The organism is Pandoraea pulmonicola (assembly GCF_000815105.2).
Classification (GTDB): domain Bacteria; phylum Pseudomonadota; class Gammaproteobacteria; order Burkholderiales; family Burkholderiaceae; genus Pandoraea; species Pandoraea pulmonicola.
The window spans coordinates 5573991-5803829 of the sequence record NZ_CP010310.2; the positions used below are offsets into that span (position 1 = coordinate 5573991).

Annotated in this window: 211 protein-coding genes, 2 tRNA genes, 1 pseudogene and 2 riboswitches (1 of these 216 cut by a window edge); of the genes and pseudogenes, 59 read left to right on the top strand and 155 right to left on the bottom strand. The window is 64.4% G+C overall.

Annotation, left to right across the window (positions count from 1 at the left end; genetic code table 11):
* The first annotated feature begins 49 nt into the window (after positions 1-49).
* Complete coding sequence (locus tag RO07_RS24105; RefSeq protein WP_039406471.1) at positions 50-853, top strand: class I SAM-dependent methyltransferase; 804 nt, start codon at positions 50-52, stop codon at positions 851-853.
* A 2-nt stretch (positions 854-855) separates the two neighbouring features.
* Here the strand turns inward: RO07_RS24105 and RO07_RS24110 are convergent, their stop codons facing one another.
* The 8 genes from RO07_RS24110 to RO07_RS24145 all read right to left on the bottom strand — a co-directional run bounded on the left by RO07_RS24110 (position 856) and on the right by RO07_RS24145 (position 10190).
* Positions 856-2370 carry an NAD(P)/FAD-dependent oxidoreductase gene (locus tag RO07_RS24110; RefSeq protein ID WP_039406473.1) on the bottom strand — a complete coding sequence of 505 codons (1515 nt, stop codon included), beginning with the start codon at positions 2368-2370 and terminating at the stop codon, positions 856-858.
* 13 nt (positions 2371-2383) lie between these two features.
* Positions 2384-3190, bottom strand: a complete 807-nt coding sequence (locus RO07_RS24115; protein ID WP_039406474.1) for a fatty acid desaturase family protein — start codon at positions 3188-3190, stop codon at positions 2384-2386.
* A 56-nt stretch (positions 3191-3246) separates the two neighbouring features.
* Positions 3247-3825, bottom strand: coding sequence for an AfsA-related hotdog domain-containing protein (locus tag RO07_RS24120; RefSeq protein WP_084072788.1), 579 nt, complete (start codon positions 3823-3825; stop codon positions 3247-3249).
* Between the two features lie 45 nt (positions 3826-3870).
* The gene (locus tag RO07_RS24125) at positions 3871-5271 is read right to left on the bottom strand and encodes a protoporphyrinogen/coproporphyrinogen oxidase (protein ID WP_237171337.1); all 1401 of its coding nucleotides are present in this window, start codon (positions 5269-5271) and stop codon (positions 3871-3873) included.
* Positions 5272-5667: 396 nt separating this feature from the next.
* Positions 5668-6450 (bottom strand): peptidylprolyl isomerase, encoded by a 783-nt coding sequence (locus RO07_RS24130; RefSeq protein ID WP_072637142.1) that lies wholly within the window; start codon positions 6448-6450, stop codon positions 5668-5670.
* A gap of 72 nt (positions 6451-6522) precedes the next feature.
* Complete coding sequence (locus RO07_RS24135) at positions 6523-7083, bottom strand: gamma carbonic anhydrase family protein (protein WP_039406478.1); 561 nt, start codon at positions 7081-7083, stop codon at positions 6523-6525.
* 288 nt (positions 7084-7371) lie between these two features.
* A complete protein-coding gene (panS, locus tag RO07_RS24140; RefSeq protein ID WP_039406480.1) occupies positions 7372-8325 on the bottom strand; it encodes a ketopantoate/pantoate/pantothenate transporter PanS in 954 nt (317 codons plus the stop codon).
* A 209-nt stretch (positions 8326-8534) separates the two neighbouring features.
* Positions 8535-10190, bottom strand: a complete 1656-nt coding sequence (locus RO07_RS24145) for a DEAD/DEAH box helicase (RefSeq protein WP_039406483.1) — start codon at positions 10188-10190, stop codon at positions 8535-8537.
* Between the two features lie 424 nt (positions 10191-10614).
* On the opposite strand from RO07_RS24145, the gene RO07_RS24150 reads away from it, so the two are divergent.
* Complete coding sequence (locus tag RO07_RS24150; protein WP_039406487.1) at positions 10615-11538, top strand: LysR family transcriptional regulator; 924 nt, start codon at positions 10615-10617, stop codon at positions 11536-11538.
* A 36-nt stretch (positions 11539-11574) separates the two neighbouring features.
* On the opposite strand, the gene RO07_RS24155 is transcribed toward RO07_RS24150, so the two are convergent.
* The 3 genes from RO07_RS24155 to mprF all read right to left on the bottom strand — a co-directional run bounded on the left by RO07_RS24155 (position 11575) and on the right by mprF (position 17581).
* The gene (locus RO07_RS24155) at positions 11575-12882 is read right to left on the bottom strand and encodes a solute carrier family 23 protein (protein ID WP_039406490.1); all 1308 of its coding nucleotides are present in this window, start codon (positions 12880-12882) and stop codon (positions 11575-11577) included.
* 209 nt (positions 12883-13091) lie between these two features.
* Positions 13092-14912 carry a virulence factor family protein gene (locus tag RO07_RS24160; RefSeq protein WP_052266852.1) on the bottom strand — a complete coding sequence of 607 codons (1821 nt, stop codon included), beginning with the start codon at positions 14910-14912 and terminating at the stop codon, positions 13092-13094.
* On the bottom strand, positions 14909-17581 hold the full coding sequence (mprF, locus tag RO07_RS24165) for a bifunctional lysylphosphatidylglycerol flippase/synthetase MprF (protein ID WP_052266853.1): 2673 nt from the start codon (positions 17579-17581) through the stop codon (positions 14909-14911). Before mprF ends, RO07_RS24160 begins: the two co-directional genes overlap by 4 nt.
* A 503-nt stretch (positions 17582-18084) precedes the next feature.
* On the opposite strand from mprF, the gene RO07_RS24170 reads away from it, so the two are divergent.
* Complete coding sequence (locus tag RO07_RS24170) at positions 18085-19392, top strand: serine hydrolase domain-containing protein (RefSeq protein WP_039406494.1); 1308 nt, start codon at positions 18085-18087, stop codon at positions 19390-19392.
* Positions 19393-19460: 68 nt separating this feature from the next.
* Here the strand turns inward: RO07_RS24170 and RO07_RS24175 are convergent, their stop codons facing one another.
* Positions 19461-19814, bottom strand: a complete 354-nt coding sequence (locus tag RO07_RS24175; protein WP_084072789.1) for a GIY-YIG nuclease family protein — start codon at positions 19812-19814, stop codon at positions 19461-19463.
* Positions 19811-20623 carry an AraC family transcriptional regulator gene (locus RO07_RS24180; RefSeq protein WP_052266854.1) on the bottom strand — a complete coding sequence of 271 codons (813 nt, stop codon included), beginning with the start codon at positions 20621-20623 and terminating at the stop codon, positions 19811-19813. Before RO07_RS24180 ends, RO07_RS24175 begins: the two co-directional genes overlap by 4 nt.
* A gap of 149 nt (positions 20624-20772) precedes the next feature.
* Here RO07_RS24180 and RO07_RS24185 point away from each other — a divergent pair, with 149 nt between their 5' ends.
* On the top strand, positions 20773-22248 hold the full coding sequence (locus tag RO07_RS24185) for an SLC13 family permease (RefSeq protein ID WP_039406497.1): 1476 nt from the start codon (positions 20773-20775) through the stop codon (positions 22246-22248).
* On the opposite strand, the gene RO07_RS24190 is transcribed toward RO07_RS24185, so the two are convergent.
* The 10 genes from RO07_RS24190 to RO07_RS24235 all read right to left on the bottom strand — a co-directional run bounded on the left by RO07_RS24190 (position 22231) and on the right by RO07_RS24235 (position 33436).
* Positions 22231-22683, bottom strand: a complete 453-nt coding sequence (locus RO07_RS24190; protein WP_052266855.1) for a hypothetical protein — start codon at positions 22681-22683, stop codon at positions 22231-22233. The genes RO07_RS24185 and RO07_RS24190 overlap by 18 nt on opposite strands.
* A gap of 24 nt (positions 22684-22707) precedes the next feature.
* Positions 22708-23340, bottom strand: coding sequence for a hypothetical protein (locus RO07_RS24195; RefSeq protein ID WP_072637143.1), 633 nt, complete (start codon positions 23338-23340; stop codon positions 22708-22710).
* A gap of 112 nt (positions 23341-23452) precedes the next feature.
* On the bottom strand, positions 23453-24964 hold the full coding sequence (gene sctE / locus RO07_RS24200) for a type III secretion system translocon subunit SseC family protein (protein WP_160118092.1): 1512 nt from the start codon (positions 24962-24964) through the stop codon (positions 23453-23455).
* A complete protein-coding gene (locus RO07_RS24205; protein WP_039406504.1) occupies positions 24961-25458 on the bottom strand; it encodes a type III secretion protein in 498 nt (165 codons plus the stop codon). The genes sctE and RO07_RS24205 overlap by 4 nt, the downstream gene beginning before the upstream one ends.
* Positions 25455-26090, bottom strand: coding sequence for a hypothetical protein (locus RO07_RS24210; protein WP_039406508.1), 636 nt, complete (start codon positions 26088-26090; stop codon positions 25455-25457). Before RO07_RS24210 ends, RO07_RS24205 begins: the two co-directional genes overlap by 4 nt.
* Before the next feature lie 24 nt (positions 26091-26114).
* Complete coding sequence (locus tag RO07_RS24215) at positions 26115-26465, bottom strand: hypothetical protein (protein ID WP_039406510.1); 351 nt, start codon at positions 26463-26465, stop codon at positions 26115-26117.
* A gap of 9 nt (positions 26466-26474) precedes the next feature.
* Entirely contained in the window at positions 26475-26942 is a 468-nt protein-coding gene (locus RO07_RS24220; RefSeq protein WP_147284586.1) for a DUF3348 family protein, read from the bottom strand.
* Positions 26943-27156: 214 nt separating this feature from the next.
* Entirely contained in the window at positions 27157-30819 is a 3663-nt protein-coding gene (locus RO07_RS24225) for a hydantoinase B/oxoprolinase family protein (protein ID WP_039406516.1), read from the bottom strand.
* Positions 30820-31061: 242 nt separating this feature from the next.
* A complete protein-coding gene (locus RO07_RS24230) occupies positions 31062-32402 on the bottom strand; it encodes an MFS transporter (RefSeq protein ID WP_039406518.1) in 1341 nt (446 codons plus the stop codon).
* 260 nt (positions 32403-32662) lie between these two features.
* Positions 32663-33436 carry a putative hydro-lyase gene (locus RO07_RS24235; protein WP_039413535.1) on the bottom strand — a complete coding sequence of 258 codons (774 nt, stop codon included), beginning with the start codon at positions 33434-33436 and terminating at the stop codon, positions 32663-32665.
* A 260-nt stretch (positions 33437-33696) separates the two neighbouring features.
* Between RO07_RS24235 and RO07_RS24240 the strand changes: the two genes are divergently transcribed.
* Positions 33697-34629 (top strand): LysR family transcriptional regulator, encoded by a 933-nt coding sequence (locus tag RO07_RS24240; protein ID WP_039406520.1) that lies wholly within the window; start codon positions 33697-33699, stop codon positions 34627-34629.
* Between the two features lie 36 nt (positions 34630-34665).
* Here the strand turns inward: RO07_RS24240 and RO07_RS24245 are convergent, their stop codons facing one another.
* The 35 genes and pseudogenes from RO07_RS24245 to RO07_RS24415 all read right to left on the bottom strand — a co-directional run bounded on the left by RO07_RS24245 (position 34666) and on the right by RO07_RS24415 (position 69622).
* Complete coding sequence (locus tag RO07_RS24245) at positions 34666-35034, bottom strand: cytochrome C oxidase subunit IV family protein (RefSeq protein WP_084072791.1); 369 nt, start codon at positions 35032-35034, stop codon at positions 34666-34668.
* 8 nt (positions 35035-35042) lie between these two features.
* On the bottom strand, positions 35043-35750 hold the full coding sequence (locus tag RO07_RS24250) for a heme-copper oxidase subunit III family protein (protein WP_039406522.1): 708 nt from the start codon (positions 35748-35750) through the stop codon (positions 35043-35045).
* Between the two features lie 42 nt (positions 35751-35792).
* Entirely contained in the window at positions 35793-36425 is a 633-nt protein-coding gene (locus RO07_RS24255; RefSeq protein WP_237171338.1) for a cytochrome c oxidase subunit 3, read from the bottom strand.
* Positions 36422-38293: a cytochrome c oxidase subunit I gene (ctaD, locus tag RO07_RS24260; protein ID WP_237171339.1), complete on the bottom strand. Its 1872-nt coding sequence runs from the start codon at positions 38291-38293 to the stop codon at positions 36422-36424. The genes RO07_RS24255 and ctaD overlap by 4 nt, the downstream gene beginning before the upstream one ends.
* A gap of 457 nt (positions 38294-38750) precedes the next feature.
* A pseudogene (locus RO07_RS24265) lies at positions 38751-39875 on the bottom strand (cytochrome c oxidase subunit II); the annotation flags it as partial.
* A gap of 265 nt (positions 39876-40140) precedes the next feature.
* Positions 40141-41244 carry a glycosyltransferase family 4 protein gene (locus RO07_RS24270; RefSeq protein WP_160118091.1) on the bottom strand — a complete coding sequence of 368 codons (1104 nt, stop codon included), beginning with the start codon at positions 41242-41244 and terminating at the stop codon, positions 40141-40143.
* A gap of 104 nt (positions 41245-41348) precedes the next feature.
* Positions 41349-43295: an asparagine synthase (glutamine-hydrolyzing) gene (gene asnB, locus RO07_RS24275; RefSeq protein WP_039406531.1), complete on the bottom strand. Its 1947-nt coding sequence runs from the start codon at positions 43293-43295 to the stop codon at positions 41349-41351.
* 115 nt (positions 43296-43410) lie between these two features.
* Positions 43411-44571: an O-antigen polymerase gene (locus tag RO07_RS24280; protein WP_039406533.1), complete on the bottom strand. Its 1161-nt coding sequence runs from the start codon at positions 44569-44571 to the stop codon at positions 43411-43413.
* On the bottom strand, positions 44568-45488 hold the full coding sequence (locus RO07_RS24285; RefSeq protein ID WP_039406538.1) for a glycosyltransferase: 921 nt from the start codon (positions 45486-45488) through the stop codon (positions 44568-44570). Before RO07_RS24285 ends, RO07_RS24280 begins: the two co-directional genes overlap by 4 nt.
* Positions 45481-46731, bottom strand: a complete 1251-nt coding sequence (locus RO07_RS24290) for a lipopolysaccharide biosynthesis protein (RefSeq protein WP_039406539.1) — start codon at positions 46729-46731, stop codon at positions 45481-45483. The genes RO07_RS24285 and RO07_RS24290 overlap by 8 nt, the downstream gene beginning before the upstream one ends.
* Positions 46732-46903: 172 nt before the next feature.
* Complete coding sequence (locus RO07_RS24295; protein ID WP_039406541.1) at positions 46904-47992, bottom strand: DegT/DnrJ/EryC1/StrS family aminotransferase; 1089 nt, start codon at positions 47990-47992, stop codon at positions 46904-46906.
* Positions 47993-47994: 2 nt separating this feature from the next.
* Complete coding sequence (locus RO07_RS24300; RefSeq protein ID WP_052266857.1) at positions 47995-48927, bottom strand: GNAT family N-acetyltransferase; 933 nt, start codon at positions 48925-48927, stop codon at positions 47995-47997.
* Positions 48928-48929: 2 nt separating this feature from the next.
* Complete coding sequence (locus RO07_RS24305; RefSeq protein ID WP_039406543.1) at positions 48930-49859, bottom strand: hypothetical protein; 930 nt, start codon at positions 49857-49859, stop codon at positions 48930-48932.
* 9 nt (positions 49860-49868) lie between these two features.
* Positions 49869-50537, bottom strand: a complete 669-nt coding sequence (locus RO07_RS24310; protein WP_039406545.1) for an acetyltransferase — start codon at positions 50535-50537, stop codon at positions 49869-49871.
* Complete coding sequence (locus RO07_RS24315) at positions 50527-50940, bottom strand: sugar 3,4-ketoisomerase (protein WP_039406546.1); 414 nt, start codon at positions 50938-50940, stop codon at positions 50527-50529. The genes RO07_RS24310 and RO07_RS24315 overlap by 11 nt, the downstream gene beginning before the upstream one ends.
* A 72-nt stretch (positions 50941-51012) precedes the next feature.
* Positions 51013-52053, bottom strand: coding sequence for an NAD-dependent epimerase/dehydratase family protein (locus RO07_RS24320; RefSeq protein WP_039406547.1), 1041 nt, complete (start codon positions 52051-52053; stop codon positions 51013-51015).
* A gap of 2 nt (positions 52054-52055) precedes the next feature.
* A complete protein-coding gene (gene tviB / locus RO07_RS24325; RefSeq protein ID WP_039406549.1) occupies positions 52056-53330 on the bottom strand; it encodes a Vi polysaccharide biosynthesis UDP-N-acetylglucosamine C-6 dehydrogenase TviB in 1275 nt (424 codons plus the stop codon).
* A gap of 152 nt (positions 53331-53482) precedes the next feature.
* Positions 53483-53854, bottom strand: coding sequence for a MarR family EPS-associated transcriptional regulator (locus RO07_RS24330; protein WP_052266858.1), 372 nt, complete (start codon positions 53852-53854; stop codon positions 53483-53485).
* Between the two features lie 309 nt (positions 53855-54163).
* Positions 54164-54239: transfer RNA gene (locus RO07_RS24335), tRNA-Ala, on the bottom strand.
* A gap of 160 nt (positions 54240-54399) precedes the next feature.
* Positions 54400-56109, bottom strand: coding sequence for a thiosulfohydrolase SoxB (gene soxB, locus RO07_RS24340; RefSeq protein WP_039406551.1), 1710 nt, complete (start codon positions 56107-56109; stop codon positions 54400-54402).
* Positions 56110-56310: 201 nt separating this feature from the next.
* A complete protein-coding gene (locus RO07_RS24345; protein WP_115089294.1) occupies positions 56311-56757 on the bottom strand; it encodes a TlpA family protein disulfide reductase in 447 nt (148 codons plus the stop codon).
* Positions 56758-57075: 318 nt separating this feature from the next.
* Complete coding sequence (gene soxX / locus RO07_RS24350; RefSeq protein ID WP_039406553.1) at positions 57076-57726, bottom strand: sulfur oxidation c-type cytochrome SoxX; 651 nt, start codon at positions 57724-57726, stop codon at positions 57076-57078.
* Between the two features lie 19 nt (positions 57727-57745).
* On the bottom strand, positions 57746-58531 hold the full coding sequence (gene soxA / locus RO07_RS24355) for a sulfur oxidation c-type cytochrome SoxA (RefSeq protein WP_418303731.1): 786 nt from the start codon (positions 58529-58531) through the stop codon (positions 57746-57748).
* Between the two features lie 264 nt (positions 58532-58795).
* Positions 58796-59107 (bottom strand): thiosulfate oxidation carrier complex protein SoxZ, encoded by a 312-nt coding sequence (gene soxZ, locus RO07_RS24360; RefSeq protein WP_039406555.1) that lies wholly within the window; start codon positions 59105-59107, stop codon positions 58796-58798.
* A 32-nt stretch (positions 59108-59139) separates the two neighbouring features.
* On the bottom strand, positions 59140-59607 hold the full coding sequence (gene soxY / locus RO07_RS24365; protein ID WP_039406557.1) for a thiosulfate oxidation carrier protein SoxY: 468 nt from the start codon (positions 59605-59607) through the stop codon (positions 59140-59142).
* Positions 59608-59734: 127 nt separating this feature from the next.
* Positions 59735-60064, bottom strand: a complete 330-nt coding sequence (locus RO07_RS24370; protein WP_039406559.1) for a c-type cytochrome — start codon at positions 60062-60064, stop codon at positions 59735-59737.
* Between the two features lie 82 nt (positions 60065-60146).
* The gene (locus tag RO07_RS24375) at positions 60147-61262 is read right to left on the bottom strand and encodes a c-type cytochrome (protein ID WP_052267471.1); all 1116 of its coding nucleotides are present in this window, start codon (positions 61260-61262) and stop codon (positions 60147-60149) included.
* Positions 61263-61365: 103 nt separating this feature from the next.
* Entirely contained in the window at positions 61366-62730 is a 1365-nt protein-coding gene (gene soxC / locus RO07_RS24380) for a sulfite dehydrogenase (protein WP_039406563.1), read from the bottom strand.
* Between the two features lie 192 nt (positions 62731-62922).
* On the bottom strand, positions 62923-63270 hold the full coding sequence (locus tag RO07_RS24385; RefSeq protein ID WP_039406565.1) for an ArsR/SmtB family transcription factor: 348 nt from the start codon (positions 63268-63270) through the stop codon (positions 62923-62925).
* 481 nt (positions 63271-63751) lie between these two features.
* Positions 63752-65539, bottom strand: coding sequence for a ShlB/FhaC/HecB family hemolysin secretion/activation protein (locus RO07_RS24390; protein WP_084072794.1), 1788 nt, complete (start codon positions 65537-65539; stop codon positions 63752-63754).
* 199 nt (positions 65540-65738) lie between these two features.
* Positions 65739-67067, bottom strand: coding sequence for an NAD(P)/FAD-dependent oxidoreductase (locus tag RO07_RS24395; protein WP_039406567.1), 1329 nt, complete (start codon positions 67065-67067; stop codon positions 65739-65741).
* A gap of 11 nt (positions 67068-67078) precedes the next feature.
* Complete coding sequence (locus RO07_RS24400) at positions 67079-67504, bottom strand: c-type cytochrome (RefSeq protein WP_237171341.1); 426 nt, start codon at positions 67502-67504, stop codon at positions 67079-67081.
* A 142-nt stretch (positions 67505-67646) separates the two neighbouring features.
* On the bottom strand, positions 67647-68429 hold the full coding sequence (locus tag RO07_RS24405; protein ID WP_039406569.1) for a BON domain-containing protein: 783 nt from the start codon (positions 68427-68429) through the stop codon (positions 67647-67649).
* A gap of 118 nt (positions 68430-68547) precedes the next feature.
* Positions 68548-69135: a phosphoheptose isomerase gene (locus RO07_RS24410; RefSeq protein WP_039406571.1), complete on the bottom strand. Its 588-nt coding sequence runs from the start codon at positions 69133-69135 to the stop codon at positions 68548-68550.
* 133 nt (positions 69136-69268) lie between these two features.
* A complete protein-coding gene (locus RO07_RS24415) occupies positions 69269-69622 on the bottom strand; it encodes a YraN family protein (RefSeq protein WP_039406574.1) in 354 nt (117 codons plus the stop codon).
* 105 nt (positions 69623-69727) lie between these two features.
* Here RO07_RS24415 and rsmI point away from each other — a divergent pair, with 105 nt between their 5' ends.
* The gene (gene rsmI / locus RO07_RS24420; RefSeq protein WP_039406577.1) at positions 69728-70612 is read left to right on the top strand and encodes a 16S rRNA (cytidine(1402)-2'-O)-methyltransferase; all 885 of its coding nucleotides are present in this window, start codon (positions 69728-69730) and stop codon (positions 70610-70612) included.
* A gap of 236 nt (positions 70613-70848) precedes the next feature.
* Here the strand turns inward: rsmI and RO07_RS24425 are convergent, their stop codons facing one another.
* The 4 genes from RO07_RS24425 to RO07_RS24440 form a co-directional block, all read right to left on the bottom strand.
* Entirely contained in the window at positions 70849-71643 is a 795-nt protein-coding gene (locus RO07_RS24425; protein WP_039406579.1) for an ABC transporter ATP-binding protein, read from the bottom strand.
* 2 nt (positions 71644-71645) lie between these two features.
* Positions 71646-72554 carry an ABC transporter permease gene (locus RO07_RS24430; RefSeq protein WP_039406582.1) on the bottom strand — a complete coding sequence of 303 codons (909 nt, stop codon included), beginning with the start codon at positions 72552-72554 and terminating at the stop codon, positions 71646-71648.
* Positions 72555-72788: 234 nt separating this feature from the next.
* Complete coding sequence (locus tag RO07_RS24435; protein WP_039406583.1) at positions 72789-73775, bottom strand: ABC transporter substrate-binding protein; 987 nt, start codon at positions 73773-73775, stop codon at positions 72789-72791.
* A 370-nt stretch (positions 73776-74145) separates the two neighbouring features.
* The gene (locus RO07_RS24440) at positions 74146-74835 is read right to left on the bottom strand and encodes a septal ring lytic transglycosylase RlpA family protein (RefSeq protein WP_052266861.1); all 690 of its coding nucleotides are present in this window, start codon (positions 74833-74835) and stop codon (positions 74146-74148) included.
* 315 nt (positions 74836-75150) lie between these two features.
* Between RO07_RS24440 and RO07_RS24445 the strand changes: the two genes are divergently transcribed.
* Positions 75151-75807, top strand: coding sequence for an MBL fold metallo-hydrolase (locus RO07_RS24445; protein ID WP_039406585.1), 657 nt, complete (start codon positions 75151-75153; stop codon positions 75805-75807).
* On the top strand, positions 75804-76598 hold the full coding sequence (locus RO07_RS24450; protein WP_052266862.1) for a 3'-5' exonuclease family protein: 795 nt from the start codon (positions 75804-75806) through the stop codon (positions 76596-76598). Before RO07_RS24445 ends, RO07_RS24450 begins: the two co-directional genes overlap by 4 nt.
* Positions 76599-76642: 44 nt before the next feature.
* On the opposite strand, the gene arsC is transcribed toward RO07_RS24450, so the two are convergent.
* Positions 76643-76999, bottom strand: coding sequence for an arsenate reductase (glutaredoxin) (gene arsC, locus RO07_RS24455; RefSeq protein WP_039406587.1), 357 nt, complete (start codon positions 76997-76999; stop codon positions 76643-76645).
* 354 nt (positions 77000-77353) lie between these two features.
* Here arsC and RO07_RS24460 point away from each other — a divergent pair, with 354 nt between their 5' ends.
* The 5 genes from RO07_RS24460 to RO07_RS24480 all read left to right on the top strand — a co-directional run bounded on the left by RO07_RS24460 (position 77354) and on the right by RO07_RS24480 (position 82328).
* Positions 77354-78592: a dienelactone hydrolase family protein gene (locus RO07_RS24460; RefSeq protein WP_039406589.1), complete on the top strand. Its 1239-nt coding sequence runs from the start codon at positions 77354-77356 to the stop codon at positions 78590-78592.
* A gap of 98 nt (positions 78593-78690) precedes the next feature.
* The gene (locus RO07_RS24465; RefSeq protein WP_039406591.1) at positions 78691-79197 is read left to right on the top strand and encodes an energy transducer TonB family protein; all 507 of its coding nucleotides are present in this window, start codon (positions 78691-78693) and stop codon (positions 79195-79197) included.
* Positions 79198-79256: 59 nt separating this feature from the next.
* Positions 79257-80045, top strand: coding sequence for a 2-oxo-tetronate isomerase (otnI, locus tag RO07_RS24470; protein ID WP_039406594.1), 789 nt, complete (start codon positions 79257-79259; stop codon positions 80043-80045).
* A gap of 755 nt (positions 80046-80800) precedes the next feature.
* Complete coding sequence (locus tag RO07_RS24475; RefSeq protein WP_039413565.1) at positions 80801-81274, top strand: CoA-binding protein; 474 nt, start codon at positions 80801-80803, stop codon at positions 81272-81274.
* A gap of 115 nt (positions 81275-81389) precedes the next feature.
* Positions 81390-82328, top strand: a complete 939-nt coding sequence (locus RO07_RS24480; protein WP_039406597.1) for an alpha/beta hydrolase — start codon at positions 81390-81392, stop codon at positions 82326-82328.
* 275 nt (positions 82329-82603) lie between these two features.
* Here RO07_RS24480 and RO07_RS24485 read toward each other — a convergent pair whose 3' ends face one another.
* On the bottom strand, positions 82604-83401 hold the full coding sequence (locus RO07_RS24485; RefSeq protein ID WP_115089289.1) for a transporter substrate-binding domain-containing protein: 798 nt from the start codon (positions 83399-83401) through the stop codon (positions 82604-82606).
* Between the two features lie 321 nt (positions 83402-83722).
* On the opposite strand from RO07_RS24485, the gene hemE reads away from it, so the two are divergent.
* From hemE to RO07_RS24525, 8 genes are all read left to right on the top strand, one after another.
* Entirely contained in the window at positions 83723-84793 is a 1071-nt protein-coding gene (gene hemE, locus RO07_RS24490; protein ID WP_039406601.1) for a uroporphyrinogen decarboxylase, read from the top strand.
* A gap of 497 nt (positions 84794-85290) precedes the next feature.
* On the top strand, positions 85291-87642 hold the full coding sequence (locus RO07_RS24495; protein ID WP_418303732.1) for a primosomal protein N': 2352 nt from the start codon (positions 85291-85293) through the stop codon (positions 87640-87642).
* A gap of 158 nt (positions 87643-87800) precedes the next feature.
* Positions 87801-89153: a SorA family sulfite dehydrogenase catalytic subunit gene (gene sorA, locus RO07_RS24500; protein ID WP_084072797.1), complete on the top strand. Its 1353-nt coding sequence runs from the start codon at positions 87801-87803 to the stop codon at positions 89151-89153.
* Positions 89154-89167: 14 nt separating this feature from the next.
* Complete coding sequence (sorB, locus tag RO07_RS24505; RefSeq protein ID WP_039406603.1) at positions 89168-89509, top strand: SorB family sulfite dehydrogenase c-type cytochrome subunit; 342 nt, start codon at positions 89168-89170, stop codon at positions 89507-89509.
* A gap of 243 nt (positions 89510-89752) precedes the next feature.
* Positions 89753-91690: a type II secretion system protein gene (locus RO07_RS24510; protein ID WP_039406606.1), complete on the top strand. Its 1938-nt coding sequence runs from the start codon at positions 89753-89755 to the stop codon at positions 91688-91690.
* Between the two features lie 133 nt (positions 91691-91823).
* On the top strand, positions 91824-95747 hold the full coding sequence (putA, locus tag RO07_RS24515) for a trifunctional transcriptional regulator/proline dehydrogenase/L-glutamate gamma-semialdehyde dehydrogenase (RefSeq protein WP_039406607.1): 3924 nt from the start codon (positions 91824-91826) through the stop codon (positions 95745-95747).
* A gap of 457 nt (positions 95748-96204) precedes the next feature.
* The gene (gene putP, locus RO07_RS24520; protein ID WP_039413573.1) at positions 96205-97749 is read left to right on the top strand and encodes a sodium/proline symporter PutP; all 1545 of its coding nucleotides are present in this window, start codon (positions 96205-96207) and stop codon (positions 97747-97749) included.
* Between the two features lie 208 nt (positions 97750-97957).
* A complete protein-coding gene (locus RO07_RS24525) occupies positions 97958-99103 on the top strand; it encodes a branched-chain amino acid ABC transporter substrate-binding protein (protein WP_039406610.1) in 1146 nt (381 codons plus the stop codon).
* 126 nt (positions 99104-99229) lie between these two features.
* Here the strand turns inward: RO07_RS24525 and RO07_RS24530 are convergent, their stop codons facing one another.
* The 7 genes from RO07_RS24530 to RO07_RS24560 all read right to left on the bottom strand — a co-directional run bounded on the left by RO07_RS24530 (position 99230) and on the right by RO07_RS24560 (position 110989).
* On the bottom strand, positions 99230-100669 hold the full coding sequence (locus RO07_RS24530; RefSeq protein ID WP_039406612.1) for an alanine/glycine:cation symporter family protein: 1440 nt from the start codon (positions 100667-100669) through the stop codon (positions 99230-99232).
* A gap of 366 nt (positions 100670-101035) precedes the next feature.
* Positions 101036-103048: a hypothetical protein gene (locus RO07_RS24535; RefSeq protein WP_039406614.1), complete on the bottom strand. Its 2013-nt coding sequence runs from the start codon at positions 103046-103048 to the stop codon at positions 101036-101038.
* A 341-nt stretch (positions 103049-103389) separates the two neighbouring features.
* Positions 103390-104814, bottom strand: coding sequence for an L-serine ammonia-lyase (locus RO07_RS24540; RefSeq protein ID WP_039406615.1), 1425 nt, complete (start codon positions 104812-104814; stop codon positions 103390-103392).
* 11 nt (positions 104815-104825) lie between these two features.
* Positions 104826-107762 (bottom strand): aminomethyl-transferring glycine dehydrogenase, encoded by a 2937-nt coding sequence (gene gcvP, locus RO07_RS24545; protein WP_052266864.1) that lies wholly within the window; start codon positions 107760-107762, stop codon positions 104826-104828.
* 115 nt (positions 107763-107877) lie between these two features.
* On the bottom strand, positions 107878-108261 hold the full coding sequence (gcvH, locus tag RO07_RS24550; protein WP_039406617.1) for a glycine cleavage system protein GcvH: 384 nt from the start codon (positions 108259-108261) through the stop codon (positions 107878-107880).
* 78 nt (positions 108262-108339) lie between these two features.
* Positions 108340-109446: a glycine cleavage system aminomethyltransferase GcvT gene (gcvT, locus tag RO07_RS24555; RefSeq protein ID WP_039406619.1), complete on the bottom strand. Its 1107-nt coding sequence runs from the start codon at positions 109444-109446 to the stop codon at positions 108340-108342.
* A gap of 138 nt (positions 109447-109584) precedes the next feature.
* A riboswitch (glycine riboswitch) is annotated at positions 109585-109721 on the bottom strand.
* Positions 109722-109729: 8 nt separating this feature from the next.
* Positions 109730-109826, bottom strand: a riboswitch (glycine riboswitch).
* Between the two features lie 173 nt (positions 109827-109999).
* Positions 110000-110989, bottom strand: coding sequence for a hypothetical protein (locus RO07_RS24560; RefSeq protein ID WP_039406621.1), 990 nt, complete (start codon positions 110987-110989; stop codon positions 110000-110002).
* A gap of 299 nt (positions 110990-111288) precedes the next feature.
* Here RO07_RS24560 and RO07_RS24565 point away from each other — a divergent pair, with 299 nt between their 5' ends.
* Positions 111289-113394, top strand: coding sequence for a UvrD-helicase domain-containing protein (locus tag RO07_RS24565; RefSeq protein WP_039406622.1), 2106 nt, complete (start codon positions 111289-111291; stop codon positions 113392-113394).
* Between the two features lie 495 nt (positions 113395-113889).
* Positions 113890-114666, top strand: coding sequence for a metallophosphoesterase (locus RO07_RS24570; protein ID WP_039406624.1), 777 nt, complete (start codon positions 113890-113892; stop codon positions 114664-114666).
* Between the two features lie 196 nt (positions 114667-114862).
* On the opposite strand, the gene RO07_RS24575 is transcribed toward RO07_RS24570, so the two are convergent.
* Positions 114863-115759, bottom strand: coding sequence for a c-type cytochrome (locus tag RO07_RS24575; protein WP_039406626.1), 897 nt, complete (start codon positions 115757-115759; stop codon positions 114863-114865).
* Between the two features lie 379 nt (positions 115760-116138).
* Between RO07_RS24575 and RO07_RS24580 the strand changes: the two genes are divergently transcribed.
* Positions 116139-116214, top strand: a tRNA-Arg gene (locus RO07_RS24580).
* 272 nt (positions 116215-116486) lie between these two features.
* Here RO07_RS24580 and RO07_RS24585 read toward each other — a convergent pair.
* Positions 116487-117206 (bottom strand): Crp/Fnr family transcriptional regulator, encoded by a 720-nt coding sequence (locus RO07_RS24585; protein WP_039406628.1) that lies wholly within the window; start codon positions 117204-117206, stop codon positions 116487-116489.
* Between the two features lie 424 nt (positions 117207-117630).
* On the opposite strand from RO07_RS24585, the gene RO07_RS24590 reads away from it, so the two are divergent.
* The gene (locus RO07_RS24590; protein WP_115089018.1) at positions 117631-117963 is read left to right on the top strand and encodes a hypothetical protein; all 333 of its coding nucleotides are present in this window, start codon (positions 117631-117633) and stop codon (positions 117961-117963) included.
* 256 nt (positions 117964-118219) lie between these two features.
* Here the strand turns inward: RO07_RS24590 and RO07_RS24595 are convergent, their stop codons facing one another.
* Both RO07_RS24595 and RO07_RS26220 read right to left on the bottom strand, forming a co-directional pair.
* Positions 118220-118456, bottom strand: coding sequence for a hypothetical protein (locus RO07_RS24595; RefSeq protein ID WP_072637145.1), 237 nt, complete (start codon positions 118454-118456; stop codon positions 118220-118222).
* A gap of 351 nt (positions 118457-118807) precedes the next feature.
* Positions 118808-119086, bottom strand: a complete 279-nt coding sequence (locus RO07_RS26220) for a hypothetical protein (protein WP_147284585.1) — start codon at positions 119084-119086, stop codon at positions 118808-118810.
* Positions 119087-119880: 794 nt separating this feature from the next.
* On the opposite strand from RO07_RS26220, the gene RO07_RS24600 reads away from it, so the two are divergent.
* The 3 genes from RO07_RS24600 to RO07_RS26225 all read left to right on the top strand — a co-directional run bounded on the left by RO07_RS24600 (position 119881) and on the right by RO07_RS26225 (position 120646).
* Positions 119881-120093 carry a cold-shock protein gene (locus RO07_RS24600; protein WP_039406630.1) on the top strand — a complete coding sequence of 71 codons (213 nt, stop codon included), beginning with the start codon at positions 119881-119883 and terminating at the stop codon, positions 120091-120093.
* Between the two features lie 77 nt (positions 120094-120170).
* The gene (locus RO07_RS24605; RefSeq protein ID WP_039406632.1) at positions 120171-120452 is read left to right on the top strand and encodes a hypothetical protein; all 282 of its coding nucleotides are present in this window, start codon (positions 120171-120173) and stop codon (positions 120450-120452) included.
* Positions 120449-120646, top strand: coding sequence for a hypothetical protein (locus RO07_RS26225; RefSeq protein ID WP_115089016.1), 198 nt, complete (start codon positions 120449-120451; stop codon positions 120644-120646). Before RO07_RS24605 ends, RO07_RS26225 begins: the two co-directional genes overlap by 4 nt.
* A gap of 313 nt (positions 120647-120959) precedes the next feature.
* On the opposite strand, the gene RO07_RS24610 is transcribed toward RO07_RS26225, so the two are convergent.
* The 16 genes from RO07_RS24610 to RO07_RS24685 all read right to left on the bottom strand — a co-directional run bounded on the left by RO07_RS24610 (position 120960) and on the right by RO07_RS24685 (position 130152).
* Entirely contained in the window at positions 120960-121301 is a 342-nt protein-coding gene (locus tag RO07_RS24610; RefSeq protein ID WP_237171342.1) for a hypothetical protein, read from the bottom strand.
* Between the two features lie 222 nt (positions 121302-121523).
* Positions 121524-122135 (bottom strand): tail assembly protein, encoded by a 612-nt coding sequence (locus RO07_RS24615; RefSeq protein ID WP_039406639.1) that lies wholly within the window; start codon positions 122133-122135, stop codon positions 121524-121526.
* A 67-nt stretch (positions 122136-122202) separates the two neighbouring features.
* On the bottom strand, positions 122203-122436 hold the full coding sequence (locus RO07_RS24620; protein WP_147284584.1) for a hypothetical protein: 234 nt from the start codon (positions 122434-122436) through the stop codon (positions 122203-122205).
* Positions 122437-122441: 5 nt separating this feature from the next.
* Positions 122442-122738: a hypothetical protein gene (locus RO07_RS24625; protein ID WP_147284583.1), complete on the bottom strand. Its 297-nt coding sequence runs from the start codon at positions 122736-122738 to the stop codon at positions 122442-122444.
* 550 nt (positions 122739-123288) lie between these two features.
* A complete protein-coding gene (locus RO07_RS24630; protein ID WP_052266865.1) occupies positions 123289-123852 on the bottom strand; it encodes a hypothetical protein in 564 nt (187 codons plus the stop codon).
* Positions 123853-123996: 144 nt separating this feature from the next.
* Positions 123997-124230: a hypothetical protein gene (locus RO07_RS24635; protein WP_039406647.1), complete on the bottom strand. Its 234-nt coding sequence runs from the start codon at positions 124228-124230 to the stop codon at positions 123997-123999.
* The gene (locus RO07_RS24640; protein WP_039406650.1) at positions 124220-124450 is read right to left on the bottom strand and encodes a hypothetical protein; all 231 of its coding nucleotides are present in this window, start codon (positions 124448-124450) and stop codon (positions 124220-124222) included. The genes RO07_RS24635 and RO07_RS24640 overlap by 11 nt, the downstream gene beginning before the upstream one ends.
* 1 nt (position 124451) lies before the next feature.
* A complete protein-coding gene (locus tag RO07_RS24645) occupies positions 124452-124784 on the bottom strand; it encodes a hypothetical protein (protein WP_072637146.1) in 333 nt (110 codons plus the stop codon).
* A complete protein-coding gene (locus tag RO07_RS24650; RefSeq protein ID WP_039406653.1) occupies positions 124777-125049 on the bottom strand; it encodes a hypothetical protein in 273 nt (90 codons plus the stop codon). Before RO07_RS24650 ends, RO07_RS24645 begins: the two co-directional genes overlap by 8 nt.
* Complete coding sequence (locus RO07_RS26400; protein WP_072637147.1) at positions 125046-125543, bottom strand: hypothetical protein; 498 nt, start codon at positions 125541-125543, stop codon at positions 125046-125048. Before RO07_RS26400 ends, RO07_RS24650 begins: the two co-directional genes overlap by 4 nt.
* Positions 125540-126349, bottom strand: a complete 810-nt coding sequence (locus RO07_RS26695; RefSeq protein WP_084072799.1) for a phage antirepressor KilAC domain-containing protein — start codon at positions 126347-126349, stop codon at positions 125540-125542. Before RO07_RS26695 ends, RO07_RS26400 begins: the two co-directional genes overlap by 4 nt.
* Entirely contained in the window at positions 126349-126594 is a 246-nt protein-coding gene (locus RO07_RS24665) for a DNA-binding protein (RefSeq protein WP_237171343.1), read from the bottom strand. The genes RO07_RS26695 and RO07_RS24665 overlap by 1 nt, the downstream gene beginning before the upstream one ends.
* A gap of 68 nt (positions 126595-126662) precedes the next feature.
* The gene (locus tag RO07_RS24670; RefSeq protein ID WP_039406661.1) at positions 126663-127253 is read right to left on the bottom strand and encodes a hypothetical protein; all 591 of its coding nucleotides are present in this window, start codon (positions 127251-127253) and stop codon (positions 126663-126665) included.
* A 104-nt stretch (positions 127254-127357) separates the two neighbouring features.
* Entirely contained in the window at positions 127358-128671 is a 1314-nt protein-coding gene (locus RO07_RS24675; protein ID WP_039406664.1) for a tyrosine-type recombinase/integrase, read from the bottom strand.
* Between the two features lie 249 nt (positions 128672-128920).
* Positions 128921-129454 (bottom strand): hypothetical protein, encoded by a 534-nt coding sequence (locus RO07_RS24680; protein WP_039406667.1) that lies wholly within the window; start codon positions 129452-129454, stop codon positions 128921-128923.
* Positions 129454-130152, bottom strand: coding sequence for a flagellar basal body L-ring protein FlgH (locus RO07_RS24685; protein ID WP_052266867.1), 699 nt, complete (start codon positions 130150-130152; stop codon positions 129454-129456). The genes RO07_RS24680 and RO07_RS24685 overlap by 1 nt, the downstream gene beginning before the upstream one ends.
* 265 nt (positions 130153-130417) lie before the next feature.
* Here RO07_RS24685 and RO07_RS24690 point away from each other — a divergent pair, with 265 nt between their 5' ends.
* The 4 genes from RO07_RS24690 to RO07_RS24705 all read left to right on the top strand — a co-directional run bounded on the left by RO07_RS24690 (position 130418) and on the right by RO07_RS24705 (position 133802).
* Entirely contained in the window at positions 130418-131527 is a 1110-nt protein-coding gene (locus RO07_RS24690) for an ATP-binding protein (protein WP_052266868.1), read from the top strand.
* Between the two features lie 62 nt (positions 131528-131589).
* Positions 131590-132387, top strand: coding sequence for a response regulator (locus tag RO07_RS24695; protein ID WP_418303733.1), 798 nt, complete (start codon positions 131590-131592; stop codon positions 132385-132387).
* A 42-nt stretch (positions 132388-132429) separates the two neighbouring features.
* Complete coding sequence (locus RO07_RS24700; protein WP_039406670.1) at positions 132430-132903, top strand: hypothetical protein; 474 nt, start codon at positions 132430-132432, stop codon at positions 132901-132903.
* A 296-nt stretch (positions 132904-133199) separates the two neighbouring features.
* Positions 133200-133802 carry a BPSL1445 family SYLF domain-containing lipoprotein gene (locus RO07_RS24705; RefSeq protein ID WP_039406673.1) on the top strand — a complete coding sequence of 201 codons (603 nt, stop codon included), beginning with the start codon at positions 133200-133202 and terminating at the stop codon, positions 133800-133802.
* A 96-nt stretch (positions 133803-133898) separates the two neighbouring features.
* Here RO07_RS24705 and RO07_RS24710 read toward each other — a convergent pair whose 3' ends face one another.
* The 3 genes from RO07_RS24710 to RO07_RS24720 all read right to left on the bottom strand — a co-directional run bounded on the left by RO07_RS24710 (position 133899) and on the right by RO07_RS24720 (position 136902).
* Positions 133899-134768, bottom strand: coding sequence for an ABC transporter permease (locus RO07_RS24710; RefSeq protein WP_237171344.1), 870 nt, complete (start codon positions 134766-134768; stop codon positions 133899-133901).
* Positions 134769-134870: 102 nt separating this feature from the next.
* On the bottom strand, positions 134871-135704 hold the full coding sequence (locus RO07_RS24715; protein WP_052266870.1) for an ABC transporter ATP-binding protein: 834 nt from the start codon (positions 135702-135704) through the stop codon (positions 134871-134873).
* Between the two features lie 175 nt (positions 135705-135879).
* A complete protein-coding gene (locus tag RO07_RS24720; RefSeq protein ID WP_039406676.1) occupies positions 135880-136902 on the bottom strand; it encodes an ABC transporter substrate-binding protein in 1023 nt (340 codons plus the stop codon).
* Positions 136903-137177: 275 nt separating this feature from the next.
* Between RO07_RS24720 and RO07_RS24725 the strand changes: the two genes are divergently transcribed.
* The 11 genes from RO07_RS24725 (at position 137178) to RO07_RS24775 (ending at position 149423) form a co-directional block, all read left to right on the top strand.
* Positions 137178-137849 (top strand): response regulator, encoded by a 672-nt coding sequence (locus tag RO07_RS24725; RefSeq protein WP_039406679.1) that lies wholly within the window; start codon positions 137178-137180, stop codon positions 137847-137849.
* Positions 137842-139236: a sensor histidine kinase gene (locus RO07_RS24730; protein ID WP_039406681.1), complete on the top strand. Its 1395-nt coding sequence runs from the start codon at positions 137842-137844 to the stop codon at positions 139234-139236. The genes RO07_RS24725 and RO07_RS24730 overlap by 8 nt, the downstream gene beginning before the upstream one ends.
* 414 nt (positions 139237-139650) lie before the next feature.
* Positions 139651-140487: a sensor histidine kinase gene (locus RO07_RS24735; protein ID WP_052266871.1), complete on the top strand. Its 837-nt coding sequence runs from the start codon at positions 139651-139653 to the stop codon at positions 140485-140487.
* Positions 140484-141143: a response regulator gene (locus RO07_RS24740; RefSeq protein ID WP_039406684.1), complete on the top strand. Its 660-nt coding sequence runs from the start codon at positions 140484-140486 to the stop codon at positions 141141-141143. The genes RO07_RS24735 and RO07_RS24740 overlap by 4 nt, the downstream gene beginning before the upstream one ends.
* A gap of 510 nt (positions 141144-141653) precedes the next feature.
* Positions 141654-143072 (top strand): flagellin N-terminal helical domain-containing protein, encoded by a 1419-nt coding sequence (locus RO07_RS24745; protein WP_039406687.1) that lies wholly within the window; start codon positions 141654-141656, stop codon positions 143070-143072.
* Between the two features lie 226 nt (positions 143073-143298).
* On the top strand, positions 143299-145332 hold the full coding sequence (gene fliD / locus RO07_RS24750) for a flagellar filament capping protein FliD (protein WP_160118090.1): 2034 nt from the start codon (positions 143299-143301) through the stop codon (positions 145330-145332).
* A gap of 22 nt (positions 145333-145354) precedes the next feature.
* The gene (gene fliS, locus RO07_RS24755; RefSeq protein WP_039406693.1) at positions 145355-145789 is read left to right on the top strand and encodes a flagellar export chaperone FliS; all 435 of its coding nucleotides are present in this window, start codon (positions 145355-145357) and stop codon (positions 145787-145789) included.
* Entirely contained in the window at positions 145782-146120 is a 339-nt protein-coding gene (locus tag RO07_RS24760) for a flagellar protein FliT (RefSeq protein WP_039406696.1), read from the top strand. Before fliS ends, RO07_RS24760 begins: the two co-directional genes overlap by 8 nt.
* 49 nt (positions 146121-146169) lie before the next feature.
* Positions 146170-147615: a flagellar hook-length control protein FliK gene (gene fliK, locus RO07_RS24765; RefSeq protein WP_039406699.1), complete on the top strand. Its 1446-nt coding sequence runs from the start codon at positions 146170-146172 to the stop codon at positions 147613-147615.
* Positions 147612-147971 carry an EscU/YscU/HrcU family type III secretion system export apparatus switch protein gene (locus RO07_RS24770; protein ID WP_052266873.1) on the top strand — a complete coding sequence of 120 codons (360 nt, stop codon included), beginning with the start codon at positions 147612-147614 and terminating at the stop codon, positions 147969-147971. Before fliK ends, RO07_RS24770 begins: the two co-directional genes overlap by 4 nt.
* 252 nt (positions 147972-148223) lie before the next feature.
* Complete coding sequence (locus tag RO07_RS24775) at positions 148224-149423, top strand: ATP-binding protein (RefSeq protein ID WP_039406702.1); 1200 nt, start codon at positions 148224-148226, stop codon at positions 149421-149423.
* A 69-nt stretch (positions 149424-149492) separates the two neighbouring features.
* Here RO07_RS24775 and fliE read toward each other — a convergent pair whose 3' ends face one another.
* Positions 149493-149828 (bottom strand): flagellar hook-basal body complex protein FliE, encoded by a 336-nt coding sequence (fliE, locus tag RO07_RS24780; protein ID WP_039406705.1) that lies wholly within the window; start codon positions 149826-149828, stop codon positions 149493-149495.
* Positions 149829-150165: 337 nt separating this feature from the next.
* Between fliE and fliF the strand changes: the two genes are divergently transcribed.
* The 13 genes from fliF to fliR all read left to right on the top strand — a co-directional run bounded on the left by fliF (position 150166) and on the right by fliR (position 161699).
* Positions 150166-151857: a flagellar basal-body MS-ring/collar protein FliF gene (fliF, locus tag RO07_RS24785; protein WP_039406707.1), complete on the top strand. Its 1692-nt coding sequence runs from the start codon at positions 150166-150168 to the stop codon at positions 151855-151857.
* The gene (fliG, locus tag RO07_RS24790; RefSeq protein WP_039413605.1) at positions 151844-152842 is read left to right on the top strand and encodes a flagellar motor switch protein FliG; all 999 of its coding nucleotides are present in this window, start codon (positions 151844-151846) and stop codon (positions 152840-152842) included. Before fliF ends, fliG begins: the two co-directional genes overlap by 14 nt.
* Before the next feature lie 18 nt (positions 152843-152860).
* On the top strand, positions 152861-153520 hold the full coding sequence (gene fliH, locus RO07_RS24795; RefSeq protein WP_039406709.1) for a flagellar assembly protein FliH: 660 nt from the start codon (positions 152861-152863) through the stop codon (positions 153518-153520).
* 143 nt (positions 153521-153663) lie between these two features.
* Positions 153664-155220, top strand: coding sequence for a flagellar protein export ATPase FliI (gene fliI / locus RO07_RS24800; protein WP_418303734.1), 1557 nt, complete (start codon positions 153664-153666; stop codon positions 155218-155220).
* Between the two features lie 12 nt (positions 155221-155232).
* The gene (fliJ, locus tag RO07_RS24805; RefSeq protein WP_039406712.1) at positions 155233-155685 is read left to right on the top strand and encodes a flagellar export protein FliJ; all 453 of its coding nucleotides are present in this window, start codon (positions 155233-155235) and stop codon (positions 155683-155685) included.
* A 19-nt stretch (positions 155686-155704) separates the two neighbouring features.
* On the top strand, positions 155705-157153 hold the full coding sequence (locus RO07_RS24810; protein WP_052266874.1) for a flagellar hook-length control protein FliK: 1449 nt from the start codon (positions 155705-155707) through the stop codon (positions 157151-157153).
* 252 nt (positions 157154-157405) lie between these two features.
* Positions 157406-157888, top strand: coding sequence for a flagellar basal body-associated protein FliL (gene fliL / locus RO07_RS24815; protein WP_039406714.1), 483 nt, complete (start codon positions 157406-157408; stop codon positions 157886-157888).
* A gap of 7 nt (positions 157889-157895) precedes the next feature.
* Positions 157896-158894: a flagellar motor switch protein FliM gene (gene fliM, locus RO07_RS24820; RefSeq protein WP_039406718.1), complete on the top strand. Its 999-nt coding sequence runs from the start codon at positions 157896-157898 to the stop codon at positions 158892-158894.
* Positions 158894-159343 (top strand): flagellar motor switch protein FliN, encoded by a 450-nt coding sequence (fliN, locus tag RO07_RS24825; protein ID WP_039406720.1) that lies wholly within the window; start codon positions 158894-158896, stop codon positions 159341-159343. Before fliM ends, fliN begins: the two co-directional genes overlap by 1 nt.
* Positions 159340-159837, top strand: a complete 498-nt coding sequence (fliO, locus tag RO07_RS24830) for a flagellar biosynthetic protein FliO (RefSeq protein WP_039406722.1) — start codon at positions 159340-159342, stop codon at positions 159835-159837. The genes fliN and fliO overlap by 4 nt, the downstream gene beginning before the upstream one ends.
* A complete protein-coding gene (fliP, locus tag RO07_RS24835; protein WP_039406724.1) occupies positions 159837-160610 on the top strand; it encodes a flagellar type III secretion system pore protein FliP in 774 nt (257 codons plus the stop codon). The genes fliO and fliP overlap by 1 nt, the downstream gene beginning before the upstream one ends.
* Positions 160611-160626: 16 nt before the next feature.
* Positions 160627-160896 (top strand): flagellar biosynthesis protein FliQ, encoded by a 270-nt coding sequence (gene fliQ, locus RO07_RS24840; protein WP_010807718.1) that lies wholly within the window; start codon positions 160627-160629, stop codon positions 160894-160896.
* 11 nt (positions 160897-160907) lie between these two features.
* Positions 160908-161699 carry a flagellar biosynthetic protein FliR gene (gene fliR, locus RO07_RS24845; protein WP_039406725.1) on the top strand — a complete coding sequence of 264 codons (792 nt, stop codon included), beginning with the start codon at positions 160908-160910 and terminating at the stop codon, positions 161697-161699.
* 123 nt (positions 161700-161822) lie between these two features.
* On the opposite strand, the gene flgL is transcribed toward fliR, so the two are convergent.
* The 11 genes from flgL to flgB form a co-directional block, all read right to left on the bottom strand.
* Positions 161823-163040, bottom strand: a complete 1218-nt coding sequence (gene flgL, locus RO07_RS24850; RefSeq protein ID WP_160118089.1) for a flagellar hook-associated protein FlgL — start codon at positions 163038-163040, stop codon at positions 161823-161825.
* Between the two features lie 35 nt (positions 163041-163075).
* The gene (gene flgK / locus RO07_RS24855; protein ID WP_039406730.1) at positions 163076-165064 is read right to left on the bottom strand and encodes a flagellar hook-associated protein FlgK; all 1989 of its coding nucleotides are present in this window, start codon (positions 165062-165064) and stop codon (positions 163076-163078) included.
* A gap of 195 nt (positions 165065-165259) precedes the next feature.
* A complete protein-coding gene (flgJ, locus tag RO07_RS24860; protein WP_052266876.1) occupies positions 165260-166144 on the bottom strand; it encodes a flagellar assembly peptidoglycan hydrolase FlgJ in 885 nt (294 codons plus the stop codon).
* A gap of 1 nt (position 166145) precedes the next feature.
* Complete coding sequence (locus RO07_RS24865; protein ID WP_115089011.1) at positions 166146-167342, bottom strand: flagellar basal body P-ring protein FlgI; 1197 nt, start codon at positions 167340-167342, stop codon at positions 166146-166148.
* The gene (locus RO07_RS24870; RefSeq protein WP_039406733.1) at positions 167342-168055 is read right to left on the bottom strand and encodes a flagellar basal body L-ring protein FlgH; all 714 of its coding nucleotides are present in this window, start codon (positions 168053-168055) and stop codon (positions 167342-167344) included. Before RO07_RS24870 ends, RO07_RS24865 begins: the two co-directional genes overlap by 1 nt.
* A gap of 38 nt (positions 168056-168093) precedes the next feature.
* On the bottom strand, positions 168094-168876 hold the full coding sequence (flgG, locus tag RO07_RS24875) for a flagellar basal-body rod protein FlgG (protein ID WP_039406736.1): 783 nt from the start codon (positions 168874-168876) through the stop codon (positions 168094-168096).
* Positions 168877-168934: 58 nt separating this feature from the next.
* A complete protein-coding gene (locus RO07_RS24880; protein WP_039406738.1) occupies positions 168935-169678 on the bottom strand; it encodes a flagellar basal body rod protein FlgF in 744 nt (247 codons plus the stop codon).
* 41 nt (positions 169679-169719) lie between these two features.
* On the bottom strand, positions 169720-170976 hold the full coding sequence (flgE, locus tag RO07_RS24885) for a flagellar hook protein FlgE (protein ID WP_039406741.1): 1257 nt from the start codon (positions 170974-170976) through the stop codon (positions 169720-169722).
* 76 nt (positions 170977-171052) lie between these two features.
* Positions 171053-171781: a flagellar hook assembly protein FlgD gene (gene flgD / locus RO07_RS24890; protein ID WP_052266877.1), complete on the bottom strand. Its 729-nt coding sequence runs from the start codon at positions 171779-171781 to the stop codon at positions 171053-171055.
* A gap of 23 nt (positions 171782-171804) precedes the next feature.
* Entirely contained in the window at positions 171805-172209 is a 405-nt protein-coding gene (gene flgC / locus RO07_RS24895; protein WP_039406744.1) for a flagellar basal body rod protein FlgC, read from the bottom strand.
* A gap of 5 nt (positions 172210-172214) precedes the next feature.
* Positions 172215-172655 (bottom strand): flagellar basal body rod protein FlgB, encoded by a 441-nt coding sequence (flgB, locus tag RO07_RS24900; protein WP_039413625.1) that lies wholly within the window; start codon positions 172653-172655, stop codon positions 172215-172217.
* 455 nt (positions 172656-173110) lie between these two features.
* Between flgB and flgA the strand changes: the two genes are divergently transcribed.
* The 3 genes from flgA to RO07_RS24915 all read left to right on the top strand — a co-directional run bounded on the left by flgA (position 173111) and on the right by RO07_RS24915 (position 175050).
* Positions 173111-174130, top strand: coding sequence for a flagellar basal body P-ring formation chaperone FlgA (gene flgA, locus RO07_RS24905; protein WP_072637150.1), 1020 nt, complete (start codon positions 173111-173113; stop codon positions 174128-174130).
* Between the two features lie 126 nt (positions 174131-174256).
* Positions 174257-174595, top strand: a complete 339-nt coding sequence (gene flgM, locus RO07_RS24910) for a flagellar biosynthesis anti-sigma factor FlgM (protein ID WP_039406747.1) — start codon at positions 174257-174259, stop codon at positions 174593-174595.
* Entirely contained in the window at positions 174592-175050 is a 459-nt protein-coding gene (locus RO07_RS24915; RefSeq protein ID WP_039406750.1) for a flagella synthesis protein FlgN, read from the top strand. Before flgM ends, RO07_RS24915 begins: the two co-directional genes overlap by 4 nt.
* Positions 175051-175068: 18 nt before the next feature.
* Here RO07_RS24915 and RO07_RS24920 read toward each other — a convergent pair whose 3' ends face one another.
* From RO07_RS24920 to RO07_RS25160, 49 genes are all read right to left on the bottom strand, one after another.
* The gene (locus RO07_RS24920; protein ID WP_039406753.1) at positions 175069-175395 is read right to left on the bottom strand and encodes a type II toxin-antitoxin system HicB family antitoxin; all 327 of its coding nucleotides are present in this window, start codon (positions 175393-175395) and stop codon (positions 175069-175071) included.
* Positions 175385-175639: a toxin HicA gene (locus tag RO07_RS24925; protein ID WP_072637151.1), complete on the bottom strand. Its 255-nt coding sequence runs from the start codon at positions 175637-175639 to the stop codon at positions 175385-175387. Before RO07_RS24925 ends, RO07_RS24920 begins: the two co-directional genes overlap by 11 nt.
* 133 nt (positions 175640-175772) lie before the next feature.
* Positions 175773-176501: an RNA polymerase sigma factor FliA gene (locus tag RO07_RS24930; protein ID WP_039406755.1), complete on the bottom strand. Its 729-nt coding sequence runs from the start codon at positions 176499-176501 to the stop codon at positions 175773-175775.
* A gap of 37 nt (positions 176502-176538) precedes the next feature.
* The gene (locus RO07_RS24935) at positions 176539-177393 is read right to left on the bottom strand and encodes a MinD/ParA family ATP-binding protein (RefSeq protein WP_052266878.1); all 855 of its coding nucleotides are present in this window, start codon (positions 177391-177393) and stop codon (positions 176539-176541) included.
* On the bottom strand, positions 177386-178642 hold the full coding sequence (gene flhF / locus RO07_RS24940; RefSeq protein ID WP_039406758.1) for a flagellar biosynthesis protein FlhF: 1257 nt from the start codon (positions 178640-178642) through the stop codon (positions 177386-177388). Before flhF ends, RO07_RS24935 begins: the two co-directional genes overlap by 8 nt.
* Positions 178639-180744 (bottom strand): flagellar biosynthesis protein FlhA, encoded by a 2106-nt coding sequence (flhA, locus tag RO07_RS24945; protein ID WP_052266879.1) that lies wholly within the window; start codon positions 180742-180744, stop codon positions 178639-178641. The genes flhF and flhA overlap by 4 nt, the downstream gene beginning before the upstream one ends.
* A gap of 3 nt (positions 180745-180747) precedes the next feature.
* Positions 180748-181899: a flagellar biosynthesis protein FlhB gene (gene flhB, locus RO07_RS24950; RefSeq protein ID WP_039406760.1), complete on the bottom strand. Its 1152-nt coding sequence runs from the start codon at positions 181897-181899 to the stop codon at positions 180748-180750.
* Positions 181900-182071: 172 nt separating this feature from the next.
* Positions 182072-182665: a protein phosphatase CheZ gene (gene cheZ, locus RO07_RS24955; RefSeq protein ID WP_052267481.1), complete on the bottom strand. Its 594-nt coding sequence runs from the start codon at positions 182663-182665 to the stop codon at positions 182072-182074.
* A gap of 65 nt (positions 182666-182730) precedes the next feature.
* Positions 182731-183129, bottom strand: coding sequence for a chemotaxis response regulator CheY (gene cheY / locus RO07_RS24960; RefSeq protein ID WP_039413638.1), 399 nt, complete (start codon positions 183127-183129; stop codon positions 182731-182733).
* Positions 183130-183275: 146 nt separating this feature from the next.
* Positions 183276-184298 carry a protein-glutamate methylesterase/protein-glutamine glutaminase gene (locus RO07_RS24965; protein WP_052267482.1) on the bottom strand — a complete coding sequence of 341 codons (1023 nt, stop codon included), beginning with the start codon at positions 184296-184298 and terminating at the stop codon, positions 183276-183278.
* 53 nt (positions 184299-184351) lie between these two features.
* Positions 184352-185026 (bottom strand): chemoreceptor glutamine deamidase CheD, encoded by a 675-nt coding sequence (cheD, locus tag RO07_RS24970; protein WP_039406765.1) that lies wholly within the window; start codon positions 185024-185026, stop codon positions 184352-184354.
* A gap of 1 nt (position 185027) precedes the next feature.
* Positions 185028-185969: a CheR family methyltransferase gene (locus RO07_RS24975; protein WP_039406768.1), complete on the bottom strand. Its 942-nt coding sequence runs from the start codon at positions 185967-185969 to the stop codon at positions 185028-185030.
* 71 nt (positions 185970-186040) lie between these two features.
* Positions 186041-187675: a methyl-accepting chemotaxis protein gene (locus tag RO07_RS24980; protein ID WP_039406771.1), complete on the bottom strand. Its 1635-nt coding sequence runs from the start codon at positions 187673-187675 to the stop codon at positions 186041-186043.
* 180 nt (positions 187676-187855) lie between these two features.
* Complete coding sequence (locus RO07_RS24985; protein ID WP_039406774.1) at positions 187856-189646, bottom strand: methyl-accepting chemotaxis protein; 1791 nt, start codon at positions 189644-189646, stop codon at positions 187856-187858.
* Between the two features lie 62 nt (positions 189647-189708).
* Positions 189709-192084 carry a methyl-accepting chemotaxis protein gene (locus tag RO07_RS26790; RefSeq protein ID WP_052266880.1) on the bottom strand — a complete coding sequence of 792 codons (2376 nt, stop codon included), beginning with the start codon at positions 192082-192084 and terminating at the stop codon, positions 189709-189711.
* Between the two features lie 91 nt (positions 192085-192175).
* A complete protein-coding gene (locus RO07_RS24995) occupies positions 192176-192691 on the bottom strand; it encodes a chemotaxis protein CheW (protein WP_039406777.1) in 516 nt (171 codons plus the stop codon).
* Positions 192692-192708: 17 nt separating this feature from the next.
* Positions 192709-194859, bottom strand: a complete 2151-nt coding sequence (gene cheA / locus RO07_RS25000; protein WP_237171488.1) for a chemotaxis protein CheA — start codon at positions 194857-194859, stop codon at positions 192709-192711.
* A 102-nt stretch (positions 194860-194961) separates the two neighbouring features.
* Complete coding sequence (locus tag RO07_RS25005) at positions 194962-195345, bottom strand: response regulator (RefSeq protein ID WP_039406783.1); 384 nt, start codon at positions 195343-195345, stop codon at positions 194962-194964.
* A gap of 17 nt (positions 195346-195362) precedes the next feature.
* On the bottom strand, positions 195363-196379 hold the full coding sequence (gene motB, locus RO07_RS25010; protein WP_039406786.1) for a flagellar motor protein MotB: 1017 nt from the start codon (positions 196377-196379) through the stop codon (positions 195363-195365).
* A 12-nt stretch (positions 196380-196391) separates the two neighbouring features.
* The gene (gene motA / locus RO07_RS25015) at positions 196392-197252 is read right to left on the bottom strand and encodes a flagellar motor stator protein MotA (protein WP_023598342.1); all 861 of its coding nucleotides are present in this window, start codon (positions 197250-197252) and stop codon (positions 196392-196394) included.
* A 117-nt stretch (positions 197253-197369) separates the two neighbouring features.
* The gene (flhC, locus tag RO07_RS25020; RefSeq protein WP_052266881.1) at positions 197370-197966 is read right to left on the bottom strand and encodes a flagellar transcriptional regulator FlhC; all 597 of its coding nucleotides are present in this window, start codon (positions 197964-197966) and stop codon (positions 197370-197372) included.
* Positions 197967-198031: 65 nt separating this feature from the next.
* A complete protein-coding gene (gene flhD / locus RO07_RS25025; RefSeq protein ID WP_023598340.1) occupies positions 198032-198349 on the bottom strand; it encodes a flagellar transcriptional regulator FlhD in 318 nt (105 codons plus the stop codon).
* 459 nt (positions 198350-198808) lie between these two features.
* The gene (locus tag RO07_RS25030) at positions 198809-200020 is read right to left on the bottom strand and encodes a Bcr/CflA family multidrug efflux MFS transporter (RefSeq protein ID WP_039406789.1); all 1212 of its coding nucleotides are present in this window, start codon (positions 200018-200020) and stop codon (positions 198809-198811) included.
* A gap of 106 nt (positions 200021-200126) precedes the next feature.
* Positions 200127-201845, bottom strand: a complete 1719-nt coding sequence (locus tag RO07_RS25035; RefSeq protein WP_039406791.1) for an AMP-binding protein — start codon at positions 201843-201845, stop codon at positions 200127-200129.
* Positions 201846-202316: 471 nt separating this feature from the next.
* A complete protein-coding gene (locus RO07_RS25040; RefSeq protein WP_039405255.1) occupies positions 202317-203342 on the bottom strand; it encodes an IS110 family RNA-guided transposase in 1026 nt (341 codons plus the stop codon).
* 183 nt (positions 203343-203525) lie between these two features.
* Complete coding sequence (locus RO07_RS25045) at positions 203526-203945, bottom strand: F0F1 ATP synthase subunit epsilon (protein WP_039406794.1); 420 nt, start codon at positions 203943-203945, stop codon at positions 203526-203528.
* A 148-nt stretch (positions 203946-204093) separates the two neighbouring features.
* Complete coding sequence (gene atpD, locus RO07_RS25050; protein WP_039406797.1) at positions 204094-205485, bottom strand: F0F1 ATP synthase subunit beta; 1392 nt, start codon at positions 205483-205485, stop codon at positions 204094-204096.
* 61 nt (positions 205486-205546) lie between these two features.
* Positions 205547-206434, bottom strand: a complete 888-nt coding sequence (gene atpG, locus RO07_RS25055) for a F0F1 ATP synthase subunit gamma (protein WP_039406799.1) — start codon at positions 206432-206434, stop codon at positions 205547-205549.
* Between the two features lie 88 nt (positions 206435-206522).
* A complete protein-coding gene (gene atpA / locus RO07_RS25060; protein ID WP_039406801.1) occupies positions 206523-208064 on the bottom strand; it encodes a F0F1 ATP synthase subunit alpha in 1542 nt (513 codons plus the stop codon).
* A 51-nt stretch (positions 208065-208115) separates the two neighbouring features.
* Positions 208116-208646, bottom strand: coding sequence for a F0F1 ATP synthase subunit delta (locus tag RO07_RS25065; RefSeq protein WP_039406802.1), 531 nt, complete (start codon positions 208644-208646; stop codon positions 208116-208118).
* A gap of 2 nt (positions 208647-208648) precedes the next feature.
* Positions 208649-209119, bottom strand: coding sequence for a F0F1 ATP synthase subunit B (locus tag RO07_RS25070; RefSeq protein ID WP_039406805.1), 471 nt, complete (start codon positions 209117-209119; stop codon positions 208649-208651).
* 125 nt (positions 209120-209244) lie between these two features.
* Positions 209245-209511 (bottom strand): F0F1 ATP synthase subunit C, encoded by a 267-nt coding sequence (atpE, locus tag RO07_RS25075; RefSeq protein WP_010807762.1) that lies wholly within the window; start codon positions 209509-209511, stop codon positions 209245-209247.
* Positions 209512-209594: 83 nt separating this feature from the next.
* Entirely contained in the window at positions 209595-210446 is an 852-nt protein-coding gene (atpB, locus tag RO07_RS25080; protein WP_039406808.1) for a F0F1 ATP synthase subunit A, read from the bottom strand.
* A 70-nt stretch (positions 210447-210516) separates the two neighbouring features.
* Positions 210517-211020, bottom strand: a complete 504-nt coding sequence (locus RO07_RS25085; RefSeq protein ID WP_039406811.1) for an ATP synthase subunit I — start codon at positions 211018-211020, stop codon at positions 210517-210519.
* Positions 211021-211264: 244 nt separating this feature from the next.
* Complete coding sequence (locus tag RO07_RS25090) at positions 211265-212572, bottom strand: SLC13 family permease (RefSeq protein ID WP_237171345.1); 1308 nt, start codon at positions 212570-212572, stop codon at positions 211265-211267.
* Positions 212573-212596: 24 nt separating this feature from the next.
* A complete protein-coding gene (locus RO07_RS25095; protein WP_039406821.1) occupies positions 212597-213496 on the bottom strand; it encodes a ParB/RepB/Spo0J family partition protein in 900 nt (299 codons plus the stop codon).
* A gap of 27 nt (positions 213497-213523) precedes the next feature.
* Entirely contained in the window at positions 213524-214294 is a 771-nt protein-coding gene (locus tag RO07_RS25100; RefSeq protein ID WP_039406823.1) for a ParA family protein, read from the bottom strand.
* 198 nt (positions 214295-214492) lie between these two features.
* Complete coding sequence (locus RO07_RS25105) at positions 214493-215077, bottom strand: lipocalin family protein (protein ID WP_039406825.1); 585 nt, start codon at positions 215075-215077, stop codon at positions 214493-214495.
* A complete protein-coding gene (rsmG, locus tag RO07_RS25110; protein WP_039406827.1) occupies positions 215074-215754 on the bottom strand; it encodes a 16S rRNA (guanine(527)-N(7))-methyltransferase RsmG in 681 nt (226 codons plus the stop codon). Before rsmG ends, RO07_RS25105 begins: the two co-directional genes overlap by 4 nt.
* A 12-nt stretch (positions 215755-215766) precedes the next feature.
* Entirely contained in the window at positions 215767-217731 is a 1965-nt protein-coding gene (mnmG, locus tag RO07_RS25115) for a tRNA uridine-5-carboxymethylaminomethyl(34) synthesis enzyme MnmG (protein ID WP_039406828.1), read from the bottom strand.
* Between the two features lie 2549 nt (positions 217732-220280).
* Positions 220281-221027: an ABC transporter ATP-binding protein gene (locus RO07_RS25120; RefSeq protein ID WP_039406830.1), complete on the bottom strand. Its 747-nt coding sequence runs from the start codon at positions 221025-221027 to the stop codon at positions 220281-220283.
* The gene (locus RO07_RS25125) at positions 221027-222823 is read right to left on the bottom strand and encodes a branched-chain amino acid ABC transporter ATP-binding protein/permease (protein WP_052266882.1); all 1797 of its coding nucleotides are present in this window, start codon (positions 222821-222823) and stop codon (positions 221027-221029) included. The genes RO07_RS25120 and RO07_RS25125 overlap by 1 nt, the downstream gene beginning before the upstream one ends.
* A gap of 18 nt (positions 222824-222841) precedes the next feature.
* Positions 222842-223897, bottom strand: a complete 1056-nt coding sequence (locus tag RO07_RS25130; RefSeq protein ID WP_039406832.1) for a branched-chain amino acid ABC transporter permease — start codon at positions 223895-223897, stop codon at positions 222842-222844.
* 195 nt (positions 223898-224092) lie between these two features.
* Entirely contained in the window at positions 224093-224593 is a 501-nt protein-coding gene (gene hpaR, locus RO07_RS25135; RefSeq protein ID WP_039406833.1) for a homoprotocatechuate degradation operon regulator HpaR, read from the bottom strand.
* A 249-nt stretch (positions 224594-224842) separates the two neighbouring features.
* On the bottom strand, positions 224843-225988 hold the full coding sequence (locus tag RO07_RS25140; protein WP_039406834.1) for an ABC transporter substrate-binding protein: 1146 nt from the start codon (positions 225986-225988) through the stop codon (positions 224843-224845).
* 192 nt (positions 225989-226180) lie between these two features.
* A complete protein-coding gene (locus tag RO07_RS25145) occupies positions 226181-226957 on the bottom strand; it encodes a sulfite exporter TauE/SafE family protein (protein ID WP_039406835.1) in 777 nt (258 codons plus the stop codon).
* 786 nt (positions 226958-227743) lie between these two features.
* Entirely contained in the window at positions 227744-228745 is a 1002-nt protein-coding gene (locus tag RO07_RS25150) for a branched-chain amino acid ABC transporter permease (protein WP_039406836.1), read from the bottom strand.
* Positions 228746-228756: 11 nt separating this feature from the next.
* Positions 228757-229641 (bottom strand): branched-chain amino acid ABC transporter permease, encoded by an 885-nt coding sequence (locus tag RO07_RS25155; protein ID WP_039406837.1) that lies wholly within the window; start codon positions 229639-229641, stop codon positions 228757-228759.
* Positions 229642-229723: 82 nt separating this feature from the next.
* On the bottom strand, positions 229724-229839 hold the final stretch of the coding sequence (locus RO07_RS25160; protein ID WP_039413654.1) for an ABC transporter substrate-binding protein. It continues 1078 nt past the right edge of the window; the window shows 116 of its 1194 coding nt (coding positions 1079-1194); its start codon lies off the right edge, out of view — the gene reads right to left on this strand; its stop codon occupies positions 229724-229726.

Here is a 229839-nt window from a genome sequence, read left to right on the forward strand (position 1 = left end):
CATCCGCACCTGCTGCGCGCCGCGCCCCCACAAACGAAGGAGACTTTCCGTGAGCGATTCCCAACGTCCAGCGTCGTCCGCCGTCGACGCCCATCAAGCCCACAATACCGTCGTCACCGGCCAGTTCGGCCCGCAGGCGTCGGCCTATCTGACGAGCGCCAATCATGCGCAGGGTGCCGATCTGGAGCAACTCGCCGCCATCGCCCGGGCTCACCCCGGCGCCCAGGTGCTCGACCTCGGCTGCGGCGCGGGCCACGTGAGCTTCTTCGCTGCTCCGCACGTCGCGCGCGTGGTGGCCTACGACCTGTCGTCTGACATGCTCGGTGTGGTGGCCGCCGAAGCGGCCAAGCGCGGGCTCGCGAACGTCGTCACGCAACTGGGCGCGGCCGAATCGCTGCCATTCGAAGACGCCAGCTTCGATCTCGTCTTCAGCCGCTACAGCGCGCATCACTGGGCGGACGTGGGCGCCGCGTTGCGCGAAATGCGCCGCGTGCTCAAGCCGGGCGGGCGCGTGGCGATCTGCGACGTCGCCTCGACCGGGCAACCGCTCTTCGACACGTATCTGCAAGCGGTCGAAGTCCTGCGCGACACCTCGCACGTGCGCGACTACTCACTCGGCGAATGGCTGACGATGGCAGCCGGCGCGGGCTTCACGGCGACCTCGCTCACGCCGCGCACGCTGGACCTCGACTTCAGGACGTGGACCGCGCGCATGCGCACGCCCGAGCCGATGCAGGCCGCCATCCGTGCACTGCAGACGGCGATGGCCGACGACGTGCGTCGGCATTTCAGGATCCAGCCGGACGGTTCGTTCACGCTCGACACGTTCACGCTCGAACTCGTCGCCGGCTGACGCTACCTGGGCCGGGTAGACCGGGCGACGCCATCGCGCGCGCCCGGAGCGCCCCGGTGAGCCGCCCTTCGCGCCTCTTCACCGGAGACAAGCCGCCAGGCGACCCGCGCTGCCACGGAAGGCGCGAACAACGCGGCGGGCGGCTCGATCATGTGCATCACGCGCAGAAATCTCCGATAGACGGCCTCGTCGTGGACGGCCATGGCGAGCAACACTTCCACGTAACGCTGCATGAACCGCGCTTTCCAGTGCGTCATCCCCTGGTTTGCGGTCTGGCGCAGATCGACGCCCGTCGCAAAGATCCAGGCACGCTCGGCGACGCGGGCGAGCGCGCGCTGCAACGCCAGACTGCCGGGCACCTCCCCCGCGCTGCGACGCTCGCGCAGATGCGCGAGATGCGCATCCAGTGCCACGGCACTCAATGCGGCGACCGTCATGCCCTGCCCGTACACCGGGTTGAAACTGCACGCGGCGTCGCCGAGCACCGCGAAGCCGGCGGGCCATGCCGCCATCTCGTCGAAGTGGCGCAGGCGATTTTCGGTGCGACGGAATCGCCGAATCGGCGATACGGGTTCGGCATGCGCAATCGCGTCGTGGAGCGCGAGCCCGCGCAGGCTGTGCGCGAACGCCAGGAAGCCGGCGTCGTCGCCGGGAGGATAATCACCCCCCGCCCCTGTCAAGGTGACGATCCAGCGATTGCCCTCGATCGGGAAGATCGTGCCGCTGCGCAGGCACTCCGGCGGACGACCGTGAATGACGAGCGCGTCCCAGTCGCGCCAGACCGAGCGCTTCGGCATGCGATAAAGGCGGCTCGAATAGCCGACTCGGGCGTCCACGACCGTCTCCTGCACGGCTTCGAACCCCGCCGCCAGCAACCACGTTGGGGCGCGAGAGCTGCGACCGCTGGCGTCGACGACAAACGCGGCGCCCAGGGTTTCGACGCTGTCCGCACCGCAGCCACCGTCAGCTTCATCGGTATTCGCCGACGATTCGCCGCAACGGCGCCGAACGTTCACGCCGCAAACGCGCCCGAGCACGGGATCGAAGTGCAGGCCCGTGACGTCGCGCCCGGTCAATACGCTGACTCGCGCGTGCGCGAGCACCCGTCGACGCACTTCGAATTCGAGTAGATCGCGGCTCGTCGACCACGTGACGAAGCCCTCTTCGGCGCGCGCCAGCCATCCCGCGGGCCCTAGCCAGCGCACCGAGCGATACCAGTCCAACGGCACCGCGCCGGCGTCGAGCAACGTCTGGCCAAGATCGGGAAACAACGCCTCGAGCGTCTTGCGGCCACGCATCAGCAGTTGGTGAACATAGTGCCCTTGAGGAACCCCGGCCCTCGGCCCGGGGGCATCGCCAAGGCGGTCGCGCTCCACGAGCAGCACTTCATCGAAATGCCCAGCCAGAACATGCGCCGCGAAAAGGCCCGCCATGCCGGCGCCGATCACGATGGCGCGCCCGGTGGCGTCCCGTGGCGCGGTGCGGACGATCCTGGCTTGTGTGGGTTCAAGCGTCACGATGGACCTCCCATTATCGGAACCATCGATTCAGCGGGCTCGACGAAGGCGGCACCTCGATCCGATGCGCGATCTGCCGATGGAATTCCGGCAGACGGCTCCAATGCATGCCGGGCCGTACGTGATGGGCCAGGTGATAGCCGTTGTTGAAGAACACCCGGTTGAGCCAACGATGCGTCTTGGTGTGCGATGCCTTGAACGGATCGGTGCCATGGAGATCGATATGATCGTCGTACGTCAGTTGAATGAAGTTGAGCCAGACGAGAACGATCGGCGCGACGAAAAACAGAAGTGCGTTGCGCGGGTCGTGATAGAACAGTGCCGCCACGACGACGACGCTGGCGGCCACCTGCCAGAGACAACGCCGCCGCAGATGCCGGCAGGTGCGGCCGATGCGCAGCACGTGATAGTCATACGTCAGGAAATAGTGCGCGACGTAGACGAGTCTCGACATCTTTCGTCCGCCTGCGTCGATCCACCGCGACGGATCGCGCTCCGGTTCCATGTAATGCAGGTGATGCCCCCGACTGTGGTGCAGACGGAACTTCGCGGCGTACATGCCGGTTTGCAGGAACATCACCAGTTCGATGGTCCGGTTGCCCCACACGTTCGAGAACATGCCGACATGCGACTGATTGTGCACCGCGGTCGACACGGCGATCTGCGGCAGCAGCAGCAATACGGCACACGCGATCGCCGTGCGCAGGTCCCGGATGCAGAAGTAGGCCGTCCACTGCAACGCCGCCGTCCCCGCCACAAGGGCGAGCGGGGCGAGATCCTGTGAGTAGCGTAGGCCCAGGAAGCGGGCAAGCGATTTCATGATGCCTCCTTGCAGCGCGAAAATGCGGGAGCACGGGGGTGTGGGGGCACTACGGCTCAATGCACATCGCGCGCCTTGCTCGCATGGCGCAGACGGGCAAGCAAGGCCGGCGACGAGAAGCTCCAGTGCGCATTCATCGTGCCGAGCGTGCGGCCCGACTGCAGCCACTCGCTCCTGCACGCCAGCGACGACAGACGCTCATGGCGGTAGGCTTTCTCGACGATCACGAGCCGCACGGCGAGCGGCGCGTGCAGTTCGGCGAAATGCACGAAGGTGACCTCGAGCGAATCGAGGACGAATGCCAGTTCGTGAGACACGTCGTAGAAACGATGCGAAATCGCCGTGCCGACCTGACGCGTCGCCTCGATCAGCATGAGCCCGGGAACGTGGTCGAGCGGATGCTCGAAGAAGAACCCGTGGTGCGGGTCGATCGCGAGCATCGCCGTGAAGCAGTCGTGGCCGTCCGGCGTCGCGTCGGCCCTGTCGATCGACGCGACGAACACGTTGGCCGGATCGCACTTGTGAACCAGCGCACTATCGAGCCGGGTCGTTATCTCGATGGCGTCCGCCGCGTTGCTGTAGCCGCTTCCGGCATTGCCGGCGACGGCGTCGGGGTGAGTCGCTTGGGGGTCCATGGCAGCTCCAATCAAACGTGTGGAAGCGAAGATCGCGCCGGCAGTTCAATGCCGGACGTTTCCCGACGCGCGGAAGCCGTAGCCGGGGTCGGCGGTGTACCGCGGATGACGTTCGGGAGACGACTGCGCAATGCAAGCCGCCGCCTCCTGCGCCGAGAACATGCAGGCCTCGATCGAGGCGCCGCGCAGGTAATCGCCAGCCAGCGCGAGGCCGTCGATGGCATGGCGGGGATCGCGAAGCAATGCGCGCAACCGGTAGTGATGCGGCGCGTAGGCGCACAGTCCGGGATCGAAGAGATGCGTGACGAACTCGCGGCGATCCTCGCGACCGACCGGGATGTAGCGATTCAAGGTCGCTTCGGCCATGTTCAGCAGGCCCTCGGCGTTCTGCGCCGATAGGCCGCTCTCGCTTCGAGCTGCGTCGATCACGGCGCGCGCCTTGCGGCCACTGAACGTGTAGCGCACCGTATCGAGCCTGTCGATGCCGTAGGCGCCGGCATTGCTCAACGCACAATCCGGGCCGAACGACAGGCCACGCACGGTGGGCGAGAATATCGGCCGACCGTAGGCGGCGACCGCCACGAGCACGGGGAAGTAACGAATTTCATCGAGCGCCGCGGCGAGCAGGGCGTCGTGCTCGCGCAGCAGATCGGCGCTCACGCACGCGGGCGTCGCGAGCACCACGCGATCGTACGCCAGGTGCCGAAGGCGGCCATCGTCATGCCGCGCCAGCACACCCGAGACATGCCCGTTGCGTACCATGAGCTGCTCCACCCGCACATTGCAGCGAACCTGCAGCGGCGCGACCGCGGTGCGAACGAAGGCGCCCATGCCATCCTTGAGCTGGTCGTAGGTATCGAGCCACATGCCAAGGTGTGTGCCGAAATTGCCGAGGTGGATCTCGTCGGGCTCCGCACCGTTCATGCGCACCGACATCGCCCGCACGACGGAACGGCAGAATGCGGCGCTGAAGTACGACGAAATCGGCGAATCGTCGGCGCGACGCGCCAACGCGGCGAACGACGGCCCATCGAGAAAGCGGTTGCGGTCATCGAGCCACACGCGGGCGCACAAGGCGGCCAGACGTATCGCGTCGGCGGGCGGGCAACCCTTGATGTAGGCGAGCGTGCTTTGCAGACGATGCGTGCTGTCGAGCGTAACGATGCGTCCGTTGCGAATGCGCGATGTGTTGATCCCGAACGGCTCGAACGCAAACGATCCCAGTTCTTGCGCCAGCGCGCGAAAGCGCCGATAGCGTCGACCGATATTCTTGCCACCGAGATCGACGCAGTGGCCATCGAGCATCGCGGTCGTCATCCGGCCGCCCGGCGCACCCCGCTGTTCGAGCAATTCGACATGGACGCCCGCCGCGCGCAGGTAGTGTGCCGCCGCGATGCCGGATATGCCGCCGCCAACGACGGCGCAGCTCGGAGTACTCATCATCATTCACCCCCGCATGTTCGAAAGACATGCTCAAAGTACCGTGACGGCGACACGCGAATATCACGACATCCTAAGCATATGCGAAGGCGAAATATCCCTTGAATCTTATGGAGCGTTTACTGATAGTGATCCACCGGAGGCGTGGCAAACGAGCCGCCTTCCGCGACGCATGCCAGGCGCTCGTCGGGATTTCAAAGGAATTTCATGGGGAGTTTCCGGTGGGCACCGGATAGGGTTGTGCAAGCCCACAAACGCAATGAGGCCGGATTCCGCTCAGCGGAATCCGGCCTCCCATCGACGCGTCTGTTCGACGCCGGAAAATCAACTCACCGTGGCACGGACGTTCTCGTTCCGGCGTGTCGAACTTGTCTTGACCTGTCGCTTCGGCGATGGCGCCGGTTATTGAATCCAGAACCCTTCATCGCTCTTTTCGCCGCCCGCATCGCTGCCCTTCTCGCCACTGATGTCGGCCGCGCCAGCGAGCAGCGCCACGTAGTGACGCAACGCCCTCGCCCGCGCTTGCTCATACAACTGCGCCGCGATGCGATCGGCCACGCGCTCGAAGGGCGGCATGCGCCCTTTCACTCGGCGCTCGATGCGTACGACGTGAAAACCGTAGCGCGTGTTGATGAGCCGCGGCACGACGCCGAGCCGCTCGCCGCAGAACAGCACCAGTTCGAACTCCGGCGCACCGCTGCCGCGAGCAAGCATGCCGAGGCTGCCGCCGTCGCGGCCTGACGGACAGTCCGACATGCGCGCCGCGACGGACTCGAACGACGCCGGCTCGGCGAGCACGGCATCGAGCGCCGCCTGCGCACGCCCGAGCGTGGTGGACAGCGGCACGCCGGCAGACAGCGCGAACAGGATGTGACTCGCCTGCACCTTGTCGCCCACACGGAACTGCCCGGCATGATCATGGAAGTAGGCCCGGCATTCGGCCTCGGTCGGGCGTCGCACATGCACGTCGCGCGTGAAGAGCGCATCGATGATCGCGTCATCGCTTGCGCTGTCCACGTCGGTCTCCGCGAGCAATCGCAGATCGCGTACGCGCTGGCGCAGCAACTCGCGGCTCACGAGTGCGTGCCGGGCTGCCGCTTCTGGATCGGCAACGTCTCGATGCCGATCGATCTCATCGGCGACGCGGCGTGCGTCGATGACAATACCGTTGACACTCAAAGACATGACGGACTCCTGCAATACGTTGACTGCGACGCCCCCACATTTCCGCCAGCCCGACCGATCCATCGCCTGCGTTCAGAACTCGTTCTGAATGCGGCGATACGCGCGCGCGAGCTCCACGTTGGTGCGACTCACCGACTCGGAGAACTCGCGCGCGTCGACCGTGACCTTCGGAATGGTCGCGAGATCGGTCTCGCGGCTGATATGCGTGGTCGACGGAATATAGAAGTTCTCGGGAATATCCCGTCCGTCGATCACGCTGTTGTGCCGCACGACCACGCCGTCATGGACGACGCAGTTGAACAGCACCGAATTGAATCCGATGAAAACGTTGTTACCGATGGCGCACGGTCCATGCACGATGGAGCGATGCGCGATGGACGTGTTCTCGCCGATGGCAACGCGTGCACCGTCTTTCGAATGGATCACGACCCCGTCCTGAATATTGGAATTGGCGCCGATCACGATCGGCTCCATCTTGCCGTTCTCGTCGACCTCATCGGCCCGCAACACGGCATAGGGGCCGATGAAGACATTCTCGCCAACGATGATCTGGCCGCACAGAATGGCCGTCGGATCGATGAACGAGCTTTCGTGCACCACGGGGTAGTCCCCGCGCGGATTCTTTCGCAACATTGTGGGATGACTCCAGACCGTTCGCTCGTACGCCGGGCCGAGACAGGGCGTCGCGCGTCTTGCACGAAGCGTCGCTGCCGGGATTGGCCATGTCGGCCACGTCGGAATACGCCCTGTGGGCGAGCGGAGGAAAGGGAACACGGACAGGCACCGTGATGCGGATTCTCTCACCGCCGCGAACGGTATATCGATGTTGTAGGCGATGAGAGGCAGAAAGGCAAATGACCGCGATGACGGCGCGGCCACCCGTTGTGCGCCGCACACACTCGCGCGCGGCGCTGGAAGACGTCAATGCATCGGCCGCGTTGCCGCCGCCTGCGCATCGTTGGCGGTGCCTGTCGGACGACCGCGCCAGTAACCGGCGAGAAGCGAGCCCGAGAGGTTGTGCCAGACCGAGAACAGCGCCCCAGGCAGCGCGGCGAGCGGCGTGAAGTAAAGCTTGCCCAACGTGGCAGCCAACCCCGAATTCTGCATGCCCACTTCGATGGCGAGCGTGCGGCAGATCGATTCGTCGAAGCCGAGCAGGCGTCCGCCCCAGTAGCCGCCGAGCAGCCCCAGGCCGTTGTGCAGCACCACGCCGAACATCACCAGCGGGCCGACGGTCGCGATATTGCCCTGGTTCGCCCCGACCACCGCGCCGATGATCAGCACGATGGCGATCATCGAGACGAGCGGCAGATAGCGCTCGAGCGCCCGCACGACGCCGCCGCAATAGCGGTTGATGAGCAGCCCCGCGCCGATCGGCAACGCCACGATCTGGAGAATCGACAGCAGCATGCCTTCGACGTCCACCGCGATCGATGCATCGACGTACAGTCGTGTGAGCAACGGCGTGGCAAACACCCCCACGAGCGTGGACATCGCGCTGATCGTCACCGACAGGGCCACATCGCCACGCGCGAGGTAGATCATGACGTTCGACGCGGTGCCGCTCGCCACGCTGCCCACGAGCACCATGCCCGCCGTCAGATCGGGCGGCATGTGCAGCACGCGCGCGATGATCCACGCAGCCAGCGGCATGACAAGATAGTGCAGCACCACACCGGCCACGATCGGCGCGGGACGCGTGAAGACGCGTTTGAAGTCGTCGAAAGTGAGGGTTACGCCCATCGCGAACATCACGACGGTCAGCAATGCGGTGACGTGCGGCGTGATGCCGGAGAAACTGCCAGGCGAGAAAAAGGCAAATACGGACAGCAGCAGAGCCCACAACGGGAACAGCCGGGTGACACGGGCGATCATGGAATCCTCGGAAAACGGGCAGGCGGCGCGTGCATGGCCCGGGCCGCCGGGCGCAAAAGCTTAATATTTTACTTATTTTGCGCAGCCCGCCCATCGATGAGCGTTGGCGCGTCATCTGCCACGGTAATTCGCCACCGCGCGCCACGATGGGCGCGATGCCAATGGCGCAACCCACGTTCATCGGAACGTCGAGTTGCGCGCGCATCGTCTTAGTCTCGCTTCGATTTGCCCATCAACAGGGCGCCACCGGCCCCGTCGCGACGTGCGGGACGCGGGCCGCGCTGACCGAAGTCGCCGCGCTCGCCCCCGCCCCCGCCGTTCCCACCGCCTTGCCCGCGCGAGGCATTGTGAGCACCACGGCCCTGCTGCGGCGCACCGTTACCCGGCGTCGCCCGCGCGGGCGTACGCTGCGCATCGCCCGGACGCTTCGGCGCTTGCTGACGCGCGCCTTGTCCGACGGTGCCGGCACGGTTCCCATTTCCAACGTTAGCAACGTTGATGGCATTGTTGCCGTTGCCTGCGTTGCGACCACCGCGTTCGCCCTCGCGACGCGCCTTGCCCGGCTCGCCGCCCTGACGCCCGCCACGGCCGCCCTCACGGGGCTCCCGCGACTCGCGCGGCGTGCGCGGCGACTGCGCGTCGTTGCGAGCGCCTCGGCCACCGCCGGCACCGCGCCCGCCGCCGTTTTGATTCTTGCGGATCGGCTGCGGCACGGCATTCGGATCGGGCTCGAAGCCCGGGATCACTTCGCGCTCGATCGTGCGCTTGATGAGGCGCTCGATCTGCGTGAGCAGCTGGTGCTCGTCGACACACACGAGCGACACCGCCTCGCCGTTGGCGCCCGCGCGACCGGTACGGCCGATACGGTGCACATAATCTTCAGCCACTTCCGGCAAGTCGAAGTTGACGACGTGCGGCAGTTGATCGATGTCGATGCCGCGCGCGGCGATATCGGTCGCCACGAGCACCTGCAACGTGCCGCTCTTGAACTCGGCCAGCGCGCGCGTACGGGCGCCCTGGCTCTTGTTGCCGTGAATGGCGAGGGCCGGGATGCCGCCTTTGGTCAGTTGCTCGGCCAGACGGTTCGCGCCGTGCTTGGTACGCGTAAAGACGAGCACCTGAAACCAGTTGTGCTCGCGCACGAGGTGCTCGAGCAGTTCGCGCTTGCGCTCGCGATCGACCGGGTGAATCTTCTGCGCGACGGTCTCCGCCGTGGTGTTGCGGCGCGCCACTTCGATGAGCGCGGGCGACTTGAGCAGGCCGTCGGCCAGTTGCTTGATCTCGTCCGAGAACGTGGCGGAGAACAGCAGGTTCTGACGCCGCGCCGGCAGCGCGGCGAGCACGCGGCGAATGTCGCGGATGAAGCCCATGTCGAGCATGCGGTCCGCCTCGTCGAGCACGAGGATCTCGACGCTGGACAGATCGACGGTCTTCTGTTGCATGTGATCGAGCAGGCGTCCCGGCGTGGCGACGAGGATGTCCACGCCGCGTGCGAGTTGCTTGACCTGCGGCACCATCGACACACCGCCGAACACCGTCATGGAGCTCAGGCGCAGATACTTGCCGTATTGGGTGACGCTTTCCTCGACCTGCGCGGCCAGCTCACGCGTGGGCGTGAGCACGAGCGCGCGCACCGGGCGCTTGCCGTTGGCGGCCGCCGGACGCTGACGCGAGGACAGCATTTGAAGGATGGGCAGCGTGAAGCCTGCCGTCTTGCCGGTGCCGGTCTGGGCGCCGGCGAGAAGATCGCCGCCTTGCAGGACGGCCGGAATCGCCTGGAGTTGAATCGGGGTCGGGCGGGTGTAGCCAAGCTCAGTGACTGCCCGCAGGATGTCGGCCGACAGGCCGAGCGTTTCAAAAGACATATAAAGACCAATGCGCGGACTCCACGATGTGTGTCCCCGCGCGTTAGATGTTGTTTGTTCTTGATGGAATGCCCGCGTAGGGCGTGCGACGGGCGTCGCGCTCATGTGGGCAACGCGCCGGAAGACGCCGGCAAGACGACCCGCCGGCGAATAACGATTCAAGCGGCTTGGCGGGCAAGGCCGTCGCGGGTACGGCCGTGTCTTGAAGACGCGTAGTTTACCATGCGCCCTTTCCCAAGTCAGTGGGCATCGCTCCACGCCCCGATATATCGGGGCCGACATTGGCCCGGCCAACCGTGCGCCGCCCTGCCTGCCGGCGCGGCGAGCCTTTGGCTGTGCGCTGTGCTTCCGGCGCGGCGCGAGCGCCGAGCCGCTACACTGGCGCCATTGCGTCCTGCGCGCCACGCCCCTCACGACCTCTCCCGTGCGATTCGACCTTACCGATCTGCGTCTTTGCCTGCTGGTCGCCGACGCCGGCAGCATCACCGGCGGCGCCGAGCGCGCCCATCTGACGCTCGCCTCCGCCAGTGCGCGCATTCGCGGTCTGGAAGAGACGCTGGGCGTCGCGCTCTTCATGCGGCACCGCCAGGGCGTCATGCCGACCCCGGCCGGACGCGCCTTGCTCGCCCACGCCCGGCGCGTGCTCGCGCAGATCGACCGGATGCGCGGCGAACTCGGCGAATACGCGGCGGGCCTCAAGGGCAATGTGCGTATCGCGTCCAACACGGTGGCGATGTCCGAATTCCTGCCGGATCTGCTGGGCGCCTTCCTCGCCAAGCATCCCAACGTGGAAATCGCGCTGCGCGAACAGACGAGTCCGGCAGTCGTGCAGGCCGTGCTCGAAGGCGCGGCGGACATCGGCATCGTGTCCGACTGGATCGAACTGACCGGACTGGAGACGGTGCCGTTCCGGCAGGATCGGCTGGTGCTCGTCACGCCGCCGGGCCATGCGCTGGCGGCGCGCCGGGAGGTGCCCTTCATCGACGTGCTCGACAGCGAATTCATCGGCCTGCCCGAGCACAGCGCGCTGGCCGAGCATCTCGACGGTCACGCCCGGCGCGCCGGTCGCTCGCTGCGCTACCGTTTGCGATTGCGCGACTTCGACAGCCTGTGCCGGGCGGTTGCCGCGGGCGCCGCGCTGGGCATCGTGCCCTTGAGCGCCGCCCGGCGCTCGACCGGGCCGCTCGGCCTGGGCGTCGTGTCGCTCGCCGACGCGTGGGCGCTACGCAACCTGGTGCTGTGCGTACGCGAGCGCGACGCGTTGCCCGCCTACGCTCGCCAACTGCTCGACCATCTCGCCGCGAACGACGCTTCGAGCGACGCCGCAAACGAAAACGGCACGACGTGATCGCCGTGCCGTTCTCGAGACGCTGCGTCCGGGACGTTACATCGCAGCAGGCGTCGACTTTTCGCGACCGCGCAGCAGCGCGTACAGAATGATCGCGCCGAACGTGGCGCAACCGATGCCGCCGAGCGAGAAGCTGCCGAACTTCAGCGTGAAGTCGCCGGCGCCGAGCACCAGCGTGACGGCCGCCACGATCAGGTTACGGTTGTCGGAGAAGTCCACCTTGTTCTGCACCCAGATCCGCGCGCCCGCGACCGTGATCAGCCCAAACACGACGATCGACACGCCGCCGAGCACCGGGCCCGGAATCGTCTGGATGACCGCGCCGAACTTCGGCGAGAAGCCGAGCACCAGCGCGATCACCGCGGCAACGGCAAACACCAGCGTCGAGTAGATCTTCGTGACGGCCATCACGCCGATGTTCTCGGCATACGTGGTCACGCCCGTGCCGCCGACGCTGCCCGACACGATAGTCGCGAGCCCGTCGCCGAGGAAGGCACGGCCCATGTAGCGATCGAGATTCTGACCGGTCATGGCGCTCACCGCCTTGATGTGACCGAGATTCTCCGCCACCAGGATGATGGCGATCGGCGCGAGCAGCACCATCGCCTCGGCCTTGAACACCGGTGCGGCGAAGTGCGGCAAGCCGAACCACGCGGCATTGGCCACGATCGAGAAGTCGATCGGCTTGCCCAGCCCCATGCCGTTGGTGAGCAGCGCGTACAGCACGTAGGCGAGCAGCAGGCCCACGAGAATCAGCAGACGCTGCACCATGCCGCGCGCGAACACGGCCACGAGACCCACGCACAGCACCGTCGCCAGCGCCATCCACGTATCGAAACTGCTGGCCGAGACGCCCTTCACCGCCACCGGCGCGAGGTTCAGACCGATCACGGCAACCACGGCGCCCGTCACCACGGGCGGCATGAGCGCTTCGATCCAGCGCGTGCCGACCACCATCACGATCAGCCCGATGACGGCATACGCCACGCCGCAGGCGACGATGCCGCCCAGCGCCACCGAAATGTTCATGTTCGGGCCGCTGCCGGCGTAGCCCGTCACCGAAATGACCAGGCCGATGAAGGCGAAGCTCGAACCGAGGTAGCTGGGCACTCGCCCGCCCACGAGCACGAAGAACAGCAGCGTGCCGATGCCCGACATGAAGATCGCGAGGTTCGGATCGAAGCCCATGAGCAGCGGGGCAAGCACGGTCGAGCCGAACATGGCGACCACGTGCTGCACGCCCATGGCGACGGTCTGCGGCCAGGGCAGGCGCTCGTCAGGCGCGATCACGCGGCCGGCCCGCGTGTCCTGCTGCCGCCATTGCGGGAAATAACCCTCTGCCATATCGATCTTCTCCTGTAGGTATGTCGCGCTGCGTGGTGTCGTGCCGTTTCAGGCGCTGCGGGTCGATGGGAAAACTGGCGGCAGTGTACGGAGGGCGCGTACGGAAGGCAAGGCGAGAAAAAGCCAATGCCGGACGGTGCCGGCATCGGCGTACATGAGCTCGTGGCACGCCGACACCGGGCGCATCGGCGTCGGTGCGCCCACCGGCGTCAGCGCCTGGACGCCGCCTGGAGAATGGCGTCGGCAAGCCCGGCGTAGTTGCCGTCGAAATGATGGCCGCCGGGCATCTTGACGAGTTGCACGCGCCTGGGATCGAGCCCGGGGCAGTTGCTGTCGTCTTCGTCGGCCCCGTAGACGCACATCGCCAGCCCGTCGGGCAGGCGCTCGACCTCGGGACGGATCGGCAGGCCGTTCTGACTCGACATCACCCAGTTGGTCATGCGGAACTCGAAATCCGCCTTCTGCCCCAGCCCCATGAGCACGAGCAGGGCCACGCGATCGCGCACCACGGGCGACAGACGATTGACCATGAACGGCAGCACGTCGGCGCCCTGCGAGTAGCCGATCAGAATCACGCGCTTGCGGCTCCAGCGCGTCTGGTAGAAGCGCATGAGGCGGTCGATGTCGAGTGCGCCGGACGCCGGCGTGCGCGCCGACCAGAAGTACCGCAGCGAATCGACGCCGACCACGGGAATACCGTGCGCCGAGAGCGCGCTTGCCACGTCGCGATCGAGACCGGCCCAACCGCCGTCGCCCGAAAAGAGAATGGCGAACGTGTCCGCCATCTTCGCGGCGGGCTTGCCCGTGGCGGGTACCTCGACGACGGGCAGATCCGCCACCGCCGCCGGGGGACGGGCGGTTCCGGCGACATGATGCGCATTCAGACGGCGAAAGGCGTTCTTGTACTGCGTGAGCCAGCCGGCAAGCACCGGAGTCGATGGTGGCGGTGGTGTAGATGATGCCGAGGCGTCCGGCGACGCCCGCGCCGGGGTCGCGCCCGAGGCGTCCATCGCGCCGAGACTGCCCGCCAGTCCACCGACGAGCCAGTTCGAATTCGGCGTGCGGGCGGCGAAGGCCTGCGCGACATGATCCGGACAGCGCGGCGCCCGCACCGTCGGCTCGGTCGGTCCCCCCACTGGCCCGCCCATCGCGAGCCACGGTGCGCTCATCACCGGTGCGGGCAGCAGACGCATCGGTGCGCCGCCCGCCGTGTGCGTGATGCCGCGGGCAAAATGCACGCCCTCGCCCTGACACAGCGGCTTGCTCATCGGCAGCACCGGACAGAAGTCCACCGACAGCGCGCCTGAGAACGTTTCATTGCCCGCCTGGGCGAGCATCGCGTAGGCGAACGTGCCGCCGACACCGTCGCCCACGAGAATCGGCGGCGTGTAGCCCGGCAGCTTGACGGCGGCCTCGACCCAGCGGCCGAAGTTGTCGAGATCGCCCGCCGCGTACACGCAGGCCACGTCGTCCTTCGTGTAGTTCGCCATCAGGCGAGCCGTGTCGATGCCCGCCACCAATGCGCCGGTGTCGGCCAGCGCACGGGCCATGCGTTCGGCGCGCGGCGTCCAGCCGGTGTCGTCGGAAAAGAAGAGGACCGTCGCGTTGGGTTCGCCCTCCGGACGGAAGATGGGGATGTTCTCGAAACGGCCGTGCGTCATGACCTCCGGTGCGCCGCTGCCCGCACCGCGAAAGGCCACGGCGCCCGCTGCTGCTGCCGCCGCTTGCGCCATGACGGGCGACGGAACGCTTGACGCCACCGCCGGCGGCTGCGCGACCGGCCCCGCCTTGGGGACTGGCGTCAGCGCGCTGGCGCGTTGCCCGGCCAACGCGGCCGTCTGCGCCATGGCGGCGAACGGCGCCATCGTCGCGGCCGCCGCCACCGCGAGCGTGGCGAGCGCCGTGCAACTGACAGCGGCGACGCTCACGCGGCGCTGCCAACGTCGCATGCCGCGACCGGCATCGGCGTTGTGCAAACGCGCAGCCTCGGCGTGCGCCGTCTCATGCCTCGCTATCGTACGTCCCGTCATTTCGTGATCATTCCTTTCCACCCACCGCCCACGAGTGCGGCCACGTCGGCAAGCGTGAGCATCGGCGCGAGTCCGCCCGGCGTCATCAGGTAACGCGCTTCCCACTGGGGATCGAACTTGTCCTTGAAGCTGCGCAGGCCGCGGAAATTATAGAAACGCGCGCCGTGCGCGAACATCATGCGGCCGAAGCGGTGCCAGCGCGGGGCGAGCTGATGCGTCTCCATGCCCGACATCGGCGCCATGCCGAGACCAAAGCGCTGATAGCCCTGGGCCTTGAAGTGCAGCATCAGCTTCGCGAACAGGAAGTCCATCGTACCGGACGGCGCGTCAGGCACCTGACGCATCAGATCGACGCTCGCCTCGATGCGTTGCACGTCGGGGCACATCAGTGTGGCGAACGCCACGAGCCGCTCCTCGCGCCGCACGAGCGCCACCGGCTGACGCGCCACGTAGGCGTCGGCGAACGCGCCGAGAGAGAAGCCCTTCTCGCGCGTGTGCTGCCGTGCGAGCCACGCCTCGGACACGCGCCGCATTTCGGTCAGGTGCGGCGCGACCTCGGTCGCCGGCACGATCTCGAGCGTCAGTCCCTCGCGCTCGCCGCGCGCCACGCCATGCCGCAGATTTGCACGACGCGACCCCTGCAGACTGAACTCCGGCAGGCTCACGAATGCCTCCTCGCCGAGTTTGAAGGCGCGCAGGCCCGCGTCGATATACAGCGGCAACGCTTGCGGGCGAGTCTTGTAGAATGCGGCCCGCCCGCCGTGGGCGTCGGCCAGTTCGATGAAGCGCCAGATCAGCTCGGGCCATTCCTTCTGATCGCCAACCGGGTCGGAGAGCGAGACCCACGAACGGCGATGCTTCGCGTACATGATGAAAGCGTTGCCCGACGGCGAGAACAGGAAGCTCTTGTCGCCCATGAGGGCAAGGCAAGCATCGGCGGCGGGCTGTTTGCGGATGACTTCCTGCGCGCGCGTCAGCTCGTCCTCGCTCGCAGGCACCATCGCTCCGGCGGACTGCCGCAGCAGTTGCCACAGCGACAGGCCGAGTCCGATCACCGCGACCACCATCAGCGCACGCATCGAGCGCGGTGCGTCGCCGTCGAACGTGAATTGCCACCAGAGCTGATTGGCGTATCCCACGCGCCGGTACGACATGAACATCAGCCAGGTGCAAGCGCCGAGCACCGAGAGCACCGCGATGATCCAGCCCGGCTCGAACGTCTGCGTAAACAGCGACGAGCGCCGGTCGAACTGCTTGCGCGAAACGAGCAGCAACGTGGCCAGCACCGCCAGCACGAAGCATTCCGAGAGCGCGATGCCTTTGGGGATCGCCAGCACGGCGGCCACCACCGTCAAGCCGAGCGAGCCCCACCAGGCGGCATCGAGCCGGTGCAGCAGACCGCGCGCGAGGAACAGCATCGCCAGTCCCGCCACGCTGCCCAGCAGGTGCGAGACTTCCACGAGGAAGAGCGGCACGTGGCGCCGCAGGAAGTCTTCGGCGTCGCGCGTCGCGGGCGTCACCCCCGAGATCAGCAGCATCACGCCGGCCACTAGCGTGAGCGCCGCCAGCACGCCCGGGAAGAGCCGTACCGCCGCGCGGCCGATCGGCGCGGCCGGTCCTCGCCGGAGCTCGAACCCCGCCAGCAGACAGGCGGCAAGCATCAACGGCAACAGGTAATAGATGCCGCGATAGAGCACCAGCGCCCCGGCCACCTGGCTCAACGGTGCGTGACCGTTCGTCGCGAGCAGGATCACCGCTTCGAACACGCCAACGCCGCCCGGCACGTGACTGAGCACGCCAAGCGCCATGGCGATCGCATAGAAGACGACGAAGGTCGGCAGGTCCACCACGCCTGCCGGCAACAGGCACCACAGCGCCGCCGCCGCCATGCCCAGGTCCGCCGCCGAGATGAGCAACTGGCGCAACGCCAGACGCAACGGCGGCAACGGCATCGCCCAGCGGCCGAACAGCGCCACCGTGCGCTTGCGCGCGCACAGTACGAGAAACGCGGCGGCGCCCGCGAGCAGCAGTACGGCGAAGGCCTGCAGCAGCCATGCGGGCACCGGCACCAGCGCGGAAACGCGCGATGCACCCCACAACATGCCCAGCGAGCCGAACACCGTCATGCCCAGGCCGAACGCAGCGGCGTTGAAAGCGACCGCCTGGGCGACCTTTGGGGCTTCGACGCCGGCGGCCGCGTACATCCGCATCCGGACGGTGCCACCGGTGAGCACGCCGAGGCCCACCGAATTGCCCAGCGCGTAGGCAATGAACGAGGTGAGTACGACCGTCGAGCGTTTGACCGTCACCCCGGCGAAGCGAAGCCCCGAGATGTCGTAGCCGGTAAGGGCGGCGTAGCTCGCCAGCGTTGCCAGCATGGCAAGGACGAGACGCGTCACCGGCGTGCCATGGATCGCGGCGACGATGTCGTCGTAATGCACGTGGCGCAGCATGTGGTGAAGCGCGTCGAAGACGAAGAGGCCGAGCAGGGCGACGCCCGCCACGATCAGCCAGGGGCGCGCGGCCCCCCACGGAAAGCGCCGGAGCCCGCCGAGCCAACGCGCGGGGGCCGGCAGCGAGTGCCAGGCATCCTGCGCGGCGTCGGGCAGCGCCACGGAGGAAGAAGCATCGGCGGGCCGGCTCGGGCGCGCACGGGAGGGTTCAGTCATGTATCGGTCGATCCTTCGGCCGGCACGACGCCACCTTGGGGACGCCGCCCCCACGGCCTATGGGCGAGTCGGAGCCTGTTCGTGAGATAGCTTACACCCCGATACGTAACAGGTCTTGTCGGTGCGGCGCTGACACCGCACTCCATTTCATCACGCGTGGGACGGCCTCCCGGTTGACCAGCCGGCCCGCTTGCCACAGGCAACTCGGCCCGATGCCTCGATGAACGAGCGAGTACCGAAGGGGGCGTGGCGGCACACCTCTGGCGCTCGCCCCGCAGCACGGGCGAGTCGCGAAACCATTACGCCGGACCATGGTCGACGGGCCGCGATATATGCAATTTAATGTAAAATGCACGGATTTTGCTGGTATTTAAGCGAAGTTTTCCTGAATTTCGATCACTTTTGAAGATTGCCGCAGAGCGGCAAGTGCGCACTCCGAACCGTTCCGACTCCGAAGAGGGTCGATTGGCGGTTCGAAGGATCGTGCGCGGGGGGAATTGATAATGAATGTCGTACGGCACGGCCGTTCGGCAGGGGCACGTCTGAGCGCGTCGTTCGCATGGCGATGGCATTCGCATGCCGTTGCGCGCACTTTGGGTCAATCCGGCGCGCCGCTGCGGCGTGCCGTCCTCACGCTCCTGCTGGGCGTCACCCTCTTGGCGAACGCTGGCTACGCCGTGGCCCAGGCCGTCGCACCGGCCGCTGCCCAACCGGCTTCGTCGGCCTCGTCGGCCTCGTCGGCCAATGCGGCGAGCGTCGTGGTCGCCATGCCGTCGTCGGGTCCGGCCACACCGATCACGCCCGCTGTGCCGATCGGTCAGGCCACTCTCACGCAAGGCGTGGCGCAGCTCAAGGAGCGCTACAACCTCTCGCACGTGTGGCTGCGCACCGAGTCGGACAATGGCGCAATGCTCGAAGCGGCCACGCCCGGCGACGAAGTGCAGCAATTGTTGCCGGTGGCGAGTCTGTCGAAGTCGGTCACGGCCATCGGCATCGCCCTGCTCGTGCAGCGCGGCCAGCTTTCGCTCGACGCCAGGCTCGGCGATCTTCTCGACACCTACGCAAAGCAACACGGCAAGCCGCTGGACCCGACGCTGCGCGAACTGACCGTGCGGCGGCTGCTCGCCCACCGCGCGGGCCTCGCCACCAACGGCTTCAACGATCCCGTCAACGGCCTGTTCAGCGGATTGGCGATCCGGCGCGTGGGCGGCAGCGCCGACTTCTTCAACTATCTCGACGCCGGGGACGCCGGCCATTCGACGGGCAAATCCGACTTCGTCTACTCCAATGTCTCGTACCTGTTGCTCGGGATGGTGATCGAAGCCGTCTCCGGCCAGGACTACAAGACGTTCTGCGAAACACAGATCTTCGCACCGCTCGGCGTGACCGACGCGAAGCTGCCCGACAGTTGGCGGCTGCTCGCGCCGTTCGCGGGATGGCAGATGTCGACGGGTGCGCTGCTCAAGGTATGGCGCGTGTTCGACGTCCGGCGCCCCACGCTGCTCACCGAGAAGACGCTTCGCACGCTGTTGCTCGACAAACAGTCGGGGCCGGTCAACGCCGATCGCGACGTGTATTACACGCTGGGGGTGTTTCTGCTCGCCGGCGCCGGCGAGCGCAGCTACCGGATCAGTCACGACGGCATCGCCGACTTCTTCCGCACGCAATCGACTTACTACACCGTCGTGGAGAAGACCGTGCCGGGTGACAGCTGGGCGCTCGTGGTATCACCGATTCCGTCGCGCGGTCAGTTCGGCGCGATCCAGCGCGACGTGCGCAGGATGATCCGCCAGGCGCGTCTGGTGCCGTAACCTGATGCCGTGAGTTTCGCGGCGCTGGCGCGTCGGTTCGCAACGCCGTCGCTGTGGCGTCTTCGGGATCAGTCGGCCACGGCGCCTTCCGTCGCGGTCGTGGCTTCGGCGCAAGCTGCGCCGTCGATGCCATCGTCACCGCTGTCGCCGAAGTCGCAGACGAAGGTGCCCGCCACGAGCTCGCGCTTCTGTCCTGCCGTGAGCCGCTTGACACGATATTCGGCCCGCGAGGCCGCCGCGCGGTCGGCGAAGGTCAGCGAGAGCAAAATCCGCGACGGAGGATAGGCGCGTGTGAAACGCGCGCCCTTGCCCGCCACGTGAGCGGCATAGCGTGCCTCGACGTCGACGGTGATGCCGGTATAGATGCGTCCGCCGGCACACTCCAGCAGATAGAGAAACCACGGCCTGGGGGGCGCCGTCATAGCTTCGCCCTTTCCTCTCGCGTGAACTCGCGCGGCGAGACGCCGAGCGCACGGCGGAACATCGCCGAGAACGCCGCCGGAGTCGCATAGCCGAGACGTGCCGCCACCATCGCCACCGGCACCCCGCGCACCATCCAGTCGACAGCGCGCGCGAGCCGCACCTGCTGTCGCCACGCGCCGAAGCTCGTCCCCAGCTCCGTGCTGAACAGTCGGGCGAGCGTGCGTTCGGAGGCGCCCACGTCGTCGGCCCATTGCGCGAGCGAACGGTCGTCGTCGGGGTGCTCCATCAGCGCATCGCACAATTGCCTCAAGCGCCGGTCGGCGGGTCGCTTCAGATCCAGCGACGCAGGCGGCGCGACGCGCAGCTCTTCGATCAGAAGGGACGTCGCAAGCGCGTGGCGCGGATCCGACGTGGGCATGCCACTCGCCAGCGCCGCCGCGAGGTCGCGCAGCAACGGCGAGACTTCGAGCACCAGACAGCGATCCGGCGGCAGGGGCGACGCCTCGGGCAACAGGTAGACAGCGTAGAACTGCGCTTCGCCCAGCACGGCCACTTCATGCGGAATGCCCGCCGGCACCCACGCGGCGCGAAACACCGGCGCCACGAGGCTCGACTCGCCCGCCGTGATGCGCAAGCCGCCACGCTGCGGGCAGATGAGCTGCCCCCATTCGTGGCGATGTGGTTCGATGCGCGCATCCGGCGGCGGCGTGCGCAGATGCGCGACGACGGGCACGTCAGGGCTCGGCGCCGTGCGGGGCATGGGAATGTAACGGGGGCGCTCGGCGGGCGCGGAAGCTGAGCGTGGCATGTTCTCGATGGTATTTGTCCTGATCGGGGTGTCGTGCACCGGAACGAGTCGCTAGCATACGATATGCCCGGCGCGATGCAAGCCACCGGCTCCGCCGCCGCAACGCACAACGAGACAGCCCCTGGCCCATCACGACAACGACAAGCGCCATGACCGAATCCCCCTCTCGCGACACCCCCACATCATCGCCTGCCGCCGACTCGCTGCGTCGCGAAGCGTTGCGCGCCCGCCTGGGCGCCCGCTTGCGCACATTGGGCAGCTACGCCGTCTATGCCCTGCTCGCCCTCGCCTTGTGGGCCGCGGGCCACGGTAGCGAAGCGCTTGGCCTCGGGCCGGCGGCGGCGCAGGCCGCGGTGCTGGTGGTGTTTACCATCGGCGCGTGGGCTTTCGGACTGTTCCCCGAACCGATCACGACACTCACGTTCTTCCTGCTCGCCACCCTGCTGCGCGTGGCCAAGCCGGAAGTCATCTTCGCGGGATTCCATTCGGCGGCGTGGTGGCTGGTGTTCGGCGGCACGGTCACCGGCATCGCGGTGCGCACGACAGGACTTGGCTCGCGTCTGGCCGCCACGTTGTTCGATCTCAAGCGACCGACCTACGCGCGCTATGTCGCCTCGGTCATGGTCGCGTGTGTGGGACTGGCGTTCGTGATGCCGTCGACGACCGGGCGCATTCTGCTGCTCATCCCCATCGTGCTGGCGCTCGCCGACCGGATCGGACTGAGCGAGGGACGGCGCGGGCGCACCGGTCTCGTCATGACCGTCGCGGCGGCCAGCTACATGCCGCCCACGACGATCCTGCCGGCCAACATCCCGAACAGCGTGCTGATGGGAGCCGCGGACTCGTTCTACGGCGTCAAGCTGCACTACGCGCCGTATCTGCTGCTGCACTTCCCGGTGCTCGGTGCGCTCAAGGCGGCCATTCTCGTGTGGGTCATCTGTCGCCTGTTCCCCGACGACGGTCCGCTCACGCAGGCCAAGGATGCCGCCCCGCCGCCCTTCACCGCCGATGCGCGACGCCTGTCGGTGCTGCTCGCCCTCGCGCTCGCCGGCTTCGCGACCGATGCGTGGCATGGCATCTCCCCGGCGTGGATCTCCGTGGCGGCGGCCATCGTCTGTCTGCTGCCCGCGGTTCACATCATCTCGCCGAAGACGTTCACCGAGCAGATGCACGTCACGCCGCTCGTCTACGTGGCGGGCTTTCTGGGGGTGGGCGCCGTGGTGGCCGACACCGGCCTCGGCGAAAAGGTGGCGCGGCTGTGTCTGGACGCCATCGGCATGACGCCCGGCACGCCGGTGATCAACGCCGCGTGGCTCGTCGTCATCGGCGCGGCGATCGGACTCGTCGCCACGCTGCCCGGGCTGCCCGCGGTGCTCACACCGCTCGCGGGCCAGCTTTCCAGCGCGAGCGGCCTGCCGCTCTATACCGTGCTGATGCTGCAGGTGCCCGTGTTCTCCACGGTCCTGCTGCCGTACCAGAGTCCGCCGATGATGATCGCGATGCATCTGGGCGGCGTCGGAATGCGCGACGGCACCCGCCTCACCGTCGCCATGACAATCATCACACTCGTGTTCCTGTTCCCGCTCGATTACCTCTGGTGGCGTGTCTTAGGCATGCTTCCTTGAGACCAGACGCCGGCTCGTGCACTCGCGACAGAAGACGAGCCAGCGGTCGCCGTCCTCGTCGCGCCAGCACGCGCCTTCGCGCTCCAGAATGGCCGTGAGCCGCAGGCGGGCTTCGCGAAGACGAATGTCGCTCACGCCGGGCAGGATCATGCCGCGCACGTAGGCGACATGGGGCACCGTGCGAAGCAACTGCCGGATGAGCTGGCAGAAGCGTCGCACGGCATGCTCGCCCGTCATCGTCGTCGTGCCCTGCCGGAAGTCGGTGATCGTGAGCACGACGCCCGATGCGCCCTTGTCCAGCCGGTGGCAGAGCGACAGTTCGGCGTTCTCGATGCGATGCCCCAGCACGATATGGGTGCGCTCGCAGACCTCGGCGCGCGCCGTGAAACGGTGACTCCGAAAGAATGCTGCAACGGCGCGCTCACAGACGGTCATGGCGTATCCACGGTTGGGAAAGGGTTAGCGGATCGCTTCGTAGAGCTTGGCCAGATGCTGCCCGGCCATGCCGTAAAGCTGACGGGAGACGTCGCGCATTTCGGCGCTCGCCGTGTCGATGCGCTGACGCAGACGTTCGTTGGTGCGGCGTGTTTCGTCAGTCAGCGAATTGGCGAATTCCCCGACGACTTCGTTGTCGCGACCACGGTTGGACAGGTCCGCTGCCGCGAACTCGAACGCGGGCTTGCCGAATTGCCCCACGCCGCTCACGACGCCGCCGATCGCCTGCCCGATCTCGAGTTTGTCGCGCAGACCGTAGCGCGCGCCGACCACGCTGCCCCCGAGCGACAGCACTCCCGTGAAGAGCGAGCCGCCCGCCTGGGTCATGGCGGCGTCGTAGTGCTTGCGATTCGCGCGGTACTTCTCGTCGCGTGCCGCCACGCCGCGCGCGAACAGCATCACGTCGTGCCGGGTGCGATAGGCCTGATCGGTGTTGCGCTCGCCGCTGCGAATCTCGATCATGAGTTTCGCGAGCAGCATCAGCGTCACGAGGCCATCCGTTGCCGTCCCCGTTCGCACCGTACTGATGGGCGCCATCGGGCGGGTAGTCTCCGGTTCGCCGTGCGGCTTCGGCACCGGGGTGTTCGAAATTGCCATGTGGGACATCTCAGACTCCGTGTTGTGAAGACGCGGCACGCGCCGCGTCGTTGCGTTCGAAAGCGAGGGACAGGAAGACAGGGTGACGAACCGTCCTCGCCGAATGGCTTGCTCAGGCCATCGACGCCGCGATGCGAATGCGCACGGCGCCCGTTTTCGTCACGGCCTCGCTCGCCGCCTCGGCCACGTCGCTCTGCTGGCCGGCGAGGGCCTCCATACGTCGGGCGGTGCGCTTCTTGTCGTCGCCGTTGAGCTCCATGAGGAATTGCAGCCACGACATCTCGGTCGCGAGATTGCGGGCGTCGAGTTGCAGCTTGGCGCGCTGCATCCCGATGGCACCCGCCGTGATCTCGCGTCCCGCCACCAGACCGCTGCGCAGCACACCCGAGAGCGACCACGTGCCGCGCAGAATGGCGCGACGTCCCTGCGACGCCACCTGCTTGCCGAAGGACTTCGAGACTTCGGCCGCGCCCACCGCCACGCCCTTCGCCAATTGCTTGCCGGTCGAACGCACGACGTTGTCGAATGCGCGCGACACCATCTGCTCCACCATCTGCTGCGTGAACTGCTCGGCCATGCGATTGAAGCCGCGTGCGGCAAGCGTGCGCGCGGTGCGCGTGCCCGATTGCACGAGCGACTGCCCCACCCGCTTGCCGACCTCCGCTCCGACCTGATACGACACTTCGGAGACCACGCGCTTCTTGATCGCGTTGATGGCGGCATCGTCGCCCGCCTTGACGGCCGACGAGAGCGCTTCGCCCGCACCGCCCTTCATGACCCGCGAGGCCGCCTTCGTCACCGAGCGCGACGCCATGAAACCGCGCACGGACATGCCGAAGCTCAAGACCATGCCCAGCGCCTGGAACGCCATCTGCGCGTAACCCCACCGCGCCGCTTCGCGCTCGTAGTACGCGGCGTTCTTCGGATCGACCAGCGCCATCGTCTTCATGAATGCGGCACCCATGCCTGCGATGCCGGCGCCGACGTCGGCCACGCCGCCCGCGATCATCAGCGGATTCATCGTGAGCACGCCGGTCACCACCTTGACCGCGCCGACCACCAGATCCACCGCCGCCGTGATCCAGTCGAAGATCGCGCCGAACACGCCACCCTTGCGCGCCTTGTCGGCGTCGCGCGTCTTGGCCTCCATCTGCTCGCGGAACTTCTGAATGTCCTCCTGGCGCAATCTGTCCTGGCGCTCGGCGAGCAATTCCAACGCCCGCTGGTTCGATTTCGCGGTGTCGCCCATGGCCTGCATCGAGATCATCGAAGCCACCATCACCAACGTGGACGGATCGAGCTCCTCGAGACTCGCGAGATCGGTGACACCGAACTGCGACGGCGGGCGCAACGCGTCGGTCCCCATCGCACTCCCACGGGCATAGAGTCGCTGCAGCAACCGCGCGAAAGCGCCCTCGGCATCCTCCCAGCCAGCGCCCACGGGCGCGTCGGGCAGGAAGTCCTCCGGCAGAAGCCACGCGTCGCGCTCGTCGGCAGGCGCCGACGCTGCCGTGGCAGCACGGTTTGCGCGGTCCGCGTGGTCGGAATGTCCGGCGAGCGGCTCTGCTGCGCCGCCCGTCCATGGCGGGCGGTAGCCCGCTCCCATTGCACCTATCGGAGTCATGTTTTTCCTATTTGCGAAGAAGTTGACAGGGCATCGCGTCGCGAGCGCGCGGAGTGCTCCAGCTTGCGGTACTGCGACTGTCCGGCGCAGAGTCGCAGCGTGGCGTCGCATGCCTTGATCGCGAACGCGTCGTTGCCGACGCTCTGGTAGCTCATCGCCGCGAGATAGGGCGGCCGGGGATCGCTCGCGCGAATCACGCCCGCCTTCGCGAAACACGGCAGCGCCTCGCCGTGCTGTCCCAGGCGCTGGTAGCAAAGCCCCAGACCGAACCAGTCGTCGAACGACCATTGATCGAGCGTGGCAAGCACGAAATAGACGCGCTGCGCGGCTGCGATCTCCCCCTGCGAAAAGCGCTGTCGCGCATACGCTCGCACGCGCGCGAGATCGGCCTCGTCGAGATCCGCCAGCATGCGCAGCGCACCGCCTTGCGCGAAGAAGCGCTGGAAGACGGCCTCGACTTCGCTGGCGGTGACGTCCTGCGCCGGCGCGTTCACGAGCGCATCGACCCGTTGATCTGGTTGAGCTGCTGGCCGCGCGAGCTGATGATCGTGTTGGCCAGCGTCGATACGCCGTTGTACTCCTGCAGGAACTTGTTGATCTCGATCTGCTCGATGGTGCGGCTGTCGGTGGCGGCCTCGCTGCGGCTCTCGGCGGCGGCCTTGAGCGCACGCAGATGATCGGCCCGGTAGTTGCCCGCGCTCCCCGAGGGTTCGACATAGCCGTTCTCCCCAAACTTGTGCGTGCGCTTCTCCCACTGCTGCATCGTTTGCTTCTTGCCCGAATCGTCGATGGTGATTTCCAGATCGTATTTGTCGAAGAACTTCCGGATGCCGTCGCCGACCTTGACGGTCTTCGAAGTATCGGTGCCGACCTGGTTGATCAGCGTCTCGATCTGATTGGCGACGTCGCGTGCTTCGCGACCGTGCGACTGACGCTGGCGCATCGAGTCGATCTTGTCCTTCGCATCACCACCCGCCGCCTGCATCAGCGTGGCGGCATGCGCGAGGAGCAGCGAATGCATGTCGATGGCCCCCCCGTTCGTGAGCGTGCTGTCGGTCGAGGCGGAAGAGGACGGGGAGAAGGCGGAGGTGCCATAGGCGCCGCGGAGTGTGTTGAGCATCGTCATGAGAAAACCTGTAGGCGAAGGAAGTCAGAGGCTGTTCGTGATCCGGCTCATGAGCTCGCGCAGCTTCGCGAGCATCGCGTTGCTGAGCGTGAGCATGTTTTCGTAGCCGGACAGGAACTGTTTGATCTCGATCTGCTCGAGCGTGCTGGACGTGGTGTCGCCGTCGGCCGCGCGTTTGCGGGCCGACGCGACCCAGTCGGTTGCACGTCGATGAAGGTCGTCGATCCGTTCGCTGGCAAACGAAAGCGTCGCCAGCAGCGGGTTATCGGATTCTGTGGACGTTGTGGACGCCGCGGAACCAGCGGACTCGGCGCGGCGGCTGTCCGACGATCTCGCTGCCGCGTCCGCACCAACGTACGGGGACTGGTTGATCATATGGCCCCCTCATGCGCGTGGCGAGCGCGTCGCCAGGGAGCGTCCCGCGGGGCGGTTCGACGGCATGGGCGATGACCACGACGCCGTCTCCGGCGGTGGCGGCGGCGGAGCATCGGCCTTGAGCCGCTCGACAGTGCTCGCGAGCGCCGTGGCCATGCGTGCGATCTCGCGCTCTTCACGCTGAAAGGCCGCGCTTTCCATCAGCGCCTGGAGCCGCGCGAGCTTCTCGTGCGCCTCGGGCGTACGGGACGCCTCGAGTTGCCGGATGTCGGCGAGCAGCGCCTCATACTCCTGCATCTGGCGTTGCAGCCGGCGTCCCGCCAACTGCACCTCGCCACAGGCGCGCTCGTATCGGACGAACAGGTCGTCCCGGGCAGCCTGTGACGCTTCGGCGTGCGGTGGCGAAGCGATCGTGTCGGCGGGGCCGATGGGATCGGGTGTGGGATCGCGTGGGGGTTGTTGCGACGAATCGGACATCTTGGCACCTCCGTACGTGAGCGTCGTCATCTACGACCACGGCATCGTACGGAGGGCTCGCGTGCCCGCCTTTGCAAAGCCAGCCTTCTCTTCCGGGAACCGGTCGCGCTTCAGGTTTCTCCTAGTACGTGGGTCGGTCGACCACCTTGCATTGCACAAGGCGCCCAACGAACGGAGTACCGGCGCGTTGGACACGCCGGCATCTTGCAGTGCGTCACACCGCACCAAACCCACCGCCTCCCGGCGTCTCGACGACGAAAACATCACCCGGTTGCATCTGCGTACGGCCAATGTGGGCCAGCGCTTCGCGCGTGCCATCCACGCGCTCCACGTAATTTGCGCCCAACGCGCCTGCCGCGCCGCCCTGTGCACCGAACGGTGCGTGCACGCGGTTGTTCGACAGGATCGATGCCGTCATCGGCGTGAGGAAGCGGATGCGCCGTACCGCGCCGTTGCCGCCGCGCCAGCGACCCGCGCCGCCCGAGCCGGTTCGAATCCGATGACTCTCGAGCTGTACCGGATAGCGCCATTCCAACACTTCCGGATCGGTCAGGCGCGAGTTCGTCATGTGCGTCTGCACCGCGTCCGCGCCATGGAACCCTTCGCCGGCCCCGCTGCCGCCCGCGATGGTCTCGTAGTACTGGTACGTCTCGTTGCCGAACGTGAAGTTGTTCATCGTGCCCTGGCTCGATGCGACCCGACCCAGCGCACCATAGAGCGCGTTGGTAATGGCCGACGACGTCTCCACGTTGCCCGAAACGACGGCCGCCGGGTACGCCGGATTGAGCATCGAGCCGTGCGGCACGATCACCGTGAGCGGTTTCAGGCAGCCGGCGTTGAGCGGAATATCGTCGTCCACGAGCGTACGGAAGACGTATAGCACGGCCGCCATGCATACCGCGCGCGGCGCGTTGAAGTTGTTCGGCAGTTGCGCCGACGTGCCCGTGAAGTCGATCGTCGCCGAGCGGGTCTCGCTGTCGACGCGAATCGCCACCTCGATCACCGCGCCGTTGTCGAGCGCATAGCGATAGTGCCCGTCGGCGAGCGCACCGATCACGCGCCGCACGGCGGCTTCGGCGTTGTCCTGCACGTGACCCATATAGGCGAGCACGACGTCGCGGCCGAATTCCTTCACCATGCGGCGCAGCTCATCCACCCCCTTCTGATTCGCCGCGACCTGCGCGCGCAGATCCGCCATGTTCTGATCGATGTTGCGCGCCGGATAGCGTGCGCCGGCGAGCAGCTCGCGGGTTTGCCGGTCGCGCAGCTCGCCGGCCGCAACCAGCTGCCAGTTGTCGATGAGCACGCCCTCCTCCTCGACGTGCGTGGAATCCGGCGGCATCGATCCCGGCGTGATGCCGCCGATGTCCGCGTGGTGACCGCGCGAGCCGACGTAGAAAAGCGGCTCGCGACCCTCCTCGCCATCGCCTTGCACGAACACCGGGGTAATGACGGTGACGTCCGGCAAGTGCGTGCCGCCGTGATACGGATCGTTGAGCATGAAGACATCGCCCTCGCGCATCTTGCCGCGATTGCGTTCGATCACGGTGCGGATGCTCTCGCCCATCGAGCCCAGATGCACCGGCATATGCGGCGCGTTGGCGATCAGATTGCCCTCGCGGTCGAACAACGCGCACGAGAAGTCCAGCCGCTCCTTGATGTTCACCGAGTACGCCGTGTTCTGCAGACGCAAGCCCATCTGCTCGGCGATCGACATGAAGAGATTGTTGAAGATCTCGAGCCGCACCGGATCGGCCTGCGTCCCCAGCCCGCGCTGCGTGGCGCGCGGCAGCACGCGCGTGAGCACGAGGTTGCCCTGCTCGCTCATCCGCGCTTGCCAGCCGGGCTCCACCACCGTGGTGCCGCTCTTCTCCGCCACAATGGCCGGGCCGTCGAGGGTATCGCCGGCGAGCAGCGTATCGCGCGCGAACAGCGCCGCCTCGTGCCACGCGCCGCCGGCATAGAGCTTCACGCGATCGATGGCCTGCGGTGTGCCCGTCGCGCGCGCCTGAAGGACGGCGATATCGACCGGCGCGTCCGAGCGCCCGATCGCTTCGACCGACGCCACTTCCACGATCAACGCCGCCCCGTCCATCAGGAACGAATAGCGTTGCCGATAGGCCGCCTCGAACGCGGCGCGCATCTGCGCCACGTCGCCGAACGGCACGGCGAGGGCCGAGTCGGTGCCGGCATAGCGCACGTGCACGCGACGCACCGTGTCGATGCGCGACGCCGGCACGCCCTGCGCCAGCAGTGCGTTCACGGCATCGTCGGCGAGCGCGCCAAGGGCGTCTTCCAGCGCGCTGACACTCTCGTCCGACAACGGTGCTTCGATCATGCGCTCGCGCATCGCGGTCTGGTCCGCGAGCCCCATGCCGTACGCGGAGAGCACGCCCGCGAGCGGATGCGCGAACACCTTCGTCATGCCGAGCGCGTCGGCCACGCCGCAGGCGTGCTGGCCGCCCGCGCCGCCGAACGTCGTGAGTACATAGCGACTCACGTCGTGGCCGCGCTGCACGGAGATCTTCTTGATGGCGTTCGCCATGCTGCCGATGGCGATGTCGAGAAAGCCCTCCGCAAGCGCTTCGGGCGTCTGCCGGCGGCCCGTGGCCTGTTCGATCTGCGCCGCCAGCGCCGTGAACTTCTCGACCACGACGTCGCGATCGAGCGCCTCGTTGGCGTGCGGGCCGAACACTTTCGGGAAGTGCGCGGGCTGGATCTTGCCAAGCATGACATTGCAGTCGGTGACCGTGAGCGGCCCCCCACGGCGGTATGCCGCCGGCCCCGGATTGGCGCCGGCCGAGTCCGGACCCACGCGCAGACGTGTGCCGTCGAACGACAGCACCGAGCCGCCGCCGGCGGCCACGGTGTGAATGCTCATCATCGGGGCACGCATGCGCACGCCGGCCACCTGTGTCTCGAACACGCGCTCGAACTCGCCGTTGTAGTGCGAAACGTCCGTCGACGTGCCGCCCATGTCGAAGCCGATCACGCGATCGAATCCGGCTGCGCTCGACGCACGCACCATGCCGACGATGCCACCCGCCGGGCCGGACAGGATCGCGTCCTTGCCCTGGAAGTTGTCGGCGCGCGTGAGGCCCCCGCTGCTCTGCATGAACTGGAGGTTCACGCCCGGCATCTCCTGCGCGACCTGCTCCACGTAGCGGCGCAGGATCGGCGAGAGGTAGGCGTCGACGACGGTCGTGTCGCCGCGCGAGACGAGTTTCATGAGCGGTGAGACTTCGTGCGACACGGAAATCTGCGTGAAACCCAATTCGCGCGCGATGGCCGCAAGCGCCTTTTCGTGCGCCTGATAGCGGTAGCCATGCATGAGCACGATGGCCAATGCGCGAATGCCGCGCGCCTGCACGGCGGCGAGCGCCTCGCGGGCAGCGTCGAGATCGAGCTCGCGCACGACGTCGCCGTGCGCACCGACGCGCTCGTCGATCTCCACCACTTCTGCGTACAACGCTTCCGGCAACGCGATATCGAGATCGAACAAGCGCGGACGGTTCTGATACGCGATGCGCAGCGCGTCGCGAAAGCCCAGCGTCGTCACCAGCGCCAGCGGTTCGCCCTTGCGTTCGAGCAGCGCGTTGGTGGCGACGGTCGTCCCCATCTTCACCATGTCGACGAGCGCCGGCGTGATCGGCGTGCCCGCCGCCAGGCCGAGCAGGTGGCGAATGCCGGCGACGGCGGCGTCGCGATATTGCTCGGGGTTCTCGGAGAGGAGCTTGTGCGTGACGAGCGAGCCGTCCGGGCGACGCGCCACGATATCGGTGAAGGTACCCCCGCGATCGATCCAGAACTGCCAGCGCGAGGCAGTCTGATGCGCCGGGGCGCGGTTCTGGGCGGAGGGCGTGAGAGCGTTCGTCATGGGGTCACTCGCAAAACAAGGGGCAAACGTGATCAAGCGGGATCGAACGGCGACGGCGCGGGGGCGTCGACATCGTTCGAGATACGGGTGGCGGCTGCGCACGTTGGCGCAGGACGCACGTGTCCCGGCGAGGGCCCGTCCGGCAGCGCCGGACGAGGCCGCGCATATCGATGCGTTACCGGGGAAATGAAACCGTGAATCCGAAGGTTGGACGCGGCGACGACGGCCGCCGCGGTATTTCGTCAGTTCGTCTGTGCTTTAAGAGATTCCAGCGATTCGAGTTCGCGGCCGCGCGTCTCGGGCAGCGTGAGCGCCGCGAGAATCAGCACGCCGTAGGCCACCCCGGCGAAGATGCCGATCGTGGTGCCCAGACCGTACTGCTTCGAGAGCATGCCGATGAGGAACGGGAACAGCGCGCCGATGGCCCGGCCGACGTTGTAGCAGAAGCCCTGGCCGGAGCCGCGCACGCTCGTCGGGAACAGCTCGGTGAGGAACGCCCCCATGCCGCTGAAGATGCCCGAGGCAAAGAAGCCGAGCGGGAAACCGAGCCAGAACATGGCGTTGTCGGTGAGCGGCAGCGACGTGTACGAGAACGCGATCACCATGGAGCCGACGGCAAACAGGATGAAGTTCGGCTTGCGGCCGAGACGATCCGTCAGGTACGAGCTCGCGAGATAGCCGACCCACGAGCCGAAGATGATCATGGCGAGATAGCCGCCGGTGCCCATCACGGTGAGATGGCGCTCGGTCTTGAGGAACGTGGGCAGCCAGGTCGTGATGGCGTAGTAGCCGCCTTGCGCGCCGGTGGTCAACAGCGCCGCGCGGATCGTCGTCGAAATCAGGGCGGGACTGAAGATGGCCGCCAGCCCCGGCGTGTCGTCCGACTTCGCCTGCTTGGCCTTCTCCTTCTGATACACCTCCGGCTCCTGCACGTAGCGACGGATGAAGAGCACCAGCAAGGCGGGCAGCAGACCGATGAGGAAGAGCGCACGCCATGCCGTCTCGGCGGGCATGAGCGAAAACAGCGCCGAGTAGAGAATGGCGGTCAGGCCCCAGCCGATGGCCCAGCCCGACTGTACGAGCCCCACGGCCTTGCCGCGATCGCGCGCACGGATCACTTCTCCGATGAGCACCGCGCCCGCGGTCCATTCGCCGCCGAAGCCGAAGCCCATGAGCGCACGTGCGGCGAGCAGTTGGTGATAGTTCTGCGCGAGGCCGCACAAGCCGGTGAAGACGGCGAACCACAGCACGGTGAGCTGCAGCGTACGGACCCGGCCGATGCGATCCGACAGAATGCCGGCGACCCAGCCGCCCAGGGCCGAGGCCAGCAGCGTCAGCGTGCCGATGAAGCCCGCGTCCGCAAGGCTGATGCCCCACGTGGCGACGAGCGTCGGAATGACGAAGCTCAGCATCTGCGTGTCCATGCCGTCGAGCATGTAGCCGACCTTGCAGCTCCAGAACGCGCGCTTTTCGCGCGGGGTGGCGTCGCCGTACCAGCCGAAGAGGCTGCCGCCGGTATCGCCGGTATTGTCGGCCGCGGCGGGGGCCGCGGACGGGCTCGCGAGAGGGGTTTTGCTTTCCATGAGAAAAAGGCTCCGGTGATGTCCTGACTTGCCGTGTAATGCCGCGTGCTGCCGTGCGGCGCCCTCGGGGCCGCGCTCCCCGATAGGCTTGTGTGTACGGTCACCGGCAGGCAATGGCTCGCCTGCCGCCTCACGTCATGGCGCGGTGCTTATGTGGTGCGTACTGCTCGGTGGTGCTGAAGTGCATTAGCGCAGTGGTGCAGTGGTGCGTACAACCTGTCGGCGCCGGTCACATGCGCCCGGGCGACGCGACGCACGGCTCAGAAGACCGCGAGCGATGCGTTCGTGATATCCGTCATGAGCATGTAGCCCGGGCGATGTGCGATCGCCAGCGGCAGCTTCGCACCCATGAGCGCCGTTTGCGGCGTGACGCCGCAGGCCCAGTACACGGGCAGCTCGCCGTCGCGAATGGTGACGGCGTCGCCGAACTCCGGCCGGGTCAGATCGGCAATGCCCAACTCGGCCGGATCGCCAATGTGAATCGGCGCACCGTGCACGCCCGGAAAGCGGCTCGTGATCTGCACGGCGCGAATGGCGTCGGCGCCCTTCATCGGACGCATCGACACGACGAGCTCGCCGCCGAACCTGCCCGCGCGCTGGTTCGCGATCTTCGTGCGGTACATCGGCACGTTGCGTCCCTCTTCCACGTGGCGCAGCGGAATACCGGCCTTGGCGAGCATGTCCTCGAACGAGAACGAGCAGCCGATCGCGAAGACCACGAAATCGCTCTGCCAGAACTCGGCCAGGTTATCGACCTGCTCGGCGAGCTTGCCGTCGCGGTAGATGTTGTAGCCCGGCACGTCGGAGCGGATGTCGACCTCGCGACCCAGCGACGGCACGTGCCACTGTCCCGGCTCGCCCACGCCCAGCAGCGGGCAAGCCTTCGGATTGCCCTGGCAGAAGCGCAGGAAGTCATGCGCATGCGCCACGGGCAGGATAGCGAGATTGGCCTGCGCGAAGTCGCCGCAATAGCCGGCCGTCGGTCCGCGGAACTGGCCGCTGCGCACAGCCTGACGGAATTCGAAAGGCGTGATGGTGTCGCGTTGCGAAGTGAAGTCGTGCGGCATGGCGGAAAGGTTCATGACAGTTCGGGCATTGAGGGCGATACCTCGGCGGCATCGGATGGGTGAAGCATAGAAAGAAAAAAATGTTGTCGCTAACGACTTTTTCTACGCAGCGCCGTATAGAATTTCTTAACAACCTCGCGGGTTTTCCCGAGGTTCGTTGCATTTATTTTCTTCATTCGACGCCCGTTTTGGGCGTGCTCCCGGCCTTCGTTCCACGAGCCCCGCCCATGAATACGCGCTTTCTCGAAACCTTCGTCACGCTGGCCAAGCTGCGCAACTTCCGTGCGACGGCGGCCGCGCTGCATGCCACGCCGGCAGCCATCTCGCAGCGGCTCAAGGCGCTGGAAGAGGAGCTGAATACGGCGCTGGTCGATCGCGACAGCCGCGAATTCCGTCTCACGCCGAACGGGGAATATCTGCTCGGGTATGCGAAAGCCGTGGTCGAAGCGGCGCGGCGGCTCCAGACGGCCGCCTCGGGCGAGAGTCTGTTGCGCGGGCGGCTGCGTCTGGGCGTGATCGAGACTGTCGTGCACAGCTGGCTGCCGCACTACCTGCGCCGCCTCGCGTCGGACTACCCGACGCTGGAAGTGGAGTTGACGGTCGACGTGTCAGTGCAGTTGCAGCGCCGCCTCGTCGCCGACGAGCTCGATCTCATCATTCGTGTGGAAGGCAGCGACGACAGCAGCGTGGTGTGCGATGCGCTCGCGAACTATCCCGTGCACTGGATCGCGCGCACGGGCATGTTTCCGAGCACGCGCAGCGGACTTGCGAAGCGGGTGCTGCAGCACCCGATCCTGACCTACGGGCGTGGCACGGCGCCGCACCGTGCGCTCGAGGACATCGTGGCGAAGCTCGCCGGCGTGCACGGCGTGCCGCTCTCGGAGACGCGCATCACCGGCTCGCCGTCGATCGCCGTGATCGTGCGGCTCGTGCGCGACGGTTTCGGCGTTGCGGCGATACCGCGTCTGTTCGTCGACGATCTGATTGCGAGCGGCGAAGTGGTGGAGCTGCCACTGCAGCCCGCGCCGCCGTCGATCGTGGTGTCGATGTCGCGACGTGCGGACGCGCCGCTCTTCGTCCACGGTGCGGCCACGGCCGCGCGCACGGCGTGCACCGAGTACTGCCGCAAGAGCGATCGGCGTCTGGTGGAATTGCTGTGACGCCGCGCGCCCTCCCCCTCCCTGCTAATGCCGCCCTCAACGGAAGTGCGCAACACGCGTGAGGAACGTGTAGTCCGCTTCGGCCGCCATGAGCGCCATCAGCACGAGCAAGGCCAGCGGCGGGATCAGGATCGCGTAGACGAGCGCGAGGCGCTCCCATCGCATGTGCATGAAGACGGCCACAATAAGCCCCGCCTTCGCCACCATCAGCGCTAGAATCAGACCCCAGCGCAAATAGCCCTGGAGGTTCGCGTAGTCGACGAGATACGACAACGTGGAGAGCACGAACAGCAGTCCCCACACCTTCAGGTAGAGACCGACCGCGTGTTGTTGCCCCGAATGCCCTGCGCCGGGTGCCACGGGAGAAGGAGCGGCGGGAGAGGCCGGGGTTGCAGTGGAATTCATCGCTCCTCCTACCAGAGATAGAACAACGCGAAGATGAACACCCATACCAGATCGACGAAGTGCCAGTAGAGGCCGGCGATCTCGACGAGCTGGTAGTTGCCGCGCCGCTCGAGCGTGCCGTTGAGCACCTTGCGCATGACGGTGAGCAGGTAGATCACGCCCGCGCTCACGTGCAGCCCGTGAAAGCCCGTGATCATGAAGAAGCACGCGCCGAACTGCGCCGCGCCCATCGAGTTGCCCCACGGACGAATGCCCTCGTGCACGATCAGGTTGGTCCATTCGAACGCCTGCATGCCGACGAACGCCATGCCGAGATACGCCGTGGCGAGAATACAGGCGGCCGTCTTGTCGCGATCGCGTCGATAGGCGTAGTTCACGGCCATCGCCATGCTGCCGCTGCTGCTGATCAGCACGAACGTCATGATGGCGATGAGCAGCAACGGCACCGGATGTCCGTTCACGTCGAGCGCGAAGATCTCCGCCGGATTGGGCCACGGCGCGGTCGTGGACATGCGCACCGTCATGTAGCCGATCAGGAAGCTGCTGAACACGAACGTGTCGGAGAGCAGGAAGATCCACATCATCGCCTTGCCCCACGGCACGCGGAACGTCGCGCGGTCTCCCGACCAGTCGATGACGACGCCGCGCCAGCCGTCGGGCGGCGCGGCGGCCGAAGCGGTGGGGGACGCGGGCGGCAGGGACGATGACGGGTTCACAATGTGGGTCCTCGTTGCTTGTCGTTGCACCTTGTTGCTCGCTCAGCCTCCGACACCACCGGTGCCGCACAGACGCTGCGCGATTTCCGGCGTGAGGTTGATGATGGCGGCAAAGAGCACGATCCAGAGCGCGAGCAGGAAGTGCCAGTACTGCGCGGTCAGCGACAATCGACGGGCGCGCGCGGCGTGCGTAATCCGACGCGGCATCAGGCAGGCCCACGCGACGAACCCGCCCAGCAGATGCAGCGCGTGCAGCCCGGTCAGCAGGAAGAAGAAGCTGTTGGCCGGATTGCCGCTCACGCCGTAATGACGCGCGACCAGGTCGTGCCAGACCCAGAGCTGTCCGCCGACGAAGGCGAGCGCGAGTACGCCCGCGGCGCCCCAATCACGCCGCGAGCGACGCAGCTCGCCACGTCGCGCCTGCCAGGCGGACGACTGCATGACGATGCACGCGGCCACCAGCAAGCCGGTGTTGATCCACAGCGCGTCGACCGGCGGCAGCGGACGCCAGTCGCCGAGGCTCATGCGCATCACGTACGCGGCGAGCATCAGCGCGAACAGGCTGCCGACCACGCCCATGAACCACCAGAGTGCGATCTGCGACGCCGCACGGCGATGCGGCTGCGCAACCGGTACGCCGCCCGGCATGGACGGCCACGATGGGACAGGTCTCATGATGTGGCTCCTCTCGGCGAGTCGGGTGAACGGGGTGAATGGGGTGAATCCGGCGCGGGCGGTGCCCCGGTCGACGATGGCGGCGCGTCGCGACGATGCACCGCCATCGTGTCGCCGTGCACGAGCGTGGCGGGACGGCGCGGATCCGGCGCCATGTTCTGCGGCACGACGTCGTCGACGTCGCCCGGCACGCTGTATTCGTACGGCCAGCGATAAGCGACGGGCAGCGCGGGGCCCCAGTTGCCGTGCACGGGCGGCACGTCGGGCGTCTGCCATTCCAGCGACGCCGCGCGCCACGGGTTGTGCCCGGCCGGTTTGCCGTGTCGCACGCTCCACGCGAGGTTGAACAGGAACAGTAATTGGCCCAGCGCCACGATAAACGCGGCCACCGAGATGTAGGCGTTCATGACGTGCGCCGAATCGGGGATGAAGCTGTAGTTCTGAAACTCATAGTAGCGGCGCGGCATGCCGAGCACGCCGAGGTAGTGCATCGGAAAGAAGATCGCGTAGGTGCCGAGAAACGTGATCCAGAAATGCCAATGGCCGAGGCGGTCGTCGAGGCGTCTGCCGGTGATCAGCGGATACCAGTGGTAGATGCCGCCGAAGATCACGAGCAGCGGCGATACGCCCATCACCATATGGAAGTGGGCGACGACGAAGTAGGTATTCGAGAGCGGCATGTCCACGCTGACGTTGCCGAGGAACAGTCCCGTGAGGCCGCCGATCACGAACGTGCTGATGAAGCCGATGGCGAAGAGCATCGGCACGGTGAGATGAATGTCGCCGCGCCACAGCGTGAGGACCCAGTTGTAGACCTTGATGGCCGTGGGAATCGCGATGACGAGCGTGGTCGTCGCGAAGAAGAATCCGAAGTAGGGATTCATGCCGCTGATGAACATGTGGTGCGCCCAGACGACCACCGACAGCACGCCGATGGCGAGGATCGCCCAGACCATCATGCGGTAGCCGAAGATGTTCTTGCGCGCATGCACGCTGATCAGGTCGGAGACGATGCCGAAGGCGGGCAGCGCGACGATGTACACCTCGGGATGGCCGAAGAACCAGAACAGGTGCTGGAACAGCAGCGGGCTACCGCCGCGATAGTCGAGCGGCTGTCCGAGCGAGGCGATCGCGGGCATGAAGAAGCTCGTGTGCAGCGTCTTGTCGAGCAGCATCATCACGCCCGAGACGAACAGCGCGGGGAACGCGAGCAAGGCGAGCACCGTGGCCATCACGATGCCCCAGACGGTGAGCGGCAGGCGCAGCAGCGTCATGCCTTCGGTGCGCGCCTGCAGCACCGTGGTGACGTAGTTCAGCCCGCCCATCGTGGCCGCGACGATGAAGATCAGCAGCGAGACGAGCATCAGCACGATGCCCCACTCGGTGCCCGGGGTGCCGGGCAGGATCGCCTGCGGGGGATAGAGCGTCCAGCCGGCGCCGGTGGGCCCGCCCGGTACGAAGAAGCTGATCATCAGCACCACGACGGCGAGCAGGTAGACCCAGTAGCTGAGCATGTTCAGGAACGGGAAGACCATGTCGCGCGCGCCGACCATCAACGGGATCAGGTAATTGCCGAAGCCGCCGAGAAAAAGCGCGGTGAGCAGGTAGATCACCATGATCATGCCGTGCATGGTGACGTACTGGTAGTAGTGGTTCGCGTCGATGAACGAGAACTTGCCGGGAAAGCCGAGTTGCAGCCGCATGAGGTTCGACAGCACGAGGCCGACCAGGCCAACCGCGATGGCGGTGAGTGCATACTGCACGGCGATCACTTTGTGGTCCTGGCTCCAGACGTACTTCGTCCAGAAGCTGTGCGGGCCGCCGTGGTACGCGCCGGTGTGGGCCAGGCTGTCGGAATCGCCAGTCATGAGTTGTCTCCCTGAACTGTCGTGATGCTTTCGTTGTCGCGTCGGTGTCGTTTCGTGATTGCGTTGCTCGGGGCTGTGTCGCTCCTCTTGCCGGTCCTATCCTGCGGCCACGCTCCTCCGCATCGGCCTACGGTGCCGGACGGATCATCGGCACGCTCGGCTGCGCGGGTCCTGACGGCGGCGGGTTCGTCGATGGCGCCGGCGGCACGCCGAGTGGCGGTACATTCGTGCGCGAATCGTTCGGCAAAGGGAGCCCCGGCGTCTGCTGGCCCGGCCGGCGAGCCGGCTGCGATGGCGGTGACGGTTGCGTTCGCTGATTTGCCGGGGCCGACGGTGTCAGTGGCGCGTACTGCGCCGGTGGGCGTGGCGTCTGCAGCGAGTTCTGCGCCAGTTGTACGTCGACGCGCAAGGCGACGGCAGAGGGAGCCGGTGTCGCCGGCGCTATTGGCGCGGTGGCAGGCGTCGGCGCGGACGCTGCGCTCGCGCCCAGCGTCCGGATGTAGGCGATCAGAGCCTTCAGTTCGTCGTCCGTCAGGTCGACCTTCGGCATGAGCGGCGCGAAACCTTTCGGGACGCGCGCCGTCGGGTTGCGGATGAACGTGGCAAGGTAGGCTTCATCCACATGTGCCGTGCTGCCGTCCTGGAATGTCTCTGTCTTGCCGAAGAGCCCGTGCCACGTCGGCCCGACGCCGGCGCTGCCGTCGACCGTATGGCATCCGGCGCACCCCTTCGCCTGGGCCAGCAACTTGCCCTTGGTGACGAGCGGATCGGCGGCGGCCGCGCCGGCGTGCTGCGCCTGCAGCGAGGCGAAAGTGGGGAGCTTGGCGACCCAGGCGTCGTAGGCAGGCTTGTCGTCGACGACCACGACGCCGCGCATGTTCGCATGGCCGACGCCGCACAGCTGGGCGCAGAGAATGTCGAAGCGACCGGTGCGCGTGGGTGTGAGCCACATCTGCGTGACCATGCCGGGCACCATGTTCATGCGGGTGCGGAACGGCGGGACGTAGAAGTCGTGCAGCACGTCTTTGGCGCGCAGCAGCAATTTCACCGGCTGACCGACGAGGAGGTGCAGCTCGGGGGCGTCGACGATGCGGTTGTCCTGATTGGCGGGATCTTTCGGATTCAGGCCGAGCGGGTTGTCGGCGGTGACGTAGCTCGGATCGGAGGTACCGAGGCGACCGTCCGGGCCGGGCAGGCGGAAGCGCCATTGCCACTGCTGGCCGACGACCTCGACGACGCGGGCGTCGCGCGGCGGGTCGATGAGCTTGGCATAGACGAACAGCCCGGGGGCGAGCATCGCGGCGATGCCAACGGTGGTGATGCCGATCAGCCACGCTTCGAGACGGCGGTTGTGAGGCTCGTAAGCGGCCCTATGGCCATCGCGATGCCGATAGCGAAAGATCGCCCACGCCACGAAAAGGTTGACGACAACGAAGGCCACGCCGGTGATCACCAGCGTAATGGTGAGCGTGTCGTCCATCTGACGCCAGTTCGACGCCAGCGGCGTCAGCCACCACGGGCTCCACAGGTGGAAGCCCAGCGCGGCGACAACGATCAGGATGAGCAGAATTGGCAGGGACATCACCTTGCCCCACTGACGTGCGAGGGCAGTGGTTTAGACATCACGATGGCGTGCGACATCTCTGGGCTCCTCACCAATTCCAACGCGGCAGCCGTCGCGGCGCGACGGGAGGGCATCATCGCGGGGCACTCCGCCTATTTACAGGCTAGTCGCGGTCTGTGAAGTGTCAAGCCAAACCGTGCCCAGCACGTTTCGGAGCATTCTTGTGATGACCAAGCCCGCAGAAGTAGGTGCGCTGCTGCGTCGCAGCAACCCAAGCCGATGCTCAGGCACTCAACGATGCGAGCAGGTCGACATACCGCTTGAGTACGATCCTCTCATCAAATTCCCGCTCGATACGCTTGCGCCCCGCTTCGCCCATCTGTGCACGCTCCACTGCCGTTAGCCGGAGAAACGCCAGCATCTTGTCCGCGAGATCTTGCGCGCTCTTCGGTTGGCACATGAAGCCGGTCACGCCGTCGAGCACGGTGTCACGACAGCCCGGTGCGTCGGTTGTAATGATCGGGCGCATGGTAGCAGCAGCCTCGAGCAGAGTACGTGGCACGCCTTCACGGTACGAAGGCAGAACCACACAGTCGGCATCGACCATGAACGGACGAACGTCCGGCGTCGGCCCCTTGTACTCAACCAGCCCCTGCCATTGCTCAATGTCCGCTTCGGTCACTGCCGACGGATTATCGACGCCTGGGAAACCGACAAGACGGAATGTCGCGTCGGGGTAGGTGGCCTTGACGATACGCGCCGCGTCGACGAATTCGCCAACGCCTTTGTCCCACAGTAGGCGTGCCACCAACAGGAACACCGGCGCCCCGACAGCACGCTCAGGCATCGGTGCGGGCGTGAAACGATCCAGATCGACTCCCGACCCTGGCAACCGCACACATTGCTCCCTGGCCACCAGACCGGCGCTTGCGAACGCCTCCAAATCGTCCATGTTCTGAAAGAAGATTCGGGGTGCACGCTTGAACGCGACCCGATAAAGCACCTTCACGATGCCCGTCAGCAGCGACTCGCGAATGAACGCGCGCCCGAGCCCTGATACGTTAGGTACGATCGCGACACCGGCCATCGTAGCGGCCAGTCCGGCGTAGATGTTGCCCTTCGGCGTATAACTCAGCACGACATCAATGCGATGCTTGCGTAAGGCTCGGAACAGCCCCCACACGGAAATGGCTTCGCGCAGCGGGTTGGTGCCGCTGCCGGAAATCGCCACGGCCTCGAATGGCACATCGAGCACCTTGAAGTGCTCGACCTGCTCGGAGTCGTCGCTCGAGACGGCGACGACACTGTGGCCAGCCCGCTGCAGCTCCTTCATGAGATTCAGCCTGAAGTTGACTAAATACCAAGCGGTATTGGCGACAATTGCCACGCGCATTCCTGTTGCTCCCTTGACTGTCGTGCGACGTCTTTTGCGATCGCGAAAATGACATTGCGGCGTCATCTTGCTATGTCTTCATGTCGGGGTAAATGCCATCATTCGCTGCGAGTCTGTTCAAGCCACGCTTGGAACATGAGCACGTCCCACAACAGGTACTGCCAATTGCGCTTACCAGACAAGTGCTCTTCCCAGAGGCGGCGAATCGGCGCCGCATCGAAGAAGCCCTCGGAGCGCAGCCGCGACGTCGACAGCAACGTCTCGGCCCATTCGCGCAACGGTCCGCAAAGCCACCGTTCGAGCGGCACGCCGAAGCCCATTTTGGGGCGCTCGATGAGCTCACGCGGCACATGTCGGTAGAGGATTTCGCGCAGAGGCCACTTCGTCACACCATTGCGCAACTTGTACTCCAGCGGCAACGTCCATGCAAACTCCACGACCCGGTGATCGAGGAAAGGCACACGCGTCTCGAGGCTCATGCTCATCGCCGCGCGATCGACCTTAGCCAGAACGTCATCCGGCAAGTAAGTCACCATGTCGAGCGCCATCATGCGCTCCACGTCATTGAGACCGGCCGTGCCGCACTCATGGTTCGCGAAAGCACCAATTGGTTCCGCGGCACCGAGCACGACGCGTTCCGGTTCATCCCAATGCGACACCATACCTCGATACAGCTCGGCAACAGTCTGATTGCCGAGCAAGCCAGCCCCCTTGTGCAGCTTATCGCCAGCGCGCGCGATGCCCAGCAACGCGCCCCAGCGGTCAAGCATCTGCGGAGACACTGATGTGATGACACCGGCCGCTAGCCTGCGCAGCGGTAACGGCACGCGCGACAGCTTACCCCACAGCGCAGCGGTCATCCGGTAGCGCCGGTAACCGCAGAACAACTCGTCACCGGCATCACCCGACAGCGACACCGTGACATGCTGCCGTGCCAGCTGGCTGATCAGGACCGTGGGAATCTGTGACGAATCCGCGAACGGCTCCGAGTATATCTGCGGCAAGCGAGGAACGACGTCAAGTACCTGTTCGGGTGACACGTACAGTTCGGTGTGCTCGGTGCCCAGATGCCGGGCCACGGCCTTGGCATGCTCTGCCTCGTTATAGCCCTTGTCATGAAAGCCGATGGTGAAGGTCTTCACCGGGCGCGACGACTGTGCCTGCATCAGGGCAACGACGGTCGACGAATCAATGCCACCGGAGAGGAACGCGCCCAACGGCACATCAGCCATCATCTGCTGCGTCACGGCGTTCTTCAACAAGGCTTCCAACGCGTCGACGGCTTCCTCCGCCGAACCTTTGAAAGGGTTCGCGACGCCGCGCACGGCCGCCTCGATGCCCGACCACCACGCCTTGACGTCGGGCGTTGGTCGTTGAGCCGACAGTGTCGCCAGATGTCCCGGTGCAAGCTTCTGAATACCCTGATAGATAGAATGCACCGATCCGATACAGTTGTATCGCATATACGTCGCCAGCGCATTACGGTCCACCTCCGCAAGGAACGCCGGATGACGTCGCAGCGACACAAGCTCGGAACCGAACAAGAACGCAGACCGATTTCCGGCCCCCTGCCAGCCATAGTACAGCGGCTTCTCGCCCAATCGATCGCGCGCTAGTGTAAGTTCGCGCCGCTCACGGTCCCAGATGGCCAACGCGAACATGCCGACGGCACGCTGCAACGTCGCCTCAATGCCCCAAACGTCGAACCCCGCCACAAACGTCTCCGAGTCCGAGTGGCCACGCCATTGCGAGACGGCACCGACGCGCTCCAGTTCGGCGCGCATGGCAAGGTGGTTGTATACCTCACCGTTATAAATCATCACGAAGCGACCGCTCGGCGATGTCATGGGCTGCGCGCCCGCCTCTGTCAGGTCGACGATGGCGAGCCGCCGGTGACCCAGGGCGATTCCGGCGTCACGGTCGACCCACGCACCGGCAGCATCCGGCCCACGATGCAGAATCGCGTCGGTCATGGCACCGAGCCAATTCTTCATTTCGTCGCCGTCGCCGGCGCCTGTCATAAGAAATCCAGCAATTCCACACATGGTTCAACTTCGTGAAAGTGAGAAGCGACGAATAGAAACCCCTCGCTGACCGCCGGCTGGCCTTCGTTCATGCGAATGTGCAAAGGATGGGCCGGGATAAGCCGGGTCGCCGCCTTCAGTGGCCGCTCGCCACGGCAAGCGGCGGTTGCACGCGGGCGACTCTCCGAGGCGCGGGCGAAACGGAGAAAAAAAGCGGTGACAGAATCATCGACATCCAGATAATGCCGGATGTCGTGTAGTAATCGTAAAAGATCGATAGCGACAAGACTGTCATGTTGACGGCCGCCCAGACGCGCAACATTCCGTTGCCGGTTCTGCGATACGATTTATCCAGTGCTCCCGATGCCAGGCCGATGATCGCCATGACAACGTACAGGCCGATGGTGCCGTAATCGTTATAGAACACGCCGAACATTGTGTAGACATTTGTCGGCAGGGGTGTGAGCACGTTGGGTAAACTGGTTGCTGGAACAATGTCGATGAAGTTCGCCAGCATCGACTGCAACGGGAAGAAAGATAGGAAAAAGCCATCCAGAGCCCCCTGCCCGGCGAGAAGCACGTCGAAGGCATGTAACGGCGCGGCAGCATACACAACGAAGCCGAGCTCGGACGTAGATTTTCCAACGATCTCGCCGATTAGGGCGAATCCGAAGAAGAGAACCCCGATCACGAGTAGGATGCGTACCGCCACGCCGATATTGATCCGCTTGGGCAATACCCAGAAGTAGAAAGCGATCAGCGCGGCCACGAATAATGACGAACGTGCGGACGACAGATAAATGTTGAACAACACGGCCATTAATGCAAGCGCCAGACTCAAAAAACCGAAGCGACGTCCGTAAGCGATTGCGTATGTGGGCATCAGGAACAGGAAGAAGTTGCCGAGCGACAGCCCCTTGATGACGTTCTGCCCGCCCTCCATGGTCATGATGATCCGGTATTCCATCACCGAGTCCGGCAAGAAAAACCCCGGGCCGACCATCAGAAAACGGTCGAGCAAACCCAGCAGGAAGAACAGCCAGAACATCGCTAGAAAAGTTCGGTGCGCCATCTGCGCCGACAGCCCCAATCGCGAGAAACGGCACAACAACCGGGCGCCGCCCAGCTTGACAAAACCCCAAGCGAGCAGCCAGTAGCCGAACAAGAAACTGGCCAGACCAGTCCCCATTACGGTCCAATATTGATCGCTGAAGTCATAGAAAATGCCGGCCTGCCACGACAGAATGTGCGCAACGCATAGCACGCCAATCAGGACCAGCCAGGCACTCGCTCTCATGGTTTCACCCGCCCCAATGTCACAACGGAAATGGCAATGGCGCCGCATGCTGCAACCGTCGGCCACACCTTGAGACTAGCGAAGAGCGCGCGCAGATAGTGCTTCCTGCCATCCAGACGCCGCAAAAGCCGCAAATGGATCGCGTAGCTTCGCAGCGCGTCGAAAACGTACTCGGGGTGATGAACCGCCACCCAGTTAGTGGTATTGAGCGCGTCGAGAATTGCCTGCCGGTTGAGTGACGATGACGTGGACGTCGTGTTTAATTCGTGTCGCCGGTACTTCGCCAGCACTTTGTCCACGTACCCGATGGTTCCGCCATTGACTGTAGTGGCGATCCAAAGCGCCCAATCCGACGCCACGGGCAGCGCTTCATTGTAGCCGCCGGGCGGCAACGAAGCGCGGCGTACCATCACGGCATTTCCTCCAGCGAAACAACCATGCACGATCAACTCGCGTACGGTCCCTTCGCGCGCAGGATTCTTGCGCCCATTGTAATAGCCGAGCACCTTGCCCGTCGCAGAGTCGAAAATCTCAAGATTGTGGTAGCACAGCACGCAATCCGGATGACGACGAAAGTAATCGAGCTGCGCGGAGATCTTACCGGGCAGCATCACGTCGTCGCCTGCGTGAAACGCGATGTATTCGCCCACGCACAAAGAAAGTGCGATGTTCGCGTTTCGCGTAATACCCACGTTCTTTTCGTTCAGATTGACCGTGAACTTTCCCGGGTACGCCTCAGCGTATGCCTTCAGAATGTCTTGCGTGCCGTCGCGTGAAGCATCATCGGACACGACGATCTGGAGGTCTTCGCTATCCTGCGCAAGCACTGAGTCGAGCGACTCACGAATGAACTGAGATGCGTTATAGGTGAGAACGAGAACACTAACCTTCGGCGCAGAAATTGAATCGTCACGCATGATGTGCACGCCCCAAATGCTTGATGAAGAATCCGTTGATTACGACGGACAGCAATTGCCCGCTCACAAAGGTTGCCACTGTGCCAATGACGCCGTATTGGGCCGTCAGCAGGTAGCCAAGTGGAAGCATCAGCGCCCCAGTTACGATGGTTAGGGTCGAGGTCGCGGCGAAGTAGCCAAAACCGATCCAAAACGGTGCCATCACCAGACTTAAAAACAGTCCGGGCGCGCCTATGACCAGCACGATATACAGCGCACCTGCATCTGCGTATTGCCCACGAAAGAAATGATGCGCGACAAACCAGCCCCCCCCCGCCGAGAGCGCAGCCAGCAGGCAATGCACGGCCAGCCCCTTGTAAACTATGCCCCGGAAGCGCTGCCACGCCAACTTTGCACCCAACTGTGGGACGATCTTGTAGCCGAACTGCGCAATCGCGAAAGGGAGGATCGAGAGTGCAGCGAGCAATTGCACCGCGATCTGGTAATCAGACGCGGCCTTGGCTCCAGCAAGCCTGAAGGCAATCAGCACGTCGACACCACCAAAGATCACGGTACCGATAATGCTCGGGTGCAGTCGAAATGACTTACTCAACATCCCGAAAAACGTTGACCATTCAAACGTGAGATGAACTTTACGACGGCGGAACTCTGAGATCAGCCCGTAGCAATAGCCCAATATAATGACCAACTGTCCCGCCACCAGGGAGACAAGCACTTCAACAGCATTCAGATGACTATTGAGAAAGCCGAGAACCAGTACGCCCCCCCAAGCGACCGTCTTGCCCACCACGATCGCCTTGTTGCCGGTATTGAGTCGCCCGAGCGCTGTCAGGAACGCATAAAAATACAGTTCGAGAACGAATATCGGCAGGCCGATCGCTAATAGCGGCCAGTACGGTTCGACATAAATTCGCCGAAAGTCATCCGACACGCACCCGTAGGCATAAAGCCCCGATAGCGCAATTGCAGGAAACAACACACATCCTGCAAGTAAGCTGCCTCCGATGTCACCGACCGAATTGTTGCGGCGCTCGCTGATCAGGTGAATGGATATCTGCCCAAAACTCAGAGAACTCACAATCGACACGGTCTTCAGCAGCGAAAATCCGGCGATGTACATGCCGCGGTCGACCGGCTTCATCCACGAGGTCGTGATGAGCAGGAGCACCAGCTCCGAGCCAAGCACATAGCCGCGCGAAAACCCTGAGCCGAAAATCGCGCTGAGGACATCTTTCTTACTCAAAACATTTCCTTGATAACGCGGCGATTGCCGGGCACGGCCCCGTCATGGCATCGATGCGCAACGTCGCCCGATTGCCGGCGCGTCAACGCCGCAGTCGCGCCACTGTATGTCAACCGGAAATCGGACGCCGGTCCGGTGGCCCCTGGGGGGCCGTGGCCACCGGATGCGTGCATCACAGGCTCTTGATCACGCTGTCGATCACGGTCTGAACATCGGCTTCGGTCAGCGTCGGCCCCATCGGAAGGCTCAGTACTTCCTCGTGGATGGTCTCGGAAATCGGGAACGCTCCCTTGCCATAACCGAGATCGGCGTAGGCTTCCTGAAGATGCGGCGCCACCGGATAGTGAATCAGTGCCGCGACACCACATTCTTTCAAACGTTGCACCATCTGATCACGGTGCTTGGTGCGAATGACATACAGGTGCCAGACAGGCGCCGTCTCGCTCATGACCTGCGGCACGACCACGTCACGCAGACCTTCGGAATAGGCTGCGGCGATGCGACGGCGAACCTGGGTTTGATCGTCGACGTGACGAAGCTTGACGCGAAGGAATGCGGCCTGCATCTCATCCAGACGTGCGTTGTATCCGCGCAGCTCGTGCTTATACTTCACCTGTGAACCGTAGTTGCTCAGCATGCGCACCTTGGCAACAAGTTCGGCATCGTTCGACGTCACGGCACCGCCATCGCCCAACGCACCAAGGTTCTTTCCGGGATAGAAACTGAACGCGGCAGCGTCGCCAAGCGCACCAGCCTTGCGCCCCTTGTACATCGCACCATGCGCCTGTGCTGCGTCTTCGATAACACGAAGACCATGCTTTTTCCCGACCGCCACGATGGGGTCCATATCAGCCGGCTGACCGTAGAGGTGTACCGCAATGATCGCTTTGGTACGTTCGGTGATGGCCGCTTCTATCTTCGCAGGATCGATGTTGTAGGTATCGATCAACGGCTCCACCGGGACCGGCGTTGCACCGCAGTACGTGACGGCCAGCCAAGTTGCGATAAACGTATTGGACGGCACGATGACCTCATCGCCCGGCCCAATATCGTACGCGCGCAGAATCAGATGCAGTGCGTCAAGACCATTGCTAACCCCCACGGCCCCCGATGTTCCACAGTAAGCGGCGAACTCAGTCTCGAATGCCGAGACTTCCTGGCCGTGCACGAACCATCCACTTTGCAAGACCCGGTCGAAGGCCCCCCTAAGTTCCGCCTCGTACGCCAGGTTGATTCCTTTAATGTCGAGAAATTGAATCATCTTTACAAACCCCATTCGTAAAAGTCGTGAACCATTCCACGTCCACCGAAGCCTTCCTTTTGCTTGATTAAACCTTCGTTCAGGAACTGCCCTTGTTGCTCGGTGGAGATACCAAAACTCAGGTACTGTTTATCGGAAAACGTCGTCTCGATCAGATTGACTAGCAGAAAATCGAGCGCGCCCAGCACTCGGCCTTCGTCCGACGAAGCCATGTATTGCGTATGCACAACGTGCCCGAAATCAAATACTAGAGAAGCGGCCAGCAACCTGTCTTCAAGGAGAACGCCGAAGAGACGGATGTTCTCGGGGAATCGAGATTTGAGAAGTCTGAGTTCCACGACGGAGTGGACCGGTGAGCTTCCGAATCGGGCCAGTACAGATTCCAGTAACGCGTGAAAACCTTCCGTATCGTCGATCTCTTCAAAACGCGCACCGGCCTTAGGTGCTTTGCGAGCTGTGTTCTTACGTGAATCACTGAACTTGGGACGTGCCGCAAGTTCGACCACCGAAGACAGATCTCTTCGATACAACCGTGCACCCGCGCGGAACAACGCATACAGGTCTTCGTCGGCGGGATAAGTATGAAACACTCGCGGTACCGGCTTGTAGATAACCTTCTTGAAGCCAGCAGCCTTGAAGTGTCCTGACATGGCAGCGAACATATCGAGCACGCTCGTGGCATGCACGTCCTTGCCGTAGACAAGCCCACCATACGTCAAACCACCGTGACTCACGACACTGTCGCCATGTGCGCTGCATGGAAATACCGCAACCGGTTTGCCATTTTCGTGGAATATGACCGAGTGATCCGTGAAACGGTCTGCGTGATAGTCCATGTAATTGCGCAGATGGAGAAACGTGCCGTTCTTCGAGTTGCGAACGACACTGTCCCACGCATCCTTCAACGCCGGGCCATAATCGGTAACGTCGGCCATCTTCACGCGAGCACGATTTGGTTGCCAACGGCCGCACCGAAGCCGTTAAGCCCCATCTTATTGCCGTTATAAATCATGAGCGTCCGGTTATCATCGCTGATCAGGGTCGGGTAGCAAAGCGTCTCGGAGTCCCACCCCGACTCGGAGGGGGCGATTCCAAGGCTCAAATCGTCGCGCTCCCACTTGATGCCATCGATCGAGCGAAAGAAGCTCGGCGTATATTCGCCCGAAATCGTGCCCTTGGTTGCGTACATCACGTACGATCCATCGGCGATCTGGTAGACCTTCGGACGCCCGATCCGATACTCCGGCCGCACGGCTTCCACGCACGTGATGGCCGAGCGGGGAATATTGAGTAGGTCCTTCGTCTCGGTGTAGCAGATGTGGTATTGCGGATACGGAACGCCGTTGATCATCTCCCAACCATCGCCGCGCGCGAACCAAAGGCGCCAGATCCCGTTTTCGTAGCGTGCCGTATGAATCGCGCCAATCGTACTCTGAAAGCGGTCGCGCTCGAGGATCGGCGACTCGCTCAGACGATGGAACGTCTCACCGCCGTCTTCGGACAATGCCACGCCGGAGAACGCGAGAAATTTCGCCTTCTTGACGAGCTGGAACCCGACGTAGAAAAGATAGACGCCGGAGGGCGTTTTTACGACGTCGCCCATGATGACGCCGTTGTCGTCGAAGCACCCGTCGCGACCGATGTCGAGCACCGGCGTCTTCGAGACACGCAGAATACGCGACGGATCACCTGAGGCGATATCGACGAAGCCAATACGGCTCACGCCTTCAGCATCACGGAACCCGGCAAAGACACGAATCGTCTCGTCGTTGAGTCGGAACGGCTGCGGTGTCAGCGCGGAATTACTGAACCACTCGTGATTTGCGTGCTTGGCTGCGTCGAACACAAGCCCCAGTTTCGTCCACATGGCGTCCCCTTAGATTCCGGCTTCGAAGCTCGACTTGCCTGGAACCGTTCTCGCGGGGCTACCGGCGTAAATGCGTTCTGCTTCGGTGTCCTTCGCAATATGGCTACCAGCGGCAATCAAGCAGTTCTCTGCAACGCGTACATTATCGTTAAGCGTCGCATTGACGCCGATGAACGTACCCGATCCGATATCGCAATAGCCGGAAATCACAGCGTGCGACGTGATAAAGCAGTTGTCGTGAATCACGCTGCGATGGCCAACGTGATTGCCGCTCCAGAGGATACAGTTGTTACCGACCGTCACGAACGGTTGAATGGTGTTCATCTCGAATATGAACGAATTCTCGCCGATGGTCGCGTTACGCCAGACGAATGCGCGGCTACTGACGTACGTCGCAAACGAATAGCCCTTTGCCTTCAGGTCCTGGTAAAAGCGGGTACGGGTGCGATTCATGTCCGACGCCGGAATACCGGTGAAGGCGAGATATTCACCTGCCGGAAAACGGGTCTCCACTTCCTCATAGGGAACGACAGGGAGGTTGTACAGCGTCGATTCCTTGATGTATTCCTTGTTCACGCAGAAAGCAACGACTTCGTAGTCGCTGTCATACGTGAAATATTCATAGGCAATCTGCGCAAATTCACCGGCGCCGACGATGAAGACTTTCTTAGCTTCCATGCGATTCTCCATTTGCGATTTCAAGGAACTCCTTATAGTCGCGGATGTAATCCGACTCGTCGTAGTGCGCGTTGGCCAACACCATCAGCACACAATCCGACGAAAAGTCGTACATTTCACGCCACATCATGGATTCGATCAACAGTCCTTGTGCTGGATTGTCCAGAAACAACTCCACGCGCTCGCTGCCGTCATCCAGGAGAAAACGACATTGCCCACGCACGGCAATCACCATCTGTCGGAGATTGCGGTGAGCGTGCATGCCGCGTTTGATCCCTTCTTTGGTACCGAAGAGGTAATAGACGCGTTTAATCTCGAAAGGTACGTTGCGCTGATCTTCCAGCGCGATCAGAGCGCCTCGATCGTCGCCGTGTTTTTGCAGTTGAACCAGCTCAATTTCCATCTTCAGCCCCCTTCGCGATCCATTCTTCAGTGTTGTAAAGTGTGCCGACCGAAACGGCGTCCGGCCGCACAATCAGGCAACGCGCGTTTCCATGAAATCGACGTACCAGTCCATCGCTTCTTTCAGGCCTTCACCGATACGATGTGTCGGTTGATAACCCAGCAGACGTCGGGCTTTATCAATGTCGGCTAGCGAGTGACGAACATCGCCCGCGCGGAAGTCACGGTAGACGGGTTGTGCGCCGGTCAAATGCGAGTACTTCGCAGCGAGGTTCTCGCGCAGGTGGTGATAGAGCTGATTCAGCGTGGTGCGATCACCGACAGCAACGTTGTATACCTGATTGATCGCGTCCGGGTTGGTCACGGTTCCGGCCAGAAGATTGGCCTGCACGGCGTTGTCGACGTAACAGAAGTCCCGGCTCGTTTCACCATCGCCGTTGATAAACACGGCTTCGTTGCGAATCAACGACGCGATCCATTTCGGAATGACCGCCGCGTATGCGCCATCCGGGTCCTGGCGGCGTCCAAAGATATTGAAATAGCGCAGACCGATCGTGTTCAGTCCATAGGTGCGCGCAAATACGTCCGCATACAGTTCGTTGACCAGTTTAGTCACAGCGTAGGGCGACAGCGGTTTGCCTGTCTTATCTTCTACCTTCGGCAATCCCGGGTGGTCGCCGTAGGTTGAACTGCTCGCGGCGTAGACGAAACGATGCACCTTGGCGTCGCGCGATGCCACCAACATGTTCAAGAACCCGTCAATGTTGTTCTGATTGGTGTTGACCGGATCGGCAATGCTGCGCGGCACTGAACCCAACGCCGCCTGATGCAGCACGATGTCGACGCCATCGCAAACTTGATGACACGTCTCGATATCGCGGATGTCGCCCTGCGTGAATCGGAAATTAGACCATTGCTCGGGAGATATCTGGCGCTGCACTTCATCGAGATTGCGCTGATGGCCGCCACTGAAGTTGTCTAGCCCCACCACGCGCTGATTCAGCGAAAGAAGAGCCTCAAGCAAATTACTGCCCACAAATCCGGCGACACCGGTCACAAGCCAGGTCTGTGGCGCGGAGCTGAGTTGCAACTTGAGATTTTCGAAAGCAGTCATTCTTACAGTCTCAGATCGGATTGATTTGCGCTCAGTACATATTTGAGGTCGTAAAGCACGCTAGTGGCTTTACCGAAAGCGCGAATTGCCGCGGGTCCCATTGCCTTGAATTGCTCATGGGCCACGGCGAGGATGATCGCGTCATAGCTGCCGGCCGCCGGAGATTCCACTGGTGTGATGCCGTATTCATGACGCGCTTCGTCAGCGCTCACCCACGGATCGTAGACGTCTACGTCGCAGTTATAGTCCTTAAGTTCGGCAACGATATCCACCACACGCGTATTACGCAGGTCAGGACAGTTTTCCTTGAACGTCAGCCCCATGACGAGGACCTTTGCACCTTCCACATGGATACGCTTCTTGGTCATCGCCTTGACGAGCTGCGCCACGACATACATACCCATGCTGTCGTTCAGACGACGGCCAGCCAGAATGATTTCCGGGTTGTAGCCAATGGCTTGCGCCTTGTGGGTGAGGTAATACGGATCGACACCGATACAGTGACCGCCGACCAGTCCGGGGCGGAAGGGAAGGAAGTTCCACTTGCTTCCCGCTGCTTTCAGGACAGCTTCGGTGTCGATACCCATCTTGTTGAAAATGAGCGCCAATTCGTTGATCAACGCGATGTTCAGGTCGCGCTGCGTGTTCTCAATGACTTTGGCGGCTTCCGCCACCTTGATACTTTCCGCCTTGTGCGTGCCGGCCGCCACGATCTGGTTATACAGATTGTCAACGAGCACGGAGACCTCGGGCGTCGAACCGGAGGTAACCTTCTTGATTGTCGTAACCCGATGCTCCTTGTCGCCCGGGTTAATGCGCTCCGGACTGTAACCACAGAAAAAGTCGACATTGAATTTCAGGCCGGAGTGCTTTTCCAGCACCGGCACGCAGTCTTCTTCGGTACATCCGGGATAAACCGTCGACTCATAAATAACGATATCGCCCACTTTGAGCACTTTCCCCACCGTCTCACTGGCTTTCACAAGCGGTGTGAGATCAGGGCGTTTGAAGTCGTCGATCGGGGTGGGTACTGTGATGATGTAGCAATTGCACTCGCGAAGATCGTTCACATCCGTAGTGAACGAAAGATACTTTGCTTCGCGAAGTTCTTCGGCCGTTGTTTCCAAGGTGGAATCGTTGCCAGCTTTCAATTCGTCGATCCGGCGCTGATTAATGTCGAAACCAACCACAGAGCGCATGCGACCGAACTCTACCGCCAGCGGCAGCCCAACATAGCCCAGCCCCACAATTGCAAGTTTCACACCCGCTAGATTCATAAATTGCTCCACGACCACGGACCCAAAATCCGAGAGGTTACCAATTTCAGCCTTATTCACCTGCATCGAGTGAAGGCAAAATGGATGCAGATGCTACCAGATCAATGACAGACGCTAGCGGCCACAGTGATGGCGGCCATTACACGAGCAACCTAGATCTTGCCCTGTTGCGCCGAAATTTCTTCGCCCACTTCACACTCTCTTTTAAGTGCTTCTATTTCTTCTTTTAGTGCTTCGTATTCATCCATCTTTCGCTTGAGAAAGCGGCTGGTGAGCGCGGCACGCTCTGCGACACCGGTCGGCGTCAACACGTATACGTAGCCGAATTTGTTCTTTGAATGGGCAAAATTCTGCATCTTCACCCACCCCTTCAGCATCAGTGCTTTGAGACAGTAATTGAGGCCGCCAACACTCACGCCTAGCTTTTCTGCCAACTCACGTTGCGTAAGGTCCGGATTTTCCTGAAGAATGCGCAACACTCGGAAGTACGTGTCTTCCTGAACTCTTGCTTGGCGGCTCGTCATAGGAACGGCGGTCCCTTGAGTTACGGATTTGACTGGGTATCTACGTCAGCAATTCAGCGATGTCACACAACACCGCATCGGACGGAAATTCAATGCCTAGACTGGTTTTGTCAGAACTTGAACAATTCTACCTGTCGTGTGATAGCCTGGACAAGACAGAGAAAAGATATTTTACAAATCGTCCGGCCCCATTGCGTTATTGACCTGTTCGTGACATTGCGGCACACGAACGCAGCGGCGAAGACAATAGGGACAGGGGGGCGGCGGAAGAAGGGCATCAATAAGGACCGGAGATGCCCCAGAGGGATTTGGTGGAGCGGAGGAGGATCGAACTCCCGACCTTCGCATTGCGAACGCGACGCTCTCCCAGCTGAGCTACCGCCCCACACGAAGCAACGATTATAGCGGCTTTTTGGGGTACGGCGAGCAACCGACAAAATTGGTCGGGATTTTGTCCCACACAGGCCGAAATCTCGCGGCGGCCGGTGCTTGACGGACCCCACTTCCAGCGCTCGCCCGCCTGCACCCGTCTGGTTGGGCAGCCTTCAAGCCGCCCCAGGATTCCCCTTCATCCCTTTGATGACGGGCACCTTCGGCGCTTTCGCCACCACCGTCTTCTGAGCCCGGAGATAACGCGCCACCACGTCCCACACCGGTTCGCCCTGCGCCCCTTCCGCCACCGGCGCCCAGCCCGCCACCTTGTACGTCTTGCCCGCCTCGATCGGCTTGCCGTTCAGACGCATCTCGGTGATGCGTCGTCCCATCGGGGCCATCGGGTCGATCGCATAGTCCATACCGCCCACGCGCACCATGTCCCCGCCCTGCTGGTAGTACGGGTCCGGGTTGAACAGGTTATCGGCCACATCCTCGAGCACGGTCTTGATCGTCTCGCCGGTCATCGGCGTGAGCGTCGTATACGGATAGGTAATGGCCGTCTGATCGAGCAACTGCTCCATCGTGATCGCCTGCCCCGGCAGCAGCGACGTCCCCCAACGGAAGCCCGGCGAGAAGCCTATCTCAGCGTCCTTTTCGGCCATCACGGCGTCGAGCAGCAACTGGTCGAACGTGCCGTTGAAGTTGCCCCGGCGATACAGCACGCCTTCGGTCACCGCCAGCGGCTCCGCGAGCTTCGCCGCGAACGGCGCACGCACGCGTTCGATGAGCGCCTGCATCTGGGCGTCGGCCGGCAGCAGATTCGCGAACACCGGCAGCAACTTGTAACGGAAGTCCACCGGCTTGCCGCCCTTCACGTCGAAGTCCAGCACCGCCAGGAACTTGCCGTTCGAACCGGCGTTGGTGACAAGCGTCTTGCCCCCGGCATTGGCAACGACGACCGGTTTGGGCACGCCATCGTGCGTGTGGCCGCCCATGATGGCGTCGATGCCGCGCACCCGCGATGCCAGCTTCAGATCGACGTCCATGCCATTGTGCGAGAGCACCACCACGACCTGCGCGCCCTTGCCGCGCACCTCGTCGACCATCGATTGCAGACGCGCCTCCTGAATGCCGAACGTCCAATCCGGCACGAAATAACGCGGATTCGCAATCGGCGTGTACGGGAACGCCTGCCCGATGATCGCCACCGGCACGCCGTTCATCGTCCTGATCGTGTAAGGCGCGAAGACCGGATCGCCAAAATCGTTCGTCTGCACGTTCTGCGCGACAAAATCGATCTTGCCCTTGAGCTGCTCCTCAACCACCGACTTCACGTGCTCGGCGCCATACGTGAATTCCCAGTGCGCCGTCATGACGTCGACACCAAGCGCCAGCGTGGCATCGACCATGTCCTGGCCCTTGGTCCACATGGCCGTGCCGGAGCCCTGCCACGTGTCGCCACCGTCGAGCAGCAACGCACCGGGGCGCGACGCCTTCATGCGTTTGACCAGCGTCGCCAGATGCGCGAATCCGCCGACCTTGCCGTACGTGCGCGCCGCGGCCGCGAAATCGAGATAGGTGAAGGCATAGGCGTCCTGCGTGCCCGGACGCAATCCATATGCCTTGAGGAACGCTTCGCCCACCAGATGCGGCGGCTTGTTGGCCTGCTCGCCGATGCCCAGATTGACGCTCGGCTCACGGAAGTAGATCGGCAGCAACTGCGCGTGGCAGTCCGTGAAGTGCAACAGGTGCACATTGCCGAACTTCGGCAGATCGTAGAACGCCGCAGCCGCCTTGGCCGCCGCTGTCTCGTGATGCGAGAGCGCCATTCCCCCGGCCGCCGCCACCGCCAACACCTGCATGAATTCGCGTCGATTCATTTCGTCTCCGTGGCAAGCGCATCCGGCGATGCACCGCCCTTGTTGTTATTCATTACGCGACGATTGCGTCGCGCGACGTCCGCCCGGCACTCTTTGCCGGGCCATTGACCTCACCCTCGCTCGATCGGTTGCTTCGAGCTCATCGCACCGGCGCGAGTCGCAAAAAAGCAAGTCGCTACGCCCAGGTGCGAGATCGCAACTTCACTTGCCGGCATAGTCCGCGAGCGCCGCCACGTCCTCGCCGAACATCTCGCCCACATCCTTGCGCAACACCTTGCCGTTGCGTCCGATCACATACAGCTCCGGCAACCCGCGACGCTTGCCGAGCGCCGCCCGCCAGGCGTCGTTTTCCATCCCGGCAGGAAACGTGTAGCCGTGCGCCTTGATGTAATCGACGGCTTCCTGCGGCTTCTTGTCGATGGACAGCGTAACGATCTGAATCGGCTTGCCGCGCGTGGCGTCGTAGAGCTTTTGCACGTGCGGGTTCTGCTGCGCACAGAACGGACACCACGACGCCCAATACTCGACGATGACCGTGCGATCCTTGAACGCACTGGCCGGCAGCGTCTTGCCGTCAAGCAGGGTGAGGGACGGCAGCGTCACCGTATCGCCGACTTCCACGGCATGCGCCGGCGCACTCGCGAGCATGACCAACGCGCTCAACACGACGCCGAACACGTGCCAAGCGCCGCAAGTCCGCAATGCACGCGTCCTCACTTGACGCATCCAACCAGTCTCGGATTTCATGCGGTACTCCGGAAGTCGACAGCGAACGAAAATTGAATGAACGACGAACGGCGGAAGCGAAGGTCCCGAGGCCCGAGTCGAACGAGCCGCCGGATAAGCGCAAGAAGACCGAAGCGCCACGGCAACCCGGCACAAGCCGATGCGCACGATTCCACGATCCCGCGCACGGCGCCAAACCTCGGTCATTCCGCCGAAAAGCCATCGGCCGGACACGCCCGCCTATTGATTGACCGGCGACGCCGGATCGAGCAGCAGCGCCATGACGTCCTTCAACTGCTGCTCCGTCAGGATGCCCGCCGCGCCGAAGCGCGGCATGTTGGAGCAGGCCATGTAGCTGTGCGAGTCGTAGACCTTGGCCCACGTGTACTTGACCACTTCGGGCGAGTCGCCGCGCAGCTTGCCGTAGTGGTACAGCGACGGACCGATGTTGCCGAACGAGATCTCGCTCTTGGTCAGTTGATGGCACGCGTAGCAGTTGCCGCCGTTGACGGTGTCGGCCTTGTCGGAGAACTGCATGCCGCGTCCGTTCTGGGCGACCTTCTCACCCTCTTTCCAGTCGCCGAGATACTTGCCGTCGGCGGGCGCCTTCACGTTGGCCAGCTCCGCCTTCTGCAGACGCTCGGCGATCTTCGCGGGCATCGGCTTGGTGGCGTACTGCGTGCACAGCTTCTGCAATTCGCTCTGATCGATGCGATCGAGCTGCGCGACGCCCGAGCCGCGGAACGAATCGCGCAATTCCTGAACGACGGCAGCATCGGTGGTCCCGGTGACGAGCTTCACACCTTCGCCCTGAGCGAAGGCCATGCCGACGACGAGCGCCCCGGCCGCTGCCAGCGCGACACCCGTCGCGCGCAATGCGAGTGTTTTCATGGGTATGCCTCGCGATCGCTCAGCGCTTCAGGCCGGGGGCGTCCATCTTGCCGCCGTTGGCCATCACACCGAGGAAAGTAATCAGGTCGATCGACGCCTGCGAGCCGTAGTTGAGCTCCGGCATCCGCTGCTGACGGAAGCAGTCGTACATCCGCCACTGGATCGTACGCAGCGCGCCTTGCGAGACACGATAGCCCGGCCATGTCGCAAACGCCTGACGCGCGGCCGCCGGCTTGGTCAGATTCGGCAGATCCTGCAGACGAATGCGCTTGTCGTCCGCCCCGTGGCACGACGCACACGAGAAGTCGTACGGGCCCGCACGGTAATAGAAGATCTTCTGGCCGCGCGCGTAGGCTTCCTTCTCTTGCTTGTGCGACTGCGGCACACGAATGAGCGCACCACGCGACTGTCCCGCGACGTACGCGGTCAGCGATTCGAGATCGGTGGGGTCCTGGCCTTCCTTCGAGAACGGTTGCTTGATGACGTCCGCGCGCTTGAAGCCTTGCAGATTCACCATGCATTCGACGATGCGCGACTCGGCGTCGAGCACGCGTTTCGTATCCGGGAAATAGCGCGGCAGTTGCGCGTAGGCGTCCTTCACGACACCGGCGCCGAGGCCGAGATCGCACTGCGCGAGCGACACGTTGTTCGGGCCGCGCGGCGTCTTCCAAAGTTCTTCGCCACGCATTTCGATGAGTTCCGCCGGGTTGCCGTCGGCGAGCATCTCGCGGTATTGCGCGATGGCATCGGCCGTCGAGCTGTCGGCTGCGAATGCGGGGACACCGATCCCCGCGATGGCGAGCATGCCACCGAGCATGGTGCGACGCAGCCATTCGCCGCCCGCGGTACCGGTTCGCGCCGCGACTGGTGCGCTCGCATGTGCGCTGTTTCGCGCCTCTTTCATCTGGCTCTCCTCTTGTGGGTTGGGTTGGCACGACGACAGGGGGGTGGACACCCCCGTGCACACAACACGACGCGCACGACACGCGTGCAAGCCGCGCGTCCTACCCGGCCGGTGTCGGCGCGGCAGCACGCGTACGCGCCGCCCGCCATACGCCGGCGTTCGCCTTCAGGCGACGGTCGTCTCGTCCGTACGCGAGTCGCCCTTGTTGTCGGTCCACGTCACCGTGACCTTGTCGCCCTTCTTGGCGCCCTTGAACTTGAACGACAGGAACGGATCCTTCGACACCGCCGGGCCCCACTCGGCCGACAGGACCGTCTTGCCGTTGCAGGCCACCGTCACGTTCTGGATGAAGTGTGCCGGCACGATATTACCGGAAGCGTCCTTGCGCTGGCCGGTTTCCATGATGTGGCTCATCAGCACCTTGACCTCGACGGCGCCGCCTGCCTCGCTTGCGCGAATGCGCATCGGATTACCCATGTTTTGGCTCCTCTTGTTCTACGATGCGCCGCTTAACCGCCGCAGCCGCCCAGCGTGACCTTGATTTCCTTCTCGGCCACGAGGAACTTGTTGTCCGCCTTGACGAGCGCATAGACCTTCGAGGTCTGGCCCATCTTCACGCGCGTGGTCACCGACGGCTCCGTGCCATCGGGGATGTCGAACGACGCGGCAAGCGTGTTCGGGTTCTTCTCGATCAGAATCGCGATCGATTGCGTATTCGGCGCCTTGCTGGTCACCGCCACCGGCACGACCGCGCCGTTTTCGGCGATGTCGGGCGCGGTCAGCACGACCAGGTCGCTCGGGCTCGCGCTCGTGCCGCCCAGCGCCTTGACCGTGTCGGCCACGCTCCTGGTGGCAAACGCCGCCTTGTTCCACTCCACCTGTGCCGCGCGTGCCTCTTCGGGCTTGATCAGCCCGGCGGCCACCGCCAGTCCCATTACCGCGGAAAACCGCAGCATGTCGCGTCGCTGTTGGTTCATCTCTGTGTGTTTCCTTCTCTGAAGGCCGCCGATGCGCCATGCGTGTACCGCACCGGCCGCCGTTCGCTCGCCCGGCCCGCCACGCGGTGCTGCATCGCGGCCGGCCGGCGAGCCCCCTGCCCCTGGCTTACTTCGCCGGGGCGCCGGCCAGGACCCAATCCACCAGGATCTTGGCGTCGGCATCCGACATGTTCGGGTGTCCCGGCATCGGGATCGCACCCCAGACGCCCGAACCGCCGACCTTCACTTTCTTGACCAGCTTCGCCACGGCCTCCTTGTCGCCTTTGTACTTGGCGGCGACATCCTGATAGGACGGGCCCACGAGCTTCTTGTCGACCGCGTGGCAACCCATACAGGCGTTGGCGGCGGCGAGCTTGGTCGCTGCCGCGACATCGACACCGGCATGGGCCAGCGAGGCGCCGGCCAACATGGCTGCAGCGATCAGAATCTTCTTCATCGTATCTCCTTCGATTTGTGTAGGGGACGGCGTCCTGCGGCGACTTACGTGGTTTGACCCGGCCGTCGGACACCCTGCCCGCTCAATGTGCACCACGGAGAATCCAGTCGACCATCGTGTGGACGTCGGTTTCGGCGATCTGCGACTGCGGCGGCATTGGCATGCTGCCCCAGTTGCCGGCGCCTCCGGCACGTATCTTCGCCACCAGTTTTTCAGTCGCATCCGACTGCCCATGATACTTGGCGGCGACCTCCGAGAAGGCGGGCCCGATCTTCTTGTCGGTCACGCCGTGACAGGCCAGACAACCGTTCTTGTCCGCAAGCGTTGCTGCCGGTGACGTCGCAGCGGCGGTTTGGGCCGGCGCGTCCGGACTCGCCATGCCGAGCGTGGCGAGGGCCGCCGTCTTGCGCACCGACGCATTTTGCGCGGCGGTGCCCGACAGCGGGGGCAGCTTCGTATCGACACCGCGCACAGGTCCGATGACACGGTTTTGCGCGGCCAGATCTCCATGTGCGTCGCGGGCGTACGCAGGGAGTGCGGACGTCACGATACCAGCCCCAGGACAATCCTGCATACACGCCTTGTTATGAGTATCCGGTTTGTCGCCCACGCGCCACATGCCGTGCGCGCGCGTCATGCCGTTGCGATTGGGCATGAATTTCTGCACGTCGGCGATGTTCCTGTCCGACAGCACGAAGTCCGATGGCACGATCTCGCCGAGGTTCAGGATGTAGGCAGTGACCGCATACACTTCGTCGGGCGTGAGCGAACGCGGTGCGTTCCACGGCATGGCGCGACGGATGTAGTCCCAGATCGTCGACACGGTGTCGACCTTCATGAGCGTGGTGCGCACCGGCTGGTTGTTGGCGCGCAGCGACGCCACGTGTCCCGTCTTGATGTCGTCGGGCGTGGTGCCACCCACGAGCGGATTGAAGACCTCGTTGCTCTCGCCGAACGTGCCGTGACACGACGCGCAGCGTGCATCGAAGAGCTTCTGACCGTCGGCGACGGAGCCCTGCCCCTTGGGCAAGCCCTTGAAGTCGGGCCGCACGTCGATGTCCCACGCGCCCAACTCGGCCGGCGTGGCATCACGTCCGATGCCGGACGGCGCCTTGCCGAGCGATGACGGCGCGCCCTTGACCGCGAGCCCGGAAGCACTCGACGTTGCCGCGGGCGCCGCCTTCGCAGGCGACGACATCCACGCGGCGAGCGTCAACCCGACCAGCGCCAGCGTACTCGCCCAGAGCATGCCGAGCACGAACCACCGGACATTGCGGCTCATGGCGTGCGGCGACTTGCGTTCAATCGACGTGGACATTGGTCACCTCCCCATTCGTTGCCACCTGCCACGTCTGAATCGCGTTGTTGTGATAGATCGACTTGGTGCCGCGCACGTCGCGCAACTGGCGATAGCGCGGCTGCACGAATCCCGTTTCGTCCACCGCACGGCTTTGCAGCAGCGCCGGCGAACCGTCCCAGTTCCAATCGAAATTGAAGCGCGTCAGGCACTTGGGCAAGACGGGCGACTCCAGACGCGCCTGACGCCACGACTTGCCGCCGTCGGTCGACACGTCCACGCGCTTGATGCGCCCGCGCCCCGACCAGGCCAGCCCCGTCACGTTGAAATAGCCGCGATCGAGCAGCGCCTGGCCGCCCGAGGGCGACGTGATCACCGATTTGCACTCCTGGATCGAGGTGTATTGACGATGCTGACCGTCGGGCATCAGATCGACGTAGTGACTGGTTTCGTCCTTGGTATTCCACGGGGCGTCGCCAACCTTGATGCGACGCAGCCACTTCACCCACGAAACGCCTTGCACGCCCGGCACGACGAGCCGCAGCGGATAACCGTTCTCGGGGCGCAGCATCTCGCCGTTCATGCCCCAGGCGACGAGCACGTCCGAGAGCGCCGCCTCCATCGAGATCGTGCGGGTCATGCCCGAGCCATCGCCGCCTTCGGCGAGCACGAACCGACCGCGCTTGGTATCAGCGCCCACATCGTCGAGCAATACCGACAGCGGCACACCGGTGAATTCGCAGCACGACAGCATGCCGTGCGTGTACTGGACGGTCGGCACGGCGGCATTGCCCCACTCCATGCCGGTATTCGCGCCGCATTCGATGAAGTGCATGCGCGAGACGGATGGCAGACGCATGATGTCGTCCATCGTGTACACCTTGGCCTCGCGCACGAGACCGTGCACCATCAGGCGATGCTGCGTCGGATCGATCTCCTGCCAGCCCTGGTGGTGACGTTCGAAGTGCAGGCCACTCGGCGTGATGATGCCGAACAGGCCTTGCAGGGGGGTGAAAGCCACGGAGGCCTGCGCCGTCTGGGTGAGCCCCGGCGACTGACGGCGCTGCAGGTTCGCTTCGAACTTTGACGGCACGCCGTACGGGCGGGCGGCGACCGGCTGGCCCAGCGACGTGGCCCACGGACGCGGCTCGAGAATCATCGGATCGCCGTCGCCAGCGATTTTGGGGGCGTCGGCGGCAAAGGCGGCGCCACCGGCGAGCGCGGCGCCCGCAGCCAGGAAGCTGCGTTGGAGGAAACTGCGCCGCGTGGGGCTCAGCCCGTCGCGCGCGATATCGGCGGCGAGTGTGCCGTCGATGAAATTCTCCGGGGCGCGGCGCAAACGGCCGGCCCGCGATGGTTTGTCGCTCACCCTGTCTCCTCGCGTTTTGTGGCACCCGCCAGCATCCGCGAGGACGCTGACGGGCTTAAGGCACTTGCACGCGGTCTCGTTGCCGCGCTGTCCTGCGGGTCTTGCGGTATTGCGGCGTCACTGGACCGCCACATCGGGTGCGCAACGCCGAAGCGACGCGCCCCTGGGTTTCACAACGGCCTGCGGCGTGTGTCAGTGCCCTCGCGGCATGAAGCCGTCGACGGCCTGCTCCGGCAGGGCCTCCTCCTCGATTCGGCCGGCAACCTGCACGCACACGGCGCGGCAGATCTCGACCACCCCGGTATCCGCGATCGCGTAATACACCTGGTTGCCCTCGCGGCGACGCGCCAGCACACCCGCCTGGTACATCGCACCGAGATGCCGCGATACGTTCGTCTGCGACGAACCCACGTCCGTCACCACATCGCTCACGGAGCGCTCGCCGCCGCACAACGCATGCAGAATCCGCAGCCGCGTCGGCTCGGAGAGCAGGCTGAAGTAGTGCGACACCTTTTCGAATACGCGATCGAGTTCTTCCATGACGGTCTTTCTTTGAGTTCGTGTGGAGGCACAAGGAATTTCGTATATGCCTACATACGCATATACGGATAATCAAAATAACGGGCGATGGACGCAAGTTGCACTGCAACATATCGGACCCGGGCGTATGGGGGCCGAAGGCCGGCGGCTTCGTTGCGTTTCCGTGTATACGGATGGATATAGCGGGTTTCGCTTTATGCGATTGAGCACCGTCCGATGCGACGAGCATGGACGGAGGGACCAACCGGGATGAGGAAAACGCGGTCCGCGGCATCAGGGAAAAACCTGATAAGAAAAATGAGAGGGGGACGTCGCGACGGCGATGATCGGCGCCGTGATTTTCGTCGAACGAAGCCAAGGATACCGCGACGGCGCAAACGCGACGATGGACGAAAAGCGACGAAGGCGGACGCCGTGGTGACGTCCGCCTTCGCGGTCATGACACTGTCGTCGTCGCTGTCGTTTTCTCTTTCACCCGGCCTCACTCGAACTGATAGGACCAGTTCGCGTTGAACCGCAGCGGCCGGTTGGGTGAGTTGGTGGGCGCGTCGGCCATCGGCTTGGCCAACGAGAGATCGAGCGAGTAATACTTGCTGTCGGAGATGCGCATGCCCAGTCCGATCGACGCGAGCTGGTTGTGGAACAACTGTCCGCGGTTCACATACACTTTGGCGGTATCGAGCATCAGATACGGCTGAACTGTCTTGAGATAGCGGAAGTCGGTGCGGAACATGCGGTTGATTTCGATGGACGCCCCCCAGCCCTTGTCCCCCGCCACTTCCCCGGCTGGATAGCCGAGGCCGTAGCGCTGGCCGCCGAACGTGGCCTGCTCGGAGGTCGGCAGCGTGTTGCTGCTGTACTGCGCGCCGGCCGAAACCACGACGCCGAATTCCCAAGGCAGCACCACGCCCTGCTTGCCGTCGAGCGTGAAGCGCCAGAAGCCGAGATCGTACGGACCGAGCACCTGTGCGACGCCCGCGGGCCGCGTGGTGTACGACTGGCTCGCGCCCATCCCGTTGAAGCCCTTGAACACGCCCAGCGTGGCACTGCGCGTCTGCTTCTCCGTGATCTCGTTGTAGACGAGTTGCACCTGCGTTGCGCGCACGTTCGTCTGCGAATTGATGTAGTTTGGTGAATTCGGCACCTCGTAGCGGTCGCGCGAATTCACGCCGTACATGCCGCCGCTCACCGTCAGGCTGCGCTGGTTGTTGAGCAGCAGTGGGTAGGACACGCTCACGGCCACGCGTTTGGTATCGAGGTGACGCGTGAGCCCGGCGAGCGCCTGATCGTCGGGCTGGCCGCGATAGTGCGACGCGTCCAAGCGCGCCTGCAGACCGTTCGAGCCCAGCGGCTGAATATAGGAGGCCGCGTAGAACTCTTCGTCGTTGTGCCCCTTCGGGGCGATGGCCGTGAGCTGGATCTGTTCGCCCAGCGGCGTGAGCGCGTTGCTCGTCACGGTAAACACACCGCGAACGCCGGGGTTGTTGTACGAGAGCGAGGTGCCGAGCGCCACGGGCTGACGCGAGACGTCCAGCGACAACTCGGTCGCGCCGTCGGTCTGTGTGGGCGGTTGCACGTCGGCCTTGATCTTCATGCCCGGCACGAGCGTGAGCAGGTTCAGATAGCGCTCGAACGTGGCGCGCTTGAGCGGACGCTCGGCCTCGATATGCGCCGCAATGTCACGCAGGCGCTGCTCCGACGGGCCGGGCTTGCCGGTGATCTTTGTGCTGGCGATGTAGCCTTCGACGATCGTCACGCGCACGAAACCGTTGGCAAAGTCTTGCGCCGGAACGAAGGCGAACGACAGCAGGTAGCCGGCGTCCTGGTACATCTTCGTGACCTGGTTGGCCGTCTCGACGAGATCGCCGATGGTCACTTCCTTGCCTGCCATCGGCGCGAAAAGCGCCGCGACCTGATCGAACGGCAACGACTTGACGCCTTCGATCCCGAAACGCTGCGGCGTGATCCTGCGCGCAAGCAGGGCCTTGAGGGCGTCTTCCTGCGTGGGTGGCTGAATACGGAGGGTGGGGGCGGGCGCCTTGGGAGCCTCGATCTTCGGGATGCTCTGCATGGGGTCGCCGCGGACCGGACTGGCGTCGGCACGCGCGTGCTGCGTAGCGAGCAGGCCGACGGCGGCAATCGATGCGGCAACGAAGTGAACAACCCTGCAGTGTCGGTGCAACCCGAAGTGGAGCGCCCGATGTGATTCGATGGTGTCCGCACGCGCAACGCGCGACGCGAGACGGGACTCCCCCTGGCGATGCGCCATCCCTATCTCCCCAACGATTATTTTTTCGTGGAGGCAGTGTAACCGAGAGGTCCGAGCCTCCGTCAACGAGGGAAACTCGGGGAAATGCGGCCCCCACACAACATTGCGGGAACTCATCGTGATGGCACGTAGGTTGCGGCGCTTAGAGAGCATCCTCCAAACGCATTTCGCGCAACGGCGAACGTCGCCGAAATCCGCGTCAGGCCAGCATGTCGGCCCAGATGCCCTGTGCCCATGCGAGTCCCCGGGCGAATTCGTCGCGTGTGGCCCGTGGTGACGCGCCGCCCGTGCCCGGCACGGGGAGCATGGTGCGCTGCGAAGCGTCGTATCGGTGCACGCTCGCGACGTGCATCGCCTCGTTCGCCGAGACGAACGTGTAGCAGGTGTTGCTGTAGAGCGGCTCGGGATTGACCGGGCGGTCGGCCAGCGTCGCGACGATGGCCGCTGCGCACACCTTGCCGTGCTGGTTTGCCATGTGGCCGGATTTCGGCATCTGCGGCGCGATCTGGACGGCGTCGCCGAGAACGTGGATATCGGGCTGCACCGTCGATGCAAACGTGAGGAAGTCGACGTCGCACCAGCGACCGTTGGCCGTCGCCAGACCGCTCGCCGTCGCGATGTCACCTGCGTGCATCGGCGGAATCGCGTTCAGCACGTCGGCCCGGACCTCTTCGCCCAGCTCGAAGCGCGCAACCTGTTTGACGCCGTCGAGCGTGACCTCGGTGCAGTTGAACTGCGGGTGGTACTCGAGCATGCTACCGAACTGCGTGCGCCAGACGTCGTGGAATTGCTCGGCTTCCGCCAGCACCTGGTCGTTGGCGTCGAACACGAGCACCTTGGCGCGCGGGTTGTGCTGCTTGAGCCAGGCCGCCGCCTGACAGGCGCGCTCGTATGGCGCGGGCGGGCAGCGGAACGGCGCTTCGGGAATCGTGATGGCGAACACGCCGCCATCGGGCATCGCGCGCAGCCGGGCGTGCAGCGCGGCGCTCTCGCGCGCGTCGGTCCAGCCGACCGGCAGCGCCTCGCGGACGGCAGGGTCGGAGAGTCCCCCGATCGCCTCTCGCCGCAACGACACGCCAGGGGACACGATCAGTTTGTCGTACGGCAAGCGGCCGCCGTCGGCCAGTTGCACCTGTTTCCGCACGGCGTCGATAGCGTTTGCACGCGTACGCCGCCAGACGACGCCATGTCGTGCGACGAGCGCGTCGTACGGCACCGTCAGGTCGCTCACACGCAGGTTGCCGCCGACGACGAGGTTCGACAGCGGCGCCGAGACGAAAGCGGCGTTCGGCTCGACGAGCGTGACATCGATCGTATTGCCGGAAAGTACTCGCAGCGCCTTGGCCGCCGTCGCGCCGCCAAAGCCGCCCCCGATGACGACCACGCGAGCGCGCGCTTTCACGGGAGTCGGCCACAGCGGTGCGAGACGCGCTTGCGCGGGGGCGGCACGGGAGGCGCCGGCCAAGCTCGCCAGCGCGGCCATCGTCCCCAGTCGGGAAAGTCGGAAAAGGAAGTCGCGACGTTGCATGCGGGCGTTGCCTATCGGATTGGGCGCGGTGCAGTGCGCGGCAGGGACGGCGGCGTGGACGGCATGGAGAGCACGGCGGGCGCGGGCTGCGCGGCAAAGTACGCGGCGATGCGCTGCAACTCGTCGTCGCGGTAGCCCTTGAGAAGCTGCGGCATGAGCGTCGCGGGACGCCGCCCGTCACGCATGGCCTGCAACGTGGCGACGAGCTCCGCTGCCGGGCGACCTTCGAGCGTGGGTAGCGTTGCCTTGCCAGCGCTCACCGGCGCCGACGCACTGTGGCAACTCATGCAGGCGAGCGCCCAGTCGCGGGCTTGCCAGTCGGGCCGGATGGGCGCAGCCGGCACGGCGGGCGCGACATACACGGGTGAGGCAGCGCGCATCGCGGGCGCGTTCGCCGCCCCCGCCTCGGCGGACGCCGCGAAACCCGTCTGCGTCATCCACATCGCCGCGCTCAAAACGAAGGCCGCCGGTATCGTCCGCGATTGACGGAGACGATACCGGCGGTTCGGCATGGGATGGGGAGCACGCATGTGCGCAGTCAGTTTCCGGGGGCGCTTCAATGCGCTCCGGAGGCGGGCATCAGTTGCCGGTCTTGGTCGACGGACCGGGTTTGACCGGGCCTTCGCTGATCGGCGCCGGCGAGGACAGCGGCTTGGCCGTCACGGTATCGTTGCCGATCGGGGTCGTCGTCACCGTTGCCGCATTGGGATCGTCAGGCTGCGCCGGGGCGGGGTTCTTCTGGGCTTCCGTCGACAGACGCTGCGCCTCTTCCGGCTTCACGTATTCGTAGAGTTTGACGACCTTCTGCACACCATCGATACGGCTCGCCACGTTCGCACCGATGGTGCCCTCCTCCGGCGAAACCAGACCCATCAGATAGACGTCGCCACGCTCGGTGACCACCTTGAAGACGTTGGCCGAGATCTCTTTCGTATTGATCAGGTTGGCCTTGACCTTGCTGGTGATCCACGCGTCGTTCGAGCGCGAGCCGAACGAACTCTTCGGCGCGATGGCAAGTTCGTCGACGATGCCGCGCACGTTGCTGATCTGCTTGACGATGTTCACGGCGGCCTGCTTGCTGGCCTCGTTCGGGACTTCGCCGGTCAACAGTACGCGACGGTTGAAGACGGTCACGTTCACGTGCACCGCGTCGTCGGTCAGCGTATTGGCAATGTTGGCTTCGGCCTTGACCTGAATCTCGCGGTCTTCCGTCTGCGCGCCGACGGAACGGCGGTCGGTGGCGATGAGCGCGCCGGTGGCGGCGCCGCCGAGGATGATGGGGGCGCAACCGGCCAGGGTCGCTGCGATCAACACTGCCGCTACGAGCGGCTTAACAACGCCTTGCACGCGTTGGAAACTCATCGGTCATTCTCCTTGTTGGATGGTCGAACGGGGCGGCCCCCGCCGCGCCCAGCCGGCACCGTCCGCCCCCGCGATCCGGTACCCGTCATGATCTTGACGCCTCAGGATGCCAATAGGTTCACGCGTCGCCGAACAGCATCGCGTCAACCAGATCGCAAAGGCAGTGAATCGTCAGCAGGTGAACTTCCTGAATTCGGGCGGTGCGATCGGCCGGCACGCAAATGTGCACGTCCAGTTCGCCCAGCACGCCGTTGACCTTGCCGCCGCCCTTGCCCGTGAGTGCGATCACGTGCATTTCGCGCTCGTGCGCGGCTTCGATGGCGGCGAGCACATTGCTCGAGTTGCCCGACGTGGTGATGGCCAGCAGGATGTCGCCCGGCTGACCGAGTGCCTTCACCTGCTTGGAGAAGATAGCGTCGAAGTTGTAGTCGTTGCCGACGGCGGTGAGGATCGACGAGTCCGTGGTCAGCGCGATGGCCGGCAGCTCGGGACGTTCGCGCTCGAAGCGGCCGACGAGTTCGGCGGCGAAATGCTGGCAGTCGGCAGCCGATCCGCCGTTGCCGCAGGCAAGGATCTTGTTGCCGTTGGACAGCGCGTTGAACATGACCTCGGCGGCGGCGGCAATCGGGTCCGCCAAGACTTCGCGCGCGGCCAGTTTGGTTTCGACGCTATCCGTGAAGTGTTGCTGAATTCGTTCGATCGACATGGTCGTTTGCCAGGGTGTCGCAAAAGCGGCCGGCCTCGCGAGGGCAACGCCCAGCGCCGGCCGGCAATCCGGGGCCGTATATCTGGAAACGGCACTTTCGCAAGTGTAACAGGGCCGACGGGGCTGGGTTTCCTCAGAGGTCGTCGGTGTCGAAGGCGTTCGGTAGCCAGCGCGCCACGGGAGGCCGCCCGTCGAAGGCCACGACATCGAAGCGGCAACGCGCCGCCGGGCGGCGCAGCAGATAGTGCCGTGCGGCCAGCGCAAGGCGCCGTCGCTTGGCGCGGCTGATGCTCTCGGCAGCGCCGCCGAAATCGCTGCGCGCCCGGGCGCGCACCTCGACGAATACCAGTACGCCGGCGCGATCCCGCATAATGAGGTCGATTTCGCCGCCGCGACACCGATAGTTGCGCGCGACGAGCTGCCAGCCGCGTCGCTCGAGCAAGGTCTGCGCGCGGCTCTCGAACGAAACTCCTAGCTGATTCGACATGGTTGTTCCGATGTTTACCGTTTCCGGCAATGCCGGTGTCGCTGCGCCGCGAGAGGCCCATGAGGCCCATGAGGCGATGGCTTCGCTTCGCCGGAGGACGCCGTCATGAGCGAGCGTCTGCTGTCGCTGGCCGAGGGCCAGCATTACCCGACGGGCACGCTGTACGTCGTCGCCACACCGTTGGGCAATACCGCCGACATCACCGTGCGAGCGTTGCATATCCTCGGCATGGTGGACGCCATCGCCTGTGAAGATACGCGCAACAGCGCGCAGTTGCTGCAGCGCTATGGCATCGATCGCCCGCTGATCGCCGCCCACGAGCACAACGAAAATGCGGCCGCGGCGCGGCTCGTCGAGCGTTTGCAGGCCGGCGAGCGCATCGCCTACATTTCGGACGCTGGCACCCCCGGCATCTCCGATCCGGGGGCGCGACTGGTGGATGCAGTCCGCGCCGCCGGGCTCGGCGTGGTGCCGGTGCCGGGCGCCAGCGCGGTGATCACGCTGCTGTCGGCAGCGGGCGCCTGGGTGGAGTCGTTCACCTTCGTGGGTTTCCTGCCGCCGAAGGCGCAACAGCGTGCGCAGGCCATCACGGCGTTGGCCGGTTCACTCTCGGCGCAGGTGTTTTACGAAGCGCCGCACCGGATCGTGGAGACCGTCGCGGCGCTGGCCGAGGGCTTGGGCGGCGAGCGCCGGCTATTGATCGGCCGCGAGTTGACGAAGCGTTTCGAGGAGATTCACGAGTGCGCGCTGAGCGAAGGCGTGGCGTGGCTCAAGGCGGACGCGAATCGCCAGCGCGGCGAGTTCGTTCTGGCGGTGTCGGGCGCGACGGCGAGCATCGTCGACGACGGCGTGGACGCCGAAGCGCAGCGCGTGCTCGCGCTGCTCGTGGCCGAGTTGCCGACGAAGAGCGCCGCCAAACTCGCCGCGGCCATCACCGGCGCGCCCAGGAACGCGCTCTACGAGCGAGCGCTGGCGCTCAAGAACGGGTAACGGACCGCGCTTGGGACCGCGCTTGGACTACGTGCCGTAAGGACGGCAGAGCGAGGGCCAGAATCGGATGTTTCCGCTGGCCCTTGCGGTATTCCCCCAAACTTCCCCTTGGCTGCGTATCGCGCGGCGCGCCAGCGCCCCCAGTAGCGCAGCTGCCACGTAAGCACCGGACACAAAGGAAAAAACCCGCCAAAGCGGTCGCTTCGTCGGGCTCTTTCCACGGCTTCGACGCTGCGTCAGCTCAGCAGCAGCGCATCGTCGTCGAGTTGTTCGCCGCGCGTGCGCTCGAACATCTGCAGCAGGTCAGGCACGTCCAGCCCCTTGCGCTCCTCGCCCGAGACGTCCAGCACCACCTTGCCCTGGTGCAGCATCACCGTGCGATCGCCGTAGTCGAGCGCCTGGCGCATGCTGTGCGTGACCATCATCGCCGTCAGCTTGCTTTCCTGCACGATGCGCGCCGTCAGCTCGAGCACGAACGCCGCCGTCTTCGGATCGAGCGCCGCCGTGTGCTCGTCGAGCAGTAGAATCCGTGACGGCTGCAACGACGCCATCAGCAGACTCACCGCCTGGCGCTGACCGCCCGACAACAAGCCGATACGGTCCGACAGACGATTCTCCAGGCCGAGGTTGAGCAGGCTCAGCTTGTCGCGGAAACGCTCGCGCAGTTCCCTGTTCAGTGCGAACCGGAAGCTGCGACTCTCACCCCGCTTGACCGCCAGCGCCATGTTCTCTTCGATGGTCAGCGCCTCGCACGTGCCGGCCATCGGGTCCTGGAACACGCGCGCCACCTGGCTCGCGCGCTGCCACGCCGTCTTCTTTGTGACGTCGTTGCCGTCGATCGAAATATTGCCCGAATCCACCGTCAGGTCGCCGCTGATCGCGTTGAGGAACGTCGACTTGCCCGCACCGTTGGAACCGATCACCGTCACGAACTGGCCGGTCGGGATATCCAGCGACATGCCGCGCAGTGCACGGTTCTCGATGGGCGTGCCCGGGTTGAAAGTGATCTTGAGATCTTTTGCGCTCAACATGATCAGGCGCCTCCGTTCTTACGCGCGAACAGCTTGCGACGCGTCGCAGGCAGCACCAGCGCCACCGCCACGAGCAAGGCCGTCACCAGGTTGAGGTCCTGCGCCTTCAGACCGATGAAATCGCTGTTCAGCGCGAGCGCGATGAAGAAGCGATACAGCACGGCGCCGACCACCACGGCCAGTGTCGTGAGGATAAGCCGGCGCGCCGGCAGAATCGTCTCGCCGATGATCACCGCCGCCAGACCGATCACGATCGTACCGATGCCCATCGAGATGTCCGCCCCGCCCTGCGATTGCGCGAACAGCGCACCCGCCAGCGCCACGAGCGCGTTCGACAACGCCATGCCCGCGAGGATCTCATGACCGGTGTTCACGCCCTGCGCACGCGCCATGCGCGGATTCGCGCCCGTCGAGCGCATCGCGAGCCCCTGCTGCGACGAGAAGAAGTAATCGAGACCCAGCTTCACCACGACAACGACCACCAGCAACATGGCCGGACGCAGCACGTAGTCGGGCAGCCAGCCCGGTGCGTTCTCCGGCAGCAGCATCGTGAAGACGGTCGGCGACGTGATCAGCGGCACGTTCGGCGCGCCCATCACACGCAGGTTCACCGAATAGAGCGCGATCATCATCAGGATACTGGCCAGCAGATCCATGATTTTCAGACGCACGTTGAGCCACCCGGTGATGAACCCGGCCACCGAGCCCGCCGCCATCGCGGCCAGCGTCGCTGCGAACGGGTTGGTGCCACCAGCGATCAGCGTCGCAGCCACCGCGCCGCCAAGCGCGAAGCTGCCGTCAACGGTCAGATCGGGAAAGTTGAGGATGCGGAAGGAAATCAGCACCCCGAGCGCCACGAGACTGAAGATCAGACCGATCTCCAGCGCGCCCATCATAGAAAAAAGGGACATTTTCGTAATTCCACTGCGCAAGACGGCCCGTGCCGGGTCACGGCATCAGCAGCGCTCGCACGGCCGGCGTCGGCCAGTTCGGGTCATAGCCGGTCGTTTTGCGACCGCGTTCGGGGGGAGCCATCCCGCCCATTCGATAGGAAAAGAGCGGCGGGGACAGATCGTGTCCGGGCGCCGCCCTGTCGTTCACCGATGCCACGGACGGTCGGCCCGCCGCACCGGTGTCACGCGCACTTACTGTTTGATAACCGTCTTGGCTTCCTTCACCAGATCGTCCGAGAGCGTCACGCCTTGCTTGGCGGCCGCTGCCGTGTTCACGAACAGTTCCAGGTTCGAGCTGGTCTGCGAAGCGATCGCCCCCGGCTTCTCACCCTTCAGGATGCGGCCCACGACCTTGCCGGTCTGACGGCCCAGATCATAGTAGTTGATGCCCAGCGCCGCGATGGCGCCACGCTTCACGCTGTCCGTATCCGAGGCGACCAGCGGGATCTTGCGGTCGTTGGCAACCTTCACCAGCGACTCGTACGCCGACACGACGTTGTTGTCCGTGTTCGTGTAGATCACGTCGACCTTGCCGACCAGGCTGCTCGCTGCCGAACTGATGTCGACGGTACGCGGCGCCGCGGCTTCCACCAGCGTCATGCCGGCGGCGGGCAACAGCTTCTTGAGTTCGTTGACGACCACGACCGAGTTCGCCTCGCCCGGGTTGTACACCATGCCCACGCGCTTGGCGTTCGGCACCACACGCTTGATCAGGGCGACCTGCTTGTCGAGCGGCAGCTTGTCCGACACGCCCGTCACGTTGGTGCCCGACGGCTCCCAGCTCTTCACCAGTTGCGCCGCGACCGGATCGGTCACGCCCGAGTACACCAGCGGCACGGTCTTGGTCGCCGCCGCCACGGCCTGCGCGGTCGGCGTGGCGATGCCGATGATCGCATCCGGCTTGTCGCCCACGAACTTGCGGGCGATCTGCGCGGCGGTGCCGACGTTGCCCTGTGCGCTCTGATATTCCCACTTGAGGTTCTTGCCGACCTCGTAGCCTTCAGCCTTGAGTTCGTCGCGCGCGCCATCGCGGATGGCGTCGAGTGCCGGGTGCTCCACGATCGCCAGCACGGAAACCGTCTTCGTATCCTGCGCGAATGCCGCGCCGGTCGTCCCCAACAACGTTGCGGCCACCGCGCACAGCAGGGTGCGCTTGGCGTATTTGCCCATCGTCGACATTGAAACTCCTCCAGGAATGCATCTTTTTTGAAAGGTGCGCCGGGCCCGGGTCTCGGCGGGCCTCAATCGGATGCACACAAAGCGTGCACCTGCGCGTGGGGCACAGTCTACCCACATCGCCTGCGCCGAACAACGGTTGCCAACACAACCTCCTCAGAGGCCCGCCGAGCATCGGATTGCGCCCGGAAGCTGGCATTTTCATGCGGCAATCGGAAAAAAATTAGACGATTTGGTCGCGAGCCATTCGAGGCGCGCACATTCATGCGATGCGTTCCGCCGACGAGATACCGAGAAAAACGAAACAATGAGGGAAATATCACCCGCAATGTGCGGGAATCGCACAATAAACAGGCAGCCCCCGTCCCATTTTTTAAGACGCGTCTGCTTTCGGTGCGGGAGGGACGGTGTCGGCGGAAGGGGCGGGGGCCGCAGGCGGCGGTGTCGGCACTCGGGACGCGTTACTGTTGTTGCCGGCCTCGTCGAGGCCGAGTGCCGCGATTTCGCTGCGCGACAGGCGACGGATCTCGACCTTGGTGTGGCCTGCCCTGATGAAGTCGAGCTGCTTGGCCGCCCCGTAGGACAGATCGATGATGCGCTTGCGCGTGTAGGGCCCGCGATCGTTGATCTTCACGACCACCGCCTTGTTGTTGGCGACGTTGCGCACCAGCACGAAGCTGGCCAGCGGCAGTGTGGGATGCGCGGCGGTGAGCTCGTTCATATCGAACGTTTCGCCGGTCGCGGTGCGGCGCCCGTGAAACTTCTTGCCGTACCACGAGGCCGTGCCGGTCTGGAAGAAGGTGCCCGCGTCCGCGCGCAGGCGGGCTTCGCCGTCACGCTCCGGCGCATTCGGGTCGCCGGGATTGAGCCCCTCGTTGCGATACGCCCGGCCCGGCCAATGCAGGTCGAAACTCGAGCCGACCGGCGCGTTGGCTTCGCGCGCACGCGCACCCCCGCCTGTCGCCGGAGTGGCGGCAGCCGTCTGGCTGGGGGGTTCGAGCGGCGTTGTGCAGGCTGTCAACGTCAGGGCGAGGGCGCAGCCGACCGCGAACCGTGTGAGCATGTCGCGTGTTCGCATAGGCCGCGAGTTTAACACGCGACCAAAGTCAACCCATCAGCGAGCGTTCACTTACCCGATAGGTCTTGTTACCAAACGTTACCGCGCTTTGCATACCATCCCGGCCCGAGCCCTTTCCGAAAGTCCTTTTCGAGCACTCGCGCGTCGCGCCCGATCCGCACCCGGACCGTCCCCGGGCACTTTCCGCCCGCTTGCCGAGCCATTTTGTCCAGCCCCCCACGGCACCGCCGCGCGCGGCACGCCGGGCGGCGCACCCGCAGCCCGAATTACAATAGACGAAAACCGCGTCCCCGATACCTCATGAACGTCACCCTGATACCTGTTACGCCTTTCCAGCAAAACTGCACCCTGCTCGTTTGCGATGCGACGCAACGCGCCGCCGTGGTCGATCCCGGCGGCGACATCGACCGGATCGTGGGCGAGATCGAGCGCCAGGGGGTGACGCTCGAGAAGATCTTCCTGACGCACGGCCATCTGGATCACTGCGGCGGCGCGGGCACGCTGGCCGAGAAGTACGGCGTGCCGATCGAGGGCCCGCATCCGGACGACGCCTTCTGGATCGACCAGCTCCAGACACAGAGCGCGCGCTTCGGCTTTCCCGAGCCGCAGCCGTTCACGCCGGATCGCTGGCTGGGCGACGGCGACACCGTCCAGTTCGGCGACATCACGCTCGACGTGCTGCATTGCCCGGGACATACCCCGGGCCATGTCGTCTTCTTTTCGGCCGACGAGCAGCTCGCCAGCGTGGGCGACGTGCTCTTCGCCGGTTCCATCGGCCGTACCGACTTCCCGCGCGGCAATCATGCCGACCTGATCGCGTCGATCCGCGACAAGCTCTGGCCGCTTGGCAACGACGTGACGTTCATCCCGGGTCACGGTCCCGTCTCCACGTTCGGTCAGGAGCGTCAGACCAATCCTTACGTCGCCGACGCGGTGCTCGCCCGGAGCGCCGTATGAGCGAGGCCGTGTCGCGCATCCCGTCGCGGATCATCCCCGTCGACGAGGAGATTTTCGTCAGTACCGACGTGGAGGCCGACGGCCCCATTCCGGGCCCGCATTCCATGCTGAGCTTCGCGTCGGCGGCATACACGGCCGACAAGGAGCTGATCGGCACATTCAGCGCCAACCTGGAACTACTGCCCGACGCCAAAGGGCATCCGCTCACGATGAAGTGGTGGAAGACCGAGCCGGACGCATGGGCCGCGTGCCGCGTCGATCCGGAAGATCCCGCCAAGGCGCTCAAGGCTTACGTGAAATGGGTGGAGAAGCTGCCAGGCAAGCCGGTCTTCGTCGCCTACCCGGCCGGCTTCGATTTCACGTTCATGTTCTGGTACATGATGCGTTTCGTCGGCCGGTGTCCGTTCTCATGGTCGGCGCTCGACATCAAGACGCTGGCGTTCGCGATGACCGGCATGCCGTATCGCAAGTGCATCAAGCCGCGCTTGCCGCAGGTCTGGCTCGATCCGCTGCCGCACACGCACGTGGCGCTGGACGACGCGCTCGAACAAGGCGCCCTCTTCTGCAACATGCTGGCCGAGCTGCGCGAGCAGCAGAAGACGCTCGGCGCCATGCCGGAGTGGCGTGGCGCGGGCCTGACGGCGAACGCCGACGCGCCCGCGTTCGGCTCGGCCGCCGCCGGCGCCGCAACGCCTGTGGCCGGCCCGTCGGAGGCCGCCGAGGCCACCGAGACGACCAACGCCGAATCACCGGAAACCGGCCCCGGCAAGGACAGCACGGCACACGGCTGATCCGACGCAACGCCGCGCGGCGCGCCCTGCGCCGCGCCTGTGGCTTACAGCACGTCGTTCGCCAGCGCCGGCGGACGTGCGATGACCGCCTTGTCGCCGTTGACCACGATCGGGCGTTGCAACAGCTTCGGGTGCTTCGCGATCGCCGCGAGCAATTCACCATCCGTGAGCGACGGATCGTTCAGCCCCAACTCGGTGTACTCGGTTTCGTTGCTGCGGATCATCTCGCGCACGGGCACGTCGAGCAGCTTGTGCAGACGCTTGAGGTCGGCGAGCGTGGGCGGCGTCTTCAGGTATTCGATGATTTGCAGATCGCCGCCGCCTACGGACGGCGAGCCCTCCACGAGGGCCAGCGCTTCGCGCGACTTCGAGCAGCGCGGGTTGTGATACACGGTGATCATGGTGACTCCAATACGTCAAAAAAAGCGCCTGGCGTGACGTCGTCGTTCACGCCAGGAACGTGCGCTCCGAGTATGCATGGTATCGTCGGATGTCGCTACTCACGGCACGTCCGTGACGGCACGCCCCGCTTCTTTGTCGGCTTCACCCCATTCACTTCGCATATCGTCCATATCGTTCGTATCGTCCGACGCAGGCGCCGTCGCATCGGCATCCGCCCGACGCCTGATCGGCGTCTTCGTGTCATCTCCGTGATGTCATCTCCGTGTTAACCGCGCTGTGCGTCACACGGATGACACCTAAGATAGGCAAAGAGCGTCTGCGTCGCACGGTCGGCTTTTTCAGGAGACAGTGACATGGCAGGACGCTTCATCAGCATCAAATCGCGAGACGGCAAGACCTTTCAAGCCTACCTGGCGGTTCCCGGGAACGGCGAACGCAAGGGTCCGGGACTGGTGCTGTGTCAGGAGATCTTCGGCGTGAACGCCTATATCCGCGAGCTTGCCGACCGGTACGCCGAAGAGGGCTATGTCGTGCTCGCCCCCGACCTTTTCTGGCGCATCGAGCCGGGCATCGAGCTGGGTTATTCGCCCGGCGACTGGCAGCGGGCGTTCGCGTTGTTCCAGAGTTTCGACGTGGACCTCGGCATGGAGGATGTCGGCGCCGCCGTCGACGCCCTGCGCGCCTTGCCGGAGTGTGTCGGCGGCGTGGGGGTGGTCGGCTACTGCCTCGGCGGCAAGCTTGCCGCGCTGTCCGTCACACGCACGAGTGCGGACGTCGCCGTCGGCTACTACGGCGTTGGCCTGGAGCAGCATATCGACGAGCTCGCCGGCGAGCATCCTCCGCTGGCGCTGCACATCGCCGAACTGGACAAGTACGCGCCGGCAGAGGTGCGCACCGCGCTGGCCGAGCGCCTGGGTGGGCACGCCAACATCACGCTGTACAGCTATCCGGATGCCGACCATGCCTTCGCGCGTCCCGGCGACCACTTCAACCGGGCCGCGACGCAGCTCGCGCACCAGCGCACCGTCGGCGCTCTGCGCCGGGTGCTCGGCCCGCACTACGACTTCGCCTCCCTTTGGGAGACGCATTGCGCCTACGAATTCGCTATTCGCGAGATCGATCCGCTGATGAAGACGATGGTGGCCGAACCGTACGTCAACCATATTCCCACCATGACGGGCGGTGTCGGCCATCACCAGTTGGCGCATTTCTACCGGAATCACTTCGTCAACAGCAATCCACCGGACACCAGGCTGATTCCGATCTCGCGCACGATCGGGGCGACGCAGCTCGTCGACGAACTGCTGTTCTGCTTCACCCACACGACGCCCGTCGACTGGATGCTGCCGGGCGTGGCGCCGACCGGACGGCGCGTGGAGATTCCACTGGTCGCCATCGTCCGCTTTCGCGGCGACAAGCTCGAGCACGAGCACATTTACTGGGATCAGGCGAGCGTGCTCGTGCAGATCGGTCTGCTCGATCCGACCGGCCTGCCGGTGGCGGGGATCGAGACGGCGCGCAAGTTGCAGGATGAGAATCTGCCGTCCAACACGCTGATGCCCAACTGGTCGTTCGGCACGCGCGCGCAGTAGTACTGCGGGACGACTCGCCCGCCCCGCGCATGCGCGGAGCGGTGCGACAGAAGACATGAAAACAAGAAAAGTGTCGCGGATGTTGCGGGAGACAGCGTATGAATACGCAACTTTCTCAAAGGCGGCGGGCGGCGCGGATGCCTGCGTGGTGGATGATCGTCGTGGCGACGCTCGTGACAGCGGGCTGCGTCAATCCGGACTTCGAACCCAGGAAGCCGCTCGTCCTGAACCTGACACCTGGCCCGGCCCCGCTTTCGGCGCTCGATCAATACAAGATCTCGGCCGCGCAGCGTGTCACGGAAGTCAACGCGCGCGAGATCACACCGGGCAATCCACAACCCATGCTGCGCTCGGTCGTCTCGCTCGAATACTGGGTGGATCGCAACGGCAACGTCACCAACGTCGCGCTCTATCGCAGCAACGGCGATCACGAAGCGGAACGCATTGCGATGGCGAGCCTGCGTCGGGCGAGCCCGCTGCCCGCGCCCAGCCGGGCGCTCGTGGACAGCAGCGGCCGGGTGCGCGCGGTCGAGACCTGGCTCTTCAACAACGACGGGCGGTTCCAGTTGCGCAGCGTGGCGGCGCCTCAGATCGACGGGCAATGATATTGTGACGGGCATGAGCCTGCGCTCGACCAGGCCGCTTTGGGCTTCGGAGATATCACATGCCGCGATTTGCCGCGAACCTGACCCTGCTGTATCAGGAAGTCCCGTTCCTGGAACGTTTCCGCGAAGCCGCCACCGATGGCTTTCGCGGCGTTGAATTTCTGTTTCCCTACGACCATCCGGCGCGTGACGTCCGGGCACGTCTGAACGATGCCGGCCTCACACAGGTGTTGTTCAACACACCGGCAGGCGACTGGGCGAGTGGCGAACGCGGACTGGCCGCGCTGCCGGGTCGCGAGGCGCAGTTTCGCGATGGCGTCGAGCTCGCACTCGACTACGCCGACGCGCTCGGCTGCCGTCAATTGCACGTGATGGCCGGATGTCCCGACGCTTCCCAATCGCCGGCGCAATGCCGTGCGGTGTATCTCGAAAATCTCGCCTACGCGAGCGAGCAGGCGGCAGCGCACGGTGTCACGATCCTGATCGAGCCGATCAACCCACGCGATTTTCCGCGCTACTTTCTCACGCGGCAGGATCAGGCCCAGGCCATCCGGCAGGAAGTGGGCGCCAGCAATCTCAAGGTGCAATTCGATGCGTACCACTGCCAGATCGTCGAGGGCGATCTGGCGGTCAAGCTGCGCCAGCACATCGCCAACATCGGCCACGTGCAGGTGGCGGGAGTGCCGGCGCGTCACGAACCCGACACGGGCGAGGTCAACTATCCGTTCCTGTTCCGTCTGCTCGACGAACTCGGCTACAGCGGCTGGGTGGGATGCGAATATCGCCCGCAAGGCGAGACGCGCGCCGGACTCGGCTGGCTCAAACCCTGGCTCAGGGCCACGCGATAGTCGCGCAACCGGCGACGTCTCCGAGCGGCACAACGCCGACTCGATGGCGGGATTGCGTGGGTCACCGCGCTTGCGCACTCACATCTGCTCGATTACGCAAAAGTGAATCGATTTTCGAAATTCGCTCGGATAGCGAACGATTTTCGGTGCGTGTCGGAGAAAGGGTTAGGAAAGATGTAGGTCGTCGCAGGTAAAAAAAATGGCGGGACACACGGGCCCGCCAAAACCACACGCTACGGGGTTAGCGCGAGGAGACCAGATTCGGAGCACTGCATCGAACCGCCTTGCAAATTGCGCCGGGGGACGCCTTTTGCCGATACAGTCGCGCTGCTGCGTTACCGGGGGATAAGCACATCAGCGTTGAGATGCATTGTGGTGGAAACGTATGACGCGAGGGGTAACAAAGTGTTTCAGGTTGTAACACCTCGAGCGTTTCACCGCGGCATCGGCCGTCCTGAAAGCCTTGTCGGACAAGGATTCTGCAAACACAGGGATACGTGCATATTATTTCGCATTCCTGAGTAAATTGTTGAATTCAGCGTCGACCGGTTTCCTTCGCATCGAACCGACTCTCCGTCAACCGCGCCGCGCGGCGTCCATTTCACGCGAACTTCGTCAATGTGCTAACTTCATTCTTTGTGCGTGGCAGCAAAGTGTCCGCCGGCGCGGGATGACCGGTCGACGGTGGGTTGCCCAAACGCAGTGAGAGCACGCTTTTTCTCCCTACAGTCACGGCCTGGCAGGGCCGAATTCGCATGGACACCATCGAACGCCTGGGACAGATTCTGGCGCGCGACCGCGTGATCGCGGTCGTCGGCTTGTCGCCGCGGCCCGACCGGCCGAGTTTCACCACGTCTCGCTACATGCAGCAGCACGGCTACCGAATCGTGCCGATCAATCCGCAGGCAGCGGATTCCGGCGCCACGGTTCTCGGCGAGATCGTGTATGCAAGCCTCATCGAGGCGGCCGATGCGCTGCGGGCCGAAGGCGTGGAGATCCAGATGGTCGACTGCTTCCGGCGCAGTGCCGATATACCGCCGATCGCCGAGGAAGCCGTGGCCATCGGCGCGAACAGCCTGTGGATGCAGTTGGGCATCGAGAACGACGAAGCGGCCGCGCTGGCGCTGGCCGCGGGGCTCGATGTCGTGATGGACCGCTGCGTCAAGATCGAGCATCAGCGCTGGCTGATGCAGGGCGGCAACGCCCGGATGCAAATGAACGTCCGTTGAAACCGACGGAACGACGGGATGACCGGATGACTTGCGCGACTGGACACAACACCGCACGCGCGAGCGCCGTGCCCGAACAGAACAACAACCTCTCCGACCACCGACCGCTGCCGACATGACCATCGACGCTGATCTTCTCGCCTATTACGACCAGATGGCGCGCAAGTATCCCGAGCCCGCCGACGCTGCCCCGCCCAGCCCGCAAGAGGTGCGCGCCAAGTTTGCGACCGTAGCCACCGAGGCCTTGCGTCCGTTGCCGACGGGGCTGCGCAGCGAGACGTTCGACATTCCGCTGCCGGGACGCACGCTGCGCGCCCGGCTGTACCGTCCGATCGGCCGCGAAGTACCGCTCGTCGTTTATTTCCATGGCGGCGGGTGGGTCGTGGGCGATGTCGACACGCACGGCACGCTCGCGGCCTTTCTTGCACAGGATGGCGACGTGGCGGTGTTGAGCGTCGATTACCGGCTCGCCCCCGAGCATCCGTTCCCTGTGCCGGCGGACGATGCACGCGAAGCGTTGGCTTGGGCGGCCGAGCAGCGTGCGCGGCTGGGCTTGAGCGTGGATCGTCTGGCGGTGGCGGGTGACAGCGCGGGCGGCCATCTGGCGGCGCAGGCGGCGGCGTGGTTCAACGATCGGCATCCGGGCGTGGTCGGCGTGCAGTTGCTGATCTATCCGGTCGTGCAGTATCGGTTCGACACGCCGAGCTATGAGCGCCTGGCGAACGGCACCGGTCTGACACGAGACGAGATGCGTTGGTACTGGAAGCACTATCTGGGCGATGTCGAGCCGGCGGTGGACGACGTGCGGGTGAATCTGATGGCGCAGGCGCCTCGGCATCCATTGCCCAACACGTTGGTGATCGCGGCCGAGTACGACCCGTTGCATGACGAAGCGCTCGAGTATGCGCAATTCGTGGCGCAGTCGGGGGGCCGTTCCGAGGTGATCGAGGCGTCCGGCCTGACGCACAGCTTCGCGAGGTTGCAGCCGTTCGTGCCGCAGGCGAGGTTGGTGATGCATGATGCGGCGCAGCGCTTGCGCGACTGGCTCGGCTGACGGGCGGGAAAGTCACCGGCGCCCCGAGGAGAAGGATCGGTGTTGGCCCTGGGCGAATGGGGCCGACGCCAGCGGGCGCTCACCGGAGCGACTTTGAGGTGGAGCGCAGGGGAGTGTCCGCTGGCGTCGGCGTCGCTGCGGCGGGAGAGAACGAAAACGGCCGCGAAGGAAAAACGGGAGCGGTGAGCAGCACGCAATGCGCTGACACCGCCCCCGCGTCTCCCATCAGCAGCTAAGCCCACTCACGTGTGAGGCCACGTACATCGACAAGCCCCTCACTTGAGCCACTTATCGACCACCGCCTGATACTCGCCGGTCTTTTGTGCGAGGTTGAGCCATTGGTCGACGTAATGCTTGAACACGTCGTCGCCGCGCGGCAGCAGATAGGCCTTCTCGCCGAACTGGAGCGGCTTGTCCGGGTTCACCGGGCAGAGCGCCGGGTTGAGCTTGTGCTGGAGCAGCGTCTCCGACGAATCCGTCACCATGACGTCGGCCTTGCCGTCGGCGATCTGCTGGAAGATCGTGACATTGTCCGGGTAGATCGTCAGCGTGGCGTTGGGCAGATACTGACGCGCGAAGCGTTCGTTGGTGCCGCCGGGGTTGGCGATCGCGCGCGTGCTCGGCTTGTTCAGATCGGCGAGCGTCTGGTACTTCGCCACGTCGGCGCAACGCACGATCGGCGACTTGCCGTCGACCATGACCACGCTGCTGTAGTAGGCGCGGGCGGCGCGATCGAGCGTGACCGAGATGCCGCCGACCGCGATGTCGCACTTGCCGGCGGTGAAGTCGTCCATCAGCCCCTTCCACGTGGTCGGCACGATCACCGGCTTCACGCCGAGCGACTTGGCGAGCGAGCCAACCAGATCGACGTCGATGCCTTCGAACTGCCCGTCCGGGCGACGATACGAATACGGCTTGTAGTCGCCCGTCGCGCACGCGCGCAGTGTGCCGGCCTTCTGGATGTCGTCGAGGCGCGAGTGCACGGCGGCAGGGGCCGCCGGAGTTTGCGCCTGGGCTGCGGTGGCGGCAAGCGCCACCCCTGCCATGAGGACCGCGTGCGCGGCCGCCATCATGACTTTCATACGTATCTCCTGATTGTTGTCATCGTGATGCACTGGTATGGCGAGCCATCCGACGCGGCCCGCCGGTCTCGCGCGGCCGGCAAGGCGCACGGTCGGCGAAACGTGCCCTCATAGTAATGACAGAGCGCGCCCGCGCCAACGGGTCTTTCACCGCTGCGCCAGGCCAACGCCAACCTCGGCGGGCGTAACCCGCGCCCTCCGCGAACGACCACCCGCGCCTTATCCGCGGCATAACGGCCCGCCGAGGGGCCGGGGACCGGATACCCGAGTAAAATGGCCGCTTGCCCAAAACCTTTCCACCACCGCCGCGACGTGTCCCAAGCTCTGCAAAACGATACTTTCCTGCGCGCCCTGCTGCGCCAGCCGACCGAGTACACGCCGATCTGGCTGATGCGCCAGGCGGGCCGGTACCTGCCCGAATACAACGCCACGCGCACCAAGGCCGGCAGTTTCCTGGCGCTGGCCAAGAACCCTGCTTACGCGACCGAAGTCACGCTGCAACCGCTCGAACGCTTCCCGCTCGACGCCGCCATTCTGTTCTCGGACATCCTCACGATTCCCGACGCCATGGGGCTCGGCCTGTCCTTCGAAGCCGGCGAAGGCCCGCGCTTCGCACACCCGCTGCGCACCGAAGACGACGTGCGGCGCCTGCAGGCACCGGACCTCGACAGCCTGCGTTACGTGTTCGACGCCGTGAGCGAAATCCGTCGCGCCCTGAACGGCCGCGTGCCGCTCATCGGCTTCTCCGGCAGCCCATGGACGCTTGCGTGCTACATGGTCGAAGGCGCGGGCTCGGCGGACTTCCGCACCGTCAAGACGATGATGTACGAGCGTCCCGACCTGATGACGCACATCCTCGAGACCAACGCGCGCGCCGTCGGCGACTACCTCAACGCACAGATCGAAGCCGGCGCCCAGGCCGTCATGGTGTTCGACACCTGGGGCGGCGCGCTCGCCGACGGGCGCTACCAGAAATTCTCGCTCGCCTATATGCAGAAGGCCCTTGCAGGCGTGCATCGCGAATGGAACGGTGCGCGCATTCCGCACATCGTCTTCACCAAGGGCGGCGGCCAGTGGCTCGAAGCGATCGCCGACACCGGCCCGGACGCCATCGGCCTCGACTGGACCGTCGATCTCGCCGCCGCGCGACGTCGCGTCGGCGACCGTTGTGCACTGCAAGGCAATTTCGACCCGACCGCCCTGTTTGCGTCGCCCGACGCCATTCGCGGTGAAGTGCGTCGTCTGCTCGACGCATACGGCAACGCACCAGGACATGTGTTCAACCTCGGGCATGGAATTTCCCAGTTCACCGAGCCGGAACACGTCGCGGCACTGGTCGACGAAGTGCACGCCTACAGCCGGAAGCTGCGTCAGACGTCGTAAGTTGCAACACCCGCAAATAGCGGCGCGGGTTTGCGGTGCATTTCGCCCTGCAAACCCGACCGCTGTTCCAGCGGTGGAATGTCAAGGAAAAAGCGGTCGAGGAACCCCTCCAATTTCGAGAGTTGTCCCAAAGACTTATGCACAAATTCTCGCTGCGCCGCCGCAACCGGGAAGCCCGCTGGGAACCCCTTCGATGCTATTCATAAGCTATTGATCAAAAAGCATTTTTGATTCTGCCCAAGTCGAAGGGCCGTACGGTGGGAAGGCCGCGCGGCGTGGCTGGCGAGCGATAATCCCCACAGTTCTCAACATAGTTATCCACAAGTGTTTCGAGCTCGCCGGAAAGGCGACTCAAATCCGAGGTTTAGCGAAATTTCTCAGGATTCACTTTAAGTTTGACCCGCGCCGACGACCTCTTAGTCCCGTCAACGGCATCGACCGACGACGCCCCTTCTCCGGCGGAAAACGCCCGCCCCGGAGGGCCTGCCATCGCCCGCGTGGCGCTCGACACACCGCTTCTGACCCTGTTCGACTACCGTCTCGATCAGGCCGCGAGTCCGGGGCAACTGGTACAGGTGCCGTTCGGAAGACGGCAGGTCGTGGGCGTCGTCTGGGAATTGACGCAGCGCAGCGAAGTCGATCCCGCGAAGCTGCGCGAAGTGACCGCCGTCTGGCATGAATTGCCGCCGCTCGGCGAGGACTGGCGTGCACTCATGCAATTCGCTTCGCGCTACTACCAACGCGGCGTCGGTGAAGTCGCCCTGCCGGCGCTGCCGGGACATCTTCGTACGCCGATGCGCTGGCCGCGGCTGCTGGCCCAACGCGGCGTGCAGCGCTACCGGATTGCCGACGGCGCGCTCGGCACGCTGATGGAGAACGTGCCCACCCGGCTGCGCGCGCAGCGCAAGCTCGCCGAGGGTCTCGCGCAGGCCGGTACCTTGGACGCCGACGAAGCGCGGGCGCTGTGCGCCAAGGCCGCCGACGTGCTCAAGCAGTGGGCCGCCGTCGGCTGGGTTGTCGTCGAAACCGTGCCGTTCCACGAAGCCGTGCGCGACGTCGATGACGATGCCGCGAACGACGCCATGCCCGTCGGATCCGAAACCGACGCCGGCAGCGATGAGGCCCGGGCCCACGCAGCCAAAACGCTCACGACCGGACAGGCCGACGCCGTCGCCGCGATTCACGACGCGCTCGTCGCGGCTGGCGCGCAGGGGCTCGGCGCGTCCGCCGGTTCTGCCGAAGCCCTCCCGTCGCCGACAGCGTCCGCCGCCTGTTCGCCGTTCCTGTTGTACGGCGTGACCGGCAGCGGCAAGACCGAGGTCTACCTGCGCGCCGTGGCCGAGGCGCTGCGCGAGCGCGACGCACAGGTGCTCGTGCTCGTGCCCGAAATCAATCTGACGCCGCAGCTCGAAGGCGTATTCCGCAACCGCTTCCCCGACGAGACGCTGGTCACGCTGCACAGCGGCCTGGCCGAAGGCGAGCGCGCGCGGCACTGGCTCGCCGCCCATCGCGGCGAAGCGCGCATCGCGCTGGGCACGCGACTGGCCGTCATGGCGTCGCTGCCGCATCTGCGCCTGATCGTCGTCGACGAGGAGCACGACCCGTCCTACAAGCAACAGGAAGGTCTGCGCTATTCCGCGCGCGATCTGGCCATCTGGCGCGCTGACCGACTGCGGATTCCCGTCGTCCTCGGCTCGGCCACGCCGTCGCTCGATAGTTGGCGGCGCGCGGAGCAAGGCCGCTACGTACGCCTGTCGATGCCCGAGCGCGCCACCCCCGACGCCGTGCTGCCGCGCGTGTCGCTCATCGACATGGAGATCGAGCGCAAGCGCCAGCGCACCGTGCACGAAGGGTTGTCGCAACCGCTGCTGGCCGCCATCCGTGCGCGCCTCGAAGCGGGCGAGCAGAGCCTGCTGTTTCTGAACCGTCGCGGTTACGCGCCGGTGCTCAACTGCGACGCCTGCGGCTGGATCAGCGACTGCCGCCGGTGCAGCGCGCACATGGTGCTGCACAAGCCCGAGCGGCGGCTGCGCTGCCATCACTGCGGCGCCGAATCGCGCATCCCGCACGCCTGCCCGGACTGCGGCAACCTCGATCTCGCGCCGCTCGGACGCGGCACGCAACGCATCGAGGAAGCCCTCGCCGAACACTTTCCCGACGCCCGTCTCGCGCGCATCGACGCCGACAGCACGCGTCGCAAGGGCAGCGCGCAGGCGCTCTTCGCGCAGGTGCACGCGGGCGAGGTCGACATCCTCATCGGCACGCAGATGGTCGCGAAGGGCCACGACTTCCGCAACGTCACGCTCGTCGGCGTGGTCAACGCCGACAGCGCCCTCTTCTCGCACGACTTCCGGGCGGCGGAACGCCTTTTCGCGCAATTGATGCAGGTCGCGGGCCGCGCCGGACGCGCCGCGCGAGCCGACGGCCCCGGCGACGTCCTCATCCAGACCCGCTACGCTTCGCATCCGCTGTTCGCCTCGCTCATGCGCCACGACTACGCGGGCTTCGCGGCGCAACAGCTGGAAGAACGCCGCGTCGCCCTGCTGCCGCCGTTCACGCACCAGGCGCTGCTGCGCGCCGAAGCCCGCAAGCTCGACGACGCCATGACGTTCCTCAAGCAGGCCCGCGAGATCGCCGCCGATCCATCGCTGCACGACCCGCGCATCTCGCTGTGGGACCCGGTGCCGATGACGATGGTGCGTATCGCGGGGACCGATCGTGCCCAGCTCGTCGTGGAGAGTCCGCATCGCGGCGCGCTGCAACGCTTCCTCACGCACTGGATGGGCGAACTCCGCGCCCTCAAGGCGCCCGTGCGATGGCACCTCGAAGTCGATCCGCTCGAAATCTAGCGCCCATGGCGCAGTATTAAACGGTATATAACGTTCCGAAAATTTGACAACATTAAAGGAATCTCCGACCATGCCTGCATTCGTTGCACGCTGAGGTTGCCGGTGCGAACACGCTCAACGTCGTTCGCGCCATGAGAAGTCCTACAGGAGACAATCCGATGAAGTCGCACGATCAGAGCGCCGCCCCCACGGCGCCGCATGCCGCCCAACTGTCCTCCCTTGCCGCTGCGGGACCTGACGAAGTTCTGCTGGCCGCGCCTCCCCTCGAATCCCCATTGGCTGCCGCGTCGCGCCGTCGCTTTCTGCGACGTGCCGGCGCCCTTGGCGTGGGCGCCAGCCTCGCCGGCCGTGCGCTCGACGCGATCGCCGCGGCCGCCGCACCGCAGACGGTCACGCTGCCGTTCGCGAACGGCGAGCGCGAGCTGGTCGCGTACCCGCAGAAGCGGCCGCTGATCCGACTCACAGCACGTCCGCCGCAACTGGAAACGCCGTTCGAGGTCTTCAACGACGGGCTCATCACGCCGAACGACGCCTTCTTCGTGCGCTACCACCTCGCGGGCATTCCGACCGACATCGACCCGGCGAAGCATCGCATCCGCGTGGGCGGCAGCGTCGCCAAGCCGCTCGAGATCTCGCTCGATTCCCTCAAGAAGGACTATGGCGCGCCGGTGGAGCTCGTGGCCGTGCACCAGTGCTCGGGCAACAGCCGGGGTTTCTTCGAGCCGCGCGTCGGTGGCGGGCAGATCGCCAACGGTGCGATGGGCAACGCGCGCTGGCGCGGCATTCCGCTCAAGCGGATTCTCGAACGCGCGGGCGTTTCGGCCAGCGCGAAGCAGGTGACGTTCGAGGGACTCGACCGCCCGGTCGTGCCCGCCACGCCGGAATTCGTGAAGGCGCTCGACATCGGGCACGCGATGGACGGCGAAGTGATGATCGCTTTCGCGATGAACGGCCAGGACCTGCCGATGCTCAACGGTTTCCCCGTGCGCCTGATCGTGCCCGGCTACTACGGCACGTACTGGGTGAAGCACCTGGCCGACATCAACGTCATCGACAAGGTCTTCGACGGCTTCTGGATGGCCAGCGCGTATCGCATTCCCGACAACGACTGCAATTGCGTCGCCCCGGGCACCGCGCCGCAAAAGACGAAGCCGATCGGCCGCTTTACCGTGCGCTCGTTCGTGACGAGCCATACCGACGGCCAACGGGTCGCGGCGGGCAAGGCGACACGCGTGCGCGGCATTGCGTTCGATGGCGGCGAAGGCATTCGCGACGTCCAGTTCTCCGCCGACGGTGGCCAGACGTGGCAGGCGGCGCAGCTCGGCGACGAACTCTCGAAGTACTCGTTCCGCGAATGGACGGCGTCGTTCACCCCGGCGCAACCCGGCGAATACGCGTTGAAAGTCCGGGCGACGAATCGCGCAGGGGTCACGCAACCTCTGCAGTCGTTGTGGAATCCGGCCGGCTATCTGCGCAACGGGGTGGAAACCGTGCGCGTGGTCGCGGCTTGAGACGGGGGACGATCATGAACGCCAGGAAATTCGCAAAGCGCGCCACCGCCGCCGCATTGGGTCTGATGGGCCTGTTCGGCGTCGCCACCGCACCGGCCCACGCCCTCGAGATCAAGCTGCCGCAGGAAACCGCTCAGCTCAAGGCCTCCACGCTCGCCGGCCATCAGGCCGCCAGCGCGTGGTGCGTCATGTGTCATTCCATCGACTACATCAACAGCCAGCCGCCCATGCCGGCGTCGTTCTGGAGCGCTGAAGTCACGAAGATGGTCAAGGTCTACGGCGCCCCGATCCCGGAAGATCAGGTCAAGCTGATCTCCGAATATCTCGGCAAGACGTACGGCAACGACCCGAAGTAAAGCGCTTCCCCCGGGGCGGCCCCCCGGGGGATTACCGGCGATGGTCCACGGTGCCCGCGCACCAGCTTTTCGCCGATCCCACTTCTCTTTCGTGTAAATCCTTTCGATTCTGATCTCACCGACTGTCATATAGGACGTCTCCTAGAACATCTTCCCAAGTGGCCGCCAATAAAATCGTTCGCTGGCCCGGGGACCATTGACGCACGTGATTTCCCGGTCTTTTTTCTTCGACTGGGGACACCAATGCGGAATCGACAATCCGGCTTCTTTCTGATCGGCGCAACGATCGCCGTGGCCATCGCAGGGGCCTTGCTGACCCTCTCGCTGCAGCAGCAAGTCCACGAAACGCGCATGCAGCGCGCCGAGAACGTCGGCAGCGCGCTCAAGGTCATCGGCAATGGCGTCGAGTCCTTCATCGTCGAGCATCACGGCGACATCGACAGGGCGCTGGACGGCAAGCCGGGCATCACGCTCTCACGCGCCGGCGAGTTGACCAACGTCCCGCTTTCCCGCGTGACCGACGCCCGCTTCGGCCACGTGCTTCAGGTGCGAATCGACGGCGTCACCGGACCACCGAGCGCCGCGGCAATCATTCGAATGACGCGTCTGCCGGGGGTGGGAGACAGGCCGCCATTGCCCGGTGCAAATTACGTCGTGCGGATCTTCCGCGATGTGAATGATCCGAACATTCGTGCCGTCGTCCATCTCGACAGGACGCTGCGCACGACTTACGGTCGCGATCCGGACTGGAACATGCTCGGCGCCGCCGTGCGCAAGATCGGCGTGAACGGCGGTCTGTCGCGGGACGACACCGGGCGCTTCACCTTTCCGCTGACGCCCACGAGCGATACGACCCATCCGAACACACTCCCGAGCACGGCCGACACTCCCGGTTTGCTGGCCGTTCGCGCGGGGTATTCGCTCAGCCCGCTCAATCGCTATCTCAGGCGCGACGGGACCGATGAGATGACCGGGCCTCTGAAGATGGGCGGAAAGGACATCGTCGGCGCCGGCAATATCAAGCTCGACGGCAGCCTGGAGACGTCCGGCGGAACGGTCAAGGCGAAAACCGTGGACGCGCAGGAAGACGTGGTGGCCCGCCGCAATGCATTGGTGGGCGGAGACGCGGCCAGGCAGCGGGCGAGCGCCGTCAACGGCAACAACGCGCCCGGTTGGGTGATTGCAGGCAAGGGAATCGCATCAGGCCATGTGCTGGCCGGCAGCGACGCGAGAATGGTCACGGACGCCAAGCGGCACGGCGAAGGCATCGTGGCGGGGTCCAAAGGTGTCTGGTCGTACGGCGACCTTTGGGCCAAGGAGGACATCTACAACGAAGACGGCAATCTCTATGTCCGGCGCAAGCAATCGAACAAGGGCAATGTCGTGGCGGACGGCAGCCTGATTTCACAGGGAGGCGCGCTGCAACTGAAGAACTTCCGCGCCGAGGCCAACACGTCGTGTACCGGCATGGAAGGCGGCATTGCGGTGAACAGCGCCGGTCGGGTCGTCTCGTGCCAGGCAGGCCGCTGGCAAATCAGTCTCGTCACCCAGATCAAGACGCAGACGCACTACGTCGACCGCGCGGTGAAATGGGGCTATCGCGAGTGGGACCTGTCGAGCGTCAACGACTCCGGCATTCGGGACTATCGATTCGGCAACGCGAAGGTGTGCCGGCTGTTGTCGAATCAGCACTTCAACCCGGCCACGATAAACTCGGCCATCTCCCCGCAATACCTCCGGTTCGACACCGGCGAGTATGTCCTCACCGTACCGCCGCCGGTACGCTCGGCAATGCCGCGCCTGACGGTCGCGTGCATCTATACCGAAACGCCTTCGCGCGCCTACGCCACTCGCTACGGGGGACGCGACACGTATCTTCAGCCCTCCGTCAACGACCACTTCGACGACGATATCGCGCGCAACTTCGTACAGGCGAATCCCCCCGCCACCGAGTACCGGACATTCACGTACGATCGATTCAAGTTCCTGGCGGGCGACGCCGGCAATCATTACGCGCTCGGCGACTGGGACAACTGCATCATCGATTACCGATACGGGGACAGCTGGGCGGGCGGCGAGCTGGACCTGTACCCGCCCCAGACCTACTACCAGAACGCCGAGTGGCTGTTCCGCGTCAAGAAGCGCGACGGACGCGCCATCTGCTGGCGCACCAGAATCTGAAAATTCCCTATCGGGTGCAACCCCTATATTGACTCTGGTTGCACCTCTGTTGAAACCCGGTTACGATGCCGCAATTCACCCGCTATGGGTGTCACGCTTCTTTGCTTTCTTGCGTCCTCAGGTAACCACTTCCATGGCTAACACCACTCTCGGCGTCAAGGTCGACGACGTATTGCGCACACGGCTCAAGACGGCCGCCCAACAAATCGAGCGCACCCCGCACTGGCTGATCAAACAGGCCATCTTCGCCTACCTGGAGCGCGTCGAGAGCGGCGTGCTGCCGCCCGAGCTCAGTGGTGCAACCCAGTCGGGCACCGAGGTGATCGACGGCCACGCCGGCGACGACACCGTCCCGCACCCGTTCCTCGAATTCGCGCAGAACGTGCAACCGCAATCGGTGCTGCGCGCCGCCATTACCGCCGCCTACCGCCGCCCCGAGCCCGAATGCGTGCCGGTGCTCATCGGTCAGGCCAAGCTGCCGTCGGCCACCGCCGCGTCGGCCTCCGCGCTGGCCCGCAAGCTCGTCGTCGCCCTGCGCGGCAAGAGCACCGGCGGCGGCGTCGAAGGCCTCATTCACGAATTCTCGCTGTCCAGCCAGGAAGGCGTGGCGCTGATGTGTCTGGCCGAAGCGCTGCTGCGCATTCCCGACAAGGCCACGCGCGACGCGCTCATTCGCGACAAGATCAGCAAGGGCGACTGGCACGCGCACATGGGCAATTCGCCGTCGATGTTCGTCAACGCCGCCACCTGGGGTCTGATGATCACCGGCAAGCTCGTCACCACCACCAGCGAAGCCGGTCTCACCAAGGCGCTCACGCGCCTGATCGGCCGTGGCGGCGAGCCGCTCATCCGCAAGGGCGTGGACATCGCCATGCGCCTGATGGGCGAACAGTTCGTGACGGGCGAGACCATCTCCGAGGCGCTCGCCAACAGTCGCAAGTACGAAGCCCAGGGCTTCCGCTACTCGTACGACATGCTCGGCGAGGCGGCGACCACCGAGGAGGACGCGCAACGCTACTACGCCAGCTACGAGCAGGCGATTCATGCAATCGGCAAGGCGTCGGCTGGCCGTGGCATCTACGAGGGTCCGGGCATCTCGATCAAGCTCTCGGCCCTGCATCCGCGCTACTCGCGCAGCCAGCACGAGCGCACGATGAGCGAACTGCTGCCGCGCGTGCAGGCGCTCGCCAAGCTGGCGCGCTCGTATGACATCGGCCTGAACATCGACGCCGAGGAAGCCGACCGCCTCGAGATCTCGCTCGACCTGCTCGAGGCGCTGTGCTTCGATCCCGAACTGGCCGGCTGGAACGGCATCGGTTTCGTGGTGCAGGCGTATCAGAAGCGTTGCCCGTTCGTGATCGACTTCATCATCGATCTGGCACGCCGCAGCCGTCATCGCGTCATGGTGCGCCTGGTCAAGGGCGCGTACTGGGATACGGAAATCAAGCGCGCGCAGGTCGACGGCCTCGAAGGCTATCCGGTCTACACGCGCAAGATCTACACGGACGTGTCGTACCTCGCCTGCGCGAAGAAGCTGCTCGCCGTGCCGGACGCCATCTATCCGCAGTTCGCCACGCACAACGCCTACACGCTCTCGGCGATCTATCACCTCGCCGGCAACAACTACTACCCGGGGCAATACGAGTTCCAGTGCCTGCACGGCATGGGCGAGCCGCTTTATGAAGAGGTCGTCGGCCCCATCGCGGCGGGCAAGCTCGCGCGACCGTGCCGCGTGTACGCGCCAGTCGGCACGCACGAGACGCTGCTCGCCTACCTGGTGAGACGTCTGCTCGAAAACGGTGCTAACACGTCGTTCGTCAACCGCATTGCGGACGAGACCGTCAGCGTCGACGAACTGATCGCCGATCCGATCACCGAGGCCGAGAAGGTGCAGCCGCTCGGCGCCCCGCACGCCAAGATTCCGCTGCCGCGCGACTTGTACGGCGCCACGCGCGCCAACTCGTCGGGCTTCGACCTGTCGAACGAGCACCGTCTGGCGTCGCTGTCCTCGGCCCTGCTCGCGAGCGCGGGCACACCGTGGCGCGCCGCCCCGATGCTCGCCGACGGCGAACGCACCCACGGCACACCGCGCCCCGTGCGCAACCCGGCCGATCTGCGCGACACCGTCGGCGAGGTCATCGAAGCCACGTCGGCCGATGTCGAAGCCGCGCTCACGCACGCCGTGGCCGCCGCCCCGATCTGGCAGGCCACGCCGGTCGAAGAGCGCGCCGACTGCCTGATGCGCGCGGCGGACTTGCTCGAAGCCCACATGCCCACGCTCATGGGGCTGTGCGTGCGCGAAGCGGGCAAGTCGCTGCCGAATGCCGTGGCCGAAGTGCGCGAAGCCGTCGATTTCCTTCGCTACTACGCCGCGCAGATCCGCCAGGGCTTCTCCAACGACACGCACCGCCCGCTGGGCCCCGTGCTGTGCATCAGCCCGTGGAACTTCCCGCTCGCGATCTTCGTCGGTCAGGTCGCGGCCGCCCTGGCCGCGGGCAACCCGGTCATCGCCAAGCCGGCCGAGCAAACGCCGCTCATCGCCGCCGAAGCCGTGCGTCTGATGCAGGCGGCCGGCATTCCGGCCGGCGCGCTGCAACTGCTGCCGGGCACGGGCGAGACGGTCGGCGCCGCACTCGTGGCCGACGCCCGGGTCAAGGCGGTGATGTTCACGGGCTCGACCGAAGTGGCGCGCATCATCGCGCGCACGCTGGCCGACCGTCTGGACGCCAATGGTCGCCCGATCCCGCTGATCGCCGAGACCGGCGGCCAGAACGCCATGATCGTCGACTCGTCGGCGCTGCCCGAGCAGGTCGTGTACGACGTGCTCGCGTCGGCCTTCGACTCGGCCGGTCAGCGCTGCTCGGCCCTGCGCGTGCTGTGCCTGCAGGACGACATCGCCGACAAGACGCTGCACATGCTCAAGGGCGCGATGCGGGAGCTGGCCATCGGCAACCCCGATCGTCTGGCCATCGACGTCGGCCCCGTGATCGACGCCGAAGCGCAGGGCAACATCAACCGCCACATCGAACAGATGCGCGGCAAGGGCTTCCCCGTCGAACAGCTGCCGCTGCCCGACGCCACCCGCCACGGCACCTTCGTCGCGCCGACGCTCATCGAGCTCACCGATCTGAAGGCGCTGCAGCGCGAAGTCTTCGGCCCGGTGCTGCACGTGATCCGCTTCAAGCGCGCCCAACTCGACAAGCTGCTCGCGCAGATCAACGGCACGGGCTACGGCCTCACGTTCGGCGTGCATACGCGTATCGACGAAACCATCGCCTACGTGACCGAACGCGCTCACGTCGGCAACATCTACGTGAACCGTAACGTGATCGGCGCCGTGGTCGGCGTGCAGCCGTTCGGCGGTGAAGGACTGTCTGGGACCGGTCCGAAAGCGGGCGGTCCGATGTATCTGCCGCGTCTGCTTGCCACGCGTCCAGCCGCACTCGCGCCCGAACTGAACCGCAACGAGGCCGCGCTCGCGCCGCTGGCGGCGTATCGCGACTGGCTGCATCAACAGGGCAATGGCGCGGACAACACCGCCGCGATCGATCGCGTCGACCGTTATCTGGCCACGTCGGCGCTCGACGCGACCGCCGTACTGCCCGGCCCGACCGGCGAGCGCAACACGTACGGTCTGGAGCCGCGCGGGCCGGTCCTGTGCGTGGCCGCCACGCCGCTCGGCGCGCGCACACAGCTGGCCGCCGTGCTCGCCACCGGCAACAACGCCCTCTTCGCGGACGGCGCCGCCGCTCGCGAGCTGGTCGGCGCACTGCCGGCTTCGCTTAAGGGCCGGGCTTCGCTGCTGGCCGCCGGCACGGATGCCGCCGGCGAGCCGTCGCTCGCGGCCGTTCTGTTCGAAGGCGACAGCGACGAGCTGCGCGCGCTCAACCGCCGCATCGCCACGCGCAACGGTCCGATCCTGTCGATGCAGGGCCTCGCCCCCGAGGCGCTAGCTGCCGGCGACGACTACGCGCTCGAGCGCCTGCTGTGCGAGCGCTCGGTGTCGGTCAACACCGCCGCCGCCGGCGGTAATGCGAACCTCATGACCATCGGCTGATCGTGCCGCGCCGCGGGATGTCGCGACGAACGCTTTCCCTTTCGTTCGATATGTCCGATTTGTCCGATATCTGACCGCGACCGCCGGCGTCTCTCCGTGAGCGCCGGCGGCACGTTTCTCTCGTCCGGCCTCATGCGGCCACCCACGCCCCGCCTTTGCGGGCGCAGGTGGCCGCGCTGTTTTGACGTTCTCCCCTCCCGCCCCCCTCGCGTCCGCCTTGCCAACGACATCCGTCTCTTGCGTCCTAACGCAAGTCCCGTAGCCGAGCGCGGTCGGCCCATTCGCGGTATTGTCGCGCCCGCCCCCGACATATCACGCATCTCACCGCCTTCGCGCGGTCAACCCGTGCCGGCGACACGTATCGCCGGCCGCCGCGATCGCCGCCCTGCGTCGTCGCCGCCTCGTCATGCCGGGGCAGGCGCGCGACGTACGTGACGGCGTCGCTCAAGGAGGCAACATGTCCCTTTGGAACCCCACCGCGGTGTCGTTCACCGTCTACCTGCTGCTGATGCTCGCTATCGGCTGGCTGGGCTACCGCTCGACCAATAATCTCTCCGACTACATCCTGGGTGGACGGCGTCTCGGCAGCTTCGTCACGGCGCTCTCGGCCGGGGCGTCCGACATGAGCGGCTGGCTGCTGCTCGGTTTGCCGGGCGCGATCTATGCGGGCGGCCTGTCCGGCGTGTGGATCGCCATCGGCCTGGCCATCGGTGCATGGGCGAACTGGCGTCTGGTGGCGGCACGTCTGCGTGTGCACACGGAAGTCTGCGGCAACGCGCTCACGCTTCCCGAATACCTCACGCAGCGCTTCGACGACCGCAGCCACGTGCTGCGCATCGTCACGGCGCTGGTGATCCTCATCTTCTTCACGATCTATTGCGCGTCGGGCGTCGTGGCGGGTGCGCGTCTGTTCGAGACGATGTTCGGCCTGGAATACCATACCGCGCTGTGGATCGGCGCCGTGGCGACCATCGCGTATGTCTTCATCGGCGGCTTCCTGGCCGTGAGCTGGACCGATACGGTGCAGGCCTCGCTGATGTTCGCGGCGCTGGTCGTGACGCCGATCGCCGTGATCGCGCTCGACGGCAGCCCGGCCGCGGCCGTGGACGCCGTGACGGCCGTCCACCCGTCGCACACTGACTGGTTCGGAGACCTCGCGCCCATCGGCGTGATCTCGATGCTCGCCTGGGGGCTGGGCTACTTCGGGCAGCCGCACATTCTGGTGCGCTTCATGGCGGCGCGCTCGGCGGCCGCGATTCCGCAGGCGCGGCGCATCTGCATGACCTGGATGGTGCTGTGCCTGAGCGGCGCGGTGGCGGTGGGCTTCTTCGGGCTGGCGTTCTATAGTGCGCGTCCCGACCTGGGCGCGGGTGTGGCGGCCAACCCCGAAACCATTTTCATGTCGCTCACGACGCGCCTTTTCGCCCCGTGGCTCGCCGGCATTCTGCTCGCCGCGATTCTGGCGGCCGTCATGAGCACGCTGTCGTGCCAGTTGCTCGTGTGCGCCAGTGCGTTGACGGAGGACCTTTACAAGACCTTCGCGCGTGGGCCGGTGAGCCAGCGCCGTCTAGTGTGGATCGGCCGCGCGATGGTGCTCGCCGTGGCCGTGATCGCCGTGCTGCTGGCCCTCGATCCCGAGAGCCGGGTGCTCGGCATGGTGAGCTACGCCTGGGCGGGCTTCGGCGCCGCCTTCGGTCCGCTGGTGCTTGCCACGCTGTTGTGGCCGCGCGTCACCCGCAACGGGGCGCTGGCGGGCATCGTGGTCGGAGCCGCGACGGTGCTCGTCTGGAAGCAGCTCGGCTGGCTGGATCTGTACGAAATCGTGCCGGGCTTCGTGCTGGGCGGCCTGGCGCTGATCGCGGTGAGCCGGTTCGATCGGGCGCCCGGCGCCGAGGTGCTGGCGCGTTATGCATCTGCTGAAAAAGCCCTGGCGGAGATCCAGCAAGGCGCCCCGGCCGACGCGGGTGCCACCGATGCACCCACGGCGCAACCTTCGCCATAAGCCGGTAGCACCTTCTATCGGAATATGTCCCTCTTGACCGGCGCGCGCAGCCATCCAATACTGCCGCGTCGGACGCATTGTGCGTTTGATTTCGGTCGATGCCATCTCAGAGTCGACCGGCTCTGGGCAGACAGCGTTCCAGGAAGGCGCGTCGCGGCGATCCCGCAGGCGCGCCACTCAACGACATACACATGCAAGGAGAGGGTTGATGCAATCGAAGCTTACGGCTGGCGCATTGGCAGTTGCGGGACTGCTCGCATTTGGCGGTGCCGCGCACGCCCAACAGGCGCAGGAAGTGAAGCTGGGTTTTGCCGCACCGCTCACGGGCGCCCAGGCGCACTACGGCAAGGACATGCAGAACGGCATTCAACTTGCCGTCGACGAATACAACGCGACGAAGCCGACCATCGAAGGCAAGCCGGTGAAGTTCGTGCTGCAGGCGGAAGACGATCAGGCCGACCCGCGTCAGGGTTCGCTGGTCGCGCAGAAGCTGGTCGACTCGGGCGTCAAGGGCATGCTGGGCCACTTCAACTCGGGCACGACCATCCCGGCTTCGCGCATCTACGCGCAGGCGGGGATTCCGGAGATCGCCATGGCGACGGCCCCGGAATACACGAAGCAAGGTTTCAAGACGACGTTCCGCATGATGACCTCGGACATCCAGCAAGGGTCGGTCGTCGGTAACTTCGCCGTCAAGAAGCTGGGCTTCAAGAACATCGCCATCGTCGACGACCGCACCGCCTACGGTCAGGGTCTGGCGGACGAGTTCGAGAAAGCTGCGAAGGCTGCCGGCGGCAAGATCGTGCGTCGCGAATTCGCCAACGACAAGGCGGTGGACTTCCGCGCCATTCTCACCAACCTCAAGCGCGCCAATCCGGACGTGATCTTCTACGGCGGGGCCGACGCGCAAGCCGGCCCGCTCGCCAAGCAGATGCGCGAGCTCGGCATGAAGAGCACGCTGATGGCCGGCGAGATGGTCAAGTCGGACGCGTTCCTGAAGATCGCCGGCGACGCCGCCAATGGCTCGGTGGTGTCGCTCGCGGGCCTGCCGCTCGACAAGATGCCGGGTGGCGCAGCCTACGAGCAGCGCTACAAGGCCAAGTTCGGCGCGGCGCCGGAGACGTACTCGCCGTACGCGTACGACGGCGCCATGGCCATGATGTCGGCCATGAAGAAGGCCAACTCGACCGACCCGGCGAAGTACCTGCCGACGCTGGCCAAGACGAGCATGCCGGGCGTGACCACACGTGAGCTTGCCTACGACAACGTGGGCGATCTGAAGTACGGCTCGATCACCGTCTACAAGGTCGTGGACGGCAAGTGGACCGTGCTGGAGACCGTCGGCGGCAAGTAAGCCGATAACGCTTCAATGGCAGCACCATCAACAAGGGCTGGTGAGGATGACTCGCCGGCCCTTGTGTTTGAGGCGTTTCGCAGCTATCGACAGAGCGTCGAATACCCAAGACGGGTGTGACCGCTATCAACGTCCATCACCCCGCTCAGCACACCAGACATCTTTTGACAGCCGCTCTCGCATCTCCGGGGGCAACACGTCGCGCGTGAAAACCGGTTCGACAATACCCGCCTTGCGCTGCGCCTGATAGTCTCGCCACGCGATCAACACATACTTCATCAGCATGCCGATGGCGAACAGATTGATGAATGCCATCAAAGCGGTGCCGACGTCCGCAAAGCTCCATACCAACGGCAGGCTGGCGACGGAGCCAAGCATCACCGCGAGCAGCACCAGTGCACGAAAGATATTGAGCAACCACGGACGTTGTGTCAGGTAGTCCATGTTGACTTCGGCATACGCATAGTTGCCCAGTACGCTCGAGTATGCGAGGAAGAATACGGTGATCCCTGTGAAGACGACCGCCCAGTTGCCCACGTGTGCCGCCAGCGAGCGTTGCGTAAGTACGGCCCCTTCCGGCGCGGCGCCTGGGATGAACTCGCCGGAGAGCAGAATCATGAATGCCGTGGCCGAGCACACCACAATTGTGTCGAAGAATACGCCGAGCATTTGCATCAACCCTTGCTGCACCGGGTGCCGGGTCGTCGCCACCGCCGCCGCGTTGGGCGCGCTGCCCATGCCCGCCTCATTGGAGAACAGACCGCGCTTCACCCCCATCAACACCGCCTGACTCACCGCATATCCGGCAATACCGCCCACGGCAGGCTCAAGCCCGAAGGCGTGCCGCAGGATCATCGAAATCATGCCCGGGATCTGATCGATATTGACGATACAGATGTACACGGCGAGCCCGAGATAGGCTATCGCCAATACCGGAACGATCCATTGCGCAAAACGCGCGACGCGTCGCACACCGCCATAGATGATCGGTGCCGTCATCAACACCAGCGCGATGCCGATCCATGTGCGCTCCCATCCGAACGACGCCTCCAGCGCCTCGGCAATCGAGTGCGACTGCACCGAGTTGAGCGCGAATCCGAATGTGAAGAGCAACGCCAGCGCAAAGACGATGCCGAACTTGCGCGAGCCGAGGCCAAGCTGGATGTAGTAAGCGGGACCGCCACGGAAGGTATTGTCGTGCCATGAGATCTTGAAGATCTGCGCCAGCGTCGACTCGACGAAGGCCGACGCCATGCCGAGCAGCGCGGTCATCCACATCCAGAAGATCGCCCCCGGACCACCAATGGTCAGCGCTACGGCAACGCCCGCGATATTGCCGGTGCCCACGCGGCTCGCCAGGCCCGTCGCAAACGCCTGAAAAGGTGAAATGCCGGAGGTGCCACCGGAAATCCGCAACAGGCAGACGCTATGCCAGAGTGCGCGCACCTGAATCCCTCCGAACCGGAGGGTGAAGTACAAGCCTGCGCCCAACAGGACGACGATAAGGGGATACCCCGAAAGCACGCCACCGACGGTGTCGACGATCGGTTTGAGCCAGCCTTCCATGAATTGCGTCTCCTTACGCTATCGGACAGGTTGGCGTCTGCACCAACGCTGATGAACCCTTGCCAGTAGGGAAAGCGATAAAGAGTCGCAAAAGTTCGATAGTATTGACACAGTCCGGCACATTTTTCCGCACCTTCCTATACGCAAAATTGGGAAAGAGCGCAAATCACGGCGCGCGCCGCCTCGCCGTTACGTCAAATCGTCGTCGCAAAATAAAAAAGCCGCTCGGCATTCGCCGGGCGGCTCAAAGACAAGGCAAGGAGACATCGAGGCGTAGATTAAAGCGAAAATGTGACCGACATATGACGTTCATCGATGTAGCGACGTGACTTCGATGCCCAGCAGTGAAGCGCTCGGTGCATCGACTCATGAAGGAAAACAGTTGTTGTGGCACTGCTTGAATTTGACTGCGGTCAAATCGCCGGCGTCAGAGAATGCACACGTCAATTCCGCGCCCCCACCACTACCGCCACTGATGCGAATTGTCGGACTGCGGGTCCGGGAATCGAAGCCGAGAGTGGTGATTCCGCGGTAGTTGCCGCTGTCCGAGACGATGCACGAGAGTGCACGATGAATGACGACCCGCCCGTCCGATCGGTAGAACCACCGCTTTCCCACAACATTGGCCTGGGAACTCCAGTCCCCGGGCTTCGCCTGCGGCGCGAGGTTGGACAACAAGTCCTCCAACTTGCGTTTGAACTCACGGTGCTTATCGTCATAGACGGCGATCGGGAATCGGCGGTCCGCAAGGTCCTCTCCCCATAGAAGATAACCATAGCGGTCTGTCAGACTACCGGGGACACCCGCGTTTCCCCATGTCCAGGCATACGCGTCGAGGCGTACGCTTCCGCGTCCCTTGGAGAGGCAGATCAATTCGTCGGCACCGGTGCCGACGACGTAGCCTATGTCGCCCAATGACATGATGGGTGTACGGCTGGTGCGTAGGCCCGCTTGCGGCGGAAGCAGCGCGCAGGCCATCACTTTGCTGGTTCCTGCGTTGGTGCGGAAATACAGATTCCCCGGATCGACGACGCCTCGCGATAGACGCCCGTCGACGGAAAGCACGGACATCTTCCAGCCTTCCCCCAGTCGAACGAGCCTCTCGATCTCCTCGCGGATAGCGACAGGCACCTCCTTCACTGTCTGAGGAGCGCTGGAGAGCTTCCAACGCCAAACGTTCGATCTCTCCTTCTCCCGCTGACAGGACACGACCCGGCCATCGTTGTCGCGCGCGAGCCCCCAGATGCTGCACTCGTCGCCGAGCTTGACACCCTTACCCAACTCGACGAGGCCCTCGCCTGATTTGAGATTGCCCGACGCCGTCACGTTCTCGGCCTCGAGCTTCTTCGCGCCTTTGATCTCGTTCCCCGACATATTCAGATCGCCCTCGAACCTGGCTCCCTTTTTTGCCGTGAACTTACCGCCAACGTCTGCATCGTTGACCGTCAGCGAGTTCATTACGAGTTTGCCGCTTCCCCGAATGTCGCCCGCCCCAACGATATTGTTCTTCCGCAGGTCCAGTTCTTTCTCGAGATTCAGTTTTCCGGAGATCGTCGCTTCTTTCTTGATTTTCAGCTCGTCCATCGCGAGCACCCCGGACCCGGAGATATTCTTGACCCCGACGATGCTGTGCTCCACGCTATTGCCTCGCGCATCCTTGCCCGACATCGTCAGATCTCCGGTCATAGGAAGCGAACCATCTCGCTTGACGTTGAGGTTGAGATTATCGGTCTGAGCCCCGCCTCGGATGGCAATGAGACCGGCGAGGTTCAATGGATTCTTCACCGGGATCGGGTTGTCCTTTTCGTCGATGAAACGGAAATTCTGCGGCCTATCCTGCGTCGATATTCCGCCTGCCGCACCGATCTTTCGTGCGGCAACCGCGGCGAAATCGAAGTCCGCTTCGGATGAATAGGTGCGCTTCATCGGTTCAGTAAGAAACGTCAGCGTGCGGAGCTGACAAATCTTCGGCGTACCGCCGCATGTCCGGTAGATCCGAATCGCGTACTCCCCCACACCGCTCGGCGGACGGCTGCTCACACCAGGAAGGCGTAACGCTTTGATGAGATTTTCGGCAGAGAGATTGCTCAAGTGATCTTCGTCGAAGGCGTTGCCGGCTGACGTCAACTTGAATTCGACACCGTTGACAGAGAACTTTCTATTGGGCTCTTCGAACACCCGCTGTATGTCTGCGTGGTACCGCACAGCAAAGGTGTCAACCGCGTCGCCGATCGCTTTCAGCGCCTCGCCAACACGCTCGGCTTTTTCGGTTCGCATCTGGCGTGAATAATTGACGCCCCAGAACGTGATCAGCATGCCGACCACCGCGACCGCAATCGCGGCAGAGACCAGAAAAATGCCAGATTGGCGTTTGCGCATTGTTGAACTCCTCCTGCTCCAGCGCCGCACGCGTTATCGCGCGTGACAGTAAAGTCGTCGAAGCGTGTCATTCTCCGCGCGTGCTGGAATTAGAGGAGTGGGAATCGGCCGGATTTGGCGAGATACGTTCGCGGAACCCGAAGCGATTCGTTGGAAAGCAAAAAGGCCGCACGGCAAACGCCGTGCGGCCTACGCAAATTTGTCAGACGTCATACTCGCCAAACCGGTTTTCCGCATCGACTTCCGCTCATGCGGCCATCCTGCGTCGACACAGCGCTTGCCGCATATCCCGCCGCCCCACACACTGCACGGCGAGACACAGACAAACGCAGCGCGCGGGGTCAGCACTCCACGATATTCACCGCCAGCCCGCCGCGCGCCGTTTCCTTGTACTTCGTCTTCATGTCGGCGCCGGTCTCGCGCATCGTCTTGATGACCGAGTCGAGCGAGACGTAGTGCGCGCCGTCGCCGCGAAGCGCCATGCGTGCGGCGTTCACGGCCTTGACCGACGCCATCGCATTGCGCTCGATGCATGGAATCTGCACGAGCCCCCCCACCGGATCGCAGGTGAGCCCCAGGTTGTGCTCCATGCCGATTTCCGCGGCGTTCTCGACTTGCTCGACCGTGCCGCCCAGCACCGCGGCCAGCGCGCCTGCCGCCATCGAGCACGCCACGCCGACTTCGCCCTGGCAGCCCACTTCCGCGCCCGAAATCGACGCATTGAGCTTGTACAGGATGCCGATGGCCCCCGCCGTGAGCAGGAAGTCGATCACACCCTGCTCGTTCGCGCCATGCACGAAGCGGTCGTAGTAATGCAGCACCGACGGAATGATGCCCGCCGCGCCGTTCGTCGGCGCCGTCACCACGCGCCCGCCCGCGGCGTTCTCTTCGTTGACGGCAATCGCGTACAGGTTCACCCAGTCCATCACCGAAAGCGGATCCGACAGCGTACGCTCAGCCCGTTGCGTGAGCTGACGGTACAGTTCCGGCGCGCGACGTCGCACATGCAACGGCCCGGGCAGTTCGCCGTCCGCTTCGTCGTTGCCGATGCCGCACCCGCGCGTGACACACGATTGCATCACCGCCCAGATGTTGAGCAGGCCGCGACGAATGTCTTCCTCGGCCGTCTTCTCGTCCTTCCCGTCCTTATTGCCCTTGTGCCAGACCTTCTCGTTCTCCCACATCAACTGGGCGATGGTCTTGCCGCTCGCGCGGCACATCTCGAGCAACTCCTTGCCGGTGCGGAACGGGTACGGCAACTGATCGTGCGCGGCGAGCACCTGCGTGTTCGACGCCCCCGCCGTCACCACAAAGCCACCGCCCACCGACAGATAACGCCCTTCGCGCAGCTTGTTGCCCTCGCTGTCGAACGCATGGAATTTCATGCCGTTCGGATGCTCGGCCATCGCCTCGCGACGGAAGAACACCATGTGCTCTTTCTCGACGAACGGCACCTCGTACTTGCCGAGAATCGACAACGCCTTCTCGCGGCGCAGCGTGGCGAGACGCCCGGCGATCGTCGACGGATCGACCGTGTCCGGCGCTTCGCCCATGAAACCCAGCAGCACGCCCTTGTCGGTGCCGTGACCCTTGCCCGTGGCGCCGAGCGAGCCGTAAAGCTCCGCGCGCAGCGACGCCACCTGTGGCAGCAATCCGTCGCGCTCCAGTCCCTGGACGAACATCAGTGCTGCGCGCATCGGCCCCACGGTATGCGAACTCGACGGTCCGATACCGATCTTGAACAAATCGAAAACTGAAACGGCCATGGGGGTTCTTCTTACTCGTAGTCGCTCATCGGCACGCAGGCGCAGAACAGGTTCCGGTCGCCGTACACGTTGTCCGCGCGGCCCACCGGCGGCCAGTACTTGCGTTCGCGCAGGCCCGCCACCGGATACGCCGCCTGACTGCGCGCGTAGGCGTGCGGCCATTCGTCGGCAGTCACGACGTCCGCCGTGTGCGGGGCGTGCTTGAGCGGGTTGTCTTCACGGTCGGCACGGCCTTCTTCCACCGCACGGATTTCTTCGCGAATGGCGACCATCGCCTCGATGAAGCGATCGAGCTCGTGCTTCGACTCGGATTCGGTCGGCTCGACCATGAGCGTGCCCGGCACCGGGAAGCTCATCGTCGGCGCGTGGAAACCGAAGTCCATCAGGCGCTTGGCCACGTCGTCCACCGTGATGCCGCTCGTTTCCTTGAGCGGACGCAAGTCCAGAATGCACTCGTGCGCGACCAGCCCACCCGGGCCCGTGTACAGCACCGGATAGTGCGGCGCGAGCTTCCTGGCGAGATAGTTGGCGTTGAGGATCGCGGTTTCGGTCGCGGCGGTCAGGCCAGGCGCGCCCATCATCGCGACGTACATCCACGAGATCGGCAGAATCGACGCCGAGCCGTACGGCGCGGCCGACACCGCGCCGATGCCGTTTGCATCGCGCGAATAGCCGGTCGAACGCTGATTCGGCAGGAACTTGGCCAGATGCGCGCCGACGGCCACCGGACCCACGCCCGGGCCGCCGCCGCCGTGCGGAATGCAGAACGTCTTGTGCAGGTTCAGATGCGAGACGTCGCCACCGAATTCGCCCGGCGCGCACAGGCCGACCATCGCGTTCATGTTCGCGCCGTCGACATACACCTGGCCGCCGTTCGCGTGCACGATTTCGCAGATCTGACGCGCGCCCGCTTCGAACACGCCATGCGTGGACGGGTACGTCATCATGATCGCGGCCAGACGGTCGCGATGCTGCTCGGCCTTCGCCTGCAGATCGGCCAGATCGACGTTGCCGTTCGCGTCGCATGCCACGACCACGACCTGCATGCCGGCCATCTGGGCCGACGCCGGGTTGGTGCCGTGCGCCGACGCCGGAATCAGGCAGATGTCGCGATGCGCTTCGCCGCGCGAGGCATGGTACGCCTGGATGATCAGCAGCCCCGCGTACTCGCCCTGCGAGCCGGCGTTCGGCTGCAACGACACGGCGGCGTAGCCAGTCGCGGCCACGAGCATCTGCTCGAGCTGGTCGATCATCGTACGGTAGCCCCCCGTCTGCTCGGTCGGCGCGAACGGGTGAATCTGGCCGAACTCGGGCCACGTCACCGGCAGCATCTCCGACGTGGCGTTGAGCTTCATCGTGCACGAGCCCAGCGGGATCATCGTGCGATCGAGCGCGAGATCCTTGTCCGACAGGCTGCGCAGATAGCGCAGCATTTCGTGCTCCGAGTGATAGCGGTTGAACACCGGGTGCGTGAGGTACGCGCTTTGGCGCGCGAGCGCCACCGGGAAACCGTTCGCCACGCCGGCTTCGATCGCGTCGAAGTCGAGCGTGGCCGACGATTGTGCGCTCTTGCCCAGGCCCTCGGCGATCACTTCCCACAGGGCGATCACGTCGTCGCGGGTACTCGTTTCGTCGAGCGAGATGCCGACGGTGTCGGCGTCTTCGCGGCGCAGGTTGAAGCGGCGCGCGACCGCCACCGTGTGCACGGCGTCGGCGCAGCCGACGACGGGCACCGTCAGTGTGTCGAAGAACGTGGCGTTGCGCGGTGCGGCACCCAGTTTGGCCAGACCAGCGGCCAGCACGGCCGTCAGACGATGCACGCGCTCGGCAATGACGCGCAGGCCCTGCGGACCGTGATACGCCGCATACATGCTGGCCATGATGGCGAGCAGCGCCTGCGCCGTACAGATGTTCGAGGTGGCTTTCTCGCGACGGATGTGCTGTTCGCGCGTTTGCAGCGCAAGGCGCAGCGCCGGCTTGCCTTGCGAGTCGATCGACACGCCGACCAGGCGGCCCGGCATGGAGCGCTTGAGTTCGTCGCGCGTGGCCAGATAGGCGGCGTGCGGGCCGCCGAAACCCATCGGCACGCCGAAGCGCTGGCTGTTGCCGACGGCCACGTCGGCACCCCACTCGCCCGGCGGGGTGAGCAGGGCGAGCGAGAGCAGATCGGCCGCGGCGATCAGCATGCCGCCCTTGGCGTGGATCGTATCGGCCAGCGCGCGGTAGTCGCGCACGTCGCCGCCCACGCCGGGGTACTGCACCAACACGCCGAACGCGTCGACTTCGGCCGCGGCAGCCACCGGACCGACCTGCACCTCGATGCCCAGCGGCTTGGCGCGCGTTTGCACCACTTCGATGGTCTGCGGCAGCACGTCGTCGGCCACGAAGAACGTGTTCGACTTCGACTTGCCCGTACGCTTGACCAGCGTCATCGCTTCGGCGGCCGCCGTCGCTTCGTCGAGCATCGACGCGTTGGCGATGGCCAGCCCCGTCATGTCGATGATCATCTGCTGGTAGTTGAGCAGCGCTTCGAGACGGCCTTGCGAGATTTCCGGCTGGTACGGCGTGTAGGCTGTGTACCAGGCGGGATTTTCCAGCACGTTGCGCAGGATCACGCCCGGCGTGAACGTGTTGTAGTAGCCCTGACCGATGAACGACTTGAAGACCTGGTTCCGATCGGCGAGCTCGCGCAGTTGCGCCAGCGCCTGCGACTCGGTCTTCGGCGCGGCGAACGGGCCGAGCGTCGCGGCGAACTGCTTGCCGTCGCGACGGATCGACGCCGGCACGACGGCGTCGATCAGCGCGGCACGCGAGGCGTAGCCGAGCTCGGCGAGCATCGCCTGTTGTTCGGGGGTATCCGGGCCGATGTGGCGGGCGGAGAAGTTATCGCGCTGCTCGAGCTCGGCGAGCGAGCGGCGCGGTTGATGCAGATCGGTCGGGGCGTTCATGGGTCGGATCTCTCGGGCGGTCACGGCAAGTGACAACGGCAATGGATTGCTTCGAAGCAGATCTGCGGGTGGTTCAGGCGCTCCCGAACCACCCGGCAGACCGCCGGGCTAGGACTCAGGCGCCCGGACCGACGTTGTATTCTTCGGCGGTGAGCAGCGCGTCGAGTTCCTTCACGTTCGACGGCTTGATGCGGAACAGCCAGTTGTCATACGGATCTTTGTTGATCGACTCCGGGTCGCCCTGCACTTTACTGTTCGTCGCGAGGATCTCGCCGCCGATCGGGGCGTAGATGTCCGAGGCGGCCTTGACCGACTCGACCACGGCCACGGCTTCCTTCGCGGCCACCGTGCGGCCGGTGTCCGGCAACTCGACGAAGACCACGTCGCCCAGGGCTTCCTGGGCGTGATCGGTAATGCCGATGGTCACGGTGCCGTCGGCTTCGAGGCGAGCCCACTCGTGGGACTCGGCGTACTTCAGATCATGGGGGGTGTTCGCCATTTGTGACGCTCCGGTTTCAGTATTGGGTGTCGTATTGAGAATCTGTCGTGCCGTCTACCGCGGGGATGCGACTGCCGCTCACGCCACCACGGCCTTGCCGTGACGCACGAACGGTAATTTGACCACACGTGCGGGCAATTGCTTGTCGCGAATTTGCACATGGACGGTTGCGCCGTCCGGCACGCCCTTGGGCAGGCGGGCGAAGGCAATCGATTGCTGCAGGCTCGGGCTGAACGTGCCGCTGGTGATTTCGCCCTCGCCGGCGTCGGTCACCACCACCTGGTGCGCACGCAGCACGCCGCCCTTGCCGTCGAGCACGAGACCGGCAAAACGCCACGTCTGGCCGCGCGAGAGCAGCGAATCCTTGCCGACGAACGTGCGCTCGCTGTCCTTCTCGACCGTCCAGCCGAGGCCGGCGTCGAGCGGCGAGACGTCGTCGTCCATGTCCTGACCGTACAGGTTCATGCCGGCTTCCAGACGCAGCGTGTCGCGCGCGCCGAGCCCGGCCGGGCGCACGCCCGCGGCGACCAGCGCCTGCCACAGGGCCACGACATGATCGGCCGGCACGATGACTTCGAAACCGTCCTCACCGGTGTAGCCGGTGCGCGCGATCATCAGTTCCCCGAACGCGGTGTCCTTGGCGAACGCGGCGTTGAAGGGCTTGAGCGCTTCGCTCGCGGCCTGGCTGCCCGGCACGGCCTGCCAGACCTTGGCGCGCGCGTTCGGGCCCTGCACGGCCACGATGGACAGATCGCGGCGCGGCACGATCGTCAGGTTGTAGTCGCCGTGCGCGTTGAGCTGGCCGAGCCAGGCGAGATCCTTGTCGGCGGTGCCGGCGTTCACGACGATGCGGAACCAGTCTTCGGCGATGAAATAGATGATGAGGTCGTCGATCACGCCGCCGCTCGGGTTGAGCATGCAGGTGTAGAGGGCCTTGCCCGGCGTTTGCAGCTTGTCGACGTTGTTGGCGACCGCATAGCGCAGGAATTCGCGGCAGCCCGGACCGTGCAGGTCGACCACGCACATGTGCGAGACGTCGAACATGCCGGCGTCGGTGCGAACGGCGTTGTGCTCTTCGATCTGGGAGCCGTAGTTCACCGGCATGTCCCAGCCGCCGAAATCGACCATGCGGGCACCGGCAGCGCGGTGCGTATCGTTGAGCGGAGTGCGTTTGAGTTCGGTCATCGGGGCGTCAGGCGTCAAGGATTCGGGGATTTCGGATATGACACGTCCGAAAACGCAAAAAGGGGTCATCTCGACGACCGGCACTCTGCGCGTCCGGCTCGTGCTGATGCACTTGCCCGGCGCAATGCCAGTTGGCGAGATGACCCCTCTGTCCTTGGTACCTGAGAGATTGCCCGGTCCGTGCGACGCGCGCTTGCGTCTGCCCCCGTACCGGCCCCTTCGGTGGGTTGCCCGCGCGCTTTCGCTTGCCGCAACCGCTCTCCAGAGATCGAAGGCAACGCCTTCGGCGCGGACGGTCCTTGATGCCTGAGAGTTTGTGGGTATTACCCCTTCGGCGGCCCCGGCATGTGCTTCCCGGTGCGCTCTCCCGACCACGCTCGCGCACTTTACGGGGAAAGCGCAGGGCTGTCAATTTGACGCAGGCGGCCTGAGTGGGGGCCATCGCGAAGCTCGATGGCGCGGGGGGTTCGGGCCTTGCGCTCCCACTTCCGGAACATCGGTCATTTTGATCGCCGCAGCGCGAAAATGGGCAAATGGCGCAAGCGGGGCCCCGTCAGTGCGACTCTCCCGGATTCGTACCGGCCGGACAGCCGTCCTTGCCCCATCGCCCGTTGCACACCGCCCAGATGCAGCGCTGCTTCGGAATCACTTCGTACCAGCGATAGCGGTCGCATTGCGCAAGAGCCGCCGCGATAGCGCCCGCCGTGCCCGCGGCACTCGCAGCACTCGCGGCACTCGCGGCCCCCGGTTTGGAGGCCGCCGACGCGGCAGCTGCGTGTTGCGCGGCATCCGCCGCGATGGGTCCGATGTCCTCATTGTCGAAGTGGGCGGGCAAATCGGCGTTGGCGCTCGGACGCGCCACGTTGCCGGCGTCCATCGCGTTGCGGCGACTCAGCATCTGCGTCATGGCGTCCCGCGCGGTGTTGTTCGCGGCTGTGGGAGACGCGGATGACGAGGGGGAAGACGGCAGCGCCGTGGCGCGCGCGGTCAGCGCCGCCGTGGCCGCCGAGGCCGTGAGCGGTGCGCCACGGGCCGACGCGACGTCTGCCGTGGCGGCCGATGCCGCGGCATCGGCCGCTGCCAGCGCCGCCGACGCGTCGTCCGTCGCAGGCGCGGCGGCAACCGCGGTCCCGACGGAGGCGGCTGCCGGCGCCGGCAAACTATTGCCGCTATTGAACGGGGCGGCAGTCAATCCAGCGGGAGGTTTGGGAACAGGGTCGACGTAGGGAGCGCGCAGATTCCACCAGACGCCGATCAGCGCGATGGCCGCGAAGACCGCGGTGCCGACGACGAGCGCGCTGTTGAGCCATTCGGGTTCGCCGTCGTCGTTGCGGCGACTGCGGGGCGCGGTGAGGGTCTCGCCGGCGCCCTGGCTGCCCGGGCCGCTGCCGGGCGCCGCGGCAGAACCTGCCGCGAGCATCTCATCGATGCCCGCCGCCACGGTAGCGCCTGCGGCCGTGGCGGCGCCGGCCGCAGCGAGCGCGCTGTCCCGGAAACCCGGTTCGGCGTCCTCGAGTCTCGCGCCACACTTCTCACAGTGCAAAGCACGCGGCGCATTGTTCGTCCCACAGGTTGGACATTGCACGGGCGACCTCACCACGGTAGCAACGTTTTTCATTATAGGCACCGGCTGTACGTCGACGCCAGCCACAGCGTCGCGCGCGCCCCACAGTCGCGGGGGCGCCCGCCCGCCGGGGTGTCGCGGCCATGCGCATGGCGCGTGATAGACTTGCCCACCACCCGGCACGCCGATGTTTGTCACAGCCGACGCAGCCGGTGCACGCGCATCGTGCCGGACGCGCGCTCGCTGGTCGCCACTCTCACCCCCCATCGCTTCACACCATGTCGTCCTTCCCGCTCAACCCCGCCCAGAACGAAGCCACGCACTACTTCGACGGCCCCTGCCTCGTGCTGGCCGGCGCGGGCAGCGGCAAGACGCGCGTGATCACGCAGAAGATCGCGTGGCTCATCGAAACCAAGGGGTTCGAGCCGAAGCACATCGCCGCCGTGACCTTCACGAACAAGGCCGCCGCCGAAATGCGCGAGCGCGTGGCCAAGCAGCTCGAAGGCAAGACGCTCACCACACCCGGCAAGGAGGGTCGCAAGGTCCCCGTCAATCAGTTGACGATCTGTACGTTTCACTCGCTCGGTGTGCAGATCCTGCGGCGCGAGGCGGAGAATGTCGGCCTCAAGCCGCAGTTTTCGATTCTCGACGCTGACGACTGCTTCGGCCTGATCCAGGAACAGCTCGGCACGACAGACAAGGCGATGATTCGCGGCGTGCAAACGGCGATCTCGTTGTGGAAGAACGGGCTGATCACACCCGAGACGGCGCTCGCGGCCGCCGAGACCACCGAGGAGCACCAGGCCGCCCTCGTCTATCGCAATTACATGGCGACGCTGCAGGCCTATCAGGCGGTCGACTTCGACGACCTGATCCGCCTGCCCGCCGAACTGTTCGAGCGTGACGAATCCGTGCGCGATCGCTGGCAGAACAAGCTGCGCTATCTGCTCATCGACGAGTATCAGGACACCAACACCTGCCAGTACCTGCTGCTCAAGCTGCTCGCGGGCAAGCGCGCCGCGTTCACCGCCGTGGGCGACGACGATCAGGCCATCTACGGCTGGCGCGGCGCCACGCTCGAGAATCTGAAGCAGTTGCAGGTGGATTTCCCGACGCTCAAGGTCATCAAGCTCGAACAGAACTACCGCTCGACGTCGCGCATTCTGACGGCGGCGAACAACGTCATCGCGAAGAATCCGAAACTCTTCGAGAAGAAGCTGTGGAGCGAGCACGGCCTGGGCGATCCGATCACCGTGACCGCGATGAACGACGAGGAGCACGAAGCCGAGTCGGTCGTATTCCGCCTGTCGGCCCACAAGTTCGAGCGCCGCGCGGAGTTTCGCGACTACGCGATTCTCTATCGCGGCAACCATCAGGCGCGCATCTTCGAGCAGGTACTGCGCCGCGAGCGCATTCCGTACGTGCTCTCGGGCGGCCAATCGTTCTTCGACAAGGCAGAAATCAAGGATCTGTGCGCCTATCTGCGCCTGCTCGCCAATCCCGACGACGACCCTGCGTTCATCCGCGCCGTGACCACGCCGCGACGCGGTGTGGGCAGCACCACGCTCGAAGTGCTCGGCGGCTTCGCGGGGCAGGCCAAGGTGTCGCTGTTCGAAGCCGTCTACATGGGCGCGGTCGAAGCGCGTTTGCAGCCGCGCCAACTCGAACCGCTGCGCGCCTTCTGCGACTTCATCCAGCGCATTGCGGCGCGCGCCTCGCGCGATCCGGCCAACGAGGTCATCGACGACCTGATGGAAGGCATCCACTACGAGGCGTACCTGTACGACACGTTCGACGAACGTCAGGCGCAGTCGCGTTGGACGACGGTGCTCGAATTCCTCGAATGGATGAAGCGCAAGGGCACGCGCAACAACACGGATGCCGCCACGGGCCTGGACAACCAGGAAGACGCGGACGACGACGGCAAGAGCCTGATGGAGCTCACGCAGACCATCGCGCTGATGTCGATGCTCGAGGGCCGCGATGGCGACGATCCGGACGCCGTGCGTCTGTCCACGCTGCACGCGTCGAAAGGTCTCGAATACCCGCACGTCTTCCTCGTGGGCGTGGAAGAAGGCATCCTGCCGCACATTCGCGAGGACGAAGAGGTGACCGCCGAGAAGATCGAGGAAGAGCGGCGGCTGATGTATGTGGGCATCACGCGCGCGCAGCGCTCGCTGCAACTATCGTGGTGCAAGAAGCGCAAACGGGCGCGCGAAACCTATTCCTGCGAGGTATCGCGGTTCGTGCCCGAGATGCAACTCGACGAAGCGCCGCCCCCGCCGCCGGAGGAGGCGCCCATGTCGCCGAAGGATCGGCTTGCCAGCCTCAAGGCGATGCTCGCGGGCGGCGGGAACAAGACGCCGTCGACGTCGGGCACGTAGCGAGTACCTGGCGTGCCCGCACGCGAGTCGCCCAACGAGTCGCCCCCCGCGAACGGGGGGCTGGCTTGAGGAACGGCGATATCCGTACCGGGGCTGTCGGCGGCGGCAGGCACGCCGTATACGCAATGCTTCGCAAGGCTTGCTGCTATTTGCCACCGCCCGAAGACGTCTGGTCACATGCGGCTGCCGGACTCGACACAACCACCGCGCCCACCAGACCGGTCAAACAAAGCAGGACAGCAACCCACAGTTTTCGCATAGGCTCTCCTCCACTCGTCAAGTGAGGTTTCACTATAGGAGGGCATCCTATCGATGACAAAGACATCTTGACCATCGGCGCCGCGCGGGTGATAGTCGGTAAAAAACGGGCGAAACAATACGCGAATCGCGTCGATTTCGAACCAATGCCCACACGTCCGGCGCACGGCGATGCGTTCGGCACGCTGGCGCGCGGCACGTGTGCGGCACCATCCCCAAGCCTAGTGGAGCGTGTGCGTGAGACTGCATATCCTGTCCGACCTGCATCTGTCCGTAGCCCCGTTGGCCGTTCCCGACGTCGACGCCGACGTCACCATTCTCGCGGGCGACATCAGTCGCCCGGCGCAAGCCATCGAGTGGGCGAAGCAACTGCCTCGCCCCGTCATCTACGTTCCCGGAAATCATGAGTTCTACGGCGCGACGCTCGCCGGGACGCTCGCCGAACTCCGACGCCTCGTGGCGGGCACCAACGTTCATCTGCTCGAGCGAGCGACGGCGGTGATCGGCGGCGTGCGCTTCGTCGGCACGACGTTGTGGACCGACTTCGCGTTGTACGACGCGCAAGGCAAGCACAACGAAGTGATCGAAGCGTCGCAGAAGTTCGTGCGCGACTTCACGCGCATTCGTGTGGGCGATCCGGCCGCGCCGTGGTCCGATCTGCCGTTCTTCACGCCGGACGACTCGGCTGCGCTGTGCCGCGAGAACGTCGCGTGGCTCTCGCGCGTGTTCGCCACGCCGCACGACGGACCAACGGTGGTCGTGACGCATCACGCGCCCACGCCGAAGAGCATTCATCCCCGCTTCGACGGCTCTCCCGTCAATCCGGCGTTCATTTCGGATTTGACATCGGTCGTCGAACAATCCGACGCTGCCCTGTGGATCCACGGCCACACGCACGACTCCTTCGACTACCGCGTGAGCCGCACGCGGGTGCTGTGCAATCCTCGCGGCTATTGCTTCGAGGGACGCATCGAGAACGCGGGCTTCGATTCGCGGCTGTGCGTGCGGGTATGATCCCGCCGGCCCGACGCCGCGGATATTGCGGCGCACAAAAAAAATCCCCGCCGAGGCGGTAATGCCGTTCAGTTAAGCGTGTTTGTTGCGGGTCCGACCAGACGAAGGGCCACGGAACACCGTAAAAAAATGCCGCTTCGATTTGCGTCGAAGCGGCATTACCGCCAAGGCGGGGATTTTGTACGGCGCCGGCGGATTACTTCGCCGCATTCACCATGTAGTCGACGGCAGCCTTGACGTCGTCATCCGACGCGTTCGCCGCGCCGCCCTTGGGCGGCATGGCGTTCAGGCCCTTGAGTGCGGCGTTGTGCAATGTGTCGATGCCGGTCTTGATGCGCGGCGCCCATGCGGCCTTGTCGCCGAACTTCGGTGCGTTCATGACGCCGGCGGCGTGACAGGCCATGCAGACGGTGTCGTAGAGTTTCTTGCCCGCTTCGAGGTTGCTGCCCGCGCCTGCGGCGGCGGGCGCGGCCGTCTTGAGCGACGCCATGGCCGCTGCCGCGGCAGCCGCGCTGCCGGCGTCGGCACCTGAGGCGGCGGCCGGCGCACCCGAGGCGGGGGCCGCTGCTGCGCCCGAAGCCGGTTGGGCCGGAGCGGCCGGTTCCTGGAGCTTGCCGCCCGAGGCGTTGGCCATATAGACGATGGCGCGACCGATTTCGTAGTCCGTCACGTCGTCGGGGCTGGTGCCGCCGCGCGCAGGCATGGCGCCCTTGCCCGCGAGGGCGATCTTGAGCATTTCGTCGTAGCCTTGCGCGATGCGCGGTGCCCAGTCGGGCGAGCCGACCTTCGGCGCACCGGCGGTGCCGGACGCGTGGCAGGTGGCGCAAACGGCCTTGTAGAGTTGTTCGCCGGTCTGATAGACGCGCGGCGCGCTGGCATCCTTGATTTCGACCTTGGCCACGGGCGCGATGCGCTCGGCGATGGCCTGCTCGGTCATGGCGGAACTGCCGGCGCCGGTCAGGGCATTGTTGCCCACGTAATTGACCAGCAGGACGATGATGACGATCGGTACCAGAAAACCTGCGACGACTGCGGCAATGAGCTGCTTCGGTGTTTTGATGAGGGACTCATGCTCGTTATGTGCTTCACTCATGCGGGATCTCTCAATAGTTTTTGTGGAAACCGAGTGCATCACACCGGATGGCTGGCACCTTCCGGCCAAAATAACGAGCCATTGTAGCAACAAACCTCCAGCCAATGACACGCGAAGGCGGTGCGCAGACGCCGCAAAAGTCCCGTATTTTCCCTAACTTACGCGAAAGCAAAAGCGGTGTTCCGCGCGGTTCGTGCACAAACCGCAGGGGCATTGCACGCACATCAAAACCGCGCGTGCGGGGCGTACAGCATGAAATTGCCGCATTGTGAGGCGGGAGAATGCACGGGGCATGGACGTCGCGCGGCAAAACCGCTATGCTTCTACCTCTTTGCCTGTCGGTAGCGCGCTCGCGCATCCCTTACCGGCGGTCAGCACAGCGCCCGTAGCTCAGGGGATAGAGTATCGGCCTCCGAAGCCGAGGGTCACTGGTTCGATTCCAGTCGGGCGCGCCAATCTTTTCAATAGGTTATAACGATTCGCCAACGAATCACTGCTCACACCGTTTGCGGTTGTAATCCGCTTGTAACCCGTTTTGATCAACAGGAATCCAATCGTCGCCGATTCGTCGTCCCGTTTCACGCGTTTAAACACTAACAATGAGCACCCCCCGCATAAAGTCCTGAAATACCGCGCGCCTCGCGAGTTCAGGCGTGCTGTGTTGCCATCAACCTAACGGTGCCCGCGCGTCCTGAGTTACGGGGTCAACTCTACTCATAAGATCAATTCAGGAAGCCTGACGATCTGGAAGTAATCGGTCGAATTCGCGCTTCACGACTGCATAGCATTCACATACGCGTGCTTCCAGCCCCGATCGGTCCAGTACCTTAATGTGCCCATGGTTGTAGTTGATCAGCCCCGCCTTTTGAAGTTTCAACGCAGCTTCCGTCACCCCGGACCTACGGACTCCAAGCATGTTTGCAATCAGTTCCTGAGTCATGCTCAACTCAGCGGAATGAAGGCGATCCAAGCTCAACAACAGCCAGCGACATAGTTGCTGGTCAATCGAGTGATGACGATTACACACGGCAGTTTGTGCCATTTGCGTAATCAACGCCTGCGTATACCGAAGCAGAAGTCTCTGAAAAGCCCCCGCCCGATTGAACTCATCCTTGAGGACTCGTGCCCTCATTCGATAGGCATAGCCAGCGCTTTGCACGATGGCCCGACTCGGTGTCGTTTCGCCTCCCATGAATAACGCGATACCTATCAACCCCTCGTTCCCTACGATGGCAATCTCGGCAGAGGCGCCGTCTTCCATGACGTAGAGCAGAGAAACGATGGCAGTCGTGGGGAAATATACGTAATCCAGTTGGTCGCCGGACTCGTAGACCACTTTCCCCAGCGGCATTTCCACAAGCACAAGTTCTGACGCCAAGCGGTCTCGGTCATCCGGTGGCAGTACCGCCAAGAGATGGTTGGCGTTTCTGACAGGGGGTACAGTCATACCGTATTCCTTGCGCTCAGGGCGCATATTCCCGCCGCGCGTGAGTTCTGCGAGTGACTGAAGCCATCGAGCAGACGCTATCATGCCCCCTGATGCGCCCTATATGCGATCTTGGGCACCACATGGTCCCATCTTTGTCCGTTGGAACCGGGATGTCAACTAAGCGCCGCCGCCGCGATGGCTCGATATCGTCCGTACACGCGAGCGCCAGGCACTACCGAAGCCAAGTGCAACATAGAGATGGCCGATCGTGCCGCTCTTTTCCGGCACGCTACGTTGGTGAGACCCGCCAGGTTACACGAGAGAGCCAACTTCAGATGCTCACTTTGTTGACCGGTCTGTTCGGTATCGAACCGACTTCCGTAGACAACACTGAAACAATGCTTAAGTGCACATGCTGCGCGTGTGCCATAAGGAGTCGATCATGAGAAAGGAACGCATACTGCTTCACGTCTATGGCGAGCGCCGAGACGCAGCTTGGACACTTACCTGCCTGGATTTGTCATTTTCCTCAAACGCTACAGACTTGATAAAGGCCAAGGAGTACGTCAGGGCTAACGCCTACGAATACCTGCAGGGAAAACTAATCGGGGAGAACATTCAGTTCCCTGCTGTCATCGTGAGTGCAAATTTCGTGTCCAAGCGCAAAATGAAATACTGGCTGGCACGCCTCTGGCAACACTTCGATGGACGCACTCGAGACCACATCTACGATGAAGTCGTGGGCCTTGACGGCAAATATCCCGCGTTCTCCTGACCACGGCACAGCGCTATAGACATTGCCAGGTAAAAACCGCCAGGCGGCGTCGGCCCTGCCGGAAAGCCCCGGGGGCGACCAACGTCGCCCATCCGGAAACCGCCGCCAGTGCGAAGTTATTCAGCCGAGTGCTATGGGAGAATATCCATGCGTAGTATGTCTTGGTTCTTCGCGGCGATTACCGTCGCCATTCTCTTATTGATCTACTGGGGAACAAGGTGAGAAGCGTGCGACACATACCCGAGTGCGTCAGCCCTCATTCTGAGGGGCCAAGTATGAGATCAATGGCTGCGCGCCCCGCAATTTCAGCGATTAGATATGCCCATCGACGCGAGTATGGCCCTTGTTGCAGCAATACCCATTCACCGAAAGCAGCCACTCCAGATGGCCACATAGGGCCAATAATTCGAAAAGAGACTTCGTACATTCCTGGAGACACCGGGTCCAAACCCACGTGAATTTCAAAGCCTCGATAACCGATCGTGCGCTTCATATGTACTCCTCGTCGTGTATATGAATATCGACGAAATGGATCATGAAGCACATCATTCAATAGTCGACATCCGGGATGCAATTACTGTTTTGATTTGTGCCGCCGAAGTGGATTTCATGCCATACTCGCGCTGCCCTCTTCAAGCTTGACAAATAGGAGAGCATGCTGAACCAAGTGAATGATTAAACGTCGGCACAGACTAGAGAACATCCGCCCCGACGTCACTATTTGGCACTCGAGCTTAAAGCGACTTTGAAAACAGAACGATCAACCCGAGAGAAAGAAGTAGTAATGTGCCGTAGGTTATGAAGCCCATACCAGATGGCAGCCTAGATTCCGTGCCGTCCGGTGTTATTTCATGTCATCAGAACGACGCCGCTTGTGTTGCCCCGGTGAACTAGCCTTGTCATCGTCGCCAAGTGCTTGCTGCTCATCGTCTTCGTCGACATCAGGCGCAGGGCGTTCCCCTTCTGATGATCGTTTGGCCTCGTCTTCCTGACGTTCCGGGCGTCTCTCTTTATGGGGCCCCGTCGACCACATTTTTCGTGGTGGTTCCGGGTTCGTTAACGAGGGATCTACACTCTTTCCCCCGTTTTCCTGCTCGCTTCGATGCTTGCCTGTGTTATCCATATCAGTCTCCATCTTTGGCGGGCCGGTTGGACCGCTTCAATACAGAGCCTGACAGTAAGTCTGCGTACCGTCGGTACGGCAGCGTGCAGAGAAAACCGTGCGACGGCGACAACCTTTCGCGCGCTTCACGAATATCGCAACACGGTCGGAGAACAATCATAGAAGGAGATGCTCACACATGCCTGTGAAAGCTGTGGAATATGGGATTTTCCGCCCAAAAAGATATCAATGAGCATCATTTTCATCCAAATGATCATTTAGATGATCTTCCGTGCCTTCACGCCCGAAGCAGGGCACAGCCCATCCGATACAGGATACTTGCCGTGCTTAGGTCTCATCATACCGAGGATGCCTTTGGGAAATGGACGCGCGCCGGCGACGCTAGTCCACTCTCGGACTCACCCAGAACTTTTTCCCGAAGGCACACCTTCGCATGGGCCGGCACGCCGTGACCTGAGCTGTGGCACCGCCATTCCGTCCCGTCCTCATAGCGCATATCTTCCGGCAGCGGATATGTCGACGCCGCTAAACGTCATTGCGCCTACAGAGGCGACCAGTAGCGGACGGAGAACACAGGCGGCGTCAAATCTCACCGTTACACGAAATACATTGTGCCTGGGGCGTAACGCGCGTATAAGTAGTGCATCGAACATCAAGTCTGCCTTTCATCGACCAGCGTCGATCTTCACGATCTTTGCGAGACACTTCCGATCTCTGAATTTCTTGTTTGTCCGCCACTGGCGTCCAGTCACGCATTCCGCGATGGCAGCACGCCGGGGAAACCAGGAGTTCACATGAGCACCGGAATTGTTAAGTGGTTCAACGACAGCAAGGGCTTCGGTTTCATCAAGCCGGACGACGGCAGCGAAGATTTGTTCGCTCACTTTTCGGAAATTCAGCCTCAAGGCCGCACCGAATTTCGCACCCTCCAAGAAAACCAACGAGTTTCCTTTGACGTAGCCCGCGGGCCGAAAGGCTTGCAGGCTTCGAACATCAAGCCCGCATAACCCTTCCCCGTTGCCGTTCTTGTACATCACCTCGCCCCTGCGCGGTGATGTTGCGCCACTCGCAACTGGAGGAAAATATGGCTTACATCAATCCGTTTTACCGAGGCTTTCGCTTGGAAACGTGCGTATTCCGTGAGCAGGACGCGGGGTCCACCGAGCGCAAGCATGACCGGACGTTCGGTGTCTCTGTAAGGATTTCCCGTATTTCCGAAAACGCCCCGGCATCATCGTTGGAACCGAGACTGTTTCGCCTCGATAGCTTGCCCTTCGACTCGATCGGCGACGCACGCCGTGCTGGCGAGGCATTCGGGCGGTCTTGGGTCGACGATCTCATGCGCAGCACGGAAGTGCAGGCATGATCATGGTCATCCCGCCTAACTGGTTTCTGTATCCGGACTACGTACCGCCGGACAAAACGCGATTCTGCGGCGGACTGTCTATCGCCAGCGCCCTCGAAGCGAGCCGCCGCATGGTGACAAAGCCCGTGCAGCACGGTCGAATTCGCAAATGGCTAAGTCGGCGTTACGTCGGCCAGTACCTGACCCGCAATTAATCGATCGCATCAGTCGCACCGAAAGCCCTGCGGGCCACAGAACATCGACAGGAGCAGACCATGCTCGCCCTTTCCGCACATGCCATAACGGCCGCGCTCCAGCGCATCGCTGATAAGAGTTCAAAACAGCCCTCAGAAGCGGTCATCAACGCACTGCTGGCTCGCGAATTGATACATCGAGTCGGCAAACACTTCGAACCGACCCAATTTGGTCGAGCTTATTGTCGGCACGCGAACACCCTTCGTCCGTCATGGTGACGCTGCATCGGACAGCGATTCACCGTCGTCAGCGGTCTCCTCAACGGCCACCGCGCTACTTCCGCTTCGGCTTCTGACCGTTGTTGGCGAACTTATTCCCGCCCTTGGCCTCGCCGAGCATCCCGATCTTCTGCTGTCCCATGGCGGTCAGGCCGAAATCGTTCTGATAGTTGCGCAGTAGGCTCAATAGGCTGGCGGTGGGCGTCATACCGGCGGCGTATTCCTGCAGGATCCGCCCGTGCAAAGCGCACATGTGGCCCACTGCCGTCAGCGATGCTTCGGTAAGCAAGCCCACGTTCATAAGCAGCGGCACAACGCGATGCCACTCCTTCACGGCGAATGCGTTGGGCAGCCATTCCGGCGGCGCTGGATATTCTTGTATAAGCGGCAGATCCACACCAGGGCCGCTATCGTTGGCCCGTCTGCTGCCGGTGAGCAGCTTGAGGGCTCGTGGTTTTCCGGGATTTGGCATAGGGTATTAGGTTTCTCTGGTTGAGATATTGAACAGGTTAAGCGAGTGTCCAAAATCCGTTTTTCTGAAGCGGGCACGCGAAAATTTGGGTACGCGCCCGTGCCGGGAGGGAAAAGAACTGAAGATTTTGTTACCCCCCCACCCTCATCAGGCTTGGTCCTCCGCGTAAATGCCGGCCGAGATCACGGCGCCGCCAACGACCATGCGACCGTAAAGTACCGGCACGGGGTTGCCCTGCGCTTGCGTGTTCACCGGCCCGTTAAAGTTGTAGCTTGCGCCGTTGTCGGGACTGTCCTTCACCGAAAGCCCCTGCTGCGCCGGCGACAATAGCTGCGTGACGCCACCCAAGAACATTGCAGCGCCGAACATTGCGCCAGCCTGGGTAGCACCGCCAGCACTGAATGTCCCAATGAGCGTTGACGACGGCCCGAGAGCCCAAGCCGTAGCAATGATCGCCGCGCCTAGCATCACCTGGAACAGCCCGCCTCGCTTCGATCCAAGGACCACGGGAGCAATGCGAATGTCATCGGCTCCCGGTGGCAGATCGAGTTCACTCTCGCACAGGTGACGCTTGCCAACGAGGACCGCGTAGCCGAGCCCTCGAGCTCGGCTGCTCACCAGATCCTCATAGAAGCCCTTGCACTGGCTTGCGAGCGCTCGGAACGCCTCGCTAGGGGTGTTGATGGCGAAGCGGTGTACGCGCCCGTATTTCGCCCCCAGCGCGCCATACAGGCGCACCGTTCGAATCTTCTCCGTCATGGTTACTTTCCTCCAAAGTTGTTCACCGAAAAACCTACCGTCTCCCCGACGGGTGTCGGCCAACCTTTCAACGTCGGGCTGTGTCCGCCTCGATCGTTCGCGCGATATGCACAATGCCTGCCGGATCAGTGAGCGTGATATGCGCGCTCACGGGCCCCGTGGTGGCGACGTGAAAGCCGAGGTGATGCCCGGCCCGCAACTTGTCTTCGAGCGCCGCCCGGTCGCCGTCTGGCAGCCCCTGCATCCACATGGCCAGGAACTCGGCCACGTCGATCTTTGTTTGGACGAACACGTCCGCCATTGCCCTCATTGAGATCCTCCGCCCGCCTCGCGGGCCTCGATCAGCGCCGCCCACTCGCGGTAATACATCAGGTCAATCCACACCGTGTAGTCCGGCTGACGAAGCGCCGCCGCTATGAATTGCTCGATCCTTTCCTCGTCGGTCTCCATCTCGCGAGCGCATCGGTCGATCAGCACGATCAACTCTGCCCGCCACCCGCGGATCAATGAATCCGACGCCGGCGGCATGTAGGCCGTAAATGGGCCGTCTTCTACCGGATATCGGCCGCCAGCATGTGGCGGCGCTCCACTCTGTTTTGCCATCGCTCCTATCCTCTGCCCACGTCTCGCCCGTGCCGGAACCGCCTCGTGCACGGAGTGCGCCGGCGCATTTGCTGCGGGGGTGCATTTTGTGCGGGGGGTGTCCAGTTTTCGGACGCCCAAGCAAGCCATGACCTATCGCCGCGCTGTAAAACGTTACTGAAACGGTGCGAGCCCGTTATGAGCTTTCCACCAACGGTGGAGTCCTTCAGATCGGGCGCAGGAGAGTCACGCGTGACACATCCGCCGTGTCCCAATCCCTCACCTCGCGAGTTCCGATTTACGGAACGGTTCCGGTTTTCGGAACAGGCCCGAATTCGGATCGGTACCGGTTCGCGCAAATTTGACCGCGACCATGTTTGCCCCCTCCTTTGCGGTGCTCCAACACACCTGAAAACCGCATTTCGCTGCGCGTAGGTATGGCAACATATAAAGGGAGTTCGATTTCCGAACAGGGAACGTCACTTTCAAAAACACCTAAAAATCACCCTGAAACGCCCGAAAACAAAGGTTTTTTCCATTTTTCGCCAGTGTTCGATTTCCGAACCCGAATTCACGCGCCCTGTTCGAAAACCGAACTGGAAAATCGCGCTTCGGGTTCGGATTCCGAACTGGACGGGTTCGATTTCCGAACAGGGGGATTTTTTTTGGGCTGCTGCTTTTTCCGCCCTTCCTCCTGCAATTGTTCGAGCCCCTTCACCAGCGCTTGCTCCGCCTCCTTCACCGAACCGAATTGCCGATAGTCGTGCGTCGCCTCTATGGCCTGCACACCAACTCTGGGTTGCTCGAGCGTCGGCAAATCAGTAAAGCGATAGAGGTTCGGCACCCTGGCGCCGCGCCGCAATCCACCCTGCACCGTCACCGAGATAAAACCGAGCGCCCGGAGCTCATACAGGGCTTTGGCCAGCGTCGAGGATGATGACCAGCCCCGGTGCTTCATGTCGGCCAGCGAAGCCGCCAGATTGCCGTTATTCGTCGCTGTGAGCGCCGCCCGCATGTCGATGAACAACTTGACCGACGATGGGCCCAGAACCCGCCAGGCGGCGCTATTGAGCAGCGAGTGATAGATGCGCGCGTGCGGCCCGTTTGGGTCGCCCGGTACGCGTTGCCGCTTCATTCGCATGCCTCGGGTGGCACGTGCCCTGACCGCCCCATCCGTTCACGGGCGGCGCAACGGAGACGCGATGGACGGTAGTAGGCCGCTCCGCCCTGCGCTGCAGCGATGAACCTCCGCAGCTCAGGGGCAGTGCGGACGGAGCCGCTACGCATTGCTGACGTCCTCCAGCCAGTCCGCCTCGCCGTCTGCGCGCTCGCCGTATGTGCTCGTGAGCTCTCTGCCGATGCACGAGAGTTGGACAATGTCGATAGCGCCGCCCGACTCGTGCTGCGCGATAGCCGCGAAAAGTGCGTGCGCCTGGCGAAGTGCGTCACCGGCCGTTCGTAGCTCATCTGCGGCACGGCTCGCAGCGTGAGCCAGTGTGGGTTTATGCGTCATGGCAACGGTCCTCCGAGAAAAAGTCGCACGCGGCGCCGGCTTGTTCCGCCGCCAGATCCATCAAAGCCATCCCGGCCTGGGCGAGCAGGAACGTGTCTTTGCCGGCCAACACCAAGTCCTCTTCCATCAGGCTAAACATGAGACGTGCCTGACGAATAGCAGTCTCCGCGGCGCAAAGCTCTTTCGCTGCCCGGTCCTTCAATTCAACATAGCTCGCCATGTCACGCCTCCGTCGGTTCAGTCTGCGTTGTGTGGAGAGCCCTCACCCCCTCAATGTGAGGCCGTGCGCTGGGCAGAGCGCCGCGCACGGAACTATCGGGCAACTCATCTCCACGGAGCGGGACGAGCGCGTTGTCTTCAGCGATGACTCGGGACGTGACGACATACTTGCGGCGGTCTTCACTGGGCAGGAACGCGGCCTGCCCAAGCAAGCAGACATTCCAGTCGCCGTCGGCACGCAGCGTTTTGACGAGCACCAGGCGACCGATGAGCAGCGGATTCCATGAACGCTTGATAAATGCCATATCGCCGGGGCGGCAGCGGAGCTTATCCATAGCAAACCCCCGTTTGCGTTTCGCCGGCTTCCGACAACTCCCATCTCAGCGGAACGAGCGACATGTCACGGAACGCCGTTTTGTTGCCAATCACGGGACGACGATCACGGAACGTCAGGCCGAACGCGGGTGCGCCCAGAAGGGTGACTGCCCATCGCTCTGCGTCGTAGCGGCGTTCCACGTAGACTGTGCGACCAATCAATGCGGGATTCGTTGACCTGATGACTCGGGCCAGATCGCCCGGTTGGCAGCGGAGCTTTTTCATTGGGCCACCTCCACCGCCTTCTCCTGCATTGCAGGAAAAGCGTGCTCCCCCAATGGGGGAACACCAGCCAGCGAGAGCATGGCGTCACCGAGGATATCGAGAGCATCCCGGTCGGAGTTGGACAAAGCAGCGGCGCGCAATGCTGCGCGGATGAGTTCGATGGGGGATTTGATTTGCCCGGTATGGGCGAGCGACGACCGTTGCATGGCGCAACCTCCTGTGTTGAGTTGGAGGCCCGCCGCCCATTTCCAGATGGGGTGGGCGGGCACATGACAGGTCTGGAAATGTCGCAACACAGGAAGCGACGTGCGCGAACGCACCCCTACCAAGGCCCGCCCATAGAAGAGGCGCGCAAAGGCTACGGACGTAAAAAAACCGCACTGTGGCGGCTGTCCGCCTGTGTTATTCCGGTTTCCAGGCCGGGTCACCGTTGTTTCGGTGACATAGAAAGTATACGCCGGGTCGTTTACGGCCATCAAGAGGAATTTCGTCATGCCAGCGCCGCCAGTTCGGTGGCGAGCGTGGTCAAGCCCTTGGGCGTCACTCTCACCTGCGTGGAAACGACCTCGGACCCGTCGTGACGCGGCACCACCGTTACCCGGTGCTCCAGCAGCCCGCGCGCGATCACAGCCTGATAGGCGACCCACGATGCCCCTCGGCGGTAGATCCACTGATTGCAGGAGAGCCACCCGAACAACTTGCGCGGCGACACCTTCAGGTTCTTGGCAGCGTCCGTGATGCACAATGCGCCGTCAGCGCACTCCAAGCGATCGAGCGCCTGCGCCTTGGGTTCGAGCGCCGCCACCTGATGCTGAAGCTGCAGCGATTGGCGGGCGTGGGTCTCCAAGAGTCCCAACAGCACGCCGGGGTTCGTGAGATCCGGCGCTGCGGGCTGCGCAGCGATCGCGATGGAGCGATAGTGCAGGAAGGCATCAACGATGCGCCTCTGCCCCTCGCGGGAACGCCGGCCACCGATGAAGGGGACCGAGACCAATGCGGCACGCTCGCTCAACCGATAAGCCCGCTGCGGACGGTTCGCCTCGTCTACGTAGGAGATCTCCTCAATGCTGAGGCGATCTATCGTGCCGTCTGCCAGCAATCCATCGAGCGTGCGCAGGACGTTGTCATGGCGACGGCCGAACTCCGTCGCGATGGACGGGCTATCCACGAAGAGCGCCCCGTCTGCACGACGAATGATGATTTCGTTCGACGCGCACACGGCGGCTGCGGTATCATCGGCGCTGGATTGGATGTAGTTGATGTGGGCGCCCTGGCCGGCGCCCATTTTCTTTTGTGTCATCACCGGCCCCCGTTCAGCAGTTGCTCAACGGCGTCCGTGGGCCACGCCAGGAACCGGTTCGGCAGTTTCACGGGGCGCACGCCGTGATAGCTGCCGGTCTCCATGTAGCGCTTTCGGATGCTTTGCGGGCGCAGGTGCAGCGCGCTGGCGAGCTGCACCGTCGTGAGGAACTGGCCGCCCACCGGAATATCCGCGGTCTGGTGAATCGTCATCGTCACTAACTCCCAAGTTTGCGGAATCAACATGATCCGCTTGGGCGCCAGTTTCGTGTTCGTGAGAGTTTTAGTAAAAACGGTTTGACGGAATAAGCGCGTTATTCCGAAAAGGGGTCGAACGCTTCGGGGTCATCCAGGATCTGTCGAGCCTTCGCGAGCATTTGGTCCCCGGTGAAATCAGTCACAACCGCGATGTCAACCGGCGCACCGCCCAGTTCCAAGTCACGCGCCCCCGCCCACACTTGCGCCCAAGCTGCCACGTCTCTCGCCTTGTGAAGCTGACGAACCGTGCTTTCAGCTACACCGTATCGTGCGGCAATGGCCTGAATTCCACGTGACCTGACCCCCTCGACAATCCGTCGAATGTCGATTTCCTCAAGCCTTCGCTCTTCCGCCAATAGCTCAGAATGAACCAGCACCCCTTCTGTTGCATGGTAAAGAGCATAGAGCACTTCAGCGACCTCACGCCGCTCGCGCGGGAGCAAGACGGAGTTGGTTTTCCCGCGCCGCTCAGGCATCCTGACGCTCCCCATAAGGTATCCGGCGAGCATATGACGGACATGGGGTGGCACCGTTTCATGCTTATTGAGCAGCGCGGCCAAATCATCTGCGAACCCCTCTCGCGTCAGGTCAATAAGGGCCCACGACCATTCGGAATCGAGATCTCTCGACGTCATATCGTTATCCATTGGTTTTTCTACGGACTCCGGAATAGAAGATGCTGAGATTCCGCGGGGCTTGATAGACGCGCTAACGTCACGGTGGGGCGGCGCTCTTGCATGACAGGCGAGGATCACTTGACGGCTTGTAGCAGCGGCTTGTCGGCTGTAGCATCAAACTCAATGCCGGCCTGTTCCAACATCCACGCCTCCACCTTGTCATGCCACATGCGAAGTAAGTCGAGCGGGCGCCGGCGATAGTGTTTCTCCGCCAGTGCGCTGGGCTTGTGCCCTTGGATCTGGGCAACCACGCCAACAGGCACCTCACACCACTCCGAAAGCGTCCCGAAGGAACGGCGCAGACCGTGCAGTGAGACGTGGGGCAGGCCGGCCACCGCCAGAGCCTTCGTATGGGCAATTCGCGGCTCTGTGAGCTTTCCATCGGCAGCCAAAGGACTGGAGAACACCCATTCGTTCCGGCGCGGCAGCGCCGCCAGCAGGCTCGACAGATACGGGGTGAGCGGCACCGTTCGGCCTGTTTCCTCGACCTTATCGGACAGTTGCAGACTCCGCCATTGAAAATCAACGTCTGCCCAGCGAAGCGCCGCCAGTTCCTCTCGGCGCGCCCCTGTGATGAGTAACCCCTGGAGATAGGCGGAGATGACCCGATTGGATATGGCTCTGACGGCATTGAACCACTGCGCCAACTGCTCGCGCTGCAAGCAATCGTGCTCCTTCGCGCGTTGCTTGGGGACGGCGCTCATTACGGAGTCGTCGCGGCAGCAATCAGGATTCGCGATGCCCCCGTACCGCGGCGACTTGGCGCACCAGTTGATGAAGGTGCGGAATTTGCGAAAGGCATTCACTGCCACAGTCTCACGGACGACGCGCTCCTTTCGAACCCATTCCCGTACCACTACGGCGTCGATCGAGGCCAGTGGCAGCGCCAGCAAAGGCGCCAGTGGCCCCGCCGTGGTAAGCCCCTTCCCTCGCTTCTTCACCTCCCCGCCGGGCGCGGCCGCGCGCTCATGATCGAGCCGATGGCGATCGCTCCATTGCTCGTGCGGCTCAGCCATGTATGTGTTCCAGGCATCGCGGGCAAGCAGCGTACCGCGCTCCTCGAGCTGGCGGCGCTGCTCGAGATCCCGCTTTCTCGCCTCTAGCGTCTCTGCCTTCTCCACTCGCGGATCGACGCCCGCCGTCACCAGCCGCTGCAATCGCCGCGCCTCGTCCTGGGCCTGCTCGATGGTGACGCTTCGATGATCCCCCAAGGTGAGTCTGAGGGTGCGGCCATGGAACTTTCCCTGAAAGACATAGGTCTTCGCGCCGCCGGCCGTAGCCCGCAGGCCCAAGCCCGGCGCCCGAGAGTCCCACAGAAATGATTGCGCCTTGTCGGCGGGGCACTCATGCCGCTCCACGCGCGCCGCCGTAAAGTTGATCTTAGCCACGATCCGCCTCGCCCAAAAACCGGGTTACAGAGCCCGTGTAACCCATATGTAACCCGATTCTGAGCGAATCGATCAATTCACGTCAACTTCCAGCGACCATCGAAATCACAATAAAATCTTGTATTTCATATGCTTACACGATTTTCATGGAAATCGATCAACACCGATAAACACCTACTTGTTCAGCCTCCGAAGCCGAGGGTCACTGGTTCGATTCCAGTCGGGCGCGCCACATCGCAGTTCCAGGCCTCAGAACGCCACCAGCCGATCCACCAGTTGCACCATGCGCGAGTTCGACGCCGACCACGATTCGACGGTCGACGACCGTCCGTCGAAGTACACCGTATTGATGATCGAACCGTTGTGACTGAGCGTGAGCGTCGCGTAGGCCAGGTATTCGCTGGGCGTGGCGCCCCATAGCGAATTGCGCCACGCGCGCCGCACCTGATAGTTCAGGACGACGCAGCCGGCCGGCCACGTACCCGGACTGTAGATCGTGCTCACGATGCCGTAGGCCCGCAACCGTCCCTGAATGGCGGGCAGCAGATCGGAGACGCCGTCCGGCGCCAGCTCGATGCACATATTGTGCGAAAGCAGCTCCGGCGCTGCCGGCACCGACGGCGGCTGTACCGACGGCAACTGATCCGCCAGCACCGCCCCCGTCGTCACCACTGTGGCCGCGACCTGCGCCGCCACCACCGGCACCGGGGTCGCGAGAAAACACCCGCCCAACGTCGCGCTCGTCGCCGCCGCGAGCGCCAGTACCGCCGCGAGCCGCTTCATCAGAACGGCGACACGCCGAGCACGACGCGCTGCAACCAGCCACCGCCGCTGCCATCGGCGATCTGCCCGTCCTCGACCCGCGCCACCTTCGCCTGCCCGACCTTGCTCGACGCCACCACGTTACCCGGCGAGATATCGAACTTGTTGACCACGCCGGTGAAGCGGAACGTCTCCATGTTGCGTCCCTGCATCACCTGCTTCTCGCCACCCACGACATAAGCACCGTTCGGCAGCACTTCCACGATGGCCACGGCGATCGTGCCGGTGAGCGCCGTGGTCGAAGTCGAGTTGCCATTGCCCTTGAAGCTGCTCGCCGACTGACCGATGTTGAACCAGCGCTCCAGCACCGAGTCGGCGCCATCGGCCTTCGCGCTCCTGGCCGTCACGCTGGCGTTGCGCGACACGTCGCTCTGCGACTTGTTGCTGCCCGACGAGGACTCCGACACGGCGATCGTCAGCAGATCGCCCACGCGGTGCGCCACCGGCGTCTCGAACCAGTTGGTCGCGGTGGTCGGCTGATAGATGGAACCGGCCGTCTGTACGTTGGCCACACGCGGCATGGGCATCACGCTCATGGGCGTGGGCATGGGCGCCGGCGCCGAACAAGCGCCGAGCGTGGCGCTCGCGGCCGCCAACAACGCGAACGTCCGGACAAGGCCGCGCGATGTGGCGCGTCTTAACATCGATAGCTTCGACATGATGAGGCGCCCCCGCGCCGGCTCCGGATCTGGTCCGGGCCTTTCGAAAGATGTGAATGGTGGAAGCGATGAATGCCGTCGGACGCCGCGCAGAGCCATGACAGCATGACGGCCAGCTTCGTGAGGCATGGTAAAAAGCGCGCGTGCAGCGACTGCGGACAAATCGAGGAAAATTTGTGGAGGCACGGCGCGTGCCGCTCCGAAGCTGCGAGAATGGCGCGCCAGGTACGCACCGCCAGCCCAGTCAACACATTCACCCAAGCGCATGAACTCCGGCATCACCCGCAAGCTCTTCCTCGCCATCTTCGCGACGGGCCTGATCACCATGACGGTCACGGCGCTCGTGGTGCGCGCGACCGTCAACGATCACAGTTGGCTTCGGGACCACAACCTGATGTACCTGACGCTGCTCGGTGTAGCGACGCTCGGCGCCGTGGCGCTGCGCCTCGCCCACCGGTTGCTCGTGCCGGTCACGCCGCTGCTCGAAGCGACGCATCGCATGGCGATGGGCGATTACAGCGTCCGCGCGCCTACGGCCGGCGCCGACGAACTCGCGCAACTGGCCGCCGACCTGAACCGGCTGGCCGACACGCTCTCGCACAACGACCGGCTGCGCCGCGATCTGCTCGCGGACATCTCTCACGAGCTGCGCACGCCACTCTCGGTCATGCGCGGCGAAATCGAAGCCATGGAAGACGGCGTGCGGCCGCTCACGCGGGAGGCACTCGCCTCGCTGCGCGTCGAGATCTCGCTGCTCGCCAAACTGATCGACGACCTCTACGAACTTTCGCTATCCGACATCGGCGCGTTGACCTATCAGTTCGCCCCCGTGGACATGACCGAGCGGGTCGCCACGACAGTGGCCGCGTTCGGCGACTGGTTCGAGGCGAAGGGCATTTCGCTCAACGTGCACTTGCCGAACGACACGCTCGTCATCGACGGCGACCTGCATCGTCTCACCCAACTGCTCGGCAACCTGTTCGAGAACTCGTTGCGCTACACCGACGGCGGCGGTGCGGTGCGGGTGTATCTGTCGTCGACGGGCAAGCAATTGCGTCTCGAAATCGAAGATTCGGCGCCCGGCGTGCCGGACGACGCGCTGCCCCGTCTGTTCGAACGGCTTTTCCGCGTGGAGGCGTCGCGCAGCCGACGCAGCGGCGGGGCCGGCCTGGGGCTCGCGCTGTGCAAGCACATCGTGGAAGCGCACGGCGGGCAGATCGTGGCGCGCCACTCCCCTCTGGGCGGCCTGGCGCTGGCGGTCACGTTGCCGTGCCAACATGGCGCCACCGCCAACGCTGCCGCACCGTGTTCCAGCCAAACGAATTGCGCAGGCGCCGCCGCCTTCGGCGTCCACGCGCTCACGACTCTCCGTTGAGCCTGTCATCCATGCACCACGCCCCGCAGACTGAATCCGTGCTCCGCTCCCAGCCCGAAGCGATGATGTTTCCCGATGCCGCCCCGATTCTGATCGTCGAAGACGAGCCGAAGCTGGCTGCGCTGCTCGCCGAGTACCTGCGCGTGGCGGGCATGCCCTGCCGCATCCTGTCCGACGGTCGCGACGTGCTGCCCGCCATGCGCGCGACGCAACCGCGCCTGGTGCTGCTCGACCTGATGCTCCCTGGCATGGACGGCCTCGAAGTGTGCCGCGCCGTGCGCGAGATCTCCGATGTGCCCATCGTGATGCTCACGGCACGCGCGGCGGAAACCGACCGCCTGCTCGGGCTGGAACTGGGCGCCGACGACTACATCTGCAAGCCGTTCAGCCCGCGCGAAGTCGTGGCGCGCGTCAAGGCCATCCTGCGACGCGTTCGCGGCAGCGGCGCCCCGTCGGGGAGGGTGGAGATGGCAGGCACGGCCACCGCACCGCAAGCACCCGCGCTCGTGATCGACGCCGTGCGCCATCACGCGCGCCTCGACGGTCACGAGCTACCCCTGACGCCGGTGGAACTGCGGCTGCTCGCCACGCTCGCCAGCCATCCGGACAAGACATTCCCCCGCGCGCATCTGCTCGATCGCATGTACGACGATCACCGCGTGGTGGCCGACCGGACGGTCGACAGCCACATCAAGAATCTGCGTCGCAAGTTGCAGGCGATCCGGCCCGACGAGGAAATCGTGCGTTCGATCTACGGCGTGGGTTACCGCCTGGAACTGCGCACCGATCGCCCTGGCGGCCATGCCGTGGGGCATGGCGTCGCGGCTATCGACAATCCGGCGGACGCGGTGCCAGAATAGGCGCACCCGCGCCACGGCGGGTACCCATTGAGGAGATCGACGATGCCACGCCGCACCGCCCCGCTGTCCCCGATGTCCGCTTCATTCAGCCCGCTCGCCCCTTCGGTACACGAGCCGTGCTCAACCGCCTCCGGCGAAACCATCTCACGCTCAGCGCGCCCGCTCGAACGCCTCGTGCGCGCGACACTGACCGCAGGGCTCCTGGGCACCAGCGGTCTCGCCTTCGCGCAGACGCCCGTATGCTTCGATAGCGTCGGCCGCGCCCTTGCGCCGGTACAATGCTCGCAGGCTGCACGCGATCAGGCGGCCGCACAAGCCACCGCATCGGGTGCCAGTTCGCCGTCCCTGCGCGACGAATGCCGCGCGCTCGCCGACAAGATTGCCAACACGCCCGATAAACCGGTCTACACCCGCGATCGTCCAGTCGTCGCGCCGAACGGCGATCGTGTCGACATTCCTACACGCGCGAACCCGCGCAAAGCCCTCAAGGAAGAATACGTGCGCAATTGCACGTAGGCATACACCTACAAATTGGCAAACGATGCGAGCAAGTTAGTGGAACTTGTGCCGCCGATTTCTTGACAATACACGTAGACACCGCATAATCGTTGTCACGCCGGCGCGCCCTGCGACGTCGCGAAATACGTCGCGTGCGCTGGTGCCGGTGTCCTTCGGACTCCGAATCTTCATCCTCATCACCGCTTCAATGCCGAAGCGTCTCGCCCCGCCGGGGTGTTGCATCGGCTTGACGTTCTATCCGCATCCATTGCCGCCACACGTTGCAAGCGGCACATGCTTTCCGGAGGGAGAAAATGCAAAAACGCGAATTCCTGATGAAATCTTCCGTCGCTGTCGCTGCCGCCGCTTTCGCGCTGGCCGGCTGCACCACCACCACGCCGTCGCAGGCGGACAAGAGCGACAACGCGAGCGGCGTCAATGCCAACAAGCGCCGCGAAATCGATGCGTCCGTGAATGGCGCGCTCGACAGGATGTATGCCTCCGTGAAGGGCTCGCGCGAACTCGTGAACCGGGCGCGCGGCGTGCTCGTATTCCCGTCCGTGCTGCAAGCGGGCTTCGTCGTGGGTGGCGAGTACGGCGAAGGCGCGTTGCGCGTCGGCGGTGCGACCAAGGGCTACTACAACACCGTGACGGCGTCGTTCGGTCTGCAGATCGGTGCGCAGTCGAAGGCCGTCATCTTCCTGTTCATGACGCAGGACGCGCTCGACAGATTCCAGCGCACGGACGGCTGGACGGCCGGCGCCGACGCGTCCGTCGCACTGGTCAAGGTCGGTGCGAACGGCGCGGTCGACATCAATACCGCCACCACACCGGTGCAGGTCATCGTGATGACCAACGCCGGCCTCATGGCCAACCTGAACGTGGAAGGCACGAAGGTCACGAAGCTCAATATCTGACGCACAACCGAAAACAAACGGCGCCACCCGCGATGGGTGGCGCCGTATTTTTTTGTGCGAACCAGTGCGGACCGGTGCGCGCCGCCCTGACTGCGATCACTCGTTGCTGAACGCGGCCGGACGCCATTTCAGCAGCCGCTTCTCCAGCGATGTCAGCAGATAGTCGGCGCCCAGCGCCACGGCGGCGAGCACGATCATCGCGGCAAACACGCCGCTCGCATTGAACGCGCCCTGCGCCGTCGAGATCAACAGACCGATGCCCTGCTTCGAGCCGAGGAACTCGCCCACCACGGCGCCCACCAGCGCGAAGCCGAAGCTCACATGCAAGCTCGCGAGAATCCACGACAGCGCCGACGGAATCACGACCGACATCGTCACCTGGCGACGCGATGCGCCCAGAATCTGCGCGTTGGCGATCATGTAGCGGTCGGCCTCACGCACGCCCTGGAAGGCGTTGGCGAACACGACGAAGAACACCATCACCACGGCGAGTGCAACCTTCGACGCCATGCCCAGGCCGAACGCGATCACGAAGATCGAGCCGAGCACCACGCGCGGAATCGAGTTGGCGATCTGGATGTAGAGACTGAAGACATCCGAGAGCAGCTTGTTGCGGCCGAGCACGATGCCGCAGATGACGCCGGCCACGCCCCCGATCAGGAAGCCGAGCACGGTCTCTTCGAGCGTGACGAGCACCTGCGCCCAGAGCGGCCCCTGCGACGTGCCTTCCACGCACCAGTCGTAGATCTGCTGCACGATCAGCGTCGGCTGCGAGAAAAAGAACGGATCGATCCAGCCGATGCGCGCCGCCAGCTCCCAGCCACCAAGGCCGATCACCAGAATGGCCACGCGCAGGAAAATCACCAGCGCGCGACGTTGTTTGATGCGACGCTGCGCCGCGGCTTCCTCGCGTGCGAGATCGGCGTCGCCGATTCCTGCCAGCATGGCCTGTTCACTCATGTTCATGCCCTCCTCCTGACGGCATGGGCGTGCGCGCCTGTCGCGCCGCCCCGATAAATCACTGTCGCCTACTGTTGCTGCCAATGGCTGTTGCCAATGCCGACAGACTCAACCGATCTTCACTTCTTCGCGCAGGTCTGCCCAGATCTCGCGGGAGATGTCGATGAAGCGCTGTTCGTAGCGAATCTCCGACATCACGCGCGGACGCGGCAGATCGATCGTGTAGACGCTCTTCAGCGTGGCCGGACGCGCGCTCAGCACGAACACCCGGTCGGCCAGCGCAATCGCCTCCTCCAGATCGTGCGTGACGAACACCACCGAGCCCGACGCCGACGACCACAGTTGCAGCAGCTCGTCCTGCATGAGCGTGCGCGTCTGCATGTCGAGCGCCGAGAACGGCTCGTCCATCAGCAGGATTTCGGGGTTGTTGATGAACGTCTGTGCCAGCGCCACGCGCTTGCGCATGCCGCCCGAGAGCTGGTGCGGATAGTGGCCGCCGAACTTGTCGAGGCCCACGCGCTTGATCCATTCGTCGGCCTGCGCGTACGCGGCGTCTTTCGGCTGGCCACGGAAGAGCGGGCCGGCGGCCACGTTCTCGCGCACGCTGCGCCACGGGAAGACGGCGTCGTTCTGGAACACGAAGCCGATGCGCGGATCGATGCCGTTCACGGTCTGGCCCATCACACGCACGGTGCCGGCCGTGGGGCGCAGCAGACCGGTGATCATCGACAGCGTGGTCGACTTGCCGCAGCCGGTCGGGCCCACGATGGCGACGAACTCGCCACGAGCGACCGACATGCTGAAGTTGCGCAGCGCGACGGTGGCGCGACCGTCTGGTGAGATGAAACGGCACGACACGTTGTCGAATTCGATGGCGGGTGTGTCGCGCGAGACGGTGCTCGCCGCGCGCGCCGGCGCCGTGGGGGTGATGGTCTGGGTCATGCCCGGCTCCTCTGATACGTCGAAGGGCTAACGGTGTTGCCGTTTCCTGTGGATGAACCGGCCCGCGCACCGGACAGTCGTCGGGTACGGGCGGCTCGGGGGGCTGCGCGCCGAACTGCGCGCGCGCCGGTACTACGGGGTCAAGGGTTGCGGGCGTCGCGCCACGAGCGCGCGATCACTTCGCCTGGTCGACGAACTCGTTGGTGTACGTCTTCGACAGGTCGATGTGCTTGCCCTTCACGTTCGGGTTGAACGCCGAGAGGACCTTGAGCACGGTCTCCGGTCCGCCCTTGGGCATGCGACCGTCGGGCGAGTACATCGGCAGCGAGTTCTGCAGCGCCTGGACGTACAGATCCCGGTTCTTGCCGTAATAGTCCTTCGGCATCTTGTCGGTAATCTCGGCCGCCGAGTGGGTGTTGATGTACTTGAGCGTCTTCACGAAAGCGCGCGCGAGCTTGGCCGCTTCGGGCTTGTGCTTGTCGAGCCACGAGCGCTGCACGTACAGGCTCGAGGCCGGATAAGCGCCGCCGAGCGCCGCGACCGTGCCTTCCATCGTGCGCATGTCCACGAGCACGACGGCGTCGCCGGTCTTGATCAGTTGCGAGGCGGTCGGCTCGGTCGTCATGCCGGCGTCGATGCGGTTCTGCTTCATCGCGGCGATAAACGTGTTGTCGGCGCCCACCGGCAGCACCGAATACTGTGCCGACGTGATGCCGTGCTTCGCGGCGAGATATTGCGTGAGGAAGTTCGTCGAGGAGCCGAGGCCGGTCACGCCGAGGGTCTTGCCCTTCACGTCGGCCATGCTCTTGATCGTGTCCTTGCTCCGCGCGTTGACCAGTTCCACTTCACCGGGCACCTGACCGAAGATCGTGATGGCCTGGATTTCCTTGCCCTTGCTCTGCAGATCGATGGCGTGATCGTAGAAGCCGACCACGGCCTGCACGGCGCCGGCGAGCAGTTCGTTCTCCGCATCGACGCCGGCCGGCTGCGAGAGCAATTCGACGTTCAGCCCCTCTTCCTTGAAGTAGCCAAGCTGCTCGGCGAGCTTGGCCGGCAGGTAGATCATCTTCGTGATGCCGCCGACCATGATCGTGATCTTGCCGCTGTCGGCCGCGAATCCCGGTGCGGCGGCCAGCGCCAGCGACACGCCGAACACGGCGGCGATTGCGGGTTTCACGAAGGCTTTCGGCAGGCGCATGCCAAGGCTTGCTCGCATTGTGGTGTCTCCATCGTTTTTAGGGATAATGGGCCGACCGCGTGTGCGGCACCGGCTGGCTCGCGCGACGCGTCGCGGGCCGGGGCAGCGGTCCACGGAATCGATTCCCCTGCCTCGATGGCGATTGTAGAAAACCGAAGCTTTCATCAAGCTTTCGCCTCCTGCAGGTTTTCGTTCGCGGCTCATGGGTGTTTACCCGCTGTTGGCGGGCGTCCGGCCAGCGGGCACACTCCCCAGCGCATTACGCCCTTGCCGCCATGAAACTGCTGCTCATCGAAGACAACGAAACGCTCGCCCACTGGCTCGCCCGCATGCTGCGCGACGACAACTTCACCGTCGACGCGGCGCGCGACGGCGACGCGGCCGACCGTCTGCTGCAAACGGAGACCTACGACGTCGTGCTGCTCGATCTCATGCTGCCCAAGCTCGGCGGCAAGCACGTGCTGCGACGGCTGCGCGAGCGCCGCAACAACGTGCCGGTGATCATCCTCACCGCCAGCGGCTCCGTCGACGAGAAGGTCGATTGTCTCGGCGCGGGAGCGGACGACTACCTCGTCAAGCCGTTCGAAGTGCGCGAGCTCATCGCGCGCATCAAGGCGCTGGCGCGCCGGCAGTCGCCCGAACAGGGCGCCGAGCTCCAATGCGCCGATCTCGTCTATCACACCGGCACGCGTCAGTTCGCGATCGCCGGCGCGCCGCTCGCGCTGCCGTCGCGCGAACACGCCGTGCTCGAGATCCTCATGCGCAAGCAGGGCAAGACCGTCGCCAAGAGCGCATTGGTCGACGGCGTATTCGGGCTGGACGACGAACCGAGCACGGACGCCATCGAAATCTACATCCACCGGTTGCGCAAGAAGCTCGAGACGAGCCGCGCGGCGATCATGACCCTGCGCGGCCTCGGCTATCTGCTGCGCGAGAAAGATGCTTAGCCTGCGCGTCAGACTGCTGATGTGGCTGATGTTGCCGCTCTCGCTCTACATCGGCGCGAGCGCATGGCTCGCCTATCGCAGTGCGCGCGACACGGCCGAGCTCGTGCAGGACCGGGCGCTGCTCACGTCGGCGCAGGTGATCGCCGGCGAACTGACGTGGGTCGACGGGGCGCTGCGCGCGAGTGTGCCGCCCTCGGCGCTGGAGCTCTTCGCCTCCCCGGCGCGCGACCGCGTGTTCTATCAGGTCATCACCGAAGACGGCCGACTGCTCGCCGGACCACCCGACTTCCCGCATCCGCCGCTCTTCCCGCCGTCCGTGCCCGTCTATACGGACATCACCTTCAACGGCGAAGCGCTTCGCGTGGTGAATTTCGTGCGCACGATGTACGACTCCGGCCAACCGCATCGGGTCGCGATCGTGGTGGCGCAAACCATGCACGCGCACGACGAGATGCTCGCGCAGTTGTGGGAGCCGTCGCTGCATCGCCAGATCGCGATGGCCGCGCTCGCCGCCATGCTGGTGCTCATCGGCCTGACCGTCGAATTGCATCCGCTCCTCCGGCTCAAGGACGAAGTGGCCGGACGCGCCCCCCAGGAACTGGTGCCGATCCGCGCCGGACAGTTGCAGACGGAGCTGCGCCCCATCGTCGATGCGATCAATCTGTGCATCCAGCGCCTGTCGGCGCAGGCTCAGCAGCAACGCCGCTTCGTGGCCGACGCCGCCCACCAGTTGCGCACGCCGCTCACTCTCCTCGATACGCAATTGCAGTTCGCCGCCCAGCTCGACGATCGCGCGGCGCTGGCCGATGTGCTCGCCGCCATGCAGACGAGCAGCCGCGGGCTCGCCGACCTCACCAACAAGTTGCTGCTGCTCTCCCAGGCGGAGGCGGCCGACACGCCCGCGTTCTCGCGCTCGCGGGTCGATCTGGTGGCCGTGGCGGCCGGCGTGCTCGAAGAACTCGTCGCCCTCGCCCAGCGGCGCAACATCGACCTTGGACTCGAGACTGCCGACGCGCATGTCCGGGTGTCCGGCAACGGCGAACTCTTTCATGCGATGGTCATGAATCTTGTCGACAATGCGATCCGCTATATCCATGAGGGCGGGCGCGTCACCGTCGCGATCGATCGCCAGGACGGCGCCGCGCGACTGCGCGTCATCGACGACGGCCCCGGAATTCAGGCCGAAGCCCGCCAGCGGGTATTCGAACGGTTCTACCGCAACGCGCCCCCGGGACAGCCCGGCACAGGGCTCGGCCTCGCCATCGTGAAAGAGATCGTGGCGGCCAGCCACGGCACCGTGGCGCTGGCCCCGGGTCAGGACGGGCGCGGCCTGATCGTGACGGTAATGCTTCCCATGGATTCGGAGACCGAAAGCAACGCTCTATGAGAAAACGTGCCTTGCGTCTCGTCTCCGATGGAGCGCGCGGCATGCCCGTGCGCTCGCCTGAGAGGAATAACAACCGTATGAAGTCCTTCGAAAAATTAAGGCACCGCAATTGTTTAGATCGAAAGTGTCGTTTGAAACATACGATCGACTGGATGCGCTAGGACAAACCCTGATATATTCGGGGTCTTCGCAGAATCCTCCTCAAGCAAGTGGAAACTTATTGATCCAAATCAAACAGTTACGCTTCGCTGTCAGCCATGCGGGTGCCCGCCGCATGTAATTGTGACGAAATGTAAAGTTTGTTAAATTGCTTGTGGTCTCGCCGCGTGGGTTGCGGCACGGGACGTTTTCTCTCAGGGATTTGCCTCCATGCCGTATCTCGTCGATCCTGCCGCTCGGGCTGCGAGACGTCGCGTGTCGTTAGACGACGCGCTGCACGCGCGCGCCACGACGTCGGCATCGGATCAGGCCGCTGCTTGCGATGCGTCGTTGCCGATGGAGCCCGCGTCACGCGCGGGTGCGGCGCGTCCGCTCGCGCAGTCGGTGGCGCGCAAGATCGACGCCGCCCGCGAAGCCGAGCGCACGCGTCTCGCACAAGAGATGCACGACGGGCTGGGCGCTCACCTCACGGCACTGCAGTTGGCCGTCGCCCGTCTGGCGATGCGCCCACCCGCGGACGCCGCCGAATGGCAGTCCCTGTGCTCACGGATTCAGCATGCGGCAAGCGCCGCACAGGATGCGGCCGACGAACTCGTCGGCCGTAATCGTCCGCCCGCGCTCGACGCGGGCCTCGTCATGGCACTGCGCGCATGGCTGCGCGGCTTCGGCGAACAAAGCGGACTGACCTGCATCTGGCGCTGCGACGACGTAACGCGCGAGCGTGTCACGCGCCTCACTCCCGAAGCGGTGCTCGCGCTGTATCGCATCGCCCAGGAGGCGCTGACCAACGTTGCCCGACATGCCCGTGCGACGCGTGTCGTCGTGGCGCTCGACGGCAGTCACCGGTCACTTAAACTCACGATTTCCGACGATGGCTGCGGACTTGGCCGCGGCTCGCGTCGCAAGCAGGGACATTTCGGATTGGTCGGCATGCGCGAGCGCTGTACGTCGCTCGGCGGCACACTACGTATTAGTGGTGTTCAGGGATCGGGAACGCTCGTGAGCGCCCGTCTTCCCTGGCACCAGATCCTGCCGACCCCCGCCGGGATTCAGACCCCGGAATCGCTCGCTCTTCACGGATACGCATCATGACGCTTAGAGTGCTCATCGTCGACGACCACGCCATCGTGCGACAGGGCGTCCGGCAATTGCTCTCCGATAGCGGGAGCATCGCCGTCGTCGGCGAAGCCGATTGTGGCGCGGAAGCGCTGGAGATGACCGACGCCGCGCAATGGGATATCGTCCTGCTCGATATTTCGCTGCCCGACACGAACGGTCTGGAAATTCTCAAGACCTTGCGACGCCGGCATCCACGCCTGCCGGTCATGATCTTCAGCATGTACGGCGAAGGTCAATTCGCGCTGCGCGCGCTCAAGGCCGGCGCCGCCGGCTACCTAAGCAAACGCTCGAACGCGCAGCAACTGGTCTCCGCCGTGCGACAAGTGGCGTCGGGCCGCAAGTACGTGAGCCCGATGGTCGCCGAAACGCTCGCCGACTATCTCGGCCCGGACGCCGACCAGCCGCCGCACGAGCGTCTGTCCGATCGCGAGTACCAGACGCTGTGCATGATCGGTTCGGGCAAACGCCTCACCGATATTGCCAACGCGCTGTCGCTCTCGGTCAAGACGGTGAGCGTGTACCGCACGCGCCTGCTCGAGAAGATGCGCCTGAACAACAACGCCGAACTCACCTATTACGTGATGCAGCACGGCCTGGTCAGCGCCGAGATGGGGCCGGTCGGCGTCTGACGACGCTCACTGGCACCCCATCCCCCCGGCGCCCGCCGGGGACTCGATAGTGACCAGGCAGTGATTAAGTACTCACTACGTGGCCCGCTTTTGCGGGCCACGTGCATTTCGGGGGCCGGATCGCTCATTCGCGAAGAATTTCCACGACTGCGGAAAATTTTTTTGGCCGCCGCGGCGCATCGTCATCGGCTGGGAATCGCCCCCGTGCGGCGAGTCGCCGGCTGACCATCGCCTCACCTCTCAGAGCCTTACAGGATATGAATAGGCGGCAGATTGCCCCTTTCCTTGGCGGATCAATCGTGGAGGAATTTTGTAGACTGGCTCAATAGCGTTTTTCCGACATCGGCCTGCCAAGTCGATGGGGGTGGGCAAAGCATTTTGCGAAACCACCCTAAATTTTCCCAAAGCGCGTCCGATATCCCCTACAACGGCGGCTTTCGGCGATTGGCTGGTGAGCCAAAGTTACGGCGCTTAAGCCGGAGCCAAAAATTTTGGGAAAGGAGTGGCTAAATGTCATCTGTCATCAATACCAACATCTTCTCGCTGGTTGCTCAACGTAACCTGAGCACGTCGCAATCGGGCCTGCAGACCTCGATCACCCGTTTGTCCTCGGGCATGCGCATCAACAGCGCTGCTGACGACGCCGCTGGCCTCGCGATCACGGACCGTATGACGGCCCAGATCAACGGCACGCAGCAAGCTCAGCGCAACGCCAACGACGGCATCTCGCTGGTGCAAACCGCCGCGGGCGCCCTGTCGGCAATCACCGATAACCTGCAACGCATCCGTACGCTGGCCGTTCAGTCGACCAACTCGACGAACTCGGCTTCGGACCGCGCCGCACTGGACCAGGAAGTCCAACAGCGTCTGGCTGAAGTGAACCGTCTGGCAACCCAGACGTCGTTCAACGGTCTGAACGTGCTCGACGGCTCGATGGGCACGGCGAACTTCCAGGTCGGCGCCAACGCAGGCCAGACCATCTCGGTCAACCTGCAACAAAGCATGACCATCGCCAGCATCGGTTCGGTCGCGCAAATGACCTCGGCCACCAACCCGTTGAGCTTCACGGTCGCTGCCGCTGGCATCACCGTTCAACTGGGCGCCGGCGCGGCCGTCAACGTCAAGGCAGGCACGTACAACAGCTCGGCAGACCTGGCAACGGCCATCAACACCGCCGCACAAACGGCCGGTTTCACGGGCAACGTCGCTTCGGTCAACTCGGCCGGTGAAATCGCGATCACCAACACCGACCCGGCGCAAACGCTGACGGTCGCCGGCGCCGACGCCACCACGCTGGGCCTGGCCGTCGCGGCTGCCGCCGCCGGTTCGACGACCACGTCGACCGCCGTAGCTTCCACGTTCTCGCAAACGCTGGCTGCAGGTGACCTGGTCCTGACCGTCAACGGCAAGGCCACGAACATCACCGGCAAGATGAACAGCGCCAGCGACCTGGCCAATGCGATCAACTCGTCGAACAGCGGCGTGAACGCGTATGTCGACAACACGGGCGCAATGCACCTGAGCTCGGGTTCGTCGTTCCAGATCAGCGGCGCCACGGCGGCAACGCTGACCAAGCTGGGCCTGCCGACGGCAGCCACGACCTACGCCACGAGCGGCAGCCTGGCACAAGCCGACGTCAAGACGATCAACAGCGCCACGCTGATGCTCTCGCAGATCGACTCGGCCATCGGCACCGTCGACACGCTGCAATCGACCCTGGGCGCAATTCAAAACCGCTTCCAGTCGACGATCTCGAGCCTGTCGACCACGACGCAGAACCTGACCTCGGCGCGTTCGGGCGTGCAAGACACCGACTACGCTGCGGAAACGGCCAACCTGACCAAGTCGCAGATCCTGCAACAAGCCGGTATCTCGATGCTGGCCCAGGCGAACCAACTGCCGCAACAAGTGCTGAAGCTTCTCCAGTAAGCGCCTGTTTGGCATGTGTGACACCCCGGCGGTAGCTTAGCCGGGCCGCCGGCGGCGCCCCCTTCACGAAGGTGGCGCCGCCGCAAGCATTACAAGGGCAGCATTTTTTTGTGTCGGCGTTTTGCGAGTTGAGCAACCCATTTTAGAGAGCGAGTAATTTATGGCGTCCACTGGCAGCAGCACAACGGGTTCTATTTCGTCACCGGGTATCGGCTCGGGATTGAACGTGAATGACCTCGTCACCAGCCTGATGCAGCCGGCAACGAAAAAGCTCAATCTGCTCAAGTCGCAAGAGGCCAGTTATCAGACCAAGGTCTCGGCACTCGGCAGCCTTCAGTCGGCGCTGAGTGCGTTCCAGTCGTCGCTGTCGAGCCTGTCGTCGGCGTCGTCGTTTCTGCAGATGAGCGCCACGCCGGGCGATGCGTCCTATCTGACGGCTTCGGCCGACACCACGGCAAAAGCCGGCAGCTATACGATCAACACGACACAGCTCGCACAGGCGCAAAGCCTCTCGACGGCGGGCGTGTCGGATCCCGCCGCCTCCATCGGCAGCGGCGCCGCCACGAAGTTGACGTTCAGCTTCGGCACGATTTCGGGAGGAACGCTCGCCAACGGCTCGTACACGGGCGCGAGCTTCTCGCCGAACGCGCAGCAGGCCCCCTTCAGCGTCACGATCACGAACCAGAACAATTCGCTGCAGGGCATTCGCGATGCCATCAACGCGGCCAATGGCGGTGTGACGGCCACCATCGTCAACGACGGGAGCGCCACGCCGAACCGCCTGGTGCTGACCTCGACGCAGACCGGTCAGACCATGAGCATGAAGATCGACGTCGCTGCCGGTGGCGACGCGACCCTCACGAACATGCTGGCCTATGACCCTACCGGCACGCAGAATCTGACGCAGACCGCCGCGGGCCAGAACGCCACGCTGACGATCAACGGCCTGACCGTGTCGAGCCCGACCAACACGGTGAAGAGCGCCGTGCAGGGCCTGACGATCAACCTGCTCAAGACCGGTTCGACCACCGTCAACGTCAGCAACAACGGCGACGGCGTCACCAAGGCCGTCAACGATTTCGTCTCCGCCTACAACACGCTGCATTCGGCCATCGGCAAGCTGACGTATTTCGACAAGGCGGGCGCCGCGCCCGGCAGCACCACGAACAACAACGGTCCGCTGATCGGCGACACGACCGTGCAGATGATCACGACGCAGATCCAGCAGATCCTGAACGGCAAGCTGCCGGGGGTCTCGGGGTCGGTACTGACGTCGCTCGCGGACATCGGCGTAACGTTCCAGGCCGGCGACGGCACCGGCAGCGCCACGGACACCTCGGGCCAGCTCGCGGTGGATTCGTCGAAGCTGCAAAAGGCCATTGCCTCGGGCGGCTTCGCCCAGCTCGCGTCGCTGCTCGCCACCAACGGCACGACCACCGACAGCCTGATCAACTACCAGGGTTCGAGCAGCAAGACGCAACCGGGTCAGTACGACGTGGTCATCACGCGCCTGGCGACGCAAGGCACGCTCACGTCGAACGCGACGCTCGGCGCGAACACCATCATCGATGGCACCAACAACACGTTGACCGTGCAGGTCGACGGCAAGAGCACGTCCATCACCATACCGAACGGCACCTACACGCCGGACAAGATGGCCGCCGCCTTGCAGGCCGCGATCAACGGCAACTCGCAGTTCGTCGCCAACGGATCGACCGTCACCGTCAAGCAGAACGGCGGCGTGCTGTCGATCACGTCGAACCGTTATGGTTCCGCCTCGAACGTGCGCGTCACGTCGGGCAACGCCATGGTCTCGCTGTTCGGCACGGGTGTACCGCCCAGCACCGACGGCGTGGACGTCGGTGGCTCGATCGGCGGCGTGATCGCCACGGGCAGCGGCCAGTCTCTGACCGGCGCGGCGGGTTCGCCGACCGACGGCCTCAAGATCCAGGTCACCGGCACCAATCTCGGCAATCGCGGCACCATCAAGTTCTCGCAAGGCTACGCGTCGCTGCTGTCGAACCAGGTCAGCAACTTCCTGAGCGCCAAGGGCGCGCTCAGCACGGCGCAGTCGAACCTGAACGCGAGCATCAAGCAGGTGCAGCAGCAAGAGAGCGACTGGCAGGACCAGATGACGCAGATGCAGAACCGTTACCTGGCACAGTTCACGGCGCTCGACGCGACCATGTCGAAGCTTCAGAGCACCAGCGACTACCTCAAGCAGGTGCTGGGCGGTTCGTCGTCCTCGTCGTCGAAGTAAGCCCGGTCACTGGGAATCGATCATGTACGGTCAAAACGCAGCCAACGCCTACCGCAAAATCGGGCTTGAGACAGGCGTCATTGCCGCGAGCCCGCACGAGCTTATCGTGATGCTGTTCGACGGCGCCAAAGCGGCGCTCACGAAGGCACGCGTCCACTTCGAAGACGGCCGCATCGCCGATCGCGGACTGGCGCTCTCGAAAGCGATCGGCATCATCGGCGGCCTGCGCGACGGCCTCAATATGGAAGTCGGCGGGGAACTGTCCCGCAATCTGCGTGATCTGTACGACTACATGGGGCGACGTCTGCTCGAGGCGAATCTCGAGAACGACGTGGCCAAGGTACGAGAAGTCGACACCCTGCTCGACACGATTGCATCGGCCTGGCGAGAGATCGCTCCGGCTGCCGGCACGGGTGCTCCCGCCGCTCAGGCGGGCACCGGAGTGCGCTATGAATGATGCTGCAACCTTGCTGAATTGCTACGAGAGTATTGCCGGTCTGACGGAGCGCATGCTCGGTGTGGCGCGCGAAGGGGATTGGGACGCGCTCATCGATCTCGAGGCGCAGTACCGTGCGCAGGTCGATGCGATCAAGCAGCTCGACGCCGCGCTGCCGCTCAGCGACGACGAGCGCGCGCGCAAGCACGCCATCATCCGCCGCATTCTGGCCGTCGACGCGGCCATCCGCGATCTCGTGGTGCCGCGTCTCGCGCATCTCGATGCCATGATCAACAGCACGCGCCGTCAACGTGCCCTGCACGAAGTCTACGGCCTGAACCTGGGTACCTGACGCGCGCCGCCCGGTAGCGCGTCTCGTCGCCCGCATTTCGGAGTAAGGCATGGCCGGTCTCGATTCGGTTCTGGCCACGACACTCGCCCGGCGGCTCGATTCGTTGCTCGGGCTCGGCCAGGGCGTCTCCACGACGAGCGCACCGAGCGCCGTGGCCGGCGCGCCGCCTGCGGGCGACGCCACCTCCGCCCTCGGCGACCTCGCCACGCGCGGCTCGTCGGCCGCGGTCGGTCTGGGCAACACGCCCTCGCAAACGGCCGCACGCCTTCCCACGCCCGTTCAGCAGGCAACGCTCTCGGCCGCCGCACGCACCATCGACACGATTCTGCGGCTCGCACCCGACTCGCCCGGTCCCGTTCAGGCGAGCGCGCCGGTGTGGCCGGCCGCGCCCGGTACCGGCGCCCCAGCGCTCGCACCGCTGGTCGCGGCCGCATTGAAGGAAGCCTTGTCCGCCAGCGGTCTCTTTTACGAATCGCATCTGGCGCAATGGGCCTCCGGCAGCCGGTCGTTCGAACAATTGCAGGCGGAGCCGCAATTGCGCTGGCCCGCGTCGGCCAATCTCGCGGCGCAACTGCGCGCCGCCGGAGCCGAGGCCACGCTGCCCGGCCCGGGACCGCTCACGCGATTGCTCGGACCGGCCGCAGGCGAAGCCGCCCTCGCGACCGCATGGCCGACGCTGAGCCCCGCGACCTTGAGCGCTTTGCCCAGTGCTGCGACAAATCCTTCGCCGGCGCCATCGGGACAGCCGATGCAACCGACCTTGCCCGGGCATCCCACCGCCGACGGCGGCTTGCAGGCGGGCGCACATCTGCCTAACGCCGTGTCGGCGTTGGCTCACGCCGCCAGTGTCGCGCAGACGACGAGCAGCGTCTTGCCGGCAGGACACGGCGACGACGCGGCGGCGGCCAACGGCGTCGCCGCTGCAAATGGTCCGCCGCATGGGCCGGCAGGCGCGATTGCGGCGGTCGCGAACACCCCGGCCGAGAGTGTGGCGCTGGTCCGTCAGCAGCTCGACATGCTGGTCAATCCCCAGTTTCAGTGGAACGGTATGGCGTGGCCGGGCGCGCCGATGGAATGGCAGGTCGAGGAGCGCGCCGGACAGGCAGCGCCGGGCGAGGCGGCCGCGCCGTCAACGTGGCACACGCACCTGCGTCTCACGCTGCCGTCGCTGGGTACGGTCGACGTCACGCTCGGACTGTCGGGCCAGCAGCTGCAAGCGCGAATGCTCGCGGATTCGACGGCGTCGGCGGACATGCTCGCCCACGAAGGCGAGGAATTGCGTCAGCGGCTGGCGGCCGTGGGCCTGATCGCGAGCCAGTTGTCGTTCGGCGCCATGGACGCCGATGCCACTGGTGCCACCGGTACGACGAACGAGAGCGATGCGGATGCCGCCGCCGTTGCGGCGGTCGATGCCGGGGCGGGCGCGTCGAGCGCGGCACAGTCGCCGGCCGATCCCGCTCCGAACGATTCGACGCCGACGGGAGACGAAGCATGACGTTGCCCCCGGAGCGTCGCACAGCGGTTGCCCTTGCCTATGGCGCGAAGGACACCGCGCCGCGTGTTGTGGCGAAAGGCTACGGACTGCTCGCCGAAACCATCGTGCGCACGGCGCGCGAGCATGGGCTCTACGTTCACGAATCGCCGGAGTTGGTGAGCTTGCTGATGCAGGTGGATCTCGACCAGCGGATTCCGGCCCAGCTGTATCAAGCCGTTGCCGAACTGCTCGCGTGGCTCTACAAACTCGAAGCGAGCCGTGGCGGCAAGACGCCACCGCTGCCGGCTGGCGTCGCCCCTGCGCAAGTGCAGGCATCGGACGCATCCACGCCCCCCACCGACCCGCCCGCGGCCTAAGTACGCAACCGCTAAGTCACGCCGCTCGCGCTGATCGAAAGAACGCCGTGAAGCGTCCGATTTCCCGAACCATCCTCCACTAGCCGCACGGCGGCAAACGACCGCCAGCAAAGGCCTCCCGGGCATTTTCCGCATCGGCCAACATCCCAGCTTCCGTCCCGCGAACGCCGCGTCATTAGCATTTCTCTTGCGCGACGCGGCATCGGCGGCATGTCGCCGACCGGTTTATCAATCCCATCCGACACATTCGCCATGGAAGCCATCCAGAATCCGTTCAATCCCGGCGCAGGTGCTGCGCCGCCCGTTCTCTGCGGCCGCGACGACGTCCGCGAAACCGTTCACACGTGCATCGAGCGTCTGCGCTCGCACCGTCATGCGAACGGTCAGTTGCTGGTCGGGCTCAGAGGTGTCGGTAAAACGGCGCTGCTCGAACGCCTGCTGTTCGATGCTGAACAGCAGGGCGCAATCACGTTGCACCTCGAAGCGCCCGGGGCAAAGTCATTGCCGGCCTCGCTCGCACCGGCGCTGCGTCTCGCGCTGCTGCGCATGAGTCGCACGAGGATCGCCAAGGACGCGGTCACCCGCGGGTTGCGCGCGCTTGCGGGTTTCGTGGCCGCGTTAAAGGTAACGTATCGGGATATCGAGGTCGGTCTGGACTTCACGCCCGAAGCCGGTTTGGCCGACTGCGGGAGTCTCGAGCTCGATCTATGTGCGCTGCTTGTCGAGGTCGGACGTGCAGCCCAGTCCGCACAGACCGTACTGGCGATCTTTATCGACGAACTCCAGCGAATGCCGCATCAGGAACTGGCCGCGTTGCTCTACGCGCTGCATCGATGCACTCAACTCCAACTACCGGTCATCCTGATCGGAGCGGGTTTGCCACCGTTGATCCGCCAGATCGGCAACGCGAAGTCTTACGCCGAGCGGATGTTCGAGATCGCCGACATCGGCCCGCTGGCGTACGCCGACGCACGCGACGCCATCATGAAACCCGCGGCGCAGGCGGGCGTCGATATCACCGCCGACGCGCTCGACGAGATCGTCACGCGCACCGGCGCCTATCCGTATTTTCTCCAGCAATGGGGAAAACTCGCCTGGCGTGCGGCCAAGGAGAGTCCGATCACATCGGAACACGTCCACGTGGCATCGATTGCGGCCATCGAGGCGTTGGATAGGAATTTTTACCGCCTGCGCTTCGAGCGCCTGACGATTATGGAGAAGCGCTATTTGCGCGCGATGGCAGAGTTGGGCAAGGGGCCGCACGATCTCCGAGCCGTTGCCGCGGAACTCGGTCAGCCAGCCTCGGCGCTGGAATCCACGCGCCTCGAACTCGTTCGCAAAGGTATGTTGTACAGCTCGCCGCTGGACGACGCCGCCTTTACGGTGCCGCGATTCGATGAATACCTTCGACGGGTCATGCCGAGAGCGGCCATGCTCGCCGACGCGGCCTGAAGGCCGGCGGTCAGTCTGGAGGACCGCCGATCCCAAGGAACGTATGGCGGCACTGCACCGCCTCGTACCTCACACCTGCATATTCATCACGGTGCTGTAAGCCGACACGAGTTTGTTGCGTACTTGCAGGCTCATCTGGAAGCCGATGTTCGCCTTTTGCAGGTCAACCATCACGTCGTTGAGCGCGACGCCCGGCTCGCCCATTTCGAACGCGCGGGCCTGAGCCTCCGCGCCGTTCTGCGCCAACGACACACGCTTGAGCGATGCGTTGAGTTCCGCAGCGAAGCCGCCCGTCGCCGCCGCGGCGCTCGCGCCGGCACTGGACGTGCCCATGATCGAGCCCGCCGCCTGCGACGCCACGCCGCCCAGCTTCTGCAATACCGATTCGATCCCCGGAATAGCCATCTTGCCTGTCCTCAACTGGGCCGGGCCGCGCGCGACATCGCATCGCCTGCACCGGTTTGCCTTTTATCAGTCACGTCGGAGCTTACCACCGCCCGGCAAGTCCCCAATACCCTAATTAGCGGCAAAACACCCGCCTAATCCTCAAAACGATTCCATATTCGGCGTCGAATAATCAGGACCATCGGCATCGTGCGCACCGGGAGCCGGACCTTTCCGTTCCTTGACTCCCGCACACGTGAGCGCCTTGCCAAGCGTACCCCGGAGAATTCTGTCGCATGTTAGTGAGCACTTCCACCGCGATGAACGTAATGTTGACGCCACTGGCGTGGAGCCGCGCATGAACGCCGCCACCCAGACGGCGGACGTCGCCGCCAAGCCGCCCCTGCTCGCGCAGTTGCGCTCACGCGAGCGCCTGCCGCTGCTCATCGGCGGCGCGGCGCTCGTCGCATTGCTGATCGCCGCCTTCCTGTGGAGCCGTGCGCCCGACTACAAGGTGCTGTACAGCAACCTGAGCGATCGCGACGGCGGCGCCATCATCACGTCGCTGCAGCAGATGAACGTGCCCTACAAGTTCGCCGAGGGCGGCGGGGCCATTCTGGTGCCGTCCGAACAGGTGCACGACGTCCGCCTGCGTCTCGCCTCGCAAGGTCTGCCCAAGGGCGGCCTGGTCGGCTTCGAACTGATGGACAACCAGAAGTTCGGCATCAGCCAGTTCGCCGAACAGGTCAACTACCAGCGCGCCCTCGAAGGCGAACTCGCCCGCTCGGTCGAATCGCTGTCCGCCGTGCAGGCCGCACGCGTGCACCTGGCGATCCCGAAGCCGTCGGTCTTCGTGCGCGAGCAGCAAAAACCGAGCGCCTCGGTGCTTGTCACCCTCTATCCGGGTCGCGTGCTGGATGAAGCTCAGGTGAGCGCCATCGTTCACATGGTCGCCTCGAGCGTGCCGGAGCTGCCGGTCAAGAACGTCACGATCCTCGACCAGAACGGCAACCTGCTCTCCGCGCAAAGCGGCAAGGCGCTGGGTCTGGACGCCAGCCAGCTCAAGTACGTGCGTGAGCTGGAGCAGTCCTACGCCCGTCGCATCGAGTCGATCCTCAACCCCATCGTCGGCCCGGGCAACGTGCACGCGCAGGTGACGGCGGATGTCGACTTCAATCAGGTCGAGCAAACGTCCGAGAACTACAAACCGAACTCGGGCGAACAGGCCGTGCGCAGCCAGCAAAACAGCGAGGCGACGCAGATCGGCATGACACCGCCGGGCGGCGTGCCGGGCGCCCTGTCGAACCAGCCGCCGGGTCCGGCGACGGCGCCGATCACGCAGCAACAGCAACAGTTCGCGCAAAACGGCGCCACGCCAGCGAGCGCCGCCAGCGCGCCGCAGGGCCCGCGCAGCGACCGCAAGGATTCGACCGTCAACTACGAGGTGGATCGCACGATTCGTCACGTGCAGCAAGCCTCGGGTGGCCTGAAGCGTCTGTCGGCGGCCATCGTCGTGAACTATCGTCCCGGCACCGACGCGAAGGGCAAGCCCGCGATGGTCGCGCTCACGCAGGCCCAGATCGACCAGATCCAGAATCTGGCGAAGGAAGCCATCGGCTTCTCCGGCCAACGCGGCGACACGCTCAACGTAGTCAACAGCCCGTTCACGGTCGAGTCAGACCCGGAAGCGAACCTGCCGTGGTGGCGTCAGCGTCAGAACATCGAACTGGCCAAGCAGGTCGGCAAGTGGGCGCTGATTTCGTTGATCGGCGTCTATCTGTGGTTCGGCGTGATCCGCCCGGCGATCCGCAAGCATCTGAGCCCGCCGCCGCCGGCCGAGCCCACGCTGGCCGGCGCCGCAGGTGCCGCGGGCGCGGACGGTTCGCCGGGCGCGGAGGGTGAAGGCGTCGACGGCGAACCCGGGAAGAAGGGCGAACTGAGCGCCTACGAACGTAACTTGCAGTACGCGCGTCAAGTCGCGCGACAGGATCCGAAGATCGTGGCAACGGTAGTCAAATCATGGGTGGGTGGCGGCGATGAGCGCGGCTGAGGGACTCCAACGCAGCGCCATCCTGTTGATGTCGCTGGGCGAAGACGAAGCGGCGGAGGTCTTCAAGTACCTTGCCCCGCGTGAAGTGCAGAAGCTCGGTGCGGCGATGGCCTCGCTGCGCCAGGTCTCGCGCGACCAGATCGCCGACGTGTTGCAGGACTTCGTGCTCGAAGCCGAGCAACATTCCGCGCTCTCGCTCGACTCGTCCGACTACATCCGCTCGGTGCTCAACAAGGCGCTGGGCAGCGACAAGGCCGCGGGCCTCATCGAACGCATTCTGCAGGGTGGCGACACCAGCGGCATCGAGGGTCTGAAGTGGATGGACTCGAATGCCGTGGCCGAACTGATTCGCCACGAGCATCCGCAGATCATCGCCACGATCCTGGTGCACCTCGATCGCGATCAGGCCTCGGAAGTGCTCGCGCTCTTCACCGAGCGTCTGCGTAACGACGTGGTGCTGCGTATCGCGACGCTCGACGGTATTCAGCCGGCCGCGCTGCGCGAGCTCAACGACGTGCTCACCAAGCTGCTCTCGGGCAGCGAGAACATCAAGCGCAGCCCGATGGGCGGCGTGCGCACGGCGGCGGAAATCCTCAACTATCTGGGCGGCGTGCACGAAGAGTCGGTCATCGAAGCCGTGCGCAATTACGACTCGGACCTCGCGGCGAAGATCGTCGAAGAGATGTTCGTGTTCGAGAACCTGCTCGACGTGGAAGACCGCAGCATCCAGGTGCTGCTCAAGGAAATCGAGTCCGAATCGCTCATCATCGCGCTCAAGGGCGCGCCGTCCGAGCTGCGCGAGAAGTTCTTCAAGAACATGTCCGCGCGCGCCGCGGAACTGCTGCGCGAAGACCTCGAATCGCGCGGTCCGGTACGGGTTTCGGAAGTCGAAGCCGAACAGAAGAAGGTGCTGCAGGTGGTGCGGCGCCTCGCCGACCAGGGCGCCATCGTGATCGGCGGCCGCGGCGACGACGCTTACGTGTAACCGGGCGGGCCAGCGCGTATGTCGACCATCATCCCGAAAGAACGCCTCTCCGCCTGGCAACGCTGGGAGATGGCGTCGTTCGACCCGCCGCCCCCACCTCCGCCGCCACAACCGGCGCCGCCCAACCCGCTCGACGACCCTGCGCTCGTCGAACAGATCGCCGCCTGGCGCGAGCAAGCCCGCGCCGAAGGCCATGCCCAGGGCTACGCCGCCGGTCATGCCGAAGGTTACACGGCCGGACAGGCCGCGGGTCAGCACGAAGTCGACACGCGCGCGGCGCAACTCGCCGACATCGCTCACGGCTTCGGCAACGCGGTCAACGCGATCGATCGCGAAGTGGCCGAACCGCTGCTGGGTCTGGCGCTCGACATTGCGCGTCAGGCGTTGCGCCAGACGCTCACCGTCCATCCCGAAACGCTGCTGCCGATCGTACGCGAACTGCTCGCCAACGATCCGCTCACCGGTTCACCGCGCCTGCTGCTCAACCCGGAAGACGTGGCGCTCGTCGAGACCCATGTCGGCGCGGAACTGCAAGCGGCCGGCTGGACCGTGCGCGCGGACCCCGGCATCGAGCGCGGCGGTTGCAAAGCCGAAGCCGCGAGCGGCGAAGTGGACGCCACCGTCGCCACGCGCTGGCAGCGCGTCATGGCCGCGCTCGGCAAGGACCTGCCGTGGTAACCCCCGAGCTCACGCCCCTCTCGGTCCATGCGCCGGTGCTCTCCGGCGCCGCGAACGCACATGACGACGCGCCGCCGCCCTCGTCTTCCTTCCCCTTTCAGGCAAACGACGACACGGCGCCGTCCGTGCACCCGTGGGACGAGATCGATCCGTCCGCGCAGACCGACGCCCCGCAGTCCGAAGTTCATGCGCTTGCCGCCGCGTCCCGCGCGGACGAAGCCACGGCAAGCGCCGATGCCGATACAACGGCGAGCGCACCCGCCGCCGCACCGAAAACCGCCCTGCATGCGCTCGACGCCCGCGAAATCGCGCGCGACGCTCACCTGCGCCGCTGGCAGAACACGCTTCGCGAGCGCCTGCCTCACGTGCACGCGGTCGAATCGATGCGCCGCTGCGGACGCCTGACGCGCGCCGCCGGCCTCGTGCTCGAAGCAGTCGGTTTGCGTCTGCCGGTCGGCGCCGGTTGCCTGATCGAATTGCCGGTGCACGACGCCTCGCGCGAACCCGCCACGGCCGAAGCGGAAGTGGTCGGCTTCGGCGGCGATCGCCTCTTTCTCATGCCGCAGACGGAAGTCGCCGGTCTGCTGCCGGGCGCGCGCGTGTTCCCGATGGAGCCGGCTGCCGACGGTCCGCTGCCGAGCCAGCGACACAACGGCAAGCGTCTGCCCGTGGGCGAAGCGCTGCTCGGCCGCGTGGTCGACGCCGCTGGCCGCCCGTTGGACGACTTCGGTCCGCTGGGGCTGACCGACAGCGCCTCGCTCGCCTCGGTGCCGATCAATCCGCTGGGCCGCGCACCGATCGAATCGGTGCTCGACGTCGGCGTGCGCGCCATAAACGCGCTGCTGACGGTCGGACGCGGCCAGCGCATGGGCCTTTTCGCCGGGTCGGGCGTCGGCAAGAGCGTGCTGCTCGGCATGATGGCGCGCTTCACGCAGGCCGAAGTCATCGTCGTGGGCCTGATCGGCGAGCGCGGACGCGAAGTGAAGGACTTCATCGAGAACATTCTCGGGCCGGACGGTCTGGCGCGCTCGGTCGTGGTGGCCGCTCCGGCCGACGTCTCGCCGCTGCTGCGCCTGCAGGGCGCGGCCTACGCCACCACGCTGGCCGAGTATTTCCGCGACCAGGGCAAGGACGTGCTGCTGATCATGGACTCGCTCACCCGCTACGCGATGGCGCAGCGCGAGATCGCGCTGGCGATCGGTGAGCCGCCGGCCACCAAGGGCTACCCGCCTTCCGTGTTCGCCAAGCTCCCGGCGCTGGTCGAGCGGGCCGGCAACGGCCCCGATGGCGGCGGCTCGATCACCGCGTTCTACACGGTGCTCACCGAGGGCGACGATCAGCAGGACCCGATCGCCGACTCGGCACGCGCCATTCTCGACGGCCACATCGTGCTCTCGCGCCAGTTGGCTGAGTCCGGGCATTACCCGGCCATCGACATCGAGCAATCGATCAGCCGCGCCATGGCCGCGCTCATCGACGACAACCAGTTCGACAGCGTGCGTCGTTTCAAGCAGATGCTCTCGCGCTACCAGCGCAACCGCGACCTCATCAACGTGGGCGCGTACGCGCCGGGCAGCGACCCGATGCTCGATCAGGCAATCGAGCTCTACCCCCGCCTCGAGAGCTTCCTGCAACAGGGAATGCGCGAGCGGGCCAGCTATCGGGACGCCGTGCTGCAGATGCGCGGACTGTTCCACTAACCGGAGGCGGCCATGAACTCCAACCTGCCCCTAAAGCTGCTCATCGAACTCGCGCAGAAGGATGTGGACGAGGCCGCGCGCCTGCTGGGCGAGCGCCAGACCCAACGCGCCGAGGTCGAGCGTCAGCTCGAAGCGCTGCGCCAGTATCGTCACGAGTACCGTACGCGCATGCAGACGGCAACGATCCAGGGGATGGCGGGCTGTGACTGGCGCAACTTCCAGCAATTCATCGATACGCTCGACACCGCCATCGGACAGCAGGTGATGCTGCTCGAACAGGCCGAAGAGCGTCTCGTGGCCGCGCGCCGCGAATGGCAGGCGCAACAACGCCGCCTGAACTCCTTCGGCACGCTCGCCTCGCGCGAGCAGGCCCGCACCGCCCTGCGTGTGGCGCGTCGCGAACAGAAGGAAAACGACGAATACGCCGCGCGCAGCCTGCGCCGCCGCGCCGAATCCCAGATTTGAAGGACCAAAGGAGCCCGACATGTCGATTCTGAGCTTCCTGACCGAATCCGCGGGCGCCGCCGCCCAGGCCGTGAAGGCCAGCCGCGCCGGTGCATCGAACAGCGACGACAGCAACGCGCTGCCGTTCTCGGCCGTTCTGTCGCAGCAGACCCAGAACGTTCAGCCGCCGGTCGCCAGTGTGAACGACAGCGCCGCGAAGAACGCACAAAGCGGCCAAACGAATGCGTCGTCCGGTAGCACCAGGTCGACGGACAACGCCGCCGGCAACAGCAGCTCGGCCGGGCAGACGGGCCAGACGAACGCCTCGACGAAGACGAGCACGGCCGACAATAGCAAGAACAGCGGCAAGGACAGCAGCAAGGACGACGACGCCGACGACGGAGTCCAGACGGCTGCGCCGGGCGACGCCGCCGCCGCGCTCGCCGTCGCGCTCGCCGCCATGAACAATGCGCCGCTGCCGCCGCAGACACCGACGCCGGCCGCCGCGACTGCCAACGCCGATGCCGTGACGGGCGCCACCGACGGCAAACCCGGCACGGGTGCGGCCATCGCCGCGGCCGTCGACGGCGCCCTGCAGGCGAGCGGCGCCGCGCAACTGACCGGCCAGCCGCCGGCAGGCGGCACCGCCGACGCCAAGGCCCCGGCAACCACGACGGCCACCGCCAAGGCACCGGCCAACGGCACCGTAACGCCAGCCGCAGCGAACACGACCAAGCCCGGCGGCCTGTCGCTCGACGCACTTGCGAAGAACGCCACGAGCAGCCAAGCCGCCGCCAGCGCCCAGCCGACGGCAACGGACGCCAAGGCGGCCACGACCGCGCCGGTCGCCGCGGACGCACAGCGCATGGCCGACGCGATCGCACAGCAGACGCAGGGCAACCGCGACGCCTCCGCACAGGTTGCGACGGCAGCCACGCAGGCAGCCGCCCAGGCCGCGCAGTCGGCCAACACCACGGTTGCCGCCCAACCGCAGTTGCAGGCCCAGGCGAACTTGCCCGCCGCCCTCGCGCTGAACGCGCGCGTCGGCACGCAGGACTGGAACAACCAGCTCTCGCAGCAAGTCGTGTGGCTGTCTTCCGCGCACACGCAAACGGCGCAACTGAGCCTGAACCCGCCCGACCTCGGCCCGCTGCACGTGGTACTGAACGTGGCGAACGACTCGGCGCAGGCGATGTTCGTCTCGCAGCACGCCGCCGTGCGCGACGCGGTGCAGGCCGCACTCCCGCAGTTGCGCGAGAACCTTGCCAACAATGGCATCGCGCTGGGCAACGCTTCCGTGAGCGCCGACAGCTCGCAGCAGCAAGCCTTCGCGCAACAAGGCACGAACGGCAACGGCGGCGGCAACAGCAACGGCCATGGCAACGGGCGCGGCATGGCGGGCTTCGGTCCGGGCGACGACGCACCGCTCGCCACGACCGTGAGCGTGCCGGTACGCGCCGGCAACGGCCTGGTCGACACGTTCGCCTGACCCCCGGGTCCGTCCCGAAAGCGAGGGGAGCGGCGCGATAGCGCGGGCGCCGCACCGTCCCGAGGCCGGCGCAAGCCGCAAACCCGACGCGACAGACCCGGAGCCCACGGACCTGGAAGGCGCACACCTAAAGCCAGCGGGGTTTTCTGCCGTTAAGACAAAGACGCGAGTTAGACGCGATTGTCCCTTCTTTTCGGTCGATCACCCCTTGCCGGAGTGCTCGACAATCACTACCCAATAGCAGGCGAATACATGGCAAATCCCGCACCGACGCAAGCCGCTGCTCCCTCCGGAGGGGGTGTGCGCAAATGGATTCTGTTGATCGTTGCGGTGGCGCTCATGGCGGCTGCAGGCGCGGCCACGGCCGTGTACCTGCTCACCGGCAGGAGCGAAGCGGCGAAAGCGCCGCCGCCCCCGCCGCCGCCTGTATTCGTCGGCATGGATCCGTTCACGGTGAACCTGTCGGGCGAAGACGGCGAACGGTATCTGCACATCGGCCTCTCGCTCAAGGTGGCGGACGCCGAGACGCAGGCCCGCATCACGCAGCACATGCCGGAAGTGCGCAGCCGCGTGTTGCTGCTGCTGTCGTCCAAGCAGCCGCAGGATCTGGCCACGATCGACGGCAAGCGCCGTCTGGCGAGCGAGATCCGTACGCTGGTCGCACAACCGTTCGCGGCCAACATGCCGCAGCAATCCGTGGGCGAAGTGCTGTTCACCGCGTTTGTAATTCAGTGAGTGATTCATGGCGCATGAGGAGTTCCTGTCGCAGGAAGAAGTCGACGCCCTTCTGAAGGGCGTCACCGGCGAGCAGGATGACCGGGCCGATTCGGAAGTCAACTCCGGCATCAGGCCGTACAACATCGCGACGCAAGAACGCATCGTGCGCGGGCGCATGCCCACGCTCGAGATCATCAACGACCGCTTCGCGCGTCTGTTCCGCATTGCGCTGTTCAACTTCATGCGCCGCAGCGCCGAAATCTCGGTGAGCCCGGTGCGGGTGCAGAAGTACAGCGAGTTCATCCGCAACCTGCCGGTCCCGACCAACCTCAACCTGGTTCACATCAAGCCCCTGCGCGGTACGGCGCTGTTCGTGTTCGACCCGAACCTCGTGTTCCTCGTGGTGGACAACCTGTTCGGGGGCGACGGCCGGTTCCATACGCGCGTCGAAGGGCGCGACTTCACGCAGACCGAGCAGCGCATCATCGCGCGCCTGCTCGATCTGGTGTTCGAGAACTACGGCGCGTCGTGGAAGCCGGTGCACCCGGTGGAATTCGAATACGTGCGCGCCGAAATGCACACGCAGTTCGCCAACGTGGCCACGCCCAACGAGGTGGTGGTCACCACGACATTCGACATCGAGTTCGGCTCGGTCGGCGGCGAGTTCCACATCTGCATGCCGTACTCGATGATCGAGCCGCTGCGCGATCAGCTCTCGAGCCCGCTGCAAGGCGAAACGCTCGAAGTCGACAAGCGCTGGGTGCGCCTGCTCTCGCAGCAGGTGCAGGCGGCCGACGTGGAGATCGTGACCAATCTCGCGCAGTTCGACATGACGCTCTCGCAGCTGCTCAACATGCGCGTGGGCGACGTGATTCCGCTCGACGTGCCCGAAACGCTCGAGGCCAAGGTCGACGGCGTGCCCGTAATGCACTGCCATTACGGTGTCTTCAACGGTCAATACGCGCTGCGCGTGAACCAGATGATCAACCATTCGCACAGCGATTACACGAAGGACAACGAGTGATGAGCGATACCCCTCAAACGCCCGGTGAAGACACCCAGGCCATGGCGGACGAGTGGGCCAGCGCCATGGCAGAGCAAACGGCTGCCGAGCCGGCGCCTGCGGCCGAGCCGCCACCGGCGAGCACGGCGAGCAGCTCGGTGTTCCAGCCTCTCGCGGCGACCGCCGGCAACCCGCCAGGCGCCACGCACAACGACATCGACCTGATTCTCGACATTCCGGTGCAGATGACCGTGGAGCTCGGCCGCACCAAGATCGCCATCAAGAATCTGCTGCAGCTGGCGCAAGGCTCCGTGGTGGAGCTCGACGGCATGGCCGGCGAGCCGATGGACGTGCTGGTCAATGGCTGCCTCATCGCGCAAGGCGAAGTGGTGGTCGTAAACGACAAGTTCGGCATCCGCCTGACTGATATCATCACGCCATCCGAACGCATCCGTAAGCTCAACCGATGATTGCAACGAAAGTCCGCGGCTTGCCCGTCGGGCGCGCCGCGGCAGTTGCCGCGCTCGGCCTGATGACCTTCTCCGTCGCCCACGCCCAGGGCGCCGCCTCGCAGGCCACCGCCGTGCCGAGTCTCGGCGGCGCAGGCATCGTCCAGACCGGCCTGGGTCTGGTGGTGGTGCTCGCCCTCCTCTTCGGGCTCGCGTGGCTCGCCAAGCGCTTCGGCCTGCAACGCCCCATGGGCGGCGGCAACGTGCGCATCGTGGGCAGCGCCGCCGTGGGGCAACGCGAACGCGTGGTCGTGGTGGAAGTCGCCGGCGACTGGGTGGTGCTGGGGGTCGCGCCCGGACAGGTGCGCGGCCTGCACGTGATCGAGGCCGATCGCATCGCCGACATGCCCACGCCCACGTCAGCCGCGCCTGCTGCCCCCGGCGGTACCCAGGCCAATCGCGCCGCGCAGGCTTTTGCGCAAAAGTTGCGCGACTCGATGAAAAAGGATTCCTGATGCCACACGGCTTGCCGCGGGCCGGGTGGCGGCCGGGTCTGGCGCTCGGCCTGGCCCTCGCCTGCATCGCCCTGCCGGGCGCCGCGCTTGCGCAGGCCACATTGCCGGCGCTCACGACGACGCCCGCCCCAGGCGGCGGACAGACGTACTCGCTGTCCGTGCAGACGATGCTGCTGCTCACGTCGCTCGGCTTCCTGCCGGCGATCCTGCTGATGATGACGGCGTTCACGCGCATCATCATCGTGCTCTCGCTGCTGCGTCATGCCATCGGCGTGGCCACGTCGCCGCCGAACCAGATCCTGATCGGCCTGGCCCTGTTCCTGACGTTCTTCGTGATGTCGCCGGTGTTCGACAAGGCCTACACCGACGCCTATCAGCCGTTCGCCGCCAACAAGATCAGCTTCGAGCAGGCCATCGATACCGGCGCCAGGCCATTTCATGCGTTCATGCTCAAGCAGACGCGCGAGGCCGATCTCGCCCTCTTCGCCAAGCTCGCCAAGACCCCGCCGATGAACGGCCCCGAAGACGTGCCGATGCGCATTCTCGTGCCCGCCTTCGCCACGAGCGAGCTCAAGACGGCCTTCCAGATCGGCTTCACGATCTTCATCCCGTTCCTGATCATCGACCTGGTGGTCGCGAGCGTGCTGATGTCGATGGGGATGATGATGGTCTCGCCCTCGACGGTGTCGCTGCCGTTCAAGCTGATGCTGTTCGTGGTGGTCGACGGTTGGCAATTGCTGCTGGGCTCCCTCGCCCAGAGCTTCACGATGTAGCGACGAGGAACGCGGGATGACACCGGAAACCGTCATGGCGTTGGCCCATCAGGCAATGCAGGTCACGCTGCTGCTGGCCGCGCCGCTGCTGCTCGTCGCCCTCGTCTCCGGTCTGTTGGTGAGCCTGTTCCAGGCCGCCACGCAGATCAACGAAATGACGCTGTCGTTCATTCCCAAGCTGCTCGCCGTGTTCGTCACGCTGGTGATCGCCGGCCCGTGGATGCTCAACCTCATGGTCGATTACATGCGGCAGCTGCTCACCGGCATTCCCGGCCTCGTCGGGTAAGCCCCTCCCCGTTGATCAGCTTTACTTACGACCAACTCTCGGGCGTCATCGCGACGTTCCTGTTTCCGTTCGCGCGTCTGCTGGCGCTGTCCATGAGCGCGCCGCTCTTCAGCAACGCCGCCGTGCCCAACACGGTGAAAATCGGACTCGCGGGCGTGGTCACCCTCGCGCTCGCGCCGGTGCTCGGGCCCATGCCGGCCGTCTCGCCCTTCTCGTGGGAAGGGCTCTGGGTGCTGACGCAGCAAATCATGATCGGCGCGGCGCTCGGCTGGTGCATGCAGATCGTCTTCTCGGCGATCAGCATGGCGGGCGACTTCGTCGGCCTGCAAATGGGCCTGTCCTTCGCCACGCTGCTCACGCCCAACAGCGACGGCAGCACCGCCGTGCTCGGCATGCTGCTCAACGTGATCGCCATGCTGATCTTTCTCGCCACCAACGGCCATCTCGTGATGTTCGCCACGCTGGTGCAGAGCTTCGCGGTGCTGCCCGTCTCCGCCGCGCCGATTTCGGCGGCCGGCTGGCACTACCTCGCCATGCTCGGCACCCAGCTCTTCATGCTGGCGCTCATGCTCTCGTTGCCGCTCGTCGCCGCGCTGCTCATCTGCAACCTGGCGCTCGGCATCCTGAACCGCGCCGCGCCGCAGCTCAACATCTTCGCCGTGGGCTTTCCGCTCACGCTGGGCGTGGGTCTCGTCGTGCTCGAACTGATGATGCCGCGCATCGCGCCGGTGATGGACCACTTCATCTCCATCGGCATCGACATGATGATCCGCGCCACCGCCGCCTTCGTGCCGAAGGCGTGAGCCCGGCGCTCGGGCACTCGAACGCATTGCCAAAAGACCGCGGGCCACGCAGCGTCATGCTGCGTGGCCCGCAATCCATTCGATCCATTCGTCCTCTCACGCGGGCGAACCGCGTGCCGCACCTCAGAGGAGCGCGAACAGCGAGAGCTTCTGCGTTTGCAGGAAACTCTGTTGCGACGCCTGCAACGCCGTCTGGAGCTGCGCGAACTTGGATGCCGTGGCATACCAGTCGACGTCGAGCAGATCCCCCAGCTGGGACTGGTAGTTGAGCGCGTTCGAGTTGCCGATATTGTTGAGCGAAGCCAGCTCGTTCATGCGCGAGCCCGTGGTCGTGCGAATCGTCGTGACGTTGTCGTAGGTGTTGCTGAACATCTGACCGAACGTCGTCAGCGCGTTGCTCAGGTTCGCCTGCCCCGTGCCGTTGGTACCCGTCGTCGTCGTCTTGAGCGTATTGATCAGCGACTGCAGATTGTCGAACATGTTCGTGCTGGCCTTGTTCGCCGGCTGCACGGTGTAGGTGTCGCCCGTGGCAGGCGCTCCCGAGAACGTGACCGACTTGCCGCCGAATGCGATCGCCTGGCCGGCGGTATACGTCCCCGTCACATCGGGCACGGTCGTGTCCGTCTGATCCTTGATCGTGTAGTTGGTCGTGGGCGGCGTGGTGGTGGTGTCGATCGCGAAGCTGATCTGGTACTGATGGTTCGCGCCGGCGTTGGTCACGTCGGTCGTCGAAACGGTGGAATAAGTCGCCGTGCCCTGGTTGGACATGCTGCCGCTGATCAAGGTACTGGCGGTACTCGCCTGAATCCCTTCGAAGACGGTCGAGCCGACATCGTTGATCGCGATCTGGCGGTTGGGGCTCACCTGCACGTAACGCACACCGCCGTCACCCCCATACGAAGCCCCCGTGGGCGTCGTCACGTAAGCGGCGGCATTGCCCTTGTAGCCCGAGAACAGGTACTGCCCGTTGGCGTCGGTCGTGTTGGCCAGCGAGAGCAACTGCTGGAAGCTCGACTGGAGATCGGTCGCGATGGTTGCGCGGTCGTTGTCGTTGAGCGAGGCATTGCCCGCCGCCGCGATCTGCGACATCACGTGCTGCAACGAGTTGATGATGCTGCCGAAGGTCGAGTCTTCGAGCTGGAGCTGCGTGGTCGCCGAAGCACGGTTCGCAGCGTACTGCTTGTTCATGTCGGCGTCCTGCGAGATGGCCACCGCCTGCGCCGACGCGATCGGATCGTCGCTCGGCGTGGTCACGCGGGTACCCGACGAGAGCTGCAGCTGTGCGTTGAGCATGTCGGAGGAATTCCGGCTCATCGCACGCAGTCCCTGATCGTAAATCATGCTGGTACTGATACGCATAATGCTTCCCCCTGCGCTTAGTTGACCATCTGGAGGATGGTGTTGAACAGCGTCGACGCGGTCTGAATGACCTTCGAGTTGGCCTGATAGAGTTGCTGATACTTGATCAGGTTGGCCGCTTCTTCGTCGAGGTTCACGCCGGAATTGGACTGCTGTGCCGTTTGCGCCTGCCCCAGCAGGGTTGCCTGCGCGGCGCTGGTGGCCTTGTACGTATTCGTGGTCGAGCCGACGTAGGAGACCAAGTTGGCATAGGCCGTCGCGTAGCTCTGCGAGCCGCCGACCTTGGTCTTGTCGTTCTGCAGCGCCGCGAGCGCCAGGCCATTGCGGTTGTCGGTCACCGCGCCGGAGTTGTTCGGCGAGATCGTGAACTTGTCGCCATTGCCCGGGGTGCCGGTCAGGTTGACCGTGATGCCTCCCATGGTGATCTTCGCGCCGCTGGCGGCGTTGTAGGGCACGGTATCGCCAGCGGCGTACGACGTTGCCACACCGTTGACCGTGACCGTCATCGGCGACGGGGCGACCAGGGTAAGCGCCCCGGTCGTGGGATCCTTGCTGAATGTGAAGCTCACCGGCGCGGTCAGCACATTCGACAGGTAATTGGCGTCCACGCTGCCCTGGTCGACCTTGAGCGAACCGGTGTTGGCGGTACCCGTCGACGCGAGAATCGGGGCTGCCAGTGCGATCTTGCCCGGGTCGGTGATCGCCACGCCGATGTTGCCTGCCGCATTGCGCGTGGGCTGGATCGTGAAGCTGTCGCCCGCCACCATGCCGGCCGTCGTGACCGAGAAGCCATCGGCAAACGCGGCGCCGCTGCTGTCCTGGAAGTTCAGGGCCGCGCCCGGCGTCGCCGGCGCACCCGCCGTCCACTTCGCACCGTCCGTCAGACGCGTGAGCGTGTAGTTCGTGCCGTCGTAGCTTACCGTGTAGTCGCTCGCCGTCACCTTCGAGGCGTCGGTGATCGACGCGCTGAGGGTGGCCGCGTTCGAGTTCTTCGTGTTGGCGATGACCGTCGGGCTCGGCACCGTGAAGAAGTTGCCGCCCAGATTGCCGTACAGGTCCAGACCGAGCTGGTTCTGCGCGTTGAACGTGCCGGCCAGCGACACGGCGATCTGACCCAGCGAGTTCTGGGCCTGCGTGAGCGCACCGCTGCGGAACGACAACAGGCCGGCCAGCGAGCCCCCCGTGATCGACGATTCCGGAATCGGAATCTTGGTGCCGTTGGGGCTGACATAGGCGACGGTCAACTGCGTCGGATCGCTCGCGGTGGGCACCGTCGTGAGCTGATAGGCCGAATTGCCGGTCACCAGCGACTGGCCGTTGCCGATGAACACGTTGTACGAACCGTTGCTGTCCTTGACGACGTTCGTCTGGACGATGGCGTTCAAGTTCGCCACGGCCAGATCGCGCTGGTCGAGGAGGTCGTTCGGGGTGGCGTTGACGCCATTGGCCTGCGCCTGCTGGATCGCGTCGTTGAGCGCGGCGATCTGCTTGGCATAGGTGTTGATCTGGTCGGTCGACTGCGAGATCGTGCCGTTGACGCTCGAACGCAGCGAAGACAGCGTGCCCGAGAGCGACTGGAACATGCTCGTGAGCGTCTGTCCCGACGAAATGACCGTGGCGCGGGTGGCCGAGTTGTTCGGCGCGGTCACGATGGTCTGCAGGTTCGTGAAGAACGAGGACATCGTGGCCGACAGGCCGGTCGTCGAGCTGCCCAGCGCGTTGTTGATCTGCGAGATCTGCTGGTAGTAGGTGTTGAGCTGGCTGTACTGGGTCTGCGCCTGGTTGACCTGGTTCGTCAGGAACTGGTCGTACACGCGCGACACGTCGGTCACCAGCACGCCCTGGCCCAGATAGCCCATGCCCGTGAACTGGCTGTTCTGCTGAGCGTAATTGACGACTTGACGGTTATAGCCGGCCGTCCCCGAATTGGAGATGTTGTTGCCGGTGGTATTGAGGGCGAACTGGGCGGCGTTCAGCCCGCTCATGCCAATATTGATTAGGCTCATGATCTCGCGGCTTGAATTAGAGGTGCGCGCCGCGGCCCTATGTCCTGAGCCCCGGGCTCCAGACCCGCTCGCGCACCGTTACCGATGTGTTTACGGCAGCCCGGCGACAATATTGAGGCCACCGCGCCAGATGATTTCGTCCCGTTTTCCGTACCGGCGGCTTGCCGCCGCCCTCGCCTGTCCATTGCCTGCCTGTCAGGCGAAGTGCTTCATGATCTTCATGAGCTTGCTGGCGTACTGCGGATCGGTCGCGTAGCCGGCGCGCTGGAGGTTGGTGGCGAAGCTCGCGGCGTCGTTGGCACTGGCCACGACCGACGCGTAGCGCGGATTGTTCGAGATCAGGCTGGCGTAGTCGGCGAACGCCTCGTCGTACGAGCGGTAGGCGCGGAACTTGGCCATCACCTTGCGCGGCTGCCCGTTCACGTACTCCGTCGTGGCGACTTCGACCGTCGGCCCCGTCCAGTGCTTGCCGGCCTTGATGCCGAAAACGTTGTAGCTGGTGCTGCCGTCGCCGCGGCGGATCTCGCGCTTGCCCCAGCCGGACTCCAGCGCCGCCTGGCTCAGCATGAAGCGCGCCGGGATGCCGCTGCTGGCGCTCGCGTTCTGCGCGGCCGCGGCCATACGCTCGACGAACTCCCCGGCCGCCGCCGGCGCACCCTCGGCAATACCGATGCCGTCCGCCGCGTTGTAGGCGCGGCCCTGCAGCGACTGCGGACGACCCATGGCCGCGGGCGGCAGCGTGGTGCCGGTCCTGGCCAGTTGCTTGAGCATCAGGTCGGCCAGACCGATGCCTCTGTTCGATGCGAGCTGCTGGGCAAGCTGGTCGTCGAGCATGCCGTTGAACATCTTTTCCTGGTCGCTGCCGAGCAAGCCGCCGGACATCGTGGCGTCGCGCATGCTCTTCATCATCATCTGCGTGAAGACGGCCTCGAACTGCTTGGCCGCCTGCTGGGTCGCCTGCGGCGTCTGCTGATGGGCGGCGGCGCGCAGGGCGGTGAGGCCCTGCATGTCGTAGGCGGCGCGTTGCGTCAGGTCCGGCAGATGCTTGCCTGCGCCGGTGAGTCGGGAGCCGTCGGCCATATCAGATGATCTCCAGGTCGGCGCGCAGGGCGCCCGAGGCCTTCATGGCCTGCAGAATCGACATCAGGTCGGCCGGGCTCGCACCGAGCGAGTTCAGCGCCTTGACGACGTCGGCGAGGTTGGCGCCCGCCTTGACCAGCTTGAGCGCGTTGTTCTCCTGTTGCACGGAGATCTGGGAATTCGGGGCCACCACGGTCTGCCCGCCCGAGAACGGCGCCGGCTGGCTCACATTGTTCTGCGTGTCGATGACGACCGACAGGTTGCCGTGCGCCACCGCGCATTGCTGGATCGTCACGTTCTGGTTCATCACGACCGAACCGGTGCGGGCATTGATGACCACGCGCGCCGCCGTGTTATCGGGCCGGACTTCGAGGCTTTCGAGCTGGGCCAGGAACTGCACGCGGGCGGACGGATCGGTCGGCGTGCGCAACAGGATCACGCGGCCGTCGAGGGCCTGCGCCGTGCTGTAGCCGAAGCGGCGATTCACGGCGTCGACCACGCGTTGCGCGGTCGAGAAATCGGTCACGTTCAGTTCCATCTGCACGGTGCCGGGCTGGCCGCCCATGGCGGTCGGCACGGCGCGCTCGACGATCGCCCCCGCGGGAATGCGGCCCGAGGCAAGTTGGTTGACCGTCACGCTCGAGCCATTGGCCGAGGCGCCGGCACCGCCCACGAGCAGGTTGCCCTGCGCGAGCGCGTAGACCTGGCCGTCCGGTCCCTTGAGCGGCGTCATGAGCAGCGTGCCGCCGCGCAGGCTCTTGGCATTGCCCATCGACGAGACCACCACGTCGATGGCCTGACCTGGGCGCGTGAAGGCGGGCAACGTGGCCGTCACCATCACGGCGGCCACGTTCTTCAACTGCATGTTCGTGCCGGGCGCGACGGTGATGCCGAGCTGCGAGAGCATGTTGGTCATGCTCTGCACGGTAAACGGCGTCTGCGTGGTCTGGTCGCCCGAGTTGTCGAGGCCGGCCACCAGGCCGTAGCCGATCAGCTGGTTGTCGCGCACGCCCTGGATCGACGCCAGTTCCTTGAGGCGTTCGGCATGTGCCGCGCCCGGCATCGCCAGCAGCGCGGCACCGGCCGTGCCCGCCACGGCGAGCGAGCGAACGAAGTGAACGAAGCGCACGGCACGCGCGAAGCGGCGGATTCGACGGGAGTTGGGCGCGCGGCGCGACAGGTACGGCATGTTCGACATCAGAAGGGCGACACGTTAAGGAAGAAGCGCTGCAGCCAGCCCATGGTTTCGGCTTCGTTGATGTAGCCCTTGCCACGGTATTCGATGCGCGCATCGGCCACCTGCGTCGAGGGCACGGTGTTCGAGCCCGAAATCGTCTGCGGGCTCACGATGCCCGAGAACTTGATGTACTCCGTGCCCTGGTTGATGGCGATCTGCTTTTCGCCCGCCACGGCCAGGTTGCCGTTGGACAGGACGTCCATCACGGTTACGGTGATCTGACCCGAGAACACGTTGTTGGCGTTGGCCGCGCCCTTGGCGTCGAACTTGTTGCCGCCGCTCGCGTTCAGGCTCTGGTTGTTGAACACGCCGCCGACCACGCCGGGCATCTGGTTGAGCGCGAGCGAGCCGCTGCTCGAGCGGTTCGTGTTGGCCGCCGAGTTCTTGCTCGCCGCCGTGTTTTCGTTGATGACGATGGTGAGAATGTCGCCAACGTTGCGCGGGCGCCGGTCTTCGAACAGCGGACGATTCGAGTACAGCGGACGATAGATCGAACCTTCCGGGTCGGCCGCCACCGGCGGGGGCGGCGGACGCGTGGTGGTCGGGCCCTGCACCACCGGTTCCTGCGGCACGTAGGCGCAGCCCGCCAGAGCGCTCAACGCGGCGGCGAAGGCGAGCGCAAGATACCGCGACTGGCCTGCGCTGCTGCGTGGGGTAACGGTCTTTGCGGACATGTCGGCGTTTCCTGAAGCGTTCAGCGGCGAGCCGCTGCTTACATCTGCGTCAGGCGCTGCAGCATCTGATCGGATGCCGTCACCGCCTTCGAGTTGATTTCGTAGGCGCGCTGCGCCTGGATCATGTTCACCAGTTCTTCCACCACGTTCACGTTCGACGTTTCGACGTAGTTCTGGTTGAGCACGCCGGCGCCGTTGGTGCCCGGCTGCGCCACGTTCGGCGCGCCCGAGGCGGCGGTCTCGGCGTACAGGTTCTCGCCCATGCTCTGCAGGCCGGCGTTGTTGATGAAGGTGGCGAGCTGGAACGTGCCGATCTGCACGTTGGCCGTGCTGCCCGGCTGCGTGACCGAGACCGTGCCGTCGCGTGCAATGGTGAGCGAGAGCGCGTTGGCCGGAATCGTGATGGCCGGCTGGATCGGGTAGCCCGAAGCCGTCACGAGCTGCCCGTTGTTGTCCACCTGGAACGAGCCGTCGCGCGTGTAGGCCGTCGTACCGTCCGGCATGAGCACCTGGAAGAAGCCGTCGCCGTTGATGGCCACATCCTTCGCGTTGCTGGTCGACGTGAGGTTGCCTTGCGTGAAGATGCGCTCGGTCGCGGCCGGACGCACGCCGGTGCCCAGTTGCAGCCCCGAAGGCAGCAGCGTCTGCTGCGACGACTGCGCGCCCGGCTGGCGCAAGGTCTGGTACAGCAGATCCTCGAACACCGCGCGGCCCTTCTTGAAGCCGTTCGTGCTGGTGTTGGCGAGGTTGTTCGAAATCACGTCCATGTTCGTCTGCTGGGCGTTCATGCCCGTGGCGGCGATGTAGAGCGAACGGATCATTTGGTTTGACTCCCCGTGTACGGTGACGACGCGCGCTGATTCGCGCGTCGGCTGGCCATCAGCTGAAGTTCAGCAACTGGTTGGCGGTTTGTTCGTTGGTATCGGCCGTCGAGAGCATCTTCATCTGCATCTCGAAGGCCCGTGATTGCGAAATCATGTTCACCAAACCGCTCACCGGATTGACGTTGCTGTTCTCGATCGAGCCCGCAACAACCACCACGTTCGGATCGACCGGCGCCGGCGCGTTGTTGCTCGTGCGGAACAGGCCGTCATCGCCGCGCACCAGGTTCGCTTCGGGCGGATTGACGAGCTTCAACTGCCCCATGACGGCGATGGAGTTGGGCGGATCGCCCTGGCCCAGCGCCGAGATCGTGCCGTCGGTGCCGACGCTCACCGAGGCGCCCGGCGGCACGGCGGCCGGCCCGGCGTCGGTCATGACCGGCAGCCCGTGCAGCGTGATCTGGCCGTCGGCCGTCATCTCGAGGTTGCCGCCGCGGGTGTAGGCTTCGCGGCCCTGCGCGTCGCGCACGGCGAGCCAGCCCTGCCCTTGGATGGCCACGTCGAGCGCACGGCCCGTCTGCTGCATCGCGCCGGGCGTGAAGTCGGTGCCCGGCGTGGAGGTCGCCACGAACGTGCGCGTGCCGGTCGAGCCGTCGGCGGCGCGCACCGGGGCCTGGCGGAACGCCGCGAGCTGGGCGCGAAAGCCCGGCGTCGAGACGTTGGCCAGGTTGTTGGCGGTGGTCGATTGCTGCTCCATCGCCTGCTTCGCGCCGGTCATGGCGACATAGATCAGACGATCCATCGACGCCCCTCCTGCAAGTTACGCATGCGCGCGGCTCCCGATTACAGGTTGACCATCGTCTGCATCAACTGGTCTTCCGTCTTGATCGTCTGCGCGTTGGCCTGGTAGTTGCGCTGCGCGGTGATCATGTGGACCAGTTCTGCGGTCAGGTCGACGTTCGAGGCTTCGACGGCGCCGGCCTGCAGCTTGCCGAGGTTCGTGCCGCCCGGCACACCCACGATGGGAATGCCCGAGCTGGCCGATTCGGCCCACAGGTTGTTGCCCAGCGGAATCAGGCCCTGCACGTTGTTGAAGTTCGCGAGAGCGACTTGACCGAGCACCGTCGACTTGGTGTTCGAGTACGTGCCGACGATCGTGCCGTCGGCGTTGAACGTGAAGCCCGTCAGCCGGCCCGACGTGTAGCCGTCCTGCGTGAGCGTGTTCGGCGAGTAGGTGTTGCCGTACTGCGTGGTGCCCGTCAGATTGAGCGTCAGGTTCGCGTTTGCCGCGCCGTTGCCGTAGGTGATCCCCGGCAAGGTGATCGGGCCGGTCACCGTGGCGCCGGTCGAGTCCGTCTGCGACACCATGCTGCCGGCCGAGTTGAACGTCAACGTGCCGATCGGGCCCGCGCCGATCAGCGTCGTGCCGTCGACCGAGCCGTACACCTGCCACGTGACGTTATTGGTCACCGGGTCGATGCTGGCCTTCTTGAAATACAGGTTGACGTCGTGCGCGTTGCCCAGCGAATCGTAGACCTTGAGCGACGTGGCGTTCGTGTACGAGGTCGGATCGGTCATCGAGAACGGCGTGGCGTTCAGGGGACTGCGCGAATCGAGGTTGAACTGGCCGGTGATCTTCGTCGTGGCCGTCGGCGCCAGATCGCCTGTCGGGATCTGCAGATCGACCGGCGAAACGCTGTTGATGATGCCGTTCGGGCCCGCGAGGTAGCCGGTCAGGCGATCGCCGTTGGCGTTGACGATGTAGCCGTTCTTGTCGAGCGAGAACTGGCCGTTGCGCGAGTAGGCGATCGTGCCGTTGTTCGACACGCGGAAGAAGCCGTTACCCGAGATGGCCAGGTCGAGCTGACGGTTCGTGACCGTGATGTCGCCCTGCGTGAACTGCTGCGCGACGGTCGACACACGCGTACCGATACCGACGACGTTGTTGCCCGCGCCGAACAGCGAGTTGGCGTAGATGTCGGCGAACTGCGCCTGACCCTGCTTGAAGCCGACGGTGGCCGCGTTGGCAACGTTGTTGCCGATGACGTCCAGGTCCTTGGAGGCGGCGTTCAGGCCGCTCAATCCGGTCGAAAAGGCCATGCTGATACTCCTGAGTTCAGTTGTCGACGGTGTCCGTCGCAAGAAAAACGGTTAGGGCTTACGTCGATGGGGTCGCTTACAGAATTTCGCGCACGTCGGCGAGCTTGATGTTCGAGCCCGTGCCAACGTTGAGCAGCGGCGCGCCGGTCGTGCTGGCCACCACGCTTTGCACCTGTGCGTACGAGAGCAGCGTCGGCTTCACGGTCTTGCCGTTGGCCGAAGCGGTCACCGTCAGGGTGTACTTGCCGTCGGCCACCGCGGTGCCCGCGTCGTCCTTGGCGTCCCACGTGAGGGCCTGCACACCCGCGTCGAGCGCGCCGGCATTGACCGTGCGCACCACCTTGCCGGTGGCGTCCTTGATCTGGATGGTGACGGTGTCGGCGTCGCTCGGCAGCTCGAAGCCGAACGGCGTGGCGCTCTTCGTGACGGTGCCGTCTGCCGCCTTGGTGCTGCCCACGCCGATGCCGTTGCCCGGAATCAGCACGCCCTTGCCCACGAGCGCGGCGGCCTGCAGGCTTTGCGTCGAGTTGAGTTGCGAGGTGACCGACGAGAGCGTGGTGTTGAGCTGTGTGATGCCCGAGACCGTGCTGATCTGCGCGAGCTGCGACGTGACCTGCGAGTTGTCCATCGGGTTGAGCGGATCCTGGTTGTTCATCTGTGCGACGAGCAACTTCAGGAAACTGTTCTGCAAATCGTCCGCACTGCCGGCCGAGGACTTCGAGCTGGAACTGTTGGCCTTGCCGTTGATGGAATCGAGGAACGACTGCGAGAAATTGCCGGGGTTCGACGTGTTGATACTTGCCATGGTTCGGATCTCCGCGCGGCCCCTTACTGGCCGACCGTGAGGGTTTTGAGCATCAGCGTCTTGGCGGTGTTGAGCGCCTCGACGTTGGCCTGATAGGAGCGGGAAGCGGAGATCATGTTGACCATCTCCTCCACCGGGTTCACGTTGGGCATGGTGACGTAGCCCTGGGCGTTGGCCGCCGGGTTCTTCGGGTCGTACACGGTCTTGAGCGGCGACGGGTCCTCGATCACGCCGGCGACCTTGACGCCGCCCACGTCGGCGCCCGCGACAGGGTTGACCTGGAACACGACCTGCTTGGCGCGGTACGGCTGGCCGTCCGGGCCGGTCACCGACTCGGCGTTGGCCAGGTTGCTGGCCGTGACGTTCATACGCTGCGATTGCGCCGTCATGGCCGAACCGGCGACATCGAAGATGCTCATCAGTGGCATGGCACTTACCCTTGACTCGTGATGGCTGCCAGCATCGTCTTGATCTGGCTGGACAGGACCGTGAGGCCCGTTTGGTAATGCACGGCGTTATCGGCGAAGTTCACTCGTTCGGCGTCGAGTTCGACGGTGTTGCCGTCGACGCTCTGCTGATACGGCACGCGATAGAGCAGCTCCGGCCCGCCCATCGGCGGCGCCGTGCTCACGCCGCGCGCGGCGATGTGGCGCGACGAGGTGCGTGCGAGCGACACGCTCGATTCGGTGGCGAGCTGCTGCTGCGCGCCTCGCTCGACGGCCTGGCTCAACGCACTGTTGAAGTCGACGTCGCGCGCCTTGTAGCCCGGCGTATCGGCGTTGGCGATGTTCGAGGAGATGACCTCCTGGCGATAGGCGCGCATGGCCAGCGCCTGCTGGGAAAATCGCAATGCCGCGTCCAGTTTGTCCATGATCTCGTTTCGCCCGATGCTCGCCTTGCCGCCAGGTGTTGCACAAGAAGTCCGTCCGCCGTTGCGCCCGGCAGCGAGGCCGCCCGGATCGCGGAATCGCGAGAATCGCGTGCGCGAGTCGCGTCCGTGGGGCAAGCGTCGCCATGGCGCGCCGACGGGATGTCCTGCCGGGTCCGAAAAGCACACGGACCTTTTGGCATGCTTCGCATCGTATGCTCGCCCCCAGGGATTCAATCGGATGAATAGGCACGTGATTGACCGCCATTTCGGGCCATGCCCCCGTTGGGGACATCTCTAGAATGGCTTCCTGACGGCATCGGGTGGCGTTCGCCCCCCAGGCACAGGAACACTGCCCGGTGCCGTCGGCTTCACCGCGCCGCCGGGTTCCGGGGCGCCAGGTCGGTTGAGCGTCGGCCCCGCGTGACTACGCCGCGCGCCGGACGCGAAGGAGAGTGAGCATGGCAGGCAATTTCGGCGACCGTCTCGCCAGCGCCGCCCGTGAGCGCAATGCGCCGCGGCGTGGCCGTCGCGCGGGTGCGCGGGCCGGCCTGCTGGCCATCCTGCTGGGTGTGGCGGGCCTGGCGCATGCCGCCACGCAGAGCCCGAATCCGGGCGTCGCCACCGACCCCGCCGCCCAGAACCTGGGCAACACGTTCGGACCGGGGGCTATCGTCATCCCGGGTAACAATGCCGCCGCCGGCGGTGTCGCGTCGAACGTGCCGGGCAACGTCCGCCCGGTCGCCGCCAATGCCCAGCCGAATGCGGCCGTGGGCGCCAGCACCTCTCACGTCGCGCCTGCTTCTCAGCAGTCGCCGCAAGCGGCGGCTGTCCCTGTCAATTCCCAGTTCCAGAACACCGAAGTCGTGCGTCAGACGGCCGAGCGCTTCCTGCGCGAGCAGACGACCGGCCTGCCCGGACGCGTGACGATCACCGTGGGCGATTCCGTCTCGGACCGCATGCCGGCGTGCGGCGCGCTCGAACCGTTCCTGCCGCCCGGCGCGCGCCTGTGGGGTTCGACGACCGTGGGTGTGCGCTGTGCGGGCGAGCGTCCGTGGACGCTCTACCTCCAGGCCCGCGTGAGCATCAACGCAACGTATTTCGTCGCGGCCCGCCAGATCAATCCGGGCGAGACGATCGGGCCTAACGATCTGTCGCCGCGTCAGGGCGACCTGACCTTGCTGCCTCGCACCGTGGCGACCGATGCCGGTCAGATCGTCGGCACGGTGGCCGTGAACCGCATCACGTCGGGGTTGCCGATTCGCTCCGATCTGCTGCGCAGTGCGATCGCCGTGCAGCAGGGACAGACCGTGCGGGTGGTCTCGCGCGGTTCCGGCTTCGAAGTGAGCACCGAAGGACAAGTGCTGTCGCGCGCCAGTGCGGGCGATCCGGTTCAGGTGCGCACCCGCGCCGGCCAAGTCGTCAGCGGCACGGTCAAGACCGGCAAAGGAGGCAATGTCGAAGTGGAAGTTGCCCTATAAGCAAGCGCTTACTATCGATCAATATCCATTGAAATTACCCGGGCACTTGAACTGGTAACAGGATGTTACTTGCCTAAAGTTATGGCGGATAATGCCGTTACACAGGCAGGTTTCTGGGGAAAGCACATGAAAATCGAACCACCCGCCAATCCGTTGACTGGCGTCAGCCCGGGTAAGGGTACGGCGGACCGGGCGACGACCGGCACTGTGAGCACCGATGGCGCAACGGCGTCCGGGGCCAATACGGGCGGCGCGGCGAGCGTCAGCACGAGCGCATTGTCGTCGGAGATGCGCGCCTTGCAGGCTGCGTTGGCGCAGACGGGTTCGGCCGATGTCGACGTCGCCAAGGTGGCTGCCATCAAGCAGGCGATTTCGGAAGGCCGGCTCACTATTGACACCAACAAGATTGCGGACGGTCTCATTGCGACCGCGCGCGATCTGCTCACGACGCAATCCAAGTCATGACCACCGATGCCCTGCTGAATGCTCTCGTCACGGAAACGGCCGCGATCGGTGCGTTTTCGGCGTTGCTCGACGAGGAACAGCAGGCATTGGTGAACGGCACGCTCGACGCGTTGCCTGAGCTGACCGAGCGCAAGACGCGCGCGGTGGCCGAACTCACGACGCTCGGTCGTGAGCGCGACGCCCAGTTCGAAGCGTTGGGCCACACACCCGACGAAGCGGGCGTGGCGGCCGCGGCAGCGGCGGACACCCGCATCGACGGCGCCTGGAAGGCCCTGCTCGCCGCAGCGGCACAGGCCAAACGCGCCAACGACACGAACGGCGTGCTCATCCGCACTCGTCTCACCTACACCCAGCAAGCGCTCAACGTGCTGTATGGCCCGGAGCAGAACGCCCCGCTGTACGGCCCCGACGGCCGCACCACTCCGCGCTCGAGCGGGGGAAGTGTTACGGCTTGAACGGCTTGCCCGCTTGGCTCAGTTCGCTGCCAGCTTGAGACTTGCCAGCCGGTTCAGACTGACGCCCATTTCCGCGGCTTCGATAACCAGCGACCGGTGCAGGGTCGGGGGAATCCGCACGCGAAACTCACCGCTGTAGCGATGTTCGGCGAGCGGCTCGGGAATCTTCTCGCCGTTCGCGCGCATATCCGCGACCACTTCCGTCACGACTTTGCGGATGCCGGTCAGCGCACCTTGCGGCGTCGGCGCAAGCCATGACAACGACGGAAATTCGGCACACAAGCCAACGTGCTCGTTGTCCTCCGGTGACCACGTTAGACGGTAGGTGTAGTGATCAATGTTCACGATCTAGGTCCTCAATTTTGCGTATTGCATTCAAGACCTGGCGCACCTGATAGACCTTCGCCATTCCCCCTGAGCGTTGCAGATTTACACGAGGATCTCCGTACCAGGGAGTTTTGAACACGGTATGGCTCCCCGCGCGTCTCGGCTCACCGAAATACGCTTTGCAAAGCGCCAGCAATTCGTCGAACCGAACATTGGTCGGTTCGCGAGCGATTTTGGCAAGCAGTTTGGCTGAAGATGGCATGCCAGAATGGTGCCAATAATAGCACCATTCACTCAACCCCGATTTGTCCGAAAAATGCGTGAGCGACACGCACTGCGGGGGTAAAAAGACCCTCGAAAGCCAATACTTCCGAGGGTTCAGGGAATGAGGCGCTTCAATTCGCCGACGTCCACGCCTTCTCGCGCAGCGTCGCGCGCAGGCGCGAGATGGCCTGGCTGTGTAGTTGGCACACTCGCGATTCGCTGACTTCGAGCACCGCGCCGATTTCGCGCAGGTTCAGGCCCTGCTCGTAATACAGGCTCATCAGCAACTTCTCGCGCTCCGGCAATCGATCGATCGCATCGACCACGCCGCCGCGCAACCCCTCGTCCAGCAGCATCGTCAGCGGATCCGCACCCGGGTCCGCACAGATCCGGTCGATGAACGGCTCTTCGTCCGCCGATTCGAAATCTTCGTAATAGATAAGCTGGCAGCCGTGCACGTCCTGCAGCATCTGCTGGTACTCGGCCAGCCCGATGGACATCTCGCTCGCGATTTCGCTCTCCGACGGCCCTCGCCCGAGACGCTGCTCCAGACGCTGCACCGCCTGCTCGATCTGACGCGCCGTCTTGCGAATGCCGCGCGACGCCCAGTCCAACTCCCGCAATTCATCGAGCATTGCGCCGCGAATCCGCTGACTCGCGTATGTCTCGAACTGCGCGCCCTGCGTTTCCTGATACCGGTTGGCCGCATCCAGCAAACCCAGCATGCCCGCCTGAATCAGATCCTCCAATTCCACGCTCGCCGGCAGCTTGGCCATCAATTGCAGCGCCAGCCGGCGTACCAACGGCGCGTATTGGGTCAGCGTGTCGTTCGTGTCGACCTTCCCGCGCGCGGTATACATGTTTCCCTCCGCTTCCTCTCGACGCGTGCCGTGCCGCTCAGGCCGTGTGCGCGCTCACCGCGCCCACGCCATGCGCCAGCTCGCCACCGCGATCGCCGCCGATGTCGCCCATTGCCGCATCCAGCGCCGCCAGCGGCCAGTGCATCACCTGTGCCGCCAATTGACGATATGCCACCGCCGCCGGCGCCATCGGGAACGCGTCGACCACGGTGCGCGTCAGTTGCCGCGCACGCATGACCTGACGGTCCACGGGCACGTGGCCCGCCAGCTCCAGCGACACCGCCAGATAACGGCTCGCCGTCGTCGCCAGATTGCGACACACCACGCGGGCCTCCACATCCTCCGCCCGGTTCACCAGCACCCGGAACTGCGCCAGCGCATATTCGTAATGCGCCTGCTTGATCCACGAATAGGCCCCCGTGATCGACGCAGGCTCGCGCCCGAGCACCACCAGCACATCGTTCGCATGCGCGGCGAGCGGACTGAGCAGCGCGCCCGCGTGCGTGCAGTCGATGACCACGACGTCGGGATCGCCCGCAGCGAGCAACGGCAGCGCGCGCAGCGGATCGATGCGCTCCGGATGACGATGCGCGACCGGCACCAGCACCACGTTGTCGCGCGTGTGCACGCGAATCGAATCGGCCGCGACGCGACCGGCAAGGACGTCGTGAATATCGCCCCGCAGCGGCAGCCCGAGCGCCGGCGCGGCATGACCGCTCTCGTCGGCCAGCACGACATCCTGACCGTGATGGGCCAGCGCGCTGGCCAGATTCAGTGCCGCACTCGTCTGACCCGCTTCAGGCGCACTCCCGACCACCGCGACGATGCGCGTGGCATGGCGCGCCACCAGACGGCGCAGTCCCTCCGCTTGATCGAGTACGAGTTTAACCAAAGCACGCCTCGCCAGAAGATTGTGCGGGCGCGAACAGCCCGCTGTAGTTCGGATCGACCCCGCGCACCACGGCCGGCAAGTCTTCCTCGGCCGGCACGAACGGCGAACCCGTCACCGGCGCGGAAAGCGCCGTCTCGATCAGGAACTCGCGGTCCGCCACGTGCAGGTTCTCCGGCACGCGCTGCCCCGTCGACACATAATGCACCGACAGACGATGACGGATCACGGTATCGAGCACCGAGCCGAGATTGGTGGTCTCGTCGAGCTTGGTCAGAATACACCCGGCGAGATCGCCGCCCCCCTCCGCGCTGGCGCTGCGATACGCATGCACCACTTCGTTGAGCGTGTCGCCGTGGCTCGTCGCATTGAGCAGCAGCAGACGCTGCACCGGCGTCTGCGCCCCGCACAGCATCGCCACCTGCTCCGGCACGGTGCGATCGCGCTGACTCATGCCGACCGTGTCGATGAGCACCATGTGCTTGTTGCGCAGCTCGGTCAATGCCAGACGCAGATCCGTCGCGTCCTTCACCGCGTGCACCGTCACACCGAGAATCTTGCCGTAGATGCGCAGTTGCTCGTGTCCGCCGATACGGTAGCTGTCCGTCGTGAGCAGCGCGAGCTTCTCCGCCCCGTGACGCATCACGCAACGCGCCGCGAGCTTGGCCGTGGTCGTGGTCTTGCCCACGCCGGTCGGCCCCATGAGCGCATACACGCCACCGCGCTCCATCAGTTCGTCTTCGTTCGGCATGATGGGCAGGTTGCGCTTGAGCGCGCTCTTCACCCACTCGAGGCCCGCTTCGCGCTCGCTGCCTTCCGGCAGGTGCTCGAGCAGCGCGCGTCCCAGCTGTGCCGAGAAACCCGCGGCGAGCAAGGTGCGCAGAATCTCCCCCTGCGCGGGCGAGCGGCGCTGCTTGTCGTTCCACACCAGACCGGCCACCTGCTCTTCGAGCAGGCCGCGCATGCTCTGGAGCTCGCCCATCATGGTCTGCGCGAAGGCGCTCGCCGCGGCGACGTCCTGGGCCGCCGAGCCTCCCGTCGGTGCGGCGACGGGCGCTGGCCGAGGACGCGGCCGGAACGTGGGCATGTCGCCGCCGGCAAGCGCGTCCAGATCCTCCTCGGCCAACGCCACGATTTCCACGCCGTTGCCGACCGAACGGTTGGACAACACGACCGCATCGGGTCCGATTTCCTCGCGAATCTGGCGCAGTGCGTCACGGCACGTGCCCGCAAAGAATTTCCGAATCTTCACGCTTGACCTCCGATGAGTGCCGTCATTTTCACGTTGCGCGTATCAGGCACTTCCGCATACGACAAAACCTTGAGCTGCGGCAGGCTGCGGCGCAGGAAGCGCGAGAGCAGCGAACGCAGCGGATGTTGAACCAGCAATACAGCCGGCAGCCCCTGACGCTCCTGACGCGCCACAGCCGCCTGCGTCTCACGCAGCAGCGTGTCGGCGAGGCCCGGTTCGAGACCGGTGCCGCCGCCGGCGGACAGCGCCTGCGTGAGAATTCTTTCGAGACTCGCGTCGAGCCCCACGACCTCCAGGTCGCCGTTGCCCGGGAACACGCTCTGCGTGATCGCGCGCCCCAGCGACAGGCGCACCAGCGCCGTGAGATCGTGCGGGTCCTGCACGCGCGCGCCATGTTCGGCGATGGTGTCGATGACGGTGCGCATGTCACGAATCGGCACCTGCTCCTCGAGCAGGTTTTGCAGCACCTTCTGCAGCGTGGTGAGCGCGACCGTCTTCGGCACCAGGTCTTCGATGAGCTTCGGCGCGTCCTTGCCGATACGCTCGATGAGCTGCTGCACCTCCTGACGCCCCAGCAACTCGTGCGCGTGAGCATTGATTAGATGGTTCAGGTGCGTGGCCACCACCGTGCCGGCATCGACCACCGTGTAGCCGTACGCCTGCGCCTGATCGCGCTGGCCGACGTCGATCCACGTGGCCGGCAGGCCGAAGGCGGGGTCTCGCGTGGGCGTGCCCTGCAGCGGCGCGCTCACCTGACCGGGGTCGATCGCCAGCAATTGGCCCGGATACGCCTCGCCCTCGCCGATGATCACGCCCTTGAGCGTGATGCGGTACTGATTCGGGCGCAGTTCCAGGTTGTCACGTATATGCACCACCGGCGCGAGAAAACCGATCTCCTGCGCGAACTTCTTCCGGATGCCCTTGATGCGCTTGAGCAGTTCGCCGTCCTGATTGCGGTCGACGAGCGGGATCAGGCGATAGCCGACTTCGAGGCCGAGGGGATCGACCAGCGCCACGTCGTCCCACGAGGCTTCGGCGACTTCGGCCGGCGCCGTCGCGGCCGTGGGCGCCGGACGCGCCGCCTGCTGCTTGCTCGCTTCGGCGCGGCGGAACTGCCAGCGCGCGAGCGCGCCGAGGCCGAGGGCCAGCAGCAGGAAGGCGAAATGCGGCATGCCCGGGATCAGGCCCATCAGACCGAGAATGGCAGCCGTGATGCCCAGCACGCGCGGATTGCTGAACAGCTGGGAGACGACCTGCTGGCCGATGTCTTCGTCGGTGGCCACACGCGAGACGACCACGCCGGCGGCCGTCGAGATCACCAGTGCCGGGATCTGCGCGACGAGGCCGTCGCCGATGGTCAGCAGCGTGTAGTTCTTCGCCGCGGTGCCGAGGTCCAGGTTGTGCTGGACCACACCGACGATCAGGCCGCCGACGATGTTGATCACCATGATGAGCAGACCGGCGACCGCGTCGCCGCGCACGAACTTCGAGGCGCCGTCCATGGAGCCGTAGAAGTCGGCCTCCTGAGCGATCACCGCGCGGCGCTTGCGGGCTTCCTCTTCGCCGATCAGGCCGGCGTTCAGGTCGGCGTCGATGGCCATCTGCTTGCCGGGCATGGCGTCGAGGGTGAAGCGCGCCCCCACTTCCGCGATACGTCCGGCCCCCTTGGTGATCACCATGAAGTTGATCACGACCAGGATGACGAACACCACGATACCGACGGCGTAGTTGCCACCGACCAGGAAGTGGCCGAACGCCTCGATCACCTTGCCGGCGGCGTCCGGACCGGTATGGCCTTCGAGCAGCACCACGCGGGTGGACGCCACGTTCAGCGACAGGCGCAGCAGCGTGGAGAACAGCAGCACGCTCGGGAACGCCGCGAAGTCGAGCGGCTTTTGCGTGTACATGCTCACGAGCAGCACCATCACCGCCAGCGCGATGTTGAAGGTGAACAGCAGATCCAGGATGAACGGCGGCAACGGCAGGATCATCATGCCCAGAATCATGATGATCAGCACCGGCGCGGCGAGCGACTTCAGGTTGCCGCCGAGAAGCAGTTGCGACGAGCGCAGTAGCTGGTTCGCGCGAGGGTTGAGGTTCATTCGTTACACTCGTTTCGACCGGGCGCGCCGCGGCGCGGCGAGTTCGGCCGGCACCGGCAGTTCGGTCGGCGTGATCGGCGCCACGCCGCCCTCGGCACGCCAGCGGCGAAGCTGGAACACCCACGCCAGCACTTCGGCCACGGCCGTGTACAGGGTGGCCGGAATTTCGTGGCCGATCTCCACGTGCGCATGCAGCGCGCGGGCCAGCGGCGGGGCTTCGAGAATCGGGATGTTGTGCTCCACGCCCATCTCGCGAATACGCTGGGCCACCAGATCGGTGCCCTTGGCGAGCACGCGCGGCGCGCTCATGTTGTCCTTGTATTCGAGGGCGACGGCGAAGTGCGTCGGGTTCGTGACGATCACGTCGGCGCGGGGCACGTCCTGCATCATGCGGCGGCGCGCGACCTGGCGCTGCAACTGGCGGATATGCGCCTTCAGGTGCGGATCGCCTTCGTTTTCCTTGTTCTCCTGACGCACTTCCTCCTTGGTCATGCGCAGCTTCTTGTAGTGCTGCCAGAGCTGGAACGGCACGTCGATGGCCGCCACCAGCAGCAGCGACGCCACGATGAACGCGCAACACACCACGATCATCTCGCCCACGTACGGCAGCGCCGCACGCGGCGACTGCGTCATGAGGCCCATGACCGCGTCGCGATCGCGCGCGATGGCCCAGTACGCCACGGCGCCGACCAGCAGCGTCTTGGCAATCGCCTTGACCAGCTCGATGAGGCCCTGCACGGAGAACATGCGCCCGAACCCCTTGAGCGGATTCAGACGGCCGAAGTTGGGGGCGAGCGACTTGGTGGTGAAGAGCCAGCCGCCGAGCGCCATCGGCGCGAGGATCGCCGCGAGCACCAGCAGTCCGAGCAGCGGCGCAATGGTCATGAGCGCGTCGGCCCCGGAGTGGGCCGCGTTCGAGAGCATGCGATGCGTGTCGAGGGCGGTGCCGGGCTCGAACTGCATGCCGCGGCGCATGAGCTGGCCGAAGCCCTGCGAGATGCGCTCGGCCGTCATCCACAGACCGGCCACCCCGGCCGCCAGCAAGGCGAACGTGGATAGCTCGCGCGAACGCGCAACCTGTCCCTCCTCGCGCGCCTTTTCAAGGCGCCGAGGGGACGCGGGTTCCGTCTTTTCGAGATCGCTATCCTCAGCCATGCCCTATCCACAACGGGCGGACGAACCCACCCTATCGCGACCGATTATGGCCGTAACCGTCAAGTCACAAAGGGGGGAATAGAGGCGGGATTGGGCGGTATTTCGCCCGGGCGGGCGGTCGCGCGACATTGCGCCGCGCGCGAAGCGCCCCGGCTGCCGGGCGCCACGACCGTCAGAATCCGAGGCTGGCGAGCAGATCGTCGACCTGGCCCTGATCGGCAACGATGTCGGTGCGGCCTTCCTTCTTGATCTGCGGGCCGTTGAGCAGCGAGTCCTCGGCTTCCTTGCGCTTCTCGGGCGGCATGTTCTCGAGCAGCGTCTGGAGCAGATGCTTCTCGATCTCCTGCACCACTTCCATGATCTTCTTGATGACCTGCCCGGTCAGATCCTGGAAGTCCTGCGCCATCATGATTTCCGTCAGATGGGCATTGGTCGTGCGGGTGTCTTCGGGCACGCGGCGCAGATAGGTGCGCGTCTCCTGCACGAGCTTGCGGGCATCGTCGAGTTCGAGCGGCTGGTCGAACCACTTGGCCCAGCGCTCGTCGAGCGCGTTGGCGTCGCTCTCGAGGCGGTCCTGAATCGGCTTGGCCAGTTCGATGGCCGTCAGCGCGCGCACCGCCGCCTGCTCCGTCATGGTGGCGACGTAGTTCAGCCGGTCCCGCGCATCGGGAATCGCTTCGGCAGCCTGCTCCAGTTGCTTATCCAGCCCCAGCTCGCGCAGGTTGTCGCGCAACATGCGCGTCAACTGCCCGACGCGCATGAGCATGCGCTCGGCCGGATCGGCGCCGCCGGGCTCGGCCGGCCATTCAATGCTCGCCTCGTGGGTCACGGTCAGGCCCCCGTTTTTTCCATTTTCTCGAAGATCTTGCCCAGCTTTTCATCGAGGGTCGCGGCCGTGAACGGCTTGACCACATACCCGCTCGCCCCGGCCTGGGCGGCGGCGATGATGTTCTCCTTCTTCGCTTCGGCCGTGACCATCAGCACCGGCAGCTTCGAGAGGTTCGGATCGGCGCGGATCTGCTGGAGCATGGTCAGGCCATCCATGTTCGGCATGTTCCAGTCCGACACCACGAACTCGAAGTTGCCGCCGCGCAGCTTGGCCAACGCCGCCGCACCGTCTTCGGCCTCGTCCACATTGGAGAAACCGAGCTCCTTGAGCAGGTTTCGCACGATCCGGCGCATCGTCGGAAAGTCGTCGACGACCAGGAATTTCATGTTCTTGTCTACCATCATCACTCCAATTCGGCGGGCTCCGCGCGGGAGCCGGCCATATTCACGGGCAAATGCCGCCGTCACTCAGTGCCCTAAGTGTGTCCGCAAACCCACGCGAAGCATACGGCGAACAAATGCCAATTAGGGGCCAATTTGGCGCCCTACTATACCCGTTGCGTGCGTTCGCCGAATTTCGCGACCTGATGCAGCACTTTTCGGGCCATCTCGTGCAGGGGCACCACTTCTTCCGCCCCGCCCATTGCGATGGCCTCGCGCGGCATGCCGAACACGATGCAGCTCGCCTCGTCCTGCGCGAACGTGTACGCACCGGCCCGGCGCATCTCCACGAGACCGGCGGCGCCGTCGCGGCCCATGCCCGTCAGGATCACGCCGATGGCATTGCGCCCGGCGTGCACGGCCGCGGAGCGAAACAATACATCGACCGACGGCCGATGTCGATTCACCGGCGGCGCCGGGTCGAGCAGCGCCACGTAGTTCGCCCCGCTGCGCGAGAGCTGCAGGTGGGTGTCGCCGCCCGGTGCGATATACGCATGGCCCGGCAGTACCCGCTCGCCGTGTTCGGCTTCCTTCACCGTGATCCGGCACAAACCGTTCAGGCGTTGCGCGAACGACTTCGTGAAGCCGGCCGGCATGTGCTGCGTGATGAGAATCGCCGGGGCGTCCGGCGGCATCGGCACGAGCACTTCGCGAATCGCTTCCGTGCCGCCCGTCGAGGCGCCGATGATGATCAGCTTCTCGGTCGACACGAGCGGGTTGCGCAACATCGGGGCGGCCTCGACCGGCGCGGGCGCCGCGCTCTTGGGCGGGGCGCTGCGCACGCGGGCACGCGCCGCGCCGCGGATCTTGTCGGCGATCATCTCGCCGTATTCCAGCATGCCGTCACGAATGCCCAGACGCGGCTTCGTCACGAAATCCACCGCACCGAGTTCGAGTGCGCGCAGCGTGACCTCGGAGCCGCGCTCGGTCAGCGACGACACCATGAGCACCGGCATCGGGCGCAGGCGCATGAGCTTCTCGAGGAAGTCCAGGCCGTCCATGCGCGGCATTTCGACGTCGAGCGTGAGCACGTCCGGGTTGTGTTGCTTGATCAGGTCGCGCGCCACGAGCGGGTCGGGTGCGGTCGCCACTACGGTCATGTCCGGTTGTGCATTGATGATCTCGGTCATCAGACTGCGCACGAGTGCGGAATCGTCCACGCACAGGACTTTGATTGGTTCGCTCAAGCCTCCTCCATTTGTCGGTTGTCAGGCCCCGGCCGAGGCTTGGCATTTCTGGCCGGTGGCGCAAAAAGTTCTACGGAGCCCCGTACTTCGCGTGCACGCAGTCGCTGCGCGTACGCCTGTTCACGCTGGACAATCGCCGGATCGCCCCGGTCGCCCAGCTTCTTGACCATCACCCGCCCGGTGCGCGGCAAAAAGCACACCTTGCGCGGATGCGGTCCGAGCAGATCCTGCGCTGTCACGCGAATCTGCTCCATCTCGAGATACCGCAACACGAAATTCGCATTGCGGTCGCCGATATTCAGTGTCGTCATGCCCGCGAGCACCGCGCCGCCGCCGAAGACCTTGGCTTCGAGCCGCTCGCGGCGTGCGCCAAGCTTGATGAGCTCGTTGATGAGCATTTCCATCGCGTACGCGCCGTAGCGCATGGACGCCGACAGAATGCGGTCGCGCTCGCTCTCGCCATCGTCGGGCAGCATGAAGTGGTTCATGCCGCCGATGCCGGTGACGGTATCGCGTACGCACGCCGCCACGCAAGAGCCGAGCACGGTCACGAGCATGATGTCTTCCGTCGTGACGTAGTACTCCGACGGCAGCAGCTTCACCGCCTGCGTGTTGAACGCGTTGTCGAAATAGTGGTTGGTGGCGAGCGCTTCGGCCAATGGCTGTGCCATGTCAGGCTCCCCGTGCGCCCGTGCCGGCCAGCTCGTACACCGTCTGCCCGCGCAGACGGAACGCACGGCTCACATAGGTGAAGTTCTCCGAGTGCCCCGCGAAGAGCAGGCCGTCCGGTTTGAGCAGCGGCACGAAGCGCTCCAGAATGCGCGCCTGCGTGGCCTTGTCGAAATAGATCATGACGTTGCGGCAGAAGATGACGTCGAACGGCCCGCCGATCTGCCACGACGGCGCGAGCAGGTTCAGCGGCTCGAACGTCACCAGTTGCTGCAATTCCGGGCGCACCTTGATCTTGCCCGCGTTCGCGCCCGTGCCGCGCAGGAAATGCCGGCGCAACTGCTCCTGCGTGAGCTTGCCGGTCTGCTCGCCGTTGTACACGGCGGCCGAGGCGCGCGCGAGCACCTGTGTATCGACGTCGGTGGCCAGCACGCTCGCATTGGGTCGCGAGCCGAGCGTGTCGACCAGCGTCATCGCGATCGAATACGGCTCCTCGCCGGTGGACGCCGCGCAGCACCAGACCGAAATCGGCTTGGCGCGATTGCGCACGAAGTCGGCAAGCAGGGGGAAGTGATGCGATTCGCGGAAGAACGATGTGAGATTCGTGGTCAGCGCATTGGTGAACGACTCCCACTCGGCGTCGCCCGTGTCGGCCTCGAGCATGTCGAGGTATTCGGTGAAGCTCGTCATGCCCAGCGCGCGCAGACGCCGCGCGATGCGGCTGTACACCATCTCGCGCTTGTGCTCGGCCAGCGCAATCCCGGCGCGCTGGTAGATCAGGTTGCGGATACGGCCGAAGTCGGCCAGCGAGAAGGCGAAGTCGCGCTCGCCCGCGAGGGCGGCACCGCTCGCGCGCGCGAAATCCGCGCTGCGCGAACCGGCGTCGCCATCGGGGCTGCCAGCCCCACGGCGCGTCAGATGCGAAGAGTTGCGCGAATCAGTCATGGTTTCTCACTTTGGTACAGCTTGGGTCATTCACTTCGATCTTGGCTTCGTTTCCAGCTTCATTGCCGGTTTCACGCCGCCCGAGCCAGCGGCCGTGGCGACGATTCGCGATGCCCTGCCCCGACCGAATGGAGCGCCGCCGCGCTTGCACCGTTTCCACCGCTCGTCTGGAACACCGATACCGCCGCACGCAGCTCATGCGCCTGCGATTCGAGCGAGCCGGCCGCCGCCGCGGCCTCTTCCACCAGCGCCGCGTTCTGCTGCGTCACCTCATCCATTTGCGCGACTGCACGATTGACCTGCTCGATGCCGCCCGACTGTTCCGCCGAGGCGGCCGATATCTCGCCCATGATGTCGGTGACGCGTTTGACCGCCTGCACGATCTCGCCCATCGTCTGACGCTGTTGCGCCACGAGGGCGGTGCCGTCCTGCACGCGGCGCGCCGAATCCTCGATCAGCGCCTTGATTTCCTTGGCGGCCGACGCGCTGCGCTGCGCCAACGTGCGCACTTCGCCCGCCACCACGGCGAAACCACGGCCCTGCTCGCCGGCGCGCGCGGCTTCCACCGCGGCATTCAGCGCGAGGATGTTGGTCTGGAAGGCGATGCCGTCGATCACGCCGATGATGTCGACGATCTTGTTCGAGCTGGCGGAAATGCCGTCCATGGTCTCGCCGACCTGGCTGGACACTTCGCCGCCGCGCGTGGCGATATCCGACGCGTTGACCGCCAACTGGCTGGCCTGACGCGCGTTGTCCGCGTTCTGCTTGACGGTCGCGGTGAGCTGTTCCATCGACGAGGCGGTCTGCTCCAGCGACGCCGCCTGCTGTTCGGTGCGCGCTGACAGATCCGTGTTGCCCGCCGCGATCTGCTGCGCGGCGGTCGTGATGGACTCGGTGCCCTGACGGATTTGCCCGATGGTCCCGGCCAGCGTGCTCTGCATGCGCTGCATCGCGAAGAGCAAGCTGGTGGTGTCGCCCGGCGTCACGTTCACGTGGCTTTGCAGATCGCCCGAAGCGATGCGTCGTGCGATGTCCGCCGCGTATTCGGGCTCGCCGCCGAGGCTGCGCTGCACGTTGCGAATGATCGTCATCATGGCCGCCGTGACGATGGCACCGATGATCAACAGCGCGATGCCGAGGCGGAGCAGCGTGCTGTAGAACGATTCGTTGATGTCCTGCACATAGACGCCGCTCATCAGCCCCCAGTCCCACGGCGCGAAGTACTTCACGAACGAGATTTTCGCGAGCTGCTCCTCGCTGCCGGCCTTGCGTCCGTAGTACTCGACGAACCCCGTGCCCTTCTCCTTGGCCAGGCGCGACATCTCGACGAAAATCAGTTTGCCTTTCGAGTCCTTGTAGTTGGAGACGTCCTTGTTGACCAGATCCGCGAGCGTCGGATGCATGAGCACGACCGGCTTCGAATCGAAGATGACGAGATAGCCGCTGTCGCCGTAGCGCATCGCCTTCAGACTCGCCATGGCCCGCTGCTTCGCCTCTTCGACGCTCATCTTGCCCGCGGCGGCCTGCGCCGCGTAGTCCTGCACGATGCCGTCGGCGGTGGTGACGATGTCCTGCACGGCCGTGCGGCGCTCGGAGAGCACCGTGCCGCGCTCGTGCCAGGCGGCCCAGCCGCCGAGGAACAACAGACCCAGCCACATCAGCGCGAGCGCGGACCAGAGTTTTGCCTTGAGACTCAACTGCATCATGATGCGACGCCTCCACTACCAGCCCATCGCGGCACTTCTGTGCAGTGCGCGCGACGGCTTTGTCTTACCCAGTGTTGCCACTTGCCGACACGCGCCTCACCCGGGTGGGCAAGGCGCGTGCACCGTTCCTGTAGGTTGTTGCCGACGTTCTCTCGACGGCGGATGCAACGTATTGCCCGATCAGAAGGTTTCCCAGTCGCCGTTCGCGTCGTCCGTGCCCGTACGGCCGCTCGCCGCCGGGGCGGCTGCCACGGCCGTCGGCGCGGGCCTGCGCAGCGGTGCCGGTGCCGGCGCCGCCTTGGGGGTCGGCGCGGCTGCCGGGGCTGACGATGCGGCAGGCGCCGCGACCTTCTTTGCTGCCGAGCGTGCCACCGGCTTGGCCGCCGGCAGGGTCGGGGCCGCCGCATGGCTTATCGCCGCCTGACTGCCGTCGAGCCGGAATACGCTGACCACCGACTTCAGGCGATTGGCCTGCTCTTCGAGCGAACCGGCCGCCGCGGCCGCTTCTTCCACCAGCGCCGCGTTCTGCTGCGTGACTTCGTCCATCTGCGTCACGGCGCGGTTGACCTGTTCGATGCCGCCCGACTGCTCTGCCGAGGCCGCCGAGATCTCGCCCATGATGTCGGTCACGCGCTTGACCGCCTGCACGATCTCTTCCATCGTCTGACCGGCTTGCTCCACCAGTGCCGAGCCATCCTGCACCTTGTGGGCGGAGTCCTCGATCAACTCCTTGATTTCCTTGGCCGCCGCCGCGCTGCGCTGCGCGAGCGTGCGCACTTCGCCGGCCACCACCGCGAAGCCGCGACCCTGTTCGCCGGCGCGCGCCGCTTCCACCGCCGCGTTCAGCGCGAGGATGTTGGTCTGGAAGGCGATGCCGTCGATCACGCTGATGATGTCGACGATCTTGTTGGAGCTCGTGGAGATGCCGTTCATCGTGCCGACCACGCGGCCGACGACATCGCCGCCGCGTGCGGCGATCTCCGACGCGTTGACCGCCAGTTGGCTGGCCTGACGTGCGTTGTCCGCGTTCTGCTTGACGGTCGCTGTGAGCTGCTCCATCGACGACGCCGTCTCTTCGAGCGATGCGGCCTGCTGTTCGGTGCGAGCCGACAGGTCGGTGTTGCCCGCGGCGATCTGCTGCGCGGCCGTCGTGATGGACTCGGTGCCCGAGCGGACTTCCGCCACGGTGCGCACGAGGCTGTCCTGCATGTGCCTCACGCCCTTGAAGAGACGTCCCGTCTCGGTCTCGTTCCACACGTCGATGCGTTGCGTGAGGTCGCCGGCGGCGATCTTCTCGAAGTGGCGGATGGCGTCGTCGATCGGGCCGACGATGGCGCGCGTGAGCGTGATCTGCGTGATGATGCCGACGATCAGACCGACGACCAGGCCGATGCCGACCAACCACATCACCAAGGTGTAGCGTTCCTGCGCTGCGAGGTAGCGTTCTTCGGCGTTCTTCACCTGCAGATCGGCCAGCGCGGTCATCGCCTTGTTGTAGTCGCCGAACAGACGCGGCACGTCCATCACCGTCTTGGCGTGGAAGTCGGGGATGTCGCCCGATTCGATCGCCTTCAGCGCAGGCAGGATGCCGTCGTTCACGACCTTGGCGCGCGCGGCGATAACGCTGTCGGCGAGCGGCTTCTCGCCGTCGCTCATGGGCAGCGCGGCGTATTTCGCCCAGGCGTCGTCGGCCTTCTTGAGATTGTTGCGTACGTTTTCGATCGCTGTCTTGATTTCGGTCGGATCGGCGATGAATTCGATGCGCGAGAGCGTTACCCGCGCCGACAGCGTGGACATCGTCGTCTGGGCGAGCGAGCGCGACGACGCCATGTCGTTCGAATAGATATCCTGCAACGATGCATTGCTCTGTCGCAACGACAGGAGACCGACTGCGGCGCCCACGACCAGCAGCACCATGAAGAGCCCGAGCGCCAGCGTCAGCCGCGCCCGGATGGTGACATTCTTAAACATAACGACCTCTACCCCGTGAAGGCCGGCATGCCGCCGGCGTACCCATCCCAATCATCGAAACGTCAAAACTCTTCCCAGTCGCCCGGGTCGCTTGACGACGTGCCCGTCGTGCCGCCCGTCGTGCCGCCCGTCGTGCCGCCCGTCGTGCCGCCCGCCGGCGCCTTGCCGCGGCGTGCCGCCAATTGCAGGACCTGCGCATCTTCCTGTGCCGCGGCGTTGGCCGGGGCCTGCGCAACGGCGGCTTGCGGGCGACGCGTCGCCGTGCGTGCCGCACCACCGCCGGCGCTCGCGCGAGCCGGCGCCGCGCTCACTGCAGACGCCGCACCCGCGCGCGCCGATGCGACAGAGCTCGCCGATGCAGTAGACGTCGCCGCGGACTTGTGCAGCACCGCCGTGCTGCGCGCATTGGCGGCCTGCCGCGCGTCGCCCACGCGGAATACCGAGACAGCATCGCGCAGACGATGGGCCTGCTCTTCGAGCGAGCCGGCGGCCGCAGCCGCTTCTTCCACCAGCGCCGCGTTCTGCTGCGTGACTTCGTCCATCTGCGTCACGGCGCGGTTGACCTGCTCGATGCCGCTCGACTGCTCTGCCGAGGCCGCCGAGATCTCGCCCATGATGTCGGTGACGCGCTGCACGGCCTGCACGATCTCGTCCATCGTCCGACCGGCTTGCGCCACCAGCGCCGAGCCGTTCTCCACGCGCCCGACCGAGTCTTCGATGAGCACCTTGATTTCCTTGGCCGCCGCCGCGCTGCGTTGTGCGAGCGTGCGCACTTCGCCGGCCACCACCGCGAAACCGCGACCCTGTTCGCCCGCGCGCGCCGCTTCGACCGCGGCGTTCAGCGCCAGGATGTTGGTCTGGAACGCGATGCCTTCGATCACGCTGATGATGTCGACGATCTTGTGCGAGCTCGTCGAGATGCCCTGCATCGTGTCGACGACGTTGCCCACCACCTGACCGCCGCGCGCGGCGATCTCCGAGGCGTTGACCGCGAGCGTGCTCGCCTGCTTGGCGTTGTCCGCGTTCTGCTTGACGGTCGCGGTGAGCTGTTCCATCGATGAAGCGGTCTGCTCCAGCGACGCGGCCTGCTGTTCGGTGCGCGCTGACAGATCCGTGTTGCCCGCCGCGATCTCGCGCGACGCCACGTTGATCGATTCGATGCCCTCGCGCACATCGGAGACGATGGACAGCAGGCTGTTCTTCATGACCGTCAGGCCAAAGAGCAGTTGTCCGATTTCGTCGTTGCCGGTGCTCTCCGTCCTGCCCGTCAGGTCGCCCGCGGCGATCTGCTTGGACATCGACAGCGCCACGCGCAGCGGATGGTTGATCGCGCGGCGCAGAATGCCGCCGAGCACGAACAGCACGACGATGCCGCCCACCACCGCCACGGCCGTGAGCGCGCGCACCAGCGTGTGTTCCTTCTGCGACTGCTGATACAGTTCGGTGGCCTGCGTGAGCTCCAGGCGCGTGAGCACGTTGAGCTCGTCGCGCATCGGGCCATAGGCCGGCTTCACCTTCTCGAGATACGTCTGCTGCGCGCCTTCGGCCGAGCCGGCCTTGAGCATCTCGACGGTCTGCTGAAGGCCGTCGGTGGTAAAGCGCTGACGAATGACGTTGAAGCGCTCGGCCTGCGCCTGCGTGGCCGGGTCGACCGACTTCATATACTCGGCCCACTGACGATTGATGTCGTCGAAGCTCCCCGCGATCTCGTCGCCCGCGCGCTTCATGGCGTCCAGGTTGGGGTTGCCCACGGCTTCGGCCACGAGCAGCACGTCGCGATCGAGCTTCTGGCCGATGACGCCGAGCGTGCTCACCGGCACCATGCCGTTCTGGTAGACGTGCAGCAGCTTCTCGTTGCTGCTCGACATGCCCCACATGCCCAGACCGCCCACCGCGGCGAGCAGGATCGTGCCGAGCACGATGATGCCCGTGAGCCGCGCGCGCAGCGTATCCAGACGGATCCGGCGCAACAACGCCGCAATGCCGCCGCGCTCGACGCGGCCGCCGCGAATGCGCAGATTGCCGGCCTGTCCGTTACGGAAACGCGCGTAGATCGCCTCGGCCTCGGCGGTCGCGCCCGCGGCCGGACGTACGCGCACCGACGTATAGCCCACGACCGCGTCGTTTTCCAGCGTCGGCGTGACGGTGGCGAGTACCCAGTAGTAGTCGCCGTTCTTGCGGCGGTTCTTGACCAGCCCCGTCCACGTATCGCCGCGCTTGATCGTCTCCCACAAATCACCGAACGCCTCGGGCGGCATGTCCGGATGGCGCACGATATTGTGCGGCGCGCCCAGCAATTCATCACGCGTATAGCCGCTCACCTCCACGAATGCGGGGTTGGCGTACGTGATCCGTCCCTTCAGATCCGTTCGCGAGATCAGGTACTGATGCTCGTCGATGACGAATTCGTTCTGGGTGACGGGCTGGTTGTCGCGCACGTGCTCGGTCTCCGGGGTCGTGGGGTGGATGGGTTATGTCTGTAGGATCGGTCGCGGGTGTCTCGGCCCGTCTGTCGGATCTCGCTCGGGTTCAGCTCGTCAGACGCTCGATGAGCGCCATGTCGGCACTGGTCATCAGCTTCTCGATGTCCATCAGGATCAGCATGCGGCCTTCGACCGTGCCCAGGCCCGTGATGTACTCGGTGGCCAGTTGCGCGCCGAACTCGGGCGCCGGCTTGATCTCGCCGCGTGCGAGCGTGAGCACGTCGGACACGCCGTCGACGACCATGCCGACCACGCGACCCGCCACGTTCAGGATGATCACCACGGTCTGCGTGTCGTACTCGACGCGACCCAGGCGGAACTTGATGCGCATGTCCACGATCGGCACGATGATGCCGCGCAGGTTGATCACGCCCTTGATGAAGTCCGGCGCGTTCGCGATGCGCGTGACCGCGTCGTAGCCGCGAATTTCCTGCACCTTCAGGATGTCGATGCCGTATTCCTCTTCACCGAGCGTGAAGACCAGAAATTCGTGACCGTCGCCATCGGTCTGCATGGCGCCGCCCTGGCGCGACACGGCCTGCTCTTGCGAAAGGTTGTCCATCTAACGCGTCTCCGACTTCAGTTGAAGATGGTGGCAGCGGCCGAGCGCTGGCCGCGCTGGAGCGCCGCCACGTCGACGATCAATGCCACACTGCCGTCGCCCATGATGGTGGCGGCGGAAATACCGTGAATACGGCGGTAATTGGTTTCGAGGTTCTTCACCACGACCTGCTGCTGCCCCACCAGCTCGTCGACGAGCAGCGCGAAGCGCCGGCCTTCGGCCTGAAGGATCACGATGATGCCCTGCGTCGGATCGAGACGAGCATCAGGCACGTCGAACGCGCGGTACAGCTCCACGAGCGGCAGGTACTCGCCGCGCACCAGCACGACCTGGCCCTCGCCGGTCACGGCGCGAATGTCGTCGCGGCGCGGTTGCAGCGACTCCATCACGAAGTTCAGCGGCAGGATGAAGATCTCCGGACCGACCTTGACGGACATGCCGTCGAGAATCGCCAGCGTGAGCGGCAGGACGATGCGGATCGTCGTGCCCTTGCCGCGCGAGGACAGAATCTCCACGTGCCCGCCCATCTGCTGGATGTTCCGCTTGACGACGTCCATGCCCACACCGCGGCCCGACACGTCGGTCACCGCTTCGGCGGTCGAAAAACCCGGCGCGAAGATCAACTGCCAGACTTCCTCGTCCGTCATCGAGTCGGACACGTTCATGCCCTGCTGCTGCGCCTTGGCAAGAATCTTCTCGCGACGCAGACCGGCGCCGTCGTCGCTCACTTCGATGACGATGTTGCCGCCCTGATGCGCGGCGGAGAGCACGAGCTGGCCGACCGGGTCCTTGCCCGACGCCAGACGCGCCTCGGACGTTTCGATGCCGTGGTCGAGACTGTTGCGCACGAGGTGCGTGAGCGGATCGATGATGCGCTCGATCAGGCTCTTGTCGAGTTCGGTCGCCTGACCGAACGTGACGAGTTCGATCTGCTTGCCGAGCTTGCCCGCGAGATCGCGCACGAGACGCGGGAAACGCGAGAACACGTAGTCCATCGGCATCATGCGGATGGACATCACGGCCTCCTGCAGATCGCGCGCGTTGCGCTCGAGCTGGCCCATGCCGTTGAACAGGCGGTCGTGGAGCATCGGGTCGAGGCTGCTGGCCGTCTGCGCGAGCATGGCCTGCGTGATCACCAGTTCGCCCACGAGGTTGATGAGCTGGTCGACCTTCTCCACGCCCACGCGAATCGAGCTGTTTTCGTGACCCGCGTTGCCGCCCGCGGCGGGGGCGGCGGCGCGCTTCTCGGGCGGATGCTGGGCACCGCCGCCATTGCCGGCGGAAGCACCGGCTTGCGGCGCCGGTGCGGCAGGCGGCACGACGATCGGCTCGGCGGCCGGCGGCGGCACCGGCGCGGTGGCGACCGGTTCGGCGGCGGGCACTTCGATCGGCGCGGCAGCGGCCGGGACCTGCTCGGAAATTTCGGCCGTCGATGCCGGTGCGGCCGATGCGGCCGGTGCAACCGGTGCTTCGACCGGTGTGGCCGCCGCCGCGGCGGCGGCGTCCTGCACGTCGATCTGCGACGGCTCGATCACGAAACAGCACACGGCGAGGATGTCGTCGGCGCCGCACGTCGTGTCGAGCCACAGATGCAGCACGTCGCCGCTGGAATGACGGCCCGCAACCTGTCCGAGGTTGCCCAGTTCCTCCGCGAGCAGCGTCTGGTCCTTCTCGGCCACACCGGTGAGCGTGACTTTCAGGCGGGTCTGGCCGGCGGGCACGGCGCTCGTCGGCGCGCCGCTCGCGTCCACGGCCGGCTCGGCGGCCGGTGCCGCGGATGCAGTGGATGCAGCAGGCGCTGCCGGTGCGGCCGCGGGCGTCGCGGCGGCTGCCGGCGCGCTGCTGTCTTCGGCCGCGAGTTGCTGGAGCACCGCGCAGATGCGCGTCATCGCCTCGACGTCGGGTTCACTGGAGGCGCGGTAGGCATTCAACTGTTGATGCAACACGTCTTTGGTTTCCAGGAAGGTGTCGACCATCTCGGTGCGCAACTTCAACTCGCCGCGACGCGCGCGATCGAGCAGGTTTTCCAGCAGGTGAGTGGTCTCGGTGAGCGCGGTGAAGCCGAACGTGGCGGCGCCGCCCTTGATCGAGTGCGCCGCGCGGAAGATCGCGTTGAGCTGCTCGTTGTCGGGCGCGTTGACGTCGAGCGCCAACAGGAGGTGCTCCATTTCGGCGAGCAACTCTTCGGCTTCATCGAAAAAGGTCTGGTAGAACTGGGTGATATCCACCGGTTTCCTCGTCCTAACTTGGTTGTGCCATCGACGCTCTCGTCAAGCGCCGTCGCCGACGAGCGAGCCCACCACGTCGACCAATGCCTCGGGATCGACCGGCTTGATCAGCCAGCCGCTGGCGCCCGCTTCGCGGGCGGCCGTCTTGTAGGCGCCGTCGACTTCGGTCGTGAGCACCAGAATGGGGGTCTGGGCAAACGCGTCGAGCTCGCGCAGCGCGCGAATGAGCGACAGGCCGTCCATGCCGGGCATGTGTTGATCGGTGAGCACCAGATCGAACGTGGCATTGGACGCCAGCGCCAGCGCTTCCTGACCGTCGCGCGCGGTCGTCACGGCGTAGCCGGCTTCATCGAGCGTGGCCGCCAGGATCTGACGCATCGACGCGGAATCGTCGACGGCGAGAATCGTGTTGCGCAGTGCCTGCATGCGTCTCCTCTTGTCGGTTATCGTGCACCCGTTCCAGCCGAACCCGCCGGCCCGGCCGGAGGCGTGGGCGGCGCGGGCACGGCCGGCGCCGTGGGCAACGTGAGCGGCTCGCCGCCCAGCGCCGCGTTGACGGCGTTCGCGCCCGCACCGCGTGCGTTCGCGGCGTCGATCGTCGGTTGATCGCCTTCGTGCTTGACCGACTGCTCGGCGCGGCGGTTGAGCACGATGATGCTGATGCGGCGGTTGATCGGGTTGTAGGCGTCGTCGCGATCGAGCGGCACGGTCGAAGCGAGTCCCACGACGCGCAGCACCTTCTCGCCGTCCAGTCCGCCCGCGATCAACTCGCGGCGCGAGGCGTTCGCGCGGTCGGCGGACAGTTCCCAGTTGCTGTAGCTCTTGTCGCCCTGCGCGTAGGCCGTGGCGTCGGTGTGACCGGATAGGCTGATGCGGTTGGGCACATCGTTGAGCGACTTGCCGATCTCGCGCAGGATGTCGCGCATGTACGGCTGCACCTGTGCGCTCGCGTTGGCGAACATCGGCCGGTTCTGATCGTCCACGATCTGGATGCGCAGACCTTCGGTCGTCACGTCGATGAGCAACTGCTTGCGGAATTGCCGCAGCGTCGGATTATTCTCGATGGCTTTTTCGATGCGCGCCTTGAGTTCGCGCAAACGTGCCGCATCGGCGCGCTCGGCCAGCTCGGTCGTCGTGGCCTGACGCGAGCGGACCTGATCGCCGCGCGACTTCTGCCCGTCGGTGCGCGTGGTGTCGGCGCCGCCGCCCGGGATCACGCCGGCGTTGTCCGCCGCATTGCGTCCGCCCGTGAGCGCAACCTTCAGCGGCGTGCGGAAGTATTCGGCAATGCCCGCCAGTTCCTTGCTGCTCACGGAGCTGAGCAGCCACATCAGCAGGAAGAACGCCATCATGGCCGTCATGAAGTCGGCGTAGGCAATCTTCCACGCCCCGCCGTGGTGGCCGTGCCCGCCGGCTTTGCGGCGCTTGACGATGATGGGCCGCTCTTCTTTCTCGCTCATTGCTGCCGCCCGTCAACGTGCCTTGACCTGTCGCACGTGCTCTTCGAGCTCGGCGAACGACGGACGTACCGTGGAGTACAGCACCTTGCGGCCGAATTCGACCGACAGCGCCGGCGCATAGCCGTTCAGGCTGGCGAGCAGCGTGACCTTGATGCACTCGTAAAGCTTCACCGACTCGTTGATGCGGTGTTCGATGAGCTGCGCCAGTGGCGAAATGAAGCCATAGGCGAGCAGAATGCCGAGGAACGTGCCCACCAGCGCCTGGGCGATCAGCGCCCCCAGCACGGCCGGCGGCTGGTCGGCCGACGCCATGGTGTGCACCACGCCCATCACGGCGGCCACGATACCGAAGGCCGGCATGGCGTCGCCGGTCTTCTGCAGGCAGTGCGCGGGCACTTCACCCTCGTGGCGGTACGTCTCGATCTCGTGATCCATCAGGTTCTCGATCTCGAACGCGTTCATGTTGCCGCTGACCATCAGGCGCAGATAGTCGGTGAGGAATTCCATGATGCGCGGCTCGCCGAGAATGCGCGGGTATTGCGAGAACACCGGGCTCGACGCCGGGTCTTCCACGTCCCCTTCGATGGCGAGCATGCCGTCCTTGCGCGCCTTGGCGAGCAGCACGTACAGGAGCGCCATGAGCTCCATGTACAGCTCTTTGGTGTATTTCGAGCCCTTGAACAGCATCGGCAAGGCTTTCATCGTCGCCTTGATCGCCTTGCTGTTGTTGCCCACGACAAACGAGCCGACGCCCGCGCCACCGATGATCAGCAGCTCGGTCGGCTGAAACAGCGCGCCCAAGTGGCCCCCGCCAATGACGAAGCCGCCAAAGACCGATGCCAGAACGATGATGTAACCAATGACGACAAGCACTGCCGGATACCTCTCGCAAAAATACGTCTACGGAAAATTGTCCTTCCTGTTCAGAGGGCTTAACGGCAGACACGCAGGGAAACTGTAGGGGGACGCGACCTCGTGATGTGGCCGCCGTCAGGCGGCGAGCGGGGAAATATCGCCGTCCGTCGCGGGCGAAGCGGCGGCGGGCGCGAGATCGGCGGCATGCGCGTGTTTCGCCTTGCGCGTCTTCCCGGCGCGCGAGGGCGGTGCGCACAGGCCGCAAACGTACTGGCCATGCGGTTCGTGCGCGTGCGTGACGAAATGGCCGCCGCAACGCGTGCACGGCGTCATCTGCAGCATCTTGCTGTCGAAGAAGCGCACGAGCGTCCACGCCCGTGTAAACCCGAGCACCGCTTCCCAGCCATGCAATTCCACGTGTTCCAGGTACAGGCGATACGCCTTGACGATGGCTTCGATGCCCTGGCAACCGCCGTACTGCACGAGATGGCGGTGAATGTTGTGGAAAAGCGACGAGTGGATGTTCGGCAGCCACGTCACGAACCAGTCGGTCGAGAACGGCAGCATGCCCTTGGGCGGCGAAGCGCCCTTGAGTTCTTTGTAGAGTTTGATGAGCCGGTCGCGGCTCAGGCTCGTTTCCGCTTCCAGCAACTGGAGGCGGGCGCCGAGTTCGATCAGTTCGATGGCCAGTTGAATCTCGCGGGCCTCGAGAACGACGCTTTTGGTACGCATATACAGGCTTCCTGGCTCGTCACGCGAAGCGCCGCCTTCGGGCGGCGCAATGTGTGTCGCGTGCTTTAGCCGATCTGTTCGACGGGTTGGCCCGCCAGCAGGATCGAGGCGTGCGACTGCTGCATACCCACGTCTTTTGCGCCATGCGTGAGGCTCGAGAGAATCACGTGGTCGTCGAATCGAAATCGGCACAGGAGCTGGTTCGACCCCGCGAATTTGACGAGTTGAGCCAGAGTGAGACTGCCGAGCACGTCGGCAAGCTGATCGCTGATGCCCAGGCGGAACATTGCCGCGGCGCGATCCTCGCGGATCAGGCGCTGAGCCAGTACAAGGTAGGAGAGATTCAACTCGCGAATCTCATTCAGTGTTTCGCTGTTTCGCATGCGGCCCCCCGGCGCAATGGATGATCTGGCGGTACTACTGGTTTTACCCTCCGCATTGTGGATAAAGGCGAAAGATAAAGAAATCGGAGAAAAACTACGGGAAATGATGAGAAAAGCGGAAGTTTTTTGTAGGAGTTTTTCCTACACGATGGGGACGTGCGTCCCCTGCGATGCGTCTGGAGGAGACGATCGATGGCGGGAGGATGACAACTTCACGAAAGCGTCACGAAGCTGCGCTTTACTACCTGACTGTATTTCGGCGGGCTACCGTCGAACTTTAGTCGTCCTGGCGAAAATACTTGGGGGGCTTTTCGCCGGGACATCTGAAGCGTACTTTGCCAATCGAGCGGACACCGTAACAGCGCAATTACAAACTGTTACAGTCGGATGTCATACGCCAAATTCCTGATTTGGAAGGAAAGTTCCGGCTTCGGTTCCCGGGTTTTCGGGAAATCGTCGTCAGGCTGCGCCGGCGGCCGGCGGCAAGGCCGAGCCCGCGCGGCGAATGAGCACGGTGTGCAGGCACCACGACAGGACACCGCACACGGCGATGACGGCAGCCATCGGCACGGCCGAGCGGGCGTGCAACAGGCCGACCGCCGCACCGGCGCCGGACGCCGCAACAAACTGCAGCGCACCGAGCAGTGCCGCAGCCGCGCCAGCGCGTTGGTGCTGGCGGTTGAGCGCTTCCGCGATGGCGTTCGGCTGCGAGAAACCGAGACTCGTCACGAAGGCGAAGAGCGGCACCATCAGACCGGGCAGCCCGCCTATGCGCAGCGCCGCCACACACAACATCAACAAGCCCAGGATGGCCACCAGATTGTTGGTCCGCCGCAATACGTCGGCCGGCCGGCGGGTGCGCAGCAGATGCGCGTTGATCTGCGAACCCCCGATGATGCCGCACGCATTGATCCCGAAGAGCCAGCCATAGTTCGCCGGATCGACGCCATAGAGATTGATGAAGACGAACGGCGATCCAGTGATGTAGGCAAACATGCCGGCCTGCGCGACGCCACCCGCCAGCGCGTTGCCCATGAATTCGCGGTCGCACAGCAGGACGCCATAGTTGTGCCATGCCGTCGCGAGCCAGTTGCGGGCCTGTCGGGCCGCCGCGCGTGTCTCCGGCAGCCAGTAGACCGACATGGCGAAGCAGACCGCGCCGAACGCCGTCAGTCCCCAGAAGATCCAGCGCCAGCTGACGACGAGCAGCAGTTGTCCGCCGGCGAGCGGCGCGAGGATGGGCGCCGCCCCCATGATCAGCGTCATGCGCGAGAGCACGCGCGCCACGGTGCTCGTGTCGAACAGATCGCGCGCCATGGCACGGGCGATCACGAAGCACGCACAGCCGCCGAGCGCCTGGACGAAGCGGCAGACGATCAGCGTTTCGATGTTGAGCGCCAGCGCGCAACCGGCCGAGGCGAGCGTGTAGAGCGCGAGGCCGGCGTAGAGCGGGCGCTTGCGGCCGAACCGGTCGGCGAGCGGCCCATGCAACAGTTGCCCCAGACCCAGCCCAATGAAGAACGACGCGAGTGTGAACTGCGCCGCGGCGTCCGTCGTATTCAGTTCGCGCGCAATCGCCGGCAATGCGGGCAGATACATGTCGATCGACAGCGAGCCGATGGCCGACAGAATGCCGAGTACGAAGACGGTGCGGAAATAGCGGGCGGACATGGCGCGAAACCCAGGGTAATCGCGAATGATACGGTATTGTCCCCGGTTTCGCCCAAAACTTGAGCAACGGGAGACCGGTCGCGCCGATCTCCTGCCGCCGTCGGCGTCAGGCCGTCTTCGCTTCCGACAGTCCCAGCGACTCGACCATCTGCTCGCGCATGATGAACTTCTGCACCTTGCCCGTGACCGTCATCGGCATGTCGTCGACGAAGCGGATGTAGCGCGGAATCTTGTAGTGTGCGATCTGATCCTTGCAGAACGCGCGGATGTCGTCTTCCGTGGCCGTCTGCCCTGGCTTGAGGACGATCCACGCGCACACTTCCTCGCCATACTTCGCGTCGGGCACCCCGAATACCTGCACGGCCTGCACCTTTGGATGGCGGAACAGGAATTCCTCGATCTCGCGCGGGTAGATGTTCTCGCCGCCGCGGATGAGCATGTCCTTCACACGGCCGACGATGTTGCAATAACCCTCCTCGTCCAGCGTGGCGAGGTCGCCCGTATGCATCCAGCCGTCGCGAATGGCGTCGCGCGTGCGCGGCTCGTCGTCCCAATAGCCCTGCATCACCGAGTATCCCTTGGTGCACAACTCGCCCTTCTCGCCGACCGGTACGATTTCGCCCGCGGCGTCGACGAGCTTGACCTCGAGGTGCGGCTGCACGCGCCCGACGGTGGTCACGCGCTTTTCGAGCGGGTCGGTCGTCGTGGTCTGGAACGATACGGGGCTCGTCTCCGTCATGCCGTACGCGATCGTCACCTCGCTCATGTGCATTTCGTTGATCACGCGCTTCATCGTCTCGATCGGGCACGGCGAACCGGCCATGATGCCCGTGCGAAGCGTGTCGAAATGGTAGTTGGCGAAGTCCGGGTGATCGAGCTGGGCGATGAACATGGTCGGCACGCCATGCAGCGCGGTGCAGCCCTCCTCCGAGACCGCCGCCATGGTTGCCTTCGGATCGAAGGCTTCGCCCGGGAACACCATCGTCGCCCCCGTGGAGACGCAGGCCAGCACCGCCAGCACCATGCCGAAGCAGTGGTAGAACGGCACCGGAATGCACAGGCTGTCGTGTTCGGAGAAGCGCATCGCCATGGCGATGAAGCGCCCGTTGTTGACGATGTTGTGGTGCGTGAGCGTGGCGCCCTTCGGACTGCCCGTCGTGCCGCTCGTGAACTGGATGTTGATCGGGTCGAAGCAGTCGAGGCCCTCGGAGAGGGCGTGCAGCGCAGCGAGATCGGCGTCGGCGCCGAGCATGACCACGTCGCTGAAATTCATCATGCCGGGGGTGATGTCGGCACCCATGCGGATGATGGTGCGCAACGTCGGCAGTTTTTCGGATTGAAGCTGCCCGGGCGCGCACCGCGCGAGTTCGGGCGCGAGCGTGCCGAGCATGTCGAGATAGCGCGACGTCTTGAACGACTCCGCCGCCACCAGCGCCTTGCAGCCCACCTTGTTGATCGCGTACTCGAGCTCGGCGAGGCGATACGCCGGGTTGATGTTCACGAGAATCAGGCCCACGCGTGCGGTGGCGAATTGCGTCACCAGCCATTCCACGCGGTTGGGCGACCAGATGCCCACGCGATCGCCCTTCTTCAGTCCGAGCGAGATCAGCCCGGCCGCGAACGTATCCACATGCGCAATAAACTCGCGCCAGGTCCAGTCCACACCCTGCTCGCGGAACACCACCGCCTGCCGCTCGGGAAACCTGGCCGCCGTCTCGGCGAGCAATCCGAATACCGTCAACGTCGAGAGCGGCACATCGGTGTCGCCCTTCACATAAGACAATCCATTACGAGGTACAACGCCCGCACCTTCCCGGCTTTCCATGCTTGTGTCTCCTGAAGCAATGCTGAAGTGGCGAAATGCTGTCGCGCGACGCCCATGCCAGTGGTCAGCCCGTCCGTCGTTGTCTCGAACGATGACGGACTCGACTCCATAACAATAGCGCGTCGAACTGAGTTGACGTTTACGTTAACGTAAATTGCGTGACCTCACGAGTGGGGATGGCCCTGAGTCGCGTTCCGCGGGTTGAAAAACAAATCTATGGTCACCCCCATTTTTGCAAGACTGATTTGATGCAGTGTTTGGCTTGCCTAAATCTATCCGGCGTCGATGTGGGGAGTTTCTCCCCGCGCCACGATGAGAGTCGCGCCTGACACTCCTAAAAAGCCCCTCGGCTTCAAGAGCCAATTGTTTTATCAGGTTGTTCGTCAGGCCGGTGTGCCGTTCACGTCATCCAATTTCAGTCGTCGCAAAACCAGGTGGGTGTTTCTCGGAAAATAGTTAGGGAGTAGGCGCTCAAGTTGGCATGGCGCTCGGCCTCGCATCGAATATCGTGTTGTGTGTGGCCAGCGCCCATGCGGTTCGTGCCAGCTTGTTCGCTAGCGCACAGGCCACTACGTTCGAATGCCTACGTGTGAGCATCGCGCGCACCCAGTCGGCGAGGCGGCCTGTCTGACGTTCCAGCCGCTGCATATATGCTCGGGCGCACTGCACTAACAAACGCCGCAAGTTCTTATCTCCACGCTTGCTTATACCCAGCAAAGTCGCACGGCCGCCCGTGCTGTACTGGCGTGGCACAAGCCCTGTGGCTGCGGCAAAATCGCGGCTGCATGCGTATTGCTTGCCATCGCCCATCTCAGCGGCCAACACGCTGGCGGTGATCGGTCCAACACCGGGGATGCTCAGCAGACGTTGCCCCAGATCGTCCTCGGCAAGTTGGCGCGTCAGCTCCTTTTCGATTTCACAGATTTGCTCACAAAGGTACTTGTGGTGAGCGTGTAATCGCTCGAGCACAGCGATAAGCCGTGGCGGCAGCGAATACTCGGCCAACACCGCAGGCAAACGCCTGATGACTGCCTGACCGATCGGCAGGCTGATGCCGAATTCGAGCAAAAACCCATGGAGTTGGTTAATCGTCTTGGTCCGATCCCGAATCAGCGATTCGCGCACCCGATGCAATGCCCCGAGCGTCTGCTGCGATTCGGTCTTTGGTGTCACAAACCGCATGGCCGGACGAGATGCCGCCTCGCAAATCGCCTCGGCATCCACGAAGTCGTTTTTGTTGCTTTTGACGAAAGGCCGCACGAATTGCGGCGAGATGAGCCTGACTTGATGCCCAAAGCCCGCAAGTTGCCGGGCCATATGATGGGCTCCGGCGCACGCCTCCATGACCACCGTGCAAGCATGAAATGTCGCGAAAAACTCGACCAGTTGCTTGCGACTCACCCTCTTGCGAAACACGGCTTTGCCTTGCCGATCCTGCCCATGAAGGTGAAACGTATGCTTGCCTAGATCGATTCCTACCAGCGTCACGGTTTGCATGATGGCCCTCCAAAATGAAAACACCCTACCGCGTTACCCGCGTGTAGGGTGGGGGTGACCATCTCATTAGCCCCACGCATCGAAATGCATGGGGCTTTCGTGCCGGGCCGATGTCGGCTCGGCTTGGCATCGGTGCAGCGCTATCCCGGCTTATCGCGATAGCGCCTTTGCACCGGCGCCGACTTACATCTTCGCCTTGCGGAACTTCTGGATCGCCGCGAGTTGGGCGACGGCTTCGGCCAGTTCGGCCTGGGCCTTCGCGTACTCGATGTTCGAGTCCTTGTTCGCGAGCGCCTCTTCCGCGCGACGCTTGGCTTCGGCGGCCTTCGCCTCGTCCAGGTCCTTGCCGCGGATGGCGGTGTCGGCGAGCACGGTCACCGTGTTCGGCTGCACTTCGAGAATGCCGCCGGCCACGAAGACGAAGTCCTCGTTACCTGCTTCATCTTCGATGCGCACTGCGCCCGGCTTGATGCGCGTGATCAGCGGCGTGTGGCCAGGCAGAATACCCAGCTCGCCCGCTTCGCCGGGCAGCGCCACAAAGCGCGCCTCACCCGAGAAGATCTGCTCTTCCGCGCTGACGACGTCTACGTGAATGGTTGCCATAATCGCTCCCGTTGAGTGTGATGAAGCGGCAGGCGCGCCAGTCCGGACGTTTGCCGTCCTCGCTCCGCTACCCCGCCCTGCGACAGTCACCTGCCGGGGCACGATGGCGCCTCTCGCGAGCCGCCGCCGTTTCCCGGCACTCAACCGTTTACTGCATCTTCTTGGCTTTTTCGAACGCTTCGTCGATCGTGCCAACCATGTAGAAGGCCTGCTCCGGCAGGTGGTCGCACTCACCGTCGACGATCATCTTGAAGCCACGGATCGTTTCCTTGAGCGGAACGTACTTGCCCGGCGAGCCCGTGAACACTTCCGCCACGTGGAACGGCTGCGACAGGAAACGCTGGATCTTACGGGCGCGAGCCACGGCCAGCTTGTCGTCCGGCGACAGTTCGTCCATGCCCAGAATCGCGATGATGTCGCGCAGTTCCTTGTAGCGCTGCAGCGTCGATTGCACGCGACGGGTCACCGTGTAGTGCTCTTCGCCAATCACGTTCGGGTCGATCTGACGCGAGGTCGAATCGAGCGGATCGACGGCCGGGTAAATACCCAGCGAGGCGATGTCACGCGACAGCACGACGGTAGCGTCCAAGTGGCCGAAGGTGGTGGCCGGCGACGGGTCGGTCAAGTCATCGGCAGGCACGTACACGGCTTGCACCGACGTGATCGAGCCGGTCTTGGTCGACGTAATACGCTCTTGCAGCTTGCCCATTTCTTCAGCTAGCGTCGGCTGATAGCCCACGGCCGACGGCATACGGCCGAGCAGTGCCGAGACTTCGGTACCGGCCAGCGTGAAACGGTAGATGTTGTCCACGAAGAACAGCACGTCGCGACCTTCGTCACGGAAGTGCTCGGCCATCGTCAGACCGGTCAGCGCCACGCGCAGACGGTTGCCCGGCGGCTCGTTCATCTGGCCGTACACCAGCGCGACCTTGTCCAGAACGTTCGAGTCCTTCATTTCGTGGTAGAAGTCGTTCCCTTCACGGGTACGCTCGCCCACGCCGGCAAACACCGAATAACCGCCGTGTTCCTTGGCGATGTTATTGATGAGTTCCATCATGTTCACGGTCTTGCCCACGCCGGCGCCACCGAACAGACCCACCTTGCCGCCCTTGGCGAACGGGCAGATCAGATCGATAACCTTGATGCCGGTTTCGAGCAGTTCCGTCGACGGCGACAGCTCGTCGAATGCCGGCGCCTTCTGGTGGATCGAACGGGTGTGGTCCTGTGCGATCGGACCGGCTTCGTCGATCGGACGGCCGAGCACGTCCATGATGCGACCCAGCGTCGGCTTGCCGACCGGCACCGTGATCGGCAGGCCGGTGTTCTTCACCGTCATGCCGCGGCGCAGGCCTTCGGAGGAACCCAGACAGATGGTGCGAACCACGCCGTCGCCCAGCTGCTGCTGGACTTCGAGCGTCAGTTCCGAACCATCCATAATGAGCGCGTCGTAGATCTTCGGCATGCTCTCGCGCGGGAACTCCACGTCGATCACGGCGCCGATGCACTGTACGATCTTGCCTTCAATCAAAGCAGTACTCATCGCTTTTCCTTTAGATACTCAAATTCATTTCGCCTTACGGCGCATCGGCCCGTGCCACCGCTTACACTGCGGCGGCGCCACCCACGATTTCGGACAGTTCCTTCGTGATCGCTGCTTGACGGCCCTTGTTATAGACCATCTGCAATTCACCGATCACGGTCTTCGCGTTGTCCGACGCGGCCTTCATGGCCACCATGCGGGCGGACTGTTCCGACGCCATGTTCTCTGCGACTGCCTGATACACGACAGCTTCGACGTAACGCACCAGCAGGGCATCCACCACCGTCTTGGCATCCGGTTCGTAGATGTAATCCCACGAATGCTGTGCCGGCACCGCGCTCGCTTCTTCCGACTCGCCCTCGAGCTTCTCGGGCAGCGGCAGCAGCTGCTCCACCACGGCTTCCTGCTTCATCGTGTTGACGAAGCGGTTGTAAGCCAGGTACACGGCGTCGAGCTTGCCTTCGGCGTACGCGTCGAGCTGAACCTTCACCGCGCCGATCAGCTTGTCCAGATGCGGCGTGTCGCCCAGCTGCACGACGTGCGAGACCACCTTCGCGCCGATACGGTTCAGGAAGCCGAAGCCCTTGCCGCCGATGGCGGTGGCCTCGATCTTCAGGCCCTGTGCTTCGATTTCCTTCATCTTGTTCACCACGGCACGCAGCACGTTGGTGTTCAAGCCGCCGCACAGGCCCTTGTCCGTCGTCACCACGATGATGCCCGCCGCTTTCGCGTCTTCGTGCTTCACCATGAACGGGTGGTGGTATTCCGGATTCGCCTGGCCCATATGCGCGGCGATCTGGCGCACCTTGTCAGCGTACGGCCGGGCATGACGCATGCGTTCCTGCGCGCGGCGCATCTTCGACGCGGCCACCATTTCCATGGCCTTGGTGATCTTGCGCGTGTTTTGCACGCTCTTGATCTTGCCGCGAATTTCCTTCATTCCAGCCATTGCTTACTCCTTGTCTCGGCGCGACATTCGCTTCAGCCTGAACATCGCGCCTTCCCGGGTCCGTTGAATAGTTGCCGATTCAACCGGATTAGTAAGCGCCGGTCTTCTTGAAGTCCTTGATCGCAGCGTGCAGGGCGGCTTCGTCGTCCTTCGAGAGATCCTTCGTCTCTTCGATACGGCCGATGAGCGCGCCGTGGCTGGTCTTCAGAACTTCGCGCAGACCCTTTTCGAACGGCAGAACCTGGGCGATTTCGAGATCGTCCAGATAGCCGTTGTTGGCGGCGAACAGCGACACGGCCAGTTCCCACACCTGCAGCGGCTGGTATTGCGGCTGCTTGAGCAGTTCCGTCACGCGGCGGCCGCGCTCGAGCTGCTTGCGGGTGGCTTCGTCCAGATCCGAGGCGAACTGCGCGAACGCAGCCAGTTCACGGTACTGTGCGAGGTCGGTACGGATACCACCCGACAGCTTCTTGATGACCTTGGTCTGCGCCGCACCGCCCACACGCGACACCGAGATACCGGCGTTGATTGCCGGACGGATGCCTGCGTTGAACAGATCGGTTTCCAGGAAGATCTGGCCGTCGGTAATCGAGATCACGTTCGTCGGAACGAACGCGGTCACGTCACCGGCTTGCGTTTCGATCACCGGCAGTGCGGTCAGCGAGCCGCTCTGACCCTTGATCGCGCCGTTGGTGAACTTCTCCACGTACTCTTCCGAGACGCGGGCGGCGCGCTCGAGCAGACGCGAGTGCAGATAGAACACATCACCCGGGTAAGCTTCACGGCCCGGCGGACGGCGCAGCAGCAGCGAGATCTGACGATAGGCCCAGGCTTGCTTGGTCAAGTCGTCGTAAATGATCAGCGCGTCTTCGCCGCGGTCGCGGAAATACTCGCCCATCGTGCAGCCGGCGTACGGTGCGATGAACTGCATGGCAGCCGAATCCGAAGCCGTTGCCGTCACGATGATCGTGTATTCCATCGCGCCGTGCTCTTCGAGCTTGCGCACCACGTTCATGATCGACGACGCCTTCTGACCGATGGCGACGTAGACGCAGGTCACGCCCTTGCCCTTTTGCGAAATGATCGTGTCGATGGCCACGGCGGTCTTACCCGTCTGACGGTCACCGATGATCAGCTCACGCTGGCCACGGCCGATCGGCACCATGGCGTCGATGGCCTTGGTACCCGTTTGCAGCGGCTGCGACACCGACTTACGCCAGATCACGCCCGGGGCGATCTTTTCGATGGCGTCGGTCATCTTGGCGTTGACCGGACCCTTGCCGTCGATCGGCTGGCCGAGTGCGTCGACGACGCGGCCCTTCAGTTCCGGGCCGACCGGCACTTCCAGAATGCGGCCCGTGCACTTGACGGTGTTGCCTTCCGAGATGTGCTCGTACTCGCCCAGAATCACGGCACCGACGGAGTCGCGCTCGAGGTTCAGTGCCAGACCGAAGGTGTTGCCCGGGAATTCGAGCATTTCACCCTGCATCACGTCCGACAGGCCGTGGATGCGGCAGATACCGTCAGTCACCGAGATCACGGTGCCTTCGTTACGGACTTCGGCGCCGCTCTCGAGACCTTGAATCCGGCTCTTGATCAGTTCGCTGATTTCAGAGGGATTGAGTTGCATATGTGCTCCTGATATTCAATTCTTGCCGTCGCAGGCGATTCGCGCCGGCCCTCAGGCCGTCAGCGACGTCCGCATGGCCGCCAGGCGGGCGCGCACCGAAGTGTCCAGCACCTCGTCGCCAACCACCACACGCACGCCACCGATAAGCGACGAATCCACCGTCACCGTCGGGTTGAGCTTGCGGCCGAACTTGTGCTCGAGGCCCTTGACCAGCGAGGTCAGTTGCTCACCTTCGAGCGGGAAGGCGCTTTCGATCGTGGCATCTGCCGAACCGGCGGAGGCGTTCTTCAACGCTTCGAACTGCCCGGCGATCTCCGGCATGGCTGCCAGACGACCGTTCTCGACCACGGCGGCGACGAAGTTGCGCACTTCGGCGTCGGTCGATTTCACGGCGGCGGTCAGCACGTCGACGACCTGCGTCGGCGTCACTTTCGGATCGTCGGCCAGATTGGCCACTTCGGGCAGCGCTGCCACTTGCGCCAGTTCGCGCACCAGCTCCGACCAGCGATTCAGGTCACCGGCCTTGGCCACGCGGAACAACGCCTCAGCGTACGGACGAGCGATGGTTGCGAGTTCGGCCATGATCAGAGCTCTGCCTTGAGTTGGTTCAGCAGGTCGGCGTGGGCCTTGGCGTCAACTTCACGCTTCAGGATCTGCTCGGCGCCCTTCACGGCCAGACCGGCAACTTCCTCGCGCAGCGATTCACGGACCTTGACGGCCTGGTTCTCGGCTTCGGCTTTGGCGTTGGCGATGATGCGAGCGGCTTCGGCTTGCGCCTGCGCCTTGATCTCGTCGGCCACGGCCAGTGCACGCTTCTCGGCGTCGGCAATGCGCTTCGCGCCTTCGTCGCGAGCATCCGCGAGCGCTTGCGTGGAGCGCTTGTTGGCGGCTTCGAGTTCAGCCTTGCCCTTGTCGGCAGCGGCCAGTCCGTCAGCGATTTTCTTCGCGCGTTCGTCGATAGCCTTGATCAGCGGCGGCCACACGAACTTCATCGTGAACCATGCCAGGATCAGAAACACGACGGTTTGCGCGAACAGAGTTGCGTTAATGTTCACGGTGTTTCCTTTCGGTGATGCGAGTCGATTGGCAAAACAGCGCGCCCCATTGTGCCTGCTGGCTTGGGCGCGCCGTTCATGTCCAGTTGGCCGCGCGGATCAATGCGCGACCGGCCGAAAGAAACTTAAGCGAGCTTCGACAGCAGCGGGTTCGCGAATGCGAACAGCATGGCAACACCCACGCCGATCAGGAATGCGGCGTCGATCAGGCCAGCCAGCAGGAACATCTTCGTTTGCAGCGGGTTCATCAGTTCCGGCTGACGAGCGCATGCCTCGATGTACTTACCGCCCATCAGCGCGATACCCAGACAGGCGCCGATTGCGCCCAGACCGATGATGATGCCGATACCGATTGCGGTCAGACCCTGGATGTTAGCGATGAAAGCTTGCATGATTACTCCTATTGGTTAGAGACTTGAAACTTTAAATTTGAAAACCGAAAAACCGGGAAACACGTGACATCCGCAACAACCGATCAGTGATGGTCGTGCGCCTGGCCGATATACACCAGCGTGAGCATCATCATGATGAACGCCTGGAGCAACACGATCAGGATGTGGAAAATCGCCCATGCGGTGCCGGCAATGACGTGGCCGACAAAACCCAGCACCGACGCATCTGCGCCAAAGCTCCAGATCCCGCCCAGCAGAGCGATCAGCAGGAACACCAGTTCGCCGGCGTACATATTGCCGAACAGTCGCATACCGAGCGACACGGTCTTGGCACAGAATTCGATGATGTTGAGCAGCAGGTTCGGAATCCACAGCAGGAAGTGGTTGCCGAACGGGGCCGTGAACAGTTCATGCATGAAGCCGCCGGCGCCCTTGATCTTGAAGCTGTAGAACAGCATCAGGATGAGCACGCCGACCGAGATACCGAGCGTGCCGTTCAGGTCGGCCGTCGGAACAATGCGGTGATGGGTGATGATCGACCCCAGGCCGACCCAGCCGATGATCTTCGACGGCAGGTCGACGGGCAGCAGATCCAGCGAGTTCATGAGCGCGACCCAGACGAACACGGTCAGCGCGAGCGGGGCGATGAAGGCACGGTTGCCGTGCACGATGCTCTTCGACTGGTCCTCGACCATCTCGACGAGCATTTCGACGGCTGCCTGGAAGCGGCCCGGCACGCCCGAGGTTGCCTTGCGGGCGGCCAACCACAGCAGGAAACAACCCACAACGCCCATCGTGATCGACCAGAACATCGTGTCCCAGTTGATGATCGAGAAATCGACGATCTTGGTCTGTGTCGAGCTCGCGAGGTTTTGCAGGTGGTGCGAAATGTACTCCGACGGGTTCGGAGCGTGGCTTCCGGCTTCTACTGACATAGCGATCAAACACCCAATTATGAAAATCCGCACACGGTAGCGTGTCGACGCGTGAGCGGTTTTTCCACCGCTACCTCAGTGCCATCGCAAGCCAATAGGCCTTGAGCGTAAGCACGAAGGTGACCAGCAACGCTACCCAGTGGACTCCGGGGTAACCGAACGCTACAGCCACCAACAACGCAATCGTCGTCGCTACCTTGACCGCTTCTCCCATCACCAGCGAACCGACGGAGAGGCGATCACCTGACATTCTCAGCCGCAGCGCAAACAGTGCGCCCGGCAACCAACCGATCATTCCGCCCAGCCAAGCGGACACCGCCGCGTCTCGTGGCGATGTCGAGAGTAGCCACCAGGCCAGTGTCGCAACCAGCGACAGCAGTACCTGGGCACCCACCACCCTGAATGGAGTCACACGGGATGCGCGCCCCACATCGGGACCGAACAGGCGCTCGGCCTGCGCACGCGTGAGCGGAACGATTGTTTCTTGCTCCTGCTCGTCGTCCCAAGCCTCTGATGTTGCACGTGCCGGCGCTTGCGGTTTCGGTTCCAAGTTCGACCGTTGTTCGTCGGTCATCTCGTTGCCTCCCCGCCCGACTCGTGCAAAACGAATGGGCTCTTCAAGCAGATAAATCCGCGAGATTTTACGGGACATTACGAATGGCAGTCAATCGAAACGCGCAACAAATTCGCCGAACTTGTGCAGTGCATGCGCCGATTTGGCGCCAACTCTCACGGACCGCCGTTTTCCTCATGGTGCGGCGCGGGATTGCCCGCGAACACTGCGCAATCCGTGCAGCTAGCCGTCGTTCGGCGCGTGATCACACCCATTTCAGTGCAACGTAGCCAAGCAGAAATGCCATCAGGAAAAATGGGACGGACACCCAGTGGAAGTGCCACCAGATCTGACGAGATTTCGCCATGCGCAATGCAATCAGATTGGCGAGCGAGCCGACGGCCAGACCGAAGCCCCCCACCGCTACGCCATGCGCCAGCGCCGGCCAGTTCCGGCTGTACTCGGCGAGCAGGATCGCCGCGGGAACGTTGCTGATGACTTGCGAGAGCAGCGCCGCACCGGCATATGCCGCGGCGTTGCCCGAAAAATCCACCTGTCCAAGCGTGGCGCGGACCTCGGACAGCTCAGCGACACCGCGCAGCACGACGAACATCAGCACGAAAATCGCCAACAGCAGCCAGTCGATGCCCAGCACGGCATTGCGGCGCGCGAACAACAGCACCGCAGCCACGCCGGCACACGCCCACGCCGCGTGACCGTGGTCGGCGAGGCCCACGAAACCTACGAACAACGCGAGCGCGGTCCACAGCAACGGCCAGCGCACGTCGTGCGACGGACCGCGCCGTTGGAAATGCAATGCGCGCGAATCGAAGGCGGCGGCACACATCGCGAGCAATACCGCCATGAGCGCGAACGTGATCGGCGCCATCATCGCGATGTACGCACCGAAGCCCATGCCGCTGTGCTGCCAGAGGAAGAGGTTCTGCGGATTGCCGAGCGGCGTGAGGCTGGAGCCCGCGTTCACGGCGAGCGCGAGGAAGATGATCAGACGTTCGATCCGCACGGGTGCGATGCGCGCGAGCGACTGGGCCAGCGGGACCACGGCGAAGAGGGCCACGTCATTGGTGAGCAGCGTCGAGAGCGCAGCGGCGAACATCACCATCAACAGGGCGAGACGGCGTTCCGTGCGAAACGCTCGCAACAACCGTTGTGCGAGCCAATCGAGGAAACCGCTCTGATCGATCGCGCGGGTGAGCATCAGCAAACCGGCCAGCGTGAGGATCGTGTGCAGATCGATTCGGCGCCACAGCTCGCCGGCACTTGCAGGCCGCGCAAACTGCAGCACCGCGAAAGCGACGAGCAGGATGACGAGCACACGATCCGCGCGTACGCGCTCGTAAGTTGCGCGCAGCGCAGAAGCGAGGCGCGACGTGCGCGATGGATGCGACTTGCGGAAGGACTGCTGGGTGGACGAGGTGCGCGAGGCGGGTGATTCGCCCGACGCGCCGGCTTCGCTCACGGCGCTCGCCGGATCGGCTGAATTACGCACATCGGCGTCGCCGGAGGCCTGCGGCGTTGCGCCGCTTGCCGGCTCTCCGGTGGGCTCGGTCATGACTGGATATTCAGGAGGCCAAAATTATTCGGGGCGAATGCGCGCGAGGATGCCGTCGAGTGCGTCGAGGCTGCCGAATTCGATCGTGAGCTGCCCTGCTCCCTTGCGGCCGACCTTGATCTTGACGTTCGATGCGAGCAGATCCGAGAGTTCTTCCTCGAGGCGTGTCACGTCACGGCCGCCCTCTTGCGCCGAACGGCGGCGAATCCCATCGCCCTGCGGTTTGAGCGACGCATTCACGATACGCTCCGTATCGCGCACCGACAGACGCTTGTTCACCACCTGATTGGCAAGCGTGATTTGCGTGGCGGCGTCGACGGCGAGCAGCGCGCGTGCATGCCCCATGTCGAGATCGCCCGCGAGCAGCATCGTCTGCACCGGTTGCGCCAGATTGAGCAGACGCAGCAAGTTCGACACGGCGCTGCGCGAGCGGCCGAGCGATTCCGCGGCTTGCTCGTGCGTATAGTTGAATTCGCCGAGCAGGCGCTGAATGCCTTGCGCCTCTTCGAGCGGATTCAGATCTTCACGCTGAATATTCTCGATGAGCGCCATTGCGGCGGCGGCTTCGTCGGGCACGTCGCGCACGAGCACGGGGACTTCGGCGAGTCCGGCGATGCGTGCGGCACGGAAGCGTCGCTCGCCCGCAATAATTTCGTACTTCTCACCATCGACACGCCGCACCAGAATCGGCTGCATCAGACCTTGCGCACGAATACTCGCGGCGAGCTCCTGCAATGCGCCTTCGTCCATGCGCGTACGCGGCTGATACTTGCCCGCCTGGAGGCGCTCGAGCGCCATCACCGCGGGTGCGCCGTCGGCATTGGCCTCGGTCGCGCCGTTGTGGTTGTCGGCGTGTGCGCCGAGCAGCGCTTCGAGGCCGCGGCCCAGGCCCTTCTTTTTCAATGCGTTGGTCTTGGTCGCCATGACAATGCGTTCCTGCGCGAATGCGCCTTACATAGTTTGAATGCGCGCGATCATTTCCGCGCCGAACTGCAGATACGCCTTCGCGCCGCGCGAGGCGGGATCGAAGACGACACCCGGCATACCGTAGCTCGGCGCTTCGGCAAGCCGCACGTTGCGCGGAATGATGGCGTTGAATACCTTGTCGCCGAAGTGCTCCTTGAGCTGGTCCGAGACTTGTTGCTGCAGCGTGATGCGCGGATCGAACATCACGCGCAGCAAACCGATCACCTTCAGGTCGCGATTGAGGTTCGCGTGCACCTGCTTGATCGTGTTGACGAGATCCGACAATCCTTCGAGTGCGAAATATTCGCACTGCATCGGAATGATCACGCCGTGCGCGGCGCACAGGCCGTTGAGCGTGAGCAGCGAAAGCGTGGGTGGGCAGTCGATCAGCACGAAGTCGTACGCGTCGTCCACCTTGGCGAGCGCCTGCTTGAGACGCGTGTCGCGGTTCTCGAGCGAGACGAGTTCCACGTCGGCGCCGGCCAGTTCGCGGTTGGCGGGCAACACGTCGTAGCTGCCCGTCTCCGAGCGCTGGCAGCTCGTCGCGACATCGGCGCCATCAACCAGCACTTCGTACACGCTCGACTCGAGCGCGGCCTTGTCGATGCCGCTGCCCATCGTTGCATTGCCCTGCGGGTCCAGGTCGACCAACAGGACACGCTGCCCGTGCGACGCCAGTCCGGCGGCGAGGTTCACCGTGGTGGTCGTCTTGCCGACGCCGCCCTTCTGATTGGCCACGCAGAAAATTTTCGCCATGCCGATGTAGTCCTCCGAATGCTGCCGTGTTGAAGCGATTGATGCAGATGATGCCGGGATGAAGCGGTATTGCGCAGGCGACGCCGCCGAAGAATGACCGGCCGGAACCCTGCCCCACCGGCCACATCCTGCCAGTTCGATTATCTGAGCAAAGCTCAGTTATTACCCGACTTGCCGGTGAAACAGGCCGGCGCGAGCTCAGGGTACGCTGGCCTTTTGCGGCGTCAACACCAGCTTGTCGGTGTCGTAGCCTTGCTTGCGCAATTGAGCTCGCATTTGATTCAGCGCGTTCTCGTCCATGGTCGGCGTACGCGAGAGGATCCAGAGATACTCGCGACCGGGCTCTCCGACGGCGGCATGCTGGTAGTCGCCGTCGAGCACGATAACCCAGTAGTTCGCCCAAAGCCAGGGAATCCAGCGCAACCAGTCCGGCGCGAACGTCACCTTGAAGCGTGCGGTGCCGGTGCCCTGCCCGTCGGTGCGGGCAAGGCCGCCGTCGCTCACCCAGGTGCCGTCTTCCTTGCGGCACTTGTTCGTGACGGCGATCTTGCCGTCCGACAGCGCCACATACTCGGCCGTGACATCCGAGACACATTTTCGCTCGAAGAAATTCGGATAGCGTGCTATTTCGTACCAGGTGCCGACATAGCGTTCCTTGTCGATCTTCTGGACGGGGCGAACGCGCGTCGTAAGCGATTCCTGACCCGACTGCGCCCAGGCCACTGCCGCCACCACCGAGAGACCGAGCATGGCGGCCCCTACCCAGCGGGTCACCTTGTTCATGCCTTCACCTTCACGCGGAGCAGATGACGCTCGGCGTCGAGAAACGGAACGTCCAGCGCCAGGCGCTCGAGCAGTTCATAGCCCGGAGGAAGCGCGAGTTCGTTCTCCGCAGCCACCCCCTTCATCGCCCAGAAGCTGCCCCCCGGTGCGAGCAGCTTGCTGCCCAGCGTGACAAAATCGTTCAGTTCGGCGAAGGCGCGCGAGACGATCGCATCGAACGCCGCCGGCACTTCCTTGCCGACGACCAGCGACTCCACTCGCCCAGTCACCACGGTGAGGTTGGTCAGCTTGAACGTGGCACGCGCCTGTGTCAGAAACGCGGTCTTCTTGTGGACGATGTCGTTGACAGTCACCTGCCAGTCGGGACGCACAATGGCGAGCACCACGCCGGGCAAGCCGCCCCCCGAGCCCACATCGAGGACACGCGAAATCGGTTCGCGATCCAGACGCGGCAGGATCGAAAGCGAATCGAGAAGATGCTTGACGACCATCTGCCGCGGATCGCGGATCGAAGTCATCTGCAACGACGCGTTCCATTTGGCCAGCAGCACCTGGTAGTCGAGCAGACGCGCTTGTTGTTCGTCGCCGATGGTCAGGCCGAGTTGCCGAATACCATCGGCCAATAGCACGGCCAGCTCGTTGCCGCCATTTGCGGCATTGCCTCGCGAAGCAGTCATGAGATCTCCGCGTCAGGCTGCGTGCTGGTCGCCGGCATCGCCGGCGTCAGTCGTTTCCCCTGACGCGCGACGTCGTCCGAGTCCCTTCTTGAGATGGATCATCAGCAACGAGATGGCAGCGGGCGTCACACCAGAGATGCGGGATGCCTGGCCAAGCGTCTCGGGACGCTGCGCATTGAGTTTCTGACGCACTTCGATCGACAGCCCCCTGACATCGTTGTAATCGATGCTGGTAGGCAACACCGTGTTCTCGTTGGCTTCCTTGCGGGAAATTTCGTCGGCCTGACGGTCGATATAACCTTGATACTTGACCGCGATCTCGATCTGCTCGCGAATCTGAATGGCCTGCAGCGGATCATCCGACAGCACGCCTTCGGGAGCAAGTCGCCCGCCCTGCACTGCCATGAGCGCGTCGTACCCGACTTCGGGGCGACGCAACAAATCCGCCAACGAGTACTCGTGATCGATCGCCTTGCCCAGCAGCGGCACCGCGTCCTCCGCCGGGAAGGTTTTCGGATTCACCCACGTCGATTTGAGACGTTCTGTTTCACGTGAAACAACGTCGCGTTTGCGGCAAAACGCGTCCCAACGAATGTCGTCCACGACACCGAGTTCGCGACCGATTTCGGTCAGACGCATATCGGCATTGTCCTCGCGAAGCGACAGACGGTATTCGGCGCGGCTGGTGAACATGCGATACGGTTCGGACACACCACGAGTGATCAGATCATCGACGAGCACACCGAGATAGGCTTGATCACGGCGCGGGCACCATGCCTCGCGACCTTGCACTTGCAGTGCGGCGTTGATTCCGGCCAACAGCCCTTGGGCGGCGGCTTCTTCGTAGCCGGTCGTGCCATTGATCTGGCCGGCGAAGAAGAGTCCCGAGATGACGCGGGTTTCGAGCGAACTGCGCAGACCGCGCGGATCGAAGTAGTCGTATTCGATGGCGTAGCCCGGGCGCAGGATATAGGCGTTCTCCATGCCCCTCATCGAGCGGACCAGTTCAAGCTGGACGTCGAAAGGCAGGCTGGTGGAGATTCCGTTCGGGTAGAACTCGTTGGTTGTGAGCCCTTCCGGTTCGAGGTAGATCTGATGCGACGTCTTGTCGGCGAAGCGATGAATCTTGTCCTCGATCGACGGGCAATAGCGCGGACCGACGCCCTCGATCACGCCGGTGTACATCGGCGAGCGGTCGAGGCCGGCGCGGATGATATCGTGGGTACGCTCGTTGGTGTGCGTCACCCAGCACGGCACTTGGCGGGGATGCTGCTCAGGCCGGCCGAGGAACGAGAAAACGGGCACCGGATCGAGGTCCCCGGGCTGCTCTTCCAGCACGGAGAAGTCGATGGAGCGACCATCGATACGCGGTGGTGTACCGGTTTTCAAGCGACCTTGCGGCAACTTCAACTCTTTGAGGCGCGCGGACAGGCTGACGGCAGCGGGGTCCCCCGCACGGCCACCGACATAGTTATTGAGGCCAACGTGGATCTTGCCGTCGAGGAACGTTCCAGCGGTCAGCACGACGGCACGTGCGCGGAAGCGCAGGCCTACTTGAGTGACGGCACCGACGACGCGCTCCCCTTCGACGATCAGATCTTCGACGGCTTGCTGGAAGAGCCAGAGATTCGGCTGATTCTCGAGGCGATGACGAATCGCCTGTTTATACAGAATACGGTCGGCCTGGGCGCGGGTGGCGCGGACGGCCGGGCCTTTGGACGAATTCAGGATACGAAACTGGATGCCGCCCTCGTCGGTGGCAGCGGCCATCGCGCCACCCAGCGCGTCCACCTCTTTCACGAGATGGCCTTTGCCGATCCCGCCGATGGAGGGATTGCAGCTCATCTGGCCGAGCGTCTCGATGTTATGGGTAAGCAGGAGGGTTTTACAGCCCATACGGGCCGAGGCGAGCGCAGCCTCGGTGCCGGCATGGCCACCACCCACTACGATCACATCGAACTCGGTCGGATAAAGCATCGCAATTTTGCCGCGCGCGGCAAACTCTCTGGATTCGGTAATTGCGGAATTATAGCGGTATTGCGATGCATCATTTGTAACCGCTCGAATGTTTCACGTGGAACGTGGTGGGATTCCGTGATTTTAGTGATGTGTTGATGGGATGAGGGCGGTGTTGCGTCTCAGGTGGGTTTGAAGACCTTCGGTACAATAGCGCCTGCACCCTCTCCCGCTTCCGGGCCGCAGAGATTACCGGCACCCTGGCTAGGCTCCACCTGAAAGTCGCTACGCCAGGGCACCGGCAATCTCTGCCAAGCAAATGTCCGAAATGGTGGAGGAGAAGCGGCGCTCTGTTTCACGTGAAACCGGGTGACTTCGCTTGGCGTGGAGGTACTTTCAATCGTTGACAACCACGTCCCGCTATCCCGCTCTCGCTCTTCTTGCACCTCCGGGCAGCGGAGATCGACCATGCCCCGCCTAGGCTCCACCTGAAAGTCGCTACGGCAGGGCACGGCCGATCTCCGCCAAGCGAGCTTCCGAACGCCGGTATATCTAACTCACCACGATGTTTCACGTGGAACGTCGCACATTTCGAGATGGATTCAGTAAGCCTGGCCTGCGACGAGAAATTCAGTACCAAATACTCCGCCGGACGATGATCGCAAACAACATTACTGTTACACCGGCCCACCGCATAACTTCAAATACCTTTCACGCCAGATCGCAAACTTTGTCCATGTGCACCGCCGCACACGCTGTTACCCCCGAACTACATACGAAGGAAACTCGGCTGCCTTTCTCAAAGCCCCGGATTCCAAGCTCATCCCCGACCCAATCTTGTGCGAGTTTCGTCAGGTCCGGATACTACAAAGCAACTCCGGCCCAGCCAAGCCCTGACCGGCAAAGAATCCCCATCCGCCAACACGCTCCCCTTCCTTAACCTGACGCCCCACGCAAAACTCTCAGGTGAGTCGGCGGGGAAACCAATCTTTCTACTCGTTGTAGCCGAGGTTCCAGTTTCGAAAGTCCACAAGACTATTCGACGTGAAATCACCAAACAAGCACCGCAGCCCTTCGGGAATTCGACGGCGGAGACCGGCGGTGCCCTGACGGAGTGACTTTCAGGTGGAGCGCAGTCAGGGTGCCGCCGGGCTCCGCTGCCCGGATGCTTGCTAGCACCTCAAGCCAATGTAGCGGGATGTGGTGGAGAAAACCCATCCTCAGCGTTCCACGTGAAACCACCCAACAAGCGCCGCAGCCCCTTCGGGCGTTCGACGGCGGAGACCGGTGGTGCCCTGACGGAGTGACTTTCAGGTGGAACGCAGTCAGGGTGCCGCCGGGCTCCGCTGCCCGGATGCTTGCTAGCACCTCAAGCCAATGTAGCGGGATGTGGTGGAGAAAACCCATCCTCAGCGTTCCACGTGAAACCACCCAACAAGCGCCGCAGCCCCTTCGGGCATTCGACGGCGGAGACCGGTGGTGCCCTGACGGAGTGACTTTCAGGTGGAACGCAGTCAGGGTGCCGCCGGGCTCCGCTGCCCGGATGCTTGCCAGCACCACAAGCCAATGTAGCGGGATGTGGTGGAGAAAACCCGTCCTCAACGTTCCACGTGAAACCCCCAAACAAGCGCCGCAGCCGTTTCGGGCATTCGACGACGGAGACCGGCGGTGCCCTGACGGAGTGACTTTCAGGTGGAACGCAGTCAGGGTGCCGCCGAGCTCCGCTGCCCGGATGCTTGCCAGCACCACAAGCCAATGTAGCGGGATGTGGTGGAGAAAACCCGTCCTCAACGTTCCACGTGAAACCCCCAAACAAGCGCCGCAGCCGTTTCGGGCATTCGACGGCGGAGACCGGCGGTGCCCTGACGGAGTGACTTTCAGGTGGAACGCAGTCAGGGTGCCGCCGGGCTCCGCTGCCCGGATGCTTGCCAGCACCACAAGCCAATGTAGCGGGATGTGGTGGAGAAAACCCATCCTCAACGTTCCACGTGAAACCCCCAAACAAGCGCCGCAGCCGTTTCGGGCATTCGACAGCGGAGCCCGGGCATCTGCAAATGCAGAAAAGCTATTGCACCGATAGGTTTAGACAACAACCCAAAAAACCGATCACCGCCAAGAAACGTCAACGCGAACGAAAACCAACATCAAAACGCCAAAGCCTTCCAGCAACGAGCACGTTCGCGCATGCGGAAAAAATCGAGAATCCGTTCGTGTTATCCACACCCCAGACAGAGGAAGCAAATCCCGTCGGAGAATTTGCTTTTCTGTGGATAACCCAAATCCCAGTTTCGTCGAGATTCCTGAAAAAATCCTGTAACCCCTTATTGCGGCAGTGCGCAATGGATTTAAATTACTCACAACTATCCACAAGCAACTGTGAATAAGTGACATTGCTCTCCCCGACGTCCTCGCAAAGACTGAGATGACGAAAATAGGGACGGAACGGAATTTGAGAACGCTCGTTCACCATGTCGGGACGAAAAAAAGCCCGCCGGGATTGGCGGGCTTTCAGAGATTTCCGGATACCTCCGGGGACAGCGAGAGAACCGACGAGACGGCCCTCGGAAAGCTTATGCAGCCTTCTTCGCCAGCCCCAGGTATGTCTCGATGACCTTCGGGTTGCTGGCCAACTCCTGTGCCGGACCTTCCAGCGCGAGCTCGCCCGTCTCAATCACGTAGCCGTAATCGGCCACCTGCAACGCCGCACGGGCATTCTGCTCGATCAGCAGCGTTGCCACCCCCGTCTTACGCAAGTCGTTGATGATATGGAAGATTTCCTTCACGATCAGCGGTGCGAGGCCGAGACTCGGTTCGTCGAGCATCAACAACTGCGGCTTGGCCATCAACGCACGGCCCACCGCCAGCATCTGACGCTCACCGCCCGAAAGTGTACCTGCCTGCTGCGTGCGACGCTCCTTGAGCCGCGGAAACAGCTCGTAGACCACTTCCATCTGGTCCAGGAAATTCTTCTCCCCGGCTCGCTTGCGACGGTACGCACCCAGCAACAGGTTGTCCTCAACCGTCATCGTCGAGAACAACTCGCGCTTCTCCGGCACCAGACACATACCGCGCGCCACGCGCGCTTCGATCGTCAGCGCCGACATCTCGTGACCGAGATACGCCACGCTTCCCTTGCTCGAACCGTTGTGCGGCAACGCCCCCATGATCGCGTTGAGCATGCTCGACTTGCCCGCCCCGTTCGGACCAATCACCGTGACGATCTGGCCCGCTTCCACACGCAGATGTGCACCGTGCAGCGCCTCGACTTTGCCGTACGCGACGGCGAGGTCCTTGACCTCCAGAATTGCGTCCGCCATCACTCCACTCCTCCAAGGTACGCCTCGAGCACCGCCGGGTTCTTCTGCACGTCTTCCGGCATCCCCTCAGCAATCTTGGTGCCGAACTCCATCACCACCAGGTGATCGGTCAGATTCATCACGAAATCCATGTCGTGCTCGACCAGCAGCACGCTCATGCCCTCGTCCTTCAGCTTCCTGAGCAAATCGCCCAGCGCCTGCTTCTCCTTGTAACGCAGGCCCGCAGCCGGTTCGTCGAGCAGCAGCAGCGTCGGATCGCAGGCCAACGCCCGGGCGATTTCCAGAATACGCTGCTGCCCCAACGCCAGGCTGCCCGCTTCGTCGTACATGTGCGCGCCCAGCCCCACACGCTCGATCTGCTTGGCCGCCTCGTGCAACAGCATCGCCTCTTCACGACGATCGAGCCGCAGCACGCTCGACCACACACCACCCTGCGGACGACGACGCAGCCCATTCCCGTCGCGCAGATACGCGCCGATCGCCACGTTCTCCAGCACGCTCATGTGCGGCATCAGACGCACGTGCTGGAAAGTCCGACCAATACCGCGCTTGACGATCTCGCGCGACGGCAGACGCTCGATGCGCTCGCCGAGGAACGAAATCTCGCCGCGCGTCGCCTGCAGCACACCCGTCACCAGGTTGAATGTCGTCGACTTACCCGCACCGTTCGGCCCGATCAGGCCGACGATCTCGCCCGCCTTCACTTCGAACGACACGTCGTTTACCGCGACCAGACCACCGAACTCCTTGCGCGCCTTCTCCAGCTTGAGCACCACTTCGCCCACGGCCGGCTTGGCGCGATGCCCCAGCGCATCAGCCTGCTCAGGCGCCTTCGCCACGCGCCGCGCCGGGAAGATCTTGCCGAAGAACGGCCACACACCATCGCGCGCATACTGCAGCAGCAACACCAGCAAGACGCCGAAGACGATCGTCTCGAAGTTGCCGTTCGCACCCAGCAGCACCGGCAGAATGTTCTGCAGGTAGTCCTTGAGCACCGTGAGGATCGCCGCGCCCAGCACCGCACCCCAGACGTGCGAGACGCCACCGACCACGGCCATGAACAGATATTCGATGCCGTGATTCAGGTTGAACGGCGTGGGGTTCACAGCACGCTGCAGGTGCGCGTACAGCCAGCCCGAAATCGCCGCGAGCACCGCCGCATAGACGAACACCACGACCTTCATCCACGCCGTGTTCACGCCCATCGCCTCGGCCATCACGCCACCGCCCTTGAGGGCGCGAATCGCTCGGCCCGGACGCGAGTCGAGCAGGTTCTTGACCGACACCACCGCCAGCACCACCACGATCCAGATCAAATAGAACATCTGACGCCCGCTCACCAACTCGAGCCCGAACAGGTTGATGGTCGGAATGTCGTTCAGGCCGTCGTACTTGCCCAGGAACTCCAGGTTGCCGAACAGGTAGTACAGCGACAAACCCCAGGCGATCGTGCCCAACGGCAGGAAGTGGCCGGACAGACGCATGGTGATCGCGCCGATGACCAGCGCCGCGGCCGCCGTAATGGCGATACCGACAATCAGGCCGAGCCACGGCGACGCGCCATAGGCGGTCGTGAGGTACGCCGTCGCATACGCGCCCAGACCGACGAAGGCGGCCTGGCCGAACGACGTCATCCCGGCCACGCCGGTGAGCAACACCAGGCCGATCGCGACAATGCTGTACAGGCCGATGTAGTTGAGCAGCGTCACCCAGTATTCAGGCAGACGCACCGGTGCCGGCAGGACCGGCAACACGGCCAGCAGCACCAAAAAAATCAGGAAGTATTTGTTTTTCATTCTGTGGTCCGCCCCGGCTTATTCCTCGTCTTCTTCCACGTGCTTGCTCGTGAGCGAAAGCCACAGCAGCACCGGAAGGATCAGCGTGAAGACGATGACCTCCTTGTACGCACTCGCCCAGAACGACGAATACGACTCGAGCAGGCCCACCAGAATGGCGCCCAGCGCCGCGACCGGATAGCTCACCAGACCGCCGATGATCGCACCCACGAAGCCCTTCAGACCGATCAGGAAGCCCGACTCGTAGTAGATGGTCGTGATCGGCGCGATCAGAATGCCGCACAGCACGCCCAGCACGGCCGCCAGCGTGAACGCCAGACGTCCCGCCTGCACCGTGCCGATGCCCACCAGACGCGCGCCAAGCCGGTTCACGGCCGTCGCGCGCAACGCCTTGCCCGAGAGCGATCGATCGAAGTAGAAGTACAACGCCAGGATCATCACGACCGAAACGCCCACCACCCACAGACTCTGCCCCGAAATCATCACCGAACCGATGTTGAAACTCGCATCGGAGAACGCCTGCGTGCGCGAACCCTCGGCGCCGAACATCACCAGACCCAGTCCCGTAAGCGCAAAGTGCACGCCGACCGAGACGATCAGCAGCAACAGCGTGCTCGCCTCGGCGAGCGGCTGGTACGCGAGGCGATAAAGCATCGGTCCCATGGGCACCACGACCAGCAGCGTGACGGCGATCTGCACGAGCATCGGCAGCGTCATCGGGGCAAGCGCCTTGACGACAAAGAACACGGCAATCGGAAACACCAGATATTTGCCCGCGAGCACCGGCACAATGCGACCGGCCAGCTTGCGACGCTCGCTGTGACGCAACACGCCGACCGTCTCCACGATGAACGTGCACACGCCCATCGCCACGAGCAGCCAGCTCGTCAGCGGAAACTTCTGGGTTTGCAGTGCCGCCAGCGTGAGCGCGCCATACGACACGAACTCGCCCTGCGGAATAAAGATGACGCGGGTGACGGAAAACACCAACACGAGCGCCAATGCCAGCAAGGCATAAATCGCACCCGTAGTGATGCCGTCCTGCGCCAGGATGGCTGCAATCGAAAGATCCATGCTCCTCTCACTTCGTTTGAGTACTTCTTGAACCGGCTGGCGAGACAGCCGGTGTGATGCACGGTGCGGCGCGCTGCCGCCCCGTTCCCCTTCACATCGATACACCCCGCACGTTCCCCGTGACGCAGCGCAGCGAATTATGAATTGTATAAATCGTTATGCATTGGTAAAACCCGGGCGACTACTGAGACGCCATCACATCACCGACTTCCGGCGACGACGCGGCTTGGCCGGCAGCGCCGGCGCTTCGGCCAGCACGTCGGGCGGAAGCGCATCGTGCACGACATCGAGCAACCGGTAGATCTCGGCGAGCGTGTCGCGCCCGACCTTGTCTTCCAGAAAGCGATAGCGCGCCTCGACCAGCGGGCCGAGCTTCTTGCACAACGCCCGGCTCGACGGCGTGAGCGAAACCATCACCCGACGCTGATCGGCCGCCACCCGCCGGCGCAGAATCAGTCCCGCCGCCTCCATGCGCTCGAGCATTCCCGACAGACTCGGGCTGAGAATGCAGCACTCGCGCGCCACCTGCCCGATCTCCATCTCCCCGGATTCGCTATCGTTGACGGCGCGTATGACACGCCATTGTTGTTCCGTGATGTCGTAACAATTGAGCAAGGGCCGAAACAGCCCCATTACCGCCTCACGCGTCTGTAATAACACCAGGGATAGATTGCGGTGTTCGAATTCACCCGTCATGGTTTTACGCTCGAAAGGATCGCCTGGGACAGCCCCCCGGCTGCGGCGATCAGGTTGGGACAACGCGGCCTCTCATGTGCCGCTCTCAAGTGCATGTCCTGCCGTCTCTTTGCGAGCGCGAAACTACCACGCTCAAAAAAAACGGGCGCGAACGCCCGTTCTTCCGGCCCGGTCAACCGCGACCGGACACGACTGCTGCGGATACGACAACGGGGCATGCCTGCGTGCTATAGGCAGCCCCGAAGCGCATCAGTTCGCCAATTTCCACTTGCCGTCGACGATTTGCACCATCACGCGCGAGCGCTGATCCAGACCGTTGTGGTCGTTCTTGCTCATATTGAAGATACCGGCGGTGCCCGGCATGTCCTTCACGTTCTCCAGCGCGTCGCGCAGCGCCGCGCGGAATTCCGGCGTACCCGGCTTGGCCTTCTTCAGCGCGACCGGAATCGTCGCCTGCAGCAACAGGCCGCCGTCCCAGGCGTGACCGCCGAACGTCGAGATCGAGCCGGCGCCATAGGCCTTCTCGTAAGCCGCCTTGTACGCGGCGGCCGACTTCTTCACCGGATTGTCGTTCGGCAGTTGCTCGACCACGAGTAGCGGGCCGGCCGGCAGGTACGTGCCTTCGCAGTCCTTGCCGCACACGCGCAGGAAGTCGTTGTTGGCCACGCCGTGCGTCTGATACAGCTTGCCCTTGTAGCCGCGCTCCTTGAGCGTGCGCTGCGGCAGTGCCGCCGGCGTGCCCGAACCGGCGACCAGCACGGCGTCCGGGTTCGCGCCCATGACCTTGAGAACCTGACCCGTCACCGACGTATCGGCGCGGTTGAAGCGCTCGTTGGCCACGATCTTGATCTTGTTCAGGTCGGCGGCCTTCTGGAATTCCTTGTACCAGCCCTCGCCGTAGGCGTCGGCAAAACCGATGAAGGCAGCGGTCTTCACGCCGTTGTCGGCCATGTGCTTGGCAATGGCGGTCGCCATCAGAATGTCGTTCTGCGGCGTCTTGAAGGCCCACATGCGCTTGGCGTCGACCGGCTCGACGATGGCGGCGCCCGCGGCCATCGAGATGACCGGCGTTTGCGTCTCCGCCGCCACGTCGACCATGGCCAGCGAGTTCGGCGTCACGGTCGAACCGAGCACGGCGTCGACGTGATCTTCGCTGATGAGCTTGCGCATGTTCTTGACGGCGGTCGTCGTGTCCGTGGCGTCGTCGAGCACGATGTATTGCACCGACTGACCGCCGATCGTCTTCGGCATCAGCGAAATGGTGTTCTTCTCGGGAATGCCCAGCGAAGCGGCGGGACCGGTCGCCGACAGCGACACGCCAATCTTCACCTGAGCGTTCGCAACGCCCGCGGCCAGCATCATCGCCGATGCCATGCACAGCAACTTCAGTTTCATTTGGGTCTCCTCACAAAAATTCGAATTCGTTCTTTTGACATTAACCGACCGCACAGTCGGTAAATTGTCGCCCATCTTACGGGCACCGGCACCTTCTCGTAAAGTGCGGTTTCCCCACATGTGGCATCGCACGCATACGCGTCTGCCTGCCACGCCCGGCGGCGTTCCCGCCGCTTTTCTTGCCGCGCCCGATCAGTTGCGCAGGAATGCGTCGTATCCGGTCTTCACGATCAGCACGGCGAGCACCGCCAGAAACATGCGACGCACGAAGCCCACGCCGTGCTTGAGCGCCAGCCGACTGCCGACCTGACTGCCCATGACGTTCATGACGGCCATGCCGAGGCCGACCTGCCACCACACATGCCCGCCCATGCCGAAGAGCAGCAACGCGGCGAGATTGGTCGCCACGTTCACGATCTTCGACGACGCCGAAGCGTTGACGAAGTCCTGCCCGAACAGGCGCACGAACAGAAACACGAGGAAGCTGCCGGTGCCCGGGCCGAAGAAACCGTCGTAGAAGCCGATGGCGCCGCCCACGGCCACCGCCATGAGGGTCACCCCCGTCCCGCCCTTCACAGGGGCGTGGACCGTGCCGAAATCCTTCTTGCGCAGCGTGTAGATGGCGACGCCGGCCAGCACGAACGGCAACGCCTTGCGCAACACATCCGCCGGAATATGGGTGACGGCGTACGCGCCGCAAAACGAAAACACGAAGGCCGCCACGGTCGCCGGCACCAGGATCGCCCAGCGAAGCTGGATGCCGCGCGCGTAGTGCATCGCGGCCGACGCCGTGCCCCAGATGCCGGCCAGCTTGTTCGTGCCGAACAGCACGGGCGGCGCAGCGTTCGGGAAGACGGCGAAAAGCGTCGGCACCGAGATCAGACCGCCGCCGCCAACGACGGCATCCACCAGACCGGCAAGAAACGCCCCGCCCGCGAGCATCAGTAAATCACTCAGTGCCCAGTCCATCACGATGTCCTCCCTGCACGCGCGTCGCGCACTCGCGAGAACCGATGAATGCGCTCGTCGGCGGGCGCCACGAACGGAGAGGACGACGGAACGACAAGCAGGCAGGACATACGACGGCGGCGAATGTTCGGGGGAGCCGAATGAACACGATAAAGAAACGGGACGCGAGGCGCGGGAGCAGACACGCGCGATGGGAGACCGGGGCGCCCGGAGCCTCCGGCGAGAACACCGCTCGAGACTGCCCCATGTCGGCCGATACCGCCCAACGCCGCCGAATACCGACTGCGAATCGCGTAGCAAAACGGCGAGCATAGCGTCTTTAGGCCGCATTGCGCGTATTTGGCCGACACGATTCTCGCAGCGTGGCGTGAAATCGATGGCCCGACAAACAGAAACGGTGCAAAAAGGGGTGATAAAACAGGCGAGAAAGCCGCCGCGAAAGCGGACGCAAAGAATGAAGGAGGATGCGATGTGACGCGAAGCCAGCATGGCCGACTGCAACAGGAAGCCGTTGGCACGCGATGGCGGAGCGCAATATAAAAAGCGCTGTTGGAGTTCTCTCCAACAGCGCTTCCTTTTTGGCGGTGCGCGTTTTCGCGCTTATTGTCTCCTCGTTCCTCGCCCCTATATCCTGCTGTGACGCGAACTGAGGGAGAGAATAAAGGAGCACCCGATGCACCACAAGTCAGCATTTACCCCTACGGATTAGCTTTTTTCCGACATACATGCCTCAGGGCGACGATCTGGCGCCCCATTCCGGTGCGCCCGCCGCCCTGCCCCGGCGCGCTACGACTGGTGTTGCGCCATCGTCCGGAAGAACCGGCTGCGCGCCACCAGCTCGCCGACCAGCCCTCGACGGAAAGCCAGCACGCAGATGATGAAGATGGCGCCGATCACGATCGTCACCGACTCGCCCAGCGTCTGGAACCACGTCACCCCGGTCGCCGTGGCAAGCCAGTTGCCGATATCGCCGAGCTTGTTCTCCAGCACGATGATCACGACCGCGCCGACCACCGGCCCGAGCATCGTGCCCAAACCGCCCACGAGCGTCATCAGGATCACCATGCCCGACATCGTCCAATGCACGTCGGTGAGTGTCTCGAAGCCGAGCACCACGGTCTTGGTCGAGCCGGCGAGCGCGGCGAGTGTGGCCGAGAGCACGAAGGCCAGCAGCTTGAAGCGATCGACGTCGTAGCCGAGCGAGATGGCGCGCGGCTCGTTCTCCTTGATCGCCTTGAGCACCTGGCCGAACGGCGAGTGCACCACGCGCATGATCAGCAGGAAGCCCAGCGCGCAGATGGCCAGCACCACGTAGTACAGCGTCAGGTCCGAGTCGAGCGGCAGCACGCCGAACAGGCTGCCGCGCGGCACGCCTTGCAGGCCGTCTTCACCGCCGGTGAACGGCGCCTGCAGACAGAAGAAGTACAGCATCTGCGCGAGCGCCAGCGTGATCATCGCGAAGTAGATGCCCTGACGGCGAATCGCCAGCAGGCCGATGACCAGTCCCAGCACGGCCCCGGCGATCACGCCGGCGACGATGCCCACCTCGGGCGTGAAGCCGAGATTGCGGATCGCGTAGCCGGTGATATACCCCGCGCTGCCGAAAAATGCCGCGTGGCCGAACGACAGCAGCCCCGTGAAGCCGAGCAGCAGGTTGAACGCGCACGCGAACAGCGCGAAGCACAGCACCTTCATGACGAAGACCGGATACGCGCCGGCGAACGGCGCGACGATCAACGCGAGCAGCAGAAGCGAATAAAGCACGCGTTGTTGCATTCCTTGTTGCATTGCTCTGCCCCTTACTTTTGTTTGCCGAACAGCCCTGCCGGGCGCAGCAGCAACACGATCACCATGATCACGAACACGACCGTCGCGGACGCTTCCGGGTAGAACACCTTGGTAAAGCCCTCGATCACGCCGAGCATCAGGCCGGTCACGATCGACCCCATGATGGAACCCATGCCCCCGATCACGACGACCGCGAACACGGTAATGATCATCGACTGCCCCATGAGCGGCGAGATCTGGATGACGGGCGCGGCGAGCACGCCGGCGAACGCCGCGAGTGCGACGCCGAAGCCGTACGTCAGCGTGATCATCAGCGGCACGTTCACGCCGAACGCTTCCACGAGCTTGGGGTTCTCCGTGCCCGCGCGCAGATACGCGCCGATCTTCGTCTTCTCGATCACGAACCAGGTCGCGAAACACACGATGAGCGACGCCACCACGACCCATGCACGATAGTTCGGCATGAACATGAAGCCGAGGTTGGTGGCGCCGGAGAGCATGTCGGGCGCATCGTACGGCTGGCCGGACACCCCGTAGATCGAGCGGAACACACCTTCGAGCACGAGCGTGATGCCGAATGTGAGCAGCAACCCGTAGAGGTGGTCGAGCTTGTAGATCCAGCGCAGCATGGTGCGCTCAATGATCACGCCGACGACGCCCACGACCAGCGGCGCGAGAATCAGCATGACCCAGTAGTTGAGGCCGAGATAGCTGCCGCCCATCCAGGCAAGCATGGCGCCCAGCATGAACAACGCGCCGTGCGCGAAGTTGATCACGTTGAGCAGACCGAAGATCACCGCCAGGCCGAGGCTCAGCATGGCGTAGAACGAGCCGTTCACCAGACCCAGCAGCAGTTGGCTCAACAGCGCCGGCAGGGGGATGCCTAGAAATTCCATCGAAATCGATTCTCTGGGGGAAAGGTCGCGACGGGGCACACGCCCCGCCGCTTTCGGTGCATTGCGTCAAGACTCGCGACGCTTACTTCAGCTTGCAGGTCGATTCCGCTTCGGTCGTGAAGGCCTTCTCACCCGGGATCGTTGCCACGACCTTGTAGTAGTCCCACGGCGACTTCGAGTCCTTCTTCGACTTGACCT

What these genes read in the sequence shown, in the direction of transcription:
- atpD (WP_039406797.1), bottom strand. Translation starts at nt 205,485, where the DNA reads ATGAGTACTGCTTTGATTGAAGGCAAGATCGTACAGTGCATCGGCGCC.
- RO07_RS24430 (WP_039406582.1), bottom strand. Translation starts at nt 72,554, where the DNA reads ATGTCCCTTTTTTCTATGATGGGCGCGCTGGAGATCGGTCTGATCTTC.
- RO07_RS24310 (WP_039406545.1), bottom strand. Translation starts at nt 50,537, where the DNA reads ATGGAAGCTAAGAAAGTCTTCATCGTCGGCGCCGGTGAATTTGCGCAG.
- RO07_RS25150 (WP_039406836.1), bottom strand. Translation starts at nt 228,745, where the DNA reads ATGCAACAAGGAATGCAACAACGCGTGCTTTATTCGCTTCTGCTGCTC.
- RO07_RS24215 (WP_039406510.1), bottom strand. Translation starts at nt 26,465, where the DNA reads ATGATCAACCAGTCCCCGTACGTTGGTGCGGACGCGGCAGCGAGATCG.
- RO07_RS24725 (WP_039406679.1), top strand. Translation starts at nt 137,178, where the DNA reads ATGAAACTGCTGCTCATCGAAGACAACGAAACGCTCGCCCACTGGCTC.
- RO07_RS26220 (WP_147284585.1), bottom strand. Translation starts at nt 119,086, where the DNA reads ATGGATAACACAGGCAAGCATCGAAGCGAGCAGGAAAACGGGGGAAAG.
- RO07_RS26695 (WP_084072799.1), bottom strand. Translation starts at nt 126,349, where the DNA reads ATGACACAAAAGAAAATGGGCGCCGGCCAGGGCGCCCACATCAACTAC.
- RO07_RS24690 (WP_052266868.1), top strand. Translation starts at nt 130,418, where the DNA reads ATGAACTCCGGCATCACCCGCAAGCTCTTCCTCGCCATCTTCGCGACG.
- RO07_RS24300 (WP_052266857.1), bottom strand. Translation starts at nt 48,927, where the DNA reads ATGGCCGACGTTACCGATTATGGCCCGGCGTTGAAGGATGCGTGGGAC.
- RO07_RS24730 (WP_039406681.1), top strand. Translation starts at nt 137,842, where the DNA reads ATGCTTAGCCTGCGCGTCAGACTGCTGATGTGGCTGATGTTGCCGCTC.
- RO07_RS25105 (WP_039406825.1), bottom strand. Translation starts at nt 215,077, where the DNA reads ATGAACAAGGTGACCCGCTGGGTAGGGGCCGCCATGCTCGGTCTCTCG.
- flgJ (WP_052266876.1), bottom strand. Translation starts at nt 166,144, where the DNA reads ATGGCCGACGGCTCCCGACTCACCGGCGCAGGCAAGCATCTGCCGGAC.
- flgA (WP_072637150.1), top strand. Translation starts at nt 173,111, where the DNA reads ATGGCAGGCAATTTCGGCGACCGTCTCGCCAGCGCCGCCCGTGAGCGC.
- RO07_RS24375 (WP_052267471.1), bottom strand. Translation starts at nt 61,262, where the DNA reads ATGTCGTCGCCTGCGAAGGCGGCGCCCGCGGCAACGTCGAGTGCTTCC.
- RO07_RS24975 (WP_039406768.1), bottom strand. Translation starts at nt 185,969, where the DNA reads ATGACTGATTCGCGCAACTCTTCGCATCTGACGCGCCGTGGGGCTGGC.
- RO07_RS24625 (WP_147284583.1), bottom strand. Translation starts at nt 122,738, where the DNA reads ATGGCAAAACAGAGTGGAGCGCCGCCACATGCTGGCGGCCGATATCCG.
- fliN (WP_039406720.1), top strand. Translation starts at nt 158,894, where the DNA reads ATGAGCGATACCCCTCAAACGCCCGGTGAAGACACCCAGGCCATGGCG.
- flgC (WP_039406744.1), bottom strand. Translation starts at nt 172,209, where the DNA reads ATGCCACTGATGAGCATCTTCGATGTCGCCGGTTCGGCCATGACGGCG.
- RO07_RS24305 (WP_039406543.1), bottom strand. Translation starts at nt 49,859, where the DNA reads ATGTGGACGAAACTGGGGCTTGTGTTCGACGCAGCCAAGCACGCAAAT.
- RO07_RS24635 (WP_039406647.1), bottom strand. Translation starts at nt 124,230, where the DNA reads ATGACGCATAAACCCACACTGGCTCACGCTGCGAGCCGTGCCGCAGAT.
- mprF (WP_052266853.1), bottom strand. Translation starts at nt 17,581, where the DNA reads ATGACTGAACCCTCCCGTGCGCGCCCGAGCCGGCCCGCCGATGCTTCT.
- cheA (WP_237171488.1), bottom strand. Translation starts at nt 194,859, where the DNA reads ATGGAGCACCTCCTGTTGGCGCTCGACGTCAACGCGCCCGACAACGAG.
- RO07_RS24415 (WP_039406574.1), bottom strand. Translation starts at nt 69,622, where the DNA reads ATGTCGAATCAGCTAGGAGTTTCGTTCGAGAGCCGCGCGCAGACCTTG.
- RO07_RS24410 (WP_039406571.1), bottom strand. Translation starts at nt 69,135, where the DNA reads ATGTCGATCGAACGAATTCAGCAACACTTCACGGATAGCGTCGAAACC.
- RO07_RS24195 (WP_072637143.1), bottom strand. Translation starts at nt 23,340, where the DNA reads ATGGCAATTTCGAACACCCCGGTGCCGAAGCCGCACGGCGAACCGGAG.
- asnB (WP_039406531.1), bottom strand. Translation starts at nt 43,295, where the DNA reads ATGTGTGGAATTGCTGGATTTCTTATGACAGGCGCCGGCGACGGCGAC.
- gcvH (WP_039406617.1), bottom strand. Translation starts at nt 108,261, where the DNA reads ATGGCGAACACCCCCCATGATCTGAAGTACGCCGAGTCCCACGAGTGG.
- soxY (WP_039406557.1), bottom strand. Translation starts at nt 59,607, where the DNA reads ATGAACCAACAGCGACGCGACATGCTGCGGTTTTCCGCGGTAATGGGA.
- RO07_RS24530 (WP_039406612.1), bottom strand. Translation starts at nt 100,669, where the DNA reads ATGGAAGGCTGGCTCAAACCGATCGTCGACACCGTCGGTGGCGTGCTT.
- cheY (WP_039413638.1), bottom strand. Translation starts at nt 183,129, where the DNA reads ATGGTAGACAAGAACATGAAATTCCTGGTCGTCGACGACTTTCCGACG.
- rsmG (WP_039406827.1), bottom strand. Translation starts at nt 215,754, where the DNA reads ATGACTGCTTCGCGAGGCAATGCCGCAAATGGCGGCAACGAGCTGGCC.
- motB (WP_039406786.1), bottom strand. Translation starts at nt 196,379, where the DNA reads ATGAGCGAGAAAGAAGAGCGGCCCATCATCGTCAAGCGCCGCAAAGCC.
- RO07_RS24865 (WP_115089011.1), bottom strand. Translation starts at nt 167,342, where the DNA reads ATGTCGAACATGCCGTACCTGTCGCGCCGCGCGCCCAACTCCCGTCGA.
- RO07_RS25095 (WP_039406821.1), bottom strand. Translation starts at nt 213,496, where the DNA reads ATGGCGACCAAGACCAACGCATTGAAAAAGAAGGGCCTGGGCCGCGGC.
- RO07_RS24965 (WP_052267482.1), bottom strand. Translation starts at nt 184,298, where the DNA reads ATGACCGAGATCATCAATGCACAACCGGACATGACCGTAGTGGCGACC.
- RO07_RS24145 (WP_039406483.1), bottom strand. Translation starts at nt 10,190, where the DNA reads ATGTCTTTTGAAACGCTCGGCCTGTCGGCCGACATCCTGCGGGCAGTC.
- RO07_RS24255 (WP_237171338.1), bottom strand. Translation starts at nt 36,425, where the DNA reads ATGAGACCTGTCCCATCGTGGCCGTCCATGCCGGGCGGCGTACCGGTT.
- RO07_RS25040 (WP_039405255.1), bottom strand. Translation starts at nt 203,342, where the DNA reads ATGCAAACCGTGACGCTGGTAGGAATCGATCTAGGCAAGCATACGTTT.
- RO07_RS24125 (WP_237171337.1), bottom strand. Translation starts at nt 5,271, where the DNA reads ATGATGATGAGTACTCCGAGCTGCGCCGTCGTTGGCGGCGGCATATCC.
- RO07_RS24535 (WP_039406614.1), bottom strand. Translation starts at nt 103,048, where the DNA reads ATGCGCAAACGCCAATCTGGCATTTTTCTGGTCTCTGCCGCGATTGCG.
- RO07_RS24695 (WP_418303733.1), top strand. Translation starts at nt 131,590, where the DNA reads ATGATGTTTCCCGATGCCGCCCCGATTCTGATCGTCGAAGACGAGCCG.
- RO07_RS24665 (WP_237171343.1), bottom strand. Translation starts at nt 126,594, where the DNA reads ATGTTGATTCCGCAAACTTGGGAGTTAGTGACGATGACGATTCACCAG.
- RO07_RS24915 (WP_039406750.1), top strand. Translation starts at nt 174,592, where the DNA reads ATGACCACCGATGCCCTGCTGAATGCTCTCGTCACGGAAACGGCCGCG.
- RO07_RS24285 (WP_039406538.1), bottom strand. Translation starts at nt 45,488, where the DNA reads ATGCGTGACGATTCAATTTCTGCGCCGAAGGTTAGTGTTCTCGTTCTC.
- RO07_RS24595 (WP_072637145.1), bottom strand. Translation starts at nt 118,456, where the DNA reads ATGAAGCGCACGATCGGTTATCGAGGCTTTGAAATTCACGTGGGTTTG.
- fliK (WP_039406699.1), top strand. Translation starts at nt 146,170, where the DNA reads ATGGCCGGTCTCGATTCGGTTCTGGCCACGACACTCGCCCGGCGGCTC.
- RO07_RS24465 (WP_039406591.1), top strand. Translation starts at nt 78,691, where the DNA reads ATGAATACGCAACTTTCTCAAAGGCGGCGGGCGGCGCGGATGCCTGCG.
- fliL (WP_039406714.1), top strand. Translation starts at nt 157,406, where the DNA reads ATGGCAAATCCCGCACCGACGCAAGCCGCTGCTCCCTCCGGAGGGGGT.
- RO07_RS24435 (WP_039406583.1), bottom strand. Translation starts at nt 73,775, where the DNA reads ATGTCGACGATGGGCAAATACGCCAAGCGCACCCTGCTGTGCGCGGTG.
- RO07_RS24630 (WP_052266865.1), bottom strand. Translation starts at nt 123,852, where the DNA reads ATGAAGCGGCAACGCGTACCGGGCGACCCAAACGGGCCGCACGCGCGC.
- flhD (WP_023598340.1), bottom strand. Translation starts at nt 198,349, where the DNA reads ATGCGAAACAGCGAAACACTGAATGAGATTCGCGAGTTGAATCTCTCC.
- RO07_RS24650 (WP_039406653.1), bottom strand. Translation starts at nt 125,049, where the DNA reads ATGAAAAAGCTCCGCTGCCAACCGGGCGATCTGGCCCGAGTCATCAGG.
- RO07_RS24445 (WP_039406585.1), top strand. Translation starts at nt 75,151, where the DNA reads ATGAACGTCACCCTGATACCTGTTACGCCTTTCCAGCAAAACTGCACC.
- putA (WP_039406607.1), top strand. Translation starts at nt 91,824, where the DNA reads ATGGCTAACACCACTCTCGGCGTCAAGGTCGACGACGTATTGCGCACA.
- RO07_RS24425 (WP_039406579.1), bottom strand. Translation starts at nt 71,643, where the DNA reads ATGTTGAGCGCAAAAGATCTCAAGATCACTTTCAACCCGGGCACGCCC.
- RO07_RS24525 (WP_039406610.1), top strand. Translation starts at nt 97,958, where the DNA reads ATGCAATCGAAGCTTACGGCTGGCGCATTGGCAGTTGCGGGACTGCTC.
- RO07_RS24870 (WP_039406733.1), bottom strand. Translation starts at nt 168,055, where the DNA reads ATGTCCGCAAAGACCGTTACCCCACGCAGCAGCGCAGGCCAGTCGCGG.
- flhC (WP_052266881.1), bottom strand. Translation starts at nt 197,966, where the DNA reads ATGCGTACCAAAAGCGTCGTTCTCGAGGCCCGCGAGATTCAACTGGCC.
- RO07_RS24160 (WP_052266852.1), bottom strand. Translation starts at nt 14,912, where the DNA reads ATGACGGGACGTACGATAGCGAGGCATGAGACGGCGCACGCCGAGGCT.
- RO07_RS24600 (WP_039406630.1), top strand. Translation starts at nt 119,881, where the DNA reads ATGAGCACCGGAATTGTTAAGTGGTTCAACGACAGCAAGGGCTTCGGT.
- gcvT (WP_039406619.1), bottom strand. Translation starts at nt 109,446, where the DNA reads ATGACCGAACTCAAACGCACTCCGCTCAACGATACGCACCGCGCTGCC.
- RO07_RS24590 (WP_115089018.1), top strand. Translation starts at nt 117,631, where the DNA reads ATGAGAAAGGAACGCATACTGCTTCACGTCTATGGCGAGCGCCGAGAC.
- RO07_RS25100 (WP_039406823.1), bottom strand. Translation starts at nt 214,294, where the DNA reads ATGGCGAAAATTTTCTGCGTGGCCAATCAGAAGGGCGGCGTCGGCAAG.
- flgE (WP_039406741.1), bottom strand. Translation starts at nt 170,976, where the DNA reads ATGGCCTTTTCGACCGGATTGAGCGGCCTGAACGCCGCCTCCAAGGAC.
- RO07_RS24575 (WP_039406626.1), bottom strand. Translation starts at nt 115,759, where the DNA reads ATGAGTGAAGCACATAACGAGCATGAGTCCCTCATCAAAACACCGAAG.
- fliM (WP_039406718.1), top strand. Translation starts at nt 157,896, where the DNA reads ATGGCGCATGAGGAGTTCCTGTCGCAGGAAGAAGTCGACGCCCTTCTG.
- RO07_RS24295 (WP_039406541.1), bottom strand. Translation starts at nt 47,992, where the DNA reads ATGATTCAATTTCTCGACATTAAAGGAATCAACCTGGCGTACGAGGCG.
- RO07_RS24130 (WP_072637142.1), bottom strand. Translation starts at nt 6,450, where the DNA reads ATGTCTTTGAGTGTCAACGGTATTGTCATCGACGCACGCCGCGTCGCC.
- RO07_RS24510 (WP_039406606.1), top strand. Translation starts at nt 89,753, where the DNA reads ATGCGGAATCGACAATCCGGCTTCTTTCTGATCGGCGCAACGATCGCC.
- RO07_RS24370 (WP_039406559.1), bottom strand. Translation starts at nt 60,064, where the DNA reads ATGAAGAAGATTCTGATCGCTGCAGCCATGTTGGCCGGCGCCTCGCTG.
- fliE (WP_039406705.1), bottom strand. Translation starts at nt 149,828, where the DNA reads ATGGCTATTCCGGGGATCGAATCGGTATTGCAGAAGCTGGGCGGCGTG.
- flgD (WP_052266877.1), bottom strand. Translation starts at nt 171,781, where the DNA reads ATGGCAAGTATCAACACGTCGAACCCCGGCAATTTCTCGCAGTCGTTC.
- sorA (WP_084072797.1), top strand. Translation starts at nt 87,801, where the DNA reads ATGAAGTCGCACGATCAGAGCGCCGCCCCCACGGCGCCGCATGCCGCC.
- RO07_RS24345 (WP_115089294.1), bottom strand. Translation starts at nt 56,757, where the DNA reads ATGCTCGCGAGTGCGCCGGCGCATGCCGTGGAAGTCGGCGATACGGTG.
- RO07_RS24190 (WP_052266855.1), bottom strand. Translation starts at nt 22,683, where the DNA reads ATGACCGTCTGTGAGCGCGCCGTTGCAGCATTCTTTCGGAGTCACCGT.
- fliQ (WP_010807718.1), top strand. Translation starts at nt 160,627, where the DNA reads ATGACACCGGAAACCGTCATGGCGTTGGCCCATCAGGCAATGCAGGTC.
- RO07_RS24670 (WP_039406661.1), bottom strand. Translation starts at nt 127,253, where the DNA reads ATGGATAACGATATGACGTCGAGAGATCTCGATTCCGAATGGTCGTGG.
- RO07_RS24120 (WP_084072788.1), bottom strand. Translation starts at nt 3,825, where the DNA reads ATGGACCCCCAAGCGACTCACCCCGACGCCGTCGCCGGCAATGCCGGA.
- RO07_RS24925 (WP_072637151.1), bottom strand. Translation starts at nt 175,639, where the DNA reads ATGCCATCTTCAGCCAAACTGCTTGCCAAAATCGCTCGCGAACCGACC.
- flhA (WP_052266879.1), bottom strand. Translation starts at nt 180,744, where the DNA reads ATGAACCTCAACCCTCGCGCGAACCAGCTACTGCGCTCGTCGCAACTG.
- RO07_RS25155 (WP_039406837.1), bottom strand. Translation starts at nt 229,641, where the DNA reads ATGGAATTTCTAGGCATCCCCCTGCCGGCGCTGTTGAGCCAACTGCTG.
- panS (WP_039406480.1), bottom strand. Translation starts at nt 8,325, where the DNA reads ATGATCGCCCGTGTCACCCGGCTGTTCCCGTTGTGGGCTCTGCTGCTG.
- RO07_RS25035 (WP_039406791.1), bottom strand. Translation starts at nt 201,845, where the DNA reads ATGGAAAGCCGGGAAGGTGCGGGCGTTGTACCTCGTAATGGATTGTCT.
- atpG (WP_039406799.1), bottom strand. Translation starts at nt 206,434, where the DNA reads ATGGCTGGAATGAAGGAAATTCGCGGCAAGATCAAGAGCGTGCAAAAC.
- RO07_RS25085 (WP_039406811.1), bottom strand. Translation starts at nt 211,020, where the DNA reads ATGACCGACGAACAACGGTCGAACTTGGAACCGAAACCGCAAGCGCCG.
- ctaD (WP_237171339.1), bottom strand. Translation starts at nt 38,293, where the DNA reads ATGACTGGCGATTCCGACAGCCTGGCCCACACCGGCGCGTACCACGGC.
- RO07_RS24450 (WP_052266862.1), top strand. Translation starts at nt 75,804, where the DNA reads ATGAGCGAGGCCGTGTCGCGCATCCCGTCGCGGATCATCCCCGTCGAC.
- RO07_RS24880 (WP_039406738.1), bottom strand. Translation starts at nt 169,678, where the DNA reads ATGGATCGTCTGATCTATGTCGCCATGACCGGCGCGAAGCAGGCGATG.
- putP (WP_039413573.1), top strand. Translation starts at nt 96,205, where the DNA reads ATGTCCCTTTGGAACCCCACCGCGGTGTCGTTCACCGTCTACCTGCTG.
- RO07_RS24480 (WP_039406597.1), top strand. Translation starts at nt 81,390, where the DNA reads ATGACCATCGACGCTGATCTTCTCGCCTATTACGACCAGATGGCGCGC.
- RO07_RS24390 (WP_084072794.1), bottom strand. Translation starts at nt 65,539, where the DNA reads ATGGCGCATCGCCAGGGGGAGTCCCGTCTCGCGTCGCGCGTTGCGCGT.
- RO07_RS25030 (WP_039406789.1), bottom strand. Translation starts at nt 200,020, where the DNA reads ATGTCCGCCCGCTATTTCCGCACCGTCTTCGTACTCGGCATTCTGTCG.
- RO07_RS24585 (WP_039406628.1), bottom strand. Translation starts at nt 117,206, where the DNA reads ATGACTGTACCCCCTGTCAGAAACGCCAACCATCTCTTGGCGGTACTG.
- soxA (WP_418303731.1), bottom strand. Translation starts at nt 58,531, where the DNA reads ATGCTCGCCATCGCGGGGATCGGTGTCCCCGCATTCGCAGCCGACAGC.
- RO07_RS25125 (WP_052266882.1), bottom strand. Translation starts at nt 222,823, where the DNA reads ATGAAAAACAAATACTTCCTGATTTTTTTGGTGCTGCTGGCCGTGTTG.
- RO07_RS24135 (WP_039406478.1), bottom strand. Translation starts at nt 7,083, where the DNA reads ATGTTGCGAAAGAATCCGCGCGGGGACTACCCCGTGGTGCACGAAAGC.
- RO07_RS24230 (WP_039406518.1), bottom strand. Translation starts at nt 32,402, where the DNA reads ATGGAAAGCAAAACCCCTCTCGCGAGCCCGTCCGCGGCCCCCGCCGCG.
- RO07_RS24240 (WP_039406520.1), top strand. Translation starts at nt 33,697, where the DNA reads ATGAATACGCGCTTTCTCGAAACCTTCGTCACGCTGGCCAAGCTGCGC.
- RO07_RS24245 (WP_084072791.1), bottom strand. Translation starts at nt 35,034, where the DNA reads ATGAATTCCACTGCAACCCCGGCCTCTCCCGCCGCTCCTTCTCCCGTG.
- RO07_RS24745 (WP_039406687.1), top strand. Translation starts at nt 141,654, where the DNA reads ATGTCATCTGTCATCAATACCAACATCTTCTCGCTGGTTGCTCAACGT.
- RO07_RS24540 (WP_039406615.1), bottom strand. Translation starts at nt 104,814, where the DNA reads ATGGCCGTTTCAGTTTTCGATTTGTTCAAGATCGGTATCGGACCGTCG.
- soxB (WP_039406551.1), bottom strand. Translation starts at nt 56,109, where the DNA reads ATGAATCGACGCGAATTCATGCAGGTGTTGGCGGTGGCGGCGGCCGGG.
- fliJ (WP_039406712.1), top strand. Translation starts at nt 155,233, where the DNA reads ATGAACTCCAACCTGCCCCTAAAGCTGCTCATCGAACTCGCGCAGAAG.
- RO07_RS24315 (WP_039406546.1), bottom strand. Translation starts at nt 50,940, where the DNA reads ATGGAAATTGAGCTGGTTCAACTGCAAAAACACGGCGACGATCGAGGC.
- RO07_RS24615 (WP_039406639.1), bottom strand. Translation starts at nt 122,135, where the DNA reads ATGACGGAGAAGATTCGAACGGTGCGCCTGTATGGCGCGCTGGGGGCG.
- rsmI (WP_039406577.1), top strand. Translation starts at nt 69,728, where the DNA reads ATGAGCGAGCGTCTGCTGTCGCTGGCCGAGGGCCAGCATTACCCGACG.
- RO07_RS24180 (WP_052266854.1), bottom strand. Translation starts at nt 20,623, where the DNA reads ATGCCACGCTCAGCTTCCGCGCCCGCCGAGCGCCCCCGTTACATTCCC.
- RO07_RS24185 (WP_039406497.1), top strand. Translation starts at nt 20,773, where the DNA reads ATGACCGAATCCCCCTCTCGCGACACCCCCACATCATCGCCTGCCGCC.
- RO07_RS24715 (WP_052266870.1), bottom strand. Translation starts at nt 135,704, where the DNA reads ATGACCCAGACCATCACCCCCACGGCGCCGGCGCGCGCGGCGAGCACC.
- RO07_RS24980 (WP_039406771.1), bottom strand. Translation starts at nt 187,675, where the DNA reads ATGATGCAGTTGAGTCTCAAGGCAAAACTCTGGTCCGCGCTCGCGCTG.
- fliF (WP_039406707.1), top strand. Translation starts at nt 150,166, where the DNA reads ATGAACGCCGCCACCCAGACGGCGGACGTCGCCGCCAAGCCGCCCCTG.
- RO07_RS24155 (WP_039406490.1), bottom strand. Translation starts at nt 12,882, where the DNA reads ATGGCAGAGGGTTATTTCCCGCAATGGCGGCAGCAGGACACGCGGGCC.
- RO07_RS24930 (WP_039406755.1), bottom strand. Translation starts at nt 176,501, where the DNA reads ATGTATACCGCGCGCGGGAAGGTCGACACGAACGACACGCTGACCCAA.
- RO07_RS24760 (WP_039406696.1), top strand. Translation starts at nt 145,782, where the DNA reads ATGAATGATGCTGCAACCTTGCTGAATTGCTACGAGAGTATTGCCGGT.
- RO07_RS25065 (WP_039406802.1), bottom strand. Translation starts at nt 208,646, where the DNA reads ATGGCCGAACTCGCAACCATCGCTCGTCCGTACGCTGAGGCGTTGTTC.
- RO07_RS24175 (WP_084072789.1), bottom strand. Translation starts at nt 19,814, where the DNA reads ATGACGGCGCCCCCCAGGCCGTGGTTTCTCTATCTGCTGGAGTGTGCC.
- RO07_RS24685 (WP_052266867.1), bottom strand. Translation starts at nt 130,152, where the DNA reads ATGTCGAAGCTATCGATGTTAAGACGCGCCACATCGCGCGGCCTTGTC.
- atpA (WP_039406801.1), bottom strand. Translation starts at nt 208,064, where the DNA reads ATGCAACTCAATCCCTCTGAAATCAGCGAACTGATCAAGAGCCGGATT.
- RO07_RS24740 (WP_039406684.1), top strand. Translation starts at nt 140,484, where the DNA reads ATGACGCTTAGAGTGCTCATCGTCGACGACCACGCCATCGTGCGACAG.
- fliH (WP_039406709.1), top strand. Translation starts at nt 152,861, where the DNA reads ATGTCGACCATCATCCCGAAAGAACGCCTCTCCGCCTGGCAACGCTGG.
- RO07_RS24995 (WP_039406777.1), bottom strand. Translation starts at nt 192,691, where the DNA reads ATGGACAACCTTTCGCAAGAGCAGGCCGTGTCGCGCCAGGGCGGCGCC.
- RO07_RS25005 (WP_039406783.1), bottom strand. Translation starts at nt 195,345, where the DNA reads ATGCAGGCACTGCGCAACACGATTCTCGCCGTCGACGATTCCGCGTCG.
- RO07_RS24395 (WP_039406567.1), bottom strand. Translation starts at nt 67,067, where the DNA reads ATGCAACGTCGCGACTTCCTTTTCCGACTTTCCCGACTGGGGACGATG.
- RO07_RS24985 (WP_039406774.1), bottom strand. Translation starts at nt 189,646, where the DNA reads ATGTTTAAGAATGTCACCATCCGGGCGCGGCTGACGCTGGCGCTCGGG.
- fliS (WP_039406693.1), top strand. Translation starts at nt 145,355, where the DNA reads ATGTACGGTCAAAACGCAGCCAACGCCTACCGCAAAATCGGGCTTGAG.
- RO07_RS24565 (WP_039406622.1), top strand. Translation starts at nt 111,289, where the DNA reads ATGTCGTCCTTCCCGCTCAACCCCGCCCAGAACGAAGCCACGCACTAC.
- sctE (WP_160118092.1), bottom strand. Translation starts at nt 24,964, where the DNA reads ATGACTCCGATAGGTGCAATGGGAGCGGGCTACCGCCCGCCATGGACG.
- RO07_RS26400 (WP_072637147.1), bottom strand. Translation starts at nt 125,543, where the DNA reads ATGACGAAATTCCTCTTGATGGCCGTAAACGACCCGGCGTATACTTTC.
- RO07_RS24330 (WP_052266858.1), bottom strand. Translation starts at nt 53,854, where the DNA reads ATGACGAGCCGCCAAGCAAGAGTTCAGGAAGACACGTACTTCCGAGTG.
- RO07_RS24770 (WP_052266873.1), top strand. Translation starts at nt 147,612, where the DNA reads ATGACGTTGCCCCCGGAGCGTCGCACAGCGGTTGCCCTTGCCTATGGC.
- fliP (WP_039406724.1), top strand. Translation starts at nt 159,837, where the DNA reads ATGCCACACGGCTTGCCGCGGGCCGGGTGGCGGCCGGGTCTGGCGCTC.
- RO07_RS24720 (WP_039406676.1), bottom strand. Translation starts at nt 136,902, where the DNA reads ATGCGCCTGCCGAAAGCCTTCGTGAAACCCGCAATCGCCGCCGTGTTC.
- RO07_RS24485 (WP_115089289.1), bottom strand. Translation starts at nt 83,401, where the DNA reads ATGATGGCGGCCGCGCACGCGGTCCTCATGGCAGGGGTGGCGCTTGCC.
- RO07_RS25145 (WP_039406835.1), bottom strand. Translation starts at nt 226,957, where the DNA reads ATGGACTGGGCACTGAGTGATTTACTGATGCTCGCGGGCGGGGCGTTT.
- atpE (WP_010807762.1), bottom strand. Translation starts at nt 209,511, where the DNA reads ATGCAAGCTTTCATCGCTAACATCCAGGGTCTGACCGCAATCGGTATC.
- RO07_RS24620 (WP_147284584.1), bottom strand. Translation starts at nt 122,436, where the DNA reads ATGGCGGACGTGTTCGTCCAAACAAAGATCGACGTGGCCGAGTTCCTG.
- RO07_RS25090 (WP_237171345.1), bottom strand. Translation starts at nt 212,572, where the DNA reads ATGACCGAGCCCACCGGAGAGCCGGCAAGCGGCGCAACGCCGCAGGCC.
- RO07_RS24705 (WP_039406673.1), top strand. Translation starts at nt 133,200, where the DNA reads ATGCAAAAACGCGAATTCCTGATGAAATCTTCCGTCGCTGTCGCTGCC.
- RO07_RS26225 (WP_115089016.1), top strand. Translation starts at nt 120,449, where the DNA reads ATGATCATGGTCATCCCGCCTAACTGGTTTCTGTATCCGGACTACGTA.
- RO07_RS24170 (WP_039406494.1), top strand. Translation starts at nt 18,085, where the DNA reads ATGAATGTCGTACGGCACGGCCGTTCGGCAGGGGCACGTCTGAGCGCG.
- RO07_RS24400 (WP_237171341.1), bottom strand. Translation starts at nt 67,504, where the DNA reads ATGACGCAGACGGGTTTCGCGGCGTCCGCCGAGGCGGGGGCGGCGAAC.
- RO07_RS24225 (WP_039406516.1), bottom strand. Translation starts at nt 30,819, where the DNA reads ATGACGAACGCTCTCACGCCCTCCGCCCAGAACCGCGCCCCGGCGCAT.
- flhB (WP_039406760.1), bottom strand. Translation starts at nt 181,899, where the DNA reads ATGGCTGAGGATAGCGATCTCGAAAAGACGGAACCCGCGTCCCCTCGG.
- RO07_RS25130 (WP_039406832.1), bottom strand. Translation starts at nt 223,897, where the DNA reads ATGGATCTTTCGATTGCAGCCATCCTGGCGCAGGACGGCATCACTACG.
- fliO (WP_039406722.1), top strand. Translation starts at nt 159,340, where the DNA reads ATGATTGCAACGAAAGTCCGCGGCTTGCCCGTCGGGCGCGCCGCGGCA.
- RO07_RS24405 (WP_039406569.1), bottom strand. Translation starts at nt 68,429, where the DNA reads ATGAGTTTCCAACGCGTGCAAGGCGTTGTTAAGCCGCTCGTAGCGGCA.
- RO07_RS24680 (WP_039406667.1), bottom strand. Translation starts at nt 129,454, where the DNA reads ATGAAGCGGCTCGCGGCGGTACTGGCGCTCGCGGCGGCGACGAGCGCG.
- fliG (WP_039413605.1), top strand. Translation starts at nt 151,844, where the DNA reads ATGAGCGCGGCTGAGGGACTCCAACGCAGCGCCATCCTGTTGATGTCG.
- RO07_RS24320 (WP_039406547.1), bottom strand. Translation starts at nt 52,053, where the DNA reads ATGACTGCTTTCGAAAATCTCAAGTTGCAACTCAGCTCCGCGCCACAG.
- RO07_RS24775 (WP_039406702.1), top strand. Translation starts at nt 148,224, where the DNA reads ATGGAAGCCATCCAGAATCCGTTCAATCCCGGCGCAGGTGCTGCGCCG.
- atpB (WP_039406808.1), bottom strand. Translation starts at nt 210,446, where the DNA reads ATGTCAGTAGAAGCCGGAAGCCACGCTCCGAACCCGTCGGAGTACATT.
- flgM (WP_039406747.1), top strand. Translation starts at nt 174,257, where the DNA reads ATGAAAATCGAACCACCCGCCAATCCGTTGACTGGCGTCAGCCCGGGT.
- RO07_RS24645 (WP_072637146.1), bottom strand. Translation starts at nt 124,784, where the DNA reads ATGGATAAGCTCCGCTGCCGCCCCGGCGATATGGCATTTATCAAGCGT.
- soxX (WP_039406553.1), bottom strand. Translation starts at nt 57,726, where the DNA reads ATGAAAACACTCGCATTGCGCGCGACGGGTGTCGCGCTGGCAGCGGCC.
- hpaR (WP_039406833.1), bottom strand. Translation starts at nt 224,593, where the DNA reads ATGACGGGTGAATTCGAACACCGCAATCTATCCCTGGTGTTATTACAG.
- arsC (WP_039406587.1), bottom strand. Translation starts at nt 76,999, where the DNA reads ATGATCACCGTGTATCACAACCCGCGCTGCTCGAAGTCGCGCGAAGCG.
- RO07_RS25045 (WP_039406794.1), bottom strand. Translation starts at nt 203,945, where the DNA reads ATGGCAACCATTCACGTAGACGTCGTCAGCGCGGAAGAGCAGATCTTC.
- otnI (WP_039406594.1), top strand. Translation starts at nt 79,257, where the DNA reads ATGCCGCGATTTGCCGCGAACCTGACCCTGCTGTATCAGGAAGTCCCG.
- sorB (WP_039406603.1), top strand. Translation starts at nt 89,168, where the DNA reads ATGAACGCCAGGAAATTCGCAAAGCGCGCCACCGCCGCCGCATTGGGT.
- cheD (WP_039406765.1), bottom strand. Translation starts at nt 185,026, where the DNA reads ATGGCACAGCCATTGGCCGAAGCGCTCGCCACCAACCACTATTTCGAC.
- RO07_RS24710 (WP_237171344.1), bottom strand. Translation starts at nt 134,768, where the DNA reads ATGAACATGAGTGAACAGGCCATGCTGGCAGGAATCGGCGACGCCGAT.
- mnmG (WP_039406828.1), bottom strand. Translation starts at nt 217,731, where the DNA reads ATGCTTTATCCGACCGAGTTCGATGTGATCGTAGTGGGTGGTGGCCAT.
- RO07_RS24280 (WP_039406533.1), bottom strand. Translation starts at nt 44,571, where the DNA reads ATGAGAGCGAGTGCCTGGCTGGTCCTGATTGGCGTGCTATGCGTTGCG.
- RO07_RS24115 (WP_039406474.1), bottom strand. Translation starts at nt 3,190, where the DNA reads ATGAAATCGCTTGCCCGCTTCCTGGGCCTACGCTACTCACAGGATCTC.
- RO07_RS24220 (WP_147284586.1), bottom strand. Translation starts at nt 26,942, where the DNA reads ATGTCCGATTCGTCGCAACAACCCCCACGCGATCCCACACCCGATCCC.
- RO07_RS24385 (WP_039406565.1), bottom strand. Translation starts at nt 63,270, where the DNA reads ATGGAAGAACTCGATCGCGTATTCGAAAAGGTGTCGCACTACTTCAGC.
- flgL (WP_160118089.1), bottom strand. Translation starts at nt 163,040, where the DNA reads ATGATTTACGATCAGGGACTGCGTGCGATGAGCCGGAATTCCTCCGAC.
- RO07_RS24440 (WP_052266861.1), bottom strand. Translation starts at nt 74,835, where the DNA reads ATGCTCACACGGTTCGCGGTCGGCTGCGCCCTCGCCCTGACGTTGACA.
- RO07_RS25140 (WP_039406834.1), bottom strand. Translation starts at nt 225,988, where the DNA reads ATGAAACTGAAGTTGCTGTGCATGGCATCGGCGATGATGCTGGCCGCG.
- RO07_RS24810 (WP_052266874.1), top strand. Translation starts at nt 155,705, where the DNA reads ATGTCGATTCTGAGCTTCCTGACCGAATCCGCGGGCGCCGCCGCCCAG.
- cheZ (WP_052267481.1), bottom strand. Translation starts at nt 182,665, where the DNA reads ATGCTCATGCGCGTCGGGCAGTTGACGCGCATGTTGCGCGACAACCTG.
- RO07_RS24605 (WP_039406632.1), top strand. Translation starts at nt 120,171, where the DNA reads ATGGCTTACATCAATCCGTTTTACCGAGGCTTTCGCTTGGAAACGTGC.
- soxZ (WP_039406555.1), bottom strand. Translation starts at nt 59,107, where the DNA reads ATGGGTAATCCGATGCGCATTCGCGCAAGCGAGGCAGGCGGCGCCGTC.
- flgK (WP_039406730.1), bottom strand. Translation starts at nt 165,064, where the DNA reads ATGAGCCTAATCAATATTGGCATGAGCGGGCTGAACGCCGCCCAGTTC.
- gcvP (WP_052266864.1), bottom strand. Translation starts at nt 107,762, where the DNA reads ATGAACGCCCCGACCGATCTGCATCAACCGCGCCGCTCGCTCGCCGAG.
- RO07_RS24475 (WP_039413565.1), top strand. Translation starts at nt 80,801, where the DNA reads ATGGACACCATCGAACGCCTGGGACAGATTCTGGCGCGCGACCGCGTG.
- RO07_RS25120 (WP_039406830.1), bottom strand. Translation starts at nt 221,027, where the DNA reads ATGGCGGACGCAATTCTGGAGGTCAAGGACCTCGCCGTCGCGTACGGC.
- RO07_RS24460 (WP_039406589.1), top strand. Translation starts at nt 77,354, where the DNA reads ATGGCAGGACGCTTCATCAGCATCAAATCGCGAGACGGCAAGACCTTT.
- RO07_RS24210 (WP_039406508.1), bottom strand. Translation starts at nt 26,090, where the DNA reads ATGACGATGCTCAACACACTCCGCGGCGCCTATGGCACCTCCGCCTTC.
- flgG (WP_039406736.1), bottom strand. Translation starts at nt 168,876, where the DNA reads ATGATCCGTTCGCTCTACATCGCCGCCACGGGCATGAACGCCCAGCAG.
- RO07_RS24700 (WP_039406670.1), top strand. Translation starts at nt 132,430, where the DNA reads ATGCCACGCCGCACCGCCCCGCTGTCCCCGATGTCCGCTTCATTCAGC.
- RO07_RS24640 (WP_039406650.1), bottom strand. Translation starts at nt 124,450, where the DNA reads ATGGCGAGCTATGTTGAATTGAAGGACCGGGCAGCGAAAGAGCTTTGC.
- tviB (WP_039406549.1), bottom strand. Translation starts at nt 53,330, where the DNA reads ATGAATCTAGCGGGTGTGAAACTTGCAATTGTGGGGCTGGGCTATGTT.